At 43.9% G+C, this 230,686-nt stretch carries 194 protein-coding genes and 2 pseudogenes (2 of these 196 cut by a window edge); 49 read left to right on the plus strand and 147 right to left on the minus strand.

Features of this window, described 5'->3' with window-relative positions:
- The 4 genes from MHI01_RS03190 to MHI01_RS03205 form a co-directional block, all read right to left on the minus strand.
- A protein-coding gene (locus MHI01_RS03190; RefSeq protein ID WP_076317853.1) for an aldo/keto reductase crosses the window boundary here: on the minus strand, nt 1-697 show its 5' portion. It extends 170 nt beyond the left edge of the window; only the first 697 of its 867 coding nucleotides appear in the window; its start codon is at nt 695-697; its stop codon lies beyond the left edge, outside the window.
- Nucleotides 694-1,086: an ArsR/SmtB family transcription factor gene (locus MHI01_RS03195; RefSeq protein WP_047843023.1), complete on the minus strand. Its 393-nt coding sequence runs from the start codon at nt 1,084-1,086 to the stop codon at nt 694-696. The genes MHI01_RS03190 and MHI01_RS03195 overlap by 4 nt, the downstream gene beginning before the upstream one ends.
- A 200-nt stretch (nt 1,087-1,286) precedes the next feature.
- Nucleotides 1,287-2,117: an SDR family oxidoreductase gene (locus MHI01_RS03200; protein ID WP_282322170.1), complete on the minus strand. Its 831-nt coding sequence runs from the start codon at nt 2,115-2,117 to the stop codon at nt 1,287-1,289.
- A 45-nt stretch (nt 2,118-2,162) separates the two neighbouring features.
- Nucleotides 2,163-2,915: an SDR family NAD(P)-dependent oxidoreductase gene (locus tag MHI01_RS03205; RefSeq protein WP_340982505.1), complete on the minus strand. Its 753-nt coding sequence runs from the start codon at nt 2,913-2,915 to the stop codon at nt 2,163-2,165.
- 116 nt (nt 2,916-3,031) lie between these two features.
- On the opposite strand from MHI01_RS03205, the gene MHI01_RS03210 reads away from it, so the two are divergent.
- Together MHI01_RS03210 and MHI01_RS03215 are read left to right on the plus strand one after the other, a co-directional pair.
- On the plus strand, nt 3,032-3,475 hold the full coding sequence (locus MHI01_RS03210) for a MarR family winged helix-turn-helix transcriptional regulator (RefSeq protein WP_076253214.1): 444 nt from the start codon (nt 3,032-3,034) through the stop codon (nt 3,473-3,475).
- Nucleotides 3,476-3,708: 233 nt separating this feature from the next.
- On the plus strand, nt 3,709-4,674 hold the full coding sequence (locus MHI01_RS03215) for a LacI family DNA-binding transcriptional regulator (RefSeq protein ID WP_036671252.1): 966 nt from the start codon (nt 3,709-3,711) through the stop codon (nt 4,672-4,674).
- A gap of 150 nt (nt 4,675-4,824) precedes the next feature.
- On the opposite strand, the gene MHI01_RS03220 is transcribed toward MHI01_RS03215, so the two are convergent.
- A complete protein-coding gene (locus MHI01_RS03220; protein WP_076253107.1) occupies nt 4,825-6,147 on the minus strand; it encodes a 6-phospho-beta-glucosidase in 1,323 nt (440 codons plus the stop codon).
- Nucleotides 6,148-6,419: 272 nt separating this feature from the next.
- Here MHI01_RS03220 and licT point away from each other — a divergent pair, with 272 nt between their 5' ends.
- Both licT and MHI01_RS03230 read left to right on the plus strand, forming a co-directional pair.
- Nucleotides 6,420-7,262 carry a BglG family transcription antiterminator LicT gene (licT, locus tag MHI01_RS03225; RefSeq protein ID WP_282321376.1) on the plus strand — a complete coding sequence of 281 codons (843 nt, stop codon included), beginning with the start codon at nt 6,420-6,422 and terminating at the stop codon, nt 7,260-7,262.
- 226 nt (nt 7,263-7,488) lie between these two features.
- Nucleotides 7,489-9,372 carry a beta-glucoside-specific PTS transporter subunit IIABC gene (locus MHI01_RS03230; protein WP_315371504.1) on the plus strand — a complete coding sequence of 628 codons (1,884 nt, stop codon included), beginning with the start codon at nt 7,489-7,491 and terminating at the stop codon, nt 9,370-9,372.
- A gap of 387 nt (nt 9,373-9,759) precedes the next feature.
- Here the strand turns inward: MHI01_RS03230 and MHI01_RS03235 are convergent, their stop codons facing one another.
- The 3 genes from MHI01_RS03235 to MHI01_RS03245 all read right to left on the minus strand — a co-directional run bounded on the left by MHI01_RS03235 (nt 9,760) and on the right by MHI01_RS03245 (nt 13,199).
- A complete protein-coding gene (locus MHI01_RS03235; RefSeq protein ID WP_036616104.1) occupies nt 9,760-10,611 on the minus strand; it encodes an arginase family protein in 852 nt (283 codons plus the stop codon).
- 170 nt (nt 10,612-10,781) lie between these two features.
- The gene (locus MHI01_RS03240; protein ID WP_036671243.1) at nt 10,782-11,669 is read right to left on the minus strand and encodes an arginase family protein; all 888 of its coding nucleotides are present in this window, start codon (nt 11,667-11,669) and stop codon (nt 10,782-10,784) included.
- Nucleotides 11,670-12,101: 432 nt separating this feature from the next.
- Entirely contained in the window at nt 12,102-13,199 is a 1,098-nt protein-coding gene (locus tag MHI01_RS03245; RefSeq protein WP_340982506.1) for an NADH:flavin oxidoreductase, read from the minus strand.
- A gap of 138 nt (nt 13,200-13,337) precedes the next feature.
- On the opposite strand from MHI01_RS03245, the gene MHI01_RS03250 reads away from it, so the two are divergent.
- Complete coding sequence (locus tag MHI01_RS03250) at nt 13,338-14,195, plus strand: LysR family transcriptional regulator (protein ID WP_076317857.1); 858 nt, start codon at nt 13,338-13,340, stop codon at nt 14,193-14,195.
- A 273-nt stretch (nt 14,196-14,468) separates the two neighbouring features.
- Here the strand turns inward: MHI01_RS03250 and MHI01_RS03255 are convergent, their stop codons facing one another.
- From MHI01_RS03255 to MHI01_RS03275, 5 genes are all read right to left on the minus strand, one after another.
- Nucleotides 14,469-14,675, minus strand: coding sequence for a hypothetical protein (locus tag MHI01_RS03255; protein WP_340982507.1), 207 nt, complete (start codon nt 14,673-14,675; stop codon nt 14,469-14,471).
- A 206-nt stretch (nt 14,676-14,881) separates the two neighbouring features.
- The gene (locus MHI01_RS03260; RefSeq protein WP_340982508.1) at nt 14,882-15,253 is read right to left on the minus strand and encodes a DUF7674 family protein; all 372 of its coding nucleotides are present in this window, start codon (nt 15,251-15,253) and stop codon (nt 14,882-14,884) included.
- 490 nt (nt 15,254-15,743) lie between these two features.
- Complete coding sequence (locus MHI01_RS03265; RefSeq protein ID WP_340982509.1) at nt 15,744-16,982, minus strand: DUF418 domain-containing protein; 1,239 nt, start codon at nt 16,980-16,982, stop codon at nt 15,744-15,746.
- 170 nt (nt 16,983-17,152) lie between these two features.
- Nucleotides 17,153-17,893 (minus strand): type I methionyl aminopeptidase, encoded by a 741-nt coding sequence (gene map / locus MHI01_RS03270; RefSeq protein ID WP_036615705.1) that lies wholly within the window; start codon nt 17,891-17,893, stop codon nt 17,153-17,155.
- A 170-nt stretch (nt 17,894-18,063) separates the two neighbouring features.
- The gene (locus MHI01_RS03275) at nt 18,064-19,026 is read right to left on the minus strand and encodes a helix-turn-helix transcriptional regulator (RefSeq protein WP_340982510.1); all 963 of its coding nucleotides are present in this window, start codon (nt 19,024-19,026) and stop codon (nt 18,064-18,066) included.
- A 131-nt stretch (nt 19,027-19,157) separates the two neighbouring features.
- Between MHI01_RS03275 and MHI01_RS03280 the strand changes: the two genes are divergently transcribed.
- Entirely contained in the window at nt 19,158-20,282 is a 1,125-nt protein-coding gene (locus tag MHI01_RS03280; RefSeq protein WP_036615711.1) for a GerAB/ArcD/ProY family transporter, read from the plus strand.
- A gap of 86 nt (nt 20,283-20,368) precedes the next feature.
- Here the strand turns inward: MHI01_RS03280 and MHI01_RS03285 are convergent, their stop codons facing one another.
- Complete coding sequence (locus MHI01_RS03285; protein ID WP_076253096.1) at nt 20,369-21,637, minus strand: cytosine deaminase; 1,269 nt, start codon at nt 21,635-21,637, stop codon at nt 20,369-20,371.
- Nucleotides 21,606-22,883, minus strand: a complete 1,278-nt coding sequence (gene codB, locus MHI01_RS03290) for a cytosine permease (protein WP_340982511.1) — start codon at nt 22,881-22,883, stop codon at nt 21,606-21,608. Before codB ends, MHI01_RS03285 begins: the two co-directional genes overlap by 32 nt.
- Nucleotides 22,884-23,492: 609 nt before the next feature.
- On the opposite strand from codB, the gene MHI01_RS03295 reads away from it, so the two are divergent.
- Together MHI01_RS03295 and MHI01_RS03300 are read left to right on the plus strand one after the other, a co-directional pair.
- Entirely contained in the window at nt 23,493-24,335 is an 843-nt protein-coding gene (locus tag MHI01_RS03295; protein ID WP_340982512.1) for an ABC transporter substrate-binding protein, read from the plus strand.
- 172 nt (nt 24,336-24,507) lie between these two features.
- Complete coding sequence (locus tag MHI01_RS03300) at nt 24,508-26,226, plus strand: AraC family transcriptional regulator (RefSeq protein WP_340982513.1); 1,719 nt, start codon at nt 24,508-24,510, stop codon at nt 26,224-26,226.
- A 178-nt stretch (nt 26,227-26,404) separates the two neighbouring features.
- On the opposite strand, the gene MHI01_RS03305 is transcribed toward MHI01_RS03300, so the two are convergent.
- From MHI01_RS03305 to MHI01_RS03315, 3 genes are all read right to left on the minus strand, one after another.
- Nucleotides 26,405-26,647 carry a hypothetical protein gene (locus MHI01_RS03305; protein ID WP_340982514.1) on the minus strand — a complete coding sequence of 81 codons (243 nt, stop codon included), beginning with the start codon at nt 26,645-26,647 and terminating at the stop codon, nt 26,405-26,407.
- 294 nt (nt 26,648-26,941) lie between these two features.
- Nucleotides 26,942-27,973 (minus strand): ketopantoate reductase family protein, encoded by a 1,032-nt coding sequence (locus MHI01_RS03310; RefSeq protein WP_340982516.1) that lies wholly within the window; start codon nt 27,971-27,973, stop codon nt 26,942-26,944.
- 14 nt (nt 27,974-27,987) lie between these two features.
- Nucleotides 27,988-28,734 (minus strand): acetoacetate decarboxylase, encoded by a 747-nt coding sequence (locus MHI01_RS03315; RefSeq protein WP_340982517.1) that lies wholly within the window; start codon nt 28,732-28,734, stop codon nt 27,988-27,990.
- A gap of 385 nt (nt 28,735-29,119) precedes the next feature.
- Here MHI01_RS03315 and MHI01_RS03320 point away from each other — a divergent pair, with 385 nt between their 5' ends.
- Complete coding sequence (locus tag MHI01_RS03320) at nt 29,120-30,007, plus strand: LysR family transcriptional regulator (protein WP_340982518.1); 888 nt, start codon at nt 29,120-29,122, stop codon at nt 30,005-30,007.
- An 87-nt stretch (nt 30,008-30,094) separates the two neighbouring features.
- Here the strand turns inward: MHI01_RS03320 and MHI01_RS03325 are convergent, their stop codons facing one another.
- Nucleotides 30,095-31,501, minus strand: coding sequence for a family 4 glycosyl hydrolase (locus MHI01_RS03325; RefSeq protein ID WP_340982519.1), 1,407 nt, complete (start codon nt 31,499-31,501; stop codon nt 30,095-30,097).
- Between the two features lie 176 nt (nt 31,502-31,677).
- Between MHI01_RS03325 and MHI01_RS03330 the strand changes: the two genes are divergently transcribed.
- Nucleotides 31,678-32,529, plus strand: coding sequence for an AraC family transcriptional regulator (locus MHI01_RS03330; RefSeq protein ID WP_127548602.1), 852 nt, complete (start codon nt 31,678-31,680; stop codon nt 32,527-32,529).
- Nucleotides 32,530-32,627: 98 nt separating this feature from the next.
- Here MHI01_RS03330 and MHI01_RS03335 read toward each other — a convergent pair whose 3' ends face one another.
- Together MHI01_RS03335 and MHI01_RS03340 are read right to left on the minus strand one after the other, a co-directional pair.
- Entirely contained in the window at nt 32,628-33,752 is a 1,125-nt protein-coding gene (locus MHI01_RS03335) for a phosphotransferase enzyme family protein (protein ID WP_255319837.1), read from the minus strand.
- 131 nt (nt 33,753-33,883) lie between these two features.
- Nucleotides 33,884-34,801, minus strand: coding sequence for an ArsR/SmtB family transcription factor (locus MHI01_RS03340; protein WP_076253086.1), 918 nt, complete (start codon nt 34,799-34,801; stop codon nt 33,884-33,886).
- Nucleotides 34,802-35,025: 224 nt separating this feature from the next.
- On the opposite strand from MHI01_RS03340, the gene arfA reads away from it, so the two are divergent.
- Nucleotides 35,026-36,519 carry an arabinosylfuranosidase ArfA gene (gene arfA / locus MHI01_RS03345; protein ID WP_340984821.1) on the plus strand — a complete coding sequence of 498 codons (1,494 nt, stop codon included), beginning with the start codon at nt 35,026-35,028 and terminating at the stop codon, nt 36,517-36,519.
- 633 nt (nt 36,520-37,152) lie between these two features.
- On the opposite strand, the gene MHI01_RS03350 is transcribed toward arfA, so the two are convergent.
- Complete coding sequence (locus tag MHI01_RS03350; protein ID WP_282321392.1) at nt 37,153-37,725, minus strand: hypothetical protein; 573 nt, start codon at nt 37,723-37,725, stop codon at nt 37,153-37,155.
- A 116-nt stretch (nt 37,726-37,841) separates the two neighbouring features.
- Nucleotides 37,842-38,756 (minus strand): DsbA family oxidoreductase, encoded by a 915-nt coding sequence (locus tag MHI01_RS03355; RefSeq protein ID WP_340982520.1) that lies wholly within the window; start codon nt 38,754-38,756, stop codon nt 37,842-37,844.
- 133 nt (nt 38,757-38,889) lie between these two features.
- On the opposite strand from MHI01_RS03355, the gene MHI01_RS03360 reads away from it, so the two are divergent.
- Nucleotides 38,890-39,237, plus strand: a complete 348-nt coding sequence (locus MHI01_RS03360) for a winged helix-turn-helix transcriptional regulator (protein ID WP_221821145.1) — start codon at nt 38,890-38,892, stop codon at nt 39,235-39,237.
- Between the two features lie 161 nt (nt 39,238-39,398).
- Here the strand turns inward: MHI01_RS03360 and MHI01_RS03365 are convergent, their stop codons facing one another.
- On the minus strand, nt 39,399-39,863 hold the full coding sequence (locus MHI01_RS03365; protein ID WP_340982521.1) for an NUDIX domain-containing protein: 465 nt from the start codon (nt 39,861-39,863) through the stop codon (nt 39,399-39,401).
- A 111-nt stretch (nt 39,864-39,974) separates the two neighbouring features.
- On the minus strand, nt 39,975-40,859 hold the full coding sequence (locus tag MHI01_RS03370; protein ID WP_340982522.1) for a LysR family transcriptional regulator: 885 nt from the start codon (nt 40,857-40,859) through the stop codon (nt 39,975-39,977).
- Nucleotides 40,860-40,983: 124 nt separating this feature from the next.
- Between MHI01_RS03370 and MHI01_RS03375 the strand changes: the two genes are divergently transcribed.
- The 4 genes from MHI01_RS03375 (at nt 40,984) to MHI01_RS03390 (ending at nt 45,675) form a co-directional block, all read left to right on the plus strand.
- Complete coding sequence (locus MHI01_RS03375) at nt 40,984-41,994, plus strand: alpha/beta fold hydrolase (RefSeq protein ID WP_340982523.1); 1,011 nt, start codon at nt 40,984-40,986, stop codon at nt 41,992-41,994.
- Nucleotides 41,995-42,180: 186 nt separating this feature from the next.
- A complete protein-coding gene (locus MHI01_RS03380; RefSeq protein WP_339286923.1) occupies nt 42,181-43,785 on the plus strand; it encodes a hypothetical protein in 1,605 nt (534 codons plus the stop codon).
- Nucleotides 43,786-43,875: 90 nt separating this feature from the next.
- Nucleotides 43,876-44,766 carry an ABC transporter permease gene (locus tag MHI01_RS03385; RefSeq protein ID WP_036615758.1) on the plus strand — a complete coding sequence of 297 codons (891 nt, stop codon included), beginning with the start codon at nt 43,876-43,878 and terminating at the stop codon, nt 44,764-44,766.
- An 18-nt stretch (nt 44,767-44,784) separates the two neighbouring features.
- On the plus strand, nt 44,785-45,675 hold the full coding sequence (locus MHI01_RS03390; protein WP_036671192.1) for a carbohydrate ABC transporter permease: 891 nt from the start codon (nt 44,785-44,787) through the stop codon (nt 45,673-45,675).
- Between the two features lie 105 nt (nt 45,676-45,780).
- Here MHI01_RS03390 and MHI01_RS03395 read toward each other — a convergent pair whose 3' ends face one another.
- Together MHI01_RS03395 and MHI01_RS03400 are read right to left on the minus strand one after the other, a co-directional pair.
- Nucleotides 45,781-47,526 carry a cache domain-containing sensor histidine kinase gene (locus MHI01_RS03395; protein ID WP_340982524.1) on the minus strand — a complete coding sequence of 582 codons (1,746 nt, stop codon included), beginning with the start codon at nt 47,524-47,526 and terminating at the stop codon, nt 45,781-45,783.
- 28 nt (nt 47,527-47,554) lie between these two features.
- Nucleotides 47,555-49,171 carry a helix-turn-helix domain-containing protein gene (locus tag MHI01_RS03400; protein ID WP_340982525.1) on the minus strand — a complete coding sequence of 539 codons (1,617 nt, stop codon included), beginning with the start codon at nt 49,169-49,171 and terminating at the stop codon, nt 47,555-47,557.
- 187 nt (nt 49,172-49,358) lie between these two features.
- Here MHI01_RS03400 and MHI01_RS03405 point away from each other — a divergent pair, with 187 nt between their 5' ends.
- Nucleotides 49,359-49,634 carry a hypothetical protein gene (locus MHI01_RS03405; RefSeq protein WP_282321399.1) on the plus strand — a complete coding sequence of 92 codons (276 nt, stop codon included), beginning with the start codon at nt 49,359-49,361 and terminating at the stop codon, nt 49,632-49,634.
- Between the two features lie 251 nt (nt 49,635-49,885).
- Here the strand turns inward: MHI01_RS03405 and MHI01_RS03410 are convergent, their stop codons facing one another.
- The 6 genes from MHI01_RS03410 to MHI01_RS03435 form a co-directional block, all read right to left on the minus strand.
- Nucleotides 49,886-50,509 carry a hypothetical protein gene (locus MHI01_RS03410; protein ID WP_340982526.1) on the minus strand — a complete coding sequence of 208 codons (624 nt, stop codon included), beginning with the start codon at nt 50,507-50,509 and terminating at the stop codon, nt 49,886-49,888.
- Between the two features lie 171 nt (nt 50,510-50,680).
- A complete protein-coding gene (gene cydC / locus MHI01_RS03415; protein ID WP_340982527.1) occupies nt 50,681-52,408 on the minus strand; it encodes a thiol reductant ABC exporter subunit CydC in 1,728 nt (575 codons plus the stop codon).
- On the minus strand, nt 52,405-54,228 hold the full coding sequence (gene cydD, locus MHI01_RS03420; RefSeq protein ID WP_340982528.1) for a thiol reductant ABC exporter subunit CydD: 1,824 nt from the start codon (nt 54,226-54,228) through the stop codon (nt 52,405-52,407). Before cydD ends, cydC begins: the two co-directional genes overlap by 4 nt.
- A 14-nt stretch (nt 54,229-54,242) precedes the next feature.
- Complete coding sequence (locus MHI01_RS03425; protein ID WP_340030335.1) at nt 54,243-55,256, minus strand: cytochrome d ubiquinol oxidase subunit II; 1,014 nt, start codon at nt 55,254-55,256, stop codon at nt 54,243-54,245.
- Nucleotides 55,256-56,620 (minus strand): cytochrome ubiquinol oxidase subunit I, encoded by a 1,365-nt coding sequence (locus MHI01_RS03430; protein ID WP_047842991.1) that lies wholly within the window; start codon nt 56,618-56,620, stop codon nt 55,256-55,258. The genes MHI01_RS03425 and MHI01_RS03430 overlap by 1 nt, the downstream gene beginning before the upstream one ends.
- Before the next feature lie 394 nt (nt 56,621-57,014).
- Nucleotides 57,015-58,406 carry an MFS transporter gene (locus tag MHI01_RS03435; protein WP_340982529.1) on the minus strand — a complete coding sequence of 464 codons (1,392 nt, stop codon included), beginning with the start codon at nt 58,404-58,406 and terminating at the stop codon, nt 57,015-57,017.
- A gap of 109 nt (nt 58,407-58,515) precedes the next feature.
- On the opposite strand from MHI01_RS03435, the gene MHI01_RS03440 reads away from it, so the two are divergent.
- Together MHI01_RS03440 and MHI01_RS03445 are read left to right on the plus strand one after the other, a co-directional pair.
- Nucleotides 58,516-59,391, plus strand: coding sequence for a LysR family transcriptional regulator (locus tag MHI01_RS03440; RefSeq protein ID WP_340982530.1), 876 nt, complete (start codon nt 58,516-58,518; stop codon nt 59,389-59,391).
- A gap of 32 nt (nt 59,392-59,423) precedes the next feature.
- A pseudogene (locus MHI01_RS03445) lies at nt 59,424-59,588 on the plus strand (GNAT family N-acetyltransferase); the annotation flags it as partial.
- A gap of 59 nt (nt 59,589-59,647) precedes the next feature.
- On the opposite strand, the gene MHI01_RS03450 reads toward MHI01_RS03445, so the two are convergent.
- The 9 genes from MHI01_RS03450 to MHI01_RS03490 all read right to left on the minus strand — a co-directional run bounded on the left by MHI01_RS03450 (nt 59,648) and on the right by MHI01_RS03490 (nt 70,351).
- Entirely contained in the window at nt 59,648-60,838 is a 1,191-nt protein-coding gene (locus MHI01_RS03450; protein WP_340982532.1) for an MFS transporter, read from the minus strand.
- A 132-nt stretch (nt 60,839-60,970) separates the two neighbouring features.
- Nucleotides 60,971-62,395, minus strand: coding sequence for a 6-phospho-beta-glucosidase (locus tag MHI01_RS03455; RefSeq protein WP_340982533.1), 1,425 nt, complete (start codon nt 62,393-62,395; stop codon nt 60,971-60,973).
- A gap of 28 nt (nt 62,396-62,423) precedes the next feature.
- The gene (locus tag MHI01_RS03460; RefSeq protein ID WP_340982534.1) at nt 62,424-64,313 is read right to left on the minus strand and encodes a beta-glucoside-specific PTS transporter subunit IIABC; all 1,890 of its coding nucleotides are present in this window, start codon (nt 64,311-64,313) and stop codon (nt 62,424-62,426) included.
- Between the two features lie 178 nt (nt 64,314-64,491).
- Complete coding sequence (locus MHI01_RS03465; RefSeq protein ID WP_340982535.1) at nt 64,492-65,373, minus strand: LysR family transcriptional regulator; 882 nt, start codon at nt 65,371-65,373, stop codon at nt 64,492-64,494.
- Between the two features lie 128 nt (nt 65,374-65,501).
- A complete protein-coding gene (locus tag MHI01_RS03470; RefSeq protein ID WP_340982536.1) occupies nt 65,502-66,257 on the minus strand; it encodes a carboxymuconolactone decarboxylase family protein in 756 nt (251 codons plus the stop codon).
- A 199-nt stretch (nt 66,258-66,456) separates the two neighbouring features.
- On the minus strand, nt 66,457-67,431 hold the full coding sequence (locus tag MHI01_RS03475) for a hypothetical protein (RefSeq protein ID WP_340982537.1): 975 nt from the start codon (nt 67,429-67,431) through the stop codon (nt 66,457-66,459).
- Nucleotides 67,431-67,922 carry an RNA polymerase sigma factor gene (locus MHI01_RS03480; RefSeq protein WP_036615805.1) on the minus strand — a complete coding sequence of 164 codons (492 nt, stop codon included), beginning with the start codon at nt 67,920-67,922 and terminating at the stop codon, nt 67,431-67,433. The genes MHI01_RS03475 and MHI01_RS03480 overlap by 1 nt, the downstream gene beginning before the upstream one ends.
- A 185-nt stretch (nt 67,923-68,107) precedes the next feature.
- Nucleotides 68,108-69,691: a histidine-type phosphatase gene (locus tag MHI01_RS03485; RefSeq protein WP_340982538.1), complete on the minus strand. Its 1,584-nt coding sequence runs from the start codon at nt 69,689-69,691 to the stop codon at nt 68,108-68,110.
- A 240-nt stretch (nt 69,692-69,931) separates the two neighbouring features.
- The gene (locus MHI01_RS03490; protein WP_340982539.1) at nt 69,932-70,351 is read right to left on the minus strand and encodes a DUF3237 domain-containing protein; all 420 of its coding nucleotides are present in this window, start codon (nt 70,349-70,351) and stop codon (nt 69,932-69,934) included.
- A 137-nt stretch (nt 70,352-70,488) separates the two neighbouring features.
- On the opposite strand from MHI01_RS03490, the gene MHI01_RS03495 reads away from it, so the two are divergent.
- Both MHI01_RS03495 and MHI01_RS03500 read left to right on the plus strand, forming a co-directional pair.
- Nucleotides 70,489-71,691 carry an MFS transporter gene (locus MHI01_RS03495; protein WP_036671164.1) on the plus strand — a complete coding sequence of 401 codons (1,203 nt, stop codon included), beginning with the start codon at nt 70,489-70,491 and terminating at the stop codon, nt 71,689-71,691.
- 16 nt (nt 71,692-71,707) lie between these two features.
- Nucleotides 71,708-72,328: a TetR/AcrR family transcriptional regulator gene (locus MHI01_RS03500; protein ID WP_340982540.1), complete on the plus strand. Its 621-nt coding sequence runs from the start codon at nt 71,708-71,710 to the stop codon at nt 72,326-72,328.
- Between the two features lie 90 nt (nt 72,329-72,418).
- Here MHI01_RS03500 and MHI01_RS03505 read toward each other — a convergent pair whose 3' ends face one another.
- The 8 genes from MHI01_RS03505 to MHI01_RS03540 form a co-directional block, all read right to left on the minus strand.
- On the minus strand, nt 72,419-74,680 hold the full coding sequence (locus MHI01_RS03505) for a glycoside hydrolase family 3 N-terminal domain-containing protein (RefSeq protein WP_340982541.1): 2,262 nt from the start codon (nt 74,678-74,680) through the stop codon (nt 72,419-72,421).
- A 98-nt stretch (nt 74,681-74,778) separates the two neighbouring features.
- Complete coding sequence (locus tag MHI01_RS03510) at nt 74,779-75,699, minus strand: carbohydrate ABC transporter permease (protein ID WP_036615816.1); 921 nt, start codon at nt 75,697-75,699, stop codon at nt 74,779-74,781.
- Between the two features lie 15 nt (nt 75,700-75,714).
- Nucleotides 75,715-76,656: an ABC transporter permease gene (locus MHI01_RS03515; RefSeq protein WP_047844314.1), complete on the minus strand. Its 942-nt coding sequence runs from the start codon at nt 76,654-76,656 to the stop codon at nt 75,715-75,717.
- A gap of 321 nt (nt 76,657-76,977) precedes the next feature.
- Nucleotides 76,978-78,654 (minus strand): ABC transporter substrate-binding protein, encoded by a 1,677-nt coding sequence (locus MHI01_RS03520; RefSeq protein WP_036671156.1) that lies wholly within the window; start codon nt 78,652-78,654, stop codon nt 76,978-76,980.
- A gap of 42 nt (nt 78,655-78,696) precedes the next feature.
- The gene (locus tag MHI01_RS03525; protein ID WP_282321415.1) at nt 78,697-80,358 is read right to left on the minus strand and encodes an ABC transporter substrate-binding protein; all 1,662 of its coding nucleotides are present in this window, start codon (nt 80,356-80,358) and stop codon (nt 78,697-78,699) included.
- A gap of 121 nt (nt 80,359-80,479) precedes the next feature.
- Nucleotides 80,480-82,195 carry a sensor histidine kinase gene (locus tag MHI01_RS03530; protein WP_340982542.1) on the minus strand — a complete coding sequence of 572 codons (1,716 nt, stop codon included), beginning with the start codon at nt 82,193-82,195 and terminating at the stop codon, nt 80,480-80,482.
- A 5-nt stretch (nt 82,196-82,200) separates the two neighbouring features.
- Nucleotides 82,201-83,787 (minus strand): response regulator transcription factor, encoded by a 1,587-nt coding sequence (locus tag MHI01_RS03535; protein WP_340982543.1) that lies wholly within the window; start codon nt 83,785-83,787, stop codon nt 82,201-82,203.
- A gap of 101 nt (nt 83,788-83,888) precedes the next feature.
- Nucleotides 83,889-85,871, minus strand: coding sequence for a hypothetical protein (locus tag MHI01_RS03540; protein WP_340982544.1), 1,983 nt, complete (start codon nt 85,869-85,871; stop codon nt 83,889-83,891).
- A 159-nt stretch (nt 85,872-86,030) separates the two neighbouring features.
- On the opposite strand from MHI01_RS03540, the gene MHI01_RS03545 reads away from it, so the two are divergent.
- Nucleotides 86,031-86,885: an AraC family transcriptional regulator gene (locus tag MHI01_RS03545; protein ID WP_340982545.1), complete on the plus strand. Its 855-nt coding sequence runs from the start codon at nt 86,031-86,033 to the stop codon at nt 86,883-86,885.
- 118 nt (nt 86,886-87,003) lie between these two features.
- Here MHI01_RS03545 and MHI01_RS03550 read toward each other — a convergent pair whose 3' ends face one another.
- From MHI01_RS03550 to MHI01_RS03570, 5 genes are all read right to left on the minus strand, one after another.
- Nucleotides 87,004-89,322 (minus strand): glycoside hydrolase family 95 protein, encoded by a 2,319-nt coding sequence (locus MHI01_RS03550; RefSeq protein ID WP_340982546.1) that lies wholly within the window; start codon nt 89,320-89,322, stop codon nt 87,004-87,006.
- 287 nt (nt 89,323-89,609) lie between these two features.
- Nucleotides 89,610-90,035, minus strand: a complete 426-nt coding sequence (locus MHI01_RS03555; RefSeq protein ID WP_127548544.1) for a MarR family winged helix-turn-helix transcriptional regulator — start codon at nt 90,033-90,035, stop codon at nt 89,610-89,612.
- Between the two features lie 137 nt (nt 90,036-90,172).
- On the minus strand, nt 90,173-90,913 hold the full coding sequence (gene nfsA, locus MHI01_RS03560) for an oxygen-insensitive NADPH nitroreductase (protein ID WP_340982547.1): 741 nt from the start codon (nt 90,911-90,913) through the stop codon (nt 90,173-90,175).
- A gap of 14 nt (nt 90,914-90,927) precedes the next feature.
- The gene (locus MHI01_RS03565) at nt 90,928-92,274 is read right to left on the minus strand and encodes an NtaA/DmoA family FMN-dependent monooxygenase (RefSeq protein ID WP_340982548.1); all 1,347 of its coding nucleotides are present in this window, start codon (nt 92,272-92,274) and stop codon (nt 90,928-90,930) included.
- Between the two features lie 116 nt (nt 92,275-92,390).
- A complete protein-coding gene (locus MHI01_RS03570) occupies nt 92,391-93,494 on the minus strand; it encodes a Gfo/Idh/MocA family protein (RefSeq protein WP_340982549.1) in 1,104 nt (367 codons plus the stop codon).
- A 266-nt stretch (nt 93,495-93,760) separates the two neighbouring features.
- Here MHI01_RS03570 and MHI01_RS03575 point away from each other — a divergent pair, with 266 nt between their 5' ends.
- A complete protein-coding gene (locus MHI01_RS03575; RefSeq protein ID WP_074095086.1) occupies nt 93,761-94,105 on the plus strand; it encodes a winged helix-turn-helix transcriptional regulator in 345 nt (114 codons plus the stop codon).
- Between the two features lie 723 nt (nt 94,106-94,828).
- On the opposite strand, the gene MHI01_RS03580 is transcribed toward MHI01_RS03575, so the two are convergent.
- The 13 genes from MHI01_RS03580 to MHI01_RS03640 all read right to left on the minus strand — a co-directional run bounded on the left by MHI01_RS03580 (nt 94,829) and on the right by MHI01_RS03640 (nt 109,439).
- Nucleotides 94,829-95,791 (minus strand): sensor domain-containing diguanylate cyclase, encoded by a 963-nt coding sequence (locus MHI01_RS03580; RefSeq protein ID WP_047842973.1) that lies wholly within the window; start codon nt 95,789-95,791, stop codon nt 94,829-94,831.
- On the minus strand, nt 95,784-96,419 hold the full coding sequence (locus MHI01_RS03585; RefSeq protein ID WP_076253050.1) for a chemotaxis protein CheC: 636 nt from the start codon (nt 96,417-96,419) through the stop codon (nt 95,784-95,786). The genes MHI01_RS03580 and MHI01_RS03585 overlap by 8 nt, the downstream gene beginning before the upstream one ends.
- Nucleotides 96,409-96,783 carry a response regulator transcription factor gene (locus tag MHI01_RS03590; protein WP_036615858.1) on the minus strand — a complete coding sequence of 125 codons (375 nt, stop codon included), beginning with the start codon at nt 96,781-96,783 and terminating at the stop codon, nt 96,409-96,411. Before MHI01_RS03590 ends, MHI01_RS03585 begins: the two co-directional genes overlap by 11 nt.
- A 282-nt stretch (nt 96,784-97,065) precedes the next feature.
- Nucleotides 97,066-97,968 carry a carbohydrate ABC transporter permease gene (locus MHI01_RS03595; RefSeq protein WP_017688457.1) on the minus strand — a complete coding sequence of 301 codons (903 nt, stop codon included), beginning with the start codon at nt 97,966-97,968 and terminating at the stop codon, nt 97,066-97,068.
- A gap of 12 nt (nt 97,969-97,980) precedes the next feature.
- Nucleotides 97,981-98,946, minus strand: coding sequence for an ABC transporter permease (locus tag MHI01_RS03600; protein WP_017688458.1), 966 nt, complete (start codon nt 98,944-98,946; stop codon nt 97,981-97,983).
- A gap of 112 nt (nt 98,947-99,058) precedes the next feature.
- On the minus strand, nt 99,059-100,714 hold the full coding sequence (locus tag MHI01_RS03605) for an extracellular solute-binding protein (protein ID WP_036671131.1): 1,656 nt from the start codon (nt 100,712-100,714) through the stop codon (nt 99,059-99,061).
- Nucleotides 100,715-100,853: 139 nt separating this feature from the next.
- Nucleotides 100,854-102,395, minus strand: a complete 1,542-nt coding sequence (locus tag MHI01_RS03610; RefSeq protein WP_340982550.1) for a response regulator — start codon at nt 102,393-102,395, stop codon at nt 100,854-100,856.
- 13 nt (nt 102,396-102,408) lie between these two features.
- Nucleotides 102,409-104,190, minus strand: a complete 1,782-nt coding sequence (locus MHI01_RS03615) for a sensor histidine kinase (RefSeq protein ID WP_101313770.1) — start codon at nt 104,188-104,190, stop codon at nt 102,409-102,411.
- 4 nt (nt 104,191-104,194) lie between these two features.
- On the minus strand, nt 104,195-105,310 hold the full coding sequence (locus MHI01_RS03620) for a response regulator transcription factor (RefSeq protein WP_101313769.1): 1,116 nt from the start codon (nt 105,308-105,310) through the stop codon (nt 104,195-104,197).
- Between the two features lie 350 nt (nt 105,311-105,660).
- Complete coding sequence (locus MHI01_RS03625) at nt 105,661-106,500, minus strand: formylglycine-generating enzyme family protein (protein ID WP_101313768.1); 840 nt, start codon at nt 106,498-106,500, stop codon at nt 105,661-105,663.
- A gap of 133 nt (nt 106,501-106,633) precedes the next feature.
- Complete coding sequence (locus tag MHI01_RS03630; RefSeq protein ID WP_036615877.1) at nt 106,634-107,269, minus strand: glycoside hydrolase family 11 protein; 636 nt, start codon at nt 107,267-107,269, stop codon at nt 106,634-106,636.
- A 71-nt stretch (nt 107,270-107,340) separates the two neighbouring features.
- On the minus strand, nt 107,341-108,114 hold the full coding sequence (locus MHI01_RS03635) for an alpha/beta hydrolase (RefSeq protein WP_076253046.1): 774 nt from the start codon (nt 108,112-108,114) through the stop codon (nt 107,341-107,343).
- 41 nt (nt 108,115-108,155) lie between these two features.
- Entirely contained in the window at nt 108,156-109,439 is a 1,284-nt protein-coding gene (locus MHI01_RS03640; RefSeq protein WP_101313767.1) for an SGNH/GDSL hydrolase family protein, read from the minus strand.
- Between the two features lie 288 nt (nt 109,440-109,727).
- On the opposite strand from MHI01_RS03640, the gene MHI01_RS03645 reads away from it, so the two are divergent.
- Nucleotides 109,728-110,870, plus strand: a complete 1,143-nt coding sequence (locus tag MHI01_RS03645) for a glycosyl hydrolase family 8 (protein ID WP_340982551.1) — start codon at nt 109,728-109,730, stop codon at nt 110,868-110,870.
- Nucleotides 110,871-111,094: 224 nt separating this feature from the next.
- Here the strand turns inward: MHI01_RS03645 and MHI01_RS03650 are convergent, their stop codons facing one another.
- The 15 genes from MHI01_RS03650 to MHI01_RS03720 form a co-directional block, all read right to left on the minus strand.
- Nucleotides 111,095-112,753, minus strand: coding sequence for an ABC transporter substrate-binding protein (locus MHI01_RS03650; protein ID WP_101313765.1), 1,659 nt, complete (start codon nt 112,751-112,753; stop codon nt 111,095-111,097).
- A 20-nt stretch (nt 112,754-112,773) separates the two neighbouring features.
- Entirely contained in the window at nt 112,774-113,703 is a 930-nt protein-coding gene (locus MHI01_RS03655; protein WP_036615892.1) for a carbohydrate ABC transporter permease, read from the minus strand.
- A gap of 27 nt (nt 113,704-113,730) precedes the next feature.
- On the minus strand, nt 113,731-114,585 hold the full coding sequence (locus MHI01_RS03660; protein WP_036671100.1) for an ABC transporter permease: 855 nt from the start codon (nt 114,583-114,585) through the stop codon (nt 113,731-113,733).
- Nucleotides 114,586-114,860: 275 nt separating this feature from the next.
- A complete protein-coding gene (locus MHI01_RS03665) occupies nt 114,861-117,212 on the minus strand; it encodes a helix-turn-helix domain-containing protein (RefSeq protein WP_036670956.1) in 2,352 nt (783 codons plus the stop codon).
- A gap of 294 nt (nt 117,213-117,506) precedes the next feature.
- Entirely contained in the window at nt 117,507-119,213 is a 1,707-nt protein-coding gene (locus MHI01_RS03670) for an RICIN domain-containing protein (RefSeq protein WP_036670954.1), read from the minus strand.
- 11 nt (nt 119,214-119,224) lie between these two features.
- A complete protein-coding gene (locus tag MHI01_RS03675) occupies nt 119,225-119,428 on the minus strand; it encodes a hypothetical protein (RefSeq protein ID WP_036670952.1) in 204 nt (67 codons plus the stop codon).
- 58 nt (nt 119,429-119,486) lie between these two features.
- Entirely contained in the window at nt 119,487-120,434 is a 948-nt protein-coding gene (locus tag MHI01_RS03680) for a carbohydrate ABC transporter permease (protein ID WP_036615897.1), read from the minus strand.
- Nucleotides 120,435-120,451: 17 nt separating this feature from the next.
- On the minus strand, nt 120,452-121,297 hold the full coding sequence (locus MHI01_RS03685) for a carbohydrate ABC transporter permease (RefSeq protein ID WP_082219083.1): 846 nt from the start codon (nt 121,295-121,297) through the stop codon (nt 120,452-120,454).
- A 53-nt stretch (nt 121,298-121,350) separates the two neighbouring features.
- Nucleotides 121,351-123,927: a DUF5696 domain-containing protein gene (locus tag MHI01_RS03690; protein ID WP_340982552.1), complete on the minus strand. Its 2,577-nt coding sequence runs from the start codon at nt 123,925-123,927 to the stop codon at nt 121,351-121,353.
- A gap of 17 nt (nt 123,928-123,944) precedes the next feature.
- A complete protein-coding gene (locus MHI01_RS03695; protein WP_101313763.1) occupies nt 123,945-124,580 on the minus strand; it encodes a YIP1 family protein in 636 nt (211 codons plus the stop codon).
- On the minus strand, nt 124,564-126,027 hold the full coding sequence (locus MHI01_RS03700) for an NHL repeat-containing protein (protein ID WP_076253037.1): 1,464 nt from the start codon (nt 126,025-126,027) through the stop codon (nt 124,564-124,566). The genes MHI01_RS03695 and MHI01_RS03700 overlap by 17 nt, the downstream gene beginning before the upstream one ends.
- A 15-nt stretch (nt 126,028-126,042) precedes the next feature.
- Nucleotides 126,043-126,918, minus strand: a complete 876-nt coding sequence (locus tag MHI01_RS03705; protein ID WP_026081082.1) for a carbohydrate ABC transporter permease — start codon at nt 126,916-126,918, stop codon at nt 126,043-126,045.
- A 2-nt stretch (nt 126,919-126,920) separates the two neighbouring features.
- Nucleotides 126,921-127,877: a carbohydrate ABC transporter permease gene (locus MHI01_RS03710; protein ID WP_315372265.1), complete on the minus strand. Its 957-nt coding sequence runs from the start codon at nt 127,875-127,877 to the stop codon at nt 126,921-126,923.
- Between the two features lie 19 nt (nt 127,878-127,896).
- Nucleotides 127,897-130,794: an extracellular solute-binding protein gene (locus tag MHI01_RS03715; protein WP_340982553.1), complete on the minus strand. Its 2,898-nt coding sequence runs from the start codon at nt 130,792-130,794 to the stop codon at nt 127,897-127,899.
- A 105-nt stretch (nt 130,795-130,899) separates the two neighbouring features.
- Nucleotides 130,900-132,255, minus strand: coding sequence for an extracellular solute-binding protein (locus MHI01_RS03720; protein ID WP_036615912.1), 1,356 nt, complete (start codon nt 132,253-132,255; stop codon nt 130,900-130,902).
- Between the two features lie 274 nt (nt 132,256-132,529).
- Between MHI01_RS03720 and MHI01_RS03725 the strand changes: the two genes are divergently transcribed.
- The gene (locus MHI01_RS03725; protein WP_047842955.1) at nt 132,530-133,297 is read left to right on the plus strand and encodes a helix-turn-helix domain-containing protein; all 768 of its coding nucleotides are present in this window, start codon (nt 132,530-132,532) and stop codon (nt 133,295-133,297) included.
- A gap of 124 nt (nt 133,298-133,421) precedes the next feature.
- Here the strand turns inward: MHI01_RS03725 and MHI01_RS03730 are convergent, their stop codons facing one another.
- The 5 genes from MHI01_RS03730 to MHI01_RS03750 form a co-directional block, all read right to left on the minus strand.
- Nucleotides 133,422-135,047, minus strand: a complete 1,626-nt coding sequence (locus MHI01_RS03730) for a response regulator (RefSeq protein WP_127548518.1) — start codon at nt 135,045-135,047, stop codon at nt 133,422-133,424.
- Nucleotides 135,032-136,798 carry a sensor histidine kinase gene (locus MHI01_RS03735; RefSeq protein ID WP_445744918.1) on the minus strand — a complete coding sequence of 589 codons (1,767 nt, stop codon included), beginning with the start codon at nt 136,796-136,798 and terminating at the stop codon, nt 135,032-135,034. The genes MHI01_RS03730 and MHI01_RS03735 overlap by 16 nt, the downstream gene beginning before the upstream one ends.
- 48 nt (nt 136,799-136,846) lie before the next feature.
- Complete coding sequence (locus MHI01_RS03740) at nt 136,847-138,592, minus strand: extracellular solute-binding protein (protein WP_340982555.1); 1,746 nt, start codon at nt 138,590-138,592, stop codon at nt 136,847-136,849.
- A 65-nt stretch (nt 138,593-138,657) separates the two neighbouring features.
- Complete coding sequence (locus MHI01_RS03745; protein ID WP_340982556.1) at nt 138,658-140,208, minus strand: glycoside hydrolase family 43 protein; 1,551 nt, start codon at nt 140,206-140,208, stop codon at nt 138,658-138,660.
- A 7-nt stretch (nt 140,209-140,215) separates the two neighbouring features.
- Nucleotides 140,216-141,733, minus strand: coding sequence for a glycoside hydrolase family 43 protein (locus MHI01_RS03750; RefSeq protein WP_340982557.1), 1,518 nt, complete (start codon nt 141,731-141,733; stop codon nt 140,216-140,218).
- Between the two features lie 162 nt (nt 141,734-141,895).
- Between MHI01_RS03750 and MHI01_RS03755 the strand changes: the two genes are divergently transcribed.
- Entirely contained in the window at nt 141,896-142,765 is an 870-nt protein-coding gene (locus tag MHI01_RS03755) for an AraC family transcriptional regulator (protein ID WP_101313756.1), read from the plus strand.
- A gap of 115 nt (nt 142,766-142,880) precedes the next feature.
- Here MHI01_RS03755 and MHI01_RS03760 read toward each other — a convergent pair whose 3' ends face one another.
- The 4 genes from MHI01_RS03760 to MHI01_RS03775 all read right to left on the minus strand — a co-directional run bounded on the left by MHI01_RS03760 (nt 142,881) and on the right by MHI01_RS03775 (nt 146,594).
- Nucleotides 142,881-144,575: an ABC transporter substrate-binding protein gene (locus tag MHI01_RS03760; RefSeq protein WP_340982558.1), complete on the minus strand. Its 1,695-nt coding sequence runs from the start codon at nt 144,573-144,575 to the stop codon at nt 142,881-142,883.
- 275 nt (nt 144,576-144,850) lie between these two features.
- Nucleotides 144,851-145,126 (minus strand): barstar family protein, encoded by a 276-nt coding sequence (locus tag MHI01_RS03765; protein ID WP_340982559.1) that lies wholly within the window; start codon nt 145,124-145,126, stop codon nt 144,851-144,853.
- A gap of 14 nt (nt 145,127-145,140) precedes the next feature.
- Entirely contained in the window at nt 145,141-145,575 is a 435-nt protein-coding gene (locus MHI01_RS03770; RefSeq protein WP_101313754.1) for a ribonuclease domain-containing protein, read from the minus strand.
- A 257-nt stretch (nt 145,576-145,832) separates the two neighbouring features.
- Nucleotides 145,833-146,594, minus strand: coding sequence for an alpha/beta hydrolase (locus MHI01_RS03775; protein ID WP_340982560.1), 762 nt, complete (start codon nt 146,592-146,594; stop codon nt 145,833-145,835).
- Nucleotides 146,595-146,732: 138 nt separating this feature from the next.
- On the opposite strand from MHI01_RS03775, the gene MHI01_RS03780 reads away from it, so the two are divergent.
- From MHI01_RS03780 to MHI01_RS03790, 3 genes are all read left to right on the plus strand, one after another.
- A complete protein-coding gene (locus tag MHI01_RS03780; RefSeq protein WP_282321444.1) occupies nt 146,733-147,344 on the plus strand; it encodes a TetR/AcrR family transcriptional regulator in 612 nt (203 codons plus the stop codon).
- A 27-nt stretch (nt 147,345-147,371) separates the two neighbouring features.
- Nucleotides 147,372-148,253 (plus strand): AraC family transcriptional regulator, encoded by an 882-nt coding sequence (locus tag MHI01_RS03785; protein ID WP_282321445.1) that lies wholly within the window; start codon nt 147,372-147,374, stop codon nt 148,251-148,253.
- A gap of 110 nt (nt 148,254-148,363) precedes the next feature.
- Nucleotides 148,364-149,644, plus strand: coding sequence for a glycoside hydrolase family 27 protein (locus MHI01_RS03790; RefSeq protein WP_340982561.1), 1,281 nt, complete (start codon nt 148,364-148,366; stop codon nt 149,642-149,644).
- A gap of 58 nt (nt 149,645-149,702) precedes the next feature.
- On the opposite strand, the gene MHI01_RS03795 is transcribed toward MHI01_RS03790, so the two are convergent.
- The 4 genes from MHI01_RS03795 to MHI01_RS03810 all read right to left on the minus strand — a co-directional run bounded on the left by MHI01_RS03795 (nt 149,703) and on the right by MHI01_RS03810 (nt 154,797).
- Nucleotides 149,703-150,059, minus strand: a complete 357-nt coding sequence (locus MHI01_RS03795; RefSeq protein ID WP_101313750.1) for a hypothetical protein — start codon at nt 150,057-150,059, stop codon at nt 149,703-149,705.
- 121 nt (nt 150,060-150,180) lie between these two features.
- A complete protein-coding gene (locus tag MHI01_RS03800) occupies nt 150,181-150,909 on the minus strand; it encodes an amino acid ABC transporter ATP-binding protein (protein ID WP_036615952.1) in 729 nt (242 codons plus the stop codon).
- Nucleotides 150,902-152,347: an amino acid ABC transporter substrate-binding protein/permease gene (locus MHI01_RS03805; protein WP_101313749.1), complete on the minus strand. Its 1,446-nt coding sequence runs from the start codon at nt 152,345-152,347 to the stop codon at nt 150,902-150,904. Before MHI01_RS03805 ends, MHI01_RS03800 begins: the two co-directional genes overlap by 8 nt.
- A gap of 344 nt (nt 152,348-152,691) precedes the next feature.
- A complete protein-coding gene (locus MHI01_RS03810; RefSeq protein ID WP_036615958.1) occupies nt 152,692-154,797 on the minus strand; it encodes a serine hydrolase domain-containing protein in 2,106 nt (701 codons plus the stop codon).
- A gap of 285 nt (nt 154,798-155,082) precedes the next feature.
- On the opposite strand from MHI01_RS03810, the gene pdxR reads away from it, so the two are divergent.
- Both pdxR and MHI01_RS03820 read left to right on the plus strand, forming a co-directional pair.
- Complete coding sequence (gene pdxR / locus MHI01_RS03815) at nt 155,083-156,513, plus strand: MocR-like pyridoxine biosynthesis transcription factor PdxR (protein ID WP_101313747.1); 1,431 nt, start codon at nt 155,083-155,085, stop codon at nt 156,511-156,513.
- A gap of 45 nt (nt 156,514-156,558) precedes the next feature.
- Nucleotides 156,559-157,179: an NAD(P)-dependent oxidoreductase gene (locus MHI01_RS03820; protein WP_340982562.1), complete on the plus strand. Its 621-nt coding sequence runs from the start codon at nt 156,559-156,561 to the stop codon at nt 157,177-157,179.
- A 96-nt stretch (nt 157,180-157,275) separates the two neighbouring features.
- Here MHI01_RS03820 and glyA read toward each other — a convergent pair whose 3' ends face one another.
- The 10 genes from glyA to MHI01_RS03870 all read right to left on the minus strand — a co-directional run bounded on the left by glyA (nt 157,276) and on the right by MHI01_RS03870 (nt 167,237).
- The gene (gene glyA, locus MHI01_RS03825) at nt 157,276-158,520 is read right to left on the minus strand and encodes a serine hydroxymethyltransferase (RefSeq protein WP_076327916.1); all 1,245 of its coding nucleotides are present in this window, start codon (nt 158,518-158,520) and stop codon (nt 157,276-157,278) included.
- Nucleotides 158,521-158,545: 25 nt separating this feature from the next.
- Nucleotides 158,546-159,751 carry a benzoate/H(+) symporter BenE family transporter gene (locus tag MHI01_RS03830; protein ID WP_340982563.1) on the minus strand — a complete coding sequence of 402 codons (1,206 nt, stop codon included), beginning with the start codon at nt 159,749-159,751 and terminating at the stop codon, nt 158,546-158,548.
- A 19-nt stretch (nt 159,752-159,770) separates the two neighbouring features.
- On the minus strand, nt 159,771-160,514 hold the full coding sequence (locus tag MHI01_RS03835; protein WP_339308445.1) for a YggS family pyridoxal phosphate-dependent enzyme: 744 nt from the start codon (nt 160,512-160,514) through the stop codon (nt 159,771-159,773).
- A 326-nt stretch (nt 160,515-160,840) separates the two neighbouring features.
- Nucleotides 160,841-161,773: a ribose ABC transporter substrate-binding protein RbsB gene (gene rbsB, locus MHI01_RS03840; protein ID WP_036615972.1), complete on the minus strand. Its 933-nt coding sequence runs from the start codon at nt 161,771-161,773 to the stop codon at nt 160,841-160,843.
- Nucleotides 161,774-161,787: 14 nt separating this feature from the next.
- A complete protein-coding gene (locus tag MHI01_RS03845) occupies nt 161,788-162,750 on the minus strand; it encodes an ABC transporter permease subunit (protein ID WP_370511443.1) in 963 nt (320 codons plus the stop codon).
- Between the two features lie 10 nt (nt 162,751-162,760).
- On the minus strand, nt 162,761-164,242 hold the full coding sequence (locus MHI01_RS03850; RefSeq protein ID WP_340982564.1) for a sugar ABC transporter ATP-binding protein: 1,482 nt from the start codon (nt 164,240-164,242) through the stop codon (nt 162,761-162,763).
- 14 nt (nt 164,243-164,256) lie between these two features.
- Entirely contained in the window at nt 164,257-164,658 is a 402-nt protein-coding gene (gene rbsD / locus MHI01_RS03855) for a D-ribose pyranase (RefSeq protein WP_315935372.1), read from the minus strand.
- A complete protein-coding gene (gene rbsK, locus MHI01_RS03860) occupies nt 164,658-165,536 on the minus strand; it encodes a ribokinase (RefSeq protein WP_036615980.1) in 879 nt (292 codons plus the stop codon). Before rbsK ends, rbsD begins: the two co-directional genes overlap by 1 nt.
- The gene (locus MHI01_RS03865; protein ID WP_282321456.1) at nt 165,529-166,518 is read right to left on the minus strand and encodes a LacI family DNA-binding transcriptional regulator; all 990 of its coding nucleotides are present in this window, start codon (nt 166,516-166,518) and stop codon (nt 165,529-165,531) included. The genes rbsK and MHI01_RS03865 overlap by 8 nt, the downstream gene beginning before the upstream one ends.
- 311 nt (nt 166,519-166,829) lie before the next feature.
- Entirely contained in the window at nt 166,830-167,237 is a 408-nt protein-coding gene (locus tag MHI01_RS03870) for a cupin domain-containing protein (protein WP_340982566.1), read from the minus strand.
- A 281-nt stretch (nt 167,238-167,518) separates the two neighbouring features.
- Here MHI01_RS03870 and MHI01_RS03875 point away from each other — a divergent pair, with 281 nt between their 5' ends.
- Both MHI01_RS03875 and MHI01_RS03880 read left to right on the plus strand, forming a co-directional pair.
- Nucleotides 167,519-167,998, plus strand: a complete 480-nt coding sequence (locus MHI01_RS03875) for a TetR/AcrR family transcriptional regulator (protein ID WP_445744893.1) — start codon at nt 167,519-167,521, stop codon at nt 167,996-167,998.
- A gap of 159 nt (nt 167,999-168,157) precedes the next feature.
- On the plus strand, nt 168,158-169,126 hold the full coding sequence (locus tag MHI01_RS03880; protein ID WP_340982568.1) for a DMT family transporter: 969 nt from the start codon (nt 168,158-168,160) through the stop codon (nt 169,124-169,126).
- A gap of 106 nt (nt 169,127-169,232) precedes the next feature.
- Here MHI01_RS03880 and MHI01_RS03885 read toward each other — a convergent pair whose 3' ends face one another.
- From MHI01_RS03885 to MHI01_RS03925, 9 genes are all read right to left on the minus strand, one after another.
- Entirely contained in the window at nt 169,233-170,375 is a 1,143-nt protein-coding gene (locus MHI01_RS03885) for a DUF4309 domain-containing protein (RefSeq protein ID WP_340982569.1), read from the minus strand.
- A 294-nt stretch (nt 170,376-170,669) separates the two neighbouring features.
- The gene (locus MHI01_RS03890; protein WP_340982570.1) at nt 170,670-171,803 is read right to left on the minus strand and encodes a serine hydrolase domain-containing protein; all 1,134 of its coding nucleotides are present in this window, start codon (nt 171,801-171,803) and stop codon (nt 170,670-170,672) included.
- Nucleotides 171,804-172,134: 331 nt separating this feature from the next.
- Nucleotides 172,135-172,719 carry a nitroreductase family protein gene (locus MHI01_RS03895; protein WP_340982571.1) on the minus strand — a complete coding sequence of 195 codons (585 nt, stop codon included), beginning with the start codon at nt 172,717-172,719 and terminating at the stop codon, nt 172,135-172,137.
- A gap of 31 nt (nt 172,720-172,750) precedes the next feature.
- A complete protein-coding gene (locus tag MHI01_RS03900; protein ID WP_340982572.1) occupies nt 172,751-174,721 on the minus strand; it encodes an AraC family transcriptional regulator in 1,971 nt (656 codons plus the stop codon).
- Nucleotides 174,722-174,902: 181 nt separating this feature from the next.
- The gene (locus MHI01_RS03905) at nt 174,903-175,097 is read right to left on the minus strand and encodes a hypothetical protein (RefSeq protein WP_017688524.1); all 195 of its coding nucleotides are present in this window, start codon (nt 175,095-175,097) and stop codon (nt 174,903-174,905) included.
- A gap of 139 nt (nt 175,098-175,236) precedes the next feature.
- Nucleotides 175,237-175,551, minus strand: coding sequence for a DMT family transporter (locus tag MHI01_RS03910; protein WP_100526216.1), 315 nt, complete (start codon nt 175,549-175,551; stop codon nt 175,237-175,239).
- Between the two features lie 3 nt (nt 175,552-175,554).
- Nucleotides 175,555-175,896 (minus strand): DMT family transporter, encoded by a 342-nt coding sequence (locus MHI01_RS03915; protein WP_076327622.1) that lies wholly within the window; start codon nt 175,894-175,896, stop codon nt 175,555-175,557.
- A 253-nt stretch (nt 175,897-176,149) separates the two neighbouring features.
- Nucleotides 176,150-177,022 carry a YitT family protein gene (locus tag MHI01_RS03920; protein ID WP_017688526.1) on the minus strand — a complete coding sequence of 291 codons (873 nt, stop codon included), beginning with the start codon at nt 177,020-177,022 and terminating at the stop codon, nt 176,150-176,152.
- Between the two features lie 90 nt (nt 177,023-177,112).
- Complete coding sequence (locus MHI01_RS03925; RefSeq protein ID WP_076327623.1) at nt 177,113-177,469, minus strand: MerR family transcriptional regulator; 357 nt, start codon at nt 177,467-177,469, stop codon at nt 177,113-177,115.
- Nucleotides 177,470-177,580: 111 nt separating this feature from the next.
- Here MHI01_RS03925 and MHI01_RS03930 point away from each other — a divergent pair, with 111 nt between their 5' ends.
- A complete protein-coding gene (locus MHI01_RS03930; RefSeq protein ID WP_340982573.1) occupies nt 177,581-178,354 on the plus strand; it encodes an SDR family NAD(P)-dependent oxidoreductase in 774 nt (257 codons plus the stop codon).
- A gap of 185 nt (nt 178,355-178,539) precedes the next feature.
- On the opposite strand, the gene nspC is transcribed toward MHI01_RS03930, so the two are convergent.
- The 4 genes from nspC to MHI01_RS03950 form a co-directional block, all read right to left on the minus strand.
- Nucleotides 178,540-179,667, minus strand: coding sequence for a carboxynorspermidine decarboxylase (gene nspC, locus MHI01_RS03935; protein ID WP_340984822.1), 1,128 nt, complete (start codon nt 179,665-179,667; stop codon nt 178,540-178,542).
- Nucleotide 179,668: 1 nt separating this feature from the next.
- Nucleotides 179,669-180,907, minus strand: coding sequence for a saccharopine dehydrogenase family protein (locus MHI01_RS03940; RefSeq protein WP_036616010.1), 1,239 nt, complete (start codon nt 180,905-180,907; stop codon nt 179,669-179,671).
- A gap of 939 nt (nt 180,908-181,846) precedes the next feature.
- On the minus strand, nt 181,847-183,106 hold the full coding sequence (locus MHI01_RS03945) for a cytochrome P450 family protein (protein WP_036616012.1): 1,260 nt from the start codon (nt 183,104-183,106) through the stop codon (nt 181,847-181,849).
- 218 nt (nt 183,107-183,324) lie between these two features.
- Nucleotides 183,325-184,218: a TetR/AcrR family transcriptional regulator gene (locus MHI01_RS03950; protein ID WP_340982574.1), complete on the minus strand. Its 894-nt coding sequence runs from the start codon at nt 184,216-184,218 to the stop codon at nt 183,325-183,327.
- Nucleotides 184,219-184,454: 236 nt separating this feature from the next.
- Here MHI01_RS03950 and MHI01_RS03955 point away from each other — a divergent pair, with 236 nt between their 5' ends.
- Together MHI01_RS03955 and MHI01_RS03960 are read left to right on the plus strand one after the other, a co-directional pair.
- The gene (locus tag MHI01_RS03955) at nt 184,455-185,102 is read left to right on the plus strand and encodes a TetR/AcrR family transcriptional regulator (protein ID WP_076253018.1); all 648 of its coding nucleotides are present in this window, start codon (nt 184,455-184,457) and stop codon (nt 185,100-185,102) included.
- 19 nt (nt 185,103-185,121) lie between these two features.
- Nucleotides 185,122-187,446 (plus strand): MMPL family transporter, encoded by a 2,325-nt coding sequence (locus tag MHI01_RS03960; RefSeq protein ID WP_340982575.1) that lies wholly within the window; start codon nt 185,122-185,124, stop codon nt 187,444-187,446.
- A 107-nt stretch (nt 187,447-187,553) separates the two neighbouring features.
- On the opposite strand, the gene MHI01_RS03965 is transcribed toward MHI01_RS03960, so the two are convergent.
- Nucleotides 187,554-188,309, minus strand: coding sequence for a gamma-glutamyl-gamma-aminobutyrate hydrolase family protein (locus tag MHI01_RS03965; RefSeq protein ID WP_340982576.1), 756 nt, complete (start codon nt 188,307-188,309; stop codon nt 187,554-187,556).
- Between the two features lie 215 nt (nt 188,310-188,524).
- A complete protein-coding gene (locus MHI01_RS03970; protein ID WP_340982577.1) occupies nt 188,525-189,724 on the minus strand; it encodes an MFS transporter in 1,200 nt (399 codons plus the stop codon).
- A gap of 245 nt (nt 189,725-189,969) precedes the next feature.
- Here MHI01_RS03970 and MHI01_RS03975 point away from each other — a divergent pair, with 245 nt between their 5' ends.
- On the plus strand, nt 189,970-190,842 hold the full coding sequence (locus MHI01_RS03975; protein ID WP_340982578.1) for a helix-turn-helix transcriptional regulator: 873 nt from the start codon (nt 189,970-189,972) through the stop codon (nt 190,840-190,842).
- Nucleotides 190,843-190,936: 94 nt separating this feature from the next.
- On the opposite strand, the gene MHI01_RS03980 is transcribed toward MHI01_RS03975, so the two are convergent.
- The 3 genes from MHI01_RS03980 to MHI01_RS03990 all read right to left on the minus strand — a co-directional run bounded on the left by MHI01_RS03980 (nt 190,937) and on the right by MHI01_RS03990 (nt 196,472).
- On the minus strand, nt 190,937-192,922 hold the full coding sequence (locus tag MHI01_RS03980; RefSeq protein ID WP_340982579.1) for a methyl-accepting chemotaxis protein: 1,986 nt from the start codon (nt 192,920-192,922) through the stop codon (nt 190,937-190,939).
- A gap of 243 nt (nt 192,923-193,165) precedes the next feature.
- Nucleotides 193,166-194,692, minus strand: a complete 1,527-nt coding sequence (locus MHI01_RS03985) for a response regulator (RefSeq protein ID WP_340982580.1) — start codon at nt 194,690-194,692, stop codon at nt 193,166-193,168.
- Between the two features lie 16 nt (nt 194,693-194,708).
- The gene (locus MHI01_RS03990; protein WP_127548445.1) at nt 194,709-196,472 is read right to left on the minus strand and encodes a sensor histidine kinase; all 1,764 of its coding nucleotides are present in this window, start codon (nt 196,470-196,472) and stop codon (nt 194,709-194,711) included.
- A 206-nt stretch (nt 196,473-196,678) separates the two neighbouring features.
- Between MHI01_RS03990 and MHI01_RS03995 the strand changes: the two genes are divergently transcribed.
- The 3 genes from MHI01_RS03995 to MHI01_RS04005 all read left to right on the plus strand — a co-directional run bounded on the left by MHI01_RS03995 (nt 196,679) and on the right by MHI01_RS04005 (nt 199,765).
- Nucleotides 196,679-197,992: an ABC transporter substrate-binding protein gene (locus MHI01_RS03995; RefSeq protein WP_076317915.1), complete on the plus strand. Its 1,314-nt coding sequence runs from the start codon at nt 196,679-196,681 to the stop codon at nt 197,990-197,992.
- Between the two features lie 68 nt (nt 197,993-198,060).
- Nucleotides 198,061-198,933 (plus strand): carbohydrate ABC transporter permease, encoded by an 873-nt coding sequence (locus tag MHI01_RS04000; protein WP_036616033.1) that lies wholly within the window; start codon nt 198,061-198,063, stop codon nt 198,931-198,933.
- Nucleotide 198,934: 1 nt separating this feature from the next.
- Nucleotides 198,935-199,765, plus strand: a complete 831-nt coding sequence (locus MHI01_RS04005; RefSeq protein WP_017688542.1) for a carbohydrate ABC transporter permease — start codon at nt 198,935-198,937, stop codon at nt 199,763-199,765.
- Between the two features lie 118 nt (nt 199,766-199,883).
- Here MHI01_RS04005 and MHI01_RS04010 read toward each other — a convergent pair whose 3' ends face one another.
- A complete protein-coding gene (locus MHI01_RS04010) occupies nt 199,884-200,588 on the minus strand; it encodes an SDR family oxidoreductase (protein ID WP_076317917.1) in 705 nt (234 codons plus the stop codon).
- A gap of 226 nt (nt 200,589-200,814) precedes the next feature.
- Nucleotides 200,815-203,229 (minus strand): RNA polymerase recycling motor HelD, encoded by a 2,415-nt coding sequence (gene helD, locus MHI01_RS04015; RefSeq protein ID WP_340982581.1) that lies wholly within the window; start codon nt 203,227-203,229, stop codon nt 200,815-200,817.
- A gap of 365 nt (nt 203,230-203,594) precedes the next feature.
- Here helD and MHI01_RS04020 point away from each other — a divergent pair, with 365 nt between their 5' ends.
- The 3 genes and pseudogenes from MHI01_RS04020 to MHI01_RS04030 all read left to right on the plus strand — a co-directional run bounded on the left by MHI01_RS04020 (nt 203,595) and on the right by MHI01_RS04030 (nt 206,148).
- Nucleotides 203,595-203,912, plus strand: coding sequence for a winged helix-turn-helix transcriptional regulator (locus MHI01_RS04020; protein WP_017688544.1), 318 nt, complete (start codon nt 203,595-203,597; stop codon nt 203,910-203,912).
- A gap of 146 nt (nt 203,913-204,058) precedes the next feature.
- Nucleotides 204,059-204,936 (plus strand): annotated as a pseudogene (locus MHI01_RS04025) (SDR family oxidoreductase).
- 231 nt (nt 204,937-205,167) lie between these two features.
- Entirely contained in the window at nt 205,168-206,148 is a 981-nt protein-coding gene (locus MHI01_RS04030) for an aldo/keto reductase (RefSeq protein ID WP_340982582.1), read from the plus strand.
- A gap of 75 nt (nt 206,149-206,223) precedes the next feature.
- Here MHI01_RS04030 and MHI01_RS04035 read toward each other — a convergent pair whose 3' ends face one another.
- The 4 genes from MHI01_RS04035 to MHI01_RS04050 form a co-directional block, all read right to left on the minus strand.
- Complete coding sequence (locus MHI01_RS04035) at nt 206,224-206,595, minus strand: iron chaperone (RefSeq protein ID WP_047842909.1); 372 nt, start codon at nt 206,593-206,595, stop codon at nt 206,224-206,226.
- 267 nt (nt 206,596-206,862) lie between these two features.
- Nucleotides 206,863-208,116, minus strand: coding sequence for a hypothetical protein (locus tag MHI01_RS04040; RefSeq protein ID WP_340982583.1), 1,254 nt, complete (start codon nt 208,114-208,116; stop codon nt 206,863-206,865).
- A gap of 104 nt (nt 208,117-208,220) precedes the next feature.
- Nucleotides 208,221-208,694, minus strand: a complete 474-nt coding sequence (locus tag MHI01_RS04045) for an HIT family protein (RefSeq protein ID WP_076327638.1) — start codon at nt 208,692-208,694, stop codon at nt 208,221-208,223.
- A gap of 186 nt (nt 208,695-208,880) precedes the next feature.
- Entirely contained in the window at nt 208,881-209,921 is a 1,041-nt protein-coding gene (locus MHI01_RS04050) for an NAD(P)-dependent alcohol dehydrogenase (RefSeq protein WP_047842906.1), read from the minus strand.
- A 192-nt stretch (nt 209,922-210,113) separates the two neighbouring features.
- On the opposite strand from MHI01_RS04050, the gene MHI01_RS04055 reads away from it, so the two are divergent.
- Nucleotides 210,114-210,527 carry a MerR family transcriptional regulator gene (locus MHI01_RS04055; RefSeq protein ID WP_017688550.1) on the plus strand — a complete coding sequence of 138 codons (414 nt, stop codon included), beginning with the start codon at nt 210,114-210,116 and terminating at the stop codon, nt 210,525-210,527.
- Between the two features lie 98 nt (nt 210,528-210,625).
- Here MHI01_RS04055 and MHI01_RS04060 read toward each other — a convergent pair whose 3' ends face one another.
- Entirely contained in the window at nt 210,626-211,204 is a 579-nt protein-coding gene (locus MHI01_RS04060; protein ID WP_127548431.1) for a TetR/AcrR family transcriptional regulator, read from the minus strand.
- A gap of 289 nt (nt 211,205-211,493) precedes the next feature.
- Here MHI01_RS04060 and MHI01_RS04065 point away from each other — a divergent pair, with 289 nt between their 5' ends.
- Nucleotides 211,494-212,417 carry an AraC family transcriptional regulator gene (locus tag MHI01_RS04065; RefSeq protein WP_340982584.1) on the plus strand — a complete coding sequence of 308 codons (924 nt, stop codon included), beginning with the start codon at nt 211,494-211,496 and terminating at the stop codon, nt 212,415-212,417.
- Nucleotides 212,418-212,550: 133 nt separating this feature from the next.
- Here MHI01_RS04065 and MHI01_RS04070 read toward each other — a convergent pair whose 3' ends face one another.
- From MHI01_RS04070 to MHI01_RS04090, 5 genes are all read right to left on the minus strand, one after another.
- Nucleotides 212,551-213,573 carry an NADH:flavin oxidoreductase/NADH oxidase gene (locus tag MHI01_RS04070; protein WP_282321480.1) on the minus strand — a complete coding sequence of 341 codons (1,023 nt, stop codon included), beginning with the start codon at nt 213,571-213,573 and terminating at the stop codon, nt 212,551-212,553.
- 111 nt (nt 213,574-213,684) lie between these two features.
- Nucleotides 213,685-214,029: a rhodanese-like domain-containing protein gene (locus MHI01_RS04075; RefSeq protein WP_340982585.1), complete on the minus strand. Its 345-nt coding sequence runs from the start codon at nt 214,027-214,029 to the stop codon at nt 213,685-213,687.
- Nucleotides 214,030-214,080: 51 nt separating this feature from the next.
- On the minus strand, nt 214,081-214,725 hold the full coding sequence (locus tag MHI01_RS04080) for an SDR family oxidoreductase (protein WP_036670863.1): 645 nt from the start codon (nt 214,723-214,725) through the stop codon (nt 214,081-214,083).
- Between the two features lie 137 nt (nt 214,726-214,862).
- Nucleotides 214,863-215,288 (minus strand): MarR family winged helix-turn-helix transcriptional regulator, encoded by a 426-nt coding sequence (locus MHI01_RS04085; protein ID WP_340982586.1) that lies wholly within the window; start codon nt 215,286-215,288, stop codon nt 214,863-214,865.
- Nucleotides 215,289-215,474: 186 nt separating this feature from the next.
- A complete protein-coding gene (locus tag MHI01_RS04090; protein WP_083684209.1) occupies nt 215,475-216,503 on the minus strand; it encodes an ABC transporter substrate-binding protein in 1,029 nt (342 codons plus the stop codon).
- Nucleotides 216,504-216,713: 210 nt separating this feature from the next.
- Here MHI01_RS04090 and MHI01_RS04095 point away from each other — a divergent pair, with 210 nt between their 5' ends.
- Nucleotides 216,714-217,526 carry an undecaprenyl-diphosphate phosphatase gene (locus MHI01_RS04095; protein WP_036608062.1) on the plus strand — a complete coding sequence of 271 codons (813 nt, stop codon included), beginning with the start codon at nt 216,714-216,716 and terminating at the stop codon, nt 217,524-217,526.
- A gap of 87 nt (nt 217,527-217,613) precedes the next feature.
- Here MHI01_RS04095 and MHI01_RS04100 read toward each other — a convergent pair whose 3' ends face one another.
- Nucleotides 217,614-218,792 carry an MFS transporter gene (locus tag MHI01_RS04100; protein WP_340982589.1) on the minus strand — a complete coding sequence of 393 codons (1,179 nt, stop codon included), beginning with the start codon at nt 218,790-218,792 and terminating at the stop codon, nt 217,614-217,616.
- Nucleotides 218,793-218,936: 144 nt separating this feature from the next.
- On the minus strand, nt 218,937-219,794 hold the full coding sequence (locus tag MHI01_RS04105) for an arginase family protein (protein WP_340982590.1): 858 nt from the start codon (nt 219,792-219,794) through the stop codon (nt 218,937-218,939).
- Nucleotides 219,795-219,899: 105 nt separating this feature from the next.
- On the opposite strand from MHI01_RS04105, the gene MHI01_RS04110 reads away from it, so the two are divergent.
- A complete protein-coding gene (locus tag MHI01_RS04110) occupies nt 219,900-220,265 on the plus strand; it encodes a winged helix-turn-helix transcriptional regulator (protein ID WP_282322173.1) in 366 nt (121 codons plus the stop codon).
- Nucleotides 220,266-220,407: 142 nt separating this feature from the next.
- On the opposite strand, the gene MHI01_RS04115 is transcribed toward MHI01_RS04110, so the two are convergent.
- A complete protein-coding gene (locus MHI01_RS04115) occupies nt 220,408-220,878 on the minus strand; it encodes a GNAT family N-acetyltransferase (protein WP_340982591.1) in 471 nt (156 codons plus the stop codon).
- Between the two features lie 205 nt (nt 220,879-221,083).
- Here MHI01_RS04115 and MHI01_RS04120 point away from each other — a divergent pair, with 205 nt between their 5' ends.
- Nucleotides 221,084-221,749: an MBL fold metallo-hydrolase gene (locus MHI01_RS04120; RefSeq protein WP_340982592.1), complete on the plus strand. Its 666-nt coding sequence runs from the start codon at nt 221,084-221,086 to the stop codon at nt 221,747-221,749.
- A gap of 128 nt (nt 221,750-221,877) precedes the next feature.
- Here MHI01_RS04120 and MHI01_RS04125 read toward each other — a convergent pair whose 3' ends face one another.
- Both MHI01_RS04125 and MHI01_RS04130 read right to left on the minus strand, forming a co-directional pair.
- The gene (locus tag MHI01_RS04125; RefSeq protein ID WP_340982593.1) at nt 221,878-222,501 is read right to left on the minus strand and encodes a hypothetical protein; all 624 of its coding nucleotides are present in this window, start codon (nt 222,499-222,501) and stop codon (nt 221,878-221,880) included.
- Between the two features lie 20 nt (nt 222,502-222,521).
- Nucleotides 222,522-222,869 carry a DUF3888 domain-containing protein gene (locus MHI01_RS04130; RefSeq protein WP_340982594.1) on the minus strand — a complete coding sequence of 116 codons (348 nt, stop codon included), beginning with the start codon at nt 222,867-222,869 and terminating at the stop codon, nt 222,522-222,524.
- A gap of 315 nt (nt 222,870-223,184) precedes the next feature.
- Between MHI01_RS04130 and metE the strand changes: the two genes are divergently transcribed.
- A complete protein-coding gene (metE, locus tag MHI01_RS04135) occupies nt 223,185-225,479 on the plus strand; it encodes a 5-methyltetrahydropteroyltriglutamate--homocysteine S-methyltransferase (RefSeq protein WP_340982595.1) in 2,295 nt (764 codons plus the stop codon).
- A 161-nt stretch (nt 225,480-225,640) separates the two neighbouring features.
- Here the strand turns inward: metE and MHI01_RS04140 are convergent, their stop codons facing one another.
- From MHI01_RS04140 to bshB2, 6 genes are all read right to left on the minus strand, one after another.
- Nucleotides 225,641-226,132, minus strand: coding sequence for a TlpA family protein disulfide reductase (locus MHI01_RS04140; RefSeq protein ID WP_340984823.1), 492 nt, complete (start codon nt 226,130-226,132; stop codon nt 225,641-225,643).
- 62 nt (nt 226,133-226,194) lie between these two features.
- Nucleotides 226,195-226,908 carry a heme ABC exporter ATP-binding protein CcmA gene (gene ccmA, locus MHI01_RS04145; protein WP_340982596.1) on the minus strand — a complete coding sequence of 238 codons (714 nt, stop codon included), beginning with the start codon at nt 226,906-226,908 and terminating at the stop codon, nt 226,195-226,197.
- Nucleotides 226,901-227,722 carry an ABC transporter permease gene (locus tag MHI01_RS04150; RefSeq protein ID WP_036608083.1) on the minus strand — a complete coding sequence of 274 codons (822 nt, stop codon included), beginning with the start codon at nt 227,720-227,722 and terminating at the stop codon, nt 226,901-226,903. The genes ccmA and MHI01_RS04150 overlap by 8 nt, the downstream gene beginning before the upstream one ends.
- Before the next feature lie 28 nt (nt 227,723-227,750).
- A complete protein-coding gene (locus MHI01_RS04155; protein WP_074095004.1) occupies nt 227,751-228,332 on the minus strand; it encodes a nitrous oxide reductase accessory protein NosL in 582 nt (193 codons plus the stop codon).
- Nucleotides 228,329-229,717, minus strand: a complete 1,389-nt coding sequence (locus tag MHI01_RS04160; RefSeq protein ID WP_340982597.1) for a right-handed parallel beta-helix repeat-containing protein — start codon at nt 229,715-229,717, stop codon at nt 228,329-228,331. The genes MHI01_RS04155 and MHI01_RS04160 overlap by 4 nt, the downstream gene beginning before the upstream one ends.
- A gap of 317 nt (nt 229,718-230,034) precedes the next feature.
- Nucleotides 230,035-230,686 carry the 3' portion of a bacillithiol biosynthesis deacetylase BshB2 gene (gene bshB2 / locus MHI01_RS04165; protein ID WP_253508297.1) on the minus strand. The gene runs 23 nt beyond the window's last position, so only the last 652 of its 675 coding nucleotides appear in the window; its start codon lies off the right edge, out of view; its stop codon occupies nt 230,035-230,037.

Here is a 230,686-nt window from a genome sequence, read left to right on the forward strand (position 1 = left end):
GATTCGATGATTTGGGGATGACAATAATTCCGCGTTGCAGATGCCAGCGCAAAATGACTTGCGCAACCGATTTCTGATGGCAAAGGGCAATTGCCACCAGCTCCGGATGCTCCAGCAGCGCTTTGCTTCCCTGCCCCAACGGTCCCCAAGCCTCATGCAGAATCCGATGTCGAACCATATAATCATGCAATTCGTGTTGCGGAAATTCCGGATGGGTCTCGATCTGATTTACCATCGGCGAAATCCGGGAATGTTTCTTCAGATGCTCCAGATGCCGGATCTCGAAATTGGCTACACCTATAACTTTGATTTTACCTGCGTCGTATAACTCTTCCATCGCCTTCCAGGCGTTCACGTATTGAGGACCGGCAAAATGAATCAAATACATATCGAGATATGTTACGTTCAGCTTCTGGCAAGTCTGCTCGAACGCCTTTTTCGTCGCACGGTACCCCAGGTCTGTCGTCCATACCTTGGAGGTAATGAAGAACTCCTCCCTGGGAATGCCGCTGTTTTGGATGACCCGACCTAGCGCCGCTTCATTACCGTAAATTTTGGCCGTATCGAAATGGCGATAACCCATTCGAATAGCCTCCTCGACAGTCCTTTCGAAGGTCCCCCCGTCTTTGATCTTATATAGGCCGAACCCGAGTTGAGGAATGTCCACTCCGTTTGCCGCTGCGACTGTCTGATTCATTCGCAACTCCCCCTCCCCGTTTTTTCTAATTGTTGTTCCGATGCTTGTTCTTCACATTGCGTTAGCAACTTTTCTATCTCGTTCACCAGGTTTTTCAACAATTTCAACTTGCTACCGGAGTCAAGGCTGTAATAGTTGAGAGTTCCTTCTTTACGAACACTTATTATCTGTGATTCTTTCAATATTTTCAGATGATGTGATACGGTCGGTCGGGAAAGATGAGTTTTCATCCTGATCTCTCCTACGCGCATGCCGGGTTTTTGCGGCCCTTGAATCAAGGCTATGAGGATGGCTTGCCGGGTTTCGTCACCGATCGCATTCAACACCTTCTGATTGTTCTTAAATTCGATAGCAATCGTGGTCGCAAGTTCCTGATCCAGGTAAATCATCCCCTTCCATTTAGAATGTGTAATACTATTGTAGATACAGCCTATCACAATCTCGGATTCGGCTGTACATCGGGAAAGAAATTCAAGAACCTATTTTTCCCATGTCTTAAGAATACATTAGCAAAAGAAGAAGCCACCCCTGACGAATGGAGTGGCTTCTTTTAATGGTTGTATTTTTTAAAAAGGCATGAAAATTCCAATCAGTTGTTGAAGTAATGAGACTGTTTAAGGTCGGGAATCAGTGCAGGTTGCACTGGCCGCCATCCCATAAGTTCCTGAGTTGCAATGCTTGATCTCGGGATATCGAGCGATGCAAGTGTACTGAGAAAGCCAAAATGGGCATCTGCCTCTTCGCGTGAAATGCTGACTACAGGTACGTTCAGCTGTTCACCAATAGCACTCGCGATGTCGCAAAATGGCACTCCTTCATCTGCGACCCCATCTAGTCGTGAACCAGCGGGTGCCTTTTCTAACGCCAGGCAATATAGATGCGCGGCATCAAGGCGATGCACAGCCGGCCAGCGGTTGTTCCCCTTTCCCACATAGGCTGAGAAGCCCTTAGTCTTGGCAATATTGATCAGGCTCGGCACAAATCCTGTGTCACCCTCACCGTGTACCGATGGACAAAGCTCTACAATTGATGTACGAACTCCACGCCCTGCCAGCGCTAACACTATGTTCTCCGTTGCCACTCCATTCACATGTGTGGTGATTACGAACGGCTTGCCAGATCCTTCAAGTGCCGCCCCCATCGCTTCTACGGCATGCAGATCTGTTGTGAGTGCTCCAGCGAAGTTCGAGAAGTCGTGATGGAATGCCAGATGAATGACGCCATCCGCAGAAGCTGCACCACTACGGAGGCTGTCAAGATCGTTGATGTCACCGCGGTGTACTTCGGCCCCGGACTCTTCTAGTTTCGCAGCACTACTGTCTGAACGCACGAGACCGATGACCTGATGCCCCCTTTCAATAAGTTCGCTGGTGACAGCGGAACCGATGTAGCCTGTTGCTCCTGTTACGAAAACGCGCATCATGAAATCCTCCTTAAGTTACTCACCCTCATTGTATAACTATGATCACCAAGCAATGGGTCCATCCTCATCTGAGAATGTTCCTGTTGGGCCATCCGCTCCAATCATCGCTAGCCGGACCGCTTCACTAGCCCCTTGTTCAACACTACGAGTACCAGCAAAATTATTAAGCGCAGTGGATGTGAAGCCTGGACATGCCGCATTGACCTTGATGTTTGTTGATTCAAGCGCAAATGCAAAGGCAAGTGTCACCGCATGAACAGCTGATTTTGATGCCGAATAGACACCAAACATCGCACGATGCGAGTTTTCGGGAATAGAGTTCCAGCTAAGGGAGCCGCCGGTACTGCCTATGTTGACGATACGTGCTGCCGGGGCCTCCCGCAAAAGTGGCAACATCGCCTGTGTAACAGCAATAACTCCAAAAACATTAGTCTCATAAACTGTACGAATATCTTCAAGCGAAGCAACGGTCAAAAGACCACTCGCTGCGCCACCGTTCGGAAATGGTTCACCCGATCTGCCTGCGTGCGAGATCCCCGCATTGTTCACGAGTACATCGAGACGACCAAATTCGTTCCGAATACGTTCTGCAGCAGCAGCGATGGAGTTTTCATCTGTAACGTCGAGCTGGAGAGCGTGTGAATCTGAACCGATGCTTTTTGAGGCAGTTTCTCCATTCTCGAGGCTACGAGATCCAACGAGCACGGTGAATCCTTGTTTCGTGAGATCCTTCGCAATTTGAAGGCCGATACCTTTATTAGCCCCGGTGACCAGAGCGACAGGTTTATCTTGCATAGTTATAATCTCCTTTTTTTGTGATTGGTGGGTCCATATGAACTAAGTTGACGCGTCAACCTTGGAACAAATTTAGCACATTGAAGTTGACGCGTCAACCATGTTATTATGCTCCTATGGATAAAAATGAACTTAACGAAGAAGAAATGCGAATATGGCATATGTGGAAAGGTTCCTTTCAGACCATCTTCGGTCGTATCGTCAAAGATATGGCCGATCACTCAGGATTGTCAGAGGGTGATTTTGGAGTATTGGACCGATTAGTCCTTTTTGGGGATGGTAGTCTTCGCCAACAGGAATTAGCCGACTCTATGGACTGGGATAAAAGTCGATTATCTCATCATCTGAAGCGTATGGAAAAACGTGGACTCGTGATGAAGAAACCATTAGACAACGATCGTGGAGTACAAGTCAGTATCACTTCTTCTGGAAAATCAATGTTAGATGATGCCCGTCCCTACCTCTCCAAGGCAATACGCAAACATTTTTTTGAACAATTAACCGAACAAGATATCGAGTTGATTACTAAACTGGCGGAAAGGACAAACTCAAGCTCTTAGCGTCTTATCTAGCCCCGTCTCGATCACGTTTGTTAAAGGCGAGCTTCTAACAAACGTGGTTTTCGGTTTGTCAACCAACGTAGAAGGTATATGAAAAATACATGTCACTTTGTGAGGATTTAAGTTTTTGTTCTCAACATCTAACATGCCATTACCTGGTCACAAATCGAGATGATGGCCTCTACCTTGTAAACAATTAAAATCGTGCTATCCTTAATGATGAGGTGGATCAGATGGCAAATATTCAAGAGATTGCACGTCTTGCAGGCGTTTCTACAGCAACCGTTTCAAGGGTAATTAATCGACATCCTTATGTAAGCGATTTAACAAGAGAAAAAGTCTTGAACATCATTGAGCAATTGGATTATGTCCCTAATTCAAATGCAAAGTCCTTAAAAAATGGAGCGACAAAAGTCATCGGTGTTATGGGTGTTACTTACAATCCCCTTTTGATGTCACTTGTCCGTTCATTCCACATGATATCCCAAAAATACGGATTCAACATTATGCTTTTTATGACAGACGGAGATCGTGATAAGGAGCTTGTAGCGCTTGAAATGTTACGCAGTAAACAGGTGGATGCCCTTCTTTGTCTGGTACGGACGATTGAGTGGGATATCATCGAATCCTATACGAAATATGGGCCAATTGTAACATGGCAGCGTCTTACCAGCGACACCATACCGTCCGTATTTATGGACCAATATCAAGGTTATACGCTGGGTCTCGAATATCTGTATGCCAGAGGTTATCGTAAAATTTTGAACGTGTATTCGTCCAAAGGACAGAATACCTTGGAGCGTATAAGAGCTTATGAGGATTTTGTACAGAAGCATGGGTTGAAGAACACTGGCTTTCCGCAATTTCATAATAAAGTCACCATTCATGATGGTGAGGAAATAGCGCGATGGTGGATAGAACAAACGGACAAGCCGGATGCCATTTCCTGTTCGACTGATGAGGTAGCAGCAGGTATTTTAACGGAGATTCAACGCTCGGGGTTTTCGGTTCCGGATGATGTGGGAATCATGGGATTTGATAATACAGACAGCGCTCACCTGCTGGATCTGACAACGATCCATTACCCCGTGGATAAACAAGCAGAGAATGCCTTTAATATTATTATGAGTATGCTGGAAAATTCGGCATCCAATCCTCATCCTCTTCAGTTTAGACTGATTGAACGAAAATCTACATAAAACAACATCCATCCTTTTAAAAGAAGAAAAGAGCCCATTTGAGATCATGAGTTCTTTTCTCTTCCATCCCGTTAAACTTCATGAACGAACAACATTCAGGCCTGTCCCTATATGAGGGACAGGCCTGAATGACTTCAATCTCTAAATAAATTATTTGTGAAATTGCGGAAGATGTTCTTTATGCGCTTCCAACATTTCATCTAAAACTACCTTAGCAATGTCACCGCTGGTAACGAGCGGATTAAGTGTGAATGCTTGTAGAGCGGTTGCATAATCTCCTGTGACCGCTGCTTCGATCGTCAGTTCCTCCATTGCCTTCATCACCTGCAATAGCCCTTTTTGTGCAGACGGGAATGCGCCAAAGTGAACAGGCTCTGCACCATGGGCTGTAATGATACTTGTAACTTCGATGGCACTGTTATATGGTAGATCGCTAATTGCTCCGCGGTTCTGTGTGTTGACTACCATATGCGTTCCCTTGTTGTTATATACAGAATTAATAACTTCACAAGCTGCGTCGCTGTAATAAGCTCCTCCGCGTTTTTCCAATTCCTTGGGCTTGTAATTCAGGTTAGGATCTTTATAAAGTTCAAACAAACTTTCCTCCAGGCGTTTCACAACCTGCCCGCGAGTTCCTTCGCCATTGACCGCTTCTACTTCCTCTTCAAGCATGCTGTCGGTCATGTAATAGTACCGGTGATAAGGACAAGGCAGCATACCCAGTTGGAGAATTTGCTCATACAAGAAACGCATGCTTTTTATATTTTCTACCATTTTTTCTGGCTCGGCATCAGGACCGTAGAGCTTTTCGATGGCCTGTTTAGTTAGCTCTTTACCATCTCGGTCATAAATTTTGTGCCAGTGAAGGTGATTAATACCGGCAAATTTGAAGAACAGTTCCTCTTCATTTTTTTCCAGAACAGCAGCTTCATTCTTGGAGGAAATAATCGGAACATTGCACAAACCAATGACCTTCTCCCATTTACCATATTGGAGCACAGCTTCCGTTACCATTCCCGCAGGGTTCGTGAAATTGATTAACCAAGCATCTGGGCAAAGTTCCTTCATGTCCTCAACAATTCCAAGAACAACCGGAATGGTACGGAATGCTTTGAACATCCCACCTGCTCCGTTGGTTTCCTGACCAATCATCCCATGGCTAATCGGAATCGTTTCGTCCTTAATACGGGCTTCCAAAAGGCCGACCCGGAATTGGGTGGTGACAAAATCGGCATCGGCCAACGCTTCTCTTCGATTAAGCGTCAAGTGAATATCACAGTCGATTCCCGCCGCTTTTACCATCCGTTTAGCCATGGCTCCTACAATTTCAAGTTTCTCTCTTCCTGCTTCAATATCTACAAGCCACAATTCACGTATTGGAAGTTCATGATGCCGTTTGATAAAACCTTCGATCAATTCTGGGGTGTAACTCGATCCGCCGCCAATCGTCACAATTTTTAATCCCTTTTTCATTTTGAAGTCCTCCTTGTTCTATTGTGTTCTCAATTTGGACTCTATCTTGTGTAATGCATTACATGTCAAGAACTTTTTTTATGGGATTAAATGGGATTAATTTGTAACTTGAAACCGCTTTATCACTTGTGCTATAGTTACCTCAAATAAGGATTGTGACCGTTGATTCGGGCAATACCTAAGAAAGTTTGAATGCCGTTAACCAATTGGCGGCGTTTGAACTATCTTAGGTTTTTTTTATGCATATTGCAGAAAACAAGGAGCCGATGCACATGATTATTGAAAAAGTATTAAACAATAACCTTCTGCTGACCCGCAATACAAAGGGGAAGGAAGTCATCGTTATGGGTAAAGGCATCTCCTTCCAAAAAAGTGCAGGTGATGTGGTCGATGAACACAAGATCGATAAAATCTTCCATTTAGCCGAGCATGCATTTGCTGTAAAAATGGCTGAACTGATACATGAATTACCCGCCGTTCATTTCGAAGTTGTGAACGAGATCGTAAAACACGCCAACCATGTACTTGGTACTGAACTCAGCGACAATATTTATCTGTCGTTAACCGACCATATTAGTTTTGCCATCCAACGTAAGAACAAAGGTATGGAGATTAAAAATGCCATGCTGTTCGAAATTAAACGTTTCTATAAAACGGAATTCAGTATCGGATTGGATGCTCTGCAGTTAATCAGCGACATGATTGGAGTTTCGCTCGGGGAAGATGAGGCTGGTTTTATCGCCTTACATGTCGTCAATGCCCGACTTGACGGCACTGAAATGAAAATGACGATAAAGATGACTGAAATTGTCAACGAGATTTTGAAAATCGTCACGTACCATTACGGCACTGTTCTTGATGAATCGAGCTTAAATTATTCGCGTTTCTTAACACACCTTCAATATTTCGCCATGCGCTTATTGCGCCACGAGATTCACCAAAGCGGCGAAGATTTTTTATATCAGCAGGTGAAAAAGACTTATGTCAGAGCCTTTTCTTGCACTTGCAAGATCAACGAGTACTTAGAAAAAACGTATGTACAGTCCTTAAACAAAGATGAATTCGTTTACTTAACCATTCATATCCAGCGGCTTACTGAACGAAGCACTTTATAGCCCTATTTCTTTCAAGCTAAAACTTCATATACAACACATTAGATAAAGGATTGTGACTGGTAAAGCAGGCAAAACCTGGACTGATGGCAAAATGATTTTTCTTTTTATTTTGCCACGAGTTCAGGTTTTGCTGCTTTTTGGAAGTGAAACGATGTAAGCCGGCACATCAGGAACGAACAGCTCACAACCTGAGATCAATTACCCATCATGAAGGAGGCAATATGCTATGAGTAATAAAGACAAAGAACTGTCCATACGTGTTATTGAACTTGTTGGCGGTGAATCTAATGTGAATGATGTATATCACTGTGCAACCAGGCTTAGATTCACCCTGAAAGATCATACAAAAGCGAATGAACAGGCGTTGAAAAATATAGCTGGAGTCATCACCGTTGTGAAAAGCGGCGGTCAATTTCAAGTCGTCATCGGCAATAACGTGTCCAAAGTTTATGAAGGAATCATGGAGCACACCAACCTTCAAGATGGCGGCAGCAAAACGGATACTAAAGAGAATGCAGAAAAAACAGGAATATTCGGAAAAACCGTAGATCTTATTTCCAGTGTTTTTTCCCCGCTGCTCAGTGCGCTAGCTGGAGCTGGATTGCTCAAAGGTCTGGTTGTTTTGTCTGTGGCGCTCGGCTGGCTAGATGACACCTCAGGAACTTATCTAATTTTAAACGCGGCATCAAGCAGTGTATTCACCTTTTTGCCCATATTTTTGGCAGTTACTGCCGCAAGGAAATTCAAAGCTAATATGAACGTATCCTTGGCTATTGCAGGAGCCCTGGTCTTTCCGACCATTTCCGCTGCGTTTAATAGCGGTCAAACTTATGATTTCTTAGGCATCCCCATTGTGCTTGTGATGTACACTTCCACCGTGTTTCCAATCCTTCTGGCGGTGTGGGTTCAATCTCATATAGAAAAATGGTTCAACTCGATTATTCACCAGTCTATCCGCAATATTCTTGTGCCGATGCTGTCGCTTCTAATTGTCGTCCCGCTTACCATTCTTGCTTTTGGACCGATCGGCAACAGTGTTAGTCAGGGGTTAGCTAGCGGTTTTACCTCACTCATGCAATTCAGCCCAATGTTGGCAGGAGCAGTCACTGGTGGTTTCTGGCAGGTCATTGTTATCTTTGGACTTCACTGGGCTTTCCTTCCAATTACACTTAATAATCTGGCGACAATAGGCTATGATTTAATGCGCCCGATGTTGACCGCAGCCGTGCTGGCTCAAGCCGGTGCTTTGCTCGCCGTTATGCTGAAAACCCGCAATTCACAGCTTAAAACCCTTTCCGGATCTGCTACGATTACTGCGATTTTCGGAATTACGGAACCAGGCATTTACGGAGTTACTTTACGATTGAAAAAACCGTTCATTTACGCATGTATTTCCGCAGCGATCGGGGGCGCAATTATCGGAGTCGGGGGTGGTCGGGCAGTCGCTTACTCACTTCCCAGCCTGCTCGCTTTTCCTACTTACGTAACAACGGGGTTCGCCTCGGTTGTGATCGGTGTTTCCGTATCTTTTGTCCTGGCTTTTCTACTTACGTTGCTGCTTGGATTCAAGGATCTTGAGGCTACTGTTGAGGAGCCGCAGATTGAAACTTCTGGACAGGAAAAACAAGCGATTGAGCCAAGTGAATCTCGGTTAAACAAGGAAATCATTGTGAGTCCGCTGAAAGGCAGTGTTCAGCTACTTGAAGATTTGCCTGATCCCGCCTTCTCTTCAGGTGCCATGGGACAAGGGCTTGTCATTGAACCCACTGATGGAATTTTGGTATCGCCAATCAATGGTGTCGTAACCACCGTATTCCCTACCGGTCATGCGCTCGGTCTGACCACGGACAGTGGCATGGAGATTCTGATCCATATTGGAGTGAATACGGTAAAGCTAAAAGGACAATTTTTTGAGAAAAAAGTTAAAGAGGGCGATCGGGTTTCTTGCGGGCAAATGCTTGTAGAGTTTGACGCGGAGCAAATCCGGACAGCGGGTTACATCACTGCCACCTCAGTCATCGTCACCAACTCTGCCAACTACTTGGATGTGTTAAAAACTACCGAACAGGAAGTGAAGCAAGGTGATTATCTAATGTCGGCGGTAGTCTAACGATTGGAGATGGATTACCTGTCGGTAATCGAACTATTTTCGGGTTATATAACTGTCTACTAAATTCACTTATTCCGTATGATCCAAAGAAGCCACTCCGGCAAAGGAGTGGTTCTTCTCTGGATAGCACTTTCCGTTTATTTATCAGCTACAATTGTCAATTCCCATGGAAGTTTTCGGTTTGCCAATCACGATGTCGGATGAAACTGTTGGACCAGTAGGCATCTCTGACTCCACGCTTAACTAGATAATACCAAACGCCTTGTTTCATGAAGACGAAGCAGTTTTGTTGTGATTTTTACATTTCTAATCTATATGAGCGATTAGCTAAAATTGCTCATATATATATAATCATCAGTACATCTACCAATTTTCAAAAACTCTCTTTTAGTTTTTTAGAATTGGCATATCCTTAAGTAAATTTTTTAAGTTTATAGCATCCCATGGAAGATGTTCTGTGATACCTAGTCCAACAACCGTAGTTAACAAGCTAACTTCTTGTATTAAAGTTATCAGCTCTGTAAGTTGCATCGTACCCATACGAGTATGAATTTTGTCAGACAGCGGCTTAGCAAATGACAATGACCTGAAAATCTTCGGATCAAGTACATCCAAATCCAAATGAATTACTACGTATTTGATTTGATTTTCTGAAATCCAGTCCAATATTGGTTTATTATTATCCTTTAATTCGGCGCTAGTTGCTGAACTAATAGATAACCTAGAAATAAGTTCCGATTCATGTTCAGTTGTTTGAACAAGTCCCGCTAACATAACGTTCTTCGGTAAGAAAGGCTTTTTAACCTTTTGAGAAAATTCTGGCGCTCCCTCACCTAACAGATTTCCTAATATATGAGCATGCCCGTTGGGCGTCACCTCTGGGGTTGCCACGTCAGGATGTGCATCGATCCATAATAGTCCAACTTCACTATTATAACGCTCATTTAAATAGGCGAATGGCGCTTGTTCAACCAAACAATCCCCGCCAAACATAACAATTCGATCGGGTTTATAAGCTTCAATTAAATGAGTTGCTGCATCCAGTTGATTCAACAATTGGTTCTTACCTACGATTCCTCCTAAAATACCTTCCTCTGTGTGGAGAGTCATATCTTCACTATAGGATACAGGTACTTTAACTGTCGTATGATTATTGTTTTCTGGAGCTAACCATGCTAGGAGCTCAGCTCCAAGAATATAACTTGGTTTGTTTCCTCCCTGCCACTGGGGCATTAGCATGCGTAACGTTTTAACAGTTTTATTATCAGTCACTTGTTTGTTCTCCTATCTAATACAGATGTAGTTCTTATGAATGCTACTAAGGAGACTAACTATATGAAGAAAGTGCTTCTGTTCCTTAATATCGATGGTCCCTTTCATTAAGCGCATACTTTTGAATCATTAGTATCTTAATCGTTAAGGATAGGCATTTTCTGAAGTAGTTGTTTTAAGTTTATTGCATCCCATGGAAGATGTTCGGTTATCCCGAGACCAACTACATCAGTGACATCACTAACTTCATTGATCAATTTTGCTACCTCAAAAAGTTGCATTTTGCCCATAGGAAAATCAATCTCTAAGTCTGATAACGGATTTGCAAAGAGCAATGATCTGAAAATTTTCGGGTCAAGAACGTCCAGATCCAAATGAATCACCAAATATTTAATCCTATTCGTTTCGATCCAATCCAGCACAGTTTTGCTACTTTCTTTTAATTGAGAACTGGACGCTGATTTAATTGATAATCTTGAAATTAGTTCCGATTCTTGGCCAGTCGGTTGATCTATTCCCGCGATCATTACGTTCTCTGGACGAAAAGGCTTATCTACTTTAGCAGCGAATTCAGGAGCTCCCTCACCTAATAGATTACCCAATACATAAGTATGACCATTGTAGTATTCTTTTGGTGTTGTTATATCAGGATGCGCATCAATCCAAAGTAATCCCAACTCACCACTGTAACGTTCGTTTAAATAAGCGAATGGGGCTTGCTCCACTAAACAGTCTCCTCCAAACATGACAATTCGGTCTGGTTGATATGCTTTGATTAAATGATTTGCCGCATCAAGTTGATTTAATAATTGCTCTTTTCCCACAATATCACCTATAATACCTTCCTCTTTTTCCAAGGGGGTATCATCGCTCATTGAAACAGGTACTTTAACGGTTATATGCTTATTATTCTCTGGAGCTAGCCATTCAAGAAGCTCAGCTCCAAAGGAGTAATTAGGATTATCTCCCCCTTGCCATTGAGGCATTAACATACGCAACGTTGTCGAATTTTCTTTGCTTTTCATGATCTTTTCTCCTTTACATCGAGGTACAATTTAGTATACATGAGTCACATATTATGAATAGTACGCACTTTTATGATAGGTACTTTCCAAAAAGATAGTGTGTAACTTATAGATGAATTCCACAGGCGGTATCAAAGGTTCAGGCATCTTTCGTTGTTATCTGAATAAGAACGTTAAAATCACTTTGAAATGGATATTTCCAAATATTAATTAGTATATAATTGCAACCCACTAATTGAATGTCTGTTTTCTACCTTAATTGCCACAGGTCATCCGTTTAAAACGACCTATGGCAATACTATTATTGCTCAATAAGTTCTGAAAGCCATTTATTTGGTGTCGAGAATGCATACCACTGATTGAGAGCTCTACACAGATAGTATGACATCCTCAGTTTGAAATAATTGAGTAAAATACTTTTGTCTGTTCCCATTAAAGGATTTCAAAATTTTTGATCGTTGCATCTGGTCGCAGTATCTTATCCTCTCTCATCTCAGCTAGTAGCTTACCTTCTTTAACTTTAGTAACCCAATCGTGGTTAGCTAGAGCTCCCTTTCCTAATGTCACGAGATCAGCCTTATCATCAGTGATGATTTCAGATGCTTTTAATGGATCTTCAAGTTGACCGTTGGCAATGACAATTTTACCTGAAAATCTTTTAGCTAGTTGTACCAATGAAGGCCCATTCTCTTCGAAAGCAGGCTTCCATGCCTTATATTCAGTCACATGAATGTAATCAAGCCCGGTTTGCCCTAATCCACCGAAAATGACTTTAGCATCTGCTTCACCTCCACCCCATTTATGGATATAGTCATTGACTTTGGCTTGAGAAATTCGAATACCTACTGTAAAATTCGGTCCAACGGCTTTACGGACTGCAGATGAAACTTCAATTAAAAGCCGTACCCGATTTTCGGTCGAACCGCCATACTCATCTGATCGTTCATTAGTGTAGTCGGTCAAGAATTGATCAAGCAAGTAACCATTGGCTCCATGAATTTCAACACCATCAAACCCTACTGCTTTTGCCCGGATTGCTGATTCCACAAATCCCTGAATCACTTGTTCGATATCTTGCTTTGTTGCAGCTATCGGAGTAGGAAATTTATCAACTCCACCATAGAACGCCAAAGGATCTCCTTTAGGTTGCACTTCTGAAGGAGCTAGGTTATGGGAACTGAAGCGATTTCCTTGAGAAAGTGCTCCTGCATGCTCAAGCTGAACTATAATTGCAGCATCCGCTTCATGTACAGTATCCACGACTTTTTTCCAAGCAATAGCTTGTTCTTCATTTATCAAGCCAGGTTGGTTAAAGTAACATTGACTGTACAATTGATCTGTGTATGTTCCTTCTGTAATGACAAATCCAAAACCTCCACGAGCAAAAGACGCATAATATTCAGCCATCTGCTCCGTGGCAAGACCTTCCGAAGTAGCACTCGTACGAGTCATTGGAGCTACTCCTACACGATTTTTTAGAAAGTTATAACCAACGTTGACAGGTTCAAACAATTTATTTTTTTGTACCAAGTTAACCATCCACCTTTAACAATTATGTTTATATATCTTTCAGAATATGAACATTATAAAATGAATGAAATGAACAGTAAAATTGATGTTATTGAATCTTTAGTTCATTAAAAATGAACTCACTTTAGGAGGGTATCTATGGAACTCCGCCATTTGATTACATTAAAAACTATTGTTGAAAAAGGAGGGTTTAAGAAAGCAGCTGAACATCTCGGTTATGCTCAATCTTCTGTCACGACACATATTAAAGAATTGGAGGAAGAGTTCGGTAAGCCTATTTTTGATCGCTTAGGTAAACAAGTTGTGCTCACACAATACGGACATCAATTTCTGCCGTATGCTCATAAAATTATTGAGTTGTATACGCAAGCACTTACTTCAAATGATGAGCCCTCGGGAAATTTGACACTAGGTATTTCGGAATCCTTAATGATCTGTCGCATACCTTCTTTATTGGTTGAGTATGGTGAGAAATATCCGCAAGTTAACCTTTCGCTCAAATCACTTGACTACCAAGATGTCTCTCAAGCTGTTCAAAATGGTGAGATTGACCTGCTTGTTGCCTTAGAAAAAGAGGGATGGGGGGCTCCCGAACTACACTGCGAACGTTTGGTGAGAGAAAAAATGGTCCTTATTAGTCCCCCTCATGAGAAAAACCATGCAAAAGGAACTGTGTTATATACGGAACGTAGCTGCAGTTACAAATCTGTATTCAAGGATTACATCAATTATAAAAAAGTCGATGTTATGAACAGTATAGAGTTCCAAAGTATCGAAGCGATTAAGCAATGTGTGAAAAACGGACTAGGCATTTCGATGGTTCCTTACTTTTCTGTCAAAGAAGAATTAAAATCCAAAAAATTTCAAGGCGAAGAAGTTGAGTCTGACCGCCCTACAATATCCACATATTTGGCATATCACAAAGATAAGTGGATTTCACCTGCAATGAAACAGATGATTAATCTAATTCAAAAACACGCAGCTAATTGGGAATAGCTCACTTTTGAATAAAAAGAAAGTCAGCTATTAAATATAATAGCTGGCTTATTATTATGTGCATAATAGAAACTCCTTACTCAAAAAATCTTGGGATATCTACTAAAAATAAGTGTTTCATTTTCACATTTTTGAGTAGGAATTTTTAAATATCAACGACGATAGAACATTTATTAGCGCTGGGGCTCAAATCCTCAGGTAAATGTATCAACTTATCTAATAGGAACAAATATACGAATCATAAAATCATCCAAGGCATATTCAAGAAAGTGGTCAACCACGCTTCAATCTAATCCGAAATGACACAATGTTCTTGTCCCTCGACATCAACTCATAATATATGGTATCGACCGAACCATTAAAGGTTACGATGACATCAGGTCTCGCATCCTTAATCTTTTCCAGATTCGCTGAGTCACTACCCAAGTCAATAATCTGGGCAGGACAGGCGTAAGGCTGTAATGTAGCAAACTCCTTCATTGCTTCCACCCCACTGGTTGATGCGAGTGGAGGCCTATTCAAAGCAAAAATTATCTAATCAATCATTGAAATAAGTTCTTTCCCCTCAATCTTTTAGATAGGCAATTACATGAATAAACAAAAAAAGCCGCTGCTTTAGCGACTTTGAATGATATTATAAAACCAACGATTTAAACTCTTGAATACCTAATCTCCAGCAGAGTATCCTATGAAAAATATTTCCCTGAGTGCAGATCTTCTATTTCTTGAGAAAGTCTTTTAGTATGCGGCTTCATATAACATTGAGCTTTTTTCAAAATATCGGTATGCCCACCTAGATCATACAAAATTGTAGTAGATAACACTTGTACAATATAAAGGCTCGTTTGAGTTGCCATCCATTCAAAAAAATTGAAAAAATTCTCAATTTGTTCTGTATCATCATTTTCACGAAGCAATCCTTCAACATAAGTAGCCACTTCATCACCAAAAAACACATGTCCTAGAAACTCTTGATATAAATCCAAATGTTCTATATAACAATCGTGGAATTCAGGAAAAAGTTCTAAGAATTGATTGATTAAAATACCTTTGTCCATTGTCCAAGCTCCCTACTTCCTACCTACACATAATCACTGTTCTTTTCGTTTAAAAAACATCTTGCCAACCATAAGTCCCATAGCCGATGAACAGATCAGATACCCAAAGAACAAGAAAAGTAAATAAATAACATGAAGATCTGCAGGAATCTGTTTCAAACCTTCAAACCAAGCAAAACGAAAAGGATAAAAGATGACTACCCAAATGATCAGCAAGAAAAGAAGAAAATTAATTATTTTTAGCACAATAATGATCCTTTCAAGCTTGAGTGGAAACAGTTGAATGTATATGCTTCATCTTTCATTTCGCATTACCTTACCACTGCCCGCACTATATTAGTTAGCTTATGTATTAGGGTTGATATGTTGAAACTATAAATAATTACTAATTATAACAGGAAACATTAGGAAGATGATCGTTACGGTATAAAGAAGCCCTTTCTTTTGGTGGAACGAGCTTCTTTTTGCGTTTCACGATAACACTTTATGCTTACTGGACACCAGGCGCGTTTTCATTCGTAGTTAAATTTGATCTTTTCTTCTTTCTTGGCTGCCCTTTCCAGGACAGATAAGTCCAAATCCGTAGGATATACTCGACAGGTCCATTGCTAAATTTCTTAAGATATAGCGGACTGAGCCACAATTGAATAACGTAGACAGCAAGCGCAATAATTGCTCCGATAAACACGCCAGCACTTCCAAACAGTCCCAGGCCATATCCATAGAAAATTGTTGTACAGATTACGCTCTGCATCAGATAATTCGTCAACGAGAGACGGCCGACCGCCTCGAACCTGCCCATCAGGCTGAAACGGCGGTTTCCAGCATACAACAGCGCGAATGCGTATATGTATCCGAGTGCAAGCAACGCTCCTCCAAGCGTCCCCCCGATTCCGATTCCGAGCCAACCTTCCGCACCCAATTGTGGTGCCAATACACCGTATGCTTTGAGTATCAAACCTACCGGAATCAATAATGATGCCCGGCGAAGATATATAGCTCGCATCGTTTGGGGATCGCTAAACGTGCCTATTCTGGCAGCGTGCATGCCGAGCAGGAACATCGGCACCGTCATGAGTGGTGCTAACATCAGGGCTATCAGGGTAAATGACAGCTCCAAATCCCCGCCGAATGGATCGCCGTTATTACTGAAATTCCTGATTTCCGCGTATGTGCCGTTGCCGTATACATCCTGACTTTGAATGATGTAGTTCTCCATATGAATGGACTCAATCGCCAGCGGGTTCATCGGATTAGATGCCGGGAGACCAAGTATGCCCGCTCCCATGAGTAGCAGTACCGCCCATATGAGCAGCGTTTTGGGCTTCCGATTAAGGAACATGAGCAAGAAGAAACCGAGTACACCATAAAATGTAAGGATATCCCCTTCCCACAGATAGATGATGTGCAGTAATCCGATTCCAAACAGTAGTAGAAAACGGCGTGCCAGATGACACTTTGGTCGTAAATCTCGTGATTTTAGGCTTTCCGAGAGCTTAACCATTCCAAAGCCAAACATAAATGCAAAAATCGGCATAAAACTTCCCACCACAGTGATCAGCAGGAATGAGAGGAAAGCCTGATCTGCTCCGCCAATCCCGAACAGTTGGGGTTTGCTCTGGCCATACATTCCATATTGGAAAGCCAGCATATTCGCCAGCACAATGCCGACCAAACTGAATCCACGCAGTCCATCAATGACTTGAACGCGCTTTTTTGATGTGCTCAATCAATCACCTCTGTCTATAACATAAAGATCAGATCTAAATATACGTTAAATCCTTCCATAATTTCAACATAAATTAATAAGCGAACGTTTATATTTTGATTTACTTTGACGTACCAATAAAACAAAAACAAAAAAAGTCGCTAAATTTAGCGACTTTCAGTTTGAACACCTTAAAGAGTGACAATAATCGGACCATTTTTAGTAAGTATAATGGTATGTTCTATTTGAGCTACATAGCTGTTTTTAGTAACAAAGGTCCACCCATCTCCAGTTTGGACTACTTCTTCTTCTGAAGTTGAGATAAATGGCTCGAATGCAATAACCATACCTTCTTTTAACAATTCATCATCCGATGGATCATTATAATTATAGATGTGGTCAGGTGCTTCGTGTATTCCACGTCCAACACCATGTCCTGTAAGGTTTTTGATAACCGTTAATTCATGCTGTCTAGCAGTTTGGAATACGGCTTTTCCGATCCCGCTTTTTTTAGAGCCCGGTTTTGCTTTTTTTAGACCTGCTTCAAATGCCAATTTAACAACGTCGCATATTTTCGTTAACACTTCTGCACCTTCGCCTACGACAAACGAGAGTCCCGTATCTGCAAAATAACTGTTCTTGGAGCCCGACACATCAATATTGACGATGTCCCCTTCTTGAATAACCCGATCTCCCGGAATACCATGTGCCACTTCTTCATTAACACTAATACAAGTAAATCCCGGGAAATTATATTCACTTTTTGGAGCAGAAACTGCGCCAGCTTTCTCAAAAAGCTCTCCTGCCAAATCATCAAGTTCTTTAGTCGTTATGCCTGGGATGGTTCTTTGAACCAATTCATCTCGAATAGAAGCTACAATTTTGCCAATTTCCTTCAAGCCATTAAAATCTTCTTCTGTTCTTGCGATCATTTTTTCTTACCTCACTATCTTTTATCATTAATTGATTACATAAGTGTTATCTTTGATTGCACATTAGATAATCATATCCAAAGCAGCAAAGCTTCGCAACTTTTTTATCAAGTTCTTTATCAAGTTCCCTGATCAAAATCCGATGAGTTCAAATGCTGTCAGTGAAGCTGTTAAAGTTGATAGTACTCCATTAACTCGGATACAACAGCAACAAGTCTGTCCTTCAAGCGCTGTGGTTCGATGACTTGAATGGATCTCCCATAGGATAGGAGAAAATAGGGGACGTATGTATCAATTGATTTTTCATCAAATAAAAAGATGGCTTGATTAGAAGTCCGCTCTTTCAGATAATGTCCCATAAACCAATGCAGCCCCAAGTCATCCAATGCCTCTGATCGGCCTTCGATAACCAAGGAGATTAACCCCTCTTTGCCCCCTACATCAGGTAATAAATTTTGCAGAAAAAATTCACGGGCTGAAAAAGCTTCCGAACGCTTAAAGCGGAGCGGAGTAAGCTTGATTCGCAGAATACGATCTGCCCGAAAGCTGCGAAATTCATTTCTCAAGTGGCAAAACGCAATGGTATACCATTTATTATTCCAGTAAACCATTCCATATGGGTCTATTACTCTATTCTTGGGTTGTTCCTCACGGCTTCTGAGATAATCAATTTCGACAGAGCAATGATTAGCCACGGCTTGCTCCAATTCCGCCAAGATCGGCTGAACCGATGGATCTCCCATGCGATTGATAACGTTAAACCCGGCTAAATGACGGCGAAGTGTGTTTTCCTGATCCTGATTTGTATACATTTTCAATTTGGATGTTGCATTGTCCAATGCCTCACTCAAAGGATATCCAGCTTCTTTTGCAAACACAGCAGCTTGGAGAAGTGCCTTTTTTTCATCAATATCAAATAACAGAGGTGCCTTGATGTGCTGATTCAGCAAGCTATACCCGCCGTTGTGACCTGTATCGGAAATGATCGGTACTCCACTGGCACATAATGCATCAATATATCGATATACGGTTCTTATATTGATTTCTAACTTTTCGGACATCTGTTTTGCAGTTACTTTGGTGCCTGAATTCAGCATCCATAGAATCGCTAACATATTATCGTTCTTTGGCATAACCTACATCCTTATCTTCAGTTCATTATTGGATATCTCTACATTATATCAGTCCAACTTATTTTACATAAAACAACTTCGTTGGGCGATACTACCTAGAAATATATTCTCCGGTTTGGAGCGAAGGCCAAATGAAGCAATCCACATCTAATATTAATACCTCCGAGGTAATTATTGTAGTTATCAATTCAATACTCGGAGCTGGAATTCTAACACTCCCTCGCACAATTAGTAAAGCAGTAGGGACACCAGATGTATGGATTTCTGTCATTTTATCAGGATTAATTGTAACCACAATCAGCATTCTTCTTGTAACCTTGTGTCGTAGGTTCCCCGGTAAAACGGTATTCGAATTTATACCCGAAATCACAGGTCAGTGGATTGCTTATCTATTGGGACTTTTAATTATCGTGTATTTTGTTGTTCTTTGTTCATTCGAAGTTAGAGTCATGGCCGAAATTACAAGTATGTACATCCTTGAGCGCACGCCTACTTGGGTCACCATTATGGTCAGTCTGTGGATTGGTATTTATATGTTAACGGGTGGTCTTAAGGTCATCATCCGGGTCTTTTCAATTGTGTTGCCCGTTACGCTTGTGTTGTTAGCGCTGGTTTTCCTTTTAAGCAGCAAGATGTTTGAAATTAATAACCTCAGACCACTTTTGGGCGATGGATTCATGCCTGTGTTGAAGGGTCTTAAACCTTCGTGTCTCTCCTATTCTGGATATGAAGTTTTACTCATCATCACAGCTTACATGGTGGACGTGAAAGCAAGCAATAAAGCTGCTATATACAGCATACTTAGTTGTACGATCATATATTTGGTCACGATTGTTACCGTTGTAGGAAACTTATCTTTGCCAGGAATTCAAACACGAATGTGGCCAACGTTCGACATGGTTCGAAGTTTTGAAATTGAGGGATTTCTTTTTGAGCGATATGAATCACTGTTCATTGTGTTTTGGCTGATGCAGATCTTTGCAACCTATGCTTTTAAACACTATTTTGCGGCAATCGGGATCCGAGATTTATTTCGTCTCAAAAATATTACGAGCATACAATTCGCCATGTTGCCAGTCTTGTATGTAATTGCTTACTTGCCTAAAAACCTGGAGGAAACGTTAGCTTTGGGTGATTTTCTTGGCAATATGTCCATTTTTTTATTTGGCTTGTTACCCCTGCTACTGCTGATCATTAGTTTTGTTCGTAAAAAAGGCGGGAAGCAGGCTTCTAGTGAAGCACTTAAGGCAAGCTGAATGTTTGGTTCTTATTGTATGTAGACAGTACAAAAAAGAAAAAAAGCCGCTAAAATAGCGACTTTAATGGGAGTATATTTTCTTCATTATTTATTAAAAGTAACCTTTTCTGTACCGCCTTCAAAAATGATGGATGTGTCCCGCGGCTTCGATTCCGCAATTTTACGGCCGCCTCTGTAGGAATAAAGTACGCCAGCTTGTTTGCGAACAGCCTCATATTCGTTCTCTGCTTCAAGTACGATGAAGTTAGCAGGTTTACCTTCTTCAATACCGTATACATCCTCAATGTGTAACGTTCTTGCGCTGTTTTTTGTAATGAGGTCGATCGAATTCACGATCTGGTCGTAACCAAGCAACTGCGAAGCATGAATCCCCATGTGCAGTACTTGCAGCATGTTGCCTGTACCGAGCGGATACCATGGATCGAAGATGTCATCGTGACCAAAGCACACATTCAGACCTGCTTCCTGCAACTCTTTGACACGCGTCAGCCCTCTTCTCTTCGGATACGTGTCGAAGCGTCCTTGCAGGTGAATGTTAACCAGCGGATTGGAGACAAAGTTCAGATCAGCCATCTTCAGCAAACGGAACAATTTGTACGTATAAGCGTCATTATATGACCCCATCGCTGTTGTGTGGCTTGCCGTTGTGCGTGAACCCAGTCCACGTTCGTAAGCTTCCTTGGCAACGACTTCAACAAAACGGGATTGCTCGTCATCGATTTCATCACAATGGATGTCGATCAGACGGTCGTATTTTTCGGCCAGATCAAAGGCAACTTTCATTGAATCAACGCCGTATTCCCGTGTGAATTCGAAGTGTGGAATGCCGCCGACCACGTCAACGCCCATTTTCAGTGACTCTTCCAGCAATTCTGCCCCGTTTGGATAAGAGTGAATGCCTTCTTGTGGGAAAGCAACAAGCTGAATGTCCATATATGGAGCCATTTCTTCTTTGACTTCAAGCATCGCTTTAACTGCGATCAAGCTTGGATCGGTAACGTCCACATGAGTCCGTACATGCTGGATACCCTGTGCCAATTGCCACTTGAGTGCCGTTTTGGAACGTGTTTTAACATCCTCATGTGTTAAGAAAGCCTTGCGCTCTGACCAGCGTTGGATGCCTTCGAACAGCGTTCCGCTTAGATTCCATTCCGGCTCGCCTGCGGTGAGCGTTGTATCGAGATGAATATGCGGCTCAATGAACGGTGGCAGCACAAGCGATCCGTTGACATCCAGGATCTCTTCATTCTCTGTCACTTCCAGCGATTGTGTAATTCGTTCAAACTTTCCGTCTTTCACAACGATATTCCATAGTCCTTCTTTACCCCGCAATTTTGCGTTCTGTATAATCATTTATTTTCCCCATTTCTTTAGATTCTTTCGCAGGAACAATCAGCATCAAGACGATATAGGCCACTGCTGTACCAAGCAGTGCGTTCAATGGTGTTACGCCAGGAGCCAGTTGGGCAAATGCCACGCCGATGGCCCAAGCCACCATCGCTACCCAGTTTACATTTTTGAATGACATGTCGGCAAATGGCTTATAGTTTCTACGTTTCACAATGAAGTAATCTGCGATAATAATAGCCCCGATCGATGGTACCGCCGCGCCCAGTACGTTCAGAAAACTGACGAAGTTGTTGTACATCCACATGGCGAATACGGTACCCACGATACCGTTTACGACAACGAAGAATTTCTTTGAGATTTTGGTGATGTTCGCAAAACCAAGACCCGAAGCGTACAGTGCATTATCGTTGGTGGTCCAGATATTCAGGCCCAGAACGATGATTGCCGGGAAGATCAATCCTTGCAGGAACATGACCTCCGAGATATCAGCCAGGTTATAGGCCATTGCGCCAACTGCACCAAACAGAAACATGAGTGAGTTACCCAGGAAGAATGCAATCACTGTTGCAGTAACTGCCTGTTTTGATGTCCGGGAAAACCGGGCAAAATCGGGTGTCAGCGTTCCGCCGCTTATGAATGATCCAATACAGATCGTTAATGCTGCCGCCGCGGTAAGCGACTGAGTCGGCGTGTAATCAAGCAACCCTTGCAGACCACCCAGCGAACCTGCACCTTCGAACATGGAGTAACCACCGAGAATGGCAATCGCAGGAACCGCGATATATCCGAGAATGACAAGTGACTTCATGCCGAAAATGGCTGATGCTGTCATGGCAAGTCCGAACACGATAATCAACAGGTACACGTTCCAATCCATGGCTTTGGCGACTGGAATCGCGAACATGGCTACGCCTACTCCGAACCATCCGACTTGTGTGAAGCCTAGCAGGAATGAAGGCAGATACGACCCTTTTGCGCCGAACGCATATTTAGCGAGCAGATGTGTGGACAGGCCCGTTTTGGCGGCGATATGTGCCAGTGCCCCTGTATAGATACCGAGCACCAGATTGCCTGCAAGCACGATGCCAATAAACTCCATGAACGTCAAGCTTACGCCCAACGTGCCTCCTGCCAGCATGCTTGCTGAGAAAAATGTGAAACCGAGCATGACGGATAACGTCTTCCAAAAGTGGTTTCTTTGCGATTTCGGCACAGCTTGCCATGAAAACTCTTGATCTTGTTTGCTCATCAGAATACCCCCAACGTAAAGTGTATCTGATACCAAAAAAAGCAGAAAAAAGAGGCTACTCGTCAAGTTATACACTGACAAGTAGCCTCTTTTTGCATCATAATCCGCGCGAAGACACAGAGCATCCCATGACGGGATAAGCCCTGATTCTCGCGTGATTATGAAATCCGCTGCCCTTGCCAGCCTCTCTGGACTGAATTAAAGGTACCAGTATTCAATTACATACTATTATTTTGGAAAAACCTACAGTTGTCAATGTCATTATTATCCAAAGGTTATTAATTCCTTATACAGCAAGCTGTTTTTGATCACGCATACTCCGATGACAACACACCTGCGGATTGAAAACAAAGCAACGAACAAATAGATGCACGCATTGACATTTGTACAAATAAATTCACTGCGTTTTTTTCATTGTAAGCCGCTGAAAAGGCACCTATAATTACGTTGTAATTGATAATGGTTATCAATGAGAAAAAGAGAACTCAGGGGGAAACAATGATGAACAGTACAATTAAGAAACACCTATTCATATGGGGAGCATGCTTCCTTCTTCTATCCGTCCTTGCAGCATGCAGCCGTTCTGAAAGCGCCCCTTCACAAGAAGCTGTGAAGACCAACGAACAAACGACAAAAAGCTATACAACCCAAACAGGCGAAGTGATTGAAATACCCACTCAGCCGCAACGGGTGATCTATCTTGGTTCAACACTTGGAGATCTCCTGGCCATGGATATTTCCGTCGTTGGAGCCAATCTGATTCATGCTTCCGAAAGCTATATTGTAGACCGATTAGAAGGTATTGATGATGTCGGAAATCCTGGTGATTTGGAGGCAATAACAGCCTTGCAGCCTGCCTTGATTTTGAATGGTTATAACCAAGATGCTGACCGAAACACCGCTTTTTCGAAGATTGCGCCTACCATTCCGTTCAACTCGGCGTTACCATTTACGGAACGCGTACGCGAACTTGGCAACATTTTTGGCAAACAGGATGAGGCGGAGCAATGGATCAGCAGATTTGATACAAAAGCGGAAGCGATGTGGGACAAGCTGAATGTGGCAGAGGGCGAGACAGCGACCATCTTCTTGCAGTTGGGTAAACAGCTCTATGTGATGGGCAATCGTTCATTGGGTGTAGTCTTGTATCAAGAGCACGGATTTGCAATTCCACCAGCAATTCAGCAAAACATTATCGACAAGGAGCTAACATTCGTCGAACTTTCGGAAGAACTAATGCCGGACTATGCAGGAGATCATCTCTTTGTCCTAACGCTGGATAATGACGAAAGTCGAGCTGAATCTGATCGGTTGTTACAGAGCACACTATGGAAAACATTGCCGGCCGTTCAGCAAGGACACGTTTACACAGCATCAGCCGATTGGAATACCGACAACCTGCTGGCACTGGAGCAATTGCTTGATGAACTACCGAAATGGATGAATCAATAATATCGCATAGATAACGTCAAAAATCCTCCAACCCCTTTGGGTTATGGGGGATTTTTGGATTTTGTAAACTTCTGCTACGTGTAATAAGGTCTGCAACGAAACATTCTCTAACGTGTAAAATGTGGTAAACTAGTAATTGAGAATTATTATCACTAGATCGGAGTGCTCCAGAATGCAAATGGCTTCCCTATACATCCAACTGCAGCAGCATGATCTGCTTCAGCTCACACCACTGCAGGAAACCAATCATCATAATCCGTCAATCAAGAGCAACGCTGCCAATGAATATACATTGCTTATTGCTCTGGATCATGGAATTCGGGTGTTAACAAACAACATCTCCCAAGATCTGAGCCAAGGCAGTTGTATTCTGCTCCCTACTCAGCAATCCTACATTCTCAAAACGATAAAAGAGCAAGCGCATGTAGCTCGGTTTACCTTTCTTGCTTTTCAGGTGGATAAGTCGAATCTGCTCCCGGCTTGCCCTCCTCTTATTCTGGGCTTTCCTTACAGGCTGTCTCTTTCTACTATAAAATTGGCGTTGGCAGGAGAGGACTGGATTTCTCCGCTGCCTTTGCAATCCAACAAGCAAAATCGGTTGCAGGAGAAGAAATTCACGCCTACGCATCATTCAAAATCAGCAGTTACTCAGGCCCGGCTGCAACTGATACTTAGCCTGATGGCTCAGCTAGAAAGCGCTGCTCCGCCAGTGCAAAATGATCAAGCGGTACAGCGTACACTCAGCTATATGGAGCAGCACTACAACGAAGATCTGACCGTAGAGCTTTTGGCGGAAATGGCCGGCATGGTTCGATGGCAATATAGCAAATTGTTTAAGGTGATGACTGGTAAGAAACCAACCGATTACCTGGCAGAGCTTAGAGTCAAGCATGCCAAAAAGCTATTGTCCAGTTCTAGCGATACCTTGCGTGAAATATCCAGACAAGTCGGTTTTAAGGATGAGTATTATTTCAGTCGGCGCTTTCATCAGCTCACAGGACACCCTCCACGGGAATACGCCAATATACAAAGAAATACCAGGCAAAGAACGATCACCGATTCCCTCGGCAGGCAGATTTCGCTCCCTGATGCGGCTATACGAATCGTGGCCACAGGTACCAACACCCTTGGTGAGTTGCTTGCTATCGGTATCCGTCCAGTCGGTGCGGGTATAACTACAATGAAATCACAAGTCATATATCGGAACAAACTGCTTCAGATCCCTGACATTGGACTGCAAGCCGCACCGGAACAAGTCTCCCTGCTGAAGCCTGATCTTATCCTGCTAGGCAACTATAGTGAGCAGCAGTTACCTCGACTGGATGCCATTGCCCCTACCATCGTCTATCGCGAATCAACCAGCACTTTTGAGCGTCTTCGTTATATTGCGGATCTTTTCGGTCGAAGCAGAACGGCTGAACAGTGGATCGACCGCTATGAGGAAAGTGTCAGGAGGATCCGGCGACAATTGGCGGATGATTATATTGCAGGAGAACAAGCAACTGTCTATCTGGTGCTGGGTAAGAACATATATGTTATGGGACAGACGGGATTTGCCGCTACCCTGTATGAATCACTTGGCTTTCGACCCACCGAATCCGTAAATCAACTGATCATTAATGGCAGACCTTGGATACAAATCGATCACAATAAAATCACACAATACGGTGGAGATCGAAACTTCGTGATGGTACCTCAGGAGGAGATGAATGTAAATATACCTTCTCCGCTCCAAAGTTTGGTTGGCATGTTGTTACCCAGTAAAGTACATATAGTAGAAGCTGGCTGGAACTACGATGATCCCCTTACCCGTGAGAGGTTATTGACGATTCTACCCTCTATTTTTGCTAAGGATGGACTCACACCTCTGCTAGCAAATGAAAAAAAATAAACCGTGAAGCACGGTTTATTTTTTCGAAAGATTTTCACCATCTTACGATATGTGTCCAACTACCTCTGGTAATACTCTTTCATATCCCTTATATAAAACATAACGATTAACACCTCTGGAAGAGTTAAGTGCTTCATGCGCGTGCTGAATAGCGGTATCGCGGTTTTCTGCTTTGAGTTCAATACACGAGCAATGTTGATCGCATCCACTGTTTTTTAATGGATTGAAGTCTTTCACGCGCATCTTCACTTTTCCCGTCTTCCAAGAGTAGAATGGTTTCGTAATATGTACGGTAGTCCGATAAGCCGATATGAGGTACAGCTTGCCGAATGGCAAACATATCCTTGCGATATAATCCGTAAGCTGCCTTGAACTGTGCTTGTGTTGTTCTTCGCTTATATTTCTGCATAATTTGCTCCATAACTAGTTCTACCTCATCATCAAGTCTGTTTGCAAGAACATAAATAATGTATGTCCCATACAACCAAATAAAACCCGAATTCCCCCCAAGATTTACTCATATGTATCTCCTTCGAATAGAAAAATAACCAGCAAATCTATATTATATCAAATTTAATTCCTCTTTTTGTATAATATTAGGGAACAAAAATCACGAAGAATACTCTATCTGTCGCAAAATCAAGCCTGACTAGATTTACTGATACAACAAAAAAGCCGCTATATTAGCGACTTTCAGTTGAAATAATTGAATTTATTATTGTGCACGTAATAGTTCTTCAAAAACTTTTATGTTCGTGTCAAAATCAGGAACGGTAAGAGTTTCTTCAGCAGATTTGACCAGTTTTACAACTAAATCATTATAAGGTGTCGCAATTCCGGTACCTTCTGCCCTGATTGAAACAACCCCGTTAATATAATCAATCTCCGTTTTGCGGTTTTTCTCTAGATCTTGAAGCATGCTTGCTTTGAGCAGTCTGGAGGGCTCCATCACGTAACGTAATGTTTTCACCCGTTCAGGGATATCTTCTTCGCTGTTCAGTTCGAGTGAAGCGATGTCGAATCCATTCATTTTAACCAAGGTAACCCCATTGGCGCGAGCAACTTTAATCGTCTCGTCCGCAATATGAGCTGCACTCACAATGCCGGCTTCATGATCGATAATGTCTCCGTATTCCCCATTCAATGCAGCCGATAAACCACTAAATGCATTGTTGATCAGCAATTTGGACCATTTGGTTCCAACCAGGTTATCGGAAATATGAGTTCCACCCACAAGGTCCAACACCGATTTTACGCGTTGAATTCGTTCGGTAATTTCACCATTTAATTCGCCAATCTGAAAAGCATACTGCTTAAATTGAGTGTACTCGGTAGTCAGACTTGATACACCTGGTTCAATGAACGTAGCGCCGAATTCAACGGAGCCAGCAATGACACGTTTTTCACCCACAATGGACGCCACTTTTTCTTCCGGAATCCCGTTCTGCAACGAACACACCATACTTTCTTCTTTCAAGAATGGAAGTAATTCCTGAAGAATGGAATCGTTGTAGAGTTGTTTGGTTAAAAGTAAAACAAGGTCATACTGTCCTGATTTCTGATCAGGAGTAATTGCTTTTACTTTGGCCTGAAACTCTGTGGTACCCGTCACTTTAGCACCCGTCTGATTTAAAGCATCTACATGTTCTTGATATGCATCAATTAACTCAACGTCAAGTCCACCATCCGCAAGGTATGCACCCACGATGGTTCCCAAAGATCCTGCTCCTACAATTGCAATTCTCATTTTATTTTTCCTCCTTATTTCTCTTCCAGGTAGTTATATACAGGTTGTGCTGCGTTTAAGGTTAGGTTGGTAAGGATATGAGAAGCGGACAACACTTCCAGCACAGGCAGATCTGCAAGAGGTGCCAACGCATGTTCGAACAGTTGAAGCCGGGCAGGTCCTGTCCAGGCCTCCTTCACTTCGATGTCCGTAATTTGAGTACGGATCAGATCACATATTCTTAAATTCCCGGTATAGTCGGTAGCAATCTTAATCATAAAATTAGGTCGGCATATTTCACGTTTCGCGAACTCTTTATCCAACTCCACATGTTTATAGCCCATCGTTGCCGTGGCTACACGCAGCGTTCCATAATCAAGTGTGCCAACAAGTGTATCCGAATCGGTATACAACTTGGGTGCGCCCAGCTTTTTCGGATAGGCCGTGAGCTCTCGACCACTCGCAATCGCGGGGAAATTGTCTACGTACATCGAATGCACATAATCGCCTTCCTCCCCATTGAATTGCACAGGAATGACTTGTCCAGCTTCTGTATATGCACCCAGTCCAGAAACATCTGGCATCCACATCACTTCGAATTTAACCAAAGGTTCCGTAATTGCCAGAGGCTCTGGTACGGCTGCCCGCAACGCTTTTTCATCGGTCCGGTAAATAATATTCAAATATTCACGATTCACGAATTTGTACGGTGGCATTGGATATGCCGGAGCTGTTAGGGGTGTATTCAGATTTTTAGCTATGTTATTCACATCGATTTTCATCAAAGACACCTACCTTATGTTTTGGTTCTATATAAGTTGAATTAAAGATTATTTACACTGACACTACGATGACAGAACAACCTTCCAATCGCTGTTATCCCCAGATTTTTCGATTCCCTTTTCTAAAGGTGAAAATCCGTTGATAGCTTATGCTTCCGATGCAGCTTTCTTTCAGAAAGCTTTTAGGAGAACGCTTCGCTTTTTCAGGTTTTTTCTGTCCTCTCCGTTATTGTGTAAATGATTAGTTCAACTTATATAGTCAGGTTTTTGTTATTTAAAATTTGATCTGTATCTCATAAAAAAATTCTACATCAATATTTAAATTTAATATAATACATAATAAGTACTATATATATTTATCAGAATAAATAAGGAGTGCAGATAAATGGAATTGCTTCAGCTCAAATACTTTCAGACCGTTGCCTATACTGAACATATCTCCAAGGCAGCTGCCCAATTGAATATTGCTCAACCTTCCCTAAGCTTAACGATTAAAAGACTTGAGGATGAACTGGGTACCCCCTTATTCCACAGGAGAGGACGAAACATTCAATTGAATTCCTCAGGTGAAATTTTATTGAAACATGTGAACAGGATTTTTATTGAAATTGAAAATGCAGAAATGGAGATTAAAGCGGAGGAACAGCAAATTTCCAATACAATCAGGATCTCGATTACGAATACTCGGTTCCTCACAGGTCTCATTAGTGACTATATCAACGGTTCCCCTGAAACCAAGCTTCATCAGGGTATTGGGACCCGCAGTGAAATTATTACAGGTTTGAAGAAAGGTGACATGCATCTGGGCATTACGGGGCATCCGATTCAGGATGAGGAGATTGAGAGTGTTGTTCTTGTTGAGGAAGACATTGTTCTTGTTGTGCCCACGGATCATGCATACGGCGGAGAAACAAGCATTTCATTAAGTGTTGTTGCAAATGAGCCCTTTATTTCCCTTGCCGATAATAAGGAGTACAGCCGCTTTACAACTATGCTCTGTGAAAAAGCAGGTTTCCTTCCCAATCATGCATTTGAGGTCGATTCTCATACCCTGCTTGAAATTATCAGCCTTAATCAAGGTGTTGCATTAATTCCGATCTCCGTATGTAGAGCACTGGGGTTACGTTATGTAAAAATTGCTGATGATTCAGCCATATATCCCATTAGCCTATCCTGGGTCAAACAAAAATGGTTATCTCCTGCTGTTGGAGAATTTCGTGATTTTATTACTTCGTACTATGAAGACCATGCTGGATTGTTTAAAGTGGAGTAGGATTTCTTGATACATGACAAACGATAAAAACAAAGACCACGTTAGTCCCTTTGAAGGAACCGATGTGGTCCTTGATCGTTATCGTTCTTAGCTATACTGCAGTCTATCCTTGTACCAAACGTCCGGAATCATCTTACGCTCCAGTTCCAACAATTCATGGATGATCTTGTCTGCGTCACTGATGGAATTCACGAGCGGGTCAGTGAGCATCGCCCTTCTCAGCTTCTCGTAGCTCTGTTCCAGCACAGCTTCAACTGTAAGCTCATGCGTATCCAGTACAAGTTCTTGCATACCTCTAATTCCGCGTGGCATCTCGCCTACATGGAGTGGCTTCGCTCCATCCATATCTACATCGCACAGGAGTTCCAGAAACGAATCGTTATTCATATTGGTTACGGAGCCTTGATTGAGCGTATTGATGAAGAACTTTTTGCCCAAGTTACCGACCATATTCTCGATGATGTCAGTCGCATGATCTGGTCCGAAGGTGCTCATATAATCGGCAATCGGGATGTTCCCTGCAAGAAAGTCATCCACCTGACGCCACATTTCATCATGACGCTCATATCTGTCCTCTGTCTCCCAGATCGATAATGGCGGGATGGTGTCCGCAGTTTTGCCAAGACCCTGCCAATACCGAACGTATTCTTTTGTATGCGCTGTACAAGTGGGAATGATTCCGAAAATATCATATAGTTCATAGGTAATTGTATCGTTATACAGAGCCTTTGCGCCGCGATCACCTCCGTTATTTTCATCACCTGCCATCTTGCGCATGGCTTCTGCGATTGTGGGCATCACATTGTTTCCTTCATACTCGGCTTTGAGCAGCCAAGTGAAATGATTAACACCCGCGATACGAAAATCGAATTTCTGGTCTATTCCTGCGGTAAACTGGCTTGTATTTTCGATGATTCCGGCTCGTACGGCATAATAGGCTTTCTTATGCGGCATATGATGACTATCGCACAGCGCAAACGATTTAAGCTTCGGAGCATATAGATGTAATGCGATGCCATGAACGGTAGACGGGTTAATATAATTGATCACCCACGCATCTGGACACAGCTCCTCTATGTCTTTGGCGCATTCCATAATAACCGGCAGTTCCCGCATCGCGCGAAAGATCCCGCCCGGGCCAATCGTATCACCGGAACACATGCGAATCCCATACTTTAGAGAAACCTGGCAGTCGATGCCCCGATATTTCACCGATTCTTCCGCAAAGCTGAGTACAACGAAATCGGCTCCAGGAAGCACCTGTCTTCGGTCCACCGAGCCCTCAATCTTTAGGGATACGTTGTTCTCCTTGGCGACCATTTCCGCTAGTTTTACCATTTTTGAGAGCCGTTCCTCGTTCGTATCCACCAAAGCCAGCGTTCCCTGATTCAAATATGGGGAGTGTACCATCTGCCAGATGGACTGACGACCAAAAAACAGGCTACCCGCCCCAATAACAACTACCTTTGGATGTTGTGTACTTGTAGCATTCATCAATAACCCCTCCTCTTAACGATATAAGTTCATTATAGGTGAGTGAGCTGGAATCGGAATGTGTGATAGTTTTCAAAACATGTCATATCGTACGATAGTTAACAAGAGATAAATCCTTTGTTATGATAGTAAAATATAAAGGATGTCATAAAGTCGAGAGGATTAGGTTGGATTAGATGCACACAGGAACTGTAAATATGAGTATAATCGACGAACTTTCGGAGTATATCACACTTCGCATGAGCTCTTATTTGGAACAAACGCACGACAGTAATTGGACGGAGCACAAGGCTCATTCCGATTATGATCTGTGGTTCATTACAGCAGGCTCCGTCCAGATTACCATCGATGGAATCGAGCATATCGCAGGCCCGGGTGACGTGGTGTTTTTTTATCCGGATATGCCCTATATTGCTTCCACGACCGGAGAGATGTGCCGATTCGTATACATGCACTTTGATTTCAGCATCGCTGAGCAAAAGCGAATTCTCGGCGAGTTTCAGCTCCCGGGCATCGTACCTGGCAATCTGATTCAAGAGGAATCAACGCTATTCACCTCGTCCTATCGAAGATTCAAGCAGAGTGGCGGCGCTTCCGCCAGTCCACTTTATTTGAAAGCCTCTCTACTTCTCGTCATCGCCAAAATTTTAGAATTACACGGGCAAGGCCTGTATCACGGTGAGTTTCTGAAAGACCGAAAACCGAAGAAGATCGAAGGAAGTCTGGAAGTTCTGCAAAATGTCTTCCCATACGTGGATGCGAATCTGCATCGTGCCATCCGAGTTAACGAACTTGCAGACATTGCTGGCGTCTCTGAGAAATATTTTATTTCTTTGTTCAAAAAAATTCTCGGTATTACACCGGGGCAGTATATCAATCAGATCAAAATGAACCGGGCCAGAGACTATCTGTACGAGAAAAAATATACGATCCAGCAAATTGCCGGATTTCTGGGTTATCCCGATCCCTTTACGTTCTCCAAAGCATTCAAAAAATTCTACAACGTGCCCCCTTCCAAATTTGAATAACATACCGCAGACAAACAAAGAGGCAACCGGTCGATCCGGCTGCCTCCGCACTTGATGAATCCTTGGTTATTCAGGGTTTAGTTTACGTACAGGTCCCTTCAGCGTCCCTCGTACTCAAAAGGAGCTTCAGTGGAATACATCTCATGGAAAAATCCTTTATACGGTATATCCTCTTCCAGACATTTAATGAGATACAACAGTTCTTCGTTAGCTTCCGGTTCTTCGCCAGCACGCTGCATTTCCTCAAATTGACCTAGAATATTCTCCAAGAGAGTGACTTGAATAAATAAAGGCAGCTTCTCCAGCATCGAATCTTCGATCTTGGTTTCGGAAGTATATCCAGCGAGGGCGGTTTGGAAATAGTCATCCATGAACTGTTTGCGTTTATCCGCATCCGGCTCAAATTGTATCCAGCCCATACCATGTGACCATAGATCAGCCAAATCATACATATACCAACCGAAGCATGAATTATCAAAATCATACACGGTGATCTCACCGGTATCAAAATCGATCGAGTAATTTCCATCGTTATAATCAAAATGGATCATGCCGAATGTCTCTTGGTTTGTATCCAAACCTTGTAAGGTATTCAGGAGCTCAACCATCTTCTCCTTAAGCAGAGGGAATGATTCAGGTACCAGGTTATCAATATATTCACCGCTGTAATTGTCAATCAAATGATGCCGGCGATGGACGGGAGTGTACCCTTTCGATAGTTGATGCATCCTGCCCAGAACTTTTCCGCTATTATAATAGTATTCGCTAAGTGGGACCCCTTCACGGTACTGATAATGGTTTTCTACCAGCAACTTCCCCTTGGCTTTTACAAACATACAGATAAAGAACGTATGCTCATTATAAGTGATCTCTTCTAACAGATGACCCTTTTTCGAGCTAACTACATTCGAGACACTTGCACCGTGCTCAAACAGATACCGGACATACTCCAGTTCGGCAATGTAATCTTCCCGCTTTCTGTCAGGCAAAAAAGACACCCGTAGAATTAGCGATTCACGCCCCTCTTGCTCGCAAGTGTAAACGACATTACGTCCACCCTCATGAGGCGGAATAAGCTGAATATTGTAACCCTCCAGATGAAACAACTCGGGTACCAGCGTCAGTACATGTGTATTGCTGATGTTAACAGCTTCGTTAAAATTAATAATAATCTCCTCCAGTAAACATTGTTTGGACGGTTTCCCGCAGTGCAATGTCCACAAAAGGAATCTCTGTAATGCAAATATCCTTCTGTGAACCTAAAGCAAAATCACCTTGTTAGACATTTAAAAACGCTCCTTTTTGTTCAGATGGTTACATCTTATCCTAATATTCCACATTTTACTAGCCAAATTTATAACTCAGCAGCCTCGTAATAGTACCGTATCAAAATGTCCTGATCGTAGTTGCCAAACCCTTTCCCGAACAACGTAAGTCCGCCTCGACCGGGCACCCCTTCTTCCGGTCTTAATCCAAACGTCCAGTAAGTGGATGAATCCAGCTCCAGATCATGGATACGCACATCTGAGATGCGCTGGCTATCCATAAACGTCCCTTCTCCGTTAATACGCAGCACCTTCAGTACACCATACTGGTTGACGTCCAATTTCCACCATAACGGTGTATGTTTGCCCTTCCGATCTCCAAAATCCCCTGGGCTTGTCCAGGTTCCGAGGTGATGACCATTAAGGGAAAAACGGATGTCAGAAGGCCAGTTTTCATTAACTTGGGGTGCTTCCGAACTGAGTTCGAGTGAAATTTCAATTTCCTGGAGATGCTGTTCTGTATTCAGATAATTGGGGATCTTATATTCCAGAAAACCTTGTGCAAACCAAAGAATACCTGCATTGACCCGATCCGGGTCCATAAAGCAGGCAGGCGTGTCGTACTGTCCAATCATCTGCGTAGTTGTCGCAATCCCGCAGGTCGGCCATGCTTCATAATCTGTATATTGACCTACCGGAATAGAGACTTCATGATAAGGAGCATCAACTGGTTCAGGGGAGAGATTGATAGTCATAAATTCTTGCAGAATAAAGCAGTATTTATACGTTCCACCGTTCTCACGCTTCATGCGGCTGCCTACGATGCCCGCTTTCTGCAATTTGCTCACATGTGTACTAACGATGGCTTTGCTCAGATACAGCTCTTTGGCAAGCGCATTGATATGCATTTCCCTGTTTTGCAATAATAAGCGAACGATATTTAAACGGGCCTCGCTGGCGAGCGCCTCATATATGATCAAGGATGTGGCATCCGTGCCAAGCATCATGAACTTCACTTCCCTATCTCTATAGAATCCATATATTATTGATTTAGAATTCGTTATTTAGCGAACCCTGCGAAATAAACTTGCTCAACATAATAGCATTATGATACACATTAGATAACAAATCAATCTGTTGATTTTGCTTTTATGCGAACTCATCTTGAAATAAAGTTTATTACACACCTAAAATTAATTCTATGGAGGTTTTCCCATTGCTTACATCCAAAATGCTTATCGATAAAGATTTTCAGATTGCTGAAGTAGATCCGCGTGTCTATGGTTCATTTATAGAACATCTGGGACGGGCCGTATACGGCGGAATTTATGATCCAGGTCATCCCACGGCAGATGCTCAAGGTTTCCGTCAGGATGCCATTGAAGCGATTAAAGCTTTGAATGTGCCAATTGTTCGTTATCCGGGCGGCAATTTCGTATCCGGTTACAATTGGGAGGACGGCGTTGGTCCGGTAGCGGAGCGTAAACGCAGACTTGAACTCGCTTGGTGGACGATTGAAACAAATGCGGTAGGAACAAACGAATTTGCAGATTGGGCCAAACTGGTTGGAACCGAAGTCATGATGGCTGTAAACCTGGGTACTCGCGGCATTGATGCGGCCAGAAACCTGATCGAATACTGCAACCACCCATCTGGCACATACTGGAGTGATCTGCGTATCTCTCACGGTTACAAGGACCCGCATAAATTCAAAACCTGGTGTCTAGGCAACGAAATGGACGGCCCTTGGCAGATTGGTGCAATGACTGCATATGAATATGGCCGTATTGCCAATGAGACCGCTAAAGCGATGAAATGGGTAGACCCGGAAATTGAGCTTGTGGCTTGCGGAAGTTCCAGCCGTGACATGAGTACATTTGCAGATTGGGAAGCAACCGTGCTGGATCTCACCTATGAAAATGTGGACTACTTGTCCCTGCATCAGTATTACAACAATAATAAAGACAACACGTATGACTTCCTGGCGACATCGCTGGATCTGGATCAATTTATTGATAGTGTGGCTTCAATCTGTGATTTTGTACAAGCCAAGAAACGCAGCAAAAAGAAATTAATGCTGTCTCTGGATGAATGGAATGTCTGGAAATCCATCGGCACAAGCCGTATGGAAGAACGCTGGCAGATTGCGCCTCCAGAGTTTGAAGATGTGTATACACATGAAGATGCACTGGCCGTGGGCTGTTATCTGATTACCATACTCAAGCACGCCGACCGTGTAAAAATGGCTTGCCTTGCTCAGTTGATTAACACCATTGCACCAATCATGACGGAAAATAACGGAGCAATCTGGTTCCAGACGACGTATTTCCCATTCATGCACGCATCCAACTTCGGTCGTGGTACGGTGTTGCGATCCATTACCTCTTCACCTAAATATGATTCCAAAGACTTTACAGATGTGCCTTATCTCGAAGCGATCAGTGTGCATGATGAAGAAAACGGCACGATCACAATCTTTGCGGTGAACAGACATCTGGATGAGAAGTTGGAACTGAATGTGGATCTGCGTTCCTTCGGAGAAACGACATTTGTGGAGCATATCGTATTGGAGAACAACGACTTGAAAGCCACCAATACCAAAGAAAACCCACGTAACGTTGTTCCTCACAACGGCGGATATACAACGGTTGACCAGGGTAAAGTGCAAGCAGTCTTGAACAAAGCATCATGGAACGTGATTCGCCTCAAAACCAAACAGGCATAATAAATAATAAGAGCGGGATAGAATTCTCTCTTACTCTGCAACATCAGCATTGTTTTCCGCACCGCGTGCAGCTCCCTGCGCGCGGTGCTTTTTGCTGTATGAGGGTAGTTTACCGAACTACATGGTATCAAAGTTAGATGTTAGACGCGTATTTGAAACCTCAGTTTTTATTCCTCGCAACGAACGAATTTAACGAACACAGGGAGTGTTATTTAACCCATTCGGGCGGATATTAATTCTAACGAACACAGGAGAAGTTATGCTGCAGAATCAGCCCCTTTTTCACACTATATCTTACATTTTGCAGCGAATAGGGTTTGTCATATTCGTTAGAATTTTAATGGCTTGATATTGACTCGAATACGGTTTCTGAGGTTCGTTAGCGCTAAGCAAGCATGCTAAATCGAGCTGGTTCGAACCCCATTTACAGCATAAGCAAATAAGCCACCCTCCGTTTGGCGTACGGAGAGCAGCTTGCAGTGAAGCATCTAGCGAAGAAGCTGAAACAGAACAGAGAAGAAGATAAGGAACAGAACAGATCAGAAAGAGATCAAATCACCCAACACACTAGCAATGCTTCCTTCCCAAATGCAACGAAGGTTGTGTTCTAATTCACGATTTTCATTTCAAGTATTATCCTTGTTGTGCTTCCTCTTCAACTTCGGTTTCAGCCTGAGCTGCTTGGCTTGCTGGAGTCATCAGCCCTTGAACTGCCCCCATAAATGGCTGAATCTGCTTAATCATGCCATACCCCATTTTGACCACAGGTGTAAACCGCTGGATCATGCCAAACAACCGCATGCCACCGCCTAACATACCTCCAATCGACCCTGCACCGCCAAAGCCACCTAACAGTGAGCCTAGCATAGGCATGAAAGATGATACCTGGGCTTGCCTAGACGTTGAGCGAGACATCGACCGGGATCGTACTTGCGACTTACGTGTGCTGTTCACCCGTTTACGGTTTCGAGAGGATGCTGTTTTTCTCGTAGCCCCTGCTTTAGGCTTGGTTTTGCGAGCACTGCCTTCAGATGAGGGTGCTGTGATTGCGGTCTGAGTAAGCTTTCCGCCCCCGGTAAGCACTACGCCTTCGCTGTTAACACCAGAGATGTACCCGACGTACGTCTCGCCATTATGAAGAGTCACGCAGACTGGGCGATCCTTGAGCCGTTTCACCCGGACGTGTATTTCATTGGTTTTAGCCATGGAATTCACCTCACTTGACTTGATCTACTTCAGTCTACGCAATGGGTGGACGACTTGCCTGTGCGAATAACACATCCGTGTGCCGAAAGCAGGAAGATTCTGACATGGCTCCTGTCTCAGATATGCTCAATATATATCTCATTCAAAATATGACCCATACGATATGTGTGCTCTGCCAATTCAGATTTCACATATGATTCAATATCACTCTTTTCGATACTGTACAAGACCTCAATTTCTTTAGAAAAAAGAAGGTGTCCCTCATTAATTTTCTGCTCCAACGAGTTTATCTGTTTGGGTTTCAGATCACCACCAAGCACCTGCTGAAGTGCTTGCACATATGTTTCAAGAGAACGGGCTCCGACAATTTTTATACCCTGGTTCTCTTCATTCACAATGATAATAGATGGGAAACCTCTAACTCCCAAACTAGCGACAATCTCAAAGTCTTCCTCTAATAAATCTTGTGCAGATTGCTGTGCAGCCGCCTCAACCACTTCTTTTCCATTCAAGCCCAGTTGATTGACGATATCCGTCAGCACATCATCTTCTCCAATATTTCGATTAAATGCAAACACGGCTTCACGCGCACGTCTTAAAAAGTCCTGCTCTTTACCAGAGTGTGTACTCTGAATGACCTTAAATACGCGAGATGGCGGATAGGAAGAAAGTATTGGATTATCATGCCATAAGGAACCGTCGATGGGCATGCGTGAATGCTCACCCACTTCCTTCCAATGCGCTGCAACGTCCGAAGGTTTCTGAATCCCGTTAGCACCATCCGAGAAACCATTCCAGTTAGCCAGTAGCCCACCCATTTTGATTTGCAGCGTAAAATAATGGCCGTATTCCTCAATAAACCGATGAAGCACAGGCTCAAGCGCCCAGCAGTGAGAGCAGATCGGATCTGTTGCGTAATATAGAGTTATCCTTTTCTCAACATGATTCAGATTGATTTCTTGCATCGCCTCTTCTTCGTTCACACCACATACGCCTGTTTCCAGATCACACATCATAGATTCGTTACTCACGTTATCCCGCCTTTATATTGTCTTATGAATTGATTTTCTTGTGTTAGTTTGATTATAATGTCTACAATCTTCTGAACAAGTACGATTCTTTTTCTGACTTAGTATCAAAAAGTATACTATTGGAGGGTATCAAGTGAAATACGAGTTTAATTTTGATCAGTTATGTCCAGCGACTTATGCATTTCAGGTCATTGGAGGCAAGTGGAATCTTCCGATTCTGGCAATCCTCAGTGAAAATGACTGTATACGTTACAATGAATTAAAAAGAAGACTGCCTGGCATTACCGGAACGATGTTAACGAACTGTTTGAAGGATTTGATTCATTCCGGCATCGTGCATCGGGAGCAATATAACGAGGTGCCACCGAGAGTGGAGTATTCGCTCACAGAATCAGGCAAGGAATTGGTTCCTTTAATTGAATCCATGGTAATGTGGGGTCAGAAAAATATGAAAGCAGGCGTGAAGCAACAAGATATATAACTCCTGGCCTAATGTAACCCCTTAGCATAGATGTTCATTTTGAATCGCTCTGTACACTTTGTTCAACGACAAAAAGGCTATTTCACTGGACCATTATGTCCTTTGAAACAGCCTTTCCTTTATAAATACAAGACGGTCGCTTGTTTACGACGTGTACACATCTAACTATTCAGGTCGTCATCTTCCTCATTTCCTAAATACATAACCGTTTTTTCTCCCTCAACCAATCTAATGATCTGCTTTCGTAATTTTGAAGGAAATAAAGGTAGTTCGTATATATCTTTAATTTCGAGCCATTCATATTCCACCTGGTTTTCGTCACTTGGCAGAATAGAACTATCTTGGTCTATCAAACCTATGTACTCGCATAAAAAAACAAAATCTACACGATGAAGAGCTTCACCGTATACCCCTTCAATTACGAATTCCAGTGATAACGGTTCTACATCTATTCCGATTTCTTCCGCAACTTCACGCTTCACCGCATCCGTCAGGGTTTCACCTGCATTCTGGCTCCCACCAGGCAGAATGTAGATGACTTCATCATTATCATCCTGCTTCATTGCAAGCATTCTCCCGTCTTTAATGATCAATGCTTTTGCAGAATTTCTAATCTTTCTCTCCATTGCTAATCCCCCATATATATCTGTATCATGTTGTTGAAGGTTGATTCCATTTAACCTCACGATCTCCATGAAGAATATTTTAACACATACATCTAAACAAATTCTGAACAATCAAATCAACTCACTCTTGGCGACCTCCATGAAAGCAGCCATGGACGGAGAGATCCATTTTTCCCGATGCCAGAGCATTTGCGCAGAAAAGGATACATCTGATAAATCCCACGGCAGTGCAACCACTTCCCCTTCTCTCAACTCTTTCTTCAAAGCCATTTCAGGTAATAAAGCGATCCCTAGACCAGCCACAACACATTGTTTAATGGCTTCTACACTATGAAACTCCAGCTCTGTCAGAGCATCCACACCTTTCTTCGTTATGGATTGGTCAAAATGAGTGCGATACGAACAGTTCTTTTCGGTAAGCAAAAAATGCTGTTTGTGGAAGTCATCAATGACCAACGCGGAACGCGATGCTAACATATGATCGGGAGAAACCACCATTTGAAAGGTCTCATCCTTTAATAACTCTGACTGAAGGTCTTTAGAATTAATAGGCTCATCCAATACAAAAACGACATCGGCATGCCCTTCTCTCAGACTCGATTTGAGCTCTTGCCCAGACAAGGGGCGGAACAATAACCGCACACCAGGATAGTCCGCTCGGAAGCGTTTGAACAAGGCTGGAAGAAGATATGCACACAGCACTTCGTCTGCTCCGATCACAACCGTTCCCGCCAATTCTCCGTGCTGACTAGATATGCACTTTGCTTCCTCTACATCGTTTAAAATCTTAGTGGCGTACGGCAGAAACTGTTGGCCAGCATCTGTTAACACAACCTTTTTGCCTAATCGATCCAGCAATTTCACCCCGAGCTCTTCTTCCAGCGATTTGATTTGCATGGTTATGGTAGACGGTACATAGCTCAATAATTCAGCAGTTTGACTAAAGCTGCAGGTCGATGCAAGTGTCCAAAAGGTTTTTAGCTGGCGTATTTCCATGAGTCAGGTACCTCCTAAGTTCAAAATAAATGAATGATATGTTCGATAACGTTTCGTTGAATTGATAATAGACGTATTGTAGAGTGAAATCAAGTTATTACTATTTTATAAGGAGAATCAATCTATGAACGATTATGAAACATATAACCTTGGAGATACATTACTTCAATCGGGACAACAGCTCCCTCAAGCCTTTATCGCTTACAAGACCTATGGAAACTTAAACGCGGCAAAGGACAATGTTATTGTTGTCCCAACATGGTTTGCTGGAATTCACACAGATAATGAATGGTTAATTGGAACGGACAAAGCACTGGACCCCAGTCGTTATTTTATCGTTGTGCCCAATATGTTAGGTAACGGGTTATCGTCTTCTCCAAGTAATACCCCTGCCCCATATGATAAGAACAACTTCCCTATCATCTCCATGTATGACAATGTGCATGCCCAACAAAAACTCATCACTCAAAAATTCGGTATCTCCAAAATCAAACTTGTTGTGGGCTGGTCTCTGGGAGCCATGCAGGTTTATCAATGGGGAACTAGTTATCCTGAGATGGTCGAACGTATTGCCCCCTTTGGCGGAACAGCTAAGAGCAGACCCCATACACAGTTGGTATTCGAAGCAATGATCGCGGCGTTACAGGCAGATTCGAATTATAAAAATGGTAGATATGAACGCCCTCCGGTTGCCGGTCTCGCAGCGATGGGAAGAGCTTATGCTCCATGGGGGTTCTCGCAGGCGTACTATTTGGAGAAATTGTATCAATCTGAGGGTTACGACTCCTTGAAATCTTATGTAGAAGATTACTGGGATCAGGTATTTCTTCCCTTCGATGCTAACGATTTGATTACCATGTTGCGTACAGGAATCTATGGAGACATTAGCGATAATCCCGTAGATGATGGCAACTTCGAACAGGCGTTAAGCAAGATCACTGCTCCTGCACTCGTTATGCCAGGATCAAGTGACTTGTTTTTCACGCCAGAAGACAGTTCGTATGATGCTCAGCATATGCCAAACGCGGTGTATCAACCTATAGAGTCCAAGTGGGGACACTGTTTTGGAATCGGAGCAAACGAAGAGGATTCACTCGTTATCGATCGTCATCTAAAGCAATTTTTGGAGAGATGAGTAAAAAAAGAAGGAGTACAAAGTAAAAAAAGTGCACAAAGCTCATTAATCTTTTCTCCGCTACAACTCAAAAGTAAAAAAAGATACCAGTTCTCGTCAATAACCTTTATATCACGTTCCCCCTTTCTCGTTTAGAATATTTTCAAGTAAGCGTTATTGAAATATGACTGATAAGGGGGAAAAGAAATGAACAAGAAAACAAAAGCCTTAGTCTTGTCTGTGTGCATGTCAACCTTATTACTCGCAGCCTGTAGCAATGGAAACGGTGCTGATAAAGGTTCAACGACGGACACGGATTCCAACGAGGCTGGAACAACAACCATTCATACCGTAACATCAGAATACTCTTCTGCAAAATATCCAAAGGGCGACGATATCACCAACAATGTATGGATTAAGCGATACAAAGAGAAGTTTAATATCAATGTCAAAACAGACTGGGTCAGCGATGAGTACGATACAAAACTCAATTTGGCTATCGCATCGAACGATCTTCCTGACGTATTCAGAGTTAATCCATCACAACTGAGACAGTTAGTCGAAGCAGATATGGTCATGGACCTTTCCGAGGTATTTGATCAACACGCTTCAGATCGTCTCAAAGGTTACATGGAAGCAGATGCAGACAGTTACGAATCTGGAAAGAAGGACGGTAAGCTATACGGGATACCACAGATGCACTGGGGATTAATTGAACAACCAGACTTCATCTGGATCCGGAACGACTGGAAAGAAGAATTGGGAGTCCAAGATCCGAAATCTGTGGAAGACATCAAAAATATCGCACTAAAATTCATGGAAAAGCACGGTGGTTATGGTATAGCGGTAGACCAATCGTTGGATTACCTCAACCTGCTCGCCATTGCATGGAATGCGCATCCGGATATGTGGATGGAGGATAGCACTGGAAAACTCGTGTACGGCTCCGTGCAGCCTGAGATGAAAAATGCGCTGGCTGAGTGGTCAGAATGGTACAAGCGAGGCATCATTGATCCGGAATTTGCAATCAAAGACTTTAATGCGATGAACGCGGATATCGTAGCCGGCAAAGTGGGAATGCAACCTTATTACCAATGGTGGGGTTATAATCCGGGTGTCGACACAGTATCCAATCTGGGTAAGGACGCTATCTTCTACCCTTATATCATCCCTACCGTTGATGGAAAAGAAGCCAAACAATCCATTTTCTTCGCCAACAACAATTATATCGTTATGAAAAAGGGATTTAAGAGCCCTGAAGAAGTGATCAAAATTTTGAACGACTACGCTTATATTGTGGATGAAGGCAATGGCAAGGAATCCACAGAAACGTTATCCGCCTTGCTGGACAACGATATTGCCCATGTGGTTGGAGCGTTCCGTGTACTTAATCCGAATTCCGATTACGAGCAATTTGAGGCGGTATCAGCTGCCCTTCAATCCAAGGATACCAGTGGGCTCACAACTTCGGGTATGTGGCAAAAATATAACAACAGTGTTGAATTCATGGAGAATGCAACCCCAGGAGCAGTTGGTGATTATTTGCAACAAGGGGCTCCAAAGAATGCGTATGGTCTTGCCAAGAAAGTACTGGACAGCGAGAACTATACAAAGACGGCCTTATGGGGTGTTACGCCAGAAATACTTTCAAGCTACGGCACAACCTTGGATGATATCCTGACCGAAGGTTTCACCAAGATCATTATGGGTAGCGAAAGTATCGATTATTTCGATGTTATTGTCCAGAATTGGCGTGCAGCCGGGGGCGATGACGCAACTCAGGCAGTTAATGAAGCCTACGGGAAGAAATAATCTCGTTTGTCACAAAGAGGGGATGAGGGTCATCTCTCCCCTTTATTTGATAGCGATTACATTTGGCGTACAAGGAACGGAGGAATATGTATGTTGAGAAAATGGAAGCAGCAGAGTCCTTACCATCTCATGTTGATCCCAAGCCTGGTCTTGGTCTTCATCTTTTGTTACATCCCTTTCTATGGACTTATTATTGCGTTTCAGAAGTACAATCCGGGTCTCGGCTTCAACTCGCCATGGGTAGGGTGGGATAATTTTACCCACATATTTAATCAGCCGAACTTCGTAAGAACGATCTGGAATACATTGTACATGTCTGTCTTTAAGATTATCGGTGGTATAATCGTGCCCGTAATTTTTGCATTACTGCTTAACGAGGTACTACACAGTGGAATCAAACGTACATTTCAAACCCTTGTCTACATTCCGAACTTCCTCTCTTGGGTCATTATGGCCGGCATCATGCTGGATATCCTTAGCTCCGACGGCATTATCAATACATTTCTAAGTGTATTTGGGATTGCACCGATCTCCTTTCTTGGCACACCCTCTATTTTTCCTTGGACGATGATTGTGAGTGACATATGGAAAGGTTTTGGGTTTGGCACGGTTGTTTATTTGGCAGCCCTAACCAGTATTGATCCGGGACTTTACGAAGCCGCGGTGATCGACGGAGCGAAACGGTGGAAACAAACCATCTACATTACGTTGCCTCTACTCATGCCAACCATTGTTTTAATGACCGTACTTTCACTTGGGAACGTACTCAATGCTGGCTTTGACCAAATCTATAATCTCTACTCCCCTGTTGTCTATCAGACCGGTGATATTATTGATACCTATGTCTACCGTTTAGGAATTCAACAAGCACAGTATTCAATTGGTACCGCTGTTGGGTTATTCAAATCGATCATTTCCAGTGTCCTCGTTGCTGTATCGTACATCCTGGCTTACAGAGTGGCTGGCTATCGTATCTTCTAAGAAGGAGGAACTTACATTATGATCTATGATAAAAGTATGAGCAGACGTGTGTTTCTTATCTTAAACTACACCATACTGCTTCTAATCTCTCTCCTATGTATTCTGCCGTTTATCAACCTGCTGGCTGTTTCATTCAGCAGCAGCGCAGCTGTATCTGCGGGGAGTGTTACGTTCTGGCCTGTGGAATTTACGACAAAAGCCTATGAATTTGCATTAACTGGAGGATCATTTTTCTCCTCTCTCTGGGTAGCCATTCAACGAACTGTTATCGGAACGGTGGTGAATCTGGTTCTGATCGTACTCACGGCTTATCCCCTCTCCAAATCCAAACAAAAATTGATGGGGCGTAATATCTATATGGGATTTTTCATAATAACCATGTTATTCAGTGGAGGACTAATTCCAACCTATCTCGTGGTCGTCAAAATGGGACTGATCGATTCCATCTGGTCTCTGATCCTGCCTGGGGCCCTCCCCGTATTCAGCATGATTATCCTCATGAATTTCATTCGGGGGCTGCCCGAGGAGATTGAAGAATCAGCCATTATCGATGGTGCTGGGCCTGTACAGGTATTGCTTCGTATTCTACTCCCACTTCTCAAGCCCGCTCTCGCTACGGTTGGTTTGTTCAGTATCGTTGCCCACTGGAATTCGTGGTTCGATGGCATTATCTATATGAACAATCCAGACAATTATCCATTACAAAGTTACCTTCAGACCCTGCTGCAAAGCTTTGAGCAAATCATGCTGAAATCTGGGTCAGACTATACGCAGCTGTTGTCCATGATGAACGCCAGAACGGGGCGCGCCGCTCAGATGTTCTTGGGTGCCATTCCGATTTTACTCGTGTATCCGTTTTTACAGAAATATTTCACCAAAGGTTTGGTGCTAGGTAGCGTCAAAGGGTGAACAAAAGGGCTTGCAGTTCATACTGCGAGCCCTTTGTTTATATCTAAACTTATTTTTACGATCGCTGTATCGCATTATGAGATGCATAAATGAAAGCATGTATGACTATTTGGCTTCTGGGATGGCAGGCAGCAGAATGGAGAAAATGGTACCTTCACCCATTTTACTCTCCACCTGTATTCCATAGGGTTTACCAAAATGAAGTTGAATCCGCCGCTGCACATTATGCAATCCAATCCCATTCGTTCCCGTACTTGCACCGGGCTTCTCTTCCAATAGATTCTGCATCGTTTGATGATCCATACCAACACCATTATCGCAGACCTCGATCACAACTTCATCCAGTTGTGATTGAATTCGAATGGTGATGATTCCGTCTTCTTCAAGTTCGGCAAGACCATGAAAAATCGCATTCTCCACAATCGGCTGCAGGATCATTTTGGGCATGCGATAATCCAGCAGTCTATCCTCAACCTCATATCTCATTTGAATACAATCGTAGTACCTGACATTCTGGATCGTTACGTAATTCGTTATATTATCAAGTTCCTCACGAATGGTTACGAGGGTTCCATCGGATTTTGTTGCATAGCGGAGCATCGAGATTAAGGCATCGGTCATTTCCACGATTTTATCAGCCTGCTGCATCGAGGCAATCCATTTCACCGACCCAAGGGTATTATACAGAAAATGAGGCTTGATCTGGTCATGGAGCGCACGCATCTCGGCCTTGGCTTTCTCTATTTCTTCCTGCTGCATCCGTTCGACCAACCGCTTCAATTCATGCGACATTCTGTTAAATCGAATGGATAAATGTCCAATCTCATCTCTGGAGCCAATAGGTTCAACTTGTTCAAACTGACCTTTCTCGACTAAAGCAATATTCCGTAGCAGTTTTTTAATGGGAGTTGTGATCACGTGAGATAAAAAGATGGATATGACGGCAGCAAAAAGAACAATGACAATGGCAAGCGTCACCAGATTACGGCCCAATATTTTGCCATCAGCAGTCAACTCATCCAAAGGCATATATAAGTAAGTTGTCCATTTTTGCTGACTAAGGGGACTGGTCACCACGACATTTAGTGATTCAGGCGGACGAACGTTATCTCGAAACAGTGTCCCGATTAATCGTTCGTTCACGTTATATACGATCTTATCATTCTCATCAACGATCATGAATCTGGAGCGCAGTCCTTCCTGCAAGTTGCGGTTGACGATTTCAATGAATTTGATATCAATGCTGACAACAATCACGCCAAGCAGTTTTCCACTAGTCACATCATGAATTTTGCGAGCGTGTGACACTGCCAGTATTTTATTCTCCAATTGCTCATCAATTCGTGTTGTGAGGGTAATGGTTCTATCCTTATCATGCATGAACTTTTTAAACCACAATTCGTTTGCTACTTTGAAGTTTGGATCAATGGGTTGATGTGGACTTACAAAAAGGTCTTGCCCCCCGTTCATATTGTAGAGGTAGATGGAGAATACGCGATCTTTCATCATGATATAATTCATCAGAATATTGTATGCGGCAATCTCATGTTGTTCATCACCCTCTCGCAGGAAATCCTGGATCGGAAAACTCCCTTCATGAGTCGCAGACAGATTGTCACTAAGGCCATTGCTGGCGAGCAACGAAATTTTCTCAATCTCCTTGAGGAACTCGTCAATGCGAATATTCGTCTGTTTGGCCAGATCGTTTAGCAACGTTGTATAGTTCTGTGTCAACAACCGCTCTGAGGAGTAATACGAATTGATTGTCATCACCAATACCGGAAGGATAATGACCGTCATACAGATCACCATAATTTTGTACTTGATTCGGAAGGGCCGAACATGCTTCATATGCTGCACCTCTATTCACCGATTACATTCATCCCTGCTGTAATTCTCGATATTCCTCAGGAGTGACACCTACCGATTTTTTGAAAATCTTACTGAAGTACGTGTAATTATGGTAACCCACCTTTTCTGCGATTTCATACACTCTCATTCCTCTGCTCAATAGATACGCCTTGGCATGTTCAATTCGAACTCGGGTCAAGTACGTGATAAAGTTCTCTCCTCGTTCCTGTTTGAACACACGGCTGAGATACGACGGATTCACACTGATTTGGCTAGCGATACTTTGCAGTGAGATATCTTCCGCATAATACTTGTCGATCAATTCAGTGGCGAGATCGGTGTAAGTGCTTTCCTGTTTGATTTGGGAATCGGTTTGGAAGTAATATGCAATATGAGCAAGCATATCTTGGTGGATATCCTCCCAATACTCCCCCTTTAGAACGATTTCATAGGGTGATTTTTCTGTTAAAGAAGGGGCACCTCTTTCTGTAGCTCGGGATAGATGGGAATGTATCGTTTCCATTACCATGATATATTGCTTGCGAATGCTATTCTCATCCGCTCGTAGCTGTTCCAGATTGGATTGGATTCCTTCAAGGAACTCTTCCGCCATTTGGTTGTCTTTGCTTACCCATAACTTCAACAAATCTCGTTCTTGTTGCGGGCTTAAAGCCCCCTTAACTTCATGTCGATCTGGGGATTGAACCATATCATCGTAATACAACACCTGGTTGCTTCCTGTGAAGAAACTCTGTTGTAGAGCCGTTTCTGCCTCTTGGCAGGCCTTCCTGATGTGAAGGAAACCGGAAGTCATTCTACTTACTCCAGCCGTGAGCGATAGATTCATAAAATCCTTGATCGAAGACAGCAATTTATTACATAGTTTATTCAAGTCGGCGTGTACAGATTGGCTCTCAGGAAGTACATTGACGATCACCCAATATTCAGAGGAACTTTCAACAAAAATCTCTTTCTCCCACTTCGATGGAATGATCTCTTCCATAATATTAAGAATCGAAAATCGGAGCAGCTTTTCCCCCTTCTCAACATATTTCCGCTTTGCATCCTCGTAATAATTCACGATGAACTTAATAACAACCAACTGGTCCGAACGTATACGAAAATGTAGTTCTTCCGCTTTGGTGACGATATCCTCCTCACTAATGAATCCGCTTACAATATCTTGGAAGAAACTATCCTTTAGATATCTTAGGCTCTTGGAATAGTCCTGTGTTATAGAGGCTGTGTTGGTTGGGTGAACATGTTCACTTTGCAGTTTCTGTCCAACAGTGCTCAGGAGGTCAATAAGGGAGGATTCGGTGATCTCACTTTTAATCAAGTAATCTGAAGCGCCAAGTTTTAGCGCCTCTTTCACATAATGAAATTCGTCAAAATTACTCAGGATGACATACTTACATGTTTTCAGTACGCAGGAGGCCTCTTGTATAAGCTGTAGCCCATCCATAATCGGCATCTTAATATCTGTAATAATTAGATCAGGCATCACTTCAAGCGCAAGGCTTAATGCCTCTTTTCCATTTCCCGCCTCTCCAACAACATAGAAATTGTACTCTTCCCAATTCAGCATGGAACGAATTCCAACCCGCATGAGCAATTCATCATCTACGATCATCAGTTTATACATGCGTATCCCCCAACATGAACCATTTTTAGATATTTTACCATTAAACGGACTCTTGCAAAGATGTCTAGCGAACCTTATTGAATTGCGGGTATCATAAATAAGACTTTTACAGAACATACGTTCCTGTTATAATCAGATTATCGTATTTGGTGTAACATAACATGCCCGTCTGGAAAGGATACATATCATGAATTTATACAAGTTTGAATTAACGGTGAACGGATATCTATTACGTGTTCATTTCAGTGCATCTGAAGAAAGTGGTTTGAAATGGTGCAAACGAATTGCTTCTGAATTCCAGAATAACGTTGCCAATCTGGAGATCAAGGTTGATATACATAAAAAGCAGAAACAAAAGCATGCACGGGATTATCACGGAAAACCGTATCTGTATGATAGGACACTAAGGAAAAAGCCGCTTGCGAAGAAAAATAAAACGGCTAAATCATCTGTTGTTATGTAAAGGTAAATTAAAGTCTTTAAGATTCTCATCATATAGGCTTACTCGTTGGAGAGCATTTTAATTCGGGTGTTCTCCACTATGCCGAACAGTTTAGCGCCTCTGTATACTCTTGTCCTTCCTGTCCTTCCTGTCCTTCCTGTCCTTCCTTTAATACCAAAGATAAAAGCTTGCTCCTATGTGGAACAAGCTTTTGTCCGTGTCAATTATACTATATGCCAAGAAAGATTGTTGTTCACCGTTTGAGACACGCCCTAGTATCTCTCTGATTCCTTAAATATCATATAACGATGGACACCTCTGACAGCATGCATTGCTTCCTGTAATAGCTGAATCGCAGTTTCGCGTTGTCCCGCTTTTAGTTCGATCGCTGCAAGAAGCGAAGATCTCATCCAGACCTTGTTAATGGATTTCAAGTGTTCCCTCGCCTGCTCACTTCTTCCTTCTTCCATAAGCAAATACGTTTCATAATATGTACGATAATCCGATCTACGCATATTCTGCACCGCAGTACGAACAGCTACCAAGTCGTTGCGATAGATGCCATAGGCTGCATTATAGACTGCTTGGGTCCTTTTATTTGTGTCCTCATTTCTGATGCGCTCTATTGTGTGTTCCAATTCATCATCAAGTCTGTTTGCAAGAGCGTAATAGATATAAAGCTTTGGGGTATTCTCCTGTCTGCGTAGAAAAGCCTCGACGCGCTCCATGCGTGTTTCCCAACCCAGAGGATAAAAAATACGAATGGTAAACATGATCAGAGTAGCGGTGAGAACGACCCCAAGTATCCAAAACAGAGATTGGTCATTCATCTTCATGTACACAACAAATAAAAATACGGCCAAATAAAAAACAATATCCCACTTATACTTTCCCATCTCCATCTCCATCTCCTTCATAGACATAAAAAAACTATTATATCAAAACAAACCCCAAGGAGTATATGCACTGCATCCTTTGGGGTTTAGTTAGATTTATAAAAATTGATTTATTGAAATTTTCTTCATTAACGACAACCGACAGTATTATCAACTCAATAGTCTAGATTCTCACGCCCCGGCGTCTCCAATCATTTGTCGTTCAATTTGTTTCATTTCATAAAAATAGCCTTTTTGCTCCATCAGCTCACAGAAAGAACCTGATTCCACGATCTTGCCTTGGTCCATGACCACAATCCGATCCATCTCTTCCAATCCCGTCAGCCGATGGCAGATCAGAAGAAATGTATCTTCGGATGCTTGTGCAAGAAGATGCTGGAGCACATGTTTCTCTGTGACGTAATCCAACGAAGAAGTTGGTTCGTCCAGAAGCCATAACCGTCCTTTGCGTAGCATGGCCCGTGCGAGAGCCAGCCGCTGCTTCTCACCATCCGACAGGTTCTCCCCTTTTTCATAGACCATGTCGGTCAACAACTTATTCGGCAGTTGGACTTTATCCAGCACAGCCGACAGTTGTTCATCCGAATGATCTTCTCCATTCAGCAACAGGTTATCCCGGATGGTTCCCCGGAAGAAGTGGCTTTGCTGCAACACGACATTCGTCCCTTGCCAAATGCTCTCTTCATTCAGTTCCTTCATCGAAACATCGTTTAATCGTATATCGCCAGACGTTGGTGCGCGCAGCTTGAGTAACAAATCAATAATCGTTGACTTGCCTGACCCGCTCGGCCCGACAATCGCTGTTTTGGAGCCTGCTGCAAGTTGCAGAGATAGCTCCCTCAGCGCCGGTCTCCATTCCCCTTCATATTGGAAGTTAACAACGGATAGGTCAATCGAAACCGCCTGATCGGCTGAAACTTCACCGCTTGGCTGTACAGGTTGTACATCGGAGGTTGGCACTGTTTCCGCCAGTCGCTGAGCGGCGTGTTCGCTGTCCTGCTTATATAGAGGCAATATAGCCATTGCGGCAGCTTCTTCGAACACGGTCTGCGTGGCCAGGATCAACATGGCGAGGAATACACCTGCAAACGCTCCATTCACAATTAAAAAGGCGCTCAGTGCCAGCACTCCCCATGTAACAAGATACGTAACAAAAACGTGCATGGATTGCCCGCGCAGCAAGTGCGAAGCGGCTTGCCTCTGTTCCGTTGCCAATGCAGCAGAAGCCTGCTGAAGCTGTTGCTCACGCTGTTCCAATTGGCCATATACTTTCAAATCCCTGAAACCATACAACACTTCGGTTACTTCCGTGGACAGCAAGGCCCGTTGCTGGCGGACACGTCCGTTTATTTTTCGCTGACCTAACAAGACAATACCTGGTACAACAAATGCCGTAATTAGCATACCTAGTACTAACAAACACGCAATCCAGATCGAAAAGGCCGAAGTGAACAGCATGGTAGCCAAAAACACCATAACGACCATGATGGGTGGATACGCGACCCGCAAAAAGTAATTTTGCAAACTTTCCACATCACCCACGATCCGCGCAAGCAGATCCCCGCTTCGGTTTTTGTTCAATATACCTGGCGTTACCGGGATCAGTTTGGCAAAAAAGGACGTCCGCAAACGGCTCAGCATGGAGAATGTCGCCCTGTGCGAATACAAGCGTTCCCCGTAGCGACTTGCCGCTCGAAGGAAACCAAGTAGTTTGACCATGGAGGTGAGTACAATTAAGGTGTACAGCGGTGGCGCAAATACTGTTTGAGATATCATATAGCCACTCGCGGAAAAGAGAGCTACCCCTGCTATGCCGGCGATAAATCCGCCCAATATCGAAAGCAAGATATCCTTGCGCTCCTGAATCATCGCTTTTGACAGAATCGTCAGCTCATTCATGCTAACCCTCCTTTCCCTTGTACATCAACCATCTCCGCATATTGAGGCAGGCGCGCCAGAAGTGCTTCATGATGTCCTGAATCCACTAATACCCCACTATCCATAAACAAAATGTTGTCCGCATGTTGAATTGTATATAAACGGTGTGCCACCGTAATCATCGTTGCCGTTTTGGCTAATGCCGCAATGGATTGTTGCAATACCCGCTCGGTGTGTAGATCCAGACCAACGGTGGGTTCGTCGAACAAAATGACGGATGGTCTCTTCAGAAAAGCACGTGCTAAGGCAAGTCTTTGCTTTTCCCCACCAGACAGCCCCCGGCCACCTTCACCAACAAATGTGTTCAGTCCCTGCTCCAATTGAGCGACAACGCCAGCAAGTCCTGCTTCCTCTGCCGCCTGCTCAATTTCAGCTCTGGAGACGTTCCGACCCGCGCCAATCGCGATATTTTCGGCAAATGTACCTGCAAAAATATACGGATGCTGTGTAATATAGCTAACACGTCCAAACCATGCAGCCTCATCATGTTGTGAAATCTCGCTTCCGTTAACCAGAACCGCTCCCGAATCTGGTTTCAGTAAACCGGCAATGAGATGAAGCAGCGTGGTTTTACCTGAGCCGCTTTTGCCTACAATAGCAATCTGTTCTCCCGGTCCAATCGAGATCTGTCCTGTCTCAAGTCCAAAGGAATCAGGTGTGTACTGGAATCGGACATCGTTCAGTTCAATGGTTGGTGGCATTGGAATCAACTCGGCACGAGCTGTACGAAGCTCTTCCGTCTTTGCAATTGCATCGACATCGGTTAATTCGCTTTGATCCGGTCCTTCTTCAGGCTTCGTTTGTGTGCTCTTGACACTAGTGTCCGCGAGCATCTGTTCCACCTTGCGAATGGCCCCCATACTGGTTCGCCCGCTGTGAAAAGCCATTCCTGTATTCTTCAACAGACTGTAAAACTCAGGGACGAGTAACAACACGAGAAAGGCTGTGTGGAAGCTCATCGATTTGAACACGAGTAACTGGATAGCCAGTTCAAGCGCGACAATACCAATGCTTAACATCACGATGGATTCCAGCATAAACGTATTTGTAAATGCAATCTTCAAAATGCCCATGGTGGCATCACGATACCCCAGACTGCTGCGTTCAATCTCCTGCTGTTGACGTTTAGCCCGTCCGAATATTTTCAACGTAACCAGCCCTTGAAGCGAATCCAGAAATGTACCGGAAAATTCAGCCAGTTGCGCGTATTTTTCTTCTGATTTGTTCTTTGTCTTGAGCCCAACCAAGATCATGAACAGCGGGATAAACGGTGCCGTAAACAACATAATCCAGCCTGTGTTAGAGTGCTGCGTAAACGTAACAACCAGAATCAGAATCGGGATCATCGCAGCTTCCATCATACGCGGCATGTACTGACTGAAATAACTGTCGGCCTCATCCACAGCATCCAAAGCAACACTGACCTTTCCTCCCGTCTGTCCACTCAGGGTTGAAGGCATGGAAGCGCGGGTCAGGTTCTGCAACACAGATGCTCGCATATTCGTCTTGGCGCGTGCTGCCATATGCAAGCCCACTTTCCCATTACCATACGACAACAGTGAGCGTACAGCCATAATAACCAGTAATAGGACAAGCAACAGGACCACTGATGAAAAGGAAGCTTTCTCTACAAAGATTCGCTGGACTGCTTCAGCCACCAAGGTGGCCTGGCTTATAATAGCTACACCAAGGGCCAGCGAAATGATCGCAAGGAGAAGTCTGTTTTTTCGTTGTAAAGACATTTGCTGCGAGATCAGATTGGATTTGCCTCTCCTTTTCATTGAACGCTCCTCCTTTATTTTTTCCCTTTCACATAATCCGCATCAAACAGGAACAGTTTGAAGACCAGGATTAGAGAAGGAATTAACAAGCACAGACCACCGATAAACACAACGACGAGTGCAAAACCCATCGCTGGTGGTGTCGCGCTACTCTGAATGGTGATGTATGGATCGAGAATGTAAGGATATTGCCCAATCCCGTAAGCGAAAAAGGCTGTGAGAAATTGCAGCATGATGCATATAAAAGCTAAACCATAACGGCGTCCGTTATATAACAGCCACATGGCAATCATGAAAAACGCAACGGAAAGCGCCAGCAGCCACCATAAATCCATCATATTTTGAAAATGACGCTCATTGTGTTGACCCAAATATATAAATGCAGTCAGCGCGAGAATAATGGTCGGTGTGCTCCAGAACAAAGCATAGTTCCGCATCAGCTTCAATGCCGAATGGTCCTCTGCGCGAGAAGCGTAAAATGTGAGAAATGACCCACTAATGAACAATACGGACACGATCGCCAGTCCAACGATGCTCCACGATAATGGATTCGTAAATAGTGCCCAGTAATCCAGGGAAACGGTATCTCCCTGCTTCAAAATAAAGCCACCTTCAGACAGGGTCAGTGCCACTGACAATGACGCTGGAATAAGTAGACCCGTAGCTCCATATAAGAACAAATACACGATACTTTTTTTGGAACCATAATTTTCGAAAGCATAGAACGACCCACGAATGGCAAGTAGAATGACGGCAATACTTCCTGGAACAAGCAGCGCGGAGCCATAATAGTAAGCAGTATCCGGAAAGAATCCAACGATGCCAATATAGAAAAAGACAAAAAATACATTGGTGATCTCCCAGACCGGTGATAGATAACGGGAGATCAGACGATTAATCAGGTGATCCTGCTTTGTCAGGCGTGCATAAAAGGCGAAGAAACCTGCTCCAAAATCAATGGAAGCTACAATAAGATAGCCGTACAAGAACAGCCAGAGTACCGAAATACCAATTAATTCATAACTCATTATGCCTGGCCCCCTTTCTCGGCTGATTGATCATGCTTCTCCTTCAACCATTTCTCCATCTCGAGTTCAGCAGGATTGTTATTGAACAACCGTCTCAGTACGACGACACACATAACGCCTAGCAGGATGTAGAGAAGCAAGAAGACGAAAAATAAAATTCTCACACTCGGTGAAGAAGTAGCGGCCTCTTCTACCCGCATATAACCTCGGATGATCCATGGTTGCCGCCCGATCTCTGCATAGAACCAACCCATCTCAACGGCCAGAAAAGCAAGCGGTGCACTCAGTGCAACCATACGAAGCATCCACTTGTTAAACTGATTACGTTTCTTCCAGAATACAAACAGAAAGTACAGACTTGATATAGCAAGCAGAGCGAATCCAATACCAGCCATTAGATCAAACAAATAATGCACAAGTAAGGGCGGGTGTTCATCTGGTGGAAATTCGTTCAGCCCGGTTACCTCGGCGTTAAAGTCTCCAAAGGCAAGGAAACTGAGCAGTTTCGGCAAATGAAGAGCGCCTATAATTTCATGTTCTGCATTCAGCCATCCCAAAAAAATCAAATCCGCGCCGCTTTCCGTCTCGAAATGCCACTCGGCAGCTGCGAGCTTCTCCGGCTGATGCTCAGCCAAAAACTTGGCAGACACATCTCCAGCTAAAGAATTTAACAAACTGAATACCAGCACAACGGCCATCATGAGATTCAAGCCTTTTTTGTGGTAGGCTGACACTCCTTTTCTCAGCATCGCAAAGGCTGCTATTCCTGCTAACAGAGCAGCTCCTGTCAGATAAGCCGAGCTTAATACATGGAACACTTTGGAGAACGTCGCTGTATTCAGCATCGCTTGCACGGGGTTCACTGCCATGAATTGACCTGCTTCCATGACAAAACCTTCAGGCTGGTTCATGAATCCGTTCACTGTTGTAATAAAAACAGCAGACATGCCTGCCCCGGCGACAATCGGAATAGTCAGCAACCAGTGGATATACGGATTTTTGAACCGATCCCACGTGTACAGATAAATGCCCAGGAATATTGCTTCAAAAAAGAATGCAAATACTTCCATAAATAGTGGCAGTGCAATGACATTCCCGGCAAGTTTCATAAAATTCGGCCATACCAAGGCCAACTGTAGTGAGATCGCTGTGCCTGTCACGACACCAACCGCGACAGAAATGACAAACCCTCTGGACCACCTCTTTGCCATAAGTATGTAATGGTGATCCTTCTTCCGAATGCCGATGAACTCTGCAATAGCAATCATCAAAGGTACGCCGACACCAAGCGTTGCAAAAATCACGTGGAACCCGAGCGTCAAACCAGTCACTAGCCTGCTCCATAAAACCGTATCAATAGCCATTCTTTGTGTTGCCTCCTTTCAAACTCTGTTCAATTTAGAAACATTCAATATCAGATTTGGCCAAGCTCAATGCAGAATTGCGAAAAATTTCACAAAGTTAGGTATGACGATATCTTGCCACACCTATAATGCGTTTACTCCTGTAGGCCCCCGATAATAACAATCATTGGATGCCTATTAAAATCTGATATTGATGCACTTAATGTACTAACCAAGCCTATTAATCAAAATTATTATATCTTTATTTTTACCTAATTCAATCAAAGACACGGCTTCTACCCTAAACGTTCAAGAAAGGATCAACTCTTTCTGACAACTTGGTGAAAATCAAAAAATACACCCAATGGAGCTATTGATTCATTGGGTGTAAACGTGTTATTGCACGGAAGATTCTCTATTTTACTTTCTCCGGACTCACCGCACCTGCCTCGCGACGTATGCTCATCATGATCAGTGATGCAGCTAATACCGTAAGGATGATTCCAAGCATCTGAAATCCTGTCACATTGAATGTATCCCCCATAACAATTCCAATCAATAACGACGATAAAATGGTCCCCAGATAGCGTGATGTATTAAAAATACCCGATGCGACTCCAATCATTTCTTTCGGTGTGCTTTTAAACAGTGCTGCTTGCATACCGACCGCGTTTAGGCCGTTACTTATGCCAAATAAAGCTAAGGCAACAATGATTATGAAGATTGGAGAAGTTTCATTCATAACAACGATCAATATAGATCCAAATGTCATTAAAGAAGCGGATACGATCAGAGCTGGCCGTGATCCTGATCTGTCAATCCAGCGCCCTGCGATCGGAGCAATAATGACCGAACATAACCCCAAAGCTAGCATGCTCATTCCTGTATGAACTTCGTTGAGATGACGTACCTGCTTCAAATACGTAGGAACTCCAAAAAAAAGTGCGTAAAACAGGATGTTCACCAACATGTATTGCACATTCACCCAAGTCATCTCCGGATATGAGGCAAACGTTCGCAGAGGGATAAAAGGCGTGGCTGCTTTTAATTCATGTCGGAAGAACATGACGAGTGCGATTAACCCGATCCCCCCTGTCAGCAAATGCCATGTTGAAATATCTCCTGTGGAATTTACTGAAAGTAAACCGATGAGCAGAGTCACCAAAGCTACCGTAAACATCAGGATACCTGGTGCGTCAATTAACGCAAGCCATTGCCGAATGGACATGTGACCAGAGATAGACGGAGATTGCTCGTCCTTCGGGATTGTTTTCCAGGCGAACCAAAAACTCACCAAGACAAACGGAATATTAACGAAGAATATGCTGTGCCAGTCCCACCAATGAATCAATACTCCACCAATAAAAGGTCCAATTGCAGCCGCTCCAGAAAGGAATATAGCCAAGGTGGACAAGGCGGAGGCTTGTTTTTCAGTCACGTTCATTCTGACAATCGCCATTCCGACGGCCACCATCATGCTTGTGCCAATTGATTGAACAATCCGGAATACGATGAGCCACGAAAAACTGGGAGACCACGGAGCTAACATGGACGATACAAAAACAATAACAAGACCCATGAGGAAGATCTTCCTGCGGCCAAACAAATCACTACACTTGCCCATGACGGGTTGAGCGACAGCACTGGCAATGTAAAATGATAAAATAATCCACGAAACGGCTGTAAAATTAAGTTGATACACTTGTTGTAACCTGGAGATTGCCACCGAAATCATGGAGGAATTCAACGGATTCAACATAATTCCGAGTCCAACAGCTAACATCAATCCTTTATTTCGAACGTTCATTGGTGCACCTCTCTCTCTTCTGCTGTTATCTTACTTGAACGTATTCATTTATTCCAACGCATTATATGTTATGATTTGATGAACTAGAAGGAATGAAGGGATGGTGCAAATGGAGCTTCTTCAACTAAAATATTTCCTGACGGTGGCCCGATGCGAACATGTTACGGAAGCTGCGGGAAAGCTGCATGTCACGCAATCCTCCCTGAGCAAAACGATACAACGATTAGAGGACGACCTGGGAGTCCCTTTATTTGATCGAATCGGGAGAAAGCTGCGACTAAACGACTTTGGAAGAACATTTCTTCAGCGAACTGAAAAAGCCTTATTTGAATTGGAACAAGGAAAGCGGGAAATTGCTGACCTCTCCAACCCGGATCAGGGTACACTGCAATTGGCGGTGACTACGGCAAGTACTTTGCCAGGTATACTCCGGGAATTCCGAAAAAACAAGCCGGATATTCAGTTCCATGTGCAAATGGTTTCGTTAGAAAACATGTCCAGACTCCTACATCGGGGCGAGGTGGACTTTTGCCTCTCCTCCCCTCCGATTGAAGGTGACGATATCAAATGTCAGATACTATATGACGACCCGATTGTAGTCGCTGTTCCTATGGGTCATCGATATGCAGACCGAAGCAGCATTCAATTAACCGAGCTTAAGGATGAGCGGTTTGTTGGGGTGAAGCAAGGGTATGGGGTTCGTGATATGGTAGATTCCGTATGTCAATCCGCTGGTTTCCTACCGAAGTATGTATATGAAGGTGATGAGCCTGCAAGATTAACAGCCCTTGTGGAGGCGGAGATCGGTCTCGCGTTTATACCTAGCACAGCCAGAAACCCGCATGAGCGCATTAAATATCTTCAGGTAGAGGAACATCAACTCGTACGGGAAATCGCTCTACTTTCGCACAAAAACAGGTATATTTCCAAAGCCGCTTTAGAGTTTCGCAGCTTGGTTATGGACTATTTCAGTGCTATGCCATGAGCATAAATTCAGTCCAGAGGAGTCCATTCGAACATCTGAAATTCCACCGCATAGAAGCTCATATTAATGTGGATAACACCCCTTCCATGAAACTGGCAGAGAGTGTTGGTATGGAATTCGAATGTCTACGTAAAGGGTTTATACACGAAAATAATGAATGGAACGATCACTTGGTGTATTACAAAAATTCTATTTAAACGGTTCATACAACTTACTCTAAAACAAGGGAACTCCATATCAAGAAGTTCCCTGTTTTCTATGTTTGTTGAATATTCTTCTTTTTGCGATGAAGGGTTACTATTCCCAAACTAACTACTGAAATCCATAATAGAATCATTGCATTACTTGAGACTAATGATTGCACTGTATCTAGTTGTAATAATTGCGTAATTAACCTTCCTTCATACGGTGAAAGTGTGGCTCCCAAGTTATACGCGATCAGAACAATGGTCGTACCCAGCTTTGCCATTTTGGCGATTTGTTGTGCAAAAGTATGCAATAAATAGGGCATTATACAGCGGAATGAAAACCCGATGATCATTGAGCACACGGTAGTAAGAATAATACTTTGCGAGATCGTCGTAACGAACATCGAGCTTCCAAGTAACAGAATCGATAATGGAACGATATAGTTACCGAGTGTTTTGTATACTTTCCCAAAAGAAAAGCCGGCAACAAAAGCTCCCAAACCTATAAATGCAATCATGTTGCTTCCGTTTGTCGCAGTTCCGATATTTTTTTCCAAAATCAAAGGAGTAATCTGTAAATTATAATTGATGAAGATAGCTACAATCACAAATAATAAGAGACCATAGCCGATCATGACTTGAAGGGCTTTTTTATTATTTGTGTACCTTGAATTCGTGGTGACCTCTTCTCTTCTATTATGCTCTTTTTTATCAGAAGGAACGAAAATCAGGAATGCAATGAAAATAGGAAGTGCCAGGGCGTAGACATAAAATGATGTGTGCCAGCCCATTTTCAATAGTTGACCAACGAGTAGTGTTAGACAAATGCCTCCTAATCCCTCAAAGGCACTTTCTAAGCCGATTACGGTTGCTTGTTTAGCTGGATTCTTATGATACATATCACTGATCATCTGAATGATGAGCCGGTTAAATAAACCTACACCTAACCCAAACAAACAGCGAGAAATGAACAGCAACGAAAAAAGGTCATGATACAATGCAGGGAATACTCCCGCAATGAGAACAAGTCCTAATCCAGTTAGTATAGTTGCTTTCTTCCCAATAAGAAGTTCAAGTCGATTAGCAATTAACACACCAAGAATGACAAATAATGAAGGTATGGTCGTTAATAATCCTACATGTGTTACCGATATCTCTGGAAAATCATTGGTTATCGCAGGAATGTTAGCGGCAATCACTGGACCTGAAGAAATTAATAACGCAACGGACAATAACGAATATGTTTTAAGCTTCTCCATGGATATTATAAAAAACCAACTCCTAATGTTTGTTTTTTACTCCATATGGCTGGCAGTTAGCCTTGATGCTGCGATAAATGGATAAAGCAGTAACGCATAAGTCGATGACTTCATACGTTACTGCTCAGTCGATTAGAGTTCTTTGCCGTTACTTTGAATAACTTTTTTGAACCATTCAAAGGATTTTTTCTTGCTGCGTTTCAACGTACCATTTCCAGCGTCATCTTTGTCGACATGAACGAAACCGTATCGTTTACTCATCTCTCCTGAACTTGAGCTTACTAAATCAATGCAACCCCAGGACGTGTAACCCAACAACTCTACGCCATCTTCTTCCACTGCTGTTATGAAAGCTTGGATGTGTTGACGCAGATACTCGATTCTATAATCATCCGCAATATATCCCGTCTCATCAGGAGTATCTATCGCTCCTAGACCATTTTCAACGATGAATAGTGGCTTTTGATATCGGTCATACAAGGAGTTCATTGTAATTCTTAGACCTACAGGATCGATTTGCCATCCCCATTCACTTGTTTTCAAATGAGGATTGCGCAGTGTCGGAAACAGGTTAGCTGCCGTTTGTGTGTTTACTTCCGGGTCTGCACTGGTTAATCGTGAACCATAATAACTGAACGAAACGAAATCAACCGTATTATTTTTCAAACATTCCTCGTCCCCGTCTTCCATGGCTAAATGAATATTCATTCGTTCTAACATTTTCTTGGCATAGTTTGGGTATTCTCCTCGGGATTGTACATCGACGAAGAAGTAGTGCTCGCGATCTCTTGTCATGGCTTTCCAGACATCATCTGGTGCACATGTATACGGGTAAGTGTTGGCACCTGCTAACATACAGCCAATCTTAATTTCCGGGTTAATTCTACGCGCAATTTCAGTTGCTTTTGCACTTGCGATCAATTGATGATGAGCCGCCTGATACTTCACAGCATCCTCATTCTCACCTTCTTCAAACACTAGGCCTGAGCTACCAAAAGGTAGATGCAACAGCATGTTAATTTCATTAAAGGTAAGCCAATACTTCACTTTATCTTTATAACGGGTGAAGATCGTTTCACACAGTCTCTCATAATAATCCACCATTTTTCGACTTCTCCACGATCCAATAGTTTTCACCAAATGAATAGGGACATCAAAATGGGTAATGGTGACTAACGGCTCAATGCCATACTTCAAACATTCATCAAATACATTTTCATAGAATTTCAAACCCTCTTCGTTGGGTAACTCGTCATCTCCATTAGGGTAGATCCGAGTCCATGCCAAAGATAAACGGAAACACGTAAAGCCCATTTCTGCAAATAAAGCAATGTCTTGTTTATACCGATGATAAAAATCAATAGCCTCATGACTCGGATAAAAATGTTCTTGATCACACTCCAACATTTTTAACTGTCCTCGCATGACAGGAACACGATCTTTCCCTGCCGGGATTACATCAACTGTGGATAGTCCCTTGTTGCCTTCGGCATATCCACCTTCACATTGGTTAGCAGCAACTGCCCCACCCCACAAAAAGTCTTTTCTTAAAGTCATTAAAACACACTCCTAACCTGTAGTTTTGTTAAGCTTTGACAACCAACAATGTATTGTTAAAATCAATATTTTGGGGACTAGTCTCTGCGATCACATCCGAGTAACTATACGAATTGGTTACAATAACGGGCGTTTGAGTGACATATCCTTCTTGTCTGATTTTGTCCAGATCAAAAGTCAGCAAGGTCTGTCCTTTTGTGATTCTCTGACCTTCTTCCACGAAAGCCTCAAAATATTTTCCGTTCAACTTTACCGTATTTAAGCCGACATGAATAAGAATTTCGACTCCTTCATCGGATAATAGTCCAATAGCATGTTTCTTAGGAAATAGGGACACAATCATGCCATCAAATGGAGCAATGACTTTCCCCTCGCTAGGTTCAATAGCAATTCCTTTACCCATTGCCTCTGAGGCAAACGCTACATCTTGTACATCCTGAAGTTGAATAAGCTGACCTTTAAGTGGAGTTGCAATAACAGAATCTTTAATTGTAATGACTTCATCCGCAACCCCACTCCCTTCGTTCGCATTTGAAACAGTATTCTGTGAAGGTGCATCTTTTTCATATTTCAAACTGAGCAAATAGGTAAGTACAGCAGTTACGACAGTTGTTATAACAAGTGCGATCAAAATGTTATATAGATTCCAGATATTTTCACCAATGTACAGAGGAATCGCCGGGATTCCTGAAGCGCCTGTTGCGTAACGGGAAACATCCATTAGCCCTGCAAATAGTCCCCCACTGGCAGCTCCAATCATACCCGCGACAAGTGGGTATCTCTTCGGTAAATTTACGCCGTAAAGAGCTGGTTCCGTGATTCCCATCAACGCGGTGATCCCACTGGAAGCTGAAATTTGTTTTAATGCTTTATCCTTGGTTCTCATCCCTACAACTATTGCCGCAACACCTTGACCTATACAATTGATCATCGCCCCAGGACCGAGGATATTCTCATAACCTGATGTGGTGATTTGAGCAATGGATAGAGGCACAATATTATGGTGCAGCCCAAACATAACCAGTATTGGCCAGAAGGTTGCAACCAGGAAAATAACCAGCCAGCTACCATGTGCGCCCAAGAATTCAAAGCCCATCGCTAAATACGTTCCGAAAAATGACCCCAGCGGCCCCAATACGGTTAAGGCCAGAATTCCCGTTACTAAAATAGTGCACATGGGAACAAAAATAACTTTCACTGCATTCGGAATGATCCTTTTAAACAACGATTCAATATATGATTGAGACCAAACTATTAAGAGAATTGGAACTACAGAAGAACTATACGATACAAGAGTTAGCGGGATTCCAAAAACACTTACGTCAGTCCCATCCAAACGCAATTGTGTCAAGTTGGGATGGAGTAAAACACCGGCTAAAACGAGTGCTAAGACTGGACTGCATTTTAGTTTGTTTGCAGCTGAAAACGCCAACAAGAATGGTAAAAAGTAGAAAATAGCATCTGACATAAGACTTACGACATAGTAGGTTTGGGAATCTTTTGAAATCCAGTTGAACAAAATAAGTAGAGCGAGTAATGCCTTGATCATACCAGCCCCAGCTATAGCAGGAACAATCGGACTAAATGTCCCCGAGACGAAATCGATTAATTTCCCCAAAATACTAACTTTCCTAGCTTGAGTTGGTTCACCCGATGAACTCGCGTTAGGTTGAAGATGCTTGATCACTTCTTTGTAAACGTCTTCAACATGTGTGCCGATGACGACTTGAAATTGTCCGCCGCTCTCAAGCGCATCAATAACACCGTCCAACGATTTAAGCGCTTTTTGATCTGCTTTATTAGTATCATTCAGTGCAAATCTAAGCCTAGTCATACAGTGAGTCAGAGTGGATACATTCTCACTACCGCCCACTTTCTCTACAATATCTTGAGCCAACTTCTCGTATTTCTTGCTCATCCAATAATGCCCCCTCTTGTTGTTGCCATCTAAATGAATGAGACCAAAAGCGCTCTAAATAACTTCTCTTTGCAATAAAAAAAGCTATTTATCTGAAATACATAAAGGCTGCATTCATTACACCTTTAAAATATCATCTGATAAACAGCTATAGCCAATACCTATAATTCATACTTTATTATGCCTGAAAGGCATGCCTGATATGTTCCAAAAAACGTACCTCCGTTTGACTGAATACCTTATGTTTTTTCCAGACAATCACTGTTGGAAACTGAAGTTCCGGTTGAAAAGGTCTGAAGCATAATGTGTCAGACTGCTTCATTGCAAGCGCACCCTCAATACAGATGGCCGTCCCTAACTCCTCCTCTACGAGGTTAAGTATGTTAGATATTAAATTATAGGTCGCAACAAAGTTTAAATGTGCATACTCATCGGCAAACCAGCTTGCAATCTCATTCTGTACGACAGATCGGCTGGATATGAGCAGAGGCACTCCGGCTAAATCGGTTGAAGTGACATATTCTTTCTGGGCAAGAGGTGATGAGGTCTTCATAAGGACTCCCCAGCGTTCCTTCTGGGGCAGTCTGATGAAATCGTATTTCTCAATGTGAATGGGCTCTAACAAAATGCCGACATCGAGCAGTCCTTTATCGATTCGCTCCTTTATGTCATCCCCCGTTCCACTATAGATGTGATATTTAACCTGCGGATACTCCATATTGAAGTCTTTTAATAATTGTAAAATAACATTGGACGTTAATGATTCAACACTCCCGATCGATATGGTTCCTCCAACCAGGTTGTTTTGATCTTTAAACTCTTTCTCTGTTTTATCCGCAAGTGTGAGAATTTCTTCTGCTCTTTGACGTAGAAGCATGCCTGCATCTGTAAGTGTTATTTTACTTTTCCCGCGTATAAACAATTGAGTTTCTAAATTTTTTTCCAGATCAGCCAACTGTCTGCTTAACGTTGGCTGTGTCACATGTAAGATCGTTGCAGCATGTGTGATATTTTCTACTCGAGCTACTGTCAAAAAATATCGAAGTACTCTTAACTCCATAATTCCTCCTGATTTACGTTCATTTAAGTGTCTACTGAATCATTCATTTCTTTACTATACCTTCCTGTTAACCAGAAGAAGACAGTTGATTGGGATAATCAACTGTCTGTTGTTTCAAATAAAGAAGATTATTTCTCTGGAATGATCTCATTAACGCAGGCTAAAGCATTTAGTGTTCGAGGAAATCCCATGTAGGGAAGGCAGTGAGTTAGAGCGGTGATCATGGTTTCTTTATTATTGCCAACATTGATGTTACCCTGAACGTGTGCTTTGACTTGACTATCCGCACCTCCGAGTGCACTTAGTATACAAAGGGTAAGGAGCTCTCGTGTTTTCAGATCCAGACCTCCGCGGGTATAGAAGTCTCCAAAACAAAATGCTGAAAGATAGTCCTGTATATGCTTCTGATTTGACGGGGCATTTTCCCGGTTTTTCTCAATAATATCGCCAAAAATCTCTTTTTGAATACCAAGTCCTTTGTCAAAGCGATTATCTTCTTCAACCCGTTTTTGACTTTCAAGAGGCAGTGCAACATTTCGCTCTTTGAACACTTCATTCATTTCCGATATGGCATTTAAGGTTTTGGGGAATCCCAAATAAGGTGCGCATTGATAGATTGCTTCTTGGATCTCCGTTGGAGTCAACCCAACATTTAGCGCTGCACGAGTATGTGCTTTGAGCTGTGGCAACGTTTGATTAGTAGCCAGCACGACCAAAGTAATAAGCTCACGTTGCTTATCGTCAAGGGCACCTTGATCGAAAATTTCACCAAATATGAAGTGACTCAATATGTCCTGAAATTCAGGATGTGCAGCATATGCCGCTGGAACTCCCTCGCCGAATAGTCTTTTATATGTTTCCTGGCTCTTTTCGATTCGATTCATATTCATCTAACCTCCTGTTTCTTTTTAGTTAAAACTAGGTGTACCCATTTTACATTGAAAGAGGAAAGAATCCATATCCTATTCATATCATTTTATTGCCTAATCCTATCAAATGATTGTTTGTTGATGAAGAAAAGCGAACAAAGCACTTGCGTGCCCTGTTCGCTCTTCTTGGTGTAGCCATATTACTGTCTTCGCCTTACTCGCCCAAGCTGTCCCAGAATGATTGGAACGCGCCTTTCTCCACTTCCAGGAATGCCGGAACATTACCATAACGAACCAGACCTTCTTCACCAAACAGAACCAGTGGGACCTGCGTTTTGTCTTCCAGCGTGAGATAGATGATCTTGCGATCTTCCTTGCCGTAGAGGTTCTCTTCCAACTCCGGGCTCGTTGCGATCGGTTTGGCAGCATTTAGCGATGAGATAAAGCTGTCCAGTGCTTCATCCGCTGCTAACGGTTGAAGCTGCTGCAATCCGTTGTTCCAGCTGTCGAACGTCTCCCATTGCGCAGAAGTGATGTTGCCTTCGAGATGAAGCTTTCCGATCAAGTCTGCTCCGCTACTGATGGTGATCCCGTTATTTTTGTCGAATAGTTGAGCATACACCTGACCATCGATCTCGGTGTAGGACATGATGCGGAAGTCCTTGTCATAGCCATTGACCGCATAGATGTCTGCTTCGCCAATGTTGGAAGCAAGCTCCGTATATTTATCCTGGCCGCTCAGTTCATTGATGCCACCAGTTGTAGTGCCAAGCTTCTCACCCCGCAGGTTGAGTGCATTTGCGCCTTCAAGCAATGTTGGGGACTGCGTATATACGTTTCCTCCATATACAACCAGTTGCATCATATCAGCCATCGCGCCTTTGCCCTGTGAACTCGGCAACTCCATCTTCGGAATCACGATCGGGTCAAACGACGCGCCTGGAGTCACCGCTGCCACCTGTGGTGTTGGTGCGGCTGGTCCATTGAATTGTTGCCATACACTTGGCGCAGCCAATCCAATGCTGGCAGCGATAACAACACTTGCTGCAATGTATAGTGGTTTACGTTGACGTTTTGGTCCCTGATGTTGCGTGTTTAAGGATTGCTCTACCCGTTTTTTCATTTGCTCGTTTGTTTTCATATGATCCACCGCTTTCTTGTAGTTTTGTTTGAATTGTTCTTCGTTCATTACAGTTCCTCTCCTTCCAGCTCCAGTTTTAACAGCTGTCTTCCTCGTTTCAATCTCATTTTCACTGCTGATTCGCTAATCTCCAGGATCTCGCTGATTTCTCGGATCGGATAATCTTCGTAATAATACAGATGAACCACCGATCTATACTTGACGGGCAGTGACAGCACAAGTTCGATCAGCGCGTGATCTTCAGGGTTGTCTGTTGTAAGAGGATCGACTCCCTCCAGCTTGACCTCCCGTTTGCGCCAGCCTCTGCCTAATAAGGATTTGCAATGATTGGTGATGACCCGAATCAACCATGCTTTTTGATGCTCCGCATCGTTGAACGTAGGGGCTTTTTCTATTAGTTTGATGAAGGTATCCTGAGTGGCTTCCTCCGCGTCTTCTCGTCTGCCGAGGTGCACCATGGCAATCCGGAACAGCGTATCCGCGTATGTCTCATAGACTTTCATCACATGATCGCCCAGCTGGGGCACTGATCGCTGCATGGTTGGTATGCCCTCCTTTATACCTCTAACACTCTTACGGACGGCATTTGGTCACATTTTGTTTTAGGATTTTTTTACTGGTCCATTTCATTCAAAATGCAAAAAAAGAAAGCAGCCCCATGGAGAGGAGTTGCTTTCTTCATCTTCGTCTTTATTTTCATATAAAATGCATATCGTTTCACCGATTAGAATTTCTTCTGTAAAAGCTCAATGTTGTCTTCCAAACTGCTGTCCAAGCTTACGCCTACCTTCTGCAGTTTGTTTTGGTAATATGCTTTTACATCTTCCCATTTATAGTACGGATAGGTCTTTGTTTCGATCGGGAACGCGATCTCTTCTTCATTTCTAAGCATTTTCACGAGAACATCCTTACCATTGGAATACAGAATCCATTGAATATTTGCTCCCATTGGTGAGATAACCGAGCCATTCCAGTTTTGGGTCACGTCCTGCGGTTTGTCGATACTCACATTAGCTCCGGCGATATCCAGGAATGAAGATAGTGGAATGATGGTTTCTGCGTGAGCAAAACGAAATATACCAGCCGTGTCTTTTTGCTGAATGGACTGGTCGGTAGACACGATCAACTCTTTGACCAGAGGTGCAATGATATTTTGCGGCAGATCCGTTGAGGTTAAAGATGGACCTTTTTCATAGAAATCATTGATATTGTCAATGCTCTCGTACCATTTTAACTGATTAGCCGTGAAATACCGCCCGAATTCGAAGTCACCTTCTCCTTTTATATTCGAAGAAATGATGTAGAGTTCATATAGATTAGAAGCAGCCTCGGTTGGGTTGCTGAGCTTCACTTTTCCCTTCTCATCTTTCAGTTCAAACTCTCCAGCGTTCAGCCGTTGATAGAAGCCTTCAGAGAGAAATTGCAGAAGGACCTCTTTTGCATAACGCGTTCCAGTGTTCTGTGTGACATAATCCTCGTATAACTTAACCCAGTCTCCATCTTCTACGTACTCGTTATACTTCGTAGCCAAGTCGTAGGGCCGTAGATAGGGGTCTTTCCCTTCTTCAAAAGCTGAAGCCAGAATGTCTACCTTGTTATCTCCCAAGCTTTCCTTTAACCCGTCAATAAACTGATCTCTGCTCTGCGGCGTTCGATCTTTGAAGGTTGCTTGTGCAATCACTTTTTTATCCGATGTAAAGAGTTCTTTGAAATTCTGCCCAACTCTGGCCCCTATTCCTTTCAGTTCTTCTCCACCCGTAGTGGATAACAATCCATAATGATCTTTTTCAACCTTCATCAGATTGCCAATTTCCTTCTTCAGCTCTTTGCCCAGATTAGTGATCTGCCCGTCCTTTTCAGCGATGTCGAGCAGTTCAAATAACGTCTTGTCGTACTTGGAACTGGATAGATGTCTGGAACCATGTCTCCCTATGTAGTTAATAAATATGGGTTCATATCCAATAGGAGCTTTTGTGTAACTTGTTTCCTTAAAAGGATATGGCGTTTTGGTACCGCGGTATCCCTGCTGCTGATCATCCATTTTTTGTCCAACAAACACCGATTGGGTGTTGTTATCCCAGTCTACCTCTTGCCCCAAGGCTTCACCAATCGCTCTTGCAGGTACATAAGTGACCCCATTGTAGAGAAATGATTCGCCTTCCACCCTTTGTCCGTTCACAACCACATTAGCCGATTGTTCAGAAACTTCGATCATGCGTTTGGAGCCTGCACCATATGCGTCAAACACACTTACAGACGTTAAGATGGCGAGTGATGCTACTGAAATCCCGATTTTTTTGATCATCATAATGAATAGTTTTCTCCTTATTCCGCCTAATATGGGTTTATTTTCGCTCATCATACTATAGGTGTGAAGTGTCTGCGCCGTATCCATCCTATGTTAATTCATTGTAAAAGAGTACATATAAATATTGACGTAAAGTCTCATACGACAAAAAGAGCCGCTCCTTAGCGACTCTCGATCTGCATAACCGGCTATCTTGCTCCGAGACACATGAACAAAATAGTTATCACATGTCTCGCACTATCATAGCGCCCTATATATTTTTATATCTATCCCTGACTCCGTCGGATGACCTTCTCCAATAAGTGCCTCACGGTTCAAGAAGGATAAGGCTTTGCTGTCTGTAATCATTTTGGGGGAAGTACGAAATAAAGCAGTTTTCAGCGTTTTATCAATATTTCCGTTATTTTCGATATAAATTTTGCAGGAATGCCCTGAGTTGTCGGTTCCTTGGAGCATGTATCTTGCCGATAGCGTATGCGGACCACCATTCTTCCCGATAATCTGCGTATCCACTCCTCCACCCAGCACAATTCCCTCAAAGTAATTTCCGGTTACGCTGCCTGTAAAAGTAATCATGACAACCGAATCATCTTCGCTATTCTGTAAATCAAATGATTTCTCAATGTTCACATGTACCGTAAACAATTCCTCTAATTTCACGTGTTCCCACCTCCATATGAATTCAATTATAACTCTACTCACTAAAAAAAAGATTTACATATTTCCTTCAAATCATTTAAAATGGTTTACACAATGTAAAGGTTAACAAGTTGTAAATGAAGGGGTTAATGACGTACATGAGTACATTACCAAAATCAGTTCGCTTTCCACTGTTCATTCTGATGTTAAATCTGTTTATTGCTTTATTGGGGCAAGGGATGCTCATCCCCATATTGCCGGAGTATTTGAAGCTTTTTCATGCGGGAGGCACAGTAGCAGGATTTTTAGTTGCAGCCTTCGGTGCCGCTCAATTCTTCTTTTCCCCTCTCGGGGGACAACTGTCTGATCGATTTGGACGCAAAAAGTTGATCATTGCGGGTATGTTTCTGTCTGTCATTTCAGATATCATATTTGCGCTGTCAACGTCATTGCCGTTCCTCTATGTCGCACGGTTTATCGGTGGAATCAGTCTTGGTTTAATGGTTCCTGCCAACCTCGCATATGTCGCCGATATTACAACGCCAGAGACACGTGCAAAAGGTATGGGCTATTTCGGCGCAGCTATGAATTTGGGGATGGTTCTCGGACCTGGTCTGGGCGGTCTCATCGCCGAGATGGGCATTCGCATGCCCTATTTCTTCGCAGCGGGTCTGGGACTGATTGCGGCCCTGATGACGCTGCTATTGCCTGAGACACTTCCCCCCGAGAAAAGAACGGTCTCCATCCGTCTTCAAAAAGGAGATCACTTGGGCAAGAAAATCTGGAGTTCTTTTAAAGTCCCCTATTTCAAATACTTGATTGTGTTGCTTGTCATGACCTTTGGTCTCATGAGTTATGAGACAGTATTCGCGCTTTTCGCAGAGCAAAAATACGGATTCGACGCTGCAACAATCTCCATCATTATTACTTTGGGCGCGATTATCGGTATCGTTGTGCAGATCTGGCTTTTGGATTGGTTCGTACAGAGAATAGGTGAAGTTAAGTTGATCCGTCTCTCCTTAATAATCACACCCATAGCTTTATTGTTAATGTTAATTAAGGTCAACCTTGTGTTTCTGTTGTTCGCTTCTGCGTTATTCTTTGCCTTTAATTCGTTTTTACGACCTTCGGTCAGCACGTTAATATCCAAAAATGCAGGAGATCGGCAAGGTTATGCATCGGGTCTGAATACTACATTTTCCAGTCTCGGCACGGTGATTGGGCCGCTGATCGCAGGACTATTGTTTGACAAAAACATAAACTTCCCGTATATTTTTGGTGCAATTATGCTACTCGCTTCTCTCGGACTGACCTTGAACGCATTTCGTTCGAAGAAAGGACAATTGTATACAAGTGAATGAAAACTGGCATCAACAATTGGGAAATAAACATCGTGATGATTTGATTGCAGCAGGTAAGGAGCTTTTTTTGAAATATGGATTGCTCCAGGTGAAGATTAAGGATGTATGTACGAAAGCTGAACTTAGTAGAGTGACCTTTTATAAACATTTCCAGTCAATGGATGAACTTCTTCTAGCCATTCAGATGCAACTGATCGAACATTTAACGGATGAGGTTAGCCGTGCTTCAACGAAGGACTTAAACGGGCGGGAACAACTCACGGTTATGTTGAATGCATGGGTTGTTTATGCCGAGAATCATCCAGACTACATCCGGTTTATTCAATTGTTTGATATCAACTATGAGATGTATGATTTTAGCCCTGAATTAAGAGAAGAGTATGATAAGTTCAACCAGAACGGGAAAGAAAATCATTTCCTGATGGACGCTTTATCCCAAGGTGTTGTTGACGGCAGTATTAAGAATCCGTCCCCTCCGCTGGATCTGGCTCAGTTTATCTTCACAACGATGATGGGCATGCTCCAGCGCATGGTAACTATTCGTGGTGCTCATGATAATTCATTGGATGTGCGGATGACGGAGCAATTTGTGAAGATGCTGCTTCATTTTGTTTGTAGCGAAGAAATACCCGAGTGATGGCATGGTACATGGATCGATAAAACAAAAGTTTGAAATAAAAAACGGATTCCGTATGCTGGAATCCGTTTTTTCTTCATTAATTAAGCGTTAATCCGTTAGTACGGGTAATTGTCCTCCAGCTTTCAGTTGACCAAGCAATACTTTGATCCCGGCAGACGTATTTGGCTCCTGCTTTCCATACACAGCAATTCCTGAGCGCACGTTCTGCAAATAGATCGTTTCGTAAGGGTTACCAAGAGACAACAGCGTGTATCGCTGATTACTCTTGTTCATTGCATTAATCAAGGTTTGATAATCACTCCACCCGAACTGGCTGGCCACATTGCGGAATTGGTAAGAAGCAAGAATGACATAATTGGCTTTGCCAATCGCCTGGAGCGTTTCATTCATGTTGCCTTGTCCAACAAGTGATATTTCAGTCTTTAACGACAGGTTATTAGCGGCTTGCAACAGTTGTTTCTCAAGCTGTTTCGCCTGTTCCTGCTCGGCTGCGACAATAACAACCCGGTCGCCTTGCCGAATTGGATCAGGAAGCACACCTTCGCGACTGCTGAGTACAGTGACCGCTCGCTCTGCGATTGTCTGCTCCACTGCTCGGTGCGCCTTCGATCCGATGATACCGTTAAGCTGAGTTAGCTTTTGCGCAAGAGTTTGACTGCGTTCAAATAAACCATATTTCGCTTTCATCTCCAAGATTCGTTTCACAGATGCATGTATGGTTTCATCCTTGATCGTTCCATTGTTCACCGCGTTTACCAGCGTTTGATGGGCCGCTGCTGAATTTTTTGGCATAAGGATGATATCAATCCCTGCGGAAACGGCTCGTTCTACCGATTGATTCTCCCCAAAATGCTCTGCAATTGCATTCATGGTAAAGGCATCCGACACAATGAGACCTTCGTATCCCAGCTCTCCGCGAAGCAGTCCTGTCAGTACCTTTTTCGATAAGGTGGCAGGAATCGGCACACGTTCACCGTCTTTGAGAGAAATGACTTGTTCGTTGTCTATGGCAGGGAAAGCAATATGTGCGGTCATAATCATCTCTACACCATTTTCAATCGCAGCCCGAAACGGTTTTAATTCTACCGCATCAAGCCGTTCTCGGTTATGGGCAAGCATAGGCATACCAAGATGGGAATCTACCGTTGTATCTCCATGTCCCGGAAAATGCTTAACTGCCGCCATCACCCCTGATTGCTGTAGCCCTTTTATCGTTGCCAGACCAAGCCGTGTTACCAAGTCCGCCTTCGAGCCAAACGACCGTATACCAATGATGGGGTTATCTGGATTGCTGTTGATGTCCAGCACTGGCGCAAAATTGATCTGCAATCCCAGTGCCTTCAGCTCCTCTCCTGTCAGCTGACCAGCTGCTTCGGCTAGTCTTGCATCTCCAGTTGCACCAAGCGCCATCTGACCTGGCAGGTTCGTACCGCCTGGTATTCGCTTAATAACGCCACCTTCTTGGTCGATGCCAAGAAATAGAGGAATGTCACCTGTTTCTCTTTGTATATCATGTGTGAACGTTGTAAGCTGCGTCACGTCTACAATATTTTTGTCAAAAAGAATAAGTCCGCCCAAGTCCTGATCATGGATCGTGCGTTTCAGCCCCTCATTAACGGTCGTTGTCGCTTTACCATTCCATTGCCTAATGTCAGGCATAAGCATCTGACCAACTTGCTCACTTACCGTCATATAGGATATCAGTTTATCCCAATCTTGTGTCCGAATGGCCGCTTCACGTTCGAAGCGAATTACTCTCGCCATAAATACGGCATATTCAGCGCGCGTGACAGCTTGATTCGGACGGAAGGTGGCATCTGAATAACCACCGACCAAGCCGTTTGAACTCATAATAAGAATGGGTGCTGCTGCCCAATGCCTGTCCGTATCTGTCCATTTTGCGGGGTTCTTACCTTCCGCGAGTGCATATGCCCGTGTAAGGAAGGCCGCAGTCTCTGCGCGGCTAAGTGGTGCATCCGGACGGAAAGTTCCGTTAGGAAAACCACTTGCAAGTCCATTTTTAGCAGCTATCATGATTTCTCGATGGAAAGGATGTGTAGTTGGAACATCGGAATAAGTTGTGCCTTCCACTGCTCTTTGAAGCTGATCTGAATAGAGCTCGCGCACCATAAAAGTGACAGCTTGTGCCCTTGTCACAAGTGCCTCTGGCTTGAAGATCCCATTGCCGTATCCGGCTACTGTTCCCCGTTTCGCCATATACGTGATGCCATCCTCTGCCCACTTTGAATACTTTAGATCAACAAACGTTTCTTCCGCAGCTGCCGTTCCCACCCCTATAAGCATAGAGCCAACAACGGCACCAATAATCGTCATCCATTTTACATGCATTTGTTTCACTCCTGTTGTATTCTATGGATGAATAGACGTTACTACGGTATAGTTTGTTGCGTTTTCATAAGTTCAATGAAATTATATTCAGGTCATGACTAACCCTTTACACCGCCAATCGTCATACCCTGGACAAAGTATTTCTGTAAGAACGGGTACACCATCAGAATAGGAACACTTGCAATAATGGTCATGGTCGCTCGAATCGAGGTTGGTGTGACCGCCGTTGCATTGCTTTCGGCAGACTGATAAGCATCACTTGCTGATGAAGTCGCTGAGGTCGTTGAAGTTTGCAGAATCTTCATCAACTCATATTGCAACGTGCTTAATTCTTTATTGGAAGAGTTGTACAGGAATACATCGAACCAGGAATTCCATTGTCCCACAGCTACAAAGAGTGATACGGTTGCCATTGCGGGAATCGTTAGCGGCAGGACAACGCGGATAAATGTCGTGAACTCCCCTGCCCCGTCAATACGGGCTGACTCCAGAATGCCTTCAGGAAGACCCTCAATAAATGAACGGATGACGATCATATTGAAGACACCGATTACACCCGGAATGATATATACCCAGAAGGAACCGATCAATCCAAGGTCTCGAATCAGCAGATAACCGGGGATCAACCCCCCGCTGAAATACATGGTGAATACAAAAAACATCGTAACAAACTTGCGAAGCACAAATTCCTGACGACTAACCGTATACGCGAGCATGGCTGTACAGAAGACGGACACCACGGTTCCAATGATCGTACGCAGCGCCGAGATCAGAGTTGCGTGATAAATATCGGATTCGCCAAAAATGTATTTGTAGTTGTCCAGTGTCCATACACGAGGCCATAGATATATTCCACCCCGAATGGCATCATTTGCATTATTGAAAGATACGGCAATCATATTAACAAAGGGATAGATCGTCACAATCATCAGACATACCATGAAGATGATGTTAAAAGTGTCAAACGCTCGATCCCCGGTGCTGCTATTCCGCAAGCGGGATGTGTTTCCTTTACGCATGGCATAGGCCTCCTTTTAGAATAGTCTGCTCTCTCCCATTTTTTTCGCTATATAGTTCGCTGAGAAAAGGAAGATGAAGCTGACCACCGTTTTGAATATGCCAGCTGCTGTACCTAAGGAAAAGTTCCCCATCCCTAATCCATATTTGAGTACAAAGATGTCCAGATTCTCCGAATAGTCCATATTCATCCCGTTACCCAGCAGATATTGCGGTTCGAATCCGGATTCAAGAATACTTCCCATGTTCATGATCAACAAGATCACAATAACCGGTTTCAAGCCAGGCAGGGTGATATATAACATCCGTTTGAAGCGACTGGCTCCATCAATCTCGGCAGCCTCATATTGCGCCGGATCAATTGCCGTAATTGCTGCCAGATAGATAATGGTGTTCCAACCGACATCTTTCCAGACCTCAGTTGCCCCCAGAATACCCCAGAAGTATTCTCCTTTCCCCATCCATAGTACCGGACTGTCAATCAGGTGAAGCTTCATCAGCAACAGATTGATAATTCCGTCTGGTGACAGGACTGTTAATACAATGCTGGAAGCAACAACCCACGAGATAAAGTGAGGCAGATAACTGACGGTTTGCACAAAACGTTTAAATATGACATTTTTCAGCTCATTCAACAAGAGAGCCAGCGTAATTGCTGTCACAAATCCCAACACCAGTTTAATGGAACTCATAACGAGTGTATTTCGCAGCACCCGGTAGAAGGTATTGTCTTCAAATAACGTACTAAAATGTTGCCAACCTACCCATTGCTGATCCGAGAAGGACCTTGCCGGTTTGAAATTCTGAAAAGCCATGGTCCATCCCCATAACGGCAGGTACTTGAAGATAAAAGCCCAGATGACAAAAGGAATACACATCCAGGCAAGCGTTCGTTGCTGCACAAGTCGCTTAAAGAACGAGTGTGCTCTGGTTCCCTTCGGACTCGAGGCTGGAGGCATCGAGTTAAGGGAGACATTAGGTTTCTCCACGGTGAACCTGCTCCTTTCCTGTGCTGTTATTCATGCGAGGAGAAGCCGGAGTTTATGCTCTTTCGTCTTCTCCTGCGCATGTAACAGTTTGTTTTAAAGAGGTTGTTCAAAAAGTCCGCTTTTGATTACGAAAGACGCCTTGCGGCATCATCAGCATCGAATATGGAATTCAGCCGAAATGTCCGTTGCTCACGTAGTTTTCCCTACGCTCCGCTACTCCATTTCTAGCTTCATCCCATCTTCTTGGTACTGAAAACCGGTCTTATTGAACACGCACTTAAAGTGTTCGTATTACCATTTTCCTGCAACACGATCCTTCACAACTTTGGTAATGGTCGCTTCATAACCAGCTTTGTCCAATTTGTTCAATTCAGCCATATAGGCATCCCACAGCTTATCAAAATTCGATGGCGCTCCCAAGATCATCTCCGGCAAGTATTTACGTTGCAAATCATCCGATTTGGTCGTGAAGATCTGTTCAGGTGATCCTTGCTCCAATGCGATGGACCATGCCGGGAACCAAGGCCGCTCTTCCGGTTTGTTAAACAATTCACTAAAGGTTTGGATACCGTAGGCTTCAAGGAATTTCTTATCTCCCTCGGTGTAAGATGCAGCGGCCACTTCCGGCTGGTTGCCAGGGCTATAAGCGTTACCATCGGTTAGTGTAGATTCACCGCCATATTTCGGCCAGTCTGTCCCAAAGTAGGTGAACCCGAATTTACGGCTGAGCTCCAGATCATCATGAGCCTTGCGTTGATCTTCATTTGCATAATAGAATCGGCCCTTTTCATCCACACTGTACGTCTCATCCTTGATTCCCCATTGCACCAGAACCTGATTCTCTTCCTTCAGCAAATTATCAAAATATTTGATGATACGAACAGGGTCTTTGGCATTCACCGAGATGCCTGTTGCATAGTTGTTGACAAAGCCCGGAGGATCAACATACTGATCCTTAATTCCTTCATCAAACACAATCGGAAGTGGAGCGTAGCGCTTCTCATCAATGCCTGCCGAGAGCAGGTTTTTCGACGCATCTCCAATTTGCCAGCCGTAATTGAAGTATCCTAGCACACGACCCGAAGTCAGCTTGGCCAAATACTGGTCTTTGTTCATCGTAAAGGATTCTGGATCAAGCATGCCTTGAGCATTGATTTCATTTAACTTCTGAATCCATTTTTTCTGAGCATCTGTTCCCGCGACGACTTTTGCTTCATGGGTTGTCATGTCCACCATGACACTGCCATCGTTCGGATAACCGGCGAGATGCATCGCTGGATTTTGCAAGGTGAAGAAGTTATTGGCCACACCCGCAAGTGACACAAATCCGATCGTCTCTGCACCGTCGACAGTTGGATGTTTTTCCTTATAATCCTGAATTAGATCAAAATATTCATCCAGTGTAGTGATCTTGGGATAATCAAACTCTTTGAGCACAGATCGTTGAATCCAGAAAGCTCCTCCGCCCACATTTGGGCTACCTGAATACTCACCCTGATTAGCCGTATAAGGCAGGGCATAGATTTTTCCATCTTCGGCATTTTTCATTTTATCGAAATATGGTCCATACACCCTTTTGATATTAGGACCGTATTCCTCAATCAGATCATCCAGCGGAATATAGGCACCTGCATCCAGTAACTTGGACATCTCACCACTGGAGCTAATGACATCAGGATAGTCTCCACTGGCAATCATGACACCGGCTTTTGTAGCACTATCACCTACCAGATATTCCATCTTCCAGTCCACACCCGTCTGCTCTTGCAACGCTTTACCGATGGTAGTTTCGCTTGCCAGAACATCCTTCTTGCCTGGAGAGAACATGTAATAAGAGAACGTGACTGGACTGTTCTCATCATCACCTGTGGCTGAAGGCGCTGATGACGAACTGTTTTGACTGCACCCAGCCAGCAAAGCTGTTAGTAATACAGCTAAACCCGCTGTTCTAAATTTTGGTTTTAACATGTGAATATTCCCCCGTTCCGTGTTTTCTCTCGTGGATTACACTCACCATTTGCCAGCTACACGATCCTTAACTGCCTGTGTTATCGTAGCTTCGTATGTTTTCTTGTCGAGTTGATTCAATTGACTCATATATTCATTCCATGTGTTCTCGAAAGTGGAAGGCGAATCCATAATCATTTTGGGTAAATATTTCTTCTGGAGGTCTTCTGCCTTGGTGATAAAAATCTGTTCAGGAGAGCCCTGCTCCAGTGCAATAGACCAAGCAGGAGACCAAGGACGCTCATCCGGTGTGCTGAATAGTTCTGTGAATGTCTCCACACCATATTTCTCTAACAACAGCTTGTCACCGTCCGTGTAACTAAAGGTAGCCACTTCTGGTTGGTTGCCCGGTCCATAGGCGTTGCCATCCTCCAGCACGGAGTTATTCCCGTAACGAGGCCAGCTGTAATTAAAATAGTCAAAGCCGAATTTACGACTTAATTCTGGATCTTCATGTGCCTTGCGTTGGTCATCATTTTCAAAGTAAAAGCGACCCTCATCATTCACACTATACGTCTCGTTCTCAACACCCCATTGAACCAGAATCTGGTTTTCTTCCTTGAGCAAATTATCAAAATATTTAATAATTCGCACGGGATCTTTAGCATTTACGGTAATTCCCACACCGTAGTTGTTCACAAAACCTGGCGGGTCCACATACTGGTCTTTGACACTGTCATCAAATACGATCGGGAGAGATACGTATCGTTTATCGTCAATACCAGCCTTCTTGAGGTTGTTCGTTGCATCTCCAACTTGCCAGGAGTAACTGAAATATCCCAGCACCCGACCGGACGTCAACTTGGCGAGATACTGATCCTGGTTCATTGTGAAGGATTCTGGATCAAACATCCCCTGTGCGTTAACCTCGTTCAGCTTCTGAATCCATTGTTTCTGATAATCAGATCCGGCTACCAGTTTGGCTTCATGACTCTGCATATCCACCATCACACTGCCATCGTTTGGATAACCTGCCAGATGCATAGCCGGATTTAGCAAGGTGAAAAAGCTGCCCGATTCACCAGCAAGTGTGGCGAAGCCGATGGTTTCTTTTCCATCGATCTGCGGATGCTTTTGCTTGTATTGCTCAATCAAGTCAAAATATTCGTCCAGCGTTTTGATCTTGGGATAGTTAAACTCTTTTAACACAGCACGCTGAATATAAAAGCCGGTCTGAAAATTAGGCTCTGACACATAACCGATGTTGGCAGTGTATGGCAAGAAGTATATCTTTCCATCCTCCTGTCTGAATTTGTCCATATAAGACCCGTATACCCGCTTGATGTTAGGCCCGTATTGATCGATCAGTTCATCCAGCGGGATAAAAGATCCTGCATCCATCAATTTGGCCATTTCACCACTGGAGTCGATGATGTCGGGGTAATCCCCACTCGCAATCATTACACCTGCCTTGGTTGCACCGTCACCGACCAGATATTCCATCTTCCAGTCAACGCCTGTTTGTTCCTGTAGCTTCTTGCCAATGGTCGTGCTGCTTGCCAGAATGTCCTTCTTGCCACCGCCAAACGTGAAATATTTAAAGGTGACCGGGGTGTTGTCATTACTGTCAGGATAGGAGGCTTCCGGGCTGGCTTTATTACAACCTGCCAGGGTTACAGCCAGTAAAATGGCCAGACCTGTTATAATGTTTTTTTTTCTAAACATGTAGCAAATGCCCCCTTAAAGTATTGTTTGTGTCTTTAAGCCTTCTCAATATATCAAGATAGCGCTTTCAAAGTTACCCATGAAAGTGTACCTCCTACTTTGAAAAGTATATCCCTCGTATTTAGTCGCCTGGCATGGCTGATGGATCAAGTGGGAGCTTAATTTGGATATGCGTACCTTCTCCTTCCCATGTCTGGATGTCGAATGTAAAGTCATTTTTATAACAAAGTTTTAAGCGACTATACGCATTTTTCATGCCAACATGCTCTCCCATATCGGTGTTTTGATCCAGGTAACTTAGCAACTCTTCCAATTTAGCTTGTGACATCCCTATACCGTTATCCGTTAGTCTGATATGGAGCTGGTCATTATCCATTGAAACGAAGAGTTGAATGATGCCTACACCCGGAGATGACTCAATTCCATGAATACTTGCATTTTCAACAAAGGGAAGGATAACCATCTTGGGGATTCGGTACATCAGTACCGCAGGATCTGCCTCAATGGTATATTGGAGTTTTTCTCCAAAGCGGTATTTTTGAATTTGCAAAAAACTCTCGATGAGTTCCAATTCTTCCTTCACTGTCACATCATTCTGATTCCAACTAATCGACTTGCGGAACATCTTGGCCATATTATGCACGATTTTGGCAGTCTCTTTCTCACCTTTGATGAGGCTTCGCATACGTACCGACTCCAGCGTATTAAACAAAAAATGTGGGTTGATCTGACTATGGAGCGCATGAAGTTGTGCTTCCTGCTGCTTCAACTCCAGGTCTTTCTTTTGGATGTCGGCGAGATATACCTCATGAATCAGGTTATGGATCGTCTCGGTCATTCGATTAAATTCCATCGTGAGTTGACCTATTTCATCTCTTGCATCTTCAGGCGGAATCGTCTGGAAATTCTGTGTTTTTACTTTTTTCATATGTTTTAGAATACGCACCAGCCTGACATGGATGGATCTGGACATCGCCGCGATGATAATAGAAGGCAGGACAAAATTAATGCAAGCCAGCCATACGACGAAAGAACGGGACTTCCGCACCTCCTTCAACACAATTTCTTCATCCATCACTCCATGCAGGGACCACCCTTCCAGATAGTTAATACCTGTATACGTAAGTTCAAAGGGAATCATTTTGTTCGGAAACTGGATCTCGCTGTAACGTTTCCCTATCTGAGCTTCTTCTGCTGTAGGATCATTTGAAAATTGGATGTGTCCCCCCGGATCAAGAAGATACACTTTTCCATCAAATCCGCTGTTGTGGAAATACTGCTTGATCATATCCATATTCAGGTCAATTTTAAGTAACTGCTCTCTCCCCCCAGTGTCCAGATTGTCGAGCCTTTGAACCAGACTTAACATCTGATCCGATGAGATCAATGCCGGATAAGGGGCGGAGTATGCCTGAAATTGAACGTACCAGTCCGAGTTGCGGACATCGTCAGTTAAACGATCAATATAACCGGAAGATAAAATGGTAGAATTATCGGTATACACTTGATACCAGCGAATTCCCTGATTCATTTGACCGGAGAATTGCCCTTTTAGATAGGAATTATAAGCGTCAATATACTCAAAATGACTTTGAAATGAACGGGAGATGGTGTCATTGAATACAGGGTCAGTATATAACGAATAAGAGAGGCCGACGCCCTGATCAATGGTTACTCGCAGGTCGTTCTTCAGATTGTTCAAGGCCATGCCTGCATCACGAGTTTTCTGACTACGAATATTGGCGGATGTGACATTGTAAAACACCACATTGGTAACAACGATGGGAATAAATACAGATAAGACATACATAAGCAGTAGCTTATCTCGAAGCTTCATGTAATTCAGGTTCCATCTTGGCATTGTGCACCTCGCTGCTCATTTCCCATAAGGAGATTGCGATACTCTGTAGGCGATAACTTAACCAGTTTCTCAAACTGGGTTACAAAATAATCCGCATTCTGAAATCCTACACGTGCAGCAACCTCGTACATTCTCAGATCCGTCTGGCGCAATAACTTCTTCGCTTCATGAATCCGCAGGTTGAGCAGATAGTCATTGAAATATTGATTGTAGCTTTTGCGGAATAATCGCCCAAGATAAACGGGATTCATATAGAAGAGCGCAGCAATGCTTTTGAGATTGATGTTCTCGGTATAATTTGCATCAATATATCGTTTGATCTTGCTGATATCCCCTTTGGATCGTTCCATCCGCAGATGAGAGACATAATCCTCGGCTTCCTCCAGCGCGATGAGAAAAGCATCTTTCAATAGTCGTAAATTCCAACCTTCATGACTTTGTTGTGCCAGCTCCTTTAGCTGCTGTAGACCTTCATCATTACCACCCATTTCATGGACCACAGCGAGAATACCCGTTATATAACGCAAGAGAGAACCCGATACAGCTTGAGGAGAAAATCGATTCACATGAAACAATTTGAATTTCTCTTCTACAATCTTGTGGTAAGCTGACCTATTCCCCTCTTCCAGGCTCAGAATTAATTGATCCACCTCGTCTTGGTATACATTAAAAACAAACAGCGGTTTGTCCTTGATCTCGGTATAACGTACGACACCACCAGTTTCAGCATATTTATGCTTGGCTGCTTCTTCAGCCGCCATAAGGGATTGTGTGACATCACCAATTTCTTTGACGAGTGTTCCTGCGTAAAGACCGATATCCAGGTTGAACCTTTTGCTCAGTGTTATATGAATATTATGCAGGTTATCCTGTAACGCCGAGTCTCCTTGATGATGATCAGGCCACAACAGTAATAAAGCAAACGTGCCGCGTTGTTGCTCACTGATGAACATTTTACATAAATTACTCTCCAGAGAATGTACTGCTTCACGTAGCTGTTCAATCGTAATTTTAATTGCATCTAATCCGGTCTGAAGTTCAATCAAAGTTATGAGCAGACTGGAGTTACGATTGATGCCAAGCATCTCGGCATATCGATGTTCATCCTCCTTCTGTACATGGCCTTTGATCACATCCTCCAGCATGATGTTACTGGCCTGTCCCTCAGTCCAAAGAATATGTTTTCTTTTATTGCAAATCAGATTAGCTGACTTCTGCAACGTCGCCGTCAGTTCTTCATCATCAATAGGCTTCAGGATATAGTCATGAACACCGTACCTGATTGCCTGCTGTGCATATTTGAAGTCATGATAACCACTGATGATAATGAACACAGGTTCCAGATGTGGTATTTTCTCTACGGCACGTATCAGTTCCAGTCCATCCAGGATTGGCATACGGATATCTGTAATAATCACGTCTGGTTGCAGGCTTTCAATCAGATTTAATGCCTCTACACCGTTCTCTGCCTCTCCGATAATCTCCATATTAAGATCCATCCAATTTATGAGTTCATACAGCCCCTTTCGTATATACATCTCGTCATCTACCAGTAATACTTTTAACATCCGTGTGTCCCCTTTCCTCCAACGAAAATAAACCGCCGGTAGCGTGTCTCCCTATCGGCGGAATCTAATATGGTGACTGTTGTAGTTATTGCATAATAAATTCATTCATGTCGTGCATAATCCCAATAGTCGCCAACGAGACCTTCAATGATCGATCCACTAGCCCATGGCATCAGGCAAAACCAGGTGCTGGCTGGCGTACCATCCGCATATTTTTCAGTGACCAGTCCTTCCGAATGACAGAAGCGTTCAGACATCCATCCTTTTTTGCCATAGCCGAATTCTTGATCATAACGATTATAGGTCTGACAACCCCACCCGATGGTGTCCATCATACGTTGACGAACATAATTCTCTTCCCGCTGTCCAACATAATACAACAGCTCATCCACTAGATTGCTGGACATGGGGTGAATATGCGGATTAGCTACTGAAGTAACACTTCCCCCGGAACTGGACCAGCCTAATGTACTGAGTGGAGGAATCTTAATAGGTGAGTTGTAACAAAATTTGAAGCTGAATTCATAACTGATCGCATCTCTCATGTGATCTAGATATAGCTCGTCACCGGTCAACGCGTGCAGAAACCGAACAGCTTTGATGTAAGCCAAAATGCCTTCCGAATCCACTGCCTTGTCCGCATCCAGTGGAGCGCCGTAACATTCCATGTGTTGCACATAGGTGTTGTAATAGTGGGCTTCACTGCGTCTGAGCTCTTCCAGAGAAGATTCATCATGGGTTAACCAACAGTGATATGCCTTGGCAGCAAGACACCAGACTCCACTAAAAGCATCATATTCAAGACCTGCTCCGGTCCGCTCTGACAAAATGGTGGGATATTCTCCATCCGTATTTTTCGTGCACTCCAGACGATCAAGTATTTGTTTGACGTAAGAAAGCCAATCATCGTGTCTCACATTTCGAATGCGCTTCTCATAATCGTAGCTTTTCAGAATGTAGAACATCGCTTGAGCTACAAGGTAAGAGGAATGTCCTGGGGTACGCATGCCGTCGAACCACCAGCCTTTAACACTCCAGATCCCATCCTGATAAGCGTCATACGGAAGTCCGGATTCGGGATTCATGGCATTCTCGATAATATTGGTAATACAGGATAACGCCTGCTGTCGCATGGGCTCATTATTCAGGCGCAGTGCGGCCATAAGCATTGGTACAGCTATGGTCATACCATTTGTCCAACTGATTGAGATAATTTTGTTGTATCGGTAGCCACTGGTTTTAGCAGCATCTTCATATACAAATGTAGAATAATGACAATCCTCCGGAAGCCAGGCAAACTCATAGATGGCATTGGACAAATCCGTTACCGTTGTCTGAATGTCACTTCCTTCTCTTGGTTTTTCGTGATATCTCTTATAGATTGTTTCCAGTGCTGGATTGATGCCCAGTTCTGATTCAGACTCGTAGTTATATAGTTCAAGTGTGAGCCTGACCGATTCACCTGCCGCAAGTTCAAAACAGTTTTCTCCAAGGGCAGCTCGCTCGTGGACAAGTCTGGATTTGATAAATAACAATGGAGCATTCTCATATCCCAACGTATATCCGACCGTACCCTTTTCAATAGAACATGTGAATCCCCCATATTGCACAAAGTTTCCTTCCATTCCTGGATACCATTGCTGCTTCTGGTTTCCTGTATTGATCCAGTAGGGACTTGCGCTTAGACCAACAATCCGACCTTCATCATAGATAAGTGCAGCTGGATGAGACAGACGATCACTTCTTACCATCCACCAGGGTGATGAAGGACGAGAAGGACTGCCCTCCCTTAGCCTGGGGAACTCATTTGGAACATTCTGAGGTGCTTCGCCCCGGTTGCGGCCATACATAAATGCAGGCAAAAAAAACCTCGGATTCTGTTTGTCCAACGGCATTTCCACATGAATTACCCCTGCCCAGGCATTCTGGCCCTCGTTGTAAATCTGAATGTCGGCTTGCCATGGAGCTTCTGCACTGCCGTTTCCGCTTATTACTTTTACGCTAGCTTTGAGAGCATGCTTGTCCAATGCCGTGTACTCTACGTTGTCCTGCACTCTACTTCTAGCCGTGAAAATCAGATCCATCTTTTCCTCCAATCGCGTTGTACACACCTGAGTGGAAACGCTTGCAATTATGTGTCCATCATGCTAGGATGGTTACATTTTATAGGTTCACGTCTGCAATTTCATTGCACAAACGGCTATATTTATTGCGCGAAACGACAAGGAGGTCATATATCTGATATGAATGAGACTTCAGAATACCTGTTTGATCCAATCCAGAATGAGCTGTTGTACCTTCATCGCACCACCACCACGTATAATATGGGAACGTTTTATCATCGACATAATGCATACGAACTCTACTTATTTCTTCGTGGCAATGTAAACTTCTATATTGAGAACCGTTGTTACCATTTGCAACGTGGAGATCTGCTCGTTCTTAACCCGGAGGAGATGCACCGTTCCTTTGCCTTGGACAAAAACGAATATGAGAGAATCACCATAAATCTGAAAAAGTCATATCTGAACCGCTTGTCTACTTCAAGCACCAACTTATCCGCATGTTTCGACTACCGTCCCAAGGGTAAGGGTAATATCGTACATCTTGAAGAGGACGAACTTCAACGAGTGCTACAATTAGCTGGTGAACTTGAACAGTGTCTCTCATCAAGTGACTATGGAGCGGATATTCTGGGGAATATTTTGATTACACAGCTACTCCTTCTAACGAATCTAACTTTTCAAAATACGGATTTTGTTGCAACGGATATTATGCCTGAACTAGTTCGAAACACGATGGATTACATTGAATGTAATCTGACGAGGCAACTGACGCTCAAACAATTGTCAGAGGCTATGTTCACGAATAGCAGCTATATTAGTCGACAATTCAAAAAACATACCGGACTCACGATTCGAGCATACATTCTTAGTCGTCGTATAGAGCTGTCGAAATCTTATTTAATCGAAGGTTTAAGTATTACAGAGGCCTGTTATCAATCCGGTTTTGGAGATTATGCCAATTTTATTCGCAGCTTCACGAAGATGGTCGGCACTTCACCTGGTAAATTTGTTAAGTATGGAAGTCTTCTTTAAACATGGCATTGAGCAAAAACACGCCAACTCTTGCCTATATCTTATCTCAGCAAAGAAAAAGAGCGAATTTACCCGGCAATTTTGTCAGCCGGCATTCGCTCAGGTAATCGGTAAGATCTTATTTGTTATTCCATTTATCCCCTTTTAATTCAATCATAGCATTGGGGCCAGGAAAGGTTAATTCTATCTTTTGGTCCAGATAGGATACGGTTACTCTTGATTCTGCAATAGAGCGAATTCTGGTATTTAACAGACGACCATTTTCCCATTCCAGATCTATTTCAAATCCGCCACGAGCCCGAATACCACGAATATATCCTTTTGGCCACGCTGCTGGTAAAGCAGGTAACAATCTGATTACTTCGTTATGACTCTGGAGAAGCATCTCTGCTATCCCTGCAGTACCTCCAAAGTTCCCATCAATTTGAAATGGAGGATGGTCACAAAACAGATTGGGTAACGTGGAGGAACGTAGAAGTTCCACGACGTTATCGTGTGCAAGTTCCGACTCCTCTAATCGTGCCCACATGTTGAGAATCCACGCCCTGCTCCATCCTGTGTGTCCACCACCGTGTTCCAGTCTTCTGTCGAGTGTTACACGAGCTGCCTTGGCCAGGTCAGGCGTTGATTGCAACGTAATTTGCGTTCCAGGATGCAAAGCGAATAAATGGGAAATATGTCTGTGGCCAGGTTCCAATTCATCATAATCGTTACTCCATTCTTGGATCTGGCCATGTTTGCCAATGGAGGTCTCCGGTATTTTGGTTAAAGCACCACGGAGTACTTCTCCAAATTCCTGATCTTCTTGCAATATTCGGGTACTTTCAATGCAACGCGTGAAGAGTTCTCTAATAATCTGATTATCCATTGAAGCACCAAAACATAAAGCCCCCGACTCTCCATTATCTAATATATAGCGATTTTCCGGTGAGGACGAAGGACATATCACCCAATTGCCGGAAGGATCCTCTATTAGATAATCCAGAATAAAGATAGCCGCATCTTTCATCGTGGAGTAAACTTTTTTGAGAAATTGAACATCCTTATTGTATTCATAGTGGTCCCATAGATGTAATGAAAGCCATGCTCCTCCCATAGTCCAAAACGTCGATGTCATGCATACATCCTGCGGAGCAGCGTCTGCCCAGATATCCGAGTTGTGATGAGCAACGAATCCCTTGCAACCATACATGGTTCTAGCGGTTTCCTTTCCCCGGACTTGCAGTCGATCTATAAAATCAAACAATGGAACGTGACATTCAGACAGATTGCAGCTTTCTGCAGGCCAGTAGTTCATCTGTGTATTAATATTAATCGTATATTTGCTGTCCCATACAGGAAGCATGTCTTTATTCCATATCCCTTGAAGGTTTGCCGGTAAAGAACCTGGACGACTGCTTGAGATAAGCAGATAGCGACCAAATTGAAAGTATAGACTCATCAGTTCCGGATCATGCTGACCAGCTCTAAGCCGCTCAAGGCGCTGATCGATTGGAAGTTCGGAATATACAACATCTTTATTTTCATCTTCGAGATGGATATCCATCTTTCCGAATAAGGATTGATAGTCCGAGACATGATCGGCGAGCAGTTCGCTATATGGCTTTGTTGAAGCGGCCTCAATTCTTCGGAGGCACTCCGCTTCGAGTTTTTCCTTAGGTACTCGGAAATCCGTGCAAGCCGTGATTAGAATAGTCGCTGAATCACCATTCTTCAGAGAAAGCTGACCGCTTGAATAATGAACCTGCCCTCCTTCAGATATAAGGCGAATCGCACAACAAAATCGGATTCCTTCTTCTCCCCCACTTCTTCCCCGGATGATCAAGTCATTCGTTCCACGCTTCTCGATCCGGTCCAGATAGGATTGGAAACCAACAGGATGCTTAAGAATATCGGAATAGGATGTTGATTCCAGAACAGCTCCCCTGCCAAAAACAGTGGAGAATGATAACTTTCCAGGCACGCTAGATTTGAGATGAACAACGAGCACTTGATCCGGGTAGCTAGCAAAATAATCACGGCTGTAAATGGATTGATCTGCGGTATAATGCACGTTTACCTTGCCTTGTTCCAGATCGAGATGTCTTTGATATCCATTTGGTTCATGTTCACTGTGATCCATAGCGATATAGAAGTCCCCTAATGGCTCATAATGCCTTTGCCCGTCAGGAACACCTACCAGAGTATCTGCTGCGAGTTCTTCTGCTTCCCTAATCTTACCGTCAAAAATCAGGCTTCTGATCTGAGATAAAGATTCAAGTGCTTGAGGATTATTCCGCTGCATCGGTCCACCATACCACAGACTATCTTCATTAAGCTGAATTCTCTCAATCTGTCTTTTCCCAAAAATCATGCCTCCAAGAGTTCCATTTCCGATAGGCAATGCCTCTTCCCATGTTCCAGCAGGTTGATTAAACCAGATATTTTTGGTCTTCACGTTAAAACCTCCAACGAATTATAATTCCTCACATTTTCATGTTTAGTGTGTTCCGTTTGTATGTTCTTTCAGTGTACTGTAATCTCTTCAGCATCTAAATGAACAAAATTAACTTGAATTATCACAATCTTATCCCAACATTAGAGGTGTAATCGTGAATTCCGAAACTGACAGTACAAATTCTTTGTTCTGGACAGGGAAGTTTAGCTATTGGCAAATAAAAAAAGCCGCTATAATAGCGGCTCTGTTTCGTTCATTTAGTTAGCTTACGTGAAGCTTGGCATAAGTTATAAGATATTTTGCTCCATTTGTTGCATGAATTGTCTCAATATCAGCCGATCTTCCGAAGAAATGGATTGAAGTAGTTTCTCTTGCTGCTCTCTCCATTTATGCTCAACCGGTTTTTCTAATTCTTTGCCCTTATCGGTTAGAAAGATACGCATGATCCTTGCATCCTGTACATCACGCTTGCGATATATAAATCCGTTCTGCTCCAGTGATTTGACCATGTTTGTAACCGTTGGTGGTTCGCATTTCATATGTTCACTTAGTTGCATCTGTGTTACCCCATCACCCAACCACAGCCGGTACAACAGATTATCTTGTCCTACATAGAGATTAAGTTCCCGAAGAGATTCACTATAATTTCGTCGCATTTGGGAGGAAATTCGATCTAAAGACTGTCGAATTTCACAATCTACTGTATCTGTCATGAACGATCCCTCCCTACATCCGAATTATATTTAGCAGACTAAATGTATCATGGAGATATACAGGTGTCAATTCACCTTAGTGTCGTCTTTAAGGGCCTTTTCCTATCCAAGTTTCACCGGAAAGATTGGTTTAGTCCTTATTTTTTGGCAAAACCTTGCTTGTTCAAATAGGTCATCATTTGCGGTTGAATACTTCTCTCGAGGTGATCCTGGATATGGTCACTCCATCCTTTTACTTTTTTTACGGTGAAAGGGGCTCTCGTCGGACGATTTTCATAATACTTCAGCATGGTCTCATCATAGATTGCTAATTTCTCTTGATCCATTGGTTGGTATTGATTATCAAGCAATACCATGGATTGAGGGAGTCGAGGTTTCAGTTCCGGCTTATCTCCAGCTGGATTACCGATACATAACCCCACCAGAGGGATAACAAATTTAGGTAAATTCAATACGTCAGATAGTTCGCTAATATTAGCTCTGACCGCACCAATGAACACTCCGCCAAGTCCCAGCGATTCAGCCGCGGTTAACGCATTTTGTGCCATCAGGCCAGCATCGAATGAACCAATCAACAGAAATTCAATATATTCAATATCCACATCCGGAGCGATTTCATGATTTCGGTTGAAATCTGCACAGAAGATCCAGAATTCGGCCGCTTCTTCAATATAGGGTTGATCGACACACAGATGTCTGAGTTTTTTTCGAAGTACTGGATCTGTGATGCGTATAATGGATACCGCCTGCAGAAGACTGAACGATGAAGTTTGATTTGCTGCCTGAAATATTGCATCTATTTGTTCCTCAGTTAGGGGTTGAGATGTGTAAGAACGAAACGATGTATGGTTATGAAGCAATTCAATTGTGTTATTCATTAAAAAGCTCTCCTTTATTCGTTGATTCCATGTTCCTGCAATCCGTATTCGTAAGGAACGCCCATATTCTCGCGTAGTGTTTTTCCTTCATATTCCTTATGGAACAAACCGCGTTCCTGCAAGATAGGTACTACCTGATTCACAAAATCTGCAACGCCATCAAAAGATACATCGGGCACGACTGAGAATCCGTCACATGCTTCAGCCAAAAACCATTCTTCCAAGAAGTCAGCAACCTGTGTCGGGGTGCCTGCAACAACCGGATGATAGTTGATGACCCCGTGAGCGAGAACATCCCTTACAGAGAGTCCTTTTTTTAATAACTTTAAGGCTCTCGGAGAACGTGGGTCCATGGGGTTGGCATATGCATTTTTCAACAAGTCTGGCGCTAAAGGTTGATCTATATCTACTGAGTTTACCGATAAGGGTAAACCAACCATGGAGCCGAGGTAACTTACCCTGCTAGGGATTTCCTGGGGATTAAAACTCATAAGCTGTTTCCGACGATCCAGAGCTTCTTCCTCCGTTGAAGCCAGAGAAAACATAAAACCTGCAAACATTTTGATATCATCGGGGTTTCGACCGAAACGGGCAGCACTTTGCCTTATGGCTTGTCTGTGTTCACGGGCAGACGTAATATCATAAGGATTGGCGTACACTCCCGAAGCATATTTCCCAGCTAATTCTAATCCTTCACCTCCTCCCCCTGCCTGGAAAATCACTGGCTGCCCTTGCTCAGAGGGCGGAATGGGCAAAGGACCACGAGATGCATAATATTGACCCTGAAGGTTAATAGGCTGGATTTTGTCCATATCCGCAAATTCCCCTCCTTCTACATCTAACGTCCAAGCGTCTGGTTCCCAACTCCCCCACAAGGCCTGAACAATTTGTATGCTTTCATGTGCCTTGTCATAGCGCTCTTGGCGATTTTCAACCCGGGCACCGAAATTAGCAGCCGCTAGGGGGTCGGATGTGGTAACCGCATTCCATCCCACACGTCCATGACTGATAACATCCAGTGCTTTGAACTGACGTGCAATGTTGTAGGGATAATTAAATGTTGTAGAGAGGGTAGCCACAAGCCCGATGTGTTGTGTCTCTCTTGCTACTGCCATCAGTGCCAACATGGGGTCCATAGGAAACATAGGTGTCTGTGGGCCTAAATTATTGGATAATACTGGAGTGTCAGCGATGAAAATCATTTGAAATTTTCCTTGTTCAGCTAATTTAGCCCGTTCTACATAACTATCCATATTGGTGTAAGCTGCAGGATCCGTGCCAGGCATTCTCCATGCGCTAAATTCGGCTCCATAACCCGAAACCATCTGTAAAGCCAGTTGCATTTCACTTCTTTTTTTCATAACGATTTTCTCCTTCGTTCTGGACAGGCACAGATATTTGTGCCCTTACTATAGCGTGAATATATTTAGCATGCTAAGTATATGGATGGATCAGATTTTGTTCCGTTTAGTGAGGGTTATAGATATTGACGTTCACCGGTCTGGGCTGATTTCTCGACGGCATCCAGTAACTGATGAAGTTTCACCGCATCCGCGAAATTAGGTGCTAAGGTAGTACCTTCTTGAATATCTTTGGCAAACTTACGATAAGCCTGAGCCATGTTCAGAACAATTCCGGAGTCGTTATATAAAGAATGTGGAGCCGAGTAATAGGCATCGGGAATGGGTAGTTCACGAAGCTCGTTGTCCGTAGATCCTGCACCGCGTAATTGGTGTGATCCGAATTGAATGGATGCCGGGGCGCTCAGCACAATCGTGCCGTAGTCTCCGAAAATTTCAAGTGTGAGTCCTGTCTGATGTTTGACTCCACCTTGAATATGAACACTGGCTGCTGCCCCATTAGTCAATTTTCCTGTAATCATGATCTGATCATCCGTTGTTTTCTTGATGACTTTCTGAATATCTACCAATTCAACTTCTGAAAACTGTTGAGCTGTGGTGGCAGACAATTCTGTAAAGTCCCCAAGCATGTAAGTGAAGGCATCCAGATTATGGCCCCCTACAATGGTCAGCAAGTTCCCTCCAACTTTCCGGTCATACAAGTACGCAGTCGACTTGTCACCAACGCCACCCATGCCATCTATAGAGATCTTCAGGTTGGCAGACAACACTTTACCGACATAACCTTCTGCCAATAAATCTTTAACATATTGAACGGCCGGGGCTTGTCTAGCCTGTAATCCAATCGCATTTGGCTGTTGTGCGGACGCTACCCATTCCTGCATTTCCAAGGCTTCCTCTGTATTCGAACCCAGTGGCCATTCACAATAGATTGGTTTGCCAGCAGGTACAACGGCTTTAACGGCGTTATAATGTTCCTTGACGTTAATACTGACAACGACCATATCCACATCAGGATGCTGAGCCAACTCTTTCATATTATCAAAGCCGTGATCTGCATAGAAAGCTTCTGCGCTTTTCTTTGCACTCACCATATTACTTGTCCCAACCGCTGTAAGCTCGAATTCATCCAAATGCTGAATAGCTGGAATATGTGTTCCACTCGCCCACCCGTTATTAATGGATGCCCCTATGATACCTGTACGAATTTTTTTACTCATTGTTAAACATCTCCCTTGTTAAAATTTACAGTATGATCGAATATCGGTTTGGCTCCAGCCCTTATCAGTCACTCATTTCTATGATATATTTATTTAGCTTGCTAACTATTCAATCGAGATAACATTAATTATTCTTTCATACTTTAGGTAAACTAAAATTGTTTTGGTGTTGACACCATCATAGGTGTATTTGTTTTATTAGCAAAGAGGGCAATTTAAATGAACATAGTACATCTTTATGTACCTTTGGATCAGGAGTGATATGAATGAGAGTTTGCAACGAAGGATTTGAACAAGAGTTTATAGATGGAAAAAGTGACATGTACGCCATAGCTTTTACTCAGAATGTCCTTTCTGGGCGTTGGAAATATTTTATTTTATGGTACCTAAAAGACGAAACACGGCGATATACGGATATCAAAAAATTCCTTGGAGATCTGTCTCAAGGCTCCCTTACAAAGCAGCTTAAAGAGTTGGAGAATGATGGTGTTATACAACGTGATGTATATCCGGAAGTTCCTCCACGAGTTGAGTATTCGTTAACAGACAAGGGAATGAAGTTATTACCGATCCTTGAAAAGATGGAGGACTTTGGCAAAGAATACGGCTAAACAACTTAAACTAGGCTTCCATATTACTTATCTTTGTTAAAGGGGGGATGATATGTTTTTCTTCTTTTTCTTTCTGTCACTTGGAATGATTGGTTTATTCTTTGGAGTTAGAGCACTGAGACGACCCAATTCATGGCCTTTTAATCGTACGAAGGATGAACTTCATGAATACGATATGATGGGCATCAAGTTTAGAGGCGTTTTTCTCCTTGCTTTTGGTACTGTTCTGACTATCGCCTCTTTCAGACTTCTTCTTATTTAATAAAATCCAAAAAAGCCGCTAATATAGCGGCTCTCCATCGGGCCTTACTCTGGTCCCGCTCAATATTGTGATATCAACTATTAATCCTATGGTTTAATATTAGCTTGCTGACCATCAGGAGCCACCGACTTATCGTTCGTCTTCATACCCCTGCGCTTCTTGTACCCTTTAAATATGAAATACCCCACTATGATTAAGATAATCGGCATTCCGTACAGTAATAGAATATAGAAACTGAACAGCAAAAGTACGATTATCGATCCATCTATTACATTCAATATGTGCACTCCTTTATAAGTATCACTGGCTGATTTATTACTACTTTACTCAATAATTATTTTATCATCTTCATACGTAAAAAATATTATTCATAGAAAAAACATATTTTTTCTTATGTTAATTGTATAGACAAATAAAGTTGCTATTATAGCAACTTTATTAAAAAACACAATTTAGATTTCTTAAACATTTTCAGGCTCATAAATTCCGTAACCATTCTTGCCATTCTTTTTAATCTTGTACATAGCTCCATCCGCATGTCTCAGAAGTTCGGAAGGCTCCTGTCCATGCTTGGGAAATAGGCTGATACCAATACTCATCGAAAGGTTGATATAGTTTCCGGCAATCTTGAAATGGGTACTGAATGCAGCTTCCAATCTTTTGGCGATGACTTCAGCATCGTGATCATCTTTCAGATGGCTTAAAATGATGAATTCGTCCCCGCCAAGCCGAGCTACAGTGTCCGCACTTGGAATTGTTTCACTTAATCGCTTTGCCATTTCCAGCAACACTTGATCGCCAACATGGTGTCCATATGTATCATTCACTTGTTTAAACCCATCAGCATCCACAAACATGACGGCTAGTTTGTTATGGTTTCTTTTGGCATTACTGATGGCCCAGGCAAGACGGTCATTATAAGCAAGACGATTAGGCAGACCGGTAAGTGGATCATGCAAAGACAAATGCTTGCTGATTTTCTCGGAGATTTTGATTTTGGCGTACTCCGTCTCCAGTTCTTTGATCAGATTTTTAAGTTTATATACCCTGGTATTGGTGTTAGTCATGTCAGTAATCTGAATAAGGGCATAACTCCGATCTTCATGATAGAGCGGTTCAACATGCATATTTTGTCTGAATAATTGTTCATCCTCTCCTTCATTAGGAAGAATGAATGCCTTATGTAACGCGCTTGAGCAAAATCTGCTCTGTCCATGATACAGCGCATTTTGCAAAATATTTAAATACATGTTCGACTTAAACCGTGGGCAGACCTCAAGCAGATTCAAGCCTACTACCTCTTCTACATTCTTGCCAGTAAAGCGCTCCAACCAGGCATTCCACACAACAATTTTCAAATGCCTGTCCACGATCATTATTCCCATATGGGCTTTGTTCAAAGCTTGTGAAATAAGATTATCCATTGCCCGCCTCCAACAAAGCGTCCATTTTGGCCAGCAGGCTCGATATGGAGTTCATACTCAGTGCTATGACAATGATACCTGTCACATCCGTATCGGCAAGTAAAAACGAGGTATGTAAAACCAGGACATAAACTTCATTCTGAAGCAATATTTGTTGATCGGAATTGGTGACATAGATCAGTTCAATATCAGGCAGGACGTATTCCAGTTTGATCTCGAGGAAATTACCGAATTCTCCAATAATGGCGTTAAGCAGGACATTGCTAACTTCCTTCAAAACGTCCAAATCCGTATCCATCAGGTTCGGATCGTTCGGTATAACGCTCTCACCCAGTTCTCCAAGACAGATGTTTGCCAATACTTTAGCCTGCTCAACAGGAAACATCAGAAATGCTTTTCCCTGAAATTCGTATCCAAACTGTAAGGATGACCTAAACAGGTGACCTTCACTAAAGAAAATGTTGTATCTTCGATCTCCAGGATCAACATCGGATATGGAGATTAGTTCCACTTCCGGAATATTCAAAACGATACGCTTGTCTACAATCTCTGACAACATGTTAGCCGCTTGTCCCACGTAAACGTTCACTAGTTCAGTAAGCAAATCCTTCTGTAAATCATTCAGCATGATAGGCCGCCTGAATCAGTTGAATCATGGTAGTTGCCTTCTCTGCGGTTAACGGTTTATTCAGAAAACCAGAAATGCCTAACATTTCAACTTCATCCCTAGTTGTCTTCTGAATATCTGCGGATAAGATAATAATTTTGACATTGCTATCCGTTTCTCGAATCATTCGAAGCATTTCTTGTCCGTTCAAACCAGGCATTAGCAGGTCGGTGGTTATAAAATCAGGTTGAAATTCCTTGAATAGGTTGTATCCTTGCTCTCCATTATTAGCAATCTGAATCTCGCATTCTGGAATATGATCAACAATCAGCTTTGTAAGTAATTTCTGTACGAAAATGGAGTCTTCCACGATTAATACTTTCATTTTCTCTTCAGTCTCCTTGATAAAGTGGTAAGGGCTCGGGATGGTCAGGCGCTGTGGACAGTTCTTGATATAGGGCTTTCGCGCGCAGTGGCACCCTGAAAAGAGACTGACTGGTGAATCAAGTAAATATAAATTATAGTAACTTTAATTTAATTGTCAACAACATTATTGAATAAGTTCGATTCGTGTGCAATTGACATACTAAGGTCTGCCGTTTAAAAAACATGAAAAAACGGTCACCTAGTGACCGTTTTTGATCGGTTATCTGGAACTGCATTAAGTTTACTCTTTTACCCCTCCAAGCTGCAAGCCATGAACGAAATACTTCTGCAAAAATGGATATACGACTAAGATGGGTAATGCCGCAACAATCGTAATCGCTGCCCGAATAGATACAGGTGTGACCATGTTACGCGCCGCACCAAGATCTGCACCATTGGCAACGGCTGCACTGCTGTTGGAATTCATAGAAGATGATAATAGTTTCATCAACTCATATTGCAACGTGCTTAGGTTTTGTTTGGAAGATGCATACAGAAACGTATCAAACCAAGAATTCCATTGACCGACTGCAATGAACAGTGCAACAGTAGCAAGAACCGGTTGGCACAGCGGTAGAATAATGGAAATGAATGTTCTGAAATCTCCAGCACCATCGATTTTGGCGGATTCGATCAATCCCTCGGGTAGTGTCTGGATATAAGTTCGAATAACAATCATATTAAAGGCACTGATCAGCCCAGGAATAATGTACACCAGGAAGTTGTTTAACAAATGCAAATCTTTCATTAGGAAGTAAGTTGGAATAAGACCTGCACTAAAATACATCGTAAGAACAACTGTAATGGTAATGGGCTTTCGTAATATATAATCTTTTCGGCTTAGTGTGTAAGCCAGCATGGAGGTTAAGAATAGACTTAAAACTGTCCCCAAAACCGTTCTCGCCACAGATATACCAAAGGCGCTGAAGATGGTCCCTCCTGCAAATACTGCTCTGTAGTTTTGATCTGTCCATACCCGAGGCCACAGATAAATCCCACCCCGGATGGTGTCATTACCGGCATTGAATGATACGGCGAGTGTATTCACAAACGGATACAGGGTAACAATCGCGATTGCGATCATCAGTATACCATTTAACGTATGGAAGACAATCGGTTCAAGCCGAGATTTATTGATTCCCATCTCTAGTCCCCCTTATATTAATCGGTCTTCCCCGAGCCGTTTGGAAATTGAATTCGCCGCAAAGATCAGCGTGATACTAACTACTGTTTTGAAGATACCTGCCGCAGTAGCCAAAGAATAATTCCCGATCTGTAGTCCGTACTTCAGGACAAATATATCTATCGTCTGTGACCAGTCGACAACCACACCATTACCTAACAGATACTGAACCTCGAATCCAGCTTCCAAAATCCAGCCCATATTCATGATCAGCAAAATGATAACAATGGATTTGATTCCGGGTAAGGTCACATACAGCATTTTCTTATATCGGTTCGCACCATCAATCTCTGCCGCTTCATAGAGGGAAGGATCGATAGACGTGATGGCCGCCAAATAAATAATGGCATTCCAGCCAACTTCTTTCCATACATGGGATGCGCCTACAATGCCCCAGAAGTATTCCGGAACGCTAAGCCACATGATAGGTTCTTGAATGATATGCAGCTTCATGAGTACCACATTCACAATCCCACCATCTACAGATAGTGAACTTGCTACGATACCTGTCACAATAATCCATGAGAGAAAGTGAGGTAAATACGATATTGTTTGAATGGTTCGTTTATATAACTTATGTTTGATCTCATTAAGTAAAATGGCAAATATAATTGCTGTCGCAAATCCGAGCACCATATTGATGACGCTCATCGCAATGGTATTACGAAGCACGTTAAGAAATGCATCGTCTGTTAGCAAAAACTTAAAGTGTTTGAGCCCGACCCATTCCTGCTGCGTGAAACTCTTCGCAGGACTGTAATTCTGAAAGGCCATAACCCAGCCCCAAATGGGATAATACGAGAATACGAGAATGTACGCAACGATGGGCAATGACATGAACATGAGTTGTCTTTGTCCGCGCAATCGTTTTAACAGTGGTGCTTTGGGAACGACTGTACGGGTGGTTTGCTCTGGTATGGCTCCAGGCGTGTTCGCCATCTTTCACTCCTCCTATTGGCTTGCAGCGACTTTAAGCATGATGTCCCCGGAAGGCACTCGCCTGAGTAATCCTTTGGTTGATACCTTCCGAGAGAATCATTGCCGCATTTTTTTATTTAACAGACCAGTTCTCGATTCTCCATTTCAGTTGATCATTAATTCGATCTTCATAGGATTTGACATCGATCTTCTTGTAAGCGTCTACATATTCAGTCCAAATGTTATCGAACTCATTCGGTTTTGACATGATTGCTTTAGGCAAGAATTTCAATGAAGTGTCTGTCATTTGTTTGTTCGCTACCGCAGCATCAGAGCCTTCTTTCAGATCGACCTGCCATGCTGGATAGTACACTGGATTTTCTGGTGCAGGAGAGAAGAAGTCACTCCACGTTTTGAAGCCGTATGCATCCAGAAGTTCTTTATCTTCCGGTTTGAGGTTGTCATAGAATTCCTCAGGTTGGTTGATCGCTCCAATTGCATTGCCATCTTCAAATGTTCCTTCGAGCTTCGGTGCAGCAGCGTAGAAACCTTCAGCTTTGTTAACCAATCTCCATGCTGGATCATCCTGCTCTGTCCGTTGCTCTGGTGTACGATAGAATCTTCCCTCTTCATTCACTTGGTAGTCTACACCCTCTTCACCCCATGACAAGAGCTTCTGGTACTTCTCGTCCATAAGCTTATCGAGGAATTTGATCAGTGCGACAGGGTCTTCGGCATCTTTACTGATACCAAAACCATTGTTCAAGTTAATGACCGGACGATCCAGATAATGATCTGTGATACTTGTATCATAGACAAGCGGGAAGCCTACGTATGTCTGGCCAATTTTCCCCTGTGCTACGAGTGGGTCTTCGCCGGCTTGGAAATTCCAGTGCTGGTCGAACATACTAAGCACACGTCCCGAAGAAATTTTGGCCAGATATTGATCGTAGTTCTGAACAAAGGCTTCTTTATCCAGCAATCCCTCGTTGTACAGATTGTTTAGTTCCTTATAATACCGTTTGGAGATATCTTTGTCGGCAAAAACGGTTGCGACTCCACTATCATCTACGACTACGCCCCCATCGTTGGGGTGACCCGTAAGATGTTCAGGTGGGTTAAGCAAAGGGAACGTCCGCCAGTCTGAAGCCAATGTAGTGAAACCAATCGTTGGTTGACCATCAATAGTTGGATTCTTGGCTGCATAATCACGGACCAACTTTGTGAAATCATCCAACGTTTTAGGAGTTGGGTACCCGGCATCCTTCAGTATGGACTTTTGGATCCAGAATGCAGGACCAGAATAATAGTTACTAATGAACTCTCCTGTATACACTCCATAGTTAGGCAACCAGTAAATATGTCCGTCACTGGAATCTTTCATCCGGTTCCAGTCTTTACCGAAATGTTTCTTCAGATTAGGTGCATGCTCTTCAATGAGATCTTCGAGCGGAATAACCGCACCCGCTGAGACCAACTTGGTGTCTGCTGTGATCAGATCCGGGAAATCGCCCCCGGCAATCATAACGCCCAACTTCTGTTGAAGATCACCTACTAGAAACTCCATCTCAAGATTAACGCCGAGTTCATCCTGAATCTTCTTGTAGATTCGGTTATCTTTAGCTGGCGCCTGATTTGGCGTTCCGATAAAGGCCGAGATGTTCAGTACCTCTTTCCCATCCTTTGTAGTCGCTTTCTCATTGTCACCGCTGCATCCTGCCAGTGCCAAACTCAAAGCCAGAACGAGTGATACGGAACCCCAAAGCTTCTTTTTCTTAAGTCCCCCCATGTACTTGCCCTCCTTGGAAGTGGTATGTCTTACTGTTTTTAGTATGAAGAAATGTATGCGGTTACAAAATATATACATTTAAGGTCTACCCCCCTGTAATTGTAGGTCTTATTCAGGAGGGGTTCTTCTTTTCCATGGATCAATTCGCATACTTTTGCCTGTATTCTACTGGTTTCATGGCTGTTCGTTTTTCGAAGTGTCTGAGAAAATGCTGGTAACTGCGGTACCCTACTTGCTCCGCAATCGCACTGGATGTTTGATTCGTCTGCTGGAGCAGACGCTTCGCTTCTTCCATTCTTAGATCATGTACTACCTCGATTACACCCTTACCATACTTTCGCAAAAAGGATTGCCCTAAATGGACAGGATTCACGTAGAATCGTTCTGCGAGCTCCTGGATCGTAAATGTCTCCCTGTAATGCATCTGCACATATTCAGCAACCGTCGCCTGGATGCCACCCATTTGCCTCTCCCGGAAAATTGCCAGTGCTGACTTGCATTGTAAACAGAAATGTTCCAGATTGTTAGCAACCTCTTCTATATTTCGATGGCCCTTCTCCAGAATTCCGCTCGCCAATTCGTTCATTAGAGCATTAGGTTCTCCTCCTAATTCTCTGCACAGGGACAATCCGCGGAATATAATATGGGTAGAGAAAATATGTACAATCTCTGGCGCAGCCTTCATCTGTACAAACAGTTCAAAAGCACTCCGAATCGCAGACGAGAGTTCCTCCACAGAACCGTTTTCAAGCAAATCGCAAATATGGTCCACCTCTGACAGCGTTTCCGGATCAAACTGCCAATTCTCCAGCTGAATATCTTCGGCAAACAAAAGATGCTCTTGATTAAAAAACAAATAACGCCCAACTTCCTGAGCGGAGCGGAAGGATTCAGATAAATGCTCCAGTTTGTTGACCGTTAATCCAACCGCGATATGAATATCTCCGCAGCCGTTATGTTGCATATTATTCATTAAACGCTGGGTAAAAGCTTTAATTGCTTCAAACGTCTCATTTCTATCATTCGTTTCCTCCCCCCATACAAGTCCCAATGAGTCTCTTGTTCTGTCTATCACATAACAGCAAGTTGTTTCTTCAGCCGTTTGTTCGACTACTGGACAGACTTCCTGAATATCTCCCTGAAAGGCTATCCGCAGGTATGCCCAATGGGACTTGTTTAAACGAGGAGGTATCTCTGACATCTCCTCCTCCGATATATTTTGCTTATCCTTAATCAGTGCGGACAAAAACGCTTTGATCCTTTGCTCGTTTGCATGTTCCCTTATACGCTCCTGGGTTTCACGCTCCTGCAATTGCATACGGAGACGGACCAACATATCCTCTGCTTCTGTACTATCAACCGGTTTGGTTAAATAGTTAGAGACACCTAATCGAATAGCTTGTCTGGCATAATTAAAGTCACTGTATCCACTCGTGATGACAAACAGCACAGACTCATGTTCCAATCGTCGTGCTTCTTCTACAAGTTGCAGCCCATTCATCACAGGCATACGAATGTCTGTCACCACGAGATCAGGTCGATCTTGTTCCATCATCCGAATGGCTTCCTCACCGTTGGCGCACACACCTCTGATTTCAAAACCATACTTTTCCCAATTGATCAGAAGCTGTAACCCTTCAATGGCATAAGGTTCATCATCGACTAACAGCACTTTATACATGAGAGTTTACCTCCTATTTCCTCTGTTCCAGCTTGGAGATCGGTATACGGTACCCTGCAATAGTTTCCTTTCCAGGTACACTGCTTAGATCAAATATCGCATTTCCTTCATAAAAGAGTTCCAACCTGCGGTAGACATTGCGGAGTCCTACATGCTCGCCGTTCCTGGGTCTTTCAGAACGAATATCTCGCAGGAGCTCGGTTAATCTCCCTGCATCCATACCGATTCCATTATCGATCACCTGAATAACCAGTTCAGAAGTGTTTCGACTCGCCGTTATCTTGATCTGTCTTCCATTTTTTCGCGCCTGCAAGCCGTGTTTGCAGGCATTTTCGACGAGCGGTTGAATACTCATGCGGGGAATAAGCAACGAAGCTGCATCAGGATCAACCTCGAAGGTGTAATCAAACAGCTCTCCAAAGCGAAACTTCTCAATCTGGAGATAAAGATTCGTAAATTGTAGCTCTTCTTGCAAAGGAATCAGATTGTCAGAATGACTGAGCAACTGTCTCATCAGCTTGGACAGACTTTTAATAATCTCAATTACTTCCGTATATCCATTCTTTGTACTAACGACTAGCAAGGCATTCAATGTGTTAAATAAAAAATGGGGATTCATCTGACTCTGGAGCATGGACAATTCAGTTCTCACTTGATCCAGCTCCAGATCTTTTTGGCGGATTTCCAGTTTATATACGTCATTAATCAGCGTATGAATTTTACCAATCATGATGTTAAATGTACGAATAAGCCCGCCAATTTCGTCGCGGCCTTCGTGAATTTCAATCAGATCGAATCGTTCGTTACGAACCTTCTCCATATGTCTTGACAACTTGCGAATCCGATAGTGGTAGGAACGCAAAATAATGTAGATCAATACAGAGGGGACCACGATACTTAATGCGAGCAACCCCAGAATTGATTTAAAGGCTTCTTGCAAAAGGTGGTCAAGGTGACGCGTATCGGCAACTCCAATCAATTTCCAACCCTTTAGGTAGGCTAGATTCCCCAACGATTTTTCGAGCGTGTAAGCAGAATCTCCAGATTCCTTGAGCATTGATTCATTATCAAGGGGGGATAAGTCGGTTTCGCTGAAATCCCCACTTGAAACGACAGTTCGATTGTTGCTGTCCACCAGACGCAGCTGAAGACTGTCTGATTCACGATTTAAAATGCTGTACACCCGGCTAAGTTCCAGATCAATCTTGGAATACTTGTTGTAATTGGCATAGGAAGTATAGGTATCCATTTTGCCAATCACACTGATTCTTCTTCCCGCGTTAAATCCGGATGGCTCAATATAATCAACGACAAGAATGCCTCCACTGGTGGATTTCAGCTGTTTCAATCCAGGGAGTACATTCTTGTCTTTCATCACGATATAATGACTGCCCGTCTGAATGGTATCGTTATCCGTATAGATACGCACCTCCAGAATATTCGCTGACATGTACCGTGTTAATTTATCTCGCAGGAATGCATGGTAGACGTTGTAATAATCCACGGGGGAGTGATAGGTCCGATCCAGTGCCTCATAGAGCGAATCGTCTGCTGCAATAATTCGGCTCAGGGCAACGCTCTCATCAATCATGCCTAGCAGTTCCCCCGCAGCCCTGTCGATGGATTTACGTAGATTTTCCTGTTCTCTAATCTTGATATCCGCAGAGGTTCGTTCATAAAAGAAGATATTAATCGTTATTACAGGAAGGAGAATACTAAGTACATAAATAAGCAGAAATTTGGATCGGAGAGGAATATCATTAACCTTACTGAACATCCAGAATTTATGACGCATATAATCACCCTTGGTTTTTGTTTTTATAGACTGACGGAAGCTCCCCTGTATGCGCTCTGAACTTTTGGGTGAAATATTCAGCATCATGATATCCTAGCCTGAATGCAATGTCAGTGATCTTCATATTGGTACGTCGCAGGAGTTTACGGGCCTCCTCAACACGAAGCTGGTGCACATAGTCACTGAAACTGACCCCCATCTCCCGCTTGAACTGTTGACCCAGGTAGGCAGAATTCACGTGAATACGATTAGCTACATCCTGTAATTTAATTTTACTTCGATAGTGCTGCTTCAATTCATTCACTGCTTCTGCAACCAGCCCTCCCGTACCCGTCTTTTGCTTCAATTCAGACTGGGAAAGTTGCTTGGACAGTCGAACACACAGGTCTTGCAATGTGCCGGAAGACCAACTCGCAGCCTCATGCCAATCTTTTTCACATAGTATTTCTCTGCAACCCTCTCTTTTTCCATATTTACGTAGCAACTCCCCATGGATATATCGGATGACATGATGTATCCATTCCAACGAAACCTCTGCTTTCTCACTTTTCTCTAATAGTGCACTCACTGCAATATCGATAGAATACGTATTTTCTGCTTCAATCAACGCCAAGATCTCTTTGGAGATGTTCATCATTTGCTCTAAATCATATTCTTCGCTTATTAGATATTCATTAAGATGATTCTCATAGGCTTCATCTGTAACCATGACTCCATTTTGCTGTTTTTGCTCATTTCTGCGTTTGTCCAGAGGTTCAATCATGTCCATAAGGATTTGATGAATCTCCTCGGGAACAAGAGGTTTAAGCACGTACTGATCGACCTGATACCGTATGGCTTGCTTCGCGTAATTAAAATCGGAGTATCCTGTAACGATAACAATTTTAGAGGTATAGGCGAGATCTTCTCGCAAGGTGTGAATCAAACCAAGACCATCCATAACAGGCATTTGAATATCCGTGACGACAAGATCCGGTTCAACCGAGTTGAATAAAGCAAGTGCTTCCTCCCCATCTGTTGCCGTTCCGCAGAGTTCATATCCACAAGCTCGCCAGTCAATCATTGTTCTCCATCCTTCTAGCATAAACGGCTCATCATCCGCGACAATGACCTTGTACATTAGCTCACCTCACTTTTATCCTTGATCAGCTGCATGTATTTTATCTATATCAATAGGTAGATTCCAGTTGTTCTGAAAACGCTAAACAGCAGAACAACAGCAGGATTGTTGTCTGCTCGTACAACTTTGGAGAACAAAATTTCTACCAGTCTCATCGTCATTTATCAATAACATAGAACATGGTTCCATCGGACCGTACTATAAGAACGCTCCGATTTTAGCGAAGTGCCGGGATAACAATTCAAGTGTAACGCTTACATTTTGGTACAACAACCTGTTAAACTATAGGTTTTCACCCGACAAAGTATAGGTTTAGATCAGAAGTAATCTATTGCCAGGTAAAAGAGTTTTCATTCTCCACGCACAATACGGAATCCTTGATCGGGACCAAAACCATTTGCATCAAATTTGCCTCGAAATGATATTTCATTGTTATTGACACCGCCGATCCAGCCTCCGCCTTTCACAACTCGCCAGGATTGATTGGGACTCTCCGAATCGCTGTACCAGTCCCAGCACCATTCTCTCACATTCCCAGACATATCATAGATTCCTAACTCATTCGCCTTCTGAGTTCCGACTTTTTTGGTTTGATTACGGTTGCTCTCAATAGCGGGCCAGCTCCAGTCACCCGTCAGAATGTTCTCGCCGGCATTTACCCAGTACCAAGCAACTTCATCAGGATTGTTACTTCCGCTGTATGTGTAATTTAAGCTCTTTTGACCTCCGCTTGCAGCGTATTCCCATTCTGCCTCTGTGGGTAAACGGTAACCGTTGGCGTCCTCGTTGATCGTTACATTCCATTTTATAGTGTCATTTTCATTGTGATTATTCGTGTCCTGGTTGTCTTTATCTATATTGTAATAAGGTTTCAGGTTTTCTTTTATACTTTTTTGATTACAGTATTCCACTGCGTCATACCAGCTGACCATTTCAACAGGCAGGTCATCTCCCTTGAAGCCAGAAGGGTTTTCCCCCATAACCTCCATCCATTCTTTTTGAGTTACTTCGTATTTGCCAATATAGAAGGAATCCAGCGTTTCATTCCTATCGATCTGACTCGGCTTACTGCTCTTGAAGGCTCCTCCTTCGACGAATACCAAGTCATCGCTTAATTTCGTATTACTTGCTGAACAAGCACTTAGACTAACAACTATAGCGATTAAAGTTAACCATACCAGCTTCTTCATTCAATTATTCTCCTTTACTAGCTTAAATCCGGCAACGTCGAGGTCCGTTAGTCTGGAGAATAACGTTACTCAACGCTACCGGAAAATTGAATTTCAAATGCAGGTGCAGAAGTTGAACTGCATCACATCATTTTTACCAAACCGTCACGTTTGCGCTTCCGCTACTTTGATAACCTTCCGTTGCCATCACCTGATAGGACCAGCTGTTGCCTAAGTACATCCCTTTGCTCGCCCATGCATTCACATGATTACTGAACGTGATGGTAGAATTGACTCCGATTGGTTTCTTGGTCTGTCTAACACTCCAATACTGAGGGAAAGTCTGAGTACCATCAATGGAAGGTGCATTGTATCTCATCGTTGTATAGATGTCATATGTGCCGCCATCACTAGTCATCGAGCCCTTATACGTTCCGGTAGGACGATACGTTCCCCAGCTATCCACCACGTAATATTCAATTAGAGCGTTTCTAGTCCAACCATAGAAGGTGAGATAGCCGTTACCTGAAGGAGAGAATACGCCGGCATTATAATTGACCACTCGATTAGGCGTACCGTATGTCCACCCTTTCCCGACAACAAAGTTCCCGGTATTTTGCCAATTCACGCTGTAATTCCCGCCCGATCCATTCACGGCGTTGACCGTTCCTCCACCATCTGTCCAATTTTGCCAATAATCTGTTGCTGCGCTCGATGTGGCTGCGAAGACACCAAAACTCATTGAAGCTGCAAGAACAACGGTTAACAATTTTTTGCTAAATTTAAACATAGATTATACCTCCTGATATTTTAATAGATTTGGTTGATGCTACAATCCGATATGAATGTTCTTCAGCAAATTCACTTGAAAAGACGTTGCGAAAACAGATACAAATCGTTCTTCCACACGGGCCAATCATGTCCTCCACTTTCCTCATGCCAAATGTGAGGTACTCCGTGTTGCGCCAAATATTGGTGAACCCCAAGACTAATCTCTATAAGATTGTCCTGTTCACCGCAAGAGATCCATAACAGCGAGAGTAATGAAGGCGCTTTCGAAAGATCAGGGACAAGTAGCTCCGGACTTCTGGTGTTTGGGGCTGCAGAGAAAGCACCGATCCATGCAAAATGGTCTAGATTATTTAATCCGATATTTAAGGATTGACCTCCACCCATGGATAAACCAGCAATCGCCCTTTTATCCCGGCTTTTATGCAAAGGGTAGTTCGACTCCATGTAAGGTATCAAATCGTTGAGCAGATCGGATTCGAACCGTTTAAATGCTTTGATTTTCTCAGGTTCAAACAGGTCTCCTACGGCTCGATCATTCGACATTGCGCGACCGTTGGGGAAAACAATAACCATCGGTTCAAGCATATTATCGTTGTACAGATTATCGAGAATAATTTGCGGAGATCCATGAGTATGCCATTCGGTTTCGTCTCCGCCAATACCATGCAAAAGAAAAAGTACAGGATACATCGTTGTCGAAGAAAATTCTGGTGGGGTGTACACCATCGCTTTACGGGAATTGCCAACCGTGGTGGAAGGATACTCTACCGTCTCCATGACTCCACGTGGTATATTCTCCCGATACTGGTCATATCCCGTTACTGCTGGTGAGATCAATTCCATTCTCTTTTCCTCCGAACATATGAGTGACTATCAGTCTTCAGTTAATCCACATAGCCAAAACCCAGAATAGTGAAGCATTTATGTTCATGGCCTTCCGCCATTTCGATCTCGATGGAGTGCTCCCCCACATGCTCTTCGTTAAGCAGAAGTGTGGCATGGCAATGGGTCCAGTTCACTTGACGCGGATCGACTTTTTGGACAAATACCCCATCTACCTTGATATGTGCAGTTCCGAATTCATCGTTACCAGAATCCTTGAAGATCAGAATGAGGCGTTTGCACTGCAAACTTATCCGAAAGCTACTCTGATCCTCTTTTCCCTCTCCTGTACGCATCCAGTTGTTGGGGAACTGAGGTGTACCATAGTCATGAGCATCCATCTCAGCCATCTGCAGATCCGTGTCCGTTTTACAAAAAGAGCCTGCATCGATTCGGGCAATATGATTGCCGTTTTTCCGATCCAACAGCTTCACATTAACAAATTCATTTCCAATTAGCGGAGCTTTTTCAATATCATGATCTTTCTCATCCCACTCAGAACGATTCGTCACGTCGAACAAATATTCCAAACAATCGGCCATAATTCGATGCCCTATGTTAGTTGGATGATATATATCATGGAAAAATTGCTTTTTGGAAATAACGTTGCCTTCACCTTTTGTCTTGCTGAACTGATCTACGACAGCATCTTTCACACTTACCATTGGAAGATCATAATGCCAGCCTACCGGAGCGAGACGATCCTGTAGATTCCAGTCATTTTCGAATACACTGAATAACAAGATGACCGCTGGCTTGTTATCGGCAGTAAGTGCTTTGAGTACCAAACTCTCGTAACATTTACCTTGGGTTTCATCATCTGCGTCATTGACTGCGAATTCGATTATGACAATATCCGGCTGAACGGCACCTCCCCTCAGCACATCACGATCATAACGTACAATCCCCAGTTCTGAAGGAGTTCCACCCACACCTGCTTTAATCAGATGAATCGGACTATCTTTTGAAAGCGCAAACATAAACTTGAACGACTCATACGACCGATAAGCGTAACTTTGGAGATGAATAGGTACTGCACCAGCACCATGGGTAATGGAGCCTCCAATATAAGCGATAACGACAGATTCGCCGTTTTTTGCCTTCTTAATGGCTCGCTTTAATCTGACATTATTCCCTTTGTTCAGAAGAGATCGGCCAATCATGTCGCGATATCTATGTGACTCAAAATCAATTGCGGGCTTGACTGCCGACGCTGTCACTCCAACTGGATCGCGCGGTGCAGTGAATTCCGTGTTTTCACCTGCATCTCCTGAATCCTGGAGCATAAATCATCATCACATCCTTCCGGTTTAGATTCTGACCATCCTCAAACGACTTATAAAGAATCACAGCTTGTATTATTAGATCAGATGTGATCCTTCTCCCAAAGTGTATCCCTTACATAATTTTACAACAACCTGACAAAGTATAGGATTTTAACCAATATATCATTTTAATTTGAGTACAATGACATGCAGATCTGAACACCTATAATTTTTCATGTAAACGCTTTATTTTGTATACTATTTCCATGTTATAATTTTGAAAAACCGCATTGATGAAGGAGGATACTCATGAATATCACGGGTCAAGGCGCGTGGGATACGGGTACATATACAAATCTGTTCTTGAAGCTAGGCTACGATGAGAATGAGATCACGAACAGATTGGAAGAAACATGGAACGAGCTGTTTTACGGCGATGACAATACTCGAATATATTACCACATGGGTGAGGACAAGGATTATTTGCTGGACACTGGTAATCTCGATGTTCGCTCCGAGGGCATGTCCTATGGCATGATGATGGCTGTTCAGATGGACAAAAAGGAGGAATTTGATCGACTCTGGAATTTCTCACACTCGTTTATGCAACATAAAGCGGGTCGTTATAAAGATTATTTTGCCTGGCATTGCAAGCCTGACGGAACCCGACTCTCGCAAGGTCCTGCTCCTGATGGTGAGGAGTTTTTTGCCATGGCGCTTTTTTTTGCCTCCAACCGCTGGGGCGATGGCGCTGAACCTTATGATTACAAGGCACAAGCCCGCAAAATCCTTCGTGCATGTATACATCAAGGCGAAGACGGCGAAGGCGATCCCATGTGGGACCCGGAAACAAAACTGATCAAATTCATACCAGAAACACCGTTTAGCGACCCATCCTACCATCTGCCTCATTTTTATGAGCTATTCGCGAAATATGCGGATGAAGAAGATCAGCGCTTCTGGAAAGAAGCGGCGGCCGCTAGTAGAGCTTACCTTCATACAGCCTGCCATCCCGTAACCGGACTATCACCTGAATATGCGAACTATGACGGCTCTCCGGCTCCAATACAGCCGTATGGTGATTTCAGACATTTTTACAGTGATGCCTACCGTGTTGCTGCAAATATAGCGCTGGACTGGGAATGGTTCCGCAAGGATCACTGGCAGATCGAACAATCCAATCGGATTCAATCCTTCTTCAGTGATATTGAAATGTCCGATTATCGTCGTTATACAATAGAAGGTGAACCTTTCGACGAACCTTCACTGCATCCTGTAGGTTTGCTGGCTACCAATGCCATGGCTTCACTGGCTGCGGAAGGTCCACATGCTGACACATTCGTTCGCAAGTTCTGGAACACACCTTTGCGTCAGGGAGAGCGACGTTATTACGACAATTGCCTGTATTTTTTCAGCATGCTCGCTCTAAGCGGAAGATATCGCATGTACTAAACTAAGAAAGTGTGCACGAGCCGTTGAACCTGCCCTGTGAACGTTTGGCTTGCAGGACAGGTCCAATCACTGAATTTTAAGAAGGATGCAATGATATTACGATTTAATCTATATCAATAAAAAACGTTCCCGGCTCGCATATGTTGACTGCGAACCGGGAACGCGTTTGGTTGTGCAAATAAAGGCAGTAACTTTTCCCGCTCTGTATGATTCAGATACTTTAATTATTTGGAAACAGAAGAAGTATCATAGGAAGACTGCATAATCTCCAGATATCGATTCATGTTCAATCCCTCCAGGCCTTTCACATATTCATCCCAATCCTTATCCAGACTTTTGGCGCCAGTAATAAATTGCAGGGCGTTCTGATCGATGTAATCCTTGAGATTGGTCTGCATCATGCTGGCTTCATCAGCTTGGGACGGATCTACCCACAATGCCCAATGAGGGAAAATCTCTTTTGGTTCCTTGCCCTCCATTAACAATGTCGCCTCATAGAGACGTCGCTCACCACCATCATTGGCATAGATGTCTGTCCCCTGTACTTCGGAGTCCCGATATGCCTGATAATGATTGTACTGACTCAATGCAGCCCAACTGTCATTACGAGGTTCTTCTCCAGAAGGAAGCGGAATGGCTTTATATAACGGCTCAATCTGATCATTGAGCGCCACTTCTCCTTCTTGTGGTTTGCGCCAGCTTACGCCCTCTTCTCCCAGATATGATGCCATGGTTCCTTCCTGGGTATAGAGATAATCCAGTAGCTTTATGGCCGCGATCTGTGTTTCCTCACTGGCTTTGTTTGTCAGTACAAAAGACGCTCCGGGATCAATCGGATAGTTGTACGTAGCATAAGCAGCATGGGGTCCCTTCAATGGAGGGATGGGATTGTAATCATTCCCGTAAGGAGAACCTTCGGCAGTGGTTACGAATAATGATGGATGCATCGCTGCTCCCGCACCGAGAAGCTGTGCATCAGCGTTATCTCCAATTTTTTTGAAGGCCCCGACGTTTTGGGTAAATGCCCCTGGATCAATCAACCCTTCATCGTACAGGGATTTAATATAGGCAAGCCCTTCTTTCCACTCCGGTTTGTTCACTACGGTCTCCACTTTCCCCTGATTGACAATGAGATAATTCCGATCGTCGTCATAGATAAAACCGTTCATCAAGTACGGAATAATGTGCACACCGAAATTTTCAGTCGAACCGCTTAGCGGTACTTCGTCGGCTTTACCGTTCCCGTTCGGGTCTTTCGTTTTAAATGCCCGAAGCATTTCCTTAAATTCTTCTGTCGTCGTGGGTTCGGTCAGGCCTAGTTGTTCCATCCATTTGGTGTTGACCCACATCTTGTTGGGGTATGAACAGTGAAAACATTCATTCAGACCCGTCAGACCATAGATATTTCCGTCAGGAGCAGTGTTCATGGCCCGATAATAGTCATTGCTCTCAAGTACTTTTTTAATATTGGGAGCATGCTCCTCAATCAGATCATTCAGCGGCAAAATAACCCCCTGCTGACCAAACTTCAACAAGTCTGTCTGGGAGAAACGATCTACCCAAGGGATGAGCAGATACAAGTCCGGATAATCACCGGAAGCCAGTGAAATCTGTCTTTTCTCCGCTGCACCGTCGAATGGAACCGTAGTCCAGTTGAACTGAATATCAAACTTCTCTTCCATTTTCTTCGTGAATTTGTTAGTGGACAGGTTGGTATCCGAACCCTGGTGAGCAAACACATTAATGGCCGTCTTGCCTGACGGATCGCTGCCTTCCCCGTTCCCCTTATCAGAGCTTGAACATCCGGCAAGTACCAACGAGGTAAACAGCATACAGGCAAGAATGATGAATCCCGCTTTTTTCAATATAATCCTCTCCTTCATGAATAATAGAAAAAATGAACTTATCCTTTAACTGAGCCAATCAGCATACCTTGCACGAAATACCGTTGAACAAAAGGATAGATGATTAGCACCGGCAAGCTGGCCATCACAATTAACGAGTACTTCATGAGTTCAGCCATCTGCTGCTGTTTGATCATTTCCGATGCATCCATGCTCCCCGTACTGCTGTTCAGAATAAGAATGCTACGTAATATCAGCTGTAGCGGATAGAGCGACTGTGATTTCAGATAGATGAGGGCGTCAAAGTATGCATTCCACTGACCGACAGCGTACATAAGTGACAACACGGCGATAATCGGTTTGGCGAGTGGCAGGATAATACTGAAGATAAACCGGATGTCACTGCAGCCATCGATGTCTGCTGCTTCGGACAATTCTTCCGGTATCGAATTCTGAAAAAAGGTACGGGCAATGATGACTTGCCATACCCAGACGGCATTGGGAATCAGCAACGCCCAACGGGTATCAATCAGTCCCATGGTTTTGACCACCAGATAGGTAGGGATCAAACCGCCTGAGAACAACATGGTGAAGGTAATAAACATCATTAACGAGCTGCGACCAACAAACGTTTTTTTGGATAATGGATAAGCAATCATAATGGTCAGTGCCACGCTGATGAAGGTGCCGCAGGCTGTATAAAAAAGGGAATTGGCATAACCGGTAAGGACTTGATCATTCCGCAATACAGACTTGTAACCGTCAAACGTCAGGTCAATGGGCCACAACCAGACTTTTCCCGAGGAGACGGCAGCAGGGCTGCTGAGCGAAGAACTCACAATATATATCAAGGGATACAGCACGGCAATCAGCACCACTGTCAACATGAAGTAAACAACCGTTATAAATACGCGGTCTCCCCAGGATTCACGAATCGTACTGCTGCTCTTGATCCGCGAACGACCTGCATTTGTCTGTGTGTTAGGCATGGGTTGATTCTCCTCCTTTCGCTCCCGTTACCATAAGCTTGTATTGGACAGTCGCTTGGCGACCGCGTTTACAATTAATAGCAGAATCAGGTTAATCACCGAGTTGAACAGGCCAACCGCAGTAGCGAAGCTGTAATTGGCATTCAGCAATCCTATTTTATAGACATACGTGGAGATGATCTCCGAAGCAGACAGGTTGAGCGGATTTTGCAGCAAATATATTTTTTCGAACCCAACAGCCATGATATTCCCTACACTCAGGATCAGAATGATGACGGCTGCCGGAAGTAGTCCAGGCAGATCAACATTGATGATTTTCTGTATTCGGTTGGCTCCATCCACTTTGGCGGCTTCATACAGGGATGGATCAACACCTGCCAGAGCAGCCAGATATATCACAGCGGAGTACCCCATTCCCTGCCACACATCGGAGAATACGTAGATGGATCGAAACAGTCCAGGCTCACCGAGAAAATTCACTGCTTCGAAACCAAGGGCGCCTGCAATCGTGTTGACAATACCCAGCCTAGGAGACAGAAAGAGCATAATGATGGAGACCATAACAACGGTAGAGATGAAATATGGAGCATACGTCACCATTTGTACTGTTTTTTTGAATCGTATGTTTTTGATTTCGTTCAGCGCGAGCGCCAGTAATATAGGAATCGGGAAGCCAACGATCAGGCTGTAAAACGAAATGTAGAGCGTGTTCTTGATCAGCATGACAAACGCCGGATTTTTGAAAAGTAATTCGAAATACTTGGTTCCGGCCCACGGACTGCCCCAGATCCCCTTGATGACGTTGTAATCTTTAAATGCCAGGACCGCATTCACCATAGGTACATACTTGAAAATAATAAAGTAAGCAATCGGTGGCAGGATCAGTAGATATAGCTGCCAATGTCGCCTCCAGCTTCTGGATAATGCTTGCTTCAAGGCAAACGGTTTACTTGGTTTCTCCACGGACTTTGATTCACTGGTCATTGTGGTTCTCAGAATCATCCCCCCATTCTTGGCTCCAAATCGTGGTGAACTTCAGCTCAACTTGGTAGCGCTTACTTTTTGAGTAATCATAAGATTGCGCTGGGCATGCGTAAAGGTACAGTTACGCTGAGAAAGTACAAATAGCGAATATAGTTCCCGAGAAACAGCCTACATTAACCGCTATGAACGTCCATTTTCCGAAATACACTCGGAGAAATACCGCGTACCCGCTTGAAAGCTCGGCGGAATGAATGTGCACTATTATACCCGGTGGCCTCCGCTATCTCGTCAATGGTCTGACCGGTGGAGTGCAACAAGTTCGAGGCAGCATCGATGCGTACCCGTTCTACATAATCGGAAAGATTCTCTCCCGTATGTTCTTTGAATAGTTGGGATATAAACTTCTCGGACTTGCTCATGTGCTCGGCAATCCGATAGATCGTCAAGTTTGCATCCCCATAATGTTGTTGGATAAAACAAATCATTTCGCTTACAGTATCCGCATGTGCTCCTGCTCTTCTTCTCTGGAAATCACCGCAGATGTCTTCCGTTAACCGTTTGAACTTTGCCCGCAGCGAAGTAATCGTTTCTGTCATCTGAATGGATGTCACCCGGGTTTTATATTCCTCCAGCAGGGAGGCATCCAACTTGAATTTGGGTTCGTCCAGCTTCAGAAAAGTCCCCTTCAGCTCCATGATGAACTGCTGTGTCATCTCGTAGGACAGTTCCCGCTCCTCTAAATTACGAAGAAACAATTGCTCCAGAATACGTACCGCCTCTTCAGGCTCCCCGACTTTGATTGTGTTCAGCAGGCGCTGTTCAGACTCAATCGGATAATAGAACATTTCATTTTCCTTCATCGTATCTTCAAATCTCACCAGATGATCTGTTCCCATATGAATGGCATAATCCAGAGCTTGTTTGGCTTCGTCAAAGGAACGCCCTGCATCATTCCAGACCTCGTATGCTGCACCTGTGCCAATTGTTGTGGATATCCGATGCTCCCGGTAGATCACTTCCATCAAGGTGTTCAGCTCTTTTTCACATCTCCCTATAGCTTCATTCAGTGAGTTCTCATCCAATGGACAGGCAAAAGCGATCTGGTCTGTTCCCCAATCCGTGATCAGCAGCTGCGCATTCCACTCTGTAAGTACCTGTTTGATGAGCAGCCTTGCGACACCCAGTTCATGGATCGTTTCTTCACTGTCCGGATTGGCATATCCGTTTACCTTCACTAAGCCTGCCAAGCCCTTGCTGCTATGAAGAGAAATGTGCGCCTGGGATGAGATAACCTCCAACTCAAGTGAGGTATAGACTTCTCCCGTTAACAAACGTTTGATAAAACCGTCTCTCAATAACGGAATCTGCTCATTCATGGCGTTTTTAAGTGAGTCATTATTAGCAATGAGATTGTTAATATGGCTTGCCAAAAAATCATATTCATTGCCCCGTCTGCCTGGGGAATCGGTGACTTGTTCCCGAAAAGAGGCCAACAATCTGTAAACGGGTGCACTATTCCGATAGGCGAGAACCAGCCCGAATAACAGTCCCAAGGCAATGGTTGCCAAAGTAAAGACCAGCGTGACTTGTTTGATTTGGTCCGCTTTTGTCATGAGTGCTTTCTCCGGAATCCCCGCCATGTAATTCCATCCATTTTGACTGGACTGCATCGATATCAGCAGCCGACCATCACTTCCAGGCTGTACATTCTGCACGTTCAGCTCCGTTTCCGCAGCGTTATCTTCTCTCTGGCGACTCTGTGCCATTTGCTCGGCTTCGGCTTGTTCAATGCCATGGGAGAAAATGATCTGTCCTTCCGCATCAGTGACGAGAGTCCAGCCGCCATATTGATCCACAATATTTTGAGTAAGGCTGGCCATCTGATCCTGATCAATCATGACACCAATCGTCGCTTGCGGTTTGTTGAAGCTGTTCAAAGGCAGAGATTGCAGAAAAGTAATGGCGGGAACGTCTGCAAGCACAGTGCCGAGTATTTCACGTTTATAGTTTCGAAGCGGTATGATTTCATTAAAGTGTGGTTGTTTGAGAATTTGGTCATGCCATTGTTCAAACGACATACCGTCCAGCTGATTGGCAGCATAATAATGCTCTGGACGATAATACACAGTTCTTGGTGTGATGATGGCATTGTAGTTCGGAATGTGAATGAAGAAATGGGACAAGTAATCATTGGTACTGCTGTACATGGAGAGGCTCCGCTGCATACGGTTCATACCGTAGACATTGTAGAGATCATGCGGCTTTGGGCCAGCAATTAAATTTTGCAAATCGGGATTGACGGCAAGCTGCCTGGTAAAGGCTTCAACTTGAAGAAGGTTACGCTCAATGATCTCTTTCCCGAGACTCAGCGACTTCAAGCTGTTTTCAATGGAACTGGAACGGGCCGCTTCAATAGAAGCTCGGTAAGAGGCATATCCCGCAATTTGAGGAATCATCAGAATGACAAGATACGAAATGAGGAATCGGCGGAACACGGGTGAAAATTTGGACCATAGGAGCTGCATATGTACCCTCCCTTTTTTTATCGAGCGCTTACATTTCTCTGTGTTAAGGTAGCTGTTCAATGATACACCGGGCATTTCTTCCTGGTGAAGGTACAACTTCTTCCTTATGGTACATTTACATACTGTAGCGTACAATGCTTGCATGAAAATAATTGTTGGTCTGCGGGTTAGCGCACAAATATAGTTGTATTTTACCTTCGCATGACATCCATCACAAAGTATCAAAAATAAACGCAAAAAACCTCCCCAAGACATGGAATGACTTGAGGAGGTTTTTGTTTAATGTTGTGCTTATTAATTGCTAACGGCAACAAATTTCCATTGTTGGTTTGTAGCACCTGTGTAGGTGTTCTGCTGCAGCAAGGCTCCATCCGAAGTGGAAGCGTTTGCCACTTCAATCGCTTTATTGCTGTTCACGTTGATGATACTCCAGTACCCGTTACCAAGATCGTTGACCTTAAAATGCTGAGCGGTTGTGTTCAGATTGCTCATGAGTTGAACCGCTTCCCCATTGGTGATGGTACCGTTGCGAATATCGATGACTTTGTCCGGTGAGTTCACACTTGTCAGTGTATAGTTGCCGCTGCCGATCGAGGTCAGAACCCACTTCTGAGGGTTACCGCCCAGATCACTCCACTGCTGGAGCTGAAGATTATTTTCATTTTGACCACCAGGAACATCAACAACTTTGTTGGAATGCCGGGCTACGATTTTATAAGTTGCACCGGATACAAGACCCGTTGTCGGTCCGCCGCCTTGTCCACTGCCCGGGTAAGTCTGAGCACGTTCATGGTACCAGTTGAACAGGAATCGTCCCATGGCACTCCGTGAAGCATCTCCATCCCATTTCAGTCCAGCCGTTGGGTCGGCAAAGGAGCTTCGTGGTCCTTCACTTAGAATGAATCCGTTCATATGAGCTGCAATGCTGACATTACCTGATGCGTTGAAAATCGTTTTGGTATTGGTGCCAAAACCTTCATTGCTACCATTAAACAAGTTCCAATAGGCCGAATCGCCAGGTTTGTTTTTGAACCAGGTTACCTCGGTAATATTAATCGGATATTTGTCAGCAGCTGCCTTCACGTTGGTATTCCACTGGTCTTGCAGGATAGAGAAGTTGTCATATGCGCCATAACCAGGGTACCAGTGAACCGCATATCCATAGTTATTGAGCGGATCAGTCAATGGATGGCTTGCCGTCAAGCTGTAAAATTGGTTGTATCCCAGACCTGCCGCCCAGATGACGTTGTCCGCACCTTTGCTACGAATTGTTGAAATCATGGAATTTTGGAAATTACGCAAGTCATTCCAGTGATCCACAAAGTCATTTTCCCCGTTGTATCCACCCCAATGTCCATTGGCATAGGATTTCACCGGTTCGTTGATCAGTTCGAAGTGAACGTTGTCTGCACTTTTGATCTCCGGGCGTGAAGCGAGATAACCCCAGATTTCGTTGAATTTTTGCAGGTTGGCAGGTGTTGTTGCCTGATCATCCTTCAGTGTGAAGTCCAGTCCCAGGACAACATAGACACCTTTTGTTTTGGCATATTGAATGTACGGAATAATTACATTTTGCGTAACGGTCTGCACACCGGCAAAGTTATATGTACCAGCAGCCACATCTCCCATGTCCTGACGATCGATGAACAGACGCACCTGATTCATATTCCAGCCATGATTGCTTCCGTACTTCGCGCTGGTGTCAGCAAAAGTATCGGTAATGTCTTTCAGATAAGCCAGTGTAGCTGCATGACGGTTATTGCCGTGCAGATTGAGATAATAATTGCTGTCCTGATATGTCCAGTAGGCACCTGAGGGTTGATGCCAACCGTTCAGTAGCACAGGCTGGTTGTTGCTGTTCACCAGGTTTTTGCCGTTTACGTGCAGCTTGCCCATCGGCATGCCCACCCATGCTTCGGCACGGCTGCCTCCCCATGGAGCAATTGTGATCAATAAAGCCAGAATGAGTACAAGTTTACAAGATGTCATGAACTTCTTCACTTTAATTCCTCCTAATCTGATATATTGCCTTGCAATAATGCGAGGTAAGTTCCGTCAGAGTATCTCTGATCAAACAGATCGCTCAGGGTCGGCGCCCGCTCCCGCAGCCCGTTCCACACCAGCAGGGGGATCCTGCGCAGGGAAGGATCCCCCTGCTGTGAGCAGACGTTCATGAGATCGTTACATGCCCCCTTTTCACAGATGGAATGTTGCATGAAGTTCCTCCTCCCTCTTCCAGTCTGATCCCACTCCAAACGTACAGAAGAACTTAACTTAACCGACGATTCCCGTACGCTCTACACTCTCTACGAAATATCGTTGCACAAACAAATAGATGATGATCAAAGGCAGAATGGCAAGAAGAATTCCTGTATCCTGGATCATACTCAGATAGAACGGATCGGCTTGGGAAGCTGCACCGTCAGTAACCTGCTGGGCCAGATTATACGGAAGGGACGATAACTGAGTCGACATGACTTTACTTGAAGTCAGATAAGTCGTCGTATAAAAGCTGTCGTTCCACTGCCATACGAAGGAAAACAGCATGACTGTTACCATGGACGGAATGGCATTGGGCAGCATGATTCTTGAAAATGTTCGTCCGATGCCCGCGCCGTCCACATAGGCCGCCTCCTCCACTTCCTTCGGAATACCTCTGAAGAATTGCCGGAAGATAAAGATGTACAAACCGGCTTTAAGTGAATTGGCCGTAATTGCCGTCAGAATAAACGGCCAATAGGTATTAAGCAAATTAACAGGTTTGCCGGCTATAAGCGTCATAAGCCCCATCAGGTCAAAGCTTTTCAGATTCAGGTATACCGGAATGAGAATGGTCGTTGGCGGTACAAGAATCGTTAGAATTACACCAGCAAACAGCCAGTTGCTTCCCCTGAATTTCAGTCTGGCGAATCCGTATCCTGCAAGTGCACAGGATGCTGTAGTCAGCAGTGTAGTCGTTGCAGACAGGGCAAACGTATTAAACAGCGTTGCCCAGTAATCCATTACGCGTATCGCCTCTTTGAAATTGTCGATGGAGAAGTTCTGTGGAATCCACACCACCACTGCCGAATACAGATCACCTTTAGCTTTGATGGATGTGGAAACCTTCTGAAATATGGGAAACAGGATAACGAAGGAAAGCCCGGTAATCAGAACGAATCGGATCATGGCCCACAGCCAGCCTTTCCAATGCTCCAGCGATAATAATCGTGATGTTGTCACGTGGGACACCCTCCTTTCTAATCTTGATAGAAGACTCGCTTCGAGAAAATGATGTTTACGATAACCAGAATGATGGCAATGGCCAGAAAGTAGACCCATGCCATGGCAGAACTTAATCCAAAGTCAAATTTGACGAAGCCGGTATCCCGGATCAGTTCCGTCATGGCGTTATTGGCAAACGAATCAATGATTGTATAGATCGCATTGACAAAAATAAGCGGGCTGACCATTGGGAACGTAATTTTCCAAAAGGCTTCATAACCCGTTGCCCCTTCCATCTTCGAAGCCTCATACAGTTGAGGGGAAATCGTCTGGATCCCTGCCAAAAAGATCAAAATCTGTACACCGGATTGACTGACGATCTGATAGATCCGATCTACGGCGCTACTCAGATACGTAACGATCCAATCGCTCACTCCGGCGTTAACCATCAGATTTTCGAGTTCAAATGTCCCGAGTGAGCTTCCACCTGTGCTACTCTGATTAACCGCTTCAATCAGGCTGGTGCTCTCCAGTGTCATAATCACTCCCGATGCCAGAATAACGGGCAGGAAAAAGATCGACCGCGCAACAGCCCGGCCCCTGAACTTCTGATTCAGGATGACGGCAAGGAACAGACTGAATATAACGATAAGCGGTACGTTGATGAGCACGTCTGTGATCGCCTCAATTAACGCACGGTTAAAGCTTGTATTGACGGTCAGCGCCTGAATATAATTGGCAACACCGTTGAACTGAATTGCTATGCCTTCCGCGTTAGCCTGAATTGTACTCATGCTGTATCGCAGAGAGGCTAACAGCGGAATGAAGAAAAACAACACAAAACCAATGAGCCAGGGAAGCACGTAGATTACGCCCCACATGGCTTTCTGCTGAGCATACGTACGACTTCCCCATTTCCATTTCAGGAGCGTCTTCAGAGCTGCTCACCACCAGTCACATAGCTTTGGGCTTCCACTGTATCGTTGTCAACTTCTACAGGGAAGTCGTTATAATTGACGATTACGAACCCGCCACCTTCATATGTTGTCCGGAAGACGCCCTCCTCCAGGGATTCATGGGACATCATGGAACGTCCAGCAAACGGTTGGTTCACCTGGTTCACCTCGTTGTAGATCTCGGCAGCCAGATCGATCCATTGTTCATAATTCGCCGCGTAGAGATCATCATAATCCGTTTCTTTCACAACATGGTTTGGCGCATTGAACCATGCAAAGTAAGGACTGGCTCCATATTCAATCAGCTTCAGCACATATTGCCTTGCATTGGTATATGTGGAGAGATTGTATGGCGTCCCCGTATAACCGATGCTGCCGTGTACAACGAGCTGATAGAACGGAATCTCTTCATCCTCCAGCTTGAAACGACTGCTGGTCATCGGCGCATCTGTCAGACCAGTTACATACGGCAGGGCATAAGCGTTCCCGCCTTCAGCAACAAGCGAGCCAGCCTGCTGCCCGATCTGTTCAAGTGCCTTCTTTACGGAGCCAAGCGCTTGTGTTCGGTCCACCAGCTTTTTCGGATTCATATCGCTGTTTAACTGAGCTGCCAGATCATTCAGGCTTAGTGAGAGTCCATCCTTTTGAAGGGACCTCAGCTCATCTAACATGTCTGCCGTCACGTCCTCCAGCTTGTTGGGCGAAAGCACATAGGTTGGTGAACGATCCCGGTCCCGCCGCTGGATGGCCTGGTTCATCGGATACAAGACCGCCGGTTCCTGAGTTAATGTGCGTGAAGCTTCCTTGGACGGTTTAAACCCTTTTTTGGATTGCACATTCAGCAGAGCGATATCGGGATAGAAGCCGATGCCCGCTTCTTGTGTGTATGCGCTGAAATCCCGCAATCCCTTTTTCCCGCCTACCGCGCCATCTACTTGGATGGAATCCGGCAGTCGATGATGAAGTCCGCCGTTAAGCCATCCCGCATAGCGCACCTGAATATTGGATACCTTCTTCTCCGTCAAGGCGGAGAGAATGTTTTTGGCTTCATCAAACGTGGTCAAAGCCTCCGTTGAATCATACGGTATGCCCAGCATATGCTGCCTTGTTGTCATGCCGCCGAACAGTTGCAGATAAAAGGGAACGTTACTCTGCTCTTTGCTGGCGTTTAACTCGGGAAGTCCGCCGTTTTGCATCAGATAATCCCGATAGAGAGATGCAAGCCCCGAGTACGAGGCCTTATCTGCCCCGACAAAAGCATATCGAACGACGAAATCAGACGCGGTCGGTTTCTTCTGGAATTTCGGAAGTGTACGAACCATATCACTTGCCTGAAGGGTCACATCGCTCTTGTTCACCACATAGAAGCTGGGATATACGTTGTTGTAGCTGTTCAGCTTGCCGCTGATATCGGCATTCACAACTGCAACGGCATCCCCTTCTTCAATAATGCCCAGAAAAGCTCCCTCTTTCCGAATCAGTCCAAATACCGGCAACCTAGCTCTGGCTTCATTCGAACTTGCTTCCCGTAGTTTCATGGTCATATCCGGTCCATATATATCTTGTTGATAGGCAGGATACTGCAGCTTGCCATTGTTAAAATGGATCAGCGCTCCCGAACCGTCCGGAACCAGTATGGAGCCCTCTTCTTCTGAACCCCCAGCCCCGAAGTAATCCATTACAGATATGCTGTTGATCGGATATTCCTCCGGAAAATGAATGCCTGAGGACGGAACACGTACAAGCAGATCCTCTTCATCCAGCTCATATTCCATCGTAAGCATAAACAGCCGTGGTCCACTTCGTTCCTCTTCAATGCCAAACTCGGCATGATCCTGAGCCAGATCCTCCGATGTGTAACCGGCTGTGTCAAAAGCCTTCAAGGCCCGGGACAATTGCAATCCTTGCATCGCCTTATCAATCCGGACGTAAGCGCCTTCATCCTTGTCTTCCGCATAGCCGACCTTCAAGGCCCGTTGCCCGGCCTTGTCTAGCTGTGCAAGCAGCCTTTGTTCAAATCGCTCCTTGCTGATCTTCATCGGCAAGTCTTCTATGGATCGCTCAGTGCTTCCAAACTGGTAGTGGACCCGCACGCCGCTTGGCAGCACCTCGTAGCTTATCTGCTTGTGTGCAACACTATCCGTGAAGGAATTCACGGTGCTGCTCTGTCCGAGGCTGTTGAAGAAGCTGAGCTTCGTTTGTGATGACAATAGGTCTTTGTTTATCCCGGCTGCAACCCCATCCTGCTCACGATCTGCAGGATTGCTGCGCCAGATCTGGCCGCTCTGCGTGTGAATCACTGCAATCTCGGCAGTCTCTTCGTTAATGAACAATTGCAGCGCAGCATTCTGCGCAATGCCTACCATGCCGGGAAGGCGGACATCGCTGAACGATGATTTCAGTTTCTCTCCGGGAGGCAGGGAGGGAAAGTCCGTCGAATCTGCGGCAGTCACTGTCTCGTGAGCGAGCGGTGTTGGCGAGAATTGACAACCGCCCAGAAGCAGACTGCCCGCGAGCAGCATTCCTGTTATTTTTTTGGCTACGGTATAATTCATAACAAATTCCTCCTCCCTTAGCCCCGAAGCACTAATTCCTGATAGATGGTTACGACAAACGATACAATCTGCTGTACAAGACTGAAGAATAACAGGCACAGAAATGCCATAAACGCCATCGCTACAAGTGTCAGCAGCATCGTGAGCACCGTTTTGGCTGGTGTGTACTGATGAACCGTCATATTCCCCACAAATAACAGATATACCGTCCACGCAACGGCGAGTGCATTGGAGAAATAATAAAAGGCAGTTTCCTGCGCAGAGATCACAAGACTCAACCAGATCCATGGAAAATGAATGAGTAACAATGGTACCAGTGCAAAACACGTTGACATGAAAATCTCGGAGAACTTGCCTTCCCCGTCCATCAATGTGGTTAACGACCAGTTCGCCACACACCAAAACAGTACCGGTACAATGACATATAACATTTCGAGCAGACTGTTCAGGTACTTTGGATTACTGAGATTAATGAGAAAACCGCTGTACTGGGCATGCAAAATTTTGGTGATGACCAGAAGCACCAGGATCATGAAAGCAATCAGCAGTGAGTTTCTCTGGTTCCGTTCATACTTCAATTCCCAGTATCCGTCAAACGGATGAAAAATCAGATGCAGCGGGTACTGGTATAGTTGCTTACTTGATGCCTGCATTCGTAGTCCTCCTTTTCTGCCTGCGAACGATGATGACGGTGACAATCGCAGCGACAGCCAGGAATATACCGGACATCATCCATGAAAAATGCTCACGCATCAGCTCTTTGCGGTACAAAAGAAAAGCTTTGGAATACCCTTTGGGCTCCATGCTGCGCTTGAAATATTTCGCAGACTCGGCGTATTCCTTCTGACGAAGCAATGCTTTGCCAATTCCCGCATACGCATATTCCAAGTTAGCGTTCATCTCGGCAGCTTGGGCAAACAGCACCGAAGATTGATCTTCATCACCGTTATAGTAGCTGCGCACCGCTTCGTGGAGAGTACGTCCGTATTCAGTTGTTTGAAAGACAGTGATTTCACCCAGCGCTTTATCCAGAACTAACATCCGGTCTCCCGCACGTTCCAGGGCAACAGGTGTATTAAATTGGCCCAGCCGGTTCCCGATGCCCCCATAAATATGGAGCAGATATCCGTCTCCATTGTAGGTAAAGATTCGGCCCTTGCTGGAATCCAGTACGGAATACATGTCACTGTCACCCACATCCACATCAATCAGGCGGGATGGCCCTGCTTCCTGGGTATACAGCAAATCACCCTGCGGAGTCTGATAGCCTTCTCTGCGCAAAATGTCTGTACCCTGGGCATTCAGCTTCTTGACCGGATCTTTGCCGCGATCCCCGCTAGTGGCGTAGATGAAGCCCTCTTCATCCATATCCAGATTGGTAAATTCCGTTGGAGTGAACATCACCATCTGGCTCCGCTGCTCCCGTGTTGCAAACCGTTTCCAAAGATATTCCACCGGGTCCACCTGAACTCTGTTCGCTCCAATGAAGGAAGAGAACGTACCATCGGCGCTGAACTCCATGAATCCATCAAATACGCCTTCAGCCATGACGTAGATACGCTCCCCCTTGTCCATAACAATCCGCATCGGTTTAAACTGGAAGTCTTCTTTAAGCAGATCCGATTTTGGTTCAGACACGATCTTGACCAGCTTCCCCTGTTCATCCAGATGCACCACCCGGTGATTATCCGAATCAGCAACCAGCAGATGGCCTTTTTCCGTGACGTACAATCCCTGTGGATTTTTAAAATGATCTTCCTTGCCTTCCTGCTCAAATGAATCAATCGTCCGTACCAGCTTGAAGTTGCGATCCATCTCAATGATGCGGCCATTGCCCGAATCGAGCACAAAAACGTGCTGATTGGCGGTAACATGCATGTCACTTGGCTCTTTCATAGGAGTTGTGTTCAGCTTCTTGCCGGTGATAATGGTTGTTGCCTCATATGCCGCGGGTGAAGGAACTGCGTCACCCCAGAAGGAATAATGATACGCATCCGTTTTACCGTCTGCACTCACATAGGGCGCCTCTTGAACGAACAACAGGAGGCAGATCATGCCCATGATGATCGATTTACGTTTTTTCCATGTGCTTCTCCGCACCTCGCTGCCTCCTTTCTATTCTTTCATGCCCGAAGTGGCCATCGTCTGCATAACACTGCTCTGAGAGATGATAAACAGAGTGATCGGTACAATCATCAGCAGCAAGGCAACAGCCGCACCTACACCGGCCCTTGCAATCCCTCCCTGCACAATCTGACTGAGCGCATAATGTAGCGTTTTGAGATTTTCACTGTAGATGAAACTCCCGCCATCCGTTCCCCATAACGCTGGAAACTGCAGGATCATGAGCGTGAGCCATGCCGGCTTCACATTGGGCATCACAATGCTCCAGAATATCCGGTATTCATTGGCTCCGTCGATTTTGGCTGCCTCCAGCAAAGCATCAGGAATCTGCTCCATGAACTGTTTCATCAGGAAAAGTCCCAGCGAGAATGCTAGTGATGGCACAATAATGGACGCATGAGTGTTAATCCAGCCAAGCCAGGACATGACCATGTAGTTCGGAATCGCCGTAACATGCGGCGAGAACATCAGGGACAGAATGACAATGGTGAACAACACTTTGGAACCCGGAAAACGATATTTCGCCAGCGGATAAGCTGCTGCAGATGCAAGCAGGATATGCCCCGCTGTGCCAAGTATCGTAATGAGCAATGTGTTGGCAATATAGCGGGATAACGGCACCCACGAATTGCCCATGAGGTTGATCAGATCGGCAAAATTCTCCGTTGTCGGATTGTTAACCCAGAAGCGCGGCGGGAAAATAAACAGCTCATCCAGCGGCTTGAATGCATTGTTGACTGCATAGATGAGCGGAAGCACCATAAAGGAGCCGAACACGCCCAGCAATGCAAATAACATCAGGCTGACGGTAAATGACCGATTAAGCCTTTTTGGCATGCCAAACACGGCACGTACTTTGCTGGTCATCGTCATTCACCTATCTTTCTAAGCATTTTTTGCGTGAAAACGTTTGTACCCAGCATCAGGGCAAACAGAACCGTTGCGATGGCCGAGGCATAGCCCATCTCGAAACGAATGGTTCCGAAGTCCATCAGATGTGTGACAACTGTGTGTGCCGCATAGTTTACGCTCGGGAAACCTGCCAGTGCGATGGAGATCTCAGCTACGGCGAAGGAAGCGGTAATCTGCATTACCGCACCAAACATCAGCTGCGGTCTCATCGAAGGCAAGGTGATGTACCAGAGCTCTTGCCAGCGGTTTTTGATCCCGTCTACTGTTCCTGCTTCAACCAGAGAACGATCAATGGTTTGCAGTCCTGCAATAAAGGCCAGGAAGCTGGTTCCCAGGCTCAGCCACAGCTGTACAATAATGACGATTGCCAGTACATACTTCTCGTCTGCGAGCCATTGGATTGGTTCCAGTACGACGCCAAGGCGCATCAGGAAGCCGTTCATATACCCGTAGCTGTCACCCGAGAAGATGATCAGCCAGATGAAAAAGACGTTACCCGATATGGATGGGGCATAGAAAACCAGCGTCATGACCGCCCGAATTTTAGGAGACAGCTCATTGATGATCCACGCAAACAAAAAGCAGGCAATATAACTGAGAGGGCCTGTAATTACGGCAAAAAGCAGCGTGTTTTTGAGCGCGATCAGAAAGACGTCATCGTTCAGGAAAAGCCGGGCATAGTTCTGCCAGCCGACAAATCGCGGCAGCTCCAGCATATTGAAGTGAAAAAAGCTGAGCCCAAGTGAAATGCCGACCGGAATGACAGTAAACATGAAAAAAATCAGCATAAACGGTGCCATCAATACATAATAATGCCTGCTGAGATACAGATCCCGCTTCAATAGGGACCACCAGCCGACCTGGCGGGTATGGACGGCAGGAGCGGCGGCTGTCTTGGTAGTTTTAGCTTGCAACCGTTACCCTCCCTTTCCTCTATTTCAGATTAAATTCCTTGCGTTTCAACTCAATTTCATCATCAATGTACAAGACATAGTCCGATAAGGCTTCACGCGGATTTTCATTTGCATTGACCACCTTGCGGAAGGCGTTGTCCAGATGTCGTCCCGTGAAATAACCTCCAGGAAGCTGCGGGATTCCCTGTACCCATTCCCATTGCTTCTCGAGATTTTGATAATCCTTCACAGGCCAAGGCAATTGCTTCAAGGCTTCGATATTGGCCGTCGGGTAACGGGCAGCCGCTCCCATAAGACCTTCCATTTCTCTCCCGTATTCAATCTGGGTCTTCTCAGCAGTCCACCACTTCATGAACTTCCACGCCGCTTCCTTGTTGTCAGCATTTTCGAGCATCATCACCGCGCTCGTAGCGCTGGCCACTTCATGCCGTATGGACCCATCGGGAAGCTGTGTACCCGGAACAATCGTAAAGTCCCAGAGATTGCGGATTTCCGGAGCCATAACCGTCAGCATGTTATACGTGGTGTAATCAGCAATTCCGATCGGCATTTCCCCGGTACGGAAGCGGTTCGGAAAATCGGCTTTGAGCGGAAACTTGTAATTGGTATAAAATTGCGTCCAGCGCTTGAACGCGTCCATTGAAATCTCCGAATCCAGTGCACTTTTCTTCTGGTCTTCGGTGTAGAAAGTTCCGTCATTCTGATATAACAACATCGCAAAGGTTGAATTCGGAACCAGGTTGGCATTGTTCAGCGTATCCTCTATCGGCAGATAAAACTCCATGTTATGCTTCTGCAGCACGGCGATGGCGTTATATACGTCTTGCCACGTTTTTGGCGGTTCGAGGCCCAGTTCATTCAGGATATCTTTGCGGTAAAAGAGCATTGGAAAATGCTGTTGCTCCGGAAGGGCATATACCCCGTCGTTGTAGCGGTAAGGCGTCAATCCGCTTTCACGGAACCTGCCCGAAATTTCCTCGAAATCGGGGAACTGGCTCAGATCCGCTGTTGCATTCCTCATCGCATAGTTCACCGGAATGTCTTCGCCCATCTGCATGGCAACATCCGGTCCTTCCCCCGAGAGTGTTGCGGGCAGCAAAATATTCGGCGGAACGAGACGTAACTGCACAGATACATCCGTATCCGGGGTAAACGAATCGTCGATCATGCCTTTCAGTACTTGGGCCTGATCTCGTCCGGTTGTGATCCATACGGTGATGGCATCCTTTTTTTGTTCCACGTTACCAATGCTGTCGTAATCTTCGGTATACGAGGCAACATATGCGCCCAGTTCGTGCTTCACCTGCTGGACGGTGCTCGCTTCCGCTTTGGGCAACGATTCACCCGGCGGAGATACGACAAGGTAATCCAATGTAATCGGCTGTTCACGTACCGATAGAATCCATGTGCCGAGACCACCTACGTTAATTTTGAACGTATCCAGCCGTTTGGGAACCGTCTCTGGTCTGGCCGCCATATCTTCAAGCTGCAATACCATAGCGTGCAGTACGGCCACTTTGTCACTTTGCTCACCCGTGGCCTTTTCCAGGTAATCTGCAACGGAACGCAAGGTGTCAGCTTGTCTTTCAAACACCTCCGTCATCTCTGGAATACGCCGTTCCAGCTGGTAATCCCGTAGTGGATCCGGACTGTTGGAGGTGATCATTAATATTTTGCGATACATCTCATTCAGTTCCAGCACGCTGGATTCCACGGTCCGCAACAGCGGAGCGATGTCGCCAAGTGTAACCGTCATTCGGATTCGGTGTTTCCCTTTTTCAAGATGAAACTGATATGGCTGATCTTCTCCCGAACCCAAGACCTGAGTTTGCCAGGCCGGGCTGTAGTTAAATCGAATGCGTTTCATTTCCTTAAACGGAACTTCGCCGTTAATCGTCAGACTGCGGGTGGCATAGATGCCACGCAATTGATCCTGTTTCACCTTAAGCGCCAGTTGATACAGTCCGTCTTCAGGGACGTCAATTTCCCATTCAATCCATTCGCCCGGCAGTTTCCAGTTAATGCCCCCGATGGCGTTCATCCGAATTTTCGATACATTATAAGGCTCGAGTGAAGGACTTGATCGGTCCGAGATTGGTGCCAGTGTAGGAGATGATTTGCTAACAGCTTCCTCCCCCTGAACTTTCAGCATGACAGGAGCCGATTGTTTCAAGCCAAGTGAGGCATAGGTCTGCTCCAACTCTGCATAGGAAGGAACTTCGCTTTCTTGATACAGCTCGATATAATCGATCGCCATGCTTTCTCTTAATGAAGTGAGCGATAACTTTTGATTGCCTTTTTCAAAATAAAACTGAAACGGTTCCTCGAAGTACCCTGCGCTGTCCTTGAAGGAAGTCAGCTGCCATTCAGGCTGTTCCACTTGTCTTGGTCTAAGCTCGTTGCCACGATCGTCCTGCCGGACGTTATCCTCGCGATTCCCCCATACCCTGTCAAACAGAAGAATATCAGCCCCTCTGAACGGGACCTTACCATTAAGCTCAAGCCTGCGTTCGATCCCGGAGCTTTTGCCTTCTACGGGATAATAGTGAATGCGAATGTTGTACAAACCGCTCACTTGAACGGGAACATCCCAGCGAATGGTTCCAGTTTCCGGCGTAATTACGGCATTTCCGTCTAATCCGGCGTACCCTTGCACAACCTCAAATTCCCCATCCTCTGCCTGAACATAAGATTCGCCTTCGATGCGTACAATTCCATCCGGTTTGGCCGTATTGTCATGAGCAGTCAGATAATGCTCATAACTGAATGAATCCTCGGTTCCCGATACCGCCTCAAAGTCCTCAAGCGCATGTACCGTTCCCGGATTACGATCCCGCGATGGATATAGTGTCCATATGGAGAGCACCAAGGCCAGGACAAGCACCAGGATTAGTCCCTTTTTCTTACGTGACCGCATGTTTGAATGTATCCCCTTTCCTGTAAGCGTTGAGAGAACTGAACGATTGACTAACCCGGACAGACCGCACCTTCACTGGTGCGTTCTGCCCGTGTAACGTGATACTTATTTGTAAACCTCATCAATCGCAGCCTGGAAAGGAGCCTTGTATTTCTCGATCAGCGTAGATACGGATACCCCTTCTTTGAGTTCCCCATCAAAATCCCAGAACGGCAAGGACGGGAATGTGTTATGGTCGAGAACCAACATACCTTCCGCAACCTCTCTGGCGTTGTTGATATCTGCTTCATCGGTCAGATGTGTCTCCAGTGTGGATTGTCCCGGATACTCATAGATCGATTCGATCTCATTAATTTTCTCCCAGATGTACATCAGTTGTTCCGGATTCTCTACTGCTTTTGGAATCGTTATAGCTTGGTAACGTGACTCACCGGAGTGATACGCTGTTGCACTTGGACCTTTTGGAAACGGTACAAAACCAATATCGTAGTCCTTCATATCCGTCATAATACCTTCAACTTCGTACATGGCACCTGAATACATCAAGGTGTTGCCTTGACGGAAGAACGTGGATGGCTCTGTCCAATCGCCGCCCTCAGAAGCTCTACCGACCTTCTCGGTAGCCAGTTTGGACAGGAAGTTCAACGCTTCTTTCGTTTTTGGATCTTCCAGGTTCTGCTTATCCTCTTTGGTCAGAGAAGCCTCGTTGGAATACAGAATCGGTTCCAGCAAGCCCGTTTGAGCGAGTCCCCAAGTGTCTAGCTTGCCATCATTGTTTCGATCCTTGTTCGCTTGCTTGGCAACACTGATGAACGTATCCCAGTTCCATTCATCGGCATCCACATACTCCTGAAGTGGCTTCAAGCCGAGCTCTTGCATGAGTGTGCGATTATAGAAAATTCCGTTGATAAACGAGGACTGGTCCTCGGTAAAGCCGTAACCTTTGCCTTCATACTGCATGTATTCCTTGGTTGTTTTCTGGTTGAATACCTTGTCGTTTTTAATATAATCATCCACCGGCCATAACAGATCCTGTTTGGTCAATGCCGGAATGGCATAGTTTTTGCCCAGTCTCACCAGATCGCCAAGCGGTTCACCGGCCATCAGGGAAGCAACTACTTTTTCCTGATATTCACCAAAATCGATGGAAACATATTCAATATTAAAGTTGTGTTTTTTCTTCAGCGCTTCGAGATTCTCAAGGCGTTGAATGTTGTCCGGGTTATTCCCCTGTATTTCCATGTCCCACCAAGCAACAACCTTGATCGTTCTACCACCCATGTCAAAGTCCATTTCTGGCGTGGAGTTTTCATTCTTTGGCTCGGTTTCCGCGGGTTTTTGTTCCTCCTGTGGTGTTGTCTTTTCCGGCTCGGGTTGAGCGGTAGGTGCAGAACTGCATGCAGCAATCACCAACAAGACCGCAAATACCAGGCTCAGTAGCATGAACTTGTGTTTTCTCATCGTCTTCCCCCCTGATTGTCGTTTGCTATCACAGTGTATCGTTCAAATGAAAGCGCAAACAACCTGCCGAAATACAGATGTTTACCCGGACTGAATATAGATTTGCGTAATTTTGCACGAGCAAAGTGCGTTATAGGTTTTAATTGGTAAAGAAATGCACTGTCTACAAAAATATGCACATTGTATGCGCTTTCTTTTATTACCATAATGAAATTAAGTCAAATTTCAGTTAATCTAGCGCATTACAATTCAGCAGAAGGTGAGGTATTGCTTCATGTATGATATTTTACTTGTGGATTTCAGCCGTCGTTTGTGCGGAGAGTTGCAACAGATGTTGCTACGGAGCAAAGCTCAATATACTATCGCAAATTGTGTGTTCTCATCGGCCGAGGCTTTGACCGCATTGTCAGAACGAGACTTTTCCCTTGTTATGGTACATACAGAGAGGTTTGATACCGCGGGGCTCTGGTTATGCAATGACATCCGAAAAAAAAGTCAGATACCTATCCTCCTGATGGGTGGAAGAGATCACTTCAGGTTTGTACGCAAAGCCCTGACGTATCAGGTAAATGATTATCTCCCGTATCCTGTTAGTCCTTCTTCTTTACTTAACAGTCTGCATGGACTTAGATCCCACCTTGAAACCGACCCGGCACACAAAACGTCGTCGTTCTTCAAAACACCCGTTCAAATGAACGGTAAACCCATGCACTCCAGTCATGTTATTCGTATCGTTAAGGCCTATGTACGGGATCATCTGAGTGATGAAATCACGCTGAAGAAGATCTCTGACATGCTTCATTTTAACTGTGCGTACCTTGGACAGAAGTTCAAGCTGGAAGAGAAGATGTCTTTCAATGATTATATGCTCCAGCAACGTATGGAAAAGGCACAGCAGTTGTTGTCTTCCACGAATCTGCGAATATATGAGATTGCTATTGAGGTAGGTTATAAGGATATTGATTGGTTCTATAAAAAGTTCAAAGCGTATGCCGGATCGAGTCCCAATGCTTATAGAAGACAAAAAATCCACACGGCCTAAAGGTAAATCGCCGAATCGGTTTGTTTATCAATTAGATAATAACCACAAAAAAACGCAGGATGTATTCTACTTCCTGCGTTTTTTTGTGGTTGTTTGGGTTTGGTCAATTCCAGAGTATTCACCGTTAACGTACCAAAAGGGATTCCCGGTATTCTTGGGGAGTCATTCCCGTTATTTTCTTAAAAAGTCGGGTAAATGAATGGGCAGCCTCGTACCCCACTTGAAGTGCGACCTCACGCACCATAAGATTTGTGTTCTGAAGCAATTCTTTGGCTTTCCGTATTCGGCAGTCGTCAATGAACTCTGACACGTTTATTCCCATTTCCTGCTTAAAGAATCGCGACAGATAGGATGGATTAAAATGATGAAGTTCTGCCAGTCTCACCAGAGAGAGATCTTTCTCCAGGTTCTCCTTGACGTAACTGCATAAGGAATGAATGACAACGTTAGCGCGTTCCTGTTCATTTGATCTTTTGTAGCGGACTAATTCATCGGCAGCACGATATAGAAATTGTACTGCATCCTTCATGCAGGTATACTCCCCTAAGTGCAGCAAGCTTCTTTGATCCGGGATCTTCTGTTGAAGACCCCAACGATTAATCGTTGAATGCAATAATAAGGCCAGATTGTAGTATGTCTCCATGGCACGTTCCATCGTAATATCCTGTTGCATCAGTTCTCCTGCAAGCTCCTCAAATATATCGTAAAATGGCTGAATTCGTCCCGTTTCCAAATATCCTGACATAATCTCGATCCGGTTTGAGATCCGCATGGATTCTTTGGGTACATCAGATGAGAGATCATTACGATGGTCCGTGAGTACCATGGATACACCATCCCCAATTTTCATCCACTGGAGTAATCTCAGACGTTCATATTGTTTGGTTAACTCGGACCAATTGCAACTGCGACTACTTAATGAAAAAGCAATGGATACGCCGAGTGAGACCATGCATGCTTCCTGTACCAGTTCCAGTGTACCTTCTAGAAATCGCACAAGTTTATCATTTGTCATCTCTTCCTCCTGCTTCGGCTGAAGCAGCCAGATCGTATCCCCATAATGGTCCGTTACACTTGCGCACACTGTACGTTCATTCATCAGAGAAGAGCCGATAATGCGCACAGATTCTTGAACTTGTGTGAGGTCCGAACCTTTTTCTGGCAGATTATTGAACCGACCCAGTATTAGATAAACAGGCGAGTTGATCTGTAATCTTATATCTCGTTTGGATAATTCGTCCTGCATATGCATAGTAGAATCTATAACCGCTGTACAGTCTTGAAGTAACTTCCGTAAATACTCTTTTTGCTGTATCAGTGCAAGCTGCGAATTAACTTTATGAGAATGTTCCAACAACTCAACCATGCTGTGACTTTGCCGGATCTCTTCCATCACATCTTCTACAACAGACATCACCTTGTCATAACCTTCCGTTTTGAGCAAATAACGCACATTAGCCATCTGAAAAGCTTGATATGCATAATCAAAATCGCTATGTCCTGTCAGAAAAATGACGCGACAATTCGGCCAACTGGCTTGAATCCGCTCTGTCAGTTCCAACCCACTCATACCCGGCATACGGATGTCCGTTAGAACAATGTCAATTCTCGAACGTTGCATCCAGGACAATGCTTCTGTTGCAGAGTAGGCCTTACATACATCGAGCTGTTCGGGTATATGTCTGGCGAACGTTTCATAGAGACTATCCGTAATAATCTCCTCGTCATCTACAATCAAAAGTCGATACATTCGTTTTCCCCCTCTTTCCACTGGATTCGAATTGTGACTTTTAACCCTTGTAGTTCACTTCTGGATAGAAAAAGCCCACTTCCTTCTCCATACGTCAGGACCAGACGTCGATGAATATTTATTAACGCAGTCATTTCGTCTGTACCTCCGTCCTTATGCAAGCGTTGTTGAAGAGTTTGAATGTGTTGCTCTTCCAGCTCATTTCCATTATCCTCTACGGTGATCTCGGCATATGAACCTTCCATATTAAACCCAATAATTAGAAGACCGGAGTCCGTATTCTTTTCAAGGCTGTGTTCGTAGGCATTCTCAATAATAGGTTGAATAATGAGTCTGGGAACTTTAATATGTTCCATCTCAGCAGGTAGTGGCCCAAAATCAACTTTGATTCGTCTGGAGAATCGTAATTGTTGAATCTCTGTATAGATTCGTGAATGCTCAACTTCCACTTTCAACTTCACATGGTCTGTTTCATTCCGCGTAATGAACCTGAAATACTCTCCAAGCATGTTCGTGAATTGCTCAATACGTTCGGTTTCTCCTGTCCTTGCCAGTGAATTCAGAATAAAGAAGCTATTGTACAGAAAATGAGGATTAATCTGCGATTGAAGCTGTTTCAACTCGGCCCGCTGCATCATCAATGTTTTCTTAAAATCTCGATCGATAAGGGATTGAAGATTTTCAATCATTAGATTGAAACGGGTGTAGAGGAAGCCAAATTCATCCTTTCGGTTATGCGCAATGGGGACATCGAGCATGCCTCCCTCCATTTTTTTGAATCTTTTCACCAACAACAGCAACGGGATATGAATCAACTTGTAACTTGAATAGAGATACGCCGTGATGGCAACAAATGATGTAATTGCAAACAGCCAAGCCCAATGATAGAACTTGCTAAGTGGCTTGGTAACAATTGCCTCGGGTAGATATGTGGCTACAGATAGGCCCAGGGAGTCCATATGCAACTGACTAACATGGTACATGGTGTCCCCCACCTTCATCCGAAAGCCATCAAGTGTACCCTTTACACTGTGCTCACGGTAATTCGCGAGAATAACACTAGCTTGATGTTTATCTGTGATGGCATGCCCCGTTTTGTCCTCAATCAGAAACGTTGAACTCTCCGGGTACAAATTAAGCCGTGTGAGTTCATTCTGAAAATGGTATGTATCCAGCTCCACTTGAATGACAAAAAGCGGGGGTTCTCCTCTCGTACCTGTCAGCCTGACGGCACTTAAGTTCAAGGCGTCCTCTTTCACCGTGAAACGTGTACCTTTTCCTTGCATGCCTGAACTGAAATATAGATAAGAACTTTTATCGAAATCATCGATGCCTTGGATCGCGGATATACTCTTGCCTACAGAAGGGATATGTACATGAACGTTTTTGATATAAGCAGTGCTATTCTTGAATGAAGCGAGTCGTTCAGTCAGGTAATTTAATGTATCACGCCGCTCAACCTGATCCATCATGTCCCAGAGAATCGCCAGACGATTGAGTTTTCGATCCTCAACGATATCAAACTGCTGTAATTCCATCCATTCTATCTCTCTGTTCAATTCCACCACATATTGGTTCAACCGTCTTTCCGTTGACAACGATATCTCCTGGCTTGCATTGTCATAACTCCAATGATACAGATACACGCCAAGAAGAATAAGGGGGAGCACAAATACCAGATAGGTGATTATTAATCGCGCAAATATACTGTTAAACCATGATTTAGCAGGGATCTTGATCAATACATTCACCTCCAATGCCAAAGGCTGAGTGGGTTCCTTGTAATAATAAAGTGAACATTAGCGCTCCTTTGGCTTGCTGGCGCGAAACCACGCGTTAACCTCCGATGTGATCTGATCTCCCCCCAGCTTGCGCCAGTTCTCAACGAATTGATCAAACTCATCTATCGACCTGCCTAGAATAATGTTCATATAGGCTTCAAGCTGAAGATCCCGAAGAATAATTTGTCGATCAACCATCGTGTCCGTAATTCCGCCCGTAAATTGATCATAGAGAAGTTGGCCGTTCTTCTCGTAAGAATCTGCAATGCTAAAAGCACCCGAAGGCCCATAGGTTTGTTTCCAGCCCCAGCCGCTCTCTACATCTTCCAATTCATAGGCGACAATGCGTTTGTGAATGGCGAGAGCTTCATTCTGCAGAGCCGAGAAGTCTCCTGTACTTCTGGCATCACGAATTTGTTTGTATGCATCTATATTTTTATTACCGGGAAAAGGAGTTACCGGTGAAAGCATCCACACAGCTCGGGAGTCGTCATTGTAGTATGTTTCATACTGTGCCTGATCCCCCCAGTTGATGTCCAGATGCAGATTCATGAGCTTTACAACAACTTCCGGATTAGAGAACCCCTTTTTTACAGCAAAGTATTGCCCAGTGTTGGAACGTAGCGGTACGAACAGGCTCCGGTCCGACTTGGCAACAATGGGATATGCCTGCCATTCTACATCTATATCTGTTTCTTTATCACGGGTGCTCTGAAGCATAAAGGATGTCCACTGTTCGCCGTAAAGCATCCCTATTTTTCCATCTTGAACTAGACGAAACGCCTTGTTTCCACTTTTATAACCAAAATCCGGATCAAGTTGGCCTTCACGATACAACGTTTGCAGTACTTTCAGAGCCTCCCGAACTTCAGGCTGTATACCTCCATAAGTGAGGTTTCCTTCTGCATCTTTAACCCATATATTAGGGTAGGCACCGTAGCCAGACATGAACCCTGCAGCTCCCATAACTGGATCCCATAGATGGTTTGTTAGCGCAAGTCCATACGTATCATGCTCTCCGTTCCCGTCGGGGTCCTCCTCTGTAAACGCTTTCGAAACCTGGAGAAGCTCTTCCATCGTTTCAGGCGGCCGTAGCCCCAGTTGCTCCAACCAATCGGTTCTAATCCACAGGTACTGCGCTGTCTCAATGGAGGAAGATGATTCGGGAATAGCCATGAGTTTGCCATCAATGGTTGCCGCATCAAATGCGCCTCTTCCCTCCGCCTCCAATATACTCTTTGTAAGTGGGGAAGCATACTCTTGGTACACATGGGTTAAATCTTCGATCATTCCAGCATTGCTCAGTTGTCTAAGTTGATATGGATTAACTTTCACCACATCTGGAAAACGTCCTGCAGCGAGGGATACACCCAACTTCTGATTGTATACATCTCCATTAGCAGTCCAGTCATAGTGAATTTGAATACCTAGCTCTTTCTCGTACAAACGAGTCCAGCGATTATCCAGTATCGTCTCACCAGGTAACTGACTAATCATGCGCTCAAGGTCATCTCCGGTTTCCCTGACAAAAGAGACTACGACGGGAGGAGAATACTTTTCATACGTAGCGGGAAGTTGAATCTGCTGACCCTCTTGCTGCGGATGATGTTGTTTGGTATTACCTTCGGTATGACCTGCTGGTATGGATACAGCAAGGAACAGAATGAAGGTCCATCTTGTTATGTCCAGACATCTCTTATACATGACGACATGCCCCCAGTTCGGTTTGAACAACTCTCTTCTCTCTGTCAACTTTGAATCCATATCATTGTACAACAACTTGTACTCATTGAATACGAAAAGCCGCCGTTGGGCGGCTTTTCGTATTTTTATTGTTTCTCATCAGGATTAATTACGCGATATTCGAAATTCGAAAAGTCAGCTGTTCCCCCAGCTATTTCAGTTGAATATACAAACAACCCCGTTCGGCAACCCATAAAATGATCCAGTTTATATATCATTTTGTGGACAATCCCTATATCTCTCCATTCAACCCCATCGAAATAGGCAAAAGAGCACTCATCCAGATTGTTCTCAAAATTTCCGAATGCTTTTAGTTTAACTACTGGATCTGATACCGGGATACGTTCATGTTCAGTGGCTGGCTTCTGGTCGATCAGATTGCCAAATATGGTGGAATCCTCACTATCTCTGGCATGCATGACCAAGTAAAACTTGTTATCCTGCTTCGTAAGAGCGATCATACCGTACGAACCGATCAGAAAGCACAACCCGGCATAATCCCCATCATTCAGCCGACTGCCGTCAAGCGTGACTATTGTTTCGCAAGCGGGCCCCATTGAACGCTGGGTTAGTGTGTTGACCGCAAACGTCAGATTTGGGCTGATCTGTCCCGTTCGAACACGATACACTCCCGGTTTCTCTGTAACGGACCAGAGTTCATGATTAGGTGTATGATTCCATTGCCAAAAATCACGGAGGCGAATGTTTCCATCTTCTTCGGGTTCATAATTGAAACTGTCGCTACCCACTAACGGATTATAACGGTGCTCTGGTCTCGTGCTTGGGATATCAATCTGCTTCGGCGCTTTACTTGCAAACACGGGTATACCTTGATCAAAGTGTAGCGGAACCAAAACAGGAACCCGGCCAACAGCCCCATGATCCTGAAACAGCATTGCATACCAGTCTCCATCCGGCGTATCCACGATACCGCCCTGAGCAACACCTGAATTGAAATAATCCATATCGTCATTGAATACTTCTCCACCAGTGAAGACATCTTCGAGAGAGTCTGCCATATAAAACGCCTGTGTTCTCCGTCCGGAAGCTTTCGTGATATGAATCAGGAACACAATATATTTACCATTGATCTTATAAAAATGTGCTCCTTCATAACCAAGGTGATGAGGCTGCTCGTCTTTTACAATCAAGCGATGCACTCCACCAGGTTTGGGCCCGGACAGATCAGAGCTTAATTCGGTCAGATAGATCTCGGTATTACCGTACACGAGATAGGCTCGTTCATCATCGTCAAAAAATAAGGAGCAATCATGGTAGAACCCTTCCACGATCTGTTTCTTCCACACTCCCGAGATGGAGGTCGACGTATACAAGTATGTCTTACGGGTATCATTCGCAACAAAGATCACATAGAACATTCCTTGATGATAGCGGAGTGATGCAGCCCACATGCCTTTACTATAAACGTGATGACCATCCACCAGCCGTTGTGCAGGTGTATCGTCCAATGTGTCGTATACATATGTGGCTACTTCCCAATGGATCAGATCATATGAACGCAGGATGACACATCCCGGCATCATATGCATGGTTGTACTGACCATATAATATGAGTCATCTACACGAATAACATCAAGATCCGGGTAATCGGCCCAAATAATCGGATTCGGATACATGCTTTAATTACACCTCATTTTGTCTATTAAACTTCCATTCTCTTAAAAGGATGGTTGGGCTATCTGTTGAACTTTTAAGCTTAATATACAAGTCTTGCACACCTTTCGCACCCGTAACATTAGTTGTTAGTTCCATCCATTGAAGAGATTCGGTTGCAGGTGGAACAATGATTTCTCCAATTAACAGTCCGTCTGTACGATCAAGTCGAAGTTCTAACGTACCTTCGGTTCCTTGATTCGCAATCGTGGCTGTGAAGGTTGTAGGTCCTTCACTTTCAAAGTCCACCTTAGATATAGCTATCCAGCTGTCATTTTGCAGCTTAGCGGAAATCCTATTCGAATCTGATGAAGACAGCTCACCAGAGTCAAGATTTTGCTCTGTTGATACTCCGCTACTCCATCCAATCGTCGAACCGCTTACATGTTGATAGGGATCGAAGCACTTGATTTGATCTACGCCCTGATAATCGGCATGTACCTTATTGATCTTACCCGTGCCCTCATCATGCTCGACTCGATTCAGATGTGTTGAACGGTAACCTTCGGGGATATTCATGGCTTGGCATAATGTTTGGGCATGATAGGCAATGTACCACTGATCTGCCAGTTGAAATATAGCGTGGTGGTTGTTGCCGCCAATGTCAAAGAAGTGTCCAGGATTCTGGAGTAGCGTGCCTTGATATGTCCATGGCCCCATTGGTTGAACGCTGGTCATATATGCAATTTCACCAGGTGGTGGGCTGCCCACTGGCCGATCACCCTCAACAAAATTGGAACAATACGTATAGTAGTAACTATTATTATATTTATGTATCCCTGAACTTTCAAACATATAAGGTGCCTGAATAACCTTCGCTTTGCCAACAACGCTGATCATATCGTCTCCCAATCGCATAACTCTTGCCGTATCCGGTTTTTCTGCTTTTCCGTGTGGAATACCACCACCAAAGTAAAGGTAGGCTTGATGATCATCATCTACAATGACAGCCGGATCGAATAACCAGGTTACTTCCTCCACTCCCGGAGTCTCTCTTGTAATAAGTGCTTTGCCTATAGGGTCTATCCATGGACCAACAGGTGTTGGTGCAGACAATACACCAATTCCACTGGCATTGTTGGCGAAATAAAGAAAGAAACAGTCCTTTCCATCCAAGATTCGATGAGCAGCTGCCGGGGCCCAGGATTGCGAAGCCCATGTTGCTGCGCCTTGAGGTCCAGCAACTCTGATCTCTCCATGATCGGTCCAGTTGATTAAGTCATCCGAAGAAATGACCGTAATCCGGTTGATTGAACTGTAGCTGTTTTTCTGAGGAAGACCGTCCTTATCATATTCCAACTTATCACTAGTCATATATAAGTAAACTCGATTGTTAAATACTAAAGCATAGGGATCGGCTCCAAATTTGTGGGCCACCAAAGGGTTACCATTGGGACGAAGCTTTCCAATCTCCCCTGGAATACTCTCCAGATTGGCAGATTGGTCTTGCTTTTGCTCACCAGCATGTGGTGTAGAATGATGATTCATCAAAAGAATCCCCCTATAATCGTTTTTAGTTGTTCTTTTTACAAGAAAGCGTTTGCAATACAAAAGGTATCATGATAGGATGATTACATTTTAAGGTAAGCTGAGTACAATTTCATTGCGTTAACCGCTCTATTTATTGCGTGAAATGACGGGAGGTACTTCATGAATGGATCCTCTGAGTGTTTTTATGATCCCATCCAGCCTGAGCTCTTATATCTACACAGTGTAACGACGTATAAGCTGGAAACGATCTATCATCGCCATAATGCATACGAGATCTACCTGTTTCTTCGTGGTAACGTTCACTTTTATGTAGAAAATCGATGTTACCATGTACAGCCTGGCGATCTGCTTGTGATGTCACCCGAGGAGATGCACCGAGCCTTTATTCTGGATGAATCTGAGTATGAGCGAATTACAATCAATCTCAAAAAAACATATCTGTTTCAGCTTTCCACACCATCAACCAATCTATCGTCATGTTTTGATCATCGCCCCAAAGGAACAGGCAACATCGTACATTTAGACGACGATAACTTGAAGCAGATGCTGCAATGTACAAACGAACTGGAAGGATTGCTTGCTTCCGATGCGTATGGCACCGATATCAAAATAAATGCAGCCGTAGCCCAATTGTTGGTCATGATTAACGTCTGGTTTCATAACAATTCCTTTGTTCCCAATGACATTATGCCTGAACTAGTTCGTGAAACCATGGATTATATTGAAACACATCTAAATCAAGACATTACACTTCGCAAACTTGCCGAAGTGTTCTACATGAACAGTACTTATATCAGCCGCCAGTTCAAAAAGCATACTGGATTGACCATCCGTTCCTACATTTTGGGTCGTCGTATTGAACGGGCCAAATTCCACCTGTCAGAAGGAATGAGTATTACGGATGCATGCTTTCAATCGGGCTTTAGTGACTATGCCAATTTTATTCGCAGTTTTACCAAAATGGTTGGCATCTCCCCCGGTAGATATATCAAACAAAGACGTGATGCAATGGAAGCTTTGCCAAAATAATGACAAGCTCATTCAATGTAAACTAAAAAACATCAAGCCATCCTTCATGGCTTGATGTTTTTTAGTTCTTGATATACTTCGGATCTGCAAACAACTCATTATTATTATACGCCAGTTAATTGATCTCTTTACCCGTCCACAATCGAACGCGATCTTTAATCCACTCCGTATACTGCTGTTCCATGGCTACTGCACCTGCATTATCAAGTTCGGTAATCATATTGTCGTATATGTCTTCAAAGGCACTCGGAGAGGATGTAATCGCTTCGGCGATCCGTTTCTGAATAATATCCTGCGTTTTCTGATACACAACGTTATAATCCCCGCTATCCGAAGGAATCGGCATATTGTAAGCAGCACCCCACTCTTTCACCGGAAACTCCTTTTCGGAAGGGAACAAGTCCTTCCATGTGGTGATGCCATAGCCTTTCAAAGCTTCTTTTTCCTCATCGGAATAACTTTGCTGAATCTGTTCAGGATAATTCGTTGTATAGTAGTTATCCGTTGAATCTTTGACGCCATCCCCGTAATGAGCACCAAAAATGTAATACAAGCCTACTCCGGTTTCTTTGGTGAATGTGTTATTGTCTTTGTTTTTACGTTCCTGTATATCGGCTGGGATGGTGCGAACACCGTCTTCCACGTTATATTGCTCGCCTTCAACGCCCCAGTTTCTCAATACTTGCCCTTCTTCAGAAGACATCCAGTCCAAAAATTTAATAGCCCGGACAGGATCTTCACAATCTACAGTTATGCCAATGCCATAACCGTCAAAGCCAATATTCTGGAAGTCTTTCCGCTGAAAGTTGTCATCTAGCGTGACCGGATAGAATCCGTAGGTCATGTCGTCTTTCCCTGCACTTTTCAAAGCATTTTCCGCATCACTGAATCCCCAGCTTGGATCAAGCAAGGATAACACGCGACCACTGGCGATTTTGGACTTATACTGGTCATCCTTCTGAACAAAACTGTCCTTGTCCAGCAAGCCTTCATTGTACATCTTGTTCAACCACTGGAAATATTCCTTCTCCTCGGGACGTTTGTAATGCAGAACGGCTTCGTAGGTGTCCGGATTGATGAAATATTCACCATCTCCAGGTCCTCCAGTAGACATGACAGCGGGATCAGTAACAGTGATCATTCGCCGCCATCCATCTGCACTAAGCGTCAGCGGAATTGTGGGTTGGCCATCATCTGTGGTCGGATGTTTCTCGTAATATTCACGTAGCACATTTTCGAAATCGTTTAAGGTTTTGATCTCAGGATACCCGAGTTCCTTGACTACACGATGTTGAATGGCAGTACCATTCGTCGCATCAAAGCTGACCTGATCGATCGCACCATTCGTTGGAATCCAATAGATTGAAGGATCGTCATTGCTGTATTTCAACCGATTGAAGTGCTCACCGTAGATCTTTTTCAAGTTGGGGGCGTGTTCTTCGATCAGATCCGTCAGATCAATCATTGCCCCGGCATCAACGAGTCTGGTCAAGTTACCTTTGGGGAAAATCAAATCCGGATAATCACCGCTTGCAGCCATCAAGGAAATACGGTCGTTTCCGCCTCCGCTCGAAATATCAAATTCAGCATCAATGCTTACACCGGTTTCTTCCGTAATTTTTTTCCCTACCGCATCCTGCATTTTGTTCCAGTTGGGACTTGCATCTGCGCCGAAGAAGGTAAATGTGATCGGGCTGTTGGTGTCACTCGTATTTGATTCGGAATTCTCTCCAGCATTTCCGCAACCGGCGGAAACTAACACAACACTTGTTACGAGACATGCTCCTAGCACTTTTGATACGGCTCTCATTATTTTTCTGCCCCCTAAATGATGTTAGTCGTAATAACCAATCCAGACATTACGATGGTTCACTTTGAGATAGTATACGCTTACATATTCAACCGTTAGTAAACGACTACAACCCTGCCTACCCTATTCCATGTTTAAAGTATAAGGAAGTCTGATCACCCCAACCTTGATTATTAAGCCATGAAAATAGCATGATCTAGACATGAGTCTCAGTAAAAATGTGAAGACCAAAAAAGCGATGGTTGCCCATCGCCTCATAAAACCAAACCTACTTTTCAAAAATATAGTTCTAACGTAAATCCTTGGATTTCTGCTTCAACTTCCCGCAACAATTCCATGACTTGATCAGCGTATTCTCCAAGAATTTCTTTACTTTTCTCGAAGCCAATCCATTGAAAAGTAAGCGGCATGCTTACAGCCCCAGTTAAGACATCCCATAGTGCGTCCAAATTGCCTCCATAACTTTCGTCTAACTCAAGCTGGTTCTGCAAAATTTGATGAAGCTCTTCCTTGCTGTGAAAGTCGTTTCCGTTAATCTGAATGATGCTCATATCATTTCCTCCGTTTATTTTAACTGTTCAAATGACTTGTAATGATCTGTCGTCTGGTAGATTAGACCGTCATTCGAGTATAGAATTCGGTCGCTTCCGCGCCGTCCTCCTGAGTAATTTATATCGGCTTCGTACCAAATCCGGCCTTTTTTGTTGGGGAGTAATCCTTCCCGGTTCCTGAACACGTCGCCGCCGATGCTTTTGCCTGGAGCGACTTCTCGCAGGTTACCTTCGCTTGGTTCCCATCCCAGATCTCTGGCCTCTTTCTTGGTAATGTAATTTGGTGGGAGTTCATTGTGTTCCGAGATATAATTGGCAACCTCATCAAATCCCATATCCTCCGAAACTTGAGGTGATCCGAGATCACGCAAAGACTCTGACGTACAACCTGAGAACAATAATGCAGCGAGGATGATCACTAACGTGTAAGCAAATTTTCTGAAAAACATAATCTTTTCTCCTTTTGATGTTCTTGCTCTTGCTGTCTTCCGTTTTGGTGCTATTTCGATGACAATGCTTCTAATGTTAACGATTTGTGGTAATTAAAGCAATTCTGTAAGCCTATTATGGAGTTGAAATTCAATCAATTAAAGCTGTTGCCTTGCTCCATTGAAGCATTATTTTTATTCTACAACAAAAAAAGCCGCTAAAATAGCGACTTTAATCGTACCACGATCATTACCATTCAACACATTCATTTAATAGTTTAATTTAATGTATCCATCCAGTTCTCTAGGGCTACAACAACCTCTTCCAACTGCTTATCTTCCGTAATGGCAGGCTGATTATCTCCTTTTTGCATGCCGTATGAGCCAAATTGACCGTGATTTCCACCCTCAATACTCACATATGTCGTGTCTTCCGGAAGATTTGCTTTGGAGTTCTCCCAGTCTTCCCAGTTAAGCACTCCGTCATCCGAGCCTGTAATCTGTAAGATAGACAAGTCCGTATTCTTTACGCTCCCTCCTTCATCTGCATAAGAAGCCAAGAAAAAGACTCCTTCCAACTTCTCATTGTGCTCCGTAGCATACCGTGATGCAAATGACCCTCCCAACGAATGGCCACCAATAACAAACGCTTCGTCAGGATGTTCCTCGATAAAGGAATCAGCCTTGTTCTGACCGAAAATCGCCAAGTTTATTGGCATGTTCGCGATATATACGCGGTGACCCTGTTCTGCCATTTCTCTGGCAAGTGGAGAATAACTTTCAGGTTCAACCAGACCACCTGGATAAAAAATAAGATTCGGTTTGGTTATCTCTGTACCCACGGGTTCAAATCGGTAACCGTCCTTAATCTTGGCGACAATAACCTGAGCATCACTTGTCATCGCCGTTTCAGCTCGCTCAGTCGGACTATACGTAACCGAATTGAGATATACGTAAACGCCGGCCACGATGATAACAATGGACAAGATGGTCCACATAATTATTTTCTTCCATTTGTTAGTACGTTGTGCTGTTTTCAACCTTAAAACCACCTTAGTATGAGGATAATGATATGCCTTTTTTAACTCTTCATAATTATACTTACCGGTAAGTATAATTACAAGATGATTTTGCTTACTATCGTTATTTGTCATAAAATATTCATGGAGGGAAGTCCAATGACAGAAAAATCACCCAAACGATTGCCTGGAAGACCCAAACATGGCAACGATGATATCTCAATTCAGCAAACCATTATTCAAACCGCTTCACAGTTATTCATGGAGTATGGCTACGAAACAGTCACGCTTCAGCAAATTGGCAAAACATGTAGCGTGTCAAAACCAACCATTTATTATCATTTCACCAGCAAACCCGAGCTTTTTAAGGTTGCCTTTACAACGATGTTACAGAATGTGAGCCGGTTAACCTCGCATATCCTTGATCAAGCCGAGAATCTGGAGTCGGGGCTTGTGCGTCTGGCAGAGGCCAGACTGGGAAATCCACATGCGGAGATTGAAACCATGCTCAGAGAAGCTGAGCCTTTTCTTGAACCAGCTCAAATTCAGGATATACGCAACGCGGAGCATCAGATTCATGAAGTGTTAGCCTCCCATTTCCAACGGGCAATGGATGAAAACGGACTGCGAACGGACGATCCATTTTTCCTCGCAGAGACTTTCTCGACATTGATGTTAATGGGTAACCGGGAAGATAACCTGCATAAATATGGTTCCAATCTTTCATTAGGCCAAAAGCTAGTAGATATTTTCATTCGCGGAGCGCAGTAAAAATTCAGGGCAACAAGGAGAGCTGACATGAATATCCCTAGAGGAACCTATGGGTTTCGATTCGCGGAAGACAAGGAGCTCCAATTGTGTGTACTGTATGCGGCTGGATGTGATTCAATAACCGATCCTTCTTATCATTGGGATGGACTCGAACGTTCGGACGGGCCTCTTCTGTTATTCCAATATACAGTCTCGGGTGAAGGTGTATTTGAGTCGAATAATCGCATTCATCATGTTACCGCAGGACAAGCTTTTTTGGCAGAAATTCCAGGGCCACATCGCTATTACTACCATTCAGTATCAAAAGAACCTTGGGAGTTTCTGTTCCTGCTTTTCAGGCCCACTCTTATTCTGCCCCATTGGAGAAAATTTCTTCGTGAAGCGGGAGAAGTTCCCTATCTTCCCGCTGATTGTACACCCATCCGACTGTTGCGGATGATCGTGACTGATGCGGCGGCAGGCAGAATCACTGATCCTCTGATCGCATCATCCAGCGTATATCAGTTCATGACAGAATTGACTCGATTACAGAAAACAACATTGCACAACAGGGAGAATTGGTCTGAAAACATTCAAATAGCCGTTGAATACATAGAAAACAACTACTCCAAGATGATCAGTATCGATCACCTAGCGGAGCATGTTTCCCTTTCCAAATATCACTTTATACGTCGCTTTTCCTCCAGTACGGGTTTGACGCCTGGTTCTTATCTAACCCGTGTACGTACCGAGAAAGCAATGGAACTGCTGCGCAGAACTTCTCTTAGCATTGAAGTCATCGCCGAGCAAGTTGGGTATTCCAGCGGAAGTTATTTTATCAAAGCCTTTCGCAGCATAACAGGCGTTACGCCAGGTGAATTTCGTAGTGGCGGAGAAAGCCTTGTGTACCGTAAATTGTTCTTCGACTAACCGCGCAATATTTTGCTATTCGACACTCAACATTACTATAGATATTAATAAAATCCTTTATTATGATGAATTGAGCGAGAGCAATAATTAATCCATAAAGGAGCATTCCCATGAATCATACACTTGCAGCATCAACTCCACCGCTTGGCTGGAACAGCTGGGATTGTTACGGCGCAGCCGTTACGGAAGACGAAATTCGTGGCAACGCCGAGTACATGGCAGAACATCTTAAAGACTTCGGCTGGAGCTATATTACGGTCGACATTCAATGGTACGAGCCTTTGGCCAATTCTTCGCAATATCGTCCGTTCGTTCCACTCATCATGGATGAATATTCGCGACTTATGCCTGCCGAGAATCGGTTTCCCTCCGCTGCAGGTGGACAGGGATTCAAGCCATTATCCGACTACGTTCATAGTCTGGGGCTGCAATTCGGCATTCACATCATGCGTGGTATTCCACGTCAAGCTGCACATGCGGCTACTCCGATTCTGGGAACAACCGCCACTGCGCGCGATATTGCTCATCCTAACTCCATCTGTCCGTGGAATACAGATATGTATGGTGTTGATAGCTCAAAAGAAGGCGCACAAGCCTACTACGATTCGCTTTTTGAACTGTATGCACAATGGGGCGTTGACTTGGTGAAGGTTGACGATATTGCTGCTTCAAGGCTCTATGACACCCATCAGCCTGAGATCGAAATGATATCCAAAGCGATTGAGCGCTCCGGTCGGCCCATGGTACTAAGTCTCTCTCCTGGCCCTGCTCCAGTAGAATACTCAGAATTCTTGGCTGATCATGCCAACATGTGGCGTGTCACGGACGACTTCTGGGACCTCTGGCCACTGTTATTGGATATGTTCGACCGCTGCCGGACGTGGCAGAGCGTTCCCAAAGCAGGCTGCTGGCCAGACTGTGATATGTTGCCTTTGGGTCATATCGGTATCCGTTCTGTAGACGGTGGTGGAGCAGATCGCTGGACTCGGTTCACACCTGACGAGCAGTTGACGATGATGTCACTGTGGAGCATCTTCCGTTCCCCGCTCATCTTTGGTGGTGAACTGCGAGATAACGATGACTGGACACTATCCCTGCTAACTAATCGTGAGGTTCTGCGAATGCATCGCGAGAGTTACGGAGCCAGAGAAGCCTTACGCAAAGAAGATCTTATTGTGTGGACTGCCCAGCATGCGGATGGTTCCTCTTACGTCGCTGTGTTTAACATCGGCGAGAATGCTCTACCTGTGGATCTGTCCATTGATGAGGTCGGACTGTCCGGCATTACCGAAGGTACCGAATTGTGGAGCCAAGAAGCAGCTCAATTAACAGAGAATTCCTTAGTTACTACTGTACCTGTGCACGGTGTGCGTCTCTATCGGTTTTCCTAAGCTTGCAAAAGAAAAAGAGAGGTCTGTCGTTCATTAGACAGACCTCTCTCTCATTTCATCAGTATGTATCCATGGCTTGAACGGCCAGATGAAATGCTTTAATCCTTCTTTCTAGAAGAGTCTTTTGTGGGCTACCTTCTTTGGAATTGGCATACATGCTCTCTAGAGATGGGAACAATCCCATCAAGACAAGACGAGCTTCTGCGATATCTTCCTCCGTGTAGGGATGAGATTTCTGATTCCATACCTTTTCCAACAGTGCTAGGCCGATGTATAAAGCTTGGAGACGTTTCTGTAACAATGTTGTGTTATTCCTTTTCTGAGTCATATTCACTAAGGCATTTTCCGATTTGCGGATGGTTGATTGAAAGGCTTTAATGGATTGCAGTTGATCTTCTTGTGACACGTTTTCCATAGAGTATAGACCTCACTTTCTTGGCTTAGTTTGTTCGGTCTTTCTATTAAATCACCTCATAAATATAACAAAAAAAGCCGCTAAAATAGCGACTTTTAATGTATTCATTCTCGATTCAGTGCTAGAGTACCTTTTCCAAAAAGCTGATCGTCCGTTCATTCTTCGGATTTCCAAATATCTCTTCAGGAGTGCCCTGCTCGACAATATAACCACCGTCCATGAAGATCACACGATCAGCTACTTCACGAGCAAAACCCATCTCATGGGTAACAATCATCATCGTCATGCCTTCGCTCGCGAGGTCCTTCATAACACCGAGGACTTCTCCTACCATCTCAGGGTCAAGCGCCGACGTCGGTTCATCAAATAACATAACATCCGGATTCATAGCAAGCGCACGAGCGATAGCTACACGTTGTTTTTGTCCACCTGACAGTTGTGTTGGGAAGCTCTCTGCTTTATCAGACAGACCCACACGCTCAAGTAATTTGAGTGCTGTATCACGAGCCTGCTGTGCATTTAATATCCCGAGTTCTCTGGGCGCAAACATGATGTTTTTAAGCACACTAAAATGAGGGAACAAGTTAAAATGTTGAAATACCATTCCAATATTTTCGCGAGCTTTGTTCAGGTTGGTTTTAGGGTCATTCAGATCCTGATCATCCACAATAACCCGGCCTGCCGTAATCACATCTAATTGGTTAATGCAGCGCAAGAAGGTACTTTTTCCCGAACCGGAAGGCCCGATGACACAGACAACTTCTCCTTCGTTGACCGCCACATCAATTCCCTTGAGGACCTGATTCGAGCCGAAACTTTTCTTCAAACCTTCAACTTTTATTTTAGCCACGACGAACCTTCACCTCCAGATAATCAGCAATTTTGGTCAATGTGATGATGACAATCAGGTACATAACCGCAACCGTTAACCAAATGTCAAAAGAGGAGAACGTTCTTGCAATAACAATTTTACCCGATTGTGTCAACTCTACGAGACCAATAACGGATAAGATTGACGTATCCTTCAACGTGATAACCATCTGGTTAATGAAGGACGGAATCATAACCCGCACTGCCTGCGGAATAACGATCTTTATCATCGCTTTGCGATAAGGAATGCCCAATGAACGGGCAGCTTCCATCTGACCACGATCAATCGATTGAATCCCGCCTCGGATAATCTCGGTTACGTACGCCCCTGCATTCAGACTAAGTGTCAGAATAGCCGCCAGGAACAATGGCATCGTGAAGCCCATCGCCTGTGGAATCCCGAAATAGATAAAGAATGCCAGGACAATCAGCGGAATACCGCGGAAGATATCCACAAATACGGTGGCAACAACTCGAAGGAATTTGTTCTGTCCCACCTTCATGAATCCGAAAATCAGACCGATGATAAACGCAAAGAACAGGGATACAATCGTGTATAAAAGTGTTTTTCCCAGACCTTTAAAAAGTGCAGGAAGAGATTTCTGTATTAACTCCCAACGCCCCAGATTTGCGACTTGGGAATTCTCTCCAACATATTCTTCGATAATGCGCTTGTACTCACCGTTTGCTTTGATATTCACAAGACCAGCATTGAACATCTCCAGAAGTTCCTGATTTTTACCCTTACTTACCGCAAATCCGTAGGAAGCCCCGTCTTCTTTGGCGGTAACGATTTTCAAACCATTATTCTGCTTTACCCCATATCTTAGAACGGGTTCATCTTCAAAACAGGCCACCGAATTACCGGTCTTTACATCATCATACATTTGATATGATTCATCGAATGGAACAATGGTAAAGCCATATTTTGAGGCGATGGACTCAGCAAAGCTGTACCCTTCTGTTCCCGTTTTTACAGCGACCTTTTTACCACGAAGATCTTCGTAACTTTTAATGGTATCATTATTGGAACTAATCCCCATAACAACGCCTGAATCATAATATGGCTCTGAAAAATCAAATTTCGCTTTTCGCTCATCCGTAATACTCATCCCTGCGATCACACCATCGACTTGATTCGCCTCAAGTGCCTGTACAGCTGCGTTAAATCCCAGGGATTTGATTTGATACTTGAAATTTTGATCTTTGGCGATGGCATCCAGCAAATCCATGTCGATACCAACAAAATCACCATTCTCATCTTCATATTCGAATGGAGCAAATGTGACATCAGTTCCGATAACATAGGTTTTACCGGAATCGGACGCTGCAGCAGCGTTCCCTACCCATCCCGATAGACCGCTCACCAGGAGCAGCATCAGTGAAAGTATAAAAAATGAGATCTTCGTTGTTTTCATGTGTCCTCCCCGTCTCGGTATTGTCCGAATAATCATTATTTTCTTTGGAATCGGTATTACGGTTATGCTTTTTGTCGATCTTCTGCCCATTTGATTGTTATTATTTACTGTATATTAACAATCAATGCTTTGCCTTTCCACTTGCAACATTTTCCTCCATCATTTTTTTCCAACCAGTAAAAGTCCTTTTAATACTTACCCTTTAGGTAAGCTTCGCGAAACCCAATATTACATTGTGAATCTGAAAAAAGGTACATTTACTTTCAAACGTATTATTTAAAATTTAAAACTCAAAAAAAGCCGCGATTTCCGCGACTTTTTATTGTACAGTTTTTTATAATCTATTAATTTGCTCTGGTTGTCAATACAATCTCGAACTTCGAACCAGCTTCACCCGCGAATACAATAGTTCCGTTCTCAGGCAACACAATTTCGTTTTGTCCACTGACCACTGTATGATTAATGCCTATGCCAGCTTGGTTATATACAGCAAATGCGCTGTTTGCAGACATCTTGACCGTCATTTCTTTACCTGCAGCTGATGCAGGAATCGAATACCATGTGGCATGACCATTCGCCTGAATCGTTGTCTTTGATTGTTTTCCCGCATAGATCGGTTTGATGATGTCTTGAGCAACATAAACGTTGCCTCCAGCTGTAACATATTCCACGCCATTTTCCTCATAGAAATTAAACTCCATCGTGTCACGGCCCGCTAATCCAGGAATTTGCAATTGGTTCACAGCTTGGTTAGCTCCAACGATTTTATTCGTGTAGACATAACCCGGCAGCTCATTAAAAGTATGAATGGGAATCATCGGCATCGCTGCGTTGTACAGTGTTGATGTGTATTTTTCATTGACCAACACGTAGGCTTTGCCTTCCCGTTTCTGCCATGCGGCCTTTACTTCTTCCGACAATTCATTGGTTTCAAGCTTTTCTGCCTTATATTCAGAGGAAGCAACTTGCCCAAGCCCAGGAACAGACTGATACGAGCGAGACCACAAATATGTGTGCCCGTTGACTTCCTGAACGAACTTCAGCTTTTCCGTAGCCGCATCATTAACAAATGAGCCATCAGCGGTGTACGTATAGGTCTGATCAGAACTGTTAGGAGACGACAGATTAGATAGCGTTAATTGCCCATCATCTTTTACGTCCAGCTTCATTAACATGTTTGCCCCACCAGCGTACATGCCTGTATGCTGTGAAAGTTCTGTTGGCATAGTTGTTTTCACAGGTGCATCATGTGACTTCTCCGGCTTACGATCTGGAATGATATTCTTCTCCTCAAGCGCGCCAAGCAACAGCTCAGTTGCCAGCAATTGATCCGTTGAGCTATGACCACCCGAAGAGGTTACGGCAGCAGCCATATTATATTCCGGTAACACAATCAAGGAGGAATGATAGGTTATTGTATTGCCACCTTTGCTTACTGCCTGGATGCCGTAATCATTAAAAGGAAACAGGTTCACGCTGTCCCAGCCCAGGCCGTAACCAATAGAAGAATCGCCTTCTTCCGGCCACATGCCTCTCTTGTATTCTTCTTGCTCCATGGCCTCTACGGATTCCTCCGAAAGAACACCTTCAACCTCACCTGTAAAGATTTTCGAGAACTGAACCAGATCTTCAGCGGTGGAATAGATGCCTCCCGAGGCAATCATATTTGTAGTCTCTAATGGAAGTTTCTCCTCATCCGAAGGGGCATATGTTGCTGCCATCTTGCTAAGCTCTACAATATCCTGCGGTGTTTTGGTATGCTCCATACCAAGAGGCTCGGTTATGTACCGGTGCATGAAAGTTGTGAAGTCCATGCCACTGACCCGCTCAACCAAAATTTCAGCTAATGTAAAACCGTCATTACTATACACCGAGTATGCGCCAGGATCGGCCTTCAGATGTTGCGTCGCCAATTGTTCCAGTAACGTATCATGTGCATAGGTATCATTATCTCCAAACAGTATTGCACTGTTACTTGACGTTCCTAGAAGCCCGGATGAATGATTCAGTAACATGCGTGGTGTAATCTGTTGGTAACGCTTGTCTTTCATTTTAAAGTCCGGAATATACTTCACGACAGGCTCATCAAGATCGATCTTGCCCTGGTCCACTAGCTTCATTACGGCGGTTGTGAGCATCATTTTGCTGGTTGAACCAATGCCATACATGGTATCTGAAGAAAGCGGGATGTTGTTTATCAGGTCGCTTTTTCCTGCCTGACCGGAGATCACAATCTCACCCTCATCCATCAGTGCGTACTGCACACTTGTCGTAGCGTATGATTCAGTGAGTACCTTGGCCTTTGCACTTACTGCCTTTTTAGTTAGATCATACGTAGAGCTACTACCGTTACTGGTAGCGGGTGTGGCCATGGCCGACATTGGGGACATCATTGCAAACACCAAAGTTATGGCGGCGATAGACGTTCGTTTCTTTCGTGTCAATCTCATCTTCTCCTGTCTAGTCTATGGATTAGGAATCTCTGTGTTCGTACTCCCGTAGTGTAACCGAAGAAGATGAACTGTCTGTGGCTTGAATATGAATCGAGTATGAACCAAGCAGGACCGACCAAAATAGGTTGGACACACGGTAAAAATCGCTTTAGTTCAGCTTTGTTTTGTTTGCAAATTAAACTTTTGCTATAATGGTATATCAATCAATGGAGTGCCAGTAAGATGGCTAAGCACATAAATAAATGCAATCCATAATTCACCATGAGTAATGGAGTTGAAGCAATGCTAAAAGTTAATCGGAATGACCAACGCCCGATCTGGCAGCAACTTTTGGATCAAGCGATCCATAATATCACAACCGGGAAATGGCAACCAGGCGAACTGCTACTCCCCTCACGCGAACTTGCTCAATTAATTGGTGTTTCACGCTCAACCATACAGATTGTGTACGAGGAATTATTCAGCCGAGGGTATACGGTAACCTCCCGACGAGCCGGGACAAGAGTTAGTGATTGGACATATGCACCTCGTTCATCAGAAGGCGTCACGATGCAAGGGCCTATTCCGCCCGATCTGCCTACACTAAACGAATCGATTGGTCATCTGCATAGTTGGTTTGGCAATAGAGACAATCGCAAAATAGAAATTGATTTTAATCCCCACGAGCCTTATCTGGATGAAAGTTTCACAAAAGCCTGGAGGCAATCTTTTTTACAAGCTTCTACTGAACCCAATCTGGATCTTTGGGCTTATGGTGATGCCAGAGGGTTATTGGCGTTAAGAGAGCAGATTCAACGTTATTTGTCACTTGAACGAGGCATTCATATCGATGTTGATCAAATCTTGTTAACCTCAGGTGCACAACATAGCATTGATTTAATTGCCCAGGCTCTCTTAAGTGAGGGAGACAGAGTTTCGGTTGAAGATCCCGGCTTCCCTGCCGCTTGGATGGCGATGAAATACCGCCGGATGCAAGTCGATCCCGTTCCGGTTGATGAGTATGGATTATGTGTAGATCATATTCACCCACAGACGAAACTCGTATTTGTCACACCTTCTCATCAATGCGCCGTTGGTGTTATTATGTCGGAGCCACGCAGGCAACAATTGATGCACTTGGCAACTCATCATCGATATTGGATTGTTGAGGATGACTACGATAGCGAATTTAGGTACCGTGGAGATCCACTTCCAACTATATTTAGTCAGCAACCTCAGAATACGCTTTATATGATGAGTTTTTCCAAAATGGTTGCACCTGGCATTCGACTATCCGCTATCATCGGCCCCAAAATAGCCATCGATCGCCTTACCCAAGTTCATGAATTAACCTATCGTCATCTGCCGATTATGGAACAATTAACGCTAACTCATTTTATTGAGCGTGGTCATTTTATGCGCCATATGAGAAGAGTTCGGAACATATACCGACGCAGACACGAAGTCATGACCAAAGCCATTGTTGCTTCTGGGCTAGGCTCACGATTTACATTAAGTGGTGTGGAAACGGGATTACATATGCTTCTAGAATCTGAAACGTCATTTGACGAAGAAGCGCTGACAAATGCTGCCCTTGATCAAGGTGTACGCGTGTATCCGCTTAGTAGATATTGCTTGGAGAGCCATCGAAAAGGATGGATATTAGGTTTTGCGAAAGTGGATGAGGAGCAGATTGAGGAAGGCATACATCGGCTTGCAAAGATTGTATTATGATGGAGAACATGCTCTCCAATCGGATTCGAAAGGATGTTTTTTGTAATGAAAATTTTAGTGTTAGGAGCCACCGGACGGGTTGGAAGTCATCTCGTCTCTAATGCCCTACGTTCCAATCATCATGTAACTGCACTGGTTAGAAGCCCGGAAAAGGTACAAATCAACGATGACAATTTCGTTCTACATCAAGGAAACGCTTTAGTCAAAGAGGATATTCATCACGCCATACAGGGTGTGGATTTCGTTGTTAGTTCCTTAAGTACCGATGGAACAACTACATTATCGCAATCCATGGGACATATTGCTGAGGCTATGGCTCAGGAGCGTATCAAAAGAATCATTACCATTGGTACAGCAGGAATATTGGAAAGTCGAACGGATCCTGGCTTGCTTCGTTTTCAATCCCCTGAGTCCAAACGTAAGTCCACGCGAGCAGCTGAAGAGCATCTGGAGATGTACAACATTCTGAAGGCTTCAGAGTTAGAATGGACCATCGTGTGTCCTACCTACTTATTTGATGGAGAATCTCTTGGTAAGTACCGGGTTGAGCGCGACTATTTGCCTGACGGTGGAACTTCTATATCTGTAATCGATACTGCGGAGTTTGCTTATCAGCAATTAATGTCTGATGAGTATGTACAGTCTCGTGTAGGTATAGCCTACTAGGGCTGTCTTAAGTTTCAATATAAACAAGCACATTACGAGCCTGCAATTGTTATCCATTAGGAACAATTGCAGGCTCTATTTGTGTCTGCTGTTGAGCTATTTAAGCCCTTCATATAGAGGAAATTGCGAAGTGATTTCACGGACACTACCTAATATTTGATTTTTCACATCCGAGTTCTTTGGATTTTTAAAAGCAAGCCCTATCAGCTGAGCAATTTCTTTCATTTCCCTGGCTCCAAGCCCTCTTGAAGTCATAGCCGGAGTTCCAAAACGAATACCGCTTGTAACCAAAGGACTTGCCGTATCGTGAGGAATTGCATTTTTATTCGCCGTAATCCCTACTTCATCCAGTAAAGCTTCGGCTTCTTTGCCTGTAAGGCCCATAGTTCGTAAGTCAACCAACACGATATGATTATCTGTTCCTCCCGATACAAGGGTAAGTCCTTCATTCATTAAAGTTTCTGCCAATACGTTGGCGTTATTCAGAACACCTTCAATATATGTTGTGAACTCGGTTTGCAATGCCTCGCCTAATGCCACCGCTTTCCCCGCGATAACGTGCATGAATGGCCCGCCCTGAGTCCCCGGGAATACAGCTTTGTCTATCGCCTTTGCCCAGGACTCCCGGCACAAAATGGCTCCCCCTCGTGGTCCTCGTAAGGTCTTGTGTGTGGTGGTTGAAACAAAATGGGCATGTGGTACCGGGTTAGGGTGTAAACCTGCCGCAACAATTCCTGCTATATGCGCCATATCAACAAAGAAAAGAGCTCCCACTTCGGCGGCAATCTGGGCAAATAATTCAAACTCAATGGTCCGCGGGTATGCACTTCCACCTGCAACAATCATGCGTGGACGATACTTATAAGCAAGTTTACGTACTTCGTCAAAGTCAATGCGGCCCGTCTGTGCATCGACACCATATGAAACAAAATTGTAAAACCTACCTGAAAAATTAACAGTACTTCCGTGTGTTAGATGACCACCCTGGGATAGATTCATGCCAAGGATTGTGTCCCCAATCTCAACCGAGGCAAAATATACTGCCATGTTGGCCTGAGAACCGGAGTGAGGCTGCACATTCGCATGTTCAGCGCCAAAAAGTGCTTTAAGGCGGCTATTTGCTATCTCTTCGACTGTATCGACATGCTCACACCCGCCATAATATCTTCTGCCCGGATACCCCTCCGCATATTTATTGGTCAATACCGAACCTGTTGCTTCCATCACAGCTTGACTTACAAAATTCTCTGATGCAATCAGTTCTATCTTATCCCGCTGCCTTCCAAGCTCTTGCTGGACAGCCATTCCTATTACTTTATCTTGCTTCTCCAAATGTTTCATGAACATCTTCCTCTCCATATTACGGTTATTTATTCGTTCCAAGTTGTTTTTTGGGAAATTTACTATTCATCAGTAGATGTGCCATCATTCCTGCAAACAGTCCCCAAAATGCACCACCCACACCAAGCAAAGTCACATTCGCTGCTGTCGCCAAAAACGTAATCAATGCAGTTTCACGTCTCTTAGGGTCCGTTAATGCATTGGCAAGACTGCCACCGATCGTTCCAAGTAAGGCTAATCCCGCTAATGTTGCAATAAAGGTAGCAGGAAGAATCAAAAACAGAGCAGCCAATGTTACGCCAAAAATGCCGACAAAAATATAAAAAACACCACAAGCAATACCTGCAATATACCGCTTCGTTGAATCCTCATGTGCATCCTTTCCTGTACAAATCGCTGCTGTAATAGCTGCCACATTAAAAGCATGTGATCCGAATGGGGCTGCAAGAAGCGAACCCAAACCTGTTACAGCTAAAATAGGATTGGCACTTGTCTTGAATCCATCATTACGCAAAACAAGCATTCCGGGCATATACTGCCCTGTCAAGGTAATAATGAACAGCGGTAGCGCAACGCCAAGTAAAGCATTTAACGAAAATGCTGGAACAACAAATACAGGCGATGCTACAGCCAATTGGATTGTACTGAAGTCTGTTTTCCCCATGCATATCAAATAAATCAAACCGATTGCCAATATGCCAACAATGGCGTAACGGGAAGTAAACCTTCTTAGCACGATATAGCCTGCAAACAGTACAATCACAAGCAAAGGATCTACCTTCGCCCCTCCAAAGGCCGAAATACCAAACTGTAGTAAAATACCGGCTAACAATCCGGAAGCGATGCCTGGGGGAATAAGTCGAACGAAACGTTCAAACATGCCTGACAAACCTAAAATAATAAATCCGACTGCTGAAATCATGTAAGCGCCAATAGCTTCTGGATAAGGGGTTACCGCTAATGCTGAAACGAGAAACGCCACACCCGGTGTAGACCAGGCTGTAATAATCGGTTCCTTATATCGATAACTGAGCCAAATTCCCGTTACGCCTACCCCAATCGAGATGGACCAAATCCAGGAAGCGGTCATTTCCGGGCTTAAACCAGCCACTTTTGCAGCTTGAAAAACAAGGATAAACGTACCCCCGTAATTAACAATTACGGATATTAAAGCGGCGATCACCGGAGATATCAAATCACGGCCGCGTAACGAAGGGGATGCTGTCTTCATATTTAACACTACCTCTCACTTAATCATCGATGCGTGTGTTTTCATTCCAGTAATACTCGTCCGGTAAATAGCGTTGACCAAATACACTTGTCCCTACACGTATCATTGTAGCTCCTTCTTCAATGGCGACTTGGAAGTCACCAGACATACCCATCGATAAAATATCCATTTCTACGCGTGGAATATTTTTCTCTTTAATCTGTGTACGGATTTGGTTTAACAATCGAAAACAATGTCGTGTTTCTTCGTTTGTCGCATTCAGTTTTCCAATGGTCATTAAACCTTTCACGTTTAATGTCTCGAATTGAGACAACTGTTCTACAAGCTCAACGGCTGTTTCTGGAGAGGCACCAAATTTACTTTCTTCGTAGGACGTATTAATTTGCACAAGAATGTCTAAGCTCTTATTCTCTTTGAGAAGCTGGTTATGTAACGCTTGACCCAGTTTCAGACGATCTACGGAATGGATGAGAGTAACATATTTAACTACGTCCTTTACTTTATTTGTTTGCAGATGTCCGATAAAATGCCATTCCACCTGCTTGCTTTGTTCCATGAGTGGGAATTTGTCTCGGAGTTCTTGAGCTTTGTTTTCTCCAAACAAGACCTCACCTGCTTGAATAGCTATTTGTAATTTCTCTAGCGGTACCGTTTTGGTCGCGAGCAACAACTTGATGTCCTCTATGTTGCGACCTGAAGCCTGGCAGGCCAATGCCATTTGCTGTCTTACAGCTTGAAGATTTTCTTCTACTAGATGTTTCATGTCAGCCACCTTCTTTCTATTCCGAACAGGAATGAATCAATGAGATTAGCTCCTCCTTATGTATTGTGAAGACTGTGTGGAACGTCATGCTAGTATAGCAACGCATGGATTGGATATACATATCCAAAAATGCTATTTTGGAACAGTCCAAAACGACAAAGTAGACATTAATTCAATTGGGGTTCCTTTAATACGCTTTTAAAAGTCGATAATCTGATTGATGTGATGCCCGCACGCTTCTTCCAAAATGAAAAAAGCCGCTAAATTAGCGGCTTGGTTTAGTTCTATGTTCATGTCCAAAACGAAAATACATGTTTTATGATGATTTACTCATTCACATTTTCCTTGGTTACCAGCTTCAATTCAGCGGGAATCGATGACTCCACCTGCTTGCCACTGAGCACATCCAGAGCTGCTTGCAGCGCCAGTTGGCCAATCAGTATAGGCTGCTGAGCGACTGTTGCCGTCAATTTCCCATCCTGAATGGATTTGATTGCATCATCATTACCATCAAATCCGATGACCGGAATGTCTTTACCTGAGCTTTGAATCGCTTCAATTGCACCAAGTGCCATCTCGTCATTATGGGCAAATACCGCTTGTACGTCTGGATTACCTTGTAGCAAGTTCTCCATGACATTTAATCCTTTGGACCGATCGAAATCAGCAGATTGTTTGGAAACCACATCAAGTTGCTTGTCAGCCACTTCATGGAAACCTTTACCCCGTTCTCTTGTTGCGGAAGCACCAGGCACACCCTCAAGTTCAATGACTTTTGCTCCCTCACCCAGTTGTTCCACAAAATATTCAGCTGCCATGCGTCCACCTTTAACGTTATCAGATGCCACTAGTGCCGCCACTTCGCCTTTATCTGCGGAGCGATCCAGCGTGATCACAGGAATGCCCACACTATTAGCGGATTGAACCGCTGTGGAGATCGCTGCAGAGTCCGCGGGGTTAATCAGAAGTGCACTAACACCTTGCTGAATGAGATCATCCACATCATTGGTTTGTTTCGCCGAATCGTTCTGCGCATCCACCACGATGACCTGTATTCCCTGTTTTTTGGCTTCAGCCATTACCCCGTCCTTCAGTGATACAAAGAATGGATTGTTTAGTGTAGATATCGACAAACCTATTTTCTTCTGTCCGTTACTTTTGTTTGGGTTAGGTTTCGCCCATTCCGGTGGCTCCAGAGAGCACCCGGCCAGAACGATGATCATCAGCATACTTATGAGTGTTACAGTCCACTTTTTCATATTCGCTTCTCTCCTTATGCTGTTTTCTTGCGGTCCAGCAGGACAGCAATGGCAATGACGATACCTTTTACAACCATTTGATAAAATGAGTTTACTTCAAGCAAGTTCAATCCATTATTCAACACGCCGATAATCAGAACACCGATCAGTGTACCAACGATGCGTCCGCGTCCTCCAGCAAGACTTGTACCACCCAATACAACTGCTGCGATTGCATCCAGCTCGTAGGATGTACCTGCCGTTGGTTGCGCTGAATTCAAACGCGATGTCAGAATTGCACCTGCCAGAGCAGCGAGCATACCCGTCAGGGAGTAGATCATAATTTTCACGCGATTAACTTTGATACCCGAGATAATGGAAGCTTTCTCATTACCGCCGATGGCGTACGTTTTACGACCAAAAGCCGTTTTATGCAAAACAATCCACAGAATCATGAAGGTAATCAGCATCGTGATTGCAGGTACCGGAATGCCCAGCAGGTAACCGCGGCCAAACAGTTGGAATAACAGGTTATCCCCGAGTCCTGTAATTGGATTACCATTGGTGTACACCAATGTCAGTCCTCTGAATATCGTCATGGTTGCCAATGTAGCGATAAACGGAGCCATTTTACCTTTGGTAATCATTAGTCCGTTCACCATACCCATGACACCACCGAGTGCTACACCAATGATGATGGACAAGATCGGATCGAGACCAGACAACATCATATTTGCTACAAAAGCACTGGATAAAGCCAGGATTGAGCCGACCGACAGATCAATTCCACCCGTCAGGATAACAAACGTCATACCAAAGGCAATCAGCGCATTAATCGAGACTTGACGCAATAAATTCAAGATATTGAGCGGTTCCAAGAAACTTGGATTCAACACTGATACGATGAGAATAAGAATGATTAAGCCAAGCAGCGGTCCCAATTTTTGTATCACGTTTGAGAAACGGAATCCGCTTTTAGCCGTTTTGTTTTCCTGCATTGTTGTCATATCACTGTCCCCCTGTGGCCAATGTCATAATGTGTTCTTGTGTTGCTACTTCCCTTGCAACCTCGCCACTGATGTGTCCCTCATGCACAACCGCGATCCGGTCACTCATGCCAAGCACTTCAGGCAGCTCCGACGATACCATGATGATTGCAACGCCGCGGTCAGTCAGTTCATTCATCAATTCATAGATTTCACGCTTCGCCCCGACATCCACTCCGCGGGTAGGTTCATCCAGGATAAGCACGCTTGGTCCGATACCAACCCATTTCGCAATAACCACCTTCTGCTGGTTACCCCCGGATAGATTCCTTGCCGCCGTCTCGGAGGATTGCGTTTTGATCTGTAGACGTTTGATCAGTGTATCTACGAAGTCTTGTTCCTTTGAAGTTGAGATGAAACCTTTGCTTGAGAAACTGAACAGATTTGGCAACGCCATATTCTCGCGAATAGAGAAGTCTAATACCAGCCCTTCATCCTTGCGGTCTTCTGTAATAAACCCGATTCCATGTTTCACTGCATCTGCCGGTTTACGAATGTTCGCTTTTTTGCCGCGGATGAAGATTTCACCGCTATCCAACGTATCCAAACCAAAGATGGTTCTCATGATCTCTGTTCGTCCAGAACCCATGAGTCCTGAGAAACCGAGTATTTCCCCCGCTCTCACGGTGAAGTTAATATTCTCGAATAGACCTTTGCTACTTGCATTCCTTACTTCGAGGACAACTTCACCATAAGAAGGATTCCGGACAGGATAACGCTCGGTAAGTTCACGACCTACCATTTTCCGCACCACTTCATCAAAGCTTGTCTGCGGAATAGCTTGTGTGTCTACCGTTCTTCCGTCACGCATGATGGTAATCCGGTCACAGATCGTGAATATCTCCTCCATTCGGTGAGAAATATAGACGATGGATACGCCTTCCTTCTTCAGCGAGCTGATTACACCAAACAGCTTCTGGATCTCACGCTCCGTAAGTGCTGCTGTTGGCTCATCCATAATGATGACTTTGGCATCTGTCATTAGCGCTTTGGCAATCTCGATCATCTGTTGTTGCCCGACAGAGCACTCTCCCACAGGACGTTCCAGTGGTATGTCTACGGAAAGCTTGGCGAACTGTTCTTTGGCAAGCGCTTTCATTTGTCTTGTGTTGAGCAATCCGAATGATGATGTCATTTCCTTACCAATAAAGAGGTTATCCAGCACCGTCATTTCAGGCCATACATTCAGTTCCTGATGTATGAATGTGATACCCAGTTTCTCGGCTTCCTTCGGACTTGCAAAATAGTTTTCTTCTCCGTCTATGCTGATGGTTCCCTGATCACGCTGATGAAGACCAATCAGGATATTCATCAGTGTGGATTTGCCGGCTCCATTCTCCCCCATCAGGGCATGAACTTCACCATCTTTTAGTTCAAAATCCACTCCGCTCAGCACCTGATTCGTTCCAAACGCTTTATGAATGTCTTGCATCTGAATGTGCATTACGCAACCTCCTTTTAACCGAAATGGACTCCCGATTGTAAAATGCAATTGGCATAGGGTGTGGCTTCACCTGTGCGGATAACAGCTTTCACCTGCCGTGTTAATTCTTTGAATTGTTCGTGGCTGACGGAAGCATCGATTGCTTCTACCCCGAATTTCTCTGTGATGAATTGCATGGCTACGGGATTGCCTTCGCAAATCTCTTCAGCCACAATGACTTTCTCAATGACCATATCTTCAGCGATCGCTTCCACCACTTCGCGAAAACTTGGTGTTCCCAGTTTGAGGGCCAGATCAATTTTGAGTACCCCGTCCGGTACCGGCAGACCTGCATCCGCAATCGCAATCATGTCCGTATGGCCCAGATCAGACAAAATCTTGGAAATGTGACTATTCAACATGCCATTTCTTTTCATTACAAGCTCTCCTCTACTTCATCACGTGTCGGCATGCCGCCCTGCGCTCCGAACTTGGTGACGGACAACGATGCAGCCCGATTGGCGAAGCGTATACTCTCTTGCAACGCTTTTCCTTCAGCCAAAGCGACTGCAAATGCGGCGTTGAACGTATCCCCTGCCCCCGTAGTATCAACAGCCTCAACTTTATAAGTTGGGACTAGAATTTCGTCAGTGCCATCAAAGTACCGTACACCTTTACTGCCCTCCGTGATGAACAACTTGTTTGGATACTGACGTAATGCCTGTGCCGGACTCATGCCCTGAAACAAAATCTCAGCTTCATGCTCGTTCGGTGTGATATATGCAGCGTTGTCGATCACTTCTTGCGGCAATGTTCTCGCCGGTGCGGGATTAAGCAGCAGCGGTGTTCCGAATTCTGCACATAATGCACTCACATGCACAACCGTTTCCTCCGGAATTTCCTGCTGAATTAATACGATATCTGCATCGCGGATCACTTCAGCTGCTTCATCGACATATGCAGGAGTGACTTCCCGATTCGCCGCTTCAACCACTACGATACTATTATCACCTTCTGCCAGAATGATATGAGCCGTACCACTTTCTAAATGTGTAACCGGTTTCACATTTTGCGTATTTACAGCATTTGCTCTAAAGTTCTCTACAATATCTTTGCCAAAAGCATCGTCGCCTACCCGGCCGATCATCGCAACCTCGGCACCCAGTCGTGCAGCGGCAACAGCCTGATTGGCTCCTTTGCCACCAGGAACTGTTTTGAAGCTATCACCAAGAACGGTTTCCCCCGCTCCCGGCCGTCTTGACGAAGTAACAACCAGATCCATTGAACTGCTTCCAATTACACATATTTTAGCCATCTGATCTCACCTTTCTCGTAGTGCCCCGTTCGATGAAACTTACGGGCAACTGTATGTTTTTATTCTCTATTGCAGCTTGTTCCACAAGCTGGATAAGTAATCCCGCCGCTTCTCTTCCCATCTCGTATGCTGGCTGACGGATGGTGGACAATGCCGGCGATAACAGGCTGCTCATCGGAATATCATCGAAACCAATCACTTGTACGTCATCAGGAACCTTTCTTCCGATTCGTGATGCCTCATGCAGTACTGCCATGGCTGCGATGTCATTGCTGGCAATGACCCCGTCTGTGTCCGCATATTTCCTGAATAATTCTTCAGCCCATACACCTGCCTCGTTAATTGAAAATGAGGTCGTCTGGATCACCCGGTAGTCTAACCCAGCATCACGGATGATTTCAATCGCCCCTTCAAAACGATCTTGAGCGGGTCTGATCTGTGACGGTCCCTGCATAACTGTGATCCGGCGACTGCCGCGTTTGATAATCTCCCTTGCAGCTAGTCTTCCACCTTCCCTGCCATCCGCATACACGGATGGACGATCCAGTGAAGTTCTGTCCAGAAACACAACGGGAATCTTTAGTTTTTCATATATCGAAGAATGAGGGTAGTTCGTTGAAGAGATCACACCAACCACGTTGTTCTGGATAAACGTCTGGATGTAATCCTGCTCCTTCCGTTCTTCCTCGTCACTATTTCCAAATATCAGTCTGTAATCCTGCTCCTGCATCCGATCCTCTACGCCGCGGGCTAACTGCGGGAAATAAGGGTTCGTAATATCCGGCAACAACAGGCCAATCAGTTTGGACTTGCGTTTATATAATGAGCGTGCCACTTCATTTGGCGAAAAGTTAAGCGCCTTCACAGCATCTTCCACTTTTTTGCGTGTGTCGGCATGAACATAACCTCTATCATTAATGACTCTGGATACGGTGGCAACAGATACGCCAGCCAGTTGAGCTACGTCTTTAATTGTTGTCATAAGTTGCTCTCCTCTATGTGTAACCGGTTACAGACACTAAATTATCATATTATTTTCAATTTGACAAGCGTTTTCATTCTGGAAATTTCTCCAAGTATACATAAAGTGCACTGGAATCCATCTATATCATGGTTTTCTCCTGTCAGGGAGATCGATACTTCATAGACGTAAAGAGGCCATCACTCGATTAAAACTCAGAGTGATGGCACGCAGATCAACATAAAATCAGCAAGCTCCTGAACTTAATTAGCCTTTAATTTAACAAATTAGATAGTACCATTTTCGAATAAATCAATTCATAGCGTTTATTTTTATAACTCCCCATAAACTTCATCTGTAACAGGTTCCAACCATTCCGGTGCACCTGCAGTGATCGCAATGTGTTCAAACCAACTATCTTTAGCGGCCCCATGCCAGTGTTTTACACCATCATGAGTCACAATAACATCGCCGGCTTTTAGGAATTGAGCAGGTTTTCCTTCTTCCTGATACCAACCTTCCCCACCAGTCACTAACAATAGCTGAAATCCACCGCGATGGATATGCCAGTTATTTCTGCATCCCGGTTCAAACGTTACATTCCCAACACCCACATTCACTTTGGGATCAGCAACCAAGGATTGGAGATAACTTTGCCCTATGAAATATTGCGAAAATGCTTCGTTTTTTTCTCCTACCGGGAATATCACTCCATCTTTAACTTCTTCATATTTAGCCATTTTATTTCCTCCAATGTGATCTTATTGATTAATGCTTCCTGCTCCTATGTTGACCTAAATATGATTACACACATACGTGCGATATCGCACATTTGTGTATAATATAAAATAATTGCACTGCCTCTGCAAGGATCAAATGAACCCGATCTGTGCCTTATGGCGCAAAGGAACAACATTTGTGCAATTACTCTCTGGAAAGAATGGTGATTACTATCGTTTCTATCACAGATCGAAGAATACTTAAGTCTCAGGAAGCGATCAAATCCGCTTTTATCAAACTCATGAACGAGAAACCTTTTGATACCATTACAATGCAATATATCTCTGATCATGCAAATGTCGGCCGCAGAACGATATACCATCACTATTCGGACAAATTTGACTTGCTGGATAAATTAATTGAAGAACATATCGATGAACTAAGAAGATTGTGCAAGGAAGCATCCGATCTGGATTTTATAGAAAGCAATGTACTTTGGTTCGATTATTTTGAAGTTCACTATTCATTCTTCTCGGCTATGTTACTGAGTAAAGGAGCCCCTTTTTTCCGCAATCGCTTCCTGGCTCTTGTCATTGAAGAACTGGAAGATGAGGTGAATGTGACGGAGGGAAAAAATAAAGGACTAAAAAAAGAAGTGATTCTCACGTTCTTTGGTACAGCAATCGTGGGTATCGTGGAATCCTATTTCACGAATGGATTACCCCGGCAACCTCATATTGTCGCAGAACAAATAGGGATTTTATTAGAAAGGAATCTATAACATAGACTCCTCATGAACCGTTCCTTCTTTTAATCTGACCAATTGAAGAGCGGTTTATTAATTATCATTACAAAGATTAGCGATATGTGATATGGTCAGTGAGGATGTTAATAGATTCATACATACATATGTACATGAAATGTGAGGAGAAGATCGAAAGTGATAGAGAGAAATACCCTTGAGAAACCGAGTAAATTTAGTGATCCCATTTTTGTCATGCTCGTGGCAAGCCTGTGTTGCTTGTTATGGGGAAGCGCGTACCCATCCATTAAACTTGGATATATCGCGTTTGACATTCTGCCGGAAGATATTGCTTCCAAGTATGTATTTGCCGGATACCGGTTTACACTGGCGGGTATGCTGCTCTTGCTCCTGTCTCGTATCGTTAGAAAACAGAAGCTCCAATTAACCAAGCCACAGTGGACAGGCCTCATTATGTTAGGTATATTGCAAACGGGTTTGCAATATATGTTTTTCTACGTTGGCGTAGCCAATACGACAGGTGTCAAAGGCTCCATTATGAATGCAACTACGACCTTTTTCAGTGTTGTTCTGGCCCATTTCATCTATAAAAACGACAAATTAAGCAGAAATAAAATCGTTGGTTGCTTGCTCGGATTCGTTGGTGTAATCATCGTAAACTTCCATACGGATCTGCTTGCTTTTTCCTTTTCATTCACAGGCGAAGGCTTCGTTATTATAGCGGCACTTGTTTTTTCCGTTACGGCCCTTTACGCAAAACGTCTCACCGCCACCATCGATGTTCTGATCATAACAGGTGTCAGCTTATTCGTCGGGGGACTGGTACTTACGCTGTTAGGTCTATCACTCGGCGGTCGAGTTACTCATTTCACCTTGGAATCCACCAGTAACCTAATCTACCTGGCTTTGCTGTCATCCGTCGCATTTTGTCTATGGAATATGCTTCTCAAGTACAACAAGGTCGGAAGAGTGTCTGTCTATAACTTCCTAATCCCTGTATTTGGAGCTTTATTATCAGCGTTATTTCTGGGGGAAACGATCTTGGAGCTGAAAAATCTGGTCGCATTACTGTTCGTGTCAGTCGGCATTTATTTAGTCAATCGTGTACGTTCTGTGCAAAGCTCTAATAACACTCCAATGAAATAGACTACCCGTCCACTTCCATGGACAACCAAAAAAGCCGCTAATTAGCGGCTTTTCATGTAAATGTGATTAAGCTATGCTTTCATTTCTTTACGATGAATGCTATACCTTAATATATACTCGTAAAATCAATTAAGTCCTCTTCTTCCTCATAAGTGAATACAATGGCGTGATTACCCAATTGGTATACCATCTCATAACCAACCACGACTTCATTGTAATATTCTGAGGAAGGTTTTCCCATCCATATTTTCACATTCCGTGGTGAAAGATTCTGCTTTTCATTGTACAAATCAAAAACGGCAATACGTGATTTATTGGTAAGCTCGTGCATGTATGAATCAAACCCGACGCCGAATTTAGAATAAAAATAGTACGCTCCCCATTCCCCGTTTGAACGAGAATTGGGTTTTCCCAGCTTTTTTTGCGCATTTTGAAGCGTCATGCCAATCTTAACGTCCGTCCGGCCTGGCAACACACCCTTTAAAGCAGCTTCCTTTAGGCTTTTCAGGTAAGCGCGATCGCCAACACCCGAGTTCGGCCAAGCTTCTGAACGAAGGTTACGTGTATCTTCCAACCGCAATTCCAATTTGTTCACATTCAGCTTAAACGTATCAACCCCATAGACAAATTGAAGGTTGTTGTAATTTTTGAACTGCACTCGGGCACCTGAAAGAGTACGGATTCCATCATCTCTGCTTGCAGAGTAGGAATCGTCGATTTTTTTCCCCTTATTATCGACATATGTTACACGGCGCAATTCCCCGGAACGAACAATATACGTTTTCACCTCATTAAAATTAGAAGTTCCCCAATCGGTGATCATCAGCATGTCTGGTGTACTAGCCTCTTTGCTCTTCACAACAAAGTTCCAGGTTTGAGGCAAAATAATCGTATTCAGATCCAGTTTTGCTGCCTGAACAGTTCCGTATGCTGCACCTTTTTTCAGCAAGGCTGCACGATAAGTGCCTGAATAACTCTTGTCGCCTTTTTTATTGTTGGTCCAGCCATTTTCTTCGGTCAGCGTTCTCTTCTGTTCATCATAAGCGAAAATATAAACGGTGTAAGCCGTTTGTTTGGCATCACGAAGCGTAAATGAAAGCCGGCTCATACTTTCGAGCTGTTTGGCGGAGATTTGCTCTCCTTTGGCAGCAGCATTGGGTGGTAGCAGAAGCAATGCGCTCAGAACATAGGCGATTAAGGTAAGTACGGCCAGAGAAGCCCATTTTGCATTGTGTTTAGGGTGTATCATCGATGAATCTCCTTTGAGTAAAAAAATAAAATCTAACAGCTTTTTCTAATTAAGAATTGTTCACAATCTCAACATTCAAACAGGTACTTGCTAGCGTGTAATCTTGATCAAACTATGTAATGAATTTAAGTTCATGTTCAATAAGCATATCCTCCTACTAGTACTATTTTCCTAAGAATGATAACATACCCTTTCTAATAAAGAAATAACAATCTAATTAATAGATTTCGATCCATATAACATAAAAAAGCCGCTATTTAGCGGCTCTTCAAGTAACTTCGAATACGATATGATTTATAGACAGGAGTAAACCACATTACGTAAGCGTCGTTGAACGTATGGCTCCTGACTGTTCAGCAGGTGCTGTGCATACATAACTGTAAGCTCTGAATCCGGATCAATAATAGCCATACAACCAGCAGCGCCGCTCCATCCAAATTCGCCAATTGGACTCAGTGAGCCGCTTGCTGCTTTGGAGATATGTGTGCGAACACCCAGTCCATAACCGTATCCATACATATGATCCCAGGAATAATCAGCACGAGTCATCTCGTTCAGGTGGTCCGTTCGCATCAGTTCCACTGAAGCTTGTGACAGAATGCGCACGCCTTGGGGACTCGTACCATGCCCAGTAAGCGCGTTCAGAAAACGTGCATAATCGCTAACGGTTGATAGCAACCCTGCACCGCCGCTTTCCAGCTCCGTACCCACACGGAATCCATTGCCGTCCAAACGTACAGCCTTTTCAAACTCATCATTATAAGCATACTGTGGAATCAGGCGTGTCTGCTGCTCATCGTTCAGATTAAACGCTGTATCGTTCATGCCAAGGGGTCCGGTGATTTCGTCCCGCAGATACGTACCAAAGCGTTTGCCACTTACCACTTCCACCAAGGCTCCTAACACATCATGGCACATACTATAATTCCAGTGTGTCCCTGGTTCAAACAGCAGTGGTTCTTTCGCAAGCGCTCTCGCGAAGTCACGTGTTGGCAATGTTCCGTCGGTGCTTTTTACAGCTTCTTGAATGCTTGGACTACCCACGTCATACGAGAACCCGGCGGTCATGGTGAACAAATCACGAACTGTAATGGCTTTTGTCGCCTTTTCCAGCCGGATCTCGCCGTTCGCCATCGTTTTCTTTACCGTCATCTCAGCATACTCTGGCAGATAATCAGACAGTGGATCGCTTAGCAGCATTTCACCTCTCTCAACCAGTTGCAATCCTGCCACGCAGGTCATAATTTTGGTCATGGAGTATAGATTGAAGATCGCTCCATCACCGATAGGTGTTTTCTCTTCCAGATTGGCGTATCCATTACGATAATGGAAAACGGTATCATTTCGATGCATCACCAGCACCTCTGCCCACGGTATACGCCAGGATGTAATGCGGTCAATAAATGAAGCAAGCGGTTTAAAGTCCATTTTTTCCCGTCCTTCTATGTAAAATCGTTTATCATTTTGCGATGTGGTACATGTTCACTCCCACAATCGACATATTATTAATATACGACCTTTTACAACGATTGACTACCACCTATATGGCCTCAACCATCCATTTATTGACCGCCGAATTTGTATTTCATTTCGTTCATGATTTGGCAGGCAGTGTGAGATAACGTTAATCAGAAACAGTTTGAACTCCTCAATGTCTGACATCCAATCAACATCGATATTCAATTATGCAAAAAAGCCGCTATGTTCGCGGCTTACAATGAGTTCGTTTCACAGCTCGGAACCGTATGAAGTATCGCTACTACTGTACTTCTGCTCTTGCCGTGGAGACAAAGGTCATCAATTCTTCTACTGGTGTGCGAGGACGAGGTTTGGGAACCTTGTTTGTATCAAAATACCCCAGATGAAGTGTGCCAACAATTCTCTCCCCTGGTCTCACACCGGTCTTGAAGTAGAAATCAGGGTCAAAATTATATTCATTCGTCTTCCACACTACGCCGATATCCTGCTCCCATGCCAGGAGTTGAATATTTTGAATAAGGGCAACACTAGCCCCCACAGCATCTTCCCATACCCGTTGTCTCGGATCAGCCTCAATCACAACCAGCAGATGGGCTTGGATAGATTCGCAATAGTCCTTTTGCAACTTCTCTGTCCAGCGCTCCCGCTCATCTTTGGAAAACGTATGTAGCACCGCATCAGCAAATTGCTTCCGACCTTCTTCTACAAATAATATGAAGCGCCATGGCTCTTTACGGGAATGAACAGGTGCCCACACGGCCGCTTCCAGCAAGTGCATGATCGTTTCTTTCGCCAGCGGTTTGCCATTGAACTGACGAATGGTTCTTCGTTCACGAATGAGCTTCTCTACGACGGACGTTTCCATATGCATTAATCCTCCTGTCTAGTTTCCTTATTTATTGGGTAAGGAAATTTACCGCTTCGTCGATAATCTTGCTCTGTCCAATGGGTCCTCCCGGACCTTGGAACCACAAGCCGTAGTCAACGATGTAGACATTGTTGTTTTTAACAGCATTCAGGCTTTTCCACACTGCTGTTTTTTGCAATTCTGTCGTTTCATTCTCGTCTGATGACAACAGGAAAATATGATCCGGGTTAATCGATGGTAACGACTCCATGGAGATTACTTTCATTGAATCTGTCGGGTCAGGTATGGATACAGGAGGTGTCAAGCCTAGATCGTCGTACAGAACCTCGTAGTTTCTTTTACTGTAATAACGCACTTCTTTATCGGATAAACGCAGGAACATCACGGTCTCGTCTCCGATGGATTGCTTGATTTTCTCACGGGCTTCTGCAGCCTTCTTTTCGTATTCTTCAATGACCTGTTTGGCCTGATCCGTCTTCCCTAACATATCTCCCATATGTAACAGGCTTGTCTTCATACGAATAATACCTTGCTCGTCCTGCAGCTTCTCTGCCAGCAAGGTAGGGGCAATTTTGCTAAGGCTGTCATAGGCATCACTCATGAAATCCTGACCGATAATCAGGTCTGGCTCTGCCGCCAATATGCTTTCGTAGTTGGGATCAACCTGCCAGCCCAGATTTTCTTTTCCTTGTAGTTGATCGGACAGGTAGGTAGGAAACTGATCACTCCCCTCCTCATTACTGGATGCTGCCTGGGGTACAATACCGAGTGCTAACAAATAGTCAGTTGCAGCCGGGAACAACGAAATAATATGCTGAGGATCACCTTTGATGACAGTTTCTCCCCAAGGATGTTTAACAACACGCTCCTGTACTGCTGATTCGGTGGATTGCGCGACTTCGGTGGTTGGAGCATTGTTACCGCTTGTTCCATTACTGCTTGTTGCTGAACTGCCCTGAGAAGGGGAACAGGCTGATATTAATAATGTAAGGCTGAGCATCAAAAGCAATGCAACGGGTTTTCTCGATCTCATAGATGTAAGTGATTCTCCTTTTGAGTTGTATTGATAATAATTATCATCATCAATAGGATCATAACCGCGATGCATGGAACTGACAATGGACAATTCTGATTCTTGGATAGCATTATTCTGACCGGTTGGCAGGGCGATACATTTTTGTTTGAACCGACCTGGTGAAAGGCCAACATGCTTTTTAAATAAACGATTAAAATAGATCACATCTGGAACGCCGATTGCCTCGGCAATCTTCTGAAGAGATGCATCTGTGTGCAACAGCAGCTCCTTGGCTTTGTACATCCGTATCCGAGTTAAATAGGTAATCAGACTGCTGCCTGTCTCTTTCTTGAACGTTCTCGACAGATGCCCTGCACTGCAGTCCAGAAGTTCTGCGAGCGGATCGACCATAACGGGCAACATGTAGTTCTCTTGAAGATAACGAACGGCTTGAGCTACCAGATCAGGCTTGGCAGTCTCAATTCCTTGTGCACTTAACTGTCTCATTAATTCATTAATAAATTGATAAAATAATGTCTTTACCTGAAATTTCGAGAACGCATCCGTCCGTTCCCAATGTTGCTCTATTCTTTGGACTTTATCATATAAGTCAATGGGATAGCTTGGGGCGAAAGCATATTGCACGTGAAACGGGACATGTTGCCTGAGCAGAGCTTGATTCTCACGAGTATTGGATAACGACAAATTAGCCCGATAAAACATCAAATAAAATTCGAATGAATCCTCGTTCAGGGAAATATTCATCCATACCCCCTTGCCTCCATGTAAGACTTGCATCTGATCGATCGCGTACATCGTATCATCCAGTGTAATCGTTGCATTGCCGCGAACTGTATATATAAAACCGCTAATTGGAAATCGATAGGCATGGATGGGTTCGCCAGCGCGCACGACGACGTGACGCACTTCCCATATTTTAATTGAGGCCAGATTCCATAACTTCACATGCTCTTCTACGTGCATCTCTTCCTTCACCTTCCACAACCCATTAAGTTAGCAAAACATCAGCAAAATCAGCGGATATTTTCACTTTTCTCCATTCTATCGATAATCATTCTCAACTACAACATATATCTTCCTGTTAGATAAAATGCTACGCACGAATAAGCCGATCCTTGAAAGGATCGACTTATGTTGTAACGTTCTAGACTTCGCCGCGTCTGTTCTCAACCGATTTCATACGGTTTTGATCATCTGGTACCCGGTCAACACTGAACTCTTGACCAGCTTCAACCTCACCATGACCTGAAATATTCCGCGAAAAATTAGTAAACTGTCTTTTTTGCTCATCCAGCTCGTGTTTTTGCTTCAAAAGCTCTTGCGGGTCCTGCTTTGTCACTATGCTAACCTCCCATACATACTTGAAGTCATGCAATTTAATTCGTACTACAGAAGTTTTCCCATAAGAGAGCTGTACTTATGCATGAATATAGATGAGATGGATATCGTTCCGTTGTTAGTACAGCTAATTTATCCAGTTAAGAGACTAGTTTCAATCCCACAATACTGACGATAATTCCACTAACGATAGCTAATTTCTTTGCATTTTTGGGCTCTTTGAATACATACATCCCCAATAGTACACTGCCCGATGCCCCAATACCTGTCCAGATTCCATAACCAATGCTGATTGGGATCTCTCTCAAAGACAGGGAAAGAAAAATGAAACTTAATCCCAGAAACATAGCGAACATCAATGTATGTTTCAATTTGGTGAATCCATCTGAAAGTTTCAGAAATATTACACCACCAACTTCAAATAAACCAGCTAAGATCAAGAAAAACCAACTCATATTCTATACACCCGCCTTTGGTTTAGGTTCATTGGATACAAATTTCAGACCGATGATGCAACTGATTAATATCATGACCAGCACGATTTTGATTGCACTTACGGAGTCCCCCAAAAAAATCATTCCCACAATTGCGGTTCCAAATGAACCAAGTCCGGTAAACACCGCATACGCCGTTGATACAGGAAGTACTTTAGTGGATTTTGCAAAGAAGTAGAAGCTGCCAATCATTAAAATAACCGTGGGGATTACGATCTCGATTTTGGAAAATCCATCGGAGAATGACAAACCTAATGCCCAACCTACCTCTAAAATCCCTCCAAGAATAAGGAATAACCACGCCATAAAACATTCTCCTCTTCTACATTCATGTTGTTGTTTTGTAATCACAACATTCACATTCAATAATGATAGTAATTTGTATCATTTGATATAATAATAAACCATATTTATTTTATATGCAAATTTAAATATTCGTATCAAACTAACAAGAAAATCCGCCTGTTAAAACTCCAAGTTACGCTGTGAACATACAAAAAAAGCCAACCAGAAGTTCCTGGTTGACCAACTACGTATAAGTTAATTTTGTTTTTCGGAATCAGTGAATATCTTTCTTTTTGAAATTGCCGCCTCTCACTTCAGCTACATCGTATACGACTACAAAAGCAGTTGGGTCAATTTCGTGAATGATATCTTTAATTTTACTCTCTTCCATCCGGTTAATGACACAAGTAATTTCCTTGAATTGCTCATTAGAGTAACCACCGTAAGCCTCGGTATACGTTGCTCCACGGCCTAAACGGTCCCGAATGGTTTCAACCATAATCTCAGGTTGATTCGTAATAATTTTAAACGTTTTGGAGCCGCTCAAGCCCTCTTCAACAATATGTATTACTTTAGAAGCAATAAAATACGCAAGTCCTGACAAGATCGCGCCTTGCAGACCAAACACGGTAGAAACGACAATAAATACAAACATGTTGAGGAACAGGATGAGATCACTGGTTCCAAAAGGTACTTTTCGCGAAAGGAGTACAGCCAGCATATCTATGCCATCCAATGCCCCGCCATTACGTAATGCAAGTCCCATACCAAAACCGATGATAATCCCGCCGACAACCGTAACAAGCAAGGTATCACCTTCAATGATGGTTGGTATATGGTGCATCAGACTGGTGCTGATTGCGAGTGAAGCAATACCGATGATCGAATATAACGCAAAGCTTTTTCCGATTTGCTTGTACCCGAGCCACACAAATGGAATGTTAATAATCCCGATGAGCATCCCCAGTGGTAATCCGAACAGCTGTGATCCTACGATACTCAGACCTGTGACACCACCATCTGAGACATTATTCGGGATCAATATGGCTTCGAGGCCATATGCCGTTATAAATCCCCCAATGATAATCAATAATACTTTGGAGAGGATCTTTAACTTGTTTGACTTTTGTTTTCTGTTTTGATGCATTGCATTTCCCCCTTGATGAACAACCGATAAAAAACAGTCTATAATAAAAATCACTGTTTTGGCAATAGATCGTCATTTGTGTGTGTTAGTTCATTGTCCGATGAGCGTTCGATACGACGAAATTTTATGCTCAAGCATCTCATCTGCTGTGTGAAGTATGTGCATCTGTTTTTGAATCGACTCTTTATGCTCCTCCAGCAGCTTCAAACGATCCCCCGCCGTATGCTCCCCTTCCTGAAACAAGGACGCATATTTCTTAATAATAGCAATGGGCATTTGAGTCTCTTTTAATTTGATCACAAATTGCAGCCACTTCAGGTGTGACTCGTTGTATCGCCTGTCTCCACTGGCATCTCGGAGAGGAGTTACAATCTGTTCCTTCTCATAATAACGCAACGTATGTGCACTGATATGGAGTAATTCTGCCACTTCACCAATGGTATGCATGGTTAACCTCCCCTCCATTTTCCCGCTTGACTTAGAGTAAGCTCTAATCAGTATAATCAACTCGTGGTCACATCACAATAAAAAATGAAATCAGATCCAGGAGGAATTCCCATGAAATATACAGTGATTACCGGTGCCAGTTCAGGCATTGGATATGAAGCGGCTTTAGCTTTTGCAACTCGTGGCAAAAATATAATTCTGGCAGCGCGCAGAACCGATGAATTGGACAAGTTAAAAGCAAAAGTAGCTGAAATCAATCCTGCTCTGGATGTTGTCATTCGTACAGTGGATTTGTCCATTGCCGCTAATGTGCATGAATTCTATGAGAGTCTTCAGGCTTACTCCATTGAGACGTGGATTAACAACGCCGGATTCGGAAATTTTGCTTCCGTGGGCGAACAACATCTGCCCAAGATTGAACAGATGCTTCATCTAAATATAGAAGCTCTTACGATTCTTTCTTCCCTGTATGTACGTGATTATGGAGATGTTGATGGCACACAGATCATTAATATCTCCTCTGGTGGTGGATATACGATTGTAGCCGATGCAGTAACCTACTGCGCAACCAAGTTCTATGTAAGTGCCTTTACCGAAGGACTTGCGCAAGAGTTAAAAGGTAAGAACGCAGCGATGCAAGCCAAAGTTCTCGCACCTGCTGCAACCGAGACAGAATTTGCGAAACATTCCTTTAATGTAGATGAGTTTGAATATGAAGGCAGAGTTCCCAAGTTCCATACGGCGGAACAAATGGCTGGATTTTTGCTGGAGTTGTATGACAGTGAAAGTGTAGTCGGCATTGTGGATGGGTTGACGTATGACTTTGAACTAAGAGAACCGATCTTTCCATACGCTGCGAGAGCATCCTCGAAACCACAAAATTAACCCGAAAACTGAACTCGAAGCTAAGTCGGCTTAATACCGGTAAACATTCACCTAACCTCACTGATAAACATCATTGAATCTAATCGTTAAACTTCAGTTAACGTTAAGAAGGGAACCTGTCTCCAGGTTCCCTTCTTTGTATTTATTTTCAATTCTATATTAATACTTACTATATAATGAAGTAATTATGCCAGCCTCATTTTGAAATCCTGATATCCGAATTCGCGAACAACTTCGCAATCGCCGTCTTTTCTTTTGATTGCAATCGCTGGAAGCGGCATGCCGTTGAACGTATTGGTTTTCACCATGGAGTAAATCGCCATGTCCTCGAATACCAGACGGTCGCCTTCTTGCAAAGGCTGATCGAATGAATAGTCCCCAATTACGTCACCAGACAGACAGGTTTGTCCACCAAGACGATACAGATGGGCTTTCTCGCCTACTTCTCCCGAACCGATCAGCGGCGGACGATATGGCATTTCCAGCACATCCGGCATATGACACGTAGCTGAAGTATCCAGAATAGCGATGTCCATACCGTTTTTATGGAAGTCCAGCACAGAGGTCACCAGATAACCCGCGTTCAGCGCAACAGCTTCTCCCGGCTCCAGATATACTTCCAGGCCATAATCGTTCTGCATACGTTTGATGCATGCTTCCAGTCTTGGAATATCATAATCTTCACGTGTGATATGGTGCCCACCGCCGAAGTTGATCCATTCCATTTGTGGCAACCATTGTCCGAATTTATCGACCACTGCATTCAGCGTAGTCTCCAGATCATCGGAGTTTTGCTGACACAGTGTGTGGAAGTGAAGTCCGGAGACGCCTTCCAACAAGTCTGCATCGAAATCCTCCAGTTTCGCACCAAAACGCGAACCCGGAGAACACGGATCGTAGATCTCATGTCCTTCTTGGGTGGAGCATTCAGGGTTGACGCGCAAGCCGACCTTACGGCCAGCTTGAAGCGCCTTATTCTTGAATTTTGCAAGCTGCGAAAATGAGTTGAAAATAATGTGGTCGCAGATGGAGATAATCTCGTCGATCTCTTCTGCGCGGTATGCTGGAGCAAAGACATGATTCTCTTTGCCCATTTCCTCATGGCCCAGACGCGCTTCATACAAACCGCTTGCCGTTGCACCGCTCAGGTATTCTCCAATCAGCGGATACATCGCAGTCATGGAGAATGCTTTTTGAGCCAGCACGATTTTGGCACCTGTACGTTGCATAACACCGTTCAGGATTTTCAGGTTTTTCTCAATAAGCGCCTCGTCAACAACAAAACATGGTGTCGGTAATTGCTCGAACCGCATTTTAGCGAACAAGCTCCGATTCTTTAACTTCTTCTGGCAGCTCATCAACGAGTACCGGGTTGAAGTCTTCTACCCATGGGAGGCCCCATTTGTTCAACTCTTCCATGAATGGATCTGGGTTGAACTCTTCTACATTATATACGCCTGGTTTGTTCCATTTGCCTGTCATGACCATTGCTGCACCGATCATTGCTGGAACGCCTGTTGTGTAAGAGATCGCTTGGGAACCCACTTCTTTATAACACTCTTGGTGATCACAGATATTGTAAACATAATATGTTTTGTCTTTGCCGTCTTTTTTACCTTTGAAAATACAACCGATGTTTGTTTTACCTACAGTACGTGGTCCAAGGGATGCTGGATCAGGCAGTACTGCTTTCAGGAATTGCAGTGGAATAATTTGTTTACCTTCGTATTCAATAGGCTCGATTGAAGTCATGCCTACATTTTCAAGAGCTTTCAAGTGAGTCAGGTAGCTTTGGCCAAATGTCATGAAGAAACGGATACGTTTCAGACCTGGCATGTTTTTTGCCAAAGATTCCAGTTCCTCATGATACAACAGGTACATGTCTTTCTCGCCAACTTCTTTGAAGTCGTAGACACGTTTGATTTCCATCGGCTTCGTTTCGATCCATTCACCATTTTCCCAATATTTTCCGTTCGCAGATACTTCGCGAATGTTGATCTCAGGGTTGAAGTTGGTTGCGAACGGATAGCCATGGTCGCCGCCATTGCAGTCCAGAATGTCGATGTACTCAATTTCGTCAAAGTAGTGCTTCAGGGCATAAGCGGAGAATACGCCAGTCACACCTGGGTCAAATCCACTACCGAGCAATGCAGTGATGCCTGCTTGTTCAAAACGCTCTTTGTAATCCCATTGCCAGCTGTATTCAAACTTCGCTGTATCATGTGGCTCATAGTTAGCTGTGTCCATGTAATTTGTTTTAGTTGCAAGACAAGCATCCATGATTGTCAGATCTTGATACGGCAAAGCGAGGTTCATAACGATATCCGGTTTAACTTCGTTGATCAGAGCGATCAGTTCGTCAACATTGTCAGCATCAACTTGTGCTGTTGTAATTTTTGTTTTTCCGCCGTCCAGCTTGGCTTTGAGTTCATCACATTTGGATTTTGTACGACTCGCGATGCAGATTTCCTCAAAAACTTCGCTGTTTTGAACGCATTTGTGTACTGCCACGGAAGCAACGCCGCCGGCGCCGATGATTAGTGCTTTTCCCATTTTACATTCTCCTATCCCAATATGTATTTTTTTAAAATTGGTTTAATACGGTGACAACAAGACAACAAAAAAAGCAAGGTGAAAAATGCTCGCAATCGCGCATCATCACACTTGCTTATCGATATACATCATAAAAAAGACGTGAAGTCTCCATGACCAAAAAAGTTCACAAGAACTCCTTTGGCGGAAAGCTTCTTCATGTATATCAATATTGGATCAGAGTCTATATAGCAAATAATTCGCCTTTACCACTCTTATTGACCGTTTCACAAGTTGATGTGCAATTGCACTGGTTGTAAAGTAACCAACTTATAAAATTTGAGCTTTGAACTCAATCAATAAAGCAACATAAGTTGCCAATCGGCGTTTGACCCGGCTGTCCGTATGGCCTTAACTTCCTGGTGAAGTGGTCAAAATTATCTGCTGGAAAGCTCTAATTCATATTGATAAATTAACTTCCCAAAATCACAGGTCTTACACTATCAGACGTCGAAAAAAAAATCAAGCAATAATTTAAAATTAATTTTTTGATCTGATTACGCATTGGAATGAAATTGATATCCTTCGAAAACTTTTAAGCCTTCTGTGTTAAGTAATTTCCCTGTTACTTCAGGCTTTTGAGGACTTTTGTCGAATACTTCTTCACACGAGATCATGATGTTGCCGCCAGCAATTTCCGCTAATTGATCATGAGCCGAATGGTTCGTTTCCTTCTTTGCGAGCTTGCAGAGCAATCTCAATGGCTTTATGCATGAATTGTTCATCTTTATTCATAAGGTTTACCTCCACCACAAAAATTATGTATCCCACTTTATCTTTTACATTAAGCAGTGTTCAATCCATTAATATGTTTCTTGTTCATTTCATTCTATCATCTATACAAATAAAGAGTATGACGATAATTCGTCATACTCCAATGGGTCACACTAAGTGTATCTATTAAAATTTTACGGGCAATGCTGCCAATCCCTGTGATGACAAAGCAGAGTGCCAATGAATCTCTTCCTGAGGAATACTGAGCTGAATATCCGGTAGCCGACGTAAAAGTGTAGTAAACGCCACGTCCCCTTCTACACGAGCAAGTGGAGCGCCAAGACACATATGGATGCCGTGTCCAAAGGCCAAATGCCGTTTTATTTTGCGTTCGATATCCAACTCTTCGGGGTCAGTGAACTGCTGCTCGTCCCGATTCGCTGATTTCAGAAGGGGAATCACAACATCTCCCTTTTGAATCAATTGTCCATCGAGCTCCGTGTCCTGTGTTGCATAACGAGGACCTGAGGAAGTCGCGGGTCCGTTATATCGTAGCAACTCCTCCACCGCAGAAGGAACCAGATTCAGATCTTGTTTCAGTTGTTCCAGTTGTTCGGGATGGGTCAGAAGAAGATAAGAACCAGTTGCAATCAGATTGGAAGTTGTCTCATGTCCGGCAAATATCAATAACGTGATCATGGATATTAATTCATCTTCATTCAGTCGATCCCCCTCTTCCTCAATCGCAATCAATTGACTGATGAGGTCATCTGAAGGTTCTACTCGTTTGTTCGCCACAAGTTGTGAGGTGTACTCTGCGAATGATCGCAAGTGCTGCGCTACGGCAGGGTCCTGTTTACCAAAACCAAGACCTTTTGCAATGGCTTCAGACCATACATGGATCTGAGGTCGGTCTTCCTGAGGTATACCCAACATCTCGGAAATAACGTTGATTGGGAAAGGATAGGCATAGTCTTTTACAAGATCCATCTCTCCTTTTCCTTCGAATTGGTCAATCAACTCATCGGCAATTTCCTGGACGCGTGGACGCAGGCTTTCCATATATCTTGGCGTGAACGCTTTGGAAACCAGGCTACGCAGTCTTCGGTGATCCGGTTCATCAACAAAGAGCATCGACTTTCCGGTAAAAAAGGTCTGGGGTTCCGATGAACCAAGCTCACCTGAGAGATTCTTTCGAATATCATTGCCACTATCAATAGAGTTCATATCTACCGTAAATCGAGAGTGATCTTTCAGCACTTCCATGGCGACGTCCATCCGAGTTACAATCCAGGTTTGCCCTGCTCCACCCATTGGATTAGGAATAGGGACAACGGAACCTTTGGCACGCATCTGTGCAAACATGGCAAATGGATCTTTACTATTTTCTTCGCTAAACAAATTAAATTCTACTTTTTCTGATGTCTGGTTATTCGAGTTATTCATATAAATCTTCCTTTCGAAGTGAAGTTATTCAAATCTATGGAAATATATGTTCATTCCGATTATATACTACTCGTATATTTAATTTCAAATATCATAGTTTAAACAGCATAAAACAACTGTTATAACAACAATTAATTAATATACTAATAGTATATTAATTAATAACTAGAAGCATAAAAAAGCAAAAAAAAGAGGTCGGCTACGAGCCAACCCCCATATTAATTACGTTGCTTCACTAGTTCCAAATACCACCAACAGGCTTCGATCAGTCTATTGGCTTCAGATTGAAACGCGCTGGATTTGTACTCTTTGTGAAACGCTTGAAGCACCACTTCGATTACAGGAATATTTAAATCCTCTTGATCTTGTAATAGCGCTAAAAGCCCCTTCGAAAGTTGCTTGAATGATGCAGATTCCTTGGATTTTTGTACACGGTTGTTGAACTCATCCAATTCGATCAATATATTATCGATGTCCAGACCCATATCATGGTTACGCTCATCAGCATTCAGGAAATAGAGAGACTGAAAGTCGAAAATATGTTCATTTCTCTGATGCATTGTTCTTAGGATCACTTCAATGTACGTTAATACTTTGGGAACCACTTCGCTCCATACCGGTTTTTGCGTATTTAGACTTCTTGATGTGTTGGCAATCTGATGTAATATGCCGTAGCACAATATGGCCCCTTCGTTGGCATATAAGCTAATATCGTTCCCGTAAACCTGAATCAAGCGTGTGGACAGCCATTTTAGGTGAACTGTAGCCAGTTTGGCTGAGTTGATCTCCCCGGAATAAAAACCCGTCCAATATAATTCCCATACTCGCTCTTTATTAGGTACAGACATAGGAATCGCAATCTGATCTACGAGCAGGTCATAATCCGATGTATAGTGATTTTGTTCAAGCTCTTTACGAATGAAAACATCCTCTTGCATACGCTGATCAATAATAGAATATAAACAGTCTTCCTTTGAACTGAAGAATTTGTAGAATGTGCCTTTGGATACACCCGATTGATCCAAGATCATCTGGATTGTTGTATTTGCATAGCTGTGCTCTAAAAATAGTGCAAGTGCTGTTTCCAATAAACTTTGTTTACGACTACTCATATCTCGTTATCGCCCCAAGTTTTTCTATTGATTTTAACATTCATTCCTCAGGAGTTGAAGCATTGATTCGCAGTATAGCTGTCATATAAAATAATTGCACAATGAGTAAATTTGCACAATGGGCAACTTGTTTGTTATGATAAACCTCACAAAGTGCATATTAAGTAAGTGTGCTCTTCTTAAAAGAAATAAACCATAGTCATTGGTGTTGGAGGTGAACGCATAAGCGGAGAATAATGATCAAACGAAACTTGCGACATTTGAAGAAAGAAGCAACTGAAAAAGCACTTGCTAGTGCTGCATTTGAACTTACCCTTGAACATGGGCTTGATGGCTTTACGGTCGAAGATATCGTGCATCAGGTGGGTTGTTCCCGCAGAACATTTGCAAACTACTTCACATGTAAGGAAGAGGCAGTAGCCAGAGGCGCAATATCCGTTCAGAATACAACGGAACTCGAAGAGTTGCTTACCGAATTGCCCGACAACGTCTCCTTGCTTGACGTACTGTATAACCTGATCAAGATGCAGCTTACAACAGAACTAATAGGAAGACTTCATCAGCTACTATCGCTATCCCAGACCTATCCCGTGCTTGAACCGCATTACCTTGGAGCCATGCACCGGATGCAGACGCAGGCACAAGATACCTTATTAGACTTATCTAACGGGAAGTATGACGAGATCTATACTTATCTTTTGATCAACGCACTATATGGAACAATACTGCCATTAATTGATGGAAGACTCAATGTGTTACTGCCCGGACAAGTCATTACTGAAGATACCAAGCCCGGTGTTTTAACATTCGATCAATTTTTGGAAACCACGTTTAATCATTTACGGGCAGGATTTGAACATGCCAACCATCCACATTCATCATAGAGGAGTGTAAAATAGAGAAATGTCTACATTATTATACAGAGTGGGGAAAACCGCTTTTAGCAAACCTGCCTATTTCATCATTGGCTGGGTTTTAATTCTGGGAATTGTCATCTCCATGATCAGCATCAATGGTATTCACATCAGTTCCGAAATGAAGATTGAAGGCACAGAGTCACAGAAGGTTCTGGATCAATTGGCAAAAGAACTGCCTGCCGCCTCCGGCGGTCAAGGAAGTGTTGTCTTCAAAGCTCCAGACAACGAGCGTTTGGATACGCCTGAACGTTTGGCGGCCATGATGAAAGGTGTTAATGAAGTTTACGGATTAGACAAAGTCATTAACCCTGCGGACTATGCAGCTGAAGCGGGTAATTCGGGTGCTCAGGCGGAGATGGCTCAGAATGCTCAGGCTACTGATATGGCGCAATCCGCAACAACCACGCCTCCTCCCTATGGACCTTTGATGGTGGATGGTGTTCCTGTACCTGGAATGCTGATCTCTTCGGACGGCAGCATTGCACTGTTCCAGTTCCAATTTACAATTGAACAGTCTGCCATAACACAGGATGTATTTGATTCCGTTATTCAGTCCGTTATGACGGTAGAGCAAGGAACCAATATTAAGGTGTTGCCGGGCGAAACGCTCAAAACGGTATCGATTGGAGTCGGCTCGGCAGAGATTGTTGGACTGGTCATTGCTGTCATTGTATTGCTGATCACCCTTGGCTCCGTTGTTGCAGCAGGTCTGCCTCTGATCACTGCACTCCTCGGAGTTGCCATTGGAGTTGGTGGTGCGTTCTCCATCTCCAAATTCATCGAAATGCCTAGTGTCACTTCCGTTCTAGCTCTAATGGTTGGATTGGCTGTTGGAATCGACTATGCGCTCTTCATTGTTAATCGCCAGCGTCGAATGATCATTGATCAAGGCTTGAGCGCAAAAGAAGCAACGGCCAGAGCCATTGGTACATCGGGTAGCGCAGTATTTTTTGCCGGATTAACCGTCATTATTGCACTGTGCGGTATGCTTGTCATCGGTCTTACATTCTTGTCTACGATGGCTTTAGTCGCAGCTGCCACCGTGCTCATCAACGTATTTGTTGCTTTAACCCTGTTGCCGGCTTTACTGGGATTGGTAGGAGAACGCATCTGTTCCGCCAAAGCTCGTGAGAAAAGCGCGAAACATCCTAAAGCCACTAACCACGGAGTCGCGAACAGATGGGTGAAATTCGTTATCAAAAATCGTTGGGCTACCATTATCGCCATCATCGTCATTCTTGGTTTTGCCTCGACGCCGATCACCAAAATGGAAATGGGTATCCCCGGCGCTTCCTCAGCGAATCTGGATACAACTGCAAGACAAAGTTATGATGCCATCTCCGAAGGCTTCGGAGATGGATTCAACGGACCCCTTATTCTGGTCGCAGAGCCTAATCAGTCTTCCGCAAAAGTTACACCGGAACTCTTGGGTGGTCTGGTGATGGAACTTCAAGGTCAGAATAACGTTGCACAAGTCACACCGCTTGGGATGACAGAAGATTTAGCTATTTTCAGTCTCATTCCAAAAACGGGTCCTAACGATAATCTCACTAAAACACTGGTCACTGATCTACGCGCGGCTGATTCCGGCATCGCACAGACCTATGATGTGAAACTCGGAGTTACTGGACTCACAGCTGTTAACATCGATATGTCCGCCAAACTGGCGCAGGTGTTCCCTATTTATGTAGGCATCATCATCCTGCTCTCGCTGATCATCCTGTTACTCGTATTCCGTTCGATTATCGTTCCAATTAAAGCCACCATCGGTTTCCTGCTTAGTATCCTGGCTACATTCGGGATCACCACTGCTGTATTCCAATGGGGCTGGTTGCATTCGCTCTTTGGTTTCGATACCGGTGGCCCGCTGCTGAGCTTTATGCCGATCATCGTAACAGGTATCCTGTATGGCCTGGCGATGGACTATCAAGTCTTCCTTGTGAGCTCCATGCGGGAATCCTATGTGCATGGTCATCGCGGGACCGAATCCGTCGTTCATGGGTACAATCAGGTAAGCCGCGTGGTTGTTGCCGCAGCAGTGATTATGGTCTCTGTATTTGCAGGATTTATATTCACTGACGATGTCATGATCAAACAGATTGGTTTCACTTTGGCGGTAGGCATTCTGATTGATGCTTTCATCATCCGTATGGGCTTGGTCCCTGCCATCATGGCTATTTTCGGAGACAAAGCTTGGGCACTTCCAAAATGGCTGGATCGCATTCTGCCAAACCTGGATGTTGAAGGCGAGAAGCTGATTGCTTCCCTGAATGCTGAAGAGCATGCCAACACGAAGTCTGGATTAAAATAATCCTGCCAATAGAACGGTGATACCATGATTACTATTACGACTAAATTCACCAATACAAAGACCTCCTCTGTTTTTATAAACAGGAGGTCTTTTTTCTTTTTCACATTTTATGCGGTGATGTCTTCAATATGGATAGTATAGCGTGGGGATTTAGCAGCATTAACAAACGCCGCAAATAACTTCTGACTGTAGTCATCTACTTTATAGCTGTACTCTGGATGCCACTGCACAGCCAAAACAAACGAGCGGTTTGACATGACCACGGATTCAACGAGTCCATCTTCAGCGACGGCCACAGCAGTTAACTTATCCGATAACATTTTGATTCCCTGATGGTGGTAGCTGTTCACTTTTATCGTATCGGTTTGCAAAATATCGTATAGGATATTATTTTTCTCAATATGTACATCATGTACAAGATCCGTATACGGCGGACTTTGCTTATGATTAACGATCTTGTTCCCATGAAGTTGAAGGCTAGTGGGAATGTCTTGATATAAAGTTCCACCCAACATAACGTTAAATAGCTGCAGTCCACGGCATATGCCAAAGGTAGGTTTATCAAGCTCAATTACCTTTTGTAATAATATCGACTCCATCATATCGCGTTCAATACACAACTCTCCACAGGTAACCTCTGCATGCTCATGATACAGCTCAGGATTGAGATCATGTCCCCCGGTGAACAGGAACCCATCGAACTGATTAGCCAGCGTTGCTATGATCTCGATATCCGTTGTCAAAGGTAGCATAAGTGGAATCCCACCTGCTCCTTCTATGGCGTTCATATAATCTGGAAGCATCCAGTAACTTTTTTTGTCTGTATCATACAAAGGCAGAACACCGATCATCGGCTTTTTCATGGCATTACCTCCAAGCTTTTCATTCATTTTATCAGATCTCTTCATATATAAATTCACTGAATTATTGCATTATCCTACCTCTATCATCTACGAACCCGTTACATCCGGAATGCTGGAAAACTAAAAAAACAAACAAAGCCGTATAACAGCGACTTTGTTTGTAGTTCATATACCATATATACGCATTCATGCGTTTAGTCTAGACAGCATCTCATCTAAGCTGCTTTTACAGTGGTTGCTTCGTCTGAATTCACTTGGATGGAACGCTGGCATATCAGGGTAACGACAAAAGCCAGCAAGGCAAGCATCACAGCAACTGGAGGCACCCACTGGAGACCACCCATATTAACGGCAATTCCCCCGACACCAGAGCCTAGCGCTATACCCACATTGGCCGCCACAGGCAGGAGTGTAGATGCAAATGCTTTGGACCCCGGCGCGATCGATCCTGACACATCAAACAAATATAACTGGGATGCCGCGCTCATGGAGGATGACAGACATCCAATCAGGAACAGAAACGCCAAGCCCATCCACACATTAGAAACGGTAAAACTCATGCCAAGGAACAGGATGGCTTGGATGACGAAAAGTCGCTTGAGCTTGGGCAGGAAGTCACCCTTGGCTATTTTGGCACCAATCCAGTTACTCAGGATGCTGCAGGCACCATAGATCAGGAGTATGGCACTAATCCATTGTACTGGCACACCCATCGTCTCACTCAGGAGTGGCGTAATGTACGTAAAAACGACGAAAATACAGCTGTTTCCCAGTACAGGGATCAGACAGGCCAGCAATATCCGTGGTTTTAAAAAGAGAGACATCTGATCACTGAACGAACCTGCAATCGTTGTTGTTTGGCGTGGCAGAATACGGAACATGAACATCAGCGGCACAACACCTATGCATGCCGTAACAACAAACGTCATGGACCAGCTCAGATGTTGTCCGATAAAAGTACCGAGCGGAACACCTAGCACATTAGCGATTGAAAATCCGCCCAGAATCCAGGCGATAGCTTCCCCTCTTCGCTCCCGGTTCACTGCGTCGCTTACGATCGAGATCGAAAGTGATATCGTAAGTCCACAAGCAACGGCCGACACGATGCGAATGGCCATCAGAGAAGAGAACGTTGTTGAGAACACGGTCAATAGATTTAATGCTAATACGATCCCAAATCCGATCAATATGGAACTTCTTCTGGATATTTTGGCCAAGAAAGCCACAGCAAATGGGGTACCCACTGCGTATGCAATTGCAAAACCGGAGACAAGCATACCCGCGGCAGCAAGTGATACTTTCATGTAACTTTCAATTTCCTTCAACACACCCACAATGACATACTCTGTTGTTCCCAGTACAAAGCTAACAAGCGTAAGCGTTAAAATAAGTAGGTTCTCTCTATTTCTAGTCATAAATCAATACTCACTAATCCTTTCTATTGTTGCAAGCGCTTCAATTCTGTCTGCGATCATTAATTCATGTATTTTCTGCTTTCCCATCCCTTCACTTTCGATATATAGTACATTTTGGATAGTGAAATTGTACTGTCAGATATACCATGGCGACAATCAAGGTTGTTGTGGTTTTATTGCAAAACATTATATATGTTGTCATTTCAACACAGACTTTCATTACAGATTCTGAAGGGAAGACATAGATGAATACACACCACGAATCCGGCCAACTGCATCCAAATCGAGATTGCACCATTATTTATGTAGGAAAACTGGCCGACAATCCCCATTGGAGTTTTCCGACGCATAAACATGACGATCTGCATGAGATTATCTACGTAACTGAAGGCAAAGGATTATTCACCATTGACGGTACCAAACACTGGGCTCAGAAAGGGGACATGCTCATATATAACAAGGGTACTCTTCACGAGGAGAAGTCCAATCCTGAATTCCCGTTATCCACCTTTTATTGCGGCTTTCGTTTTGCAGAAGGCACCCAGACCCTTGAGGATTGGGTCATTCCTCCCTCTAACAATCCGATCATTCGAGCCAACCGATATTCCGATGAGCTCCATTCGTTAATGCAGACTCTCTTCAATGAATTTTCAATCCGGGAACATGGATACGAGTCGATTTCTGGGCATGTCCTGAAAGCAATACTTCTGATCATCGATCGGCAGTCCCGTCAACAGCTTCCTAGTGGGGAGATCGTTGAGAGCAATACCCTTGCTGAGAGCATTAAAGACTATTTGGATACCAACTATCGGCAGAACATTAAACTCAAAGAATTGGCAGATCAATTTCATATCGATTTTTATTACTTAATTCATATGTATAAAAATCACTTTGGCACTTCTCCTTATCATTACCTGATTCAACGAAGAATGGGTGAAGCCACCCGATTATTAGTCTCAACCAACAAAAAAATATGGGAAATTGCCAAACTGGTCGGTTACGATAACCCCAATTACTTTACGATTTTATTTACCAAAACGGTTGGTGAATCACCACGAAGTTTCCGAAAAAAGAATCAAAAGGATATGTTCGGGGACGAGGTGTCACATTCTTACTAATCTTACTACATGCAGAAAGGCGCTCCATTAGGGGAGCGCCTAGTGCTTTACATGTCTCTTTACATATTTCTTTACACATTTACTTACTTCTACTCTAAAGCTTAAAGCGGCGAACCAATTCTTGCATGTTCTCAGCTGTTTTGGAGAGCTGTGCAGATGATGCCGATATCTCCTGCATCGCCGCCATTTGTTCTTGGGCTGCTGCTGAAGTTGTCTGAGCACTATCAGCCGACACTTTAGAGATATGACTCATCGCGGCAACGGTAGCCGAGACTTCTTCCGTACTGGCTGACAACTGTTCTGAGACAGCGGAAATATCCTGAATTTGATCCACGATATGCGTTGTATATTGTTCAATGTTCGATATGGTTGCAGAAGCTTCTTGGCTGATCCGTATTCCTTCACCAACTTGATTACGAACTTTATCATTCATAAGAGACGTGGATTGGGCAATCAGATCAAGCATTTTGCCAATGGTAGCGCCAATCTCGTCAGCACTTTGTTTGGATTGCATCGATAACGTTCGTACCTCGCCTGCAACGACAGCAAAACCTTTGCCGTGTTCTCCTGCTCTTGATGCTTCAATAGAGGCATTCAGTGATAGAAGATTGGTTTGCCGAGAGATATCCGCAATCGCTTCATTCATTCGATTGGCTTCGGCGGAGAGACTGGACAGCTCATTAATCAATGCCGAGGTTTCTTCAACAGCTCCGAGAATATGTCCCATTTGTTCTCCGACCTGGTTTATCGTTTTCCCACCATTAGCAACAGCGCGCTCCGTCTCTTCAGCCGAATCCACAATCGCACTCGCAGATTCCGCAATTGAACTGATGCCTCTCGCCATCTCTTCTACGGCATTCGCGGTTTGTTCCGAATTCTCCGCCCCAACGATAGCTGATTCCGCAGTCTGTTGCATGGTTTCAGCCACATGTTGAACCGATTGGGTGGTTTGTTCTGTACTTTCCTGAATCATCTGGGAAGAGTGACTTAACAACGATGACGTCTGGTGAAGTTCAGCAACCACTGATTGAAGGGAGATGGTCATTTGGTCAAAATCATTTGCCAATATACCAAATTCGTTTTCGGTTTTAAGATTCACTCGTTCAGACAGATTCCCTTCGCTTACGTTGCGGGTTGCCTTTCGCAGTTTTTGCATAGGTACAATAAAAGATCTCAGAATGAAGAAAATAATTACACCGGCAATCAATACAGATATAACAATGACCGTTAGACTCGATACCATAATGGGTTTCGCTGCGGCGATAAAATCTTCATGGCCCATCAGAGCAATGACATTCCAACCCGTCAAAGCATTAACACCGTTATATACCTCCAAATCATACGCCAGATCCGTTCTGACAAATTGAGAAAATGTCATCGGTTCATCGGAATTTGAAGCCGTATTAGGATGGACTGGAATTCCCTCGATGAGTGCTCCGCCGAGCTCTCCTCCTCCACCTTTTGCAATCGCACCGGACCAAGCTGCAATCGTTCGATTGGAGTCCACTACAATAAGACTTCCATTACCTCCGACATCCACATATGATAACGCTTTTGCTAATGGCTCCAGATCAAGTTTAATACTTGCTACACCTTGTTCATTTGACAGAGCTTTTGAAATCTCTACATAAATCTTCCCGGATACCGGATCTTTCATAATACTCGAAAAATAGAGTGATCCATTCTTACTTTCACCATTAGAATACCAATCTGTGCTGCGTGGATCATATGTTGCATCCTCAATTGCTGGAGAAGATATATTACTGCCTTGGTCGTTGCCTACGGTTATGGCAAGAATATCAGGATATGTATCAGCTAATTGGTCGATTCCTACTTGTACCGCTTCGTTGTTCGCCTGACTGGGAGCGGAACCATACATACTGTCGATATAACTCAATAATGCTGCTTTTTCCCCCACCAGATTGTTAATATGCTGTCCTGTCATCGTTAATATTGTATTGAGGGGATCTGTCATTTTTTGTTGTACCTGATCTTTGGCACTATCATATGAGAAATAACCGATAAGTGCAGTCGGGATAATAAGTACCGCAAGGAAAGCTGCAATGAGTCTGGTACTCATTAATCGTAAACCAGCTCCTCCTTTCTTATAAAATGACCTTTTTTTCTTTTCCTTTTTCAAGTTCAATCTTCCTCTCTTTATCCATTTTTGGTAGAATCAATCGGCCAGTAAACGCAAAAAAACCCATATATATGCACACCCAAAGAAACTTTGAGCATGTATATACATAGGTATTGCCTGAATGAATTCAGTAACAAGCCGTATTTGTTTAGTATTATAACATAATTAAAAAGGGTTTGTTAACTATGATTGGGTCTTTATACCAGACATCTGTTGTTTATAATCCGTAGGACTTAGCCCCGTATACTCTTTGAACACCTTCGAGAAATAGTGCTGGTCGCTAAATGACAGTAAATCGGAAACCTCCTTAAACTTCATGTCGGGTTGACTTTCCATCATTCTGCATGCCTCCTGAATGCGAAGCCGGGTGTAATACTGGACAAACGTAATTTGTGTTGCATTTTTGATCACTCTGCTGACGTACGACGGGCTAACGTGAAACTTCATGGCAATGTCGTTGATAGATAATTGAGAGTATTTATTTAGTTTTACGTAATCGTCAATCTGTTCGAACAGGATCGCCTTGCTTTTTCGAACGTGGGATTGCAGCATATCGAAGCACTGTCCCGTCCATTCCGCCAGTTCCCGGCAAAAATCGGCGTAGGACTGTGCTTGGGCGAATTGTCTTGACCGAAGCTCCAGACCCAATCTCATGCCCGACCCCTGTTCCTCGTACAGATGAGCAAACGTGTCTACGATTAATCCGATAAACCGCTCCACCTCGTGCATATGTACATTTTCCTCTGCCCATCGATTCAGCAATTCGGATAACTTAAGAGCAAACCGTTCTTTCTGCCGAGCCTGTATCATCTGTACAAAAGCAGATTCCTGCAGCGGATCCAGACAGCCTGTCTCAGATCTGGCCATCGACACCGGATTCCCGGTATCCAGCACTATTCCTTGTTTCAACCGTTGCTGCTCAGACAAAATGGACGACATGCGGTGATAGAGCTCCGGCAGATTACCAGACTCAGCGAATAGAAGTTGTCCTCCAATGATCGCATCGATGTCATGCGTAACCAAATGCCGTCGCAACGATTCAAGAATTTCATGTACGGAAGAGTACACCTCAAGTGCACTCTTATTGACAAAAGCGATAAATTGATATGGGGTTTGACTAGTGTAAACACGACAAGGATGGAATGCAAAAAAATCCTGCACTATACTCTCAAGTTCCACCTGCACCCATCGTTCATGCCCTGCGGTAAAAGGCTGTTTGCTCATAATGATCATCATCTGGCTGAATAAAGGCGGAAACTCCTCCCCTTGTTTGGGCGTAGTCTCACATTGGGGATGAATGATTTCCTGCAAATCCAGCAGTTCCTCGGACATCTGTTGATCAAGTTGGTCAATTACCCGACCCATGACTTCTTCAAGCGCCTCTCGCTCGACGGGTTTTAACAAATAGTCAAACACTTGCAGGTTCAATGCTTTTCTTGTGTATTCAAAATCGCTGTAACCGCTAATCAAGATGACCTTCAGATCCGGGTTGGCAATTTTGGCTTGCTCAATCAGGGACAGTCCGTCCATTTTCGGCATTCGTATATCGGTCAACAGCAGATCAATCGGTGACTGCTTTATCGCCGCCAAGGCTTCCTCTCCATTTGTTGCCGTAGCCGTTACACGAATCGGGAAGCTCAGCGTTTCCAAGAGCATTTTAATATTACGTAATATCGGTTTGCTATCCTCAACGATCATAACGTTATACATCGCCTATGCCTCCTAGTTAGTAAAAATCCTTCGTCAGTGAGCCGATGATTTGAATCGTTGCTCCATGTTGCTCTTCCGCATGGTTGTTAAATATATTAATAAAAAGCCGGTTGTTATACATTAGTTTGAGTCGATTGACACTGTTGATAATCCCCATGTTACCAAGGGCTGTGGCACGATCGGCAGTCTGGTTCATTCCGGAACCCGATGCCTGAATATTGGCTAAAATCTCCTGGATCTTATCCGGTGGAAAGCCTTCTCCGTTATCTTTGATCTCCAAAGCCCATAATCCGTTATATTGTTTCACGGTAATCTGGATACGCCAAGGCGGCACGGTGTTGGCAAAGGCATGTTCAATGCAGTTTTCCACAAACGGCTGAATGACCAACCGCGGCAATCGGATATCGTTCGCCAGCTCATCAGCACAGATGTCCCACTCCAGATCCTCTTCGTACTTTTGTTGTACAAGGGACAGATAATGTCTCGTATGTTGAAGCTCCTCAGCCAAAGTCACATGCGCGTATGGTGAAGAGACAATATAACGCAGACTGTCCGAAAGATGTTTGCACATATCCGATACAACTTTGGTCTTCCCCTCTTGGGCGGCAATACTGATCAGGTATAGAACATTATGAATAAAATGAGGTGCAATCTGGGCTTGCAGCGCCGAATTACGCGCCTTTACTTCTTCATGAAGCGCCGATTTTTCCCGGTCAATGGATTGCTGCAACCTCTCCATCAGATCCTGAAAGGCTTCATTTAGCAATAAGAGATCGTTATTCTTCGGCGTTTCATCCACTTTCAGATTCATATTGCTGTAGTTCATGCGCCAGATCTGACCGCGTAGCTTGCGGATAGGCAGCAGCAGGTTACGTGTCGACAGGAAGATATACACAAATGAAACCAGCATCAGTGCTGTAATCAGCAGAATGGACATCGTCTGAACCGAATGGATCGAGCCTAGAACAGATTTTTTGGGCGTTATGATATACGTGATCCAGCCTGTAATGGGTGAAGTGGAATGCGTGATATAATTGTCGTTTTTGTCCACATCCAGTCCCTCGTCTGATGCAGGCTTTGTCCAATTGGTAAATGTCACACCCGCTTCCGAACCTGTCATCTGCTCGCCTTGTTCATTCAGAATATAGACATCGCCAGCGGTAATGCCCTCCGTTAGGTTCTGTATATAGGCCTGTTCCATCTGGATGCTAAGATAACCGTACACCTTGCCGTTCTGATCATTGATCGTGCGCACAAATGAGATCGTATCGTCTTGACGCAGTAGAACAAAACCACTTTCCGTCCAATCTCGTCCGACCTGACTACTCTCCATCATGGTGTTCAGGATTGCGGAAGGATTGCCCGAACCCAGATATGTTGTCAGGAGAACACCGTGATTGTCGTAGATGGACATGTCTTTGATATTCATACTCGGCCCGATGGCCTGAAACATAATGTCTTTAATGATCCGAATCTGTTTCAGCCTTTCATAATTACTATGCGCTGAGGAGCTCTTGTCCATGGCTGCAAAAATATTTTTGCTGGATAATATTCGCTGCGACATCTGGTTCTGTTGTTCTACGTATAGATCAACTTGCTCTCTTACCTTCGTAGCGGTTACGAGCGTATCCTGCTCTGTTTTCAGTTTGAGCGGTCGGACAACGATCACATTCACATAAACGATAAAACAGCCCAGCACAAACAAAAGCAGAGCCAGAAATGTCAAAAACACCTTTGTCTGCAAACTGAATTGAGTTGCTTTATGTATGAGCTTTGCCATTCTCAGAGATGCCCTCCTGTTCTGACATGATGTGAAATCCCTTATATTCATGTCTACTCTATCACGGTATTTCATGAAATGATAGCGATTTCAAGTTCAGGATTTTACACATCAACGTTCAAGCACAGACATGTACCGGGGCGAGAAAAGAATCTATAATCGGACTTGTAAACGGATTCACTAAACGTTTCAGAGGGGGATTTGCATTGAAAACAATAAAAAGAAAAAAGGCGTTTTCTATTATTCTGGCCAGTTTATTATCGGTCTCATTAACGGCTTGTGGATCAGGAGGTACGGATTCCGGCACAGCTGCTGGCGGGGACAGCAAGAGTGGCAAAGTCACATTGGAGCTGGCAATCTCTAAAAGTTCTCAGGACTCTGCCTTTATCCAGCAGGACATTCTCGATGCATTCGAAAAACAAACAAACATTCGTGTCAATTTGCAGCTGATTCCAGCGGAACAAACGACAACTGTACTGCAAACCAAACTGGCTGTAGATGAAACGCCTGATATTATTCAGTACAATCTGGCGAGCGCAGTCACGGACCTGAACCTTGAACGTAACTTCGAGATTCTGGATAACGAGCCTTGGGCGAGCAGAATTGTGAACAAAGACGTCCTCTCTTCTGGTGGTCATCTCTACAGCTTCCATGTCAGCCAAGATACGGGGATGCAAGGGGTCGTTTATAACAAACAAATCTTTGAAGAACTCGGGTTGTCGCTTCCAACCAACTACGAAGAATTCCTGGCGATCTGTGAAAAAATCAAAGCAAGTGGCATTACACCTGTATTCATGCCTTACAAAGATGCCTGGGCTGCCAACATCTGGCCTGCTGCAGCTTTTGCCGATTTTGTAGCCAAAAATGAACCGACTTTTTTTGATGAGTTGAACAGCAACAAGAAAAAATGGTCTGATATCCCGGAATTCAAAACATTCCTGGAACAACAATATGAGATTTACACTAAAGGTTACACCAACACGGATGTGCTTAGCGACAGCTATGACATGGCCGTAGGTAAATTCCTGAACAAGGAAGTTGCCATGATGTTTATGGGCGATTGGTTAATTGAAGGCGTGGCCGAGCAAGATCCAAATATGGAACTGGGCGTATTCCCGATTCCATCGTCAGACAATGCCAGTCTGGGTGCAAGTCCACTCGGCGGACAACTGTTCATTCCGAAGAAATCCAAACATTTGGAAGAAGCTAAACAATTCTTGGACTACATCGCCTCCAAGGAAGTTGCACAACAGATCGTGGACTCCAAAGGGTACGTATCCAATTTCAGTGACGTCACCACACCAGAATTGCCGGCTTACAAGCAGGATATTGTAGACAACTATATTACGCCGAAGAAAACCGTGCTGACAACGGATGCATACATGCTGGTTGATCGCAGCGAACTGTATCGATTGTTACAGGATCAATTCGCGGGTGGATTGTCACCAGAAGAAGTACTGAAATCCTGGGATGAGAAGTTCAGTCAGTTGATGCAGGATAAAGGCGTAGAAGGTTTCTAAAGAGTGAAATATAAGGCAGCATAACATAATCATTCGTTATGCTGCCTAGTTATAACGGAGTGTGAGACATGAAAAGGACTAAAAATCTGTACTCGTATTACATGATATTTCCCGCACTGATTATCTACTCCATCTTTTTTGTTGTGCCTGCTCTCGCCGCTTTCTATTATTCATTCACGGATTGGCGGCTGGATCGGCTGGAGCTGAAGTTCATCGGGTGGGATAATTTCAAGAAAATTTTCTCAGACAAAACGCTTATTCTGGCGCTGAAAAACACGGCAATATTTGCAATTGTCACCGTCGTTGGCAAAAATGTCATCGGTCTATTGCTGGCCGTAGGACTTAACATGCGACTAAGAACAAAGAACCTGCTACGCGCGATCTTCTACTCCCCTTCCATTCTCAGCATCCTTGTGATCAGCATCCTGTTCACTCCCATGTTGCGTACCGAAGGTACAATTAACAATTTATTGGAATCTGTTGGGTTACATTCGTTAAGCCAAGCTTGGCTGACCAACCCATCGATTGTGATCTGGACGATTGCCATCGTCTCGATCTGGCAGAGTGCCGGGTTCCAGATGGCCATCTATCTGGCGGGCCTGCAGTCCATTTCTCAAGAGTATTATGAGGCAGCCAAGATTGATGGCGCAAGTTCGTGGAGAAGTTTTTTCAAAATCACACTTCCACTCTTGCTGCCCGCGATTAACATTAACCTGATGCTGACATTGATCGGTGGACTCAAAGTATTCTCCGAAGTATATGTCATGACCGGTGGTGGCCCGGGTAACGCTTCCCAGGTCGTAGGTACGATCATTCTGCGATCTTTCGGCGAAGGCAACTGGGGACTTGGTACCGCGGTCAACACACTTCTCTTCGTGGTCGTTACCATTATTGCTATACCGCTATTGATCTTCATGCGGCGTAAGGAGGTTACGGAATAACATGGGCTATACACGCAAACTCGCCATCCGCAACTATATCGTGGAAGGTTTCCTGATTCTGGCCTCTCTTATCGTTCTGTTGCCGCTTGTCATTCTGATCTTTGGTTCATTCAAAACCAGTGCCGAAGTGCTTAGTTTCTCCCTGAGTTTTCCGGAAACATGGCAGTTCTCGAACTATGTTCGTGTCTTCCAGGAAGGCGGACTGTCGCGAGCGTTCTTCAACAGCATTTTGATTACTGGCGTATCTTCCATCATTAATATCGTTGCCTCTTCGGCAGCGGCATTCATTCTGGCACGTCGGGAAACCAAACTATCCGGCACGATCTACATGTATTTCTTCATGGGACTGATTGCGCCAATGTCGATTATTACGACCATACGGGTTGTACAGGGATTGGGATTCTACGGCAGCATCACAAGTGTCATCCTGATCTACGCCGCGTTAAATACAGCCTTCAGTGTATTCTTGTATAGTGGATTCATCAAAACCATTCCACGAGCGCTGGACGAAGTGGCATTTCTGGAAGGAGCAAGTGTGTTCGGGGTGTTCTTCCGCATCGTCACACCGCTCATCCTGCCCGTTAACGCAACGGTAGCGATCATGGTGTTCATGTCCGTCTGGAATGACATCACGATTCCGGTGTACTTCCTGACAGACAGCTCCACATGGACGATGCCACTATCGATCTACAATTTCTACGGCAAATATAGCCGGGACTGGAACCTGATCTTCGCCAATCTCGTGCTTACTTCCCTGCCTGTATTCATCCTGTATCTATTCGGGCAAAAATATATTGTCAGCGGCCTTACTGCCGGTGCAGTTAAAGGTTAAACCTCATATTCTCACCGTTCTTGAAGGAATGGAATTAGAGAATTCATGACAGACTTAACCCCCACCATATCTGGCGGGGGTTGTTTTATTTATAACGAGAAAATGCATCTACACCTCTCTATTTTTGAAACAATTGCGGGTAAAGGGCAGCAACACCACCAGCAAGACCCTGTTGTACATTCCGACTGGTATCATCAGCAATAATCTCGTAGAGATCCGCTTCGATGGAATCTATTGCAATTTTGGCAATATCCGTTGGGCTCGTTTTTGGTGCATCGATACCTGCCGTCATATCCGTATCCATGAACGCCACGTGCAATCCGGCAACGCTAACGTTCTTAGGGGCTAATTCGAGACGTAATGCATTCGTAATTCCCCACTGAGCGGATTTTGCAGCTGAATATGCACCTGAGTTACCAAGGCTGAGCCAAGATAGAGCAGACAGGATATTCAGTATCGAACCGCCCCCATTCTTCTCTATTACCGGTGCAAACGCACGAATCATTGAAAGCGTACCGAATACATGTGTATTGAATTCCAAGTGAATATCGTTCAGCTCACCTCTGAGCAGAGAAGCACCCGTAGCGGAACCAGCATTATTAATTAGAAGGGTTACATCACTAGCTACCTCAGCTGCAGCCATGACAGATTGTGGATCCGTAATATCGAGTTGCAGTGGAATAGCCCCGGGCAGATCAATGGATTCAGGGTTTCGCGCCCCAGCATACACTTTGGTTCCCCTCGCCAGCAGTTCAAGAGCAAGTTCCTTACCCAACCCTCGATTAGCCCCACTTACAATAGCAACTTGTTTGGAAATATTCATTTATTATTACTCCCTCTCATTGAGAATGTATTCATTTTCGAGTTGTTATGGGAACGATCATTCTCATAATCTCTAATAACAATCTATCACATCGGGAACGATCAGTAAAGAATAACTTTTATGATTCATGTCTTTAATAAAAGAAGATGCCCGATAACCTTTGAAATAAGGCTCCGAGCATCTTTCTGTGGTCCTTCATTTAAGATGGATTTACTTTACTTATGAATTACGTTCTTATGTCATATAGATTCGCAGGGAACGCCTGCACAAATGGTGACCAGTCACTCACTGTATATAGATGAAGTCGGTGCATGGCCCGTGTGCATGCCGTATACAGAAGCTTGCGATCATATTCCTGGCTGTAAGCAACGGGTGAAGCATCATAGACCAGGACAGCATCGAACTCAACGCCTTTGGCGAGATACACAGGAATAACCATGATTCCTTTTTCGAAAATCTGTGTGTCCTTTGTTATGAGCTGCAACCCTTCGCCGCCTTGACTTTGCAACCTTTCATAGGCGTCACGGCTTTCAGCCGCGGTTTTCGTAATCACAGCGATGGAATCGAACCCCTCCGCCTTAAGCGCGGCGATGTCTGCGAGAATCTGCGCACCACGCAGCTTTTCCTCCTTCAATCCTGTTAAAAGAGGCTTCTGATCTCCCCTTTCAAACGGTCTAATCTCTTCTCCCCCTGGTAACATCTGTCTCGTGAATTCAACAATCTCTTTGGTTGAACGATAACTGCGTACGAGCCGTATCAATGTAGTTTCGCCTGCTCCGTAAAGGTGAACCAGTGGTGAGTTAGGTGCTGCCAAATCCGTAGCCTGCATAAAGATGGCTTGCCCGAAATCCCCCAGCACCGTCATGCGGGCACGAGGAAACAGTTTCTTGAGATATTCGTATTGAAACGCCGAATAATCCTGGCCTTCATCGACAAAGACATAACGAATCTCTGTGTTCGTCCGTACGCCTTCGATCATCTCTTTTACATATAAATACGGAGTAGCATCCTCATGGAACAGCTTGTTCTGAAGGATCATGGCCTTGGTCTGTTTACAGATCTCAGGCCAGTGCTGTGGGGGGATTGCCCCATTCGTTTGTTCCCGATAAGCGGCTTCATCTACAAATAGTTGTTCGTATATACCTTTCACATCCACGAACTGGAATTTCCGCACACTCTTTCTTAAAGGTTTAAACATGTCTTTCACCAGTTTCTGACGAAGCAGCTCCTCTTCTCGCACTGCAAAGTTAAAGGCACCCTCATCTTGCACTGCGCTGTCATTACCGTTATCTCGTGCTGCGTATTTTTCCGCTACATCGAATACAGGCTTTTCTTTGTGCAACATGCGGAAAGCTTCCACATACTCATCCGTGTCCAGATAATTCAACTCCTCCAGAACCCAGTCTGCTTCCCGTTCCAGACGTTCCAGCGAAACAAGTTCTCTCAGCAACCATTCCTGCAAAAGAAGTATACGGTTGGACAAGGTAAGATTCTGATCCAAACTGTAAAATTGGGTCTTGATTTGGTCTGAACTGATGAATTCACGTCCCCGAAATTGAATGCCGTTAAACCGCATCCCCTCTCTTCCTAACCACTTACCGTAGTTTTGGAGCACTTGCAGGAATGTCTCGGAAGCTTTGTACTTGATCGCCTCCATACGAGCTTCATATCCCGGATCATTCTGAGCTGTCAGCACATATTCAATCTGATCAAAGGCATCCTCTGGTCGGATGGAGGAATCCAGCCAATAATTCAGATATTCCTGGAAAGTTGTCTGCTGCATATTCTCTTCCCCAAGTTCCGGGAGCACAGTCGAGATATAACTGGTAAACATCGGATTCGGCGAGAAAAGTACAATCTGATCTGCTTTAACGGTCTGGCGGTGTTTATATAGTAAGTAAGCGACTCGCTGTAACGCAGCCGACGTCTTGCCACTGCCAGCTGCCCCCTGAACGATAAGCATTCGGCTTCGGTCATCACGGATGATGGCGTTTTGTTCCTTCTGGATAGTTGCTACAATACTCTTCATTTGTGAGTCTGCACCCTTGGCGAGCACTTGCTGCAACAATTCGTCACCAATCGTCTCAGTTGAATCAAACATGCTATGAAGTTGCCCATGTTGAATCTGGAATTGACGCTTGAGCTCCATCTTTCCTTCGATTCGTCCTGAAGGTGTGTCATAACTTGCTGGCCCGGGAGAGTGATCATAGTACAGACTCGCAATTGGCGTACGCCAGTCATAGATTAGAAAGTTCAAACCATCTTCATCCATGAAGGATGATACGCCGATGTAGATCTGTTCAGTCCATGTCATGCCTTTTTCCTTATAGTCGAAACGGCCAAAATACGGCGTTGGAAGCAGTCTCTTTGTATTTTTCCATTGTTGTGTTAACAGCTTGTGCCCGCGCTCCCTCTCCGCCAACACTCTCGACTGCTGATTAATGGTATAGAATGCATCTTCAAAATCCGTGTACGAACCGGTATTAATCGTCACTTCTTCCCAGAACCGTTTACGAATTTCGGCAACCTGTTCATGCATTCCGGCAACCTTCGGTTCTAACTCGTCGAGTCGTGCCTGAAGCTTGTTCCTCACCTGCACTAGTCTTTCCTCTTCCAACTTCCATTCGTTTGTTTTATCCATGAATGAGTCCACTCCCTTTTCCATTTATTAGGGCCAAAAAAAAGAGCATTGACAAATCGGAATGTCGGATGTAAAATTAAATTAGGAGAAATAATGATTCATCCTTTACATTCAATATAAATGTCAATTGCGCTATAGATTATATCATGGCTTTTTTTCACGTTCAATGCTTTTTTTGTTCTGTCTGAGTTGAACAATAATTTATATTATGTAAGGTGTCCCTCGAGCTACACTGGGGGCATCTTTTTTGTGTCTTGGGCATGGTTCATACCCTGAATGCGGTAAGCTATACATCCCTTTATAAATTCGATAAAATGAACGAAACATGAAACATGAGTTGATGCTTTTGGGAGGGATACATAAATATGAATATAGAACCTGTGGAGGACCGTTGTCCTGTTGAGTTTGCAGTCAATATGATTGGTGGAAAATGGAAGTTATTAATTATAAATCGGCTCATCCGCCATTCAACAATTCGATTCAATGAATTACAGAAAATGCTGGACCCCATTACGCATCGCACATTAACCAGGCAATTACGAGAACTTGAAGAAGCTGGTTTGATAAACCGTGTTACCCACCCTGTAGTTCCGCCTAAAGTCGAATATTCCCTTACAGAAAAAGGACAAAGCCTGACTTCGATCTTGTTTCAGCTAGGTGATTGGGGATCGAAACATATGTAAAACGCCTTCCCATAGTATCCTAAGGGATACTCTATATCATTAATGTGCGTACTTACGCTCCTATTCTAAATCCGTTATGCTGAGGTCATTGCTGAGTGTTAACTCATTCATTCCAATCACATATTGAAAGGAAGTTATTGACCACTATGACACAAAATGATCGATTTTTAGTATATGGGGCATCGGGCTCCCAAGGCGGCGCTGTCGCTCAATTACTCGTTCAACAAGGTTGTGAGGTTCGCACGATTACTCGAAATGAGGCAACAGCCAAAACACTAAAGGAACAAAACATTGAAGCTTTCATCGGGGATCTATCAGATGTGGAACAGCTTCATACGGCGCTGAAGGTGTAAGTAAAGTCTTCCTGAACCTGCCGGTGGAGTTCAATTCGGATAAGATCAGACAATATACCAAAAATGCAATTGATGCTGCTATACAGGCAAACGTTAAATTGATTGTAGTTAACACGGGTACCTATGTTCCTGACCCTATCACCCATTCCAAAGGAATTGAATTGAAACGTGAAGTTATCCATGAATTGCAGCAAAGTGGTCTTCCATATATCATTGTGGAACCCATTGTATACTTGGAAAACCTCTTGATTCCCGGAATACTGAACAATGGCGTTTTGGCCTACCCGATACCAGCAGACAAGCCGATCTCCTGGATTAGCTTAAACGATGCAGCTCAATTCCACTATTATGCCTTGACTCATTCGGAATTGGCAGGAAGCATTATCCCAGCATCTGGATTAGAAGCCCTGACAGGTACACAATTAGCGGAACAATTCAGTGCTGTATTAGGTGAAAAGATCAGCTTCATGTCTCTTCCTTTTGATCATTTTGAAGCAGCGATTCAGCCTTTGTTGGGAAGTGAGACAGCAGCAGGTCTTAAAGGATTGTACCAATGGATTGATGGGCATACAGATCTTCTTCCACGGTATGAAGAGTTAGATGATAATATCAAAGCCAATCTTAAATTAACCAAAATAAGCGATTGGATTCATCAAACAATAATTAAATAATATTTTATGAACAAGCCATTTGAATCTCCAACGGAGAAACGAGTGGCTTGTTCTTTTTATATGAGAACTTTAATGGGCTCAACTGATTCAAATTCAGAGATTCTGATAGGATTAGGCAAAACTTTGATAGAAATGTGGTACAGGTTGTTCCCTTCATTATGACATAATAATGTGTATATAGATCACCCTACAGGTGGCAATAATAAACATTAGAAAGGATTTGAACATGACATGGAATATACTAAACTTGGTAATACAGGCTTGGACGTATCTCGATTTTGCCTGGGATGTATGGGATTTGGGGATGCCAGTAAATGGGTTCATGAATGGGTACTGAATGAAGAAAATTCTCGCCCGGTGATAAAGAAAGCGCTGGATCTAGGCATTAATTTCTTCGATACAGCGAATGTATACTCTCTGGGTACAAGCGAGGAGTATCTCGGTCGGGCGTTAAAAGATTATGCAAATCGGGATGAGGTTGTCATTGCTACCAAAGTACACGGACAAATGCATCAAGGACCCAACGGTTCTGGTCTTTCCAGAAAAGCCATCCTGAGTGAGATTGATAAAAGCCTGAAACGATTGGAAACCGATTATGTGGATCTCTATATCATTCATCGTTGGGACTACAATACGCCTATTGAAGAAACCATGGAAGCCTTACATGATGTGGTGAAGTCCGGTAAAGTGAGATATATTGGCGCTTCGGCCATGTTTGCATGGCAGTTCCAAAAAGCATTACATGTAGCAGAGAAAAATGGTTGGACCAAGTTTGTCTCCATGCAAAACCACCTGAATCTCATCTACCGTGAAGAGGAACGAGAAATGTTGCCTTTATGCAAGGAAGAAAAGATTGGTGTGACTCCCTACAGTCCTCTCGCTTCAGGCAGGTTAACCCGTGATTGGTCCGTATCAACACTTCGATCCGAGACAGACAAAATTCAGAAATCCAAGTACAATGCAACAAGTGATGCGGATCGGCTTGTTGTTGAACGAGTTGCATCCATCGCAGAAAAATACGATGTCCCTCGCACACACATTGCACTTGCGTGGTTGCTGCAAAAAGATACTGTAGCGGCTCCAATTATCGGTGCCACCAAAATATCGCATCTGGAAGATGCGGTAGGTGCTCTTTCTGTTAAGTTGACCTCAGAAGACGTCTCATTCCTTGAAGAGCCTTATGTACCTCACCCCGTAGTAGGTGCTCAATAATCGCTTAAGCTTAAAGTACAGAAGACCTCCTCTTTCCGCATCCGGAAGTTGGGGGTCTTCTTTTTATATCGCGATTTATTTACGCCAGAATGTTGAACATTCTGCCTTATCCGCTATATTGAACTCAATCATTCTCTCAAGTAACGAAAAATCAATCTCCTGTTTCCACTTCATCCGCACCAACTCTTTGGTGTGATCATAACCCGCCTGTGTGATCTCTTCCGAAAAACGATTAATTCCTGCCTTCTCGGGAGCAACAGCCAAGTGTTGCTTGGATACACTAAAGCCAATAATAAAGGTCTCATGGTCGGTAAACATCGGTTGATTCCAGGCTATTTTTTGTTTTAAATTCGGGAATTTTTCAGTGACCCAGTTCAAAACTTCTTCCGTTCGTGCCTGGTGTTCCGGGTTATCGATGCGTGCTATAAATTCTGCAAAGGTCTCCATTAGTTCCCCCCTATATCATGAAATATACTACTTATATTGTCCAATTCAAACTCATTCTATCATGAATATCAAATTCATAAACACCTGTCGGTTGTTTTAATACAAAAAGAATTTGTAACAACAAAGTTCTCTTTAATAGGCGTTTTTTACGTTGTATTCAACAGTTTAAGAAATTTAAGATTGGATTGCAAACCTGCTTCCAAATATATTGAACCTTCATAGAATATAAAAAGCCGTTGATTGTTGTTATCAACGGCACTCCAACTATTATTTAGTTACCTTGTATTTAATCAGATTATATCGGTGGTCGCTAATCACGGTGCGATAGACCACATTTTCGGACGAGTCATATGCAAAGTTACTCTTATGAACATCATCTAAAACAAAGTATTTAATAAGTATAATGTCTCCATTATCCTTCATTAAGGTATACCTCTCTCCCCATTTGTCATCAATGGTCCCAAAGCTTGTATACTCAATATAGCTATCGTTTCGATAGGATCTCATTAAACCATTAAAATTAAGCTCTCCTTCATACGTACGAGAAAACAGCTTTTTGAAGTTATGATCATATAAAGTGATACTGTGTTCAGATTGGTTATCAATTAATAGTTTACTTCCGGTTGAATGCATAGAAATATTCATATTTCTATCAAGCACGGTGTCCCATTTGAGTTTACCATTAACTCCATAGGCCATTAATTTCTGTCCACCATATGAATTGGATCTTGCATATTCTACAATTAGTGTACCGCCATTTAGTTGATGATAACCCGCAACGTAGAAACCACCAAACTTTTTGGAGTTAATCGTAAATAACGGCTTTTTCAAAGAGTTTACATCTTTAAAAACCTCGATTTTATTCTCACCTACAAAATGGAGTACATAACCAGAAGTCAGTACTTCAGTTTTATAACCTAACACAGTCTCGCTTGTCGTTATTCCTTTGGAATTTAGTGTGATAAAACGGGATTGATTTTTAAGACTATCCGTTTGTTGCAGAACAATTCCATTTTTATACGGATAGATATTTGAGAAACTTAAATCCTTCTTTTCGAATAAACGCTTTCCTTTTGCATCCAAACTAAGAATGTTGAACGTTTTCCCGTGATTTGTAGAATACTGATAAAATATATTACCGCTCTCGTTATAAAACCATGTATGATTCAACGGATAAAAGTTTTTCACTTTATTTTTAATGTCATACGTCCAGGCAAGTTTCCCTGTCTTAATATTTATCGTATATAGGCTAAAGTTATTACCAGACACAGTGGCGGGGTTTAACATAACAAGCTGAGCAGCACGATTAATATGGTCTTGTGGAGTGTGACCTAATTCAAAGCTCAGATAATCAATTTCTTTAGGAAAAGTATGTACCCATTCCTGCTGTAGCCCTCCGTGCTCCTCTAAGCTTAACTCGGTAAATTCTGCATACATCTGATCTGTGCTGCCTAAATACAATGTGAAAACTACGAAAATTGCTATCAACCTTTTAGATATCTTACCTTTCAATACTGGCACAGCCCTTCTCTTATCTTATGATTTTTTCGTTACAAAGAATATCCTAATGTAGCTACTTCTGATCAAATATAACATAGGGTCTCAGATTCATCTCCTTCTAGACCTTAAATGTTTTCCTTTATCCAAGAACGCAACTTATCCGCATAGAGCGAGCGTTCATCTGGATCGGACTGGGAACCATTTGTCAGATAAAGTTGATCGTTCACGTATCTGGGGTAAACATGGAGATGATAATGCCACACATCTTGATTACCAGCAGGTTCATTATGTTGCCGTGTCGAAATCCCATCACATCCATATGTACTTTTCATTGCAAATGCTGTAAGCTGAGCCGCACGGTGAATCTCAACAGCGTAATCCGCAGGGAGTTCAAAGATGTTCTCGAAATGTTGATTCGGAACAGTAAGAACATGTCCTTTATTGTTTGGCCACCATTTGCCCGCTATAAATGCCGTTACCTTTTCATTTTGATAGATGATATCCCTTTGTTTTGTTCCCTGATCAGGTCGCTCGATACCCCAAATACGACAAAATGGACATTCGTACCCTTCCGGCTGATGTGAAAATGATACTGTCATCTTTCTCATTCCACTCCCTTCATGTTTACTTCACTAGTTATTAGACGCAGGTATCTTCTGTTCGTTGCGAAAAGAGCACGGGTTGTAGAATGATCAGCAATTAACAAACTGAAAAGCAAAAAGCAGCTGACCTTGGCGGCGGCTGCTTTCTACTATCTTTAACTATCACTATTGCACACTTCACAATTACATGGTGCTGATATCAATAACAAAGCGATATTTCACGTCGGAAGCCAGTACACGTTTGTATGCTTCGTCAATCTGATCGGCGGAGATGACCTCAATGTTAGGTGCAATATCATGTTCTGCACAGAAATCAAGCATTTCCTGTGTCTCACGAATGCCACCAATCATGGAACCCGCGAATGAACGGCGATGGCCGATGAGTGAGAATACGTTAACAGCTAAAGGCTCTGCAGGAGCACCCACGTTCACGAGTGTACCATCCAGTGTGAGCAGTGAGAAATAAGCGTTAATGTCAATATTCGCACTTACCGTGTTAATCATCAGATCAAATGTGCCTGCAAGTTTCTCGAATGTTTCCGGCTCGCTGGTGGCAAAGTAGTGATCTGCACCAAATTGTAGTCCATCTTCTTTTTTGCTCAAGGATTGGGAGAGAACCGTTACTTCCGCACCCATCGCATGTGCAATTTTGACAGCCATATGACCTAGACCACCCATACCTACAACGGCAACCTTCTTACCTGGGCCAGCTCCCCAGTGATGAAGTGGTGAATACGTCGTAATACCGGCACACAGCAAAGGTGCAGCAGCATCAAGTGCAATGTTATCAGGGATGCGCACGATGAAATCCTCTACGACAACAATGTGAGTTGAATATCCACCTTGCGTAGGCTCACCGTATTTGTCTACACCAGCGTAAGTAGGAATATTTCCTTTGAGACAGTATTGCTCTTCACCTTTGCGGCAGTTATCACACTCGCCACAAGAGTCAACCATACATCCGACTCCTACTCGATCACCGACTTTATATTTGGAGACCCCTGTTCCTACATCGGTTACAATCCCGGCAATCTCGTGTCCAGGAACAAGTGGATAATTCACAGGGCCCCATTCACCGTGGGCAGTATGGATGTCAGAATGGCAGATACCAGCATATTTAATCTCAATTAATACATCATTAGTATCCAGATCACGTCGTTTAATTTCAGCACTTCTGAATTGTTGGTCTGGTCCGTCAACGGCTCTGGCTTTAGCTATAATCAATGGGATAACCTCCTAGTAATTTAAAGTTCAAAATAATCTTACTCCCTCTAGTTAACTCTAGGTCAAATGTTTATCTTATTTTTTTTATCTCCAACGTACTTTGACATCCAGTAATCCAACATGGTAGAATTCACTCGGATCATCCTAGAGTTAACTCGAAGTCTACCCCCAGTAGAAAGGAATTTTATGAAAATGACCTATTCAATCGGTGAAGTTGCCAAAAAATTAGACCTTACGGTATATACATTGCGTTACTACGACAAGGAAGGACTCATGCCTTTTGTGGAACGTACCACGAGTGGAACACGTTTGTTCAAAGACTCCGACATTGACTTTTTAAAGATCATCCAATGTCTGAAGCTGACCGGCATGCCTATTAAAGACATTAAGGACTTTATTGAATGGTGCTCTGAGGGGGACTCCTCGCTGAAGCAAAGATATGACATGTTTACGGAGCGAAAAGCTATTGTGGAAGCACAAATGGAGGAACTAAGAAGAACCATGGAAGTCATCGAGCACAAACGCTCCTACTACGAAACAGCTTTGGAGGCTGGGACCGAAGAGATTCACAAAATTAAACCGATGGAAAATGCCATCACCAATTAATGGTTCATACTTTCTATTTTCTAAAATTAGCGCACAAAAAAGTAGCTTGAAGTCCTCTAACGGATTTCAAGCTACTTTTTTGGGTATGTCTCTACTCATCATTTTTCCAAAAGTTTCATCGTTACATTGATAATACGGTTTAGTTTTTCTTTTTCCGTCGAGGTTCTTGCCATGGCTCTGATGCCGACAGAAATATTGTGCAGGTACTCTGCCATTTCCTTCGCATCATGATCAGAAGAGAATTCTCCCTCCCGCTGCCCCCATTGAATGATTTGCTCAAACATTTGCTCTGCTTCATTAAATGAATCAAGAGATCGTGTATCCACGTCCGGATCGCGTGTACCAAGCTCTACGGCGGAGTTCACGATCAAGCATCCCGATGGCGTATCCTCTGCTTCACTGATCATAACTTCGAAGATTTTATGCAGTGCTTCCACTGCCGTCTTGGATGCCTTGATTTCTGCAAGTAATGTGGTGCTGACCTTACCTCTGTAACGATCCATTGCCTGCAAAAACAGCGAATGTTTGTCGTCAAATGTATCATATATACTTCTGCGATGAATTCCCATATGCTCAACCAGGTCACTCATCGACGTTTTCTCGTAACCTTGTTCCCAGAAGATCTTCATTGCTTTATCCAATACTTCATTCACTTCAAACTCTTTACTTCTAGCCATTCGACTTCCCTCCCAAAATCAATCTAACACATCGGGAACGATCAGTAAATAAAAGATGCAGATACCCTTCTCATTCTCATCTGATCATGTATTAGCTGAACCGTAAGTGTATATCTTCTGTACTTGTTGTATATCATGACCTGTGTACTTGTGATTATGTAACCAGCAATCAGAATGTCTTATCCATTCACATCAAATGTTTGCCTATTCCTATCCGTTTTCTACCGCCTTCGGTCAATATAAGATAGAATGTGATTATTATGTTGTGAGGAAAAAAGGAGAACTTTGCATGTCTGATCAAATACATGAACAACAAAACGAATTAGCCACACTCATTGATCGTTATTCTGACAAGGATGGGGTACATCCTACGGCAATCCCTTCATTATTTCTAATCCGTGAATCGATTGTTACTGAACCTATATTTAGAGTGAATGAACCATCCTTTTGCATTATCGTTCAGGGTGAGAAAGAGGTCCTGCTGGGACAGGATCGTTTCCGGTATGGTCCAGGAAGTTATATCGTGGCAACCGTTGACTTGCCGGTTAGTGGACAAGTAATTCAAGCCTCGTCTGAGGCTCCCTATCTGGCCCTGAAACTTGAATTCACATCCAGTGAGATTCTGGAGGTATTGAACCATTCCGATTTCCCAGCAAGACCGCGGAAAACAACGAGACGTGCCATGTTTGTCAGCCAAGCTGAGCCGTCTCTGCTGGATGCAGTCTTCAGGTTAGCCCGTTTGTTGGAGGATCATTCGGAAGATATCCCGCTGCTCGCACCTTTGTTCAAAAAGGAAATTCTCTATAAAGTTCTGAAAGGCCCACATGGGATTGCACTAGAACAAGCTACCATGGAAGGCAGCCATACCTATCGAATCAGAAACGTTATTGAATATATTATGAATCATTCTGAGCGGAATTTTCGGGTTGAGGAATTGGCGGATTTGGCAAATATGAGCACTGCCTCACTGCACAGACACTTTAAAGAAGTGACTGCCATGAGTCCGATTCAGTTTCAAAAACAATTGAGGCTGCAAGAAGCGCGCCGCTTGTTATTATCCAAGTCCACCGATGCAGCAGATGTAGCATTTCAGGTAGGTTACGAGAGCCCTTCCCAATTCAGCCGTGAATATTCTCGCATGTTCGGATTTCCGCCCAGAGAAGATATTAAACGCTTGAGAGGCGGAAGCGATGAGCCGACTACCATCTCTTGACTGGTTACTGGCTGATATCGTTCCTTTACCTTGTCTAGTTTAACCTCAAAAAGGACTCCTTCTGTTTTATTAGAGGAGTCCTTTCTTATTTCTGTATTAATGAAGATCATTTAATCGTTAAATTATTAATACATTAAAAACCAGTTGTATATTGTTTTGGAACGTCCGTTGTCTTGCGCAAAGCAGTCGCAGCTTCCAAGGCCCAGTAAGGATTTCTTAACAGACCTCTGCCGACTGCAACGAGATCGGCTTCTTCATTTCCGATGACTGCATTCGCCAACGTAGGATCATCGAGTCTTCCAACAGCGATCACGGGCACATCAAGAGTCTCTTTGATTGCTTTAGCGAGAGGCACTTGATAAGCTGCGTGAGTTCCTGGTCTGCCCCATGCAGCAATAGGTCCCTCGCCACCAGATGAGATGTCAAATACGTCAACGCCTGCCTCTTTATATGCCTTGGCAAACTCGGAACTTTCGTTAATGCCATAGCCACCTTCGACGTATTCCTTAGCCGAAATACGCATCATCAAAGGCATATCTTCGGGCATCTCTGCCTTTGCAGCCTGAATGATCTCCCGGCCAAATAACGTTAAATCTTGACCATATTCGTCTTCTCGCTTGTTTGTTAGTGGAGAATGGAATTGATGAATTAAGTAACCATGTGCACCATGAAGCTCAATCGCATCAAAACCAGCTTTTACAGCACGAGCTACAGCACTCCGGAATTTTTCAACCATTCCTTTTACTTCGTCCGTTGTAAGCGCTCGAGGTTGCTTGGAATTCTCATCAAAGGCGATCGCGGACGGAGCAACTGGAACTTCGGCATCTTCTGCTTTGCGGCCCGCATGAGCAATCTGAATGCCAACCTTGGCCCCATAACTGTGACACGCATCTACGATCCGCTTCAGAGCTGGGATCTGTTCATCTGACCATAACCCAAGATCATAATCTGAGATCCGGCCATCCGGTTCCACATCTGTCATTTCAATGATAATGAGACCTGTTCCTCCTACAGCACGACTAACGTAGTGCATATAATGCCAATCAGTTGCAATACCATCTTTTTGCTCAACTGAATATTGGCACATTGGAGCCATTACAACACGGTTTTTAAGCTCTAGGCTTTTAAAAGAATATGGACTAAACAAATCTGTCATCAAAATAAAACTCCCCTTTTCATGAATCATGAATAATAAAATGCATGCGCAAGCATCGAATTAATGCCTACGACTAATAACTCCGTATGATTAGGAACTCATATATATCTTTTACTTCATCACATAAAGACATTCAAATCCATGCTTTCGCAAAATACGAACAGCCTTTTTGGATTGAAGCATACCAGGTGACATTATAATTACGTTATCTTCTCGAAGAAGGTATTTTTCCCATGTGAAAGCAAGACGCCTCAATGAGATGTTAATCGTATCCGGAGTAGGATTAGCCATATAATCCGTCGCATCTCGAATATCAATCACTTTATACTGCCGAAAATCACGCTCTTGTCTGAGAAATACTTGATAATCTATATATTCAAGATTGCGCACTGGCCAAAATTGACGTACAACGATGAAGATACCTAATATGAAGGTCAAAAGCATCAACATAATCATTGTATAGCCCTCTCTTAACTCATCAGATATCGTCGAAAATTTTGTTTCGGATCAGAGCCCACTCAATGCCTCAGATATTGTATCCTCACCAGCGATTAGATCAAATGAACGCTTGTAGGTATTCTTCTCACTCAAACTGGCCAAAATCACATGAGCTACATCTTCACGAGCTATGTTACCGGTTGTTATATTCTCAGCAACAGTAACTTTACCTGTTCCCGGTTCATTCATTAGAATCCCTGGACGTATAATGGTATATGTTAATCCACTGATCTCTAACAATTTATCAGCATAGTGTTTCGCTGCATAATATGGAAGGATGTTATCATGCCAGTTCTCACGATTATTGGCTTGGATCGCACTCACCATGATAAATCGATCAATACCCGCTTTTTGAGCCGCTTCAATGGTTTTCCCGGCACCATCCAGATCAATCAGGAGTGTTTTATCATATCCCGTTGTACCGCCAGAACCAGCCGCAAATACAATGGCATCACAACCCGTTGCAGCAGCTACAAGTGAGTCAACCGTACCTTCCAAGTCGGCAAGCACCGTTTCCACACCCTGTGCTGCAAATGAATCTACCTGTTCTTGTTTTCGTACCATGGCAAGAACGGTGTGTTCTTCACTATTCTTCAAAAGATGAATAAGCTGTTGACCAATCTGTCCATTTGATCCCACGACGAACACCTTCATGTTCAATACCTCCTTTATACAAAATCACCGCACCCATATTAAATTCATGCGCATGCATTTAATTTAACGGATATATTAATGAGTGTCAAGTCTTCTTATAGGGTAAATGACTACATTACCCTATATTTCCCCTAGCCTTAGAACAATTCTTTAGTGAGGTTCTCTAATCGAGTCTCAAATCCATCCTGTTCCAATTCAGTTTGCAAGACCTGATTAAACGTTTGAAGTGCTTTCTTGTATTTTTTCTCTCCAAGCTCCGTAATACGAGTGTAAATGCCACGTCGGTCATCTTCACATGCATGTCTTTCCAGAGCCCCACAGTCTTTGGCTTCCATCCTAACGACGAGCCTGGAAGTAGCACTTTGGCTCAAGCCTACTAGTTCTTGAAGTTGCTGTAGGCGTAATTCCTTACCCTCCGCATTATATATGAAGTTTAACACATAAAATTCCTTCAAAGATAAGTCATATTGTTGAAGCAGAGCTTGTTCCAGCTTCTCGTTCAGATGGGTATGAATGTTAGAGAAAGCCAACCAAACATTCAAACGTTCACTCTTTTGCTGCAATCTAGATCACCCCACTTGATATTTAATTTTCATCAGCTGTTATCCTATTGTATCAAGCTTAATTACATTGGTCAAAACCCATCCAAGTTCGACGTATATAACATCCTAAGCTCATAAGAAGAGCATTTCCCCGTCTTGTACCGACGTTTAGAAATGCTCCAGTATTACCATTTATGCAGTCTAATCTTACTTCGCGGTAAGCAGGCTATCGGAAATAAATTGAAGCTGACCTTCCAACGTTAACGGATCGTTGTACGAGTCTGAAGTTGGATCAAGCTGGAACACATGATTTGCCTTCACCGCAGGCAAGTTCTTCCATAATGTATTGTCATATACGATCTTGGGATCGGTTGTATCTCCCGACCACGGGCTGGTGAAGATGATATCCCCCGCATACTCCGGTAATAGTTCCATGGAGATTGAAGCCCATCCAGTTCCGCTGTCAATCGCTTCAGCTTGGGCCTTGGCTGGTGCCTTGAGATCAAACTCCCCGTAAATAATTTCACCACCTCGACCATAGTTATGACCGAATACAAATAATCCTTTGGCGTATGGATTCAGTATGGAAACAGTACGATCGCCTACAGCTTCCTGAACCTTGGGCTTCAGTTCGTTGATCTTCGCTTCCCATTTAGCATTCCAAGCTTTCGCTGCGTCTTCTCTATTGGTGAGCTTACCCATTTCAAGCATTAGATCCTTGAAATTGCGCTTACCATATGCAATCTGTACAACAGGCGCAATCTGCTCCAGCTTGTCGATGCCCTCTGTTCCAGTGTACACGATAAATAAATCAGGTTTTAAACTGATTAGTTTCTCTGGTGTAGGCTCTTGACCCAGATCACTGGTGCCCGCTGCTGCAAGTTGATCCTTGATATATTTGTTGTTCATCGCTCCTGATAAAGCGCCGACTACCGGTGCATCCAAGGCAACAAAGTAGCCTGTCGAAAATGATGTCAAATCAATAATACGCTTAGGATTCTTCGGTACCTGTACTTCGCCTGCATCCGATTGATATGTAACAAGTTCCTCTTCGGCAGTTGCCGTTGATTCAGCGGAAGAAGCTGAATCCGAGTCCGTCTTGGTTTCTGTCTCCGTAGCCGCATTCGTGCTGTCCCCATTTGTACTATTGGTCGTAGCAGACTGACCACATGCACTAAGTACAATCAGCAAGATAAGTGCCATCATGATCCATATTGATTTTATCTGTTTACGCAAAATAAACCCACCTTTTCGTTGATATTGATAATCGTTATCAACGATATCATGCTATGCAGGATTTGACAAGCTATGTTTACTTCACCCCCTCTATGAACTCTAACTTGCAAGTCACCAAGTTAAACAGCTATCATCAATAGAGTAAACCATTCACTTTTTTTAAAAAAGAGAGTTTTGAAAAGCCAATGAAACGTAATCAAGGAGGACAACATGGAAGAGATTATATTGTGGTTAAAGTATTTGTTTTTAGGTATTGTTCAAGGTGCGACGGAGCCAATCCCCGTCTCCTCAAGCGGTCATCTAATCATCGCCCAGAAACTTATGGGCATCAAGCAGAATGGATTGTCATTTGAGATTTTAACAAACACAGCATCACTTATCGCTATTATTTTTATTTTCCGGGAAGATATCAAAAAGTTGATTATTGGTGCATTAGGTTACCTGCGTACTCGTAAAGAAGAATATCGAGCAGACTTCATGTTTTGCTTATACATAATTATTGGTACGATCCCTGCTGCTGTCGTTGCAGTCCTGTTCAAGGACCGGATTGAAGAAATCTTCTCATCCGTATATACCGTTTCCATCGCGCTATTAATCACCGGGGTTGCCTTGTGGCTTATTCGTAATCTTCGTGGTCGCAAGCAAGACGGTGATCTGTCTACGAAAGATGCATTGTTGGTAGGTCTGGCTCAGGCGGTCGCTCTTATTCCGGGGATTAGCCGCTCAGGGGCAACTGTAATTGCGTCCATCGCTGTTGGCATGAAACAGGAAACAGCTTTGAAGTTCTCCTTTATGCTGTACATTCCCATCAGTATTGGCGGACTTATCATGGGGGTATCTGACATTGCCAATGATCCGAATCGATCACAACTGGCTATCCCTTATCTGATCGCATTCATCACGACGCTCTTCGTCACGTATTTCTCCATGAGATGGTTTATGGGCATTATGGCCAAAGGCAATCTGAAATACTTTTCGTATTACTGTTTTGCCGCAGGAACATTGTTACTGATCTTCTTGTAAAAAATAGTCCACACACCAAAAGGAACAACCAGCGATGGTTGTTCCTTTGTTGTATAGTGGCAGAACCTTAATGACCTATAGCAAGAGCTAGACGGTCAGGCGCGTAGCCTTGTTGCTTCTGTTAACCAGCTCTGTAGCCGCGAACATAACACTGAACAGAATCAGCAGGATCAGGGGTACCATGGACATTCCCCATTGGCTGGCTATAAGTCCCATACCTAACGGGATGAGTGTTGAACCTGTATAGGCACTGGCCATTTCGAGTCCAATTACACTTGGGGATGCCTTCTCACCGAAGCGTTCCGGTGTCGCATGAACAATACTCGGATAGATCGGTGCTCCGCCCAATCCTACAATAAATAAAGCCCCTGCGGCAATCCAGTAAGGAATCGGCATAACCAGGATAACTAATCCGAAACATCCAACGATTCCACCAAATCTAATGAGATTTTTGCTGGTTACATGAGTCGAAAGAAAACCTGAGATTACACGTCCCAAGATAATGCCAATGAAAAATAGAGAGGATAGTGCTGCGGCAGTACCTGGAGAAACTCCTTTGCTAACAATGAAGAAAGAAGCCATCCACAGACCGGCAGCAGTTTCGGAACCGTTGTAACAGAGCATCGCAATCATCGACATTTTCACGCCGGGGATACGTATGGCCTCACGGTTGCTTACGCGTTTCTTCTCATCGCCTGAACCCTCTACTCTTCCCTTCTCAAAAATCTTCCATAGAGACAAAGTTGATAATAAGACCACCACGATCCCAAGCAAAATCAACGCCACAGTAACGTATCCTGCACGCCAGTTGTTTGCTTGATTCAGCCAATATGCCATAACGAGTGGGCCTGTCACTGCGCCAATTCCCCAGAAACAATGCAACCAGTTCATATGCTTGGCCTTGAAATGCAAGGCTACATAATTACTTAGTGCCGCATCCACCGAACCTGCACCTAAGCCGAGAGGGATCGCCAGAATCAGTAAAAACACAAAATTCTCAGAGAATGAGAATCCCAACAGCGCGATCGTTGTTGAGAGGATACTGAATAATGTGACTTTACCCGTTCCGAACCGGTGTAACAATCGGCTGGCGGACAGACTTGAAACTACTGTACTAAATGAAATGATTAGCGATATGTAACCAGCCATCTCTGTTGTCGCATGTATATCGTTTTTCATAACGGACCAGGCACTGCCAAGTAAAGCATCAGGTAATCCCAGCCCTATAAATGCGAGATAAATAATGATTAACAATAACGTGACCATCTGGGTGTCTCTCCTCAGTTTGTTTAATTTCTGATTCTCGTCGAACCACCCATATAATAATATTGATATTTCTATATGTAATCTTCCTATATTTTGACTCCTTATATCAGTATTCTGATATATTCTGGCGACTTATTACCTATATCACTGGTTCAGGATAGGTATTTCTCCAAGCAAATTCTTCAAGTTAATGGCATCCCACGGCATATGCTCAGTTATCCCTAATCCAACTACATCTGTTTCTTCAGACAGTTCTTTGATCAGACGAAGCAAGTGAGGTATTTGCATGGTTCCCGCTGGTGAAAAAACATAAGGTTCCCCTGGTTTAGCGAATAACAATGAACGGAACATGTTAGGATCAAGCACACCCAGATCAAGATGAATTGCCAGGTGTTTGATACCAGTCTCTTTAATCCACTTCTTAATCGAATCCATGCCATGGGTTAATTCTTCAGTTCCAGCTGTTCGGATACCCAATCTTTGAATCAGATCGGTTTCCTGTTCCGTGGGGGTTGTCAACCCGGCCATGAAGACATGTTCGGGCTTCAAGGGGACACTCACATGTTTGGCAAACTCCGGATCGCCTTCCCCAAGAAGGTTTCCGAGCGGTAAAGTATGACCGTTGTCATAGCCCTCGTATCTAACCATATCACCATGTGCATCAATCCATATCAAACCAAGTTCTCCGCCATATCGTTCATTTAAATAAGCAAACGGGGCTTGTTCAACCAAACAGTCACCGCCAAACATGACAATGCGATCAGGCTGGTGAGCTTGAATAATATGCCGGGCAGCCTGCAATTGCTGAAGTAGCTGTGCTCTGCCTTTTATCCCGTTCTCGCTTAACAGAGATGTTCCATCATAAGCCTCAACATGAACATGAATGAGAGGTTGATCATTGTCAGGTGCAAGCCATGCAAGCAGCTCCGCTCCAAATGAGTAGTTTGGATTATCTCCACCTTGCCATTGTGGCATAAGCAGACGTATTGTTTTTTGAGTCATCGTAAATCTCCTTTACTTCCAAGTAAGGCTAGTATAAACTGAGCCCAAACAAATAAATAGTACGGTCTTTTATGATAGGTACTACCCGGAAGGATAGTGTAAATGATGAGTATGGCTGAATACCACGGTAAAGTTAAAAACATTCAAGATACCCCTTTTGGATATACGTTGTCTGTTATTGGTGGTAAATGGAAAATGGTGATTTTGTATCTTCTGGCAGAAAACCCACCTGTCCGTTTCAATGAACTAAAAAGACAGATCGGCGCTATCACGTATAAAACGCTGAGTTCACAACTCAAAGAATTAGAAGCAGATGGTATGGTCGAACGGAAAGAGTATCCCCAAGTCCCTCCTAAAGTCGAGTACCGTCTGACAGCCAAAGCTGAAACGTTATTGCCCGTTTTGGAAGGACTATGCGAATGGGGTGTCCAACATCAGGAACCTTCGATCAATAATAGCGCAATGGATTGAACGCTTTTGTCTATATTTTCAGATGAGATAATTGGAGTAAATGCAGCATGTTAAAATGCAAAAAGTCGCCAATCGGCGACTTTTTTACTTTTATCTTGTGTTCCTCTGTACGTTCAGCAAATAAAAGCTGTGATTCGTAGAATTATACTTTTTCGTGTATCAGATCTTTCTGGTAGGCCAACACTCTGTCCCAATTGCCACTGAAAACAGGAATTCGATAATACCCTACACGCTCATACAGCGCTGCAGCTTCTGGTTGCAATGGACCTGTTTGCAGTTTCAGATTGGTATAACCAAGTTCGTTCGCAAGACGCTCTGCCTCGGCCAATATAGCCTGGGCAATCCCCTTACGGCGGTAACCATTGCGTGTATACATGCGTTTAACTTCTACAGATGTTTCATCAAGGGGTCTAAGTGCTCCGCAACCAACCGGATACCCGTCGATCCTGGCAACGATAAAAGCCGCACGGGGCACCTCAACGTCTGACAGTTGAAATCCTGCAGTTCCATCACCACCATATAACAAACCGAGTTCTTCACTCAGTTCCTTGATCAATAGTAGCGAATCCTCGCTCCGAATATCTTCAGCTGCTACATGCACGATATGTGTCATTCCACATACCCCCTTTATCTTATTGGACTTATTGGTTTAAATGATATATCTAAATTATCATTCCCAACAGCAAGCGTCAATTCCCCCATTCATTGAATATTTCTATAAGCAACCGAACGTATCTTTTTGCAGTCTTTATTCGTTTACATAAGAAATATAACGAGCAACGATGTATATGAAATTCAACTCTCGGAGGTCTGATATTATGGAAATTTCAAAGGGAATAACGATGCTTCAGCTTGATTTTGAAGGGAATATAATTCACCCTGTTCTGATATGGGATGAAGAAATGGTTGTGTTAATTGATACCGGATTCCCTGGACAATATGACGATTTGTGTATCGCACTCGAAAAGATTGGTGTGCCGATCAGCCAACTTAAAGCAGTGATTTTGACGCATCAGGATATGGACCATATCGGGTGTCTTCCCGAGATTTTGCAGGAGTGTGGCTCACAAGTCAAGATATATGCGCATGAGCTGGATAAACCATATATTGAGGGGCAGCTCCCTCTTCTCAAAGATGGTCACCTTGAACATCCTCCAATGGGAAAAGTAGATGAAACGGTTACTGATGGTCAGGAACTGCCGTTTTGCGGTGGAATTCGCGTTATTCATACACCTGGTCATACGCCAGGTCATATCAGTCTATATTTGATGGACAGCAAGACGCTCATCGCCGGAGATTCAATGTACAGTGTAGACGGCATGCTTGGAGGCATTCATGAACCTACTACGCTGGATACAGAGACTGCTCGAATCTCTTTGAAAAAGTATATCGAACTCGACATTTCATCTGTGGTTTGTTATCACGGTGGACTAAGTCATAGGAATATAAATGAACAGATCTCAGAGCTATATAAAATGAACTAACGAATAGTATGCTACCGATGTAGCTTCTTGCAGAAAGCTTGTAGGCGAACGCTCCGCTTCTTCAGGTTCTTTCTGTCCTCTCCGTTTTGTGTAAATGTTTAGTTCAATTTATATAGTTATGGGTTTATTTATTGTTTGGCATACTGCAAAATGGCTGTAGCCGCACGGATTCGCAGCTCTTCTTCTTCACTGTGTAACGCTTCTCTCAGCACATGAAGAGCTGTTTGAATCGTGGCTTCATCTACCCCTGTTGAGAGAGAGTTCGTTGCTTCGGCTGTTATGCTGACTGCAAGACCTCGATCCAGCTGTGCTTGTGATATAGGATACTCAAATTTCGCAAGGATGGCTGAATCATTTTGCAGTGCCTGCACTCTGTCATTCAGCTCAGCGAGAGGAATACGACCCAACCATGTAACTCCCCGACGGTGACAGATCAAGTCGTTTTCTGTGCCAGCGGAATCGTCGTAATAATAATCCCCGATATCCCCAACATACGTCCATTCACCATCGCTAATTAATACATAATCTCCATCCTGCATGAGGTTACCAAACATATGTAGTGTCGCGAGTGTGCTCGCCAATTCTGCTTCATCCAAGGGATAGTGTTGAACCAACAGTTCCTTCCATAGTTCCCGGGGCGTTTGCTCCAGATCCCCTGTACCTGACCAAGCAATACCAATATAATTGTCTTCCAAAAAGGATGTTACTCTGTTGATTCCGTGCACGGTGGACTGGATATGATACAGATTCACAAATACCGCCTTCCTTTCTTTCAATCATTCGTATGAACATAGTTAACCATTGTAACATTAGTGGTGTCTATTTCAAACGTAATGATCTCTTTCCCATATGGCGGGTTATGTGGACCATAGAACGTTCTGACTTCCAGAACCGTTCGAAAATTATAACCACCTTGTGTACGCCTTTTAAGTTCCAATACGTGAATGTCATATAACCCATAGCTAGGGACCGGTTTATGATTTTCCTGATAATAGTTGGTAATCTCACGGTAAATGTATGGGTTGAGCATCGTAAGTGCTATTGCCTTATAGTCATGCTCCTGTATGCTCTCAGGATCTGCATATGTAACATCTGTGTATAGGGAAACACTATTTATCATTAATGTTGTTGCAAGTATAAAGTGAAAAAATCGTTTTTGAAATCCCATACTCATCAACCTTTTTTAATTTCTATTATTCCGAGTGAATGCAAAAGCATACAAAATATGATTATGATCTATTATTTATGCTTAGCTGAGTGGAAGGTTATTCTGTCATCGGAGTGGCAAGTGTAAATACTCGTTAATTCAACTTATGTAGCATACACCTTTGGATATAGCCTCAGGCTATAACTAGGTATAATTTAATGGAATTACATTATAACTCCGGATCTGTGATAAATTTTGTGTAACATAAAAGCAGAGGGGTTTTAAACGATGACAAAAAGTAGTGTATTGGGATATCCGCGTATTGGTGCTGATCGGGAATGGAAGAAAGCGTTGGAAGCGTTCTGGGCAGGTAAGCTGGAGGAAACAGAATTTCACGCACGTTTGCAAGAGATCCGCATCGATCATTTGCGCAAGCAACAAGCAAAAGGAATCGACATCATTCCAGTTAATGACTTTAGCTATTATGATCATATCTTGGATACGGCCGTGATGTTTGGCATTATTCCTAAACGTTTTGCTTATGATGGTGGTTCCGTTCCGTTGTCCGTATATTATGGCATTGCACGGGGAACGAAAGATGCCGCAGCAAGTGAAATGACAAAATGGTTCAACACGAACTATCACTACATTGTACCTGAACTGGACGGGGCTTCCCCAACTCTGACGGAGAACAAACCACTTCTCGCTTATCGTGAAGCAAAAGAAAAACTCGGCATTGAAGGTAAGCCGGTTATCGTTGGACCGTTAACCTTCCTGAAGCTCTCCAAAGGCTATGATAAATCCGAGACAGACGCTTGGTTGGACCGCTTGCTTCCACTTTACACTCAATTGCTTCAAGAACTTGCGAGCGAAGGCGTTCAGTGGGTGCAGGTCGACGAACCTATTCTGGTAACCAAATTAAGCGATGAAGACGTACAGCGTCTGAATAAAATATATGAAACATTTGCAGCAGCCGTTCCAGGCCTGAATATCATGCTGCAAACGTACTTTGAATCTGTTGAAAACTACAACGACATTGTTGCACTGCCAGTTCAAGGTGTAGGACTTGATTTTGTACACGGACTCTCTGGTAACACACAATCTATTCGGACATCCGGTTTCCCGGCAGACAAAGTGCTCGGTGCAGGTATTATTGATGGACGTGGGATCTGGAAAGCTTCCCTTCAGACAAAACTGAATTTGCTGAATGAATTAACTGAGTTCGTGACGCCTGAACGTATCATCGTGCAATCATCTTGCAGCCTGCTGCATGTGCCAGTAACCACAGACCGTGAGGCAAAACTTTCATCTGAACTGAAAAATGCACTTGCATTTGCAGATGAAAAGCTGGATGAGATTGTTCTTTTGACTACAGCCTTATCTTCACCAAGTGCAGAGATTACCGCCAAAATAGACGAAGCAGAGCTTACCCTTCAAGTGCTTCAGCAATCCGAAGATCGAAACCGTACCTCTGTACAGAAAGCCGTTGCTTCCATCAGTGTTCAACAGCCGGAGCGCTCCCGTCCTTTTGCAGAGCGTCATGAAGCTCAACAGGCCAAATGGCAATTGCCACTCTTCCCGACAACAACGATTGGTAGTTTCCCACAATCTGCCGAAGTCAGAAAAGCACGTCAGTTGTGGCGCAAGGGTGAGTTGAACAACGAACAGTATGCTGCCTTCATCCGAGAGCAGATTGATATCTGGATTAAGATTCAGGAAGAGATCGGAATTGACGTATTGGTACATGGTGAGTTTGAGCGTACCGACATGGTTGAATTCTTTGGCGAGAAACTTGCCGGTTTTGCCTTTACACAGTTTGGATGGGTGCAATCATATGGTTCACGTTGTGTGAAGCCACCTATTATCTTCGGTGATGTTGCATTTACGGGTGAAATGACAGTGGAAGAAACGAAATATGCCCAATCGCAGACAGAGCGTCCTGTCAAAGGCATGCTGACTGGCCCGATTACCATCATGAACTGGTCATTCGTACGCGAAGACATTGCTCGTGAGCAGATTGCCTATCAATTGGCGTATGCGTTGAGACAGGAAGTCGAAGCACTTGAACAGGCAGGCATTGGTATGATCCAGGTTGACGAGCCGGCTGTTCGTGAAGGGCTTCCGCTGAAAGAAAATGAACAAGCCGATTACCTGGCTTGGGCAGTCAAAGCGTTCCGTATCTCCACGTGCACGGTGCATGAAACGACTCAAATCCATACGCATATGTGCTATTGCGAATTCCATGACATGATTGATTCCATTGAAGCTATGGATGCGGATGTTATCTCCATTGAGACATCCCGTAGTCACGGTGAACTGATTCATAGCTTTGAAGAAAATACGTATGAGCTTGGTATCGGTCTTGGCGTATATGATATCCATAGTCCACGGGTTCCAAGTGTGGATGAAATGAGCAGCATGATTGAACGCGCTCTGCGTGTTCTTGATCCGAAGCTGTTCTGGATTAACCCGGACTGCGGATTAAAAACCCGTGGACAAGAAGAAACGGTAGCTTCTCTGCGTAACATGGTTGACGCAACCAGAATCGCTCGTAACAATCACGCTTCAGCTGCTGTATTGTAATCGGCTGCGAAGCAGCATAACTTCAAAAGTAAAGCCGGACACCCCTTCGTTAAATGGGTGTCCGGCTTTTTATATGGCTACTTTTAACGTAAATTCATTTCACTTGTAACATGGCGATCTCTGGCGTTCCTGCCCCTTTTCTCACCATCCAGCGCTTACAACTAGATACTCTCTTCCAACCATTGCTGCAACGGTGTATCTTCGGTCAGTTCACCGAGCAATATATGACGGAACTCTCCGTCCTTATCAATAACCATCGTTGCCGGTAAACCTGTAATCCGATACATACCTGATATGTTGCCCGTCACATCAATGATCACCGGGAAATCAAATGCCTGCTTATCCATAAACTCACGAATCGTACCCTTCGATTCTCCCACGTTAACAAACAGGGTTTCCACGTCGTTCTGATAGTCCTGAGCAATCTGGTGAACGAGCGGCATCTCCCTTACACAAGGTGTGCACCATGAAGCCCAAAAGTTAATCATCACGGCTTTGCCCCGATAATCCGACAGCTTGACTTGTTCGCCTGCTGAATTAACCGCTGTGAACTCAGGAGCCACGGCACCAGCTTCAATGGCGTTACCTCGCTCAGACTCGGGTGTCGAGACATTTTCGAAAATGGCCCATGTACCTACTAACAATGCGATCACACCAATCAAAATTGTAAGTGTACGTCTGCTTTTAAAACTCTTTTTCTGCAATATACTCACCTTCACTTTAAACCAAGACTTTGATGAAATGCTGCATGGAGCGAACCGAATTGATCACAAAAGTCGTGAGTAGAGCCCTCTCCAACATTACGTCCATGGTTCATGAATATCACCTGATCCGCAATATCGTCTGCGATCTCCAGCTGATGGGTCGAGAACACGACCATGTGGCCTTCCTGTTTGATGCCCTTGAGCAGCTGAGTTAATTCCTGCATCCAGAATGGGTCCAATCCATTCGTTGGCTCATCCATGATGAGCAGTGGAGGTTTCGACAGCACAGCCTGGGCGAATAACACACGTTGGCGCATGCCTTTGGAGAAGGTCGTAACCCGGTTTTTCTTTTGATCCTCCAAACCTACCATGGTCAGTACTTCCTGTACTCTCTCCTTGGGAACTTTCCTCAGAGAAGCCCAGAACAGAAGCATTTCCTCCGCACTCAGTCCTTGATTAAATTGATAATCGTCCGGCATATATCCAATCTGCTCTGAATAACGCTTGCGCTCCTTCAACCATCGCACATTGTTCACCGCAACCTCACCGGAGGTAGGCCGAAGAATTCCTGCGATAATACGCAGTACCGTGCTCTTTCCTGCACCATTCCCTCCACAGAGGGCAAGCACTTGGCCTGAAGTAATGCGAAAGGAGATATCCTCAACAATTGGTTGCTTTTTAATGGATTTGCACAATCCCATCACTTCGAGTCCCACTTTATCCATGAGAACGCCCCCTCTCCCAGATCGCGTATACCGCCAGGACAGAGAAGGCAATCCAGAACAGGCATATCCCGATGAAGATCCAACTGCCACTTGGTTGTTGCACCCACTCCACCCATCGATAATATTCTGGTCCAAGAATGGAGCCGCCTCCCAGTTTGATGACTACAAACAATCGCACCAGCTCGGCCGGATTGATGAGCGTTAGTATAATCAGCAGCGGTTTCACCCATAGATAAGGCATCAGTCCCAGCACAGAGAGCAATAAGGTCGGCCATCCAATGACTGCGAAAAACCATACGGTCACGGATATGGTTAACGCCTGCCACCGATTGCGCGACAACGAACCGATAAATAGCGCCAACGTCAGGAATAACAACACCAGTCCACAAGAAAATGCCAGAAAGAGAAGATATGTCACGGCATCCAGTGGATTCCCGATTACTCCGCTAATAACCCCCATCAGGCCGTATCCAAACGCAACAATGGTAATTAAAACAATCGACAGCCCAAGATACTTGCCCACAATAAAAGACATCGTGCCAATGGGATACGTGGACAGCAGTTGCCAGCTACCGTCTTCCTTTTCGGATGTTAGTGAGAAGGAACCGAGGAACAGCGTCATTAATGGTAAGAGGTAAAGAATGAGATTCAACATCGAACCTGTTGTGCCCGAATATCCTTCAACCAGATTCTGCGAATTCAGAAGTAACAAGCTTAAGCTAAATGTGCAAAAAAGGATCAGAAACGAATACGCCCAAGGATTGCGAAATCCCATTTTCACTTCTCGTCTTGCAATCTGTATCATATCTGACATCATTGATCACCATTTTCTATTGTCATACTTAGTGGCCTGACTCTTCTTTCATCTCACCTTCCTGATGCATCTCATTACCGTCTCCTTCTTCACCATGTCCGTGCTCATCATGCCCATGTTCACCCATCATGTCCATATTCTCTGTGTTCTGTTTCCAGTCATGAGAGGCAAGATCCTCAGCGGTCATAATGGTTCCTACACCTTGCTCTGCAATGAAAGCTTCAGCCGAGGGCTTGTCCTTAAAGTTAAGAATTCCATAGGCCATAGGTGTACGCAATGAAGCGTCGTATACATACGTGGCTTTGCTGTATTCAATCCATTCCTTGTCATTATAGTCACGTACATAGTCCATGCCGATGTTATCCGTGCCATTTTCTGTTTTCCACTGGTTCATGCAGCCGATATCATCGAACTTGTAATTTTGGCCGTCTTTCGTAGTGAGCTGTGTTGCATATGCATCGTCCTTCACCTGCATTTTACAGATCGCACAGATATCCACGTCTTCATTGATCGGCAATGCCGCGTATTTTGTTCCGCAAGCGCTTAACAGCACCATGCCAAACATAAGTACCATGAGGAATGTCCATCTTCTGTTCAAGCTTTTGTTCATTTTCGTAATACCCCCATATAGATGATTATAAAAGTTGCCATACCCAACAGAATTAACCCGAACAACCACACCACATTGGAATCTGTAGCACTTTCTACTGACATGTGCAGATCAGATTCCGTATCCATGCTCATTCGTGGCGATTTGTCGGTAGTCCATTGTTCTCTGCCTTCTGTAAACAACTCACTCAGAAAGACCATACCCGGTGATTGGAAAAAGAGCTGATACGCTGAATTTCGACTGACCAGTTGCTCATAAAAAGGATTGATGGCATAGGATATTTCACTGATCCCATCCCGATTCAGATCGAGCCCCTGAAAGGAGTCCCAGTAGTTCTCCATCAGGACATTATTCGGGCTATCCAGCGCCGAAGCTTCAATGACATTAGACACCAATTGGTTACGTGTAAACTCATTAGCTTCTGCCAGAACAAGCTGTATGCCAACAAAATTCCGAAGCACCGCATTGTCATGGATCTCATTGCCCGATGACTCTGCAATATTCATGCCGACACGATTACCCTCCACCACATTGTTGTGAATTGAGGATTGATGCACGTCATACAACAGAATCCCTTGAGAATGAACATTAGTACTCTGTTTGCGAAAAGAATTGCCCGATATAACCGTATTCTTGACGCCCATGATCATGGCACCTGTCATGTTCTCTTCTCCGGTATTATCCATGACAGAAGAGCCGTCAATGTACATACAGTGGATGCCGTACCTCGTATGTAACAGCCTGTTATTTTGCACGATAGACTTGCGACTGTTCTCCAGATAGATTCCATCCCTCATGCCGGTGATCTCATTGGCTTCAATGAAGCTATCATGGGAGTTGTACAGATCAATGCCATTGCCCTTCTGGCCACTGGAAGCAGAATCGGAACCGGCCCACGTAATGCTGTTCCGCTGAATCGTTGCCTGACTCGAATTCCGGATGATCATCCCATACCCTTGGGTCTGAATGTGCAGATCTGTGATTTCACTGTTTTTCCCTTCAACCTGAATCGCTGCAGTCTGTTCATTCGTATCATGTTCAATTGTAAAACCGCTCAGTTTCACCCCATCCGAGCGAATCATTATCGTAGAGGTGGCTTCCGCATTAACAACTATGACCGTAGGATCACCCTGAATGGTGATGTTTTTGTCAATCGTCACGGGTCCAGAGTAACGACCTGATGCAAGTACAATGACTTCTCCAGGTACAGAACGGTCAATCATAGGCTGAAGGGGAATGAGCTCACGATGTCCGGAAGAGGCCATGACTGCACCGTGCGGAAGGGATAGTAGGAGCATCATCATTCCGATTAGAAAAATGAAACCTGTAACCCGACTTTTCTTACAACTGTTGAATGTACCCAAGCCTGCCCAAGGATTACTCATGATTCAAACCGCGCAATTCCGGCTTCTTGTTACAGTTGCTTATTGCTGTGGCAATGTATTCAACGGGTCTTACGTTAATCCAAAATATACGTTGGTTGTACACACCATCCCTCCATTCCACTTAAAATCAACTCTCCATGTTCCTCATCCATTGAAGCAACGCAATAAATGAAGCGTTATCACAATCCTGATCATAGTGTACTTAAAATGATATTTATTCCATATAGCTCAATTAGGCTATAGACGCTACATTTTTGTGTCGATATTGTGATGTAAATCAAAAAAAGCCGCCATATAGGCGACTTCTAAGTAATATATTATTCAAATGGATAGGTCCAAAATGTTTCTCTGCCAAAACGTTTTTTGATTTCTTCATTATTCAGCTCACTATTTCCTACAAGCTCTGCTGCCTGGAATTGTGAACGATGGGCACGAATGGACGCCATTTTTCGATCCAAAAATTCGGATACGTCAACAAATACATCCGGTTTACCAATGTACTGTTCCTGATTATTAGCGAACGCAACGCAATGAACAATCGGACGTTCATCCACAGGAAGTTTAGTGATTGTACGTATAACAGCGGCTCCCGTTGCATCATGATCGGGATGAACACTGTACCCCGGATAGAACGTTATGACCAGCGTAGGGTTCAACTCTTTAAGTAGCGACATGATGGTGTCTTCCAGTAACTCTGGATCTTCGAACTCCAGCATTTTATCGTGGAAACCCAGCATTCTCAAGTCCTGAATACCAATCGCTTCAGAAGCTTCGATGAGTTCCTGTTTACGGATGCCAGGCAATGTCACTCGGTTGGCAAATGGAGGAATCCCCATATTGCGCCCCATCTCGCCAAGTGTTAGACAAGCATAAGTTACATGGGCACCGCCATCTATGTATTTGGCTAACGTTCCCGATACAGAGAAAGCTTCATCATCTGGATGTGGATATACCACCAAGATGCGCTCA

This window comes from Paenibacillus sp. FSL M7-0656 (genome assembly GCF_038003225.1).
GTDB classification, from domain to species: domain Bacteria; phylum Bacillota; class Bacilli; order Paenibacillales; family Paenibacillaceae; genus Paenibacillus; species Paenibacillus amylolyticus.

Bases quoted from the DNA above. Each gene is read 5' to 3' on its own strand.
- MHI01_RS03195 (WP_047843023.1), bottom strand. From the start codon at position 1,086: ATGATTTACCTGGATCAGGAACTTGCGACCACGATTGCTATCGAATTT.
- MHI01_RS03200 (WP_282322170.1), bottom strand. From the start codon at position 2,117: ATGCGCGTTTTCGTAACAGGAGCAACAGGCTACATCGGTTCCGCTGTC.
- MHI01_RS03205 (WP_340982505.1), bottom strand. From the start codon at position 2,915: ATGCAAGATAAACCTGTCGCTCTGGTCACCGGGGCTAATAAAGGTATC.
- MHI01_RS03210 (WP_076253214.1), top strand. From the start codon at position 3,032: ATGGATAAAAATGAACTTAACGAAGAAGAAATGCGAATATGGCATATG.
- MHI01_RS03215 (WP_036671252.1), top strand. From the start codon at position 3,709: ATGGCAAATATTCAAGAGATTGCACGTCTTGCAGGCGTTTCTACAGCA.
- MHI01_RS03220 (WP_076253107.1), bottom strand. From the start codon at position 6,147: ATGAAAAAGGGATTAAAAATTGTGACGATTGGCGGCGGATCGAGTTAC.
- licT (WP_282321376.1), top strand. From the start codon at position 6,420: ATGATTATTGAAAAAGTATTAAACAATAACCTTCTGCTGACCCGCAAT.
- MHI01_RS03230 (WP_315371504.1), top strand. From the start codon at position 7,489: ATGAGTAATAAAGACAAAGAACTGTCCATACGTGTTATTGAACTTGTT.
- MHI01_RS03235 (WP_036616104.1), bottom strand. From the start codon at position 10,611: ATGCTAATGCCCCAGTGGCAGGGAGGAAACAAACCAAGTTATATTCTT.
- MHI01_RS03240 (WP_036671243.1), bottom strand. From the start codon at position 11,669: ATGAAAAGCAAAGAAAATTCGACAACGTTGCGTATGTTAATGCCTCAA.
- MHI01_RS03250 (WP_076317857.1), top strand. From the start codon at position 13,338: ATGGAACTCCGCCATTTGATTACATTAAAAACTATTGTTGAAAAAGGA.
- MHI01_RS03255 (WP_340982507.1), bottom strand. From the start codon at position 14,675: ATGAAGGAGTTTGCTACATTACAGCCTTACGCCTGTCCTGCCCAGATT.
- MHI01_RS03260 (WP_340982508.1), bottom strand. From the start codon at position 15,253: ATGGACAAAGGTATTTTAATCAATCAATTCTTAGAACTTTTTCCTGAA.
- map (WP_036615705.1), bottom strand. From the start codon at position 17,893: ATGATCGCAAGAACAGAAGAAGATTTTAATGGCTTGAAGGAAATTGGC.
- MHI01_RS03275 (WP_340982510.1), bottom strand. From the start codon at position 19,026: ATGCCAAAGAACGATAATATGTTAGCGATTCTATGGATGCTGAATTCA.
- MHI01_RS03280 (WP_036615711.1), top strand. From the start codon at position 19,158: ATGAAGCAATCCACATCTAATATTAATACCTCCGAGGTAATTATTGTA.
- MHI01_RS03285 (WP_076253096.1), bottom strand. From the start codon at position 21,637: ATGATTATACAGAACGCAAAATTGCGGGGTAAAGAAGGACTATGGAAT.
- codB (WP_340982511.1), bottom strand. From the start codon at position 22,883: ATGAGCAAACAAGATCAAGAGTTTTCATGGCAAGCTGTGCCGAAATCG.
- MHI01_RS03300 (WP_340982513.1), top strand. From the start codon at position 24,508: ATGCAAATGGCTTCCCTATACATCCAACTGCAGCAGCATGATCTGCTT.
- MHI01_RS03305 (WP_340982514.1), bottom strand. From the start codon at position 26,647: ATGGAGCAAATTATGCAGAAATATAAGCGAAGAACAACACAAGCACAG.
- MHI01_RS03310 (WP_340982516.1), bottom strand. From the start codon at position 27,973: ATGAGAATTGCAATTGTAGGAGCAGGATCTTTGGGAACCATCGTGGGT.
- MHI01_RS03315 (WP_340982517.1), bottom strand. From the start codon at position 28,734: ATGAAAATCGATGTGAATAACATAGCTAAAAATCTGAATACACCCCTA.
- MHI01_RS03320 (WP_340982518.1), top strand. From the start codon at position 29,120: ATGGAATTGCTTCAGCTCAAATACTTTCAGACCGTTGCCTATACTGAA.
- MHI01_RS03325 (WP_340982519.1), bottom strand. From the start codon at position 31,501: ATGAATGCTACAAGTACACAACATCCAAAGGTAGTTGTTATTGGGGCG.
- MHI01_RS03330 (WP_127548602.1), top strand. From the start codon at position 31,678: ATGCACACAGGAACTGTAAATATGAGTATAATCGACGAACTTTCGGAG.
- MHI01_RS03340 (WP_076253086.1), bottom strand. From the start codon at position 34,801: ATGATGCTTGGCACGGATGCCACATCCTTGATCATATATGAGGCGCTC.
- arfA (WP_340984821.1), top strand. From the start codon at position 35,026: ATGCTTATCGATAAAGATTTTCAGATTGCTGAAGTAGATCCGCGTGTC.
- MHI01_RS03350 (WP_282321392.1), bottom strand. From the start codon at position 37,725: ATGGCTAAAACCAATGAAATACACGTCCGGGTGAAACGGCTCAAGGAT.
- MHI01_RS03365 (WP_340982521.1), bottom strand. From the start codon at position 39,863: ATGGAGAGAAAGATTAGAAATTCTGCAAAAGCATTGATCATTAAAGAC.
- MHI01_RS03370 (WP_340982522.1), bottom strand. From the start codon at position 40,859: ATGGAAATACGCCAGCTAAAAACCTTTTGGACACTTGCATCGACCTGC.
- MHI01_RS03375 (WP_340982523.1), top strand. From the start codon at position 40,984: ATGAACGATTATGAAACATATAACCTTGGAGATACATTACTTCAATCG.
- MHI01_RS03380 (WP_339286923.1), top strand. From the start codon at position 42,181: ATGAACAAGAAAACAAAAGCCTTAGTCTTGTCTGTGTGCATGTCAACC.
- MHI01_RS03385 (WP_036615758.1), top strand. From the start codon at position 43,876: ATGTTGAGAAAATGGAAGCAGCAGAGTCCTTACCATCTCATGTTGATC.
- MHI01_RS03390 (WP_036671192.1), top strand. From the start codon at position 44,785: ATGATCTATGATAAAAGTATGAGCAGACGTGTGTTTCTTATCTTAAAC.
- MHI01_RS03395 (WP_340982524.1), bottom strand. From the start codon at position 47,526: ATGAAGCATGTTCGGCCCTTCCGAATCAAGTACAAAATTATGGTGATC.
- MHI01_RS03400 (WP_340982525.1), bottom strand. From the start codon at position 49,171: ATGTATAAACTGATGATCGTAGATGATGAATTGCTCATGCGGGTTGGA.
- MHI01_RS03405 (WP_282321399.1), top strand. From the start codon at position 49,359: ATGAATTTATACAAGTTTGAATTAACGGTGAACGGATATCTATTACGT.
- MHI01_RS03410 (WP_340982526.1), bottom strand. From the start codon at position 50,509: ATGGGAAAGTATAAGTGGGATATTGTTTTTTATTTGGCCGTATTTTTA.
- cydC (WP_340982527.1), bottom strand. From the start codon at position 52,408: ATGAATGAGCTGACGATTCTGTCAAAAGCGATGATTCAGGAGCGCAAG.
- cydD (WP_340982528.1), bottom strand. From the start codon at position 54,228: ATGAAAAGGAGAGGCAAATCCAATCTGATCTCGCAGCAAATGTCTTTA.
- MHI01_RS03425 (WP_340030335.1), bottom strand. From the start codon at position 55,256: ATGAGTTATGAATTAATTGGTATTTCGGTACTCTGGCTGTTCTTGTAC.
- MHI01_RS03430 (WP_047842991.1), bottom strand. From the start codon at position 56,620: ATGGCTATTGATACGGTTTTATGGAGCAGGCTAGTGACTGGTTTGACG.
- MHI01_RS03435 (WP_340982529.1), bottom strand. From the start codon at position 58,406: ATGAACGTTCGAAATAAAGGATTGATGTTAGCTGTTGGACTCGGAATT.
- MHI01_RS03440 (WP_340982530.1), top strand. From the start codon at position 58,516: ATGGAGCTTCTTCAACTAAAATATTTCCTGACGGTGGCCCGATGCGAA.
- MHI01_RS03450 (WP_340982532.1), bottom strand. From the start codon at position 60,838: ATGGAGAAGCTTAAAACATATTCGTTATTGTCCGTTGCGTTATTAATT.
- MHI01_RS03455 (WP_340982533.1), bottom strand. From the start codon at position 62,395: ATGACTTTAAGAAAAGACTTTTTGTGGGGTGGGGCAGTTGCTGCTAAC.
- MHI01_RS03460 (WP_340982534.1), bottom strand. From the start codon at position 64,313: ATGAGCAAGAAATACGAGAAGTTGGCTCAAGATATTGTAGAGAAAGTG.
- MHI01_RS03465 (WP_340982535.1), bottom strand. From the start codon at position 65,373: ATGGAGTTAAGAGTACTTCGATATTTTTTGACAGTAGCTCGAGTAGAA.
- MHI01_RS03470 (WP_340982536.1), bottom strand. From the start codon at position 66,257: ATGAATCGAATCGAAAAGAGCCAGGAAACATATAAAAGACTATTCGGC.
- MHI01_RS03475 (WP_340982537.1), bottom strand. From the start codon at position 67,431: ATGAACGAAGAACAATTCAAACAAAACTACAAGAAAGCGGTGGATCAT.
- MHI01_RS03480 (WP_036615805.1), bottom strand. From the start codon at position 67,922: ATGCAGCGATCAGTGCCCCAGCTGGGCGATCATGTGATGAAAGTCTAT.
- MHI01_RS03485 (WP_340982538.1), bottom strand. From the start codon at position 69,691: ATGATGATCAAAAAAATCGGGATTTCAGTAGCATCACTCGCCATCTTA.
- MHI01_RS03495 (WP_036671164.1), top strand. From the start codon at position 70,489: ATGAGTACATTACCAAAATCAGTTCGCTTTCCACTGTTCATTCTGATG.
- MHI01_RS03505 (WP_340982541.1), bottom strand. From the start codon at position 74,680: ATGCATGTAAAATGGATGACGATTATTGGTGCCGTTGTTGGCTCTATG.
- MHI01_RS03510 (WP_036615816.1), bottom strand. From the start codon at position 75,699: ATGCGTAAAGGAAACACATCCCGCTTGCGGAATAGCAGCACCGGGGAT.
- MHI01_RS03515 (WP_047844314.1), bottom strand. From the start codon at position 76,656: ATGCCTCCAGCCTCGAGTCCGAAGGGAACCAGAGCACACTCGTTCTTT.
- MHI01_RS03520 (WP_036671156.1), bottom strand. From the start codon at position 78,654: ATGTTAAAACCAAAATTTAGAACAGCGGGTTTAGCTGTATTACTAACA.
- MHI01_RS03525 (WP_282321415.1), bottom strand. From the start codon at position 80,358: ATGTTTAGAAAAAAAAACATTATAACAGGTCTGGCCATTTTACTGGCT.
- MHI01_RS03530 (WP_340982542.1), bottom strand. From the start codon at position 82,195: ATGAAGCTTCGAGATAAGCTACTGCTTATGTATGTCTTATCTGTATTT.
- MHI01_RS03535 (WP_340982543.1), bottom strand. From the start codon at position 83,787: ATGTTAAAAGTATTACTGGTAGATGACGAGATGTATATACGAAAGGGG.
- MHI01_RS03540 (WP_340982544.1), bottom strand. From the start codon at position 85,871: ATGGATCTGATTTTCACGGCTAGAAGTAGAGTGCAGGACAACGTAGAG.
- MHI01_RS03545 (WP_340982545.1), top strand. From the start codon at position 86,031: ATGAATGAGACTTCAGAATACCTGTTTGATCCAATCCAGAATGAGCTG.
- MHI01_RS03555 (WP_127548544.1), bottom strand. From the start codon at position 90,035: ATGACAGATACAGTAGATTGTGAAATTCGACAGTCTTTAGATCGAATT.
- nfsA (WP_340982547.1), bottom strand. From the start codon at position 90,913: ATGAATAACACAATTGAATTGCTTCATAACCATACATCGTTTCGTTCT.
- MHI01_RS03565 (WP_340982548.1), bottom strand. From the start codon at position 92,274: ATGAAAAAAAGAAGTGAAATGCAACTGGCTTTACAGATGGTTTCGGGT.
- MHI01_RS03570 (WP_340982549.1), bottom strand. From the start codon at position 93,494: ATGAGTAAAAAAATTCGTACAGGTATCATAGGGGCATCCATTAATAAC.
- MHI01_RS03575 (WP_074095086.1), top strand. From the start codon at position 93,761: ATGAGAGTTTGCAACGAAGGATTTGAACAAGAGTTTATAGATGGAAAA.
- MHI01_RS03580 (WP_047842973.1), bottom strand. From the start codon at position 95,791: ATGGATAATCTTATTTCACAAGCTTTGAACAAAGCCCATATGGGAATA.
- MHI01_RS03585 (WP_076253050.1), bottom strand. From the start codon at position 96,419: ATGCTGAATGATTTACAGAAGGATTTGCTTACTGAACTAGTGAACGTT.
- MHI01_RS03590 (WP_036615858.1), bottom strand. From the start codon at position 96,783: ATGAAAGTATTAATCGTGGAAGACTCCATTTTCGTACAGAAATTACTT.
- MHI01_RS03595 (WP_017688457.1), bottom strand. From the start codon at position 97,968: ATGGGAATCAATAAATCTCGGCTTGAACCGATTGTCTTCCATACGTTA.
- MHI01_RS03600 (WP_017688458.1), bottom strand. From the start codon at position 98,946: ATGGCGAACACGCCTGGAGCCATACCAGAGCAAACCACCCGTACAGTC.
- MHI01_RS03605 (WP_036671131.1), bottom strand. From the start codon at position 100,714: ATGGGGGGACTTAAGAAAAAGAAGCTTTGGGGTTCCGTATCACTCGTT.
- MHI01_RS03610 (WP_340982550.1), bottom strand. From the start codon at position 102,395: ATGTATAAAGTGCTGTTAGTCGATGATGAACCTTATGCCATTGAAGGG.
- MHI01_RS03615 (WP_101313770.1), bottom strand. From the start codon at position 104,190: ATGCGTCATAAATTCTGGATGTTCAGTAAGGTTAATGATATTCCTCTC.
- MHI01_RS03620 (WP_101313769.1), bottom strand. From the start codon at position 105,310: ATGTACAAGGTCATTGTCGCGGATGATGAGCCGTTTATGCTAGAAGGA.
- MHI01_RS03625 (WP_101313768.1), bottom strand. From the start codon at position 106,500: ATGAAGAAGCTGGTATGGTTAACTTTAATCGCTATAGTTGTTAGTCTA.
- MHI01_RS03630 (WP_036615877.1), bottom strand. From the start codon at position 107,269: ATGTTTAAATTTAGCAAAAAATTGTTAACCGTTGTTCTTGCAGCTTCA.
- MHI01_RS03635 (WP_076253046.1), bottom strand. From the start codon at position 108,114: ATGGAATTGATCTCACCAGCAGTAACGGGATATGACCAGTATCGGGAG.
- MHI01_RS03640 (WP_101313767.1), bottom strand. From the start codon at position 109,439: ATGCTCCAGGATTCAGGAGATGCAGGTGAAAACACGGAATTCACTGCA.
- MHI01_RS03645 (WP_340982551.1), top strand. From the start codon at position 109,728: ATGAATATCACGGGTCAAGGCGCGTGGGATACGGGTACATATACAAAT.
- MHI01_RS03650 (WP_101313765.1), bottom strand. From the start codon at position 112,753: ATGAAGGAGAGGATTATATTGAAAAAAGCGGGATTCATCATTCTTGCC.
- MHI01_RS03655 (WP_036615892.1), bottom strand. From the start codon at position 113,703: ATGCCTAACACACAGACAAATGCAGGTCGTTCGCGGATCAAGAGCAGC.
- MHI01_RS03665 (WP_036670956.1), bottom strand. From the start codon at position 117,212: ATGCAGCTCCTATGGTCCAAATTTTCACCCGTGTTCCGCCGATTCCTC.
- MHI01_RS03675 (WP_036670952.1), bottom strand. From the start codon at position 119,428: ATGCAACATTCCATCTGTGAAAAGGGGGCATGTAACGATCTCATGAAC.
- MHI01_RS03685 (WP_082219083.1), bottom strand. From the start codon at position 121,297: ATGTGGGGCGTAATCTACGTGCTTCCCTGGCTCATTGGTTTTGTGTTG.
- MHI01_RS03690 (WP_340982552.1), bottom strand. From the start codon at position 123,927: ATGAATTATACCGTAGCCAAAAAAATAACAGGAATGCTGCTCGCGGGC.
- MHI01_RS03695 (WP_101313763.1), bottom strand. From the start codon at position 124,580: ATGCAGGCATCAAGTAAGCAACTATACCAGTACCCGCTGCATCTGATT.
- MHI01_RS03705 (WP_026081082.1), bottom strand. From the start codon at position 126,918: ATGACCAGCAAAGTACGTGCCGTGTTTGGCATGCCAAAAAGGCTTAAT.
- MHI01_RS03715 (WP_340982553.1), bottom strand. From the start codon at position 130,794: ATGCGGTCACGTAAGAAAAAGGGACTAATCCTGGTGCTTGTCCTGGCC.
- MHI01_RS03720 (WP_036615912.1), bottom strand. From the start codon at position 132,255: ATGAGAAAACACAAGTTCATGCTACTGAGCCTGGTATTTGCGGTCTTG.
- MHI01_RS03725 (WP_047842955.1), top strand. From the start codon at position 132,530: ATGTATGATATTTTACTTGTGGATTTCAGCCGTCGTTTGTGCGGAGAG.
- MHI01_RS03730 (WP_127548518.1), bottom strand. From the start codon at position 135,047: ATGTATCGACTTTTGATTGTAGATGACGAGGAGATTATTACGGATAGT.
- MHI01_RS03740 (WP_340982555.1), bottom strand. From the start codon at position 138,592: ATGGATTCAAAGTTGACAGAGAGAAGAGAGTTGTTCAAACCGAACTGG.
- MHI01_RS03745 (WP_340982556.1), bottom strand. From the start codon at position 140,208: ATGTATCCGAATCCGATTATTTGGGCCGATTACCCGGATCTTGATGTT.
- MHI01_RS03750 (WP_340982557.1), bottom strand. From the start codon at position 141,733: ATGAATCATCATTCTACACCACATGCTGGTGAGCAAAAGCAAGACCAA.
- MHI01_RS03755 (WP_101313756.1), top strand. From the start codon at position 141,896: ATGAATGGATCCTCTGAGTGTTTTTATGATCCCATCCAGCCTGAGCTC.
- MHI01_RS03760 (WP_340982558.1), bottom strand. From the start codon at position 144,575: ATGAGAGCCGTATCAAAAGTGCTAGGAGCATGTCTCGTAACAAGTGTT.
- MHI01_RS03765 (WP_340982559.1), bottom strand. From the start codon at position 145,126: ATGAGCATCATTCAGATTAACGGAAACGACTTTCACAGCAAGGAAGAG.
- MHI01_RS03770 (WP_101313754.1), bottom strand. From the start codon at position 145,575: ATGTTTTTCAGAAAATTTGCTTACACGTTAGTGATCATCCTCGCTGCA.
- MHI01_RS03780 (WP_282321444.1), top strand. From the start codon at position 146,733: ATGACAGAAAAATCACCCAAACGATTGCCTGGAAGACCCAAACATGGC.
- MHI01_RS03785 (WP_282321445.1), top strand. From the start codon at position 147,372: ATGAATATCCCTAGAGGAACCTATGGGTTTCGATTCGCGGAAGACAAG.
- MHI01_RS03790 (WP_340982561.1), top strand. From the start codon at position 148,364: ATGAATCATACACTTGCAGCATCAACTCCACCGCTTGGCTGGAACAGC.
- MHI01_RS03795 (WP_101313750.1), bottom strand. From the start codon at position 150,059: ATGGAAAACGTGTCACAAGAAGATCAACTGCAATCCATTAAAGCCTTT.
- MHI01_RS03805 (WP_101313749.1), bottom strand. From the start codon at position 152,347: ATGAAAACAACGAAGATCTCATTTTTTATACTTTCACTGATGCTGCTC.
- MHI01_RS03810 (WP_036615958.1), bottom strand. From the start codon at position 154,797: ATGAGATTGACACGAAAGAAACGAACGTCTATCGCCGCCATAACTTTG.
- pdxR (WP_101313747.1), top strand. From the start codon at position 155,083: ATGCTAAAAGTTAATCGGAATGACCAACGCCCGATCTGGCAGCAACTT.
- MHI01_RS03820 (WP_340982562.1), top strand. From the start codon at position 156,559: ATGAAAATTTTAGTGTTAGGAGCCACCGGACGGGTTGGAAGTCATCTC.
- glyA (WP_076327916.1), bottom strand. From the start codon at position 158,520: ATGAAACATTTGGAGAAGCAAGATAAAGTAATAGGAATGGCTGTCCAG.
- MHI01_RS03830 (WP_340982563.1), bottom strand. From the start codon at position 159,751: ATGAAGACAGCATCCCCTTCGTTACGCGGCCGTGATTTGATATCTCCG.
- MHI01_RS03835 (WP_339308445.1), bottom strand. From the start codon at position 160,514: ATGAAACATCTAGTAGAAGAAAATCTTCAAGCTGTAAGACAGCAAATG.
- rbsB (WP_036615972.1), bottom strand. From the start codon at position 161,773: ATGAAAAAGTGGACTGTAACACTCATAAGTATGCTGATGATCATCGTT.
- MHI01_RS03845 (WP_370511443.1), bottom strand. From the start codon at position 162,750: ATGCAGGAAAACAAAACGGCTAAAAGCGGATTCCGTTTCTCAAACGTG.
- MHI01_RS03850 (WP_340982564.1), bottom strand. From the start codon at position 164,242: ATGCACATTCAGATGCAAGACATTCATAAAGCGTTTGGAACGAATCAG.
- rbsD (WP_315935372.1), bottom strand. From the start codon at position 164,658: ATGAAAAGAAATGGCATGTTGAATAGTCACATTTCCAAGATTTTGTCT.
- rbsK (WP_036615980.1), bottom strand. From the start codon at position 165,536: ATGGCTAAAATATGTGTAATTGGAAGCAGTTCAATGGATCTGGTTGTT.
- MHI01_RS03865 (WP_282321456.1), bottom strand. From the start codon at position 166,518: ATGACAACAATTAAAGACGTAGCTCAACTGGCTGGCGTATCTGTTGCC.
- MHI01_RS03870 (WP_340982566.1), bottom strand. From the start codon at position 167,237: ATGGCTAAATATGAAGAAGTTAAAGATGGAGTGATATTCCCGGTAGGA.
- MHI01_RS03875 (WP_445744893.1), top strand. From the start codon at position 167,519: ATGAACGAGAAACCTTTTGATACCATTACAATGCAATATATCTCTGAT.
- MHI01_RS03885 (WP_340982569.1), bottom strand. From the start codon at position 170,375: ATGATACACCCTAAACACAATGCAAAATGGGCTTCTCTGGCCGTACTT.
- MHI01_RS03890 (WP_340982570.1), bottom strand. From the start codon at position 171,803: ATGGACTTTAAACCGCTTGCTTCATTTATTGACCGCATTACATCCTGG.
- MHI01_RS03895 (WP_340982571.1), bottom strand. From the start codon at position 172,719: ATGGAAACGTCCGTCGTAGAGAAGCTCATTCGTGAACGAAGAACCATT.
- MHI01_RS03900 (WP_340982572.1), bottom strand. From the start codon at position 174,721: ATGCACGTAGAAGAGCATGTGAAGTTATGGAATCTGGCCTCAATTAAA.
- MHI01_RS03910 (WP_100526216.1), bottom strand. From the start codon at position 175,551: ATGAGTTGGTTTTTCTTGATCTTAGCTGGTTTATTTGAAGTTGGTGGT.
- MHI01_RS03915 (WP_076327622.1), bottom strand. From the start codon at position 175,896: ATGGCGTGGTTATTCCTTATTCTTGGAGGGATTTTAGAGGTAGGTTGG.
- MHI01_RS03920 (WP_017688526.1), bottom strand. From the start codon at position 177,022: ATGCATCAAAACAGAAAACAAAAGTCAAACAAGTTAAAGATCCTCTCC.
- MHI01_RS03925 (WP_076327623.1), bottom strand. From the start codon at position 177,469: ATGCATACCATTGGTGAAGTGGCAGAATTACTCCATATCAGTGCACAT.
- MHI01_RS03930 (WP_340982573.1), top strand. From the start codon at position 177,581: ATGAAATATACAGTGATTACCGGTGCCAGTTCAGGCATTGGATATGAA.
- nspC (WP_340984822.1), bottom strand. From the start codon at position 179,667: ATGCGGTTCGAGCAATTACCGACACCATGTTTTGTTGTTGACGAGGCG.
- MHI01_RS03940 (WP_036616010.1), bottom strand. From the start codon at position 180,907: ATGGGAAAAGCACTAATCATCGGCGCCGGCGGCGTTGCTTCCGTGGCA.
- MHI01_RS03945 (WP_036616012.1), bottom strand. From the start codon at position 183,106: ATGAATAACTCGAATAACCAGACATCAGAAAAAGTAGAATTTAATTTG.
- MHI01_RS03950 (WP_340982574.1), bottom strand. From the start codon at position 184,218: ATGAGTAGTCGTAAACAAAGTTTATTGGAAACAGCACTTGCACTATTT.
- MHI01_RS03955 (WP_076253018.1), top strand. From the start codon at position 184,455: ATGATCAAACGAAACTTGCGACATTTGAAGAAAGAAGCAACTGAAAAA.
- MHI01_RS03960 (WP_340982575.1), top strand. From the start codon at position 185,122: ATGTCTACATTATTATACAGAGTGGGGAAAACCGCTTTTAGCAAACCT.
- MHI01_RS03965 (WP_340982576.1), bottom strand. From the start codon at position 188,309: ATGAAAAAGCCGATGATCGGTGTTCTGCCTTTGTATGATACAGACAAA.
- MHI01_RS03970 (WP_340982577.1), bottom strand. From the start codon at position 189,724: ATGACTAGAAATAGAGAGAACCTACTTATTTTAACGCTTACGCTTGTT.
- MHI01_RS03975 (WP_340982578.1), top strand. From the start codon at position 189,970: ATGAATACACACCACGAATCCGGCCAACTGCATCCAAATCGAGATTGC.
- MHI01_RS03980 (WP_340982579.1), bottom strand. From the start codon at position 192,922: ATGAGTACCAGACTCATTGCAGCTTTCCTTGCGGTACTTATTATCCCG.
- MHI01_RS03985 (WP_340982580.1), bottom strand. From the start codon at position 194,692: ATGTATAACGTTATGATCGTTGAGGATAGCAAACCGATATTACGTAAT.
- MHI01_RS03990 (WP_127548445.1), bottom strand. From the start codon at position 196,472: ATGGCAAAGCTCATACATAAAGCAACTCAATTCAGTTTGCAGACAAAG.
- MHI01_RS04000 (WP_036616033.1), top strand. From the start codon at position 198,061: ATGAAAAGGACTAAAAATCTGTACTCGTATTACATGATATTTCCCGCA.
- MHI01_RS04005 (WP_017688542.1), top strand. From the start codon at position 198,935: ATGGGCTATACACGCAAACTCGCCATCCGCAACTATATCGTGGAAGGT.
- MHI01_RS04010 (WP_076317917.1), bottom strand. From the start codon at position 200,588: ATGAATATTTCCAAACAAGTTGCTATTGTAAGTGGGGCTAATCGAGGG.
- helD (WP_340982581.1), bottom strand. From the start codon at position 203,229: ATGGATAAAACAAACGAATGGAAGTTGGAAGAGGAAAGACTAGTGCAG.
- MHI01_RS04020 (WP_017688544.1), top strand. From the start codon at position 203,595: ATGAATATAGAACCTGTGGAGGACCGTTGTCCTGTTGAGTTTGCAGTC.
- MHI01_RS04030 (WP_340982582.1), top strand. From the start codon at position 205,168: ATGGAATATACTAAACTTGGTAATACAGGCTTGGACGTATCTCGATTT.
- MHI01_RS04035 (WP_047842909.1), bottom strand. From the start codon at position 206,595: ATGGAGACCTTTGCAGAATTTATAGCACGCATCGATAACCCGGAACAC.
- MHI01_RS04045 (WP_076327638.1), bottom strand. From the start codon at position 208,694: ATGACAGTATCATTTTCACATCAGCCGGAAGGGTACGAATGTCCATTT.
- MHI01_RS04055 (WP_017688550.1), top strand. From the start codon at position 210,114: ATGACCTATTCAATCGGTGAAGTTGCCAAAAAATTAGACCTTACGGTA.
- MHI01_RS04060 (WP_127548431.1), bottom strand. From the start codon at position 211,204: ATGGCTAGAAGTAAAGAGTTTGAAGTGAATGAAGTATTGGATAAAGCA.
- MHI01_RS04065 (WP_340982584.1), top strand. From the start codon at position 211,494: ATGTCTGATCAAATACATGAACAACAAAACGAATTAGCCACACTCATT.
- MHI01_RS04070 (WP_282321480.1), bottom strand. From the start codon at position 213,573: ATGACAGATTTGTTTAGTCCATATTCTTTTAAAAGCCTAGAGCTTAAA.
- MHI01_RS04075 (WP_340982585.1), bottom strand. From the start codon at position 214,029: ATGATTATGTTGATGCTTTTGACCTTCATATTAGGTATCTTCATCGTT.
- MHI01_RS04080 (WP_036670863.1), bottom strand. From the start codon at position 214,725: ATGAAGGTGTTCGTCGTGGGATCAAATGGACAGATTGGTCAACAGCTT.
- MHI01_RS04095 (WP_036608062.1), top strand. From the start codon at position 216,714: ATGGAAGAGATTATATTGTGGTTAAAGTATTTGTTTTTAGGTATTGTT.
- MHI01_RS04100 (WP_340982589.1), bottom strand. From the start codon at position 218,792: ATGGTCACGTTATTGTTAATCATTATTTATCTCGCATTTATAGGGCTG.
- MHI01_RS04105 (WP_340982590.1), bottom strand. From the start codon at position 219,794: ATGACTCAAAAAACAATACGTCTGCTTATGCCACAATGGCAAGGTGGA.
- MHI01_RS04110 (WP_282322173.1), top strand. From the start codon at position 219,900: ATGAGTATGGCTGAATACCACGGTAAAGTTAAAAACATTCAAGATACC.
- MHI01_RS04115 (WP_340982591.1), bottom strand. From the start codon at position 220,878: ATGACACATATCGTGCATGTAGCAGCTGAAGATATTCGGAGCGAGGAT.
- MHI01_RS04120 (WP_340982592.1), top strand. From the start codon at position 221,084: ATGGAAATTTCAAAGGGAATAACGATGCTTCAGCTTGATTTTGAAGGG.
- MHI01_RS04130 (WP_340982594.1), bottom strand. From the start codon at position 222,869: ATGATAAATAGTGTTTCCCTATACACAGATGTTACATATGCAGATCCT.
- metE (WP_340982595.1), top strand. From the start codon at position 223,185: ATGACAAAAAGTAGTGTATTGGGATATCCGCGTATTGGTGCTGATCGG.
- ccmA (WP_340982596.1), bottom strand. From the start codon at position 226,908: ATGGATAAAGTGGGACTCGAAGTGATGGGATTGTGCAAATCCATTAAA.
- MHI01_RS04150 (WP_036608083.1), bottom strand. From the start codon at position 227,722: ATGTCAGATATGATACAGATTGCAAGACGAGAAGTGAAAATGGGATTT.
- MHI01_RS04155 (WP_074095004.1), bottom strand. From the start codon at position 228,332: ATGAACAAAAGCTTGAACAGAAGATGGACATTCCTCATGGTACTTATG.
- MHI01_RS04160 (WP_340982597.1), bottom strand. From the start codon at position 229,717: ATGAGTAATCCTTGGGCAGGCTTGGGTACATTCAACAGTTGTAAGAAA.